Origin of the sequence: Hydrogenovibrio crunogenus (genome assembly GCF_004786015.1) — a bacterium.
GTDB lineage: Bacteria > Pseudomonadota > Gammaproteobacteria > Thiomicrospirales > Thiomicrospiraceae > Hydrogenovibrio > Hydrogenovibrio crunogenus.
The window spans coordinates 1,440,402-1,671,087 of sequence record NZ_CP032096.1 but is presented as its reverse complement, the minus strand read 5'-3'; the positions used below and the strand labels follow the sequence as shown (position 1 = coordinate 1,671,087).

The following is a 230,686-nucleotide window of genomic DNA, read 5'->3' as shown; positions in this document are numbered from 1 at the left end:
CAAGCGGTGTGCAATGATGATTACGGTTCGGTTTTTTCTAAGGGAATCCATCGCTTCCTGAATCAGTTTTTCACTTTGATTGTCCAGTGCCGAAGTAGCTTCATCCATAATCAAAATAGGCGCATTTTTTAAAAAAGCTCTCGCAATCGCTAATCGTTGGCGCTGACCACCTGAAAGAAGCGTTCCATTGTCACCAATGATGGTGTTTAACCCTTCGGGTAGCTTTTCTATAAACTCCCAAGCATGGGCGGCCTTTGCCGCGTTCATAATGGCTTGTTCGTCATACTCTTCATGCCCATAGGCTATGTTGGCAGCGATCGTATCGTTAAACAGCACCACGTTTTGGCTGACAAATGCAATGTTGGCTCGAAGATTGTTCAGCTCTATCTCATCAAGAGCAATGCCATCAATTGTAATCGTGCCATGGTTGACTTGATGAAAGCGAGTGATTAAATTCGCTAAGGTTGTTTTTCCACTACCCGATTGACCGACTAATGCGGTGGTTTTACGAGCCGGAATGCTTAAGGTAAAGTGGTTTAAAACGGTTTTTTCAGAACCAGGATAAGAGAACGAGACGTTGTTGAAATTAATTTGACCGTCGACGTTCGATAACTCGATTTTTCCGGTATTGGCTTCACTTGGGGTGTCTAATATAGCAAAGATGCTTTTAGCGGCGGCCATTCCTCTTTGAATGGTGGCATTAATGTTAGTGATTCTTCGGATGGGTTCAAAGATTAAGCCCATGGCGGTGACATAAGTAATTAAATTTCCAGCGGTCATGGTGTCGGCATTGACCATTTGTACCGCGATATACACCACGATAGATAAGGCAATGGCGGCAATAACCTGAACCAACGGAACATTCAAAGCGGACACTTTGATCACTTTCATTGTGTTTTGACGTAAAGATTCGGCTGAGGCTTTGAAGCGGTCAAGCTCGTATTTTTCAGAGCCATAAATCTTAATGTCTTGGTAGCCCTTTAACCCTTCCTCTAAACGGTGCGTCATTTCTCCCATGTTGTCTTGCATATCTGTACTGGATGTACGCATTAATTTGCCAGCTCTATCAATGAAAAAGGCCACAATGGGACCGATTATCAACATGACTAGGGTTAACTGCCAAGAGTAGTAAATTAAGGTTACCAGTAGGGCTAGAATGGTTAGGCTGTCTCTGGCGATGACAATCCATGCTTCAGAAAGGGCGTTACCTGTTTGGGTGACATCATACGTCACCTTGGACATGAGTGTGCCTGTAGAGGTTTGATTATGCTCTGCTTGCGGTAAATACAACATTTTGTCATAGAGTTCTGAACGGATATTAAAGATCGCTTTTTGGGCAATCCAGGTACTCATGACTTTACTGAAATATTCAGCAACGCCTTTGACGATGAAGACGGCCGCTAATTGAAGCGGTAGAAGTAGGAAAGAGTTCGGATCTTTTTCAATTAAGCTCTCATCGACCAGGTTCCCAAGAATGATTGCACTAAGTGGTTCTGTAGCAGCAATGATTGCGATGGTTATCAGTGTAATGAAAATGGCCGACTTATAGCCACTGATATATTTAAGTAACCTTTTGTAAAGCGAGAGGGTGTGGCGATCAAACATATTACTCTCTTCTTAAGATACGGTTAACAATAATGTTAGCCCAACCAGCAGCATGGAATTCTTTATTCAGTTTTGGTTTATCGTAATGGGTTTGAACCCATTCAATAAAAGAAACATTCGGATGGTTTTTTTCAAAGGTTAGGAAGCTTTCAAAGAATATATCCAGTTTGCCGGTGTCTGCCCAGCGAAAATGTCCATATTTCATGCTGAGTTCAGAGAGGGCTTCTTTTATTGGTTGGTTAAGGATGAAATGCTTGTAAAAAACACTCATCATTCCAGCGCGGTCAGCTCCGGATTTACAGTGAATAAGAATTGGGTATTCTGCGTCCTCAAGAATTTTCTTGGCTTGAAGGATTTTATCCGCATCTGGAAAACTTCTAGAAGACATAGGGTGGTTGATCAATTTAATCCCTAAACGATCACAAGCTTCTTTTTCTAATTGGTATTGTCCTGTTTTGTCGGCACGTCTTAAGCTAATGACAGTTTTAATGCCATTTTTTTGATGTAGTTTTTGTATGAATGCGGCAGAAGGGTGGTTGCTACGATAAGCGTTGTTTGATAAAGCATGAAAGTTTCGATAAAACAACCGTAGTATTTCGTGGTCAATAAACCATGCCTCTAAGTGTGCTTTAAGGCGGCCCCATTTTGTTTGTAAGTTTTCCATATACACTTCAGTCTTTTTAGCGCGTATTCTACCTTTTTTAACAACAAGAGTGGGGGTTAATGATAGAATTCTCCTGTTTCGATTTGAAAGGAAGGTCTCATGATTGTTGTAACGGGTGGCGCGGGCTTTATTGGCTCTAATATTGTTAAAGCGTTAAATGCTCAAGGACGAACGGATATCTTAGTCGTTGATAACCTTAAGAATGGTAAAAAGTTTATTAATATTGCCGACTGCGATATTGCGGATTATCTGGATAAGGAAGACTTTCAGTCCCGTATTTTTGCTGAAGAAGGCTTGCCTGATATTGAATGTGTTTTCCATGAAGGTGCCTGCTCTGCAACGACAGAGTGGGATGGTAAGTACATGATGGATAACAATTATGAGTATTCTAAAGATCTGTTGAATTATTGTTTAAATCGAAAAATTCCTTTCTTGTACGCTTCATCAGCCGCTGTTTATGGTGATGGCCCGACCTTTATTGAAGAACGCCAGTATGAAAAGCCTTTAAATGTGTATGGCTACTCTAAATTTCAATTTGATCAATATGTCAGATGCATTTTACCGCTAGCCGAAAGTCAGGTTGCAGGGTTTCGTTATTTTAATGTGTATGGGCCTCGTGAGCAGCATAAAGGCGATATGGCCAGTGTAGCCTTTAAGCTGCACAACCAAGTGTTGGCGGGTGAAAAATTAAAATTGTTTGGTGCTTATGATGGGTATGAAGCCGGCATGCAAACACGCGATTTCGTTTTTATTGAAGATGTCGTAAATGTGAATCTCTGGTTTATGGAGAATCCTGAGCAGTCAGGTATTTTTAATTTAGGACCTGCAGCAGCGGAGCCATTTAAAAATATTGCAGAAGCCGTGATTGATTTTCACGGGCAGGGCGAAATTGAATACATTCCTTTCCCAGATCGATTGAAAGGCGCTTACCAAAGTTTTACGCAAGCCGATAATACGCGCCTAAGAGAAGCGGGATATGATAAGCCTTTTCATACGGTTGCAGAAGGTGTGCAGAAATACTTACGCTGGTTAAGTGATAATCCAAGAATGTTGGACTTCTCAAAATAGGCATGCGGGTTTTAGTTGTCAAAATGTCTTCGATGGGAGATGTGTTCCACACCTTTCCTGCCTTAAGTGATGCAATGCGTTCTATTCCAGGGCTGCAAGTAGACTGGATAGTTGAAAAGTCTTTTGCTGAAATTCCTGAGTGGCATCCCGTGGTAAATAATGTGTTTTCAATTGAGTTGCGTAAATGGCGTCGAACTTTTTGGAAAAAACAAACACGACAAGCCGTACAGGCATTTTTTCAGCAAGTAAATCAGCATCATTACGATTTCGTGATTGATGCGCAAGGGTTATTAAAAAGCCTGTGGGTTGTACGAAACATTCAAACAGGCACAAAGGTGGGGTTTGATTGGAAAAGTGCACGTGAGCCTTTGGCTAGCTTGGGCTATCAGCAAAAAGTGCATGTTCCTAATAAACAACATGCCATTGAGCGGCTCAGGCAGCTTTTTTCGAAAGCACTAAATTATGATTATTCTTTAAATTCTCCTATCCGCTATGAATTGAATACTGCTGATTGGTCTAAGCCAACAGAGCTTACTCAGCACTTCGATGATGACGTGTATAGCGTATTTCTACATGGAACAACATGGGATACAAAGTTGTGGCCAGAGGAATATTGGGTTGAATTACTTCAAAAGGTGGTTGATAAAGGACGTAAAGTGGTTCTGCCCTGGGGAAATCAAGAAGAATTAGAGCGTGCCAAACGTATTGCGAACTCGGTTAAAAATGACCAGGCCTGGGTGCCAGATGTGTCACTCGGTTTGACTACTATGGCTCGAATATTGAAGTTTTCAGATTTTGTTGTTTCTGTTGATACCGGGTTGTCTCATGTTGCTGCTGCACTTGATGTGCCTATGGTTGTGTTGTACAGGGTAACAGACTCAAGCTTGGTTGGCGCTAAAGGTGAGCATGTGATGTATCTAGAGTCAGCTTTAAGCAAGCAATATATTAAAAAGTTTAAGAATGCTCAGCAATATGAAAGCTCTTTAGTGGGTTTGACAACAGAAAATGTTTTAAGTTTGTTAAAAGGAAAGGTTACTAAAATTTGACGTATTTAAGAGCGGTAAAGTCTTATTGGAACTGCAGTTTGGATGGCAAAAAGCATCGATTAAAGTCTCCTTTTTGGTTGTTAAAAAATTATCGGTGGGTAAAAGCACTTGATCAAAAATTTGATCAAATTGGACTGCGGGATGTTCTCGAAACGCATGGGTATTTGTATTACCTTTTTAAACGTCTTTATGTTTTTATGCATAAAGACTCAAGAACGCGCATAGCCGATATTAACAATCATCAGATTATTGATGAAATTGTAGAGCACTATAGGGTTTTGGGCCAACATTTGACCGCTCATCAAATGAAAGAGCTATTACAACCAGCTGGGGTTGAATTTGTCAGAGAAACTTTGGCAGAAGAAATGGAGATTTCTGGTCATTTGGTTTTTATTCATCGTAATCGTCGTGAGGGACTGAGTACTATTGAGCTACGAGTGAATAATCAACCGCTTTATTTTATTAATTTTTTGTTGTCGGGTTCACAGTGTTTTATTGGTGGAGTACAAGGCGCTAAGGATAGCTTAGGCTTGGCTAGAATGTTTACTCAAAAAACACAAGGAATCCCTCCACAGAGATTTATTTGTTTTGCTTTGGTAACCTTAATGGATAAATGGGGTATTGACCAAGTTTATGGTGTCAATCATCATGCACATGTGTTTCAAGGGGAAGCGAAGACCCAGTATAAATTAGATAATTTTAATTATGACGATCTATGGACAAGTCTTGAAGGTGAAGTGGTTGATGCTTGTTGGACACAATTGCCAGTTCCTTATTTACGAAAAGATCTTTCAACGGTTAATGCTAAGAAGCGCGGAAAATTAAAGAAGCGCTATCAGGTTTTAGATATGTTTGAAAAGAAAATTAAAAACGATGACTTATAAAACACTTGTTTTACTCGCAAGCAGTAAACAGCAAAGAAAATACTTTAATGCGTTGGTTCGAAATGTAACATTGCCGCTTGAGTTGCTTTGGTACAAACGAATTATATTGCCAAGCATATTTTGTTCACCGAATTCAGAAGTCTTATTAGAGCAAGTTAAACTGCTCGAAAAGCGCAAAAGAACAGCTAAGAAAGGGCTTCCCGGTTTCTTTTGGGGTTGGTTTCGATTTTCATCCTATTTACAAGCCAATTGGACATACCGTGTTGCGTACCGCTTTTTAAAGCAACGCAATGTTGCGTTGGGTGTTTGGAATGGAAAAAAGTTTCGTCAGGCCATTTGGATCGTCGCGGCCAAAGATTTAAAGCGTGACGTGGTTTTTTTTGAAACAGGGCCGCTTCCAGGTTATTCTGCAGTAGATCCTGTCGGCGTCGATTATTATAGTGCCGCGCCAAGAGAATTAGATTTTTATCACAAGTACACTTGTTCTGAGCAGCTTCCAGTTCTAACAATGCCTTTAACCGATAAACCGTCGTCTTTGCCGTCGTCTTATATTTTTATTCCATTTCAAGTCATTGAAGACAGTAATATTTATCTTCATTCTCCCTGGATAAAAGATATGAGAGATCTTTATGAAAAGATAACCCTGTTGTCTAATGATTTTCCAGATAAGTTTTTTGTCATAAAGCCTCATCCTGCCTGCCCAGAAAAATACGATGACTTGTTTGCCCTGTCAGAACAAACAGAAGGACGAATTCGCTTTGTTTTCGATTTACCAACGACGTGCTTAGTAGAACATTCAGAAACGGTATTAACGGTTAACTCGACGGTCGGGATGGAAGCTTTAATGGCTCGTAAGAAAGTAATTGTTTTGGGACAAGCCATTTATGGTGTTGAAGGCATTGTTAAGTTGGCTCATTCATTACACGACTTAGAAAACGTTTTTAACTCATTAGAACAATGGCACCTTGATGAGAATCTGATAAATCAATATCTTTGTTATCTAAAAAATGATTATGCTGTCAGAGGAGATGCCATGAAGTCACCTGATAATGAACATTGGATAGATGTCACGGCTAAGCTTTCTGCCATGCTATCAGGGCACAGAATGTCAGCTATAGGTTTAGAGGATGACTAATACTTTATATTTGCCATCAACGCCGTTGAATATTTTGATTTCAGCCGCTCATGCTAGTCACTTTTGTGATGAGCAATCGTCTGAAATATGGCTAATCGATCAAAAAAAGATTGATAATAATATTTATGTGGCAGCACTAGAAGCGTGGTCTGATTCGCCTTTTAAATCCGTAAAAGTTTTTTCCGGCTCAGCAAGTGGCTGGGCAAAAAAACACGAAAGAACGTTAAACTTTAAAAAAATGGTGGATTGCCTTAAGACTTTTTGCCCAGATCAAGTGGCCGTTGGCAGTGATCGACGACTTGAATTTCAATTTATTATGCACTGTTTAAAAAGCAAAAATCATCCTGTTAAAGGCATCTACTTAGATGATGGACTTTATTCTTATGCTGGACGCCCATCTGTTTTTTTTAAAGACAAAGTGAGTGCTTGGCTTAAAAAGCTTTTTTACGGAACCTGGTGGGAAGAGCCGGAAACCGTTGGCGCATCTTCAAAAATTGACCAGGCCTGGTTGTTTTCCCCTGGGCAGGCGGTGGCAGCCATTACGTGTCATAAAGACGTTCAAGCGTTAGAGGCTGGTTTTTTTCAAACCATGGAAATGCAGGCGCTTAGCCAGGAAGTTATGAAGGCCTTCAAAGAACCGCTTAAGCCATATGCTGATTTCGATATATTGTGGTTTATTCCGCACCCTAATAACATCGAAAAAATGTCAGGTTATGAAGCCAGGTTGAAAAAAAATATTTTAGAGGTGATCGCCTCTGGGAAAAAAGTAGCCGTCAAATATCATCCACGAGTCGGTGATAATGATCCTTTAGCCCTTCAGAAACTAGGGGTTGAAAAGATTGTGCCCGCTCCATTAGCCTCTGAGTTTGTCTTGCCGGTTCTCGGCTCTCACTGTCATATCATAGGAGACGTCGGGACGGCTATGCTGACATGCAAATGGTTGCGTCCAGATCTTGAAGTCACCGCGTTAATGTCGAGTGAAGATAATTTTCAAAAACGCTTTATTCCATTGTTGGAACGAATGGGAATTCAAGTTAAAACCAAATTAAGCGTAACTAAAGGACGAGGAGAATTCATTTGAAAGGCTTGCTATATTTGCCACGATTATTCAAATCTAAAAGTGATCAAGACCGTTTAATTATGACGATTCTTTGTCGTAATGAAATAGACATCATTGAATCAAATATTCGAACGCATGCCGTTTTAGGCGTTGATGGTTTTGTGGTAATGGATAACGGTTCAACCGATGGGACGCGAGAGAAATTAGAGCAGCTGAAAACAGAGTTTGACTTGATGGTTATTGATGAAACCGGTGTGTATCAACAAGCCAAGTGGATGAAACGGCTTATGTATCTGGCAAGAGATAAAATGGGCGCCAGTTGGGTGATAAGCAATGATGCAGATGAGTTTTGGATTCCTAAAGAAGGTACGTCATTGAAAGAGCATCTTTCTCATTCAGATTCGGTGGTAACCGTTAAGAGAAGTAATGTGTTGCTGACTGAAGATGTTCTGAAAGATGATTACCATTTTTCTAAAGCTCGGTATTGTGTTGAGTACCCTATTTGTTATGACAAACAAGCAGAGCTTGAAGGGGCTCATACGGCGATGTTCTTTGCCAATATTAGTCCGAAAGTAATCGTCAATCCTTATGGGTTTATTAAAATCAGCGGCGGGAATCACCGAGCTAAGCATATAGCCAAGACTTTTACGGCCCGAAATGAACATAATATTCGAGTATTTCACTACCCCATTCGCTCTTGGAAACAGTTTGAAGCGAATATTAAACATAGACAAACATTACTGAAATACCCGAAAGCGAGAATGGGGGATCATTATCGCAGATGGGTTAAGCTTTATGAGCAAGGCATGTTAAAGGAAGAATTTGAACGATTTGTTTTAAAGGAAAATCAGATACAGGTGTTTGAACAATATGGAATTATTAAAGACATCCATTTAAATGATGTTATTTTTTCCAAATCGAATAAATTTATTAGGTGAAAAGATGAGTGAAATAAAAATTTTAAAAACGAGTGATGATTTCATAATTAAAGCGTTTTCCAAAGACTTTATAACTAGGCAAATTGAAAAACATGGAGTTTATGAAAAGTATGTTTTAGATTTTGTGAAGCAAATTCTCTTAAATAAACGGGACCCCCTAGTACTGGATGTTGGAGCAAATATAGGTAATCATACACTTTCATTTTGTTCAGCAGGGGCAAGAGTTCATGCTTTTGAACCAGTTAAACCAATACATGACATCTTAAAATATAATATTGAAAAAAACGGACTTTCTGAGCGTGCAAGTGTTTATAACTTTGCTTTGTCAGATTGTTTTTCAAAAGAAAAAATCACCTATGAATCTAAAGGTAATGTTGGTGGCAGCAGTTTAGAAAACCGTGTTGAAGGCAATTTATTAGATGTCAAGTTAGAAAAAGGCGATGATTTTGTTATCAAACAGGACTTTAAAAAAATTGACCTCATAAAGATTGATGTTGAGGGGCATGAGTATAAAGTTTTGCAAGGGCTTATTGATTCAATCAAAAAATTTAAGCCTATTATTGTAATTGAGTGGAATGAAATTGATACGATTGAAAGAATTCTGAATACCTCTGCTTTTTGTTACTTGGAAGAAAATTATATTTTTTATGTTCTAGGATCTAATTATGATAGGGAATTTTATAAAAACAAATTTTTAGGTGGTTTGAGGTGCAAAATTCAAAGGGAATTATTTCCAAGGAAAGCTTTGTTATATCCATTTAAAAATGGGGTTGTTTATGAAAATTTAATTTTAGTATCTAAAGAAGATAAATATATGTTAAGTTTTGTCGAGCAATATTTAAAATGATCGTGGATTCTTCTATTCCTGATTTTAAGTGCAGTATTATTATCCCTGTATTTAATGTTGCTTCGTATATTGAAACGACTCTGTATAGCTGTAGTAACCAAGTATATAAGAATATTGAAATTATTGTTGTCGACGATGGTTCAGTCGATGAGTCACTAGAAATTATTGAGCGTTTTGCAAAGCAAGACTGCCGGATTAAAATTTATACACACCCCTTAAATCAAGGCACTTTACAGGCAAGACTCACGGGGATTGAAGCTGCTTCTGGTGACTTTACCATCTTTTTAGACGGTGATGATTATTTAGATGTTCATACGATAAATGAACTTTTTAATATAGTTATCAGACAAGATCAAGCGCCTGACATAATAGAGTTTGGATATGAAGAAATTAGACCAAACGGAAAAATAAGCCTTCCAGAAAAAAAACAGATTAGTCAAGTTAGTTATGGTTTAGATATTTTCTGCTCTACTATGTGGAACATGTGTTTTAAACTCTTCAAAACTTCTGTTTTAAAAACTTCTCTCAATCATATAAATCAAAAGATAAATCTTACTAGAAGTGAGGATTTGCTTCATTATTATCATGTTGCAAAAATTGCACATTTATATATGACTGTTTCACAACCTTTTTATAAGTATGTCATTCGCAATAGTTATTGTTACTCAACACCGATTAGTCGAGCTATTAATGATTCGTGTACGGTTTTGAATTTAGTCAAACAAGATATGATTAAATTGGGTTTGTTCAATAAGTACGTAGAGGGATATGGTTTTAATAAGCACCTTCGGTTAGCTTCAATTAATGAAAGGCATTTTAAAAATTATTTTAAAGAAAGAGATGTTGAAGCAATTGTTTTGGCGATTGATTCAGATAAAACTCAACGTAGTTTTATGAAAACTGGATTAAATGGAGTAGATTATTTGAATTGTATGCCTCCAAAAATGCTCGATAGAAGTTTTATTTTTGTATCAATATTTCGATTGGATTTAATGGCTAGATGTATATGGAGAAATAAAGGTTACCGTTTAAGGGTGTATATAAAAAAACGTAATCTTGAACGGCTGTTTTTAGAGTCTTTAGAACAGCGAGCCTTGGTTGTAAATATAACCCGTTTTAGTGACTTGAATTTTCTGATAAGGCTTAAAACCCTTGGAGTGGATCTAGTCGTTAGGGACCAATATGTTTTTAAAAGTAAAAAGGTTTTTTTAAATACCCTATTCAATAAAATTACGCGTAAAGAGAGAGGAGACAGCATTGAGTTTTAATGAAGAGTTTCGTGGTTATACACTTGGTTTGTTTCAATACCTAAAGAATCAAACAAGTACGTCGCCGATCAAGCTCTGTATGGCGATGCAGGTAAAAGATGAAGTTGATATTATTGAAATGAATATTCGTTACCATGCTTCAAAAGGGTGTGAAGCTTTTTTTATTGTCGATAATGGGTCGAAAGATGGAACTCGAGAGCTCCTTGCACAATTGCAATCTGAGTTTGATTTAACGATCTTAGATGATAAAACACCTGACCATAACCAATCTGCGAATATGACTAAACTTACCAACTTAGCAAGAAAATCAGGTTATGATTGGGTGATAGAAAATGATGCTGATGAGTTTTGGTTTTCAAAAAGTGGGGATTTACGTAGTGGTTTAGATAGAAAGAATTCGGTGCTACGAGTGAATCGCTATAACGTGTTACCTGTTCTAAATTCTCATGAAAGATGGATTGAGTCACCTTGGCACACCTTAAACACTATCCATTTTGATATGTTCTCTGATTATGATAAGGGTCGTAATAATTTCTTGTTTGCTCCTGTTTTACACAAAGTTATGGTCAATGCACATGGTGTCATAAATGTAGGTGGAGGAAATCACGGTGCGAGACATATTGGTGATAAACTAAAAAAACGAAAATTCTCTGGTTGGAATGATAATCTTCGAATCTTTCATTATGCATTAAGAAGCTTTGAACGCTTTAAAACAAAAGTAGAAAATATTAACAGATCCCTGAAATATACAGCTGACAATAATTACAAAAAACATAATTTTGGTCCTCAAGCACTTTATTGGAATAGTGCTTATGAAAAAGGTAAGTTAGAAGAGGTATATCAAGAGATGCTCCTTGATGAAAGCTGTATAGATTGCATGAAAAAACTAAAGCTTATTCAATTCGATGATGCTTTGGTGGAAGATTTAAAAAAAGAGAGATTAATTTGATGAAGATTTTGATTGTGGCAAACGGCATTGTCAGAGCTGGTGTTTCTAGAGTGCTAAGCCTCGTTTCTCAGGAATGGGAAAAAAGTCATGATGTGAGTGTTATAACATTTAGAAGATCAGATCCGGAATATGAATTAGGCGGACATTTTTTAAAAAAAGGTATTTTTTTTCGAGGGTCGGTTATAAGCCAAATATTACATCTTTATGTAATACTAAAAAAAAATAAATTTGACAGAATTTACGGTTTTTCAGAGGATGCAAACTACCCCTTGGCCGTTGCTTCTAGGTTAGCGGGTGTGTCTGATAAAGTTGTCTTAAGTGTGCATAATCCCGTTCAAAAATTCTCTAAAAAAGTTAAAAATCGAATTAAAAACCACTATGGAAGAGTAGATCGGGTAATCGCTGTATCAGAAGGAGTGCGTCAAGGTTTAATTAATTTAGGCTTGCCGCAGGAAAAAGTCATATTTGTACCTAATCCTGTAGATATGAAGATGATTTCTAAACTAATGAACCAACCCACATCGGTTCATTTGCCTGAGTCAAAAATCAATATCATATCAGTTGGTCGGCTTCATCCTCACAAAGGGTTTGATATGCTGATTGGTGCATTTTCAAAACTAAATTCGAAGGATATTCATTTATCTATCATAGGAGAAGGTCAGCAGCGAGTAGAATTAGAACAAAAAATTGAAGAATTAGGAGTGTCTGAACAGGTTGATTTGTTGGGACAACAAATGAATCCTTTTGCCATACTAAAGCAAGCCAATATATATGTGTTGTCTTCAAGGTTGGAAGGTTGGCCTCTTGTTTTAATGGAAGCTATGGCCGTGGGCCTTCCGGTTGTGTCATTTAAGTGTCCTAATGGCCCAGACGAAATTATCGAGCATAAGAAAGATGGTTTATTAGTTGAAGCTAAAGATATTGATGAGCTTTCGAATTCTATTCAATACTTAATTGATAGCCCGGAATTTCGTGAGAAGTTGGGTTTAAATGCATCTCAGAGTATAGCCTCTTACAAGGTTGAAAGGATTGCTCAGCAATGGTTGAACGTTTAAAAATGCTTATGAATGCTCAAAATTTCTTGTTTTTTGTTCTTGTTTTTTTCTTTATTTCTGCCGCAACTCTTTATCAAGATCTGAAGTTGATTTTCTTTTTGCTGGTTTTTTGGGGGATGTATCTTTTTTTTTCAAAAACTGAAAAAGTAACGTTGAATCAACCCGTGTGGTACCTGGTTATTTTATTTTTTATGATGTTTGTCACCATGACCTTGAGTGTAGTTTTCCAAGGTCGTATAGAACAGTTGTTCAATTTTAGGTATGAGAACTTTCGAGATTTAATTTTTGCGTATTTTATTGCGCTAGTATTGACCCGCTATCGTTTTGATTCTGACTATATATTCAAGCTTGTTGCTGTAGTTTCATTATATGCCTTTGTATATGTTTTGTTGGTTATCATAGACAGTCCAGCAAGAGGTCATGGGTTGTTAGAAACTCCTATTACAAGAGGTAATATGGGAATGCTTCTTGGAGTAATGGCATTGATAGCGTTTTTCGGTTTGCATGAAGCTAAATGGAAGGCGATTGCTCTGGTTGGTTTTGTTAGCGGAATCATGCTGAGTTTTTTGTCAGGCTCGCGAGGCGGTTGGCTAACGTTTCTTATCGTGGCATTCAGCTTATGGGTTGTATCTTATAAGTTCGAGAAAAAGTTGTTTTGGATCTCAACCATCATATTTATAACATTTGTAATGCTTATTATGGCAGTTTGGGATTATTTACCAATTCAGTCACGAATTGATCAGACAATACATAATTTGAATTTGTATTTAGATGGTAATCCAAGAACATCAATTGGATATCGTTTTGAAATGTGGAAAGCGGCATGGATGGCTTTCTTAGAGAGACCCCTTTTTGGTTGGGGGTTTGGAAGTTTTAATTCGATATTTGCTAAGTATGCAGAGCAAGGTCTCGTAGTTAAAGGAATGCTATTTGGCCACCCACATAATGACTATATTTTGCTGTTAGCCGAGAAAGGGATCTTTGGCTTTGTGGTCGTTCTATCCATTTTAATTTATCCTTTTATTAAACTACTTAGTTTGTTAAAGACTTCATTGCAGAGTCAGAATCAGGATAAAGTATTTTTAAGTCTAATGGGTATTGTATTGGTCGAATCTATCATGGAGTTTATGCTTAGTGACCAAACGATTACTATGAAATATCAACTTTACTTTTATCTAGTGTTTATTTTGCTCGTATTCGCTTCTCTTTTTCAACCAAATAAAATCGTAAATAAGAAAATATGAAGATATTGATTGTCGGCGGAGCCGGATATATTGGATCTCACATGTCTAAGTTATTGGTGAAATCAGGTCATGAAGTTATTGTGCTCGATAACTTATCAACAGGGTTTCGAAAAAACGTAAAGTATGGTGAGCTTGTAGTGGGTGATTTGGCCGATATAGGCCTTTTAGAAAATGTCTTTAGTACTTATCAATTTGATGCTGTCATGCACTTTGCTGCGAATAGTCTTGTGGGAGAGTCTATAAAAGAACCTGCTAAATATTACCGAAATAATGTGGCAAATACGATTAATCTTCTAGATGTAATGATTAACCACAGTGTTAAATATTTTATTTTTTCTTCGACTGCCGCAACATTTGGTAATCCAAAATACAGTCCTATTGATGAACATCATCCTCAACATCCAATCAATCCTTATGGAATGAGTAAGTTAATGGTTGAAAATATTTTGAAAGATTATGCTTCAGCTTATGATTTAAGTTCGGTGAGTCTAAGGTACTTTAATGCTTGTGGCGCTGATCCCGAAGGCGAACTTGGAGAAATGCATGACCCAGAAACGCACTTAATTCCGTTGGTTTTGCAGGTAGCTTCGGGACGTAAAAAAGAGATAACAGTTTTTGGTAGTGATTACCCAACTGACGATGGGACTTGTATAAGAGATTACATTCATGTAGTAGACCTATGTCAAGCTCATCTGTTGGCTATAGAGTATCTAATTAAAAACAAGTCCGGTGCCTATAGTTTTAATCTGGGTAGTGGGCATGGATTTAGTGTTCAGGAAGTATTAGATGCCTCATCATTGATTGTAAAACGTTATAACGCTTCGATTTTCGTTCAATATGGAGATAAACGGCCTGGAGACCCAGATCGACTAGTTGCTGATTCAATTTTAGCAAGAAAAATTTTAGGATGGAAGCCACAATATGAATGCTTAGAAACTATCATAGAACATGCTTGGAGATGGGAATTAGAATTAGTGAAAAGGAAAAAGCAGTGAAAATTTCAATTGTTGGTAGTGGGTATGTTGGCTTGTCCTTGGCCGTGTTGTTGGCACAAAAAAATGAAGTTGTGGCGCTTGATATCGTAGAAGAAAAAGTCACGTTGTTAAACGATAAACAGTCACCAATTGTGGATCCAGAAATTGAAGAGTTTCTACAATATAAAGCTTTAAATTTAACGGCTACTTTGGATAAGCAAAAAGCGTATCAAGATGCAGAATTTGTCATTATTGCAACGCCGACGGACTATGATACTCAGACCAATACGTTTGATACCCGTTCAGTTGAAGAGGTTATACAAGATGTAATGACTGTTAACCCTCGTGCTGTAATGGTAATCAAGTCAACCGTTCCAGTTGGGTATACAGAGCAGGTTAAGAAGCAATTTAACAGTGAAAATATTCTTTTCTCACCTGAATTTTTAAGAGAAGGTAAAGCTTTGTATGACAACCTCTACCCTTCACGAATTATCGTCGGAGAAAAGTCAGAACGGGCAAAAATCTTTGCAGATCTTTTGATTGAAGGGGCCTCGAAACCTAGAGAAGAGATTGATGTGCTTTTTACCAAATCAACCGAAGCGGAAGCGGTTAAATTATTTTCAAATACGTATTTAGCCATGAGAGTTGCGTATTTTAATGAGTTGGATACTTATTGTGAGACGCATAACTTAGATTCTCGTCAGGTCATAGAAGGTGTTGGATTAGATCCTCGTATTGGTAATCATTACAATAACCCGTCTTTTGGTTATGGTGGTTATTGTTTACCTAAAGATACCAAACAATTGCTTGCGAATTATGATCAAGTGCCAAATAATTTAATTAAAGCCATTGTTGATGCTAATACCACTCGAAAAGATTTTGTTGCGGATTCGGTTATTAAAAGAAACCCAAAGGTGGTGGGTATTTACCGCTTAGTGATGAAGAGCGGGTCGGATAACTTTAGAGCCTCGGCAATTCAAGGCGTTATGAAGCGGATAAAAGCCAAAGGAATTGAAGTAGTGGTTTATGAACCTGTGCTTGAAGAGGAAAGCTTTTTTAACTCAAAGGTTATTAATGATTTAGCGGAGTTTAAGAAAATATCAGATGTCGTTATTGCGAATCGGATGACAGACGATATTTTTGATATTGAAGATAAAGTCTACACACGTGATTTATTTGGACAGGATTAATGAAGATACTTGTAACAGGTTCTGCTGGTTTTATTGGGTTTTATGTAACGCAAGCGTTGCTTAAAAAGAATCATGAAGTTATTGGACTCGATAACTTAAATGATTATTATGACGTTGATTTAAAAAAGGCTAGGTTGAGTACTTTAAGCCAAGTATGCAAAGAATCTGGGTTGGAAAAAAATTACCAATTCATCGAAATGGATATTGCAGATCGTGCCCAAGTGGATGATCTTTTTAAAACACATCAATTTGATCGAGTGATTCATCTTGCAGCTCAAGCTGGGGTGCGTTATTCGATTGAGAATCCTCATGCCTATGTTGATTCAAACTTGGTTGCTTTTGTAAATATACTTGAAGGATGCCGTCAGCAGAAAGCAGCTCATCTTATATACGCTTCTTCCAGTTCAGTTTATGGAATGAATACGAAGATTCCATTTTCTACCGAAGATAGAGTTGATTACCCTATTTCGCTTTATGCAGCGACTAAAAAATCAAATGAATTGATGGCTCATACGTATAGTCATTTATATGGCATTCCAACAACAGGGTTAAGATTTTTCACTGTTTATGGTCCATGGGGAAGACCTGATATGGCCTATTTTTCATTTACCAAAAAGATTTTAAATGGCGAAACAATTGATGTATTTAATCATGGGGACATGGAACGAGACTTTACCTACATAGATGATATTGTTGAAGGTGTTGTTCGAGTTATGGACCATGTTCCTGAGATTACACATTCAGAAATCACAGCCGCAGAAGCGCCTTATAAAATTTATAATATTGGAAATAATCAGCCGATAAAGCTGGAACGTTTTATTAAAGCAATCGAGTTGGCAACGGGTAAACAAGCGGTAAAGAATAACCTGCCCATGCAAGCAGGCGATGTGCCTAGGACCTATGCAGATGTCAGTGATTTAATGAATGATGTCGACTTTAAACCAGAAACCACCATAGAAGAAGGGATTAACGCTTTTGTTGATTGGTACCGAGACTTTTATAAAGTGTAAGAAAACGGGTGATTCTAGCCATAAAAACCACTTAATAATGAATGGAATTGATTTTTCTGTGTAAGATCAAGCTGTAAGTCTTTCCCCCAAATCGGTTCCGGCCAAACTTCATCATCGGTTTTTCTAAAAACTAAGTGAATATGGTAATAAGGGAGTTTATTGCCAATTTTTGCCACGTTGTAATGTGGACCTAACCCTTTTTCTTTTAAGTACTCCGCTAAACGATAAATCTCGCCATATAGAGTTGCTACATACGCTTCATCTAGAGTCCGATTTGGAATAATCTGTAACCAAGGAATTTTGGTTTCTTCACACATCAAAGAATAGTCGCCTGTCTGATATAAAAAACGGTTTTCAAACTTTTCTTCAAGGTTTTTTGGGGTGTGGTCTGTAATGATAGTATCCAAAGTCTGGAAACTCCTGTCATAGCTGATTTATATAAAGGTAGAATAAAGCTTGGCTTAAAACTAGAATAAATCATAAACGAAAATACATACGATAAAAAGAACTAGAGAGATTTTATGAAACGTAGGCTCTATCTATCCTCTTCATCTCCTCGCAGAAAAGAATTGTTAGACCAAGCAGGAATTCAATTTGACCTTGTTAATGCGCCTGTTGAAGAAACCGGGTTGCCGAATGAAAGTCCTGAATCTTTTGTGTTAAGAATGGCAGTTGAAAAGGCCTTGTCGGGTTTTAATAAAGTGCCAGGAAAGGATGTTTGGGTATTGGGAAGTGATACGATTATATTGAAAGACGGTAAAGTATTTGGAAAACCTAAGCATAAAATGGATGCCTACCGAATGCTGATGTCGTTTTCAGGTGAAACGCATACCGTGATGACATCGATTGCCATTGTTAATGATGGCGCAGTATATTCGGATGTTTGCCAAACAAAAGTGTTTTTTAGGTCCATTTCAGATTCCGAATTTGAGCAATATTGGGCAACGGGTGAAGCTGAAGATAAAGCGGGTGCTTATGGTATACAAGGGCAGGCTGCGAAGTTTATTGAAAAAATTGAGGGGAATTATTCCGCTGTAATGGGCTTGCCTTTATACGAGCTGGATAAATTACTTAAAGAATCAAATTTCTACTCGGAATGAATTTTATGTATAACGAAGAAAAAGTATTGGTGAATGTGACTCCCTCAGAAACTCGTGTGGCCTGGGTAGAAAATGGTGTGTTACAGGAAGTTTGGATCGAACGAGCGAATAAAAGAGGTCTGGTCGGCAATATTTATATAGGCAAGGTTGATCGAGTATTACCTGGGATGCAAGCCGCTTTTGTTGATATTGGCTTGGAAAGAACTGCTTTTCTGCACGTTTCTGATATTTGTAAAAGAGCTATTGGCAAAGAAATGGAAGAAGGTTGTGAGGACATCACAAAATTTTTGCACGCTGGACAAAAAGTGATGGTTCAAGTGGTCAAAGACCCTATTAGCTCGAAAGGGGCACGGTTGACCATGCATGTGACGATTCCTTCACGAATGCTGGTTTATATGCCAGATGAAAAAATGATTGGTGTATCTCAAAAAATTGAAGATGCGGACGAAAGAGAAAGACTTCGGGAAATAATCCATTCTATACCGGAAGCAAAAGAATCAGATGGTGGGTATATTGTGAGAACGGTTGCAGAAGGCGCTGATTTTCATGAGGTGAGAGCCGATCTGGTTTATTTGCAACGGCTTTGGTCGGTTATTCAAGAAAAAGCAAAAGGCGTTAAAAAATCGGCTTTAATTTACGAAGATCTACCACTGTATTTACATATTTTGAGAGATATTCCCATTGACCGAATTGAGATTATTCGCGTCGATTCCGCTGAGACTTATAAAAAGATGGTTGAGTTTTCCAGTGCCTATGTGATGGATTTATCAGATAAGTTAGGGCTTTATTCAGGAGAAAGGCCTATTTTTGATCTCTACAGTATTGAAGATGAGATTCAGCAAGCACTGGAAAAGCGAGTGGATCTTAAATCGGGCGGTTATTTGATTATCGACCAAACGGAGGCCATGACAACCATTGATGTCAACACGGGGGGATTTGTTGGTCATAAAAATTTAGAAGAAACGATTTATCGAACCAATTTAGAGGCCACTCAAGCCATAGCTAGACAGCTGCGCTTAAGAAATTTAGGCGGTATTATTATTCTTGATCTAATTGATATGGATGATAAAGAGCACAAAGCCTCCGTTTATTCTGCGCTACAGAGAGAGTTGCAAAAAGATCGCGTTAAAACGTCTATCACAGAAATTTCGAATTTAGGTTTAGTCGAAATGACACGCAAAAGAACACGCGAAAGCCTCGAAAGAATCCTTTGTGAACCTTGTCCGGTTTGTCATGGTCGTGGAACGGTTAAGACACCGGAGACAATTGCATTTGAAGTGTTCAGAGAAATAACGCGTATGGCGAAGTCTTTCGATGCTGAATATTACCGAGTTATCGCTTCTGAACCGGTTGTTTCTTATATTCTGGATGAAGCTTCAGGAAATGTAGCGGAGCTTGAAACGTTTTTGAATAAAAGCATTCGTTTTCAAGCAGAAGGTGGCTACTTTATTGAGCAATTCGATGTGGTGATTTCATAAATGTTGAGACGGATTCAACAGTTATTATTTATCCTGTTAGCCCTGTTTGTCGCTTACTTATTAATGGTTCGGGGGGTGATTACCTGGGTGCAATATGCGCCAGAACAATTTTTATCGTATGTTGAACAGTGGAATGACTCGACAATAAAAGTTGAAAAAATTGCGATAGATCAGAGCTGGTTAGGATTGGATTTCGAAGTTCAAAACGTCAGTTATGAAGATTCGACCAGAGCTGCCACTTTGGCATCTGCCAAGGGGGATCTTAATATCTTTTCTCCTTTCTTCCCAGATATGAGTTTTGGTAATCGTTTGGGTGTGTCCGGTTTGCAAGTAGACATCCTTTCTTTGGATGAAAGCAAAGACGACGATGCCTCGAACGAAATGGATATATGGCAGATTGTTTCAGAGAATTGGAAATCTCTATCAATTAATAAAATATGGAAGGTTGTAAACCTAGAAGGTGTCTCTTTTAGTTCAAAAGCAAAAGAGAATGGAAGGGTTACGTTAGGCATTGATTCCTTTCAAGCCTATCGAGGCCTTAAGTGGTCTTTTGGTGGGGTGTTAAGTGTTCATGCTCAGCAAGAGCTTTCAACTCAGCTACAAGTAAAGGGTGATTTTGATATTAATTTATGGGGAAAACCAGAAGAAGGCAGTTTTTCGGCTCATTTTTTAACCCCTTTGAATTTGGCGAATTTGTATCAAGTGATGCCTGAAACTTGGATTGAAACCTTACCTACCGGTGAAATATTAGGGGACCTTTCTCTTGATGTTAAAAAAGGGGAGCTCTCCAAGCTTAATATTACCAGTAATGCTCAGGATTTAACTTGGCCAGAAAATGACCATTTATTACCCAAAAGCATCGGAATTGGATTGAACTGGGTCGCGACAAACCAATTCAGCGGGAATGCGTTAGAAAACTGGCAATTTGAATTAGAAAAGATTCGTTTTGGTAAAGAGTATTTAAAAACCATATCTCCTATTTATTTGAGCTTGAAAAACAATAGAACTTTAAAGTTTCAAGCCGATAAAGTGGATTTTAATGTGCTAAAGCCTTTTTTTAAATTACTTACATCAAAGTTTGATTACCAAGGGTTTGGTAAAAATTTAAAAGCCCTGAGCTTAAAGAATGTGGAAGGCTTATTAAATTTAGACACTCTAGATTTAAAGTATTTGACGCTTCAAGTGCCGAGTATTCAGCTTCCTGCCGATAAAAACCTACCAGGCCTGGCTCTGAATGATTTAAAGGTTGAAAAAAATGAAAAAGATATTTGGTTGAAAACACCTCATCCAATCAACTTGTCAATTAATGTTATCAGCTCCAATCCGATTGCTTTGAACTTGAAAGAAGGGCTGCACCTTAAACTGATTCAACAAAATCATCAGTGGCAAACAAAGGATACGCGTTTTACACTTAATTCAATGCCCGTAAATTTAACTGCCACGGGTGATTTTTCTGGAAAGCTTGATTTGGATATGACAATCGAACCCGACAAGCTGTCTTTCGTTAAACAGTATCTTCCATATGATTTAATGTCTTCCAAGCTTGAAAATTGGTTAAAGACAGCTCTTGTTAAAGGAGAGGGGATCAAAGGGCGTTTAAGAGTCAAAGGGGATTTAAATGACTTTCCTTTTAGACATCAAGAAGGCCTTTTTGAGGCAACAGCAGATATTCATAAAGCGGAACTAAAGTTCCAGCCAGATTGGCCTGCCCTGGAAGACTTTTCGGCAAAATTGAGATTTACTCCTTATGACCTTCAAATTACCTCTGAACAAGTTATGCTGGGTAAGATGACAGGACATGATGTTGTGGTTGATATCAATGCTTTGGATACTAAAAATATTGCCGTTCAAGTAAAGGGGAAGGCTGAAGGGAATGGAAAAGAAGCGGTTGCCTATTTTCTAAAAACGCCATTGGCTGAAAAGATTGGCATGGCGTCGTTCTTACAAGAGCATACGGATTTATCTGGACCTGTATCGGTTGACCTTCCTAAAATTTGGATACCCGTTTATGGCTATGATAAAAAAGAAGAGTCTGTTAAAGGTCAAGTTGATTTTAATAAAGTGGCGTTAACGTTATATGATCGGTTGACCTTTAAAGATGTTCAAGGGCGGCTGAATTTTACGGAACAAAAAGTTTCAGCTCAAAAAATATCCGCTCTCTTTCAAGACGGACGCGTTCATACCTCAATTGAGACCCAAAATGATCAGGCCATTATCAACTCTGAGGGGGAGGCCACTTTTAATGAAGCGCTTTATCAAGGTCGTTTACCATGGAAAACCGCCATCCAGATTCCATTTAAAAGTAAAAATCGCATAAAGGTTATTGCCGAAGCCGATTTGACGCATTTAGTGAGTGCGCTTCCTGCTCCGTTGAGTGATGAAAGTTTGAGGGAGACTCATATCCGTCCTAAAAGTGCTCGTTCCACAATACAGGTCGGCGAAGATGCACTTGATATTCAGTTTACAGTCGGTGACTTGATAAAAGGCAAAACGCAATACTCTTTTTCGGATGAATCCTTTAATCAGTTTGTCGCCATTGTAGGTGGGAGTCAGTCTGTCCCCGCACTGGATTCTGGTAATAATTTTTTTATGACAGGTCAGTTAGACAAGGTCAACTTGGATGAGTGGATGAGAGTCTGGCCACAAATAAAAGAAAAGTTATCCCTTAAACTTCCTTCTTCAAAGAATCAGGCACCTCAAGCAAGTTGGCAAGGATCAAATTTACACTTAAATAAAGTGATCTTAGCGGATTATGATTTTAATGACATCAACCTTAACTGGATAACGGTTAAGGAAAAAGAACAATCAAGTTTAGCGATGAGCATTAAAGGCCCTGATATTGATGCTGTTGCGAACGAACTGTCAAATGGAGATTATGAAGTTAAATTATCAAAACTTAACATGATCTCTCCCGTTAAAAATCCAGAAGAACTTGAAAAGAAAAAACCATGCAAAGAATCCGATGGTGATGTTGTATCTGAAACAAAAGTTTATTTTCAAGGAAACAATATTAACCTTAATGGCAAAAAAATAGCACACTTAAGTTTTAATATGACGGATACGACGGAAATGTTAACGCTGTCAAAGATTAATATTCAACCAGAGGGTGTGAAAGGCGTTTTTAATGGACGTTATCAATATAGCAAAGTCAATAACATCAGCCATCTGTCGGGTAAAGCTGATTCGAACGATGTTGAGAACCTAACGTTGTTCCTAGGGCTTAAAAAAGGGTTTAAAGGGAAAAAGGCAGAGATGACTGTCAATTTAAATTGGAAAGGTAACTACCAATGCTATTCTTTAATAGGTCTAAAAGGAGATGTTTCGTTTACATTGCAGGATGGGGTTATTAAAGATGCTGAACCTGGTATTGCAAGGCTTATCGGGCTTCTCAGTTTTGAATCGCTCGCAAGACGCTTACAGCTAAATATTAAAGATGTCACCGATGCCGGACTCGCTTACGACTCAATTAAAGGGGAAGGGCAGTTTAACAGAGGCGTTTTTGGGTTTGAAAAACTGAATCTAAAAGCGCCGGCGGCAAAAGCAAAAGTCTTTGGCGAAGTGAACTTAATACAAAAAGAGTTGGACCTATCGGCCGAAATTACGCCGTCAATCGGAAGTTCATTACCGGCGATAGCGGCGATTAGTGGGTTGGCGACGCCGATTGCAGGTTTGGCTGCTTACGCATTCATGAAGATTGTGCCCATCGTGAATGAAGATTTAGTGACCTATCGTTATGAGGTCAAAGGGACCTTTGAAGCACCAGACATTAAAGCTAAAGGATTGAATTTAGACCTAATAAATCTAAAAGGACAGTCGGACATTAAAGGCGGTTCAATTCTCGATTCAGAATAAAATGCAAAAAACTTTAAAAAAAGTAAAGAAAAGGGTTGCAAAAAACTGGGTGGCGGTTAGAATACGCATCTCTTTCAAACAGAGCCCAAATAAAGCAGCTAAGGCCGCGGAGTTTGGAGATGTTTAAAAGGGTTTTTTGAGTGGAAGTTTGAGATGAAAATCGAGAATAAAAGCTTCAAAAAAAAAGCGTAAAAAAAGCTTGACGCTGATTGAAAGTTAAGCCTATAATACGCGGCTTACTGAGACGGAACACGAAGTGAAACGGCTCGGTGAGGAAGACCAAGAGTTCTTTAAAAATCAGGTAATTCAGAGATAATTTATGTGGAAGTTACTTAAGTGAGTAACCGCAAATATAAAAAATCTCGACAACTATGTATATGGTAAAACATGTACCTTGTTAATTTCGAGAGTTTATGAGCAGCAAAGCTCACTAAAAAAACATAATCAAGATTAAACTGAAGAGTTTGATCCTGGCTCAGAATGAACGCTGGCGGCAGGCCTAACACATGCAAGTCGGACGGAAACGACAAGAACAATCACTTCGGTGTGCGTTCTTGGGCGTCGAGTGGCGGACGGGTGAGTAACGCGTGGGAATCTACCCTTTAGTTGGGGACAACATATGGAAACGTATGCTAATACCGAATATGCTCTACGGAGTAAAGGTGCCCTCTCCTTGGAAGGTATCGCTAAAGGATGAGCCCGCGTTAGATTAGCTAGTTGGTAAGGTAAAGGCTTACCAAGGCGACGATCTATAGCTGGTTTGAGAGGATGATCAGCCACACTGGGACTGAGACACGGCCCAGACTCCTACGGGAGGCAGCAGTGGGGAATATTGCACAATGAGGGAAACCTTGATGCAGCCATGCCGCGTGTGTGAAGAAGGCCCGAGGGTTGTAAAGCACTTTCAATTGTGAGGAAGATTAAGTAGCTAATACCTGCTTAGTTTGACGTTAACTTTAGAAGAAGCACCGGCTAACTCTGTGCCAGCAGCCGCGGTAATACAGAGGGTGCAAGCGTTATTCGGAATTACTGGGCGTAAAGCGCGCGTAGGCGGACTGTTAAGTCGGTTGTGAAAGCCCTGGGCTCAACCTAGGAACTGCATCCGATACTGGCAATCTAGAGTTTAAGAGAGGGAAGTGGAATTCCAGGTGTAGCAGTGAAATGCGTAGATATCTGGAGGAACATCAGTGGCGAAGGCGACTTCCTGGCTTAAAACTGACGCTGAGGTGCGAAAGCTTGGGTAGCGAACGGGATTAGATACCCCGGTAGTCCAAGCCGTAAACGATGTCAACTAGCTGTTGGCCTTATTAAAAAGGTTAGTAGCGTAGCTAACGCGATAAGTTGACCGCCTGGGGAGTACGGTCGCAAGATTAAAACTCAAAGGAATTGACGGGGGCCCGCACAAGCGGTGGAGCATGTGGTTTAATTCGATGCAACGCGAAGAACCTTACCATCCCTTGACATCCTGCGAACTTTCTAGAGATAGATTGGTGCCTTCGGGAACGCAGTGACAGGTGCTGCATGGCTGTCGTCAGCTCGTGTCGTGAGATGTTGGGTTAAGTCCCGCAACGAGCGCAACCCTTATCATTAGTTGCTAACATTTAGTTGAGAACTCTAATGAGACTGCCGGTGATAAACCGGAGGAAGGCGGGGACGACGTCAAGTCATCATGGCCCTTATGGGATGGGCTACACACGTGCTACAATGGGGGGTACAAAGAGCAGCCAACTGGCGACAGTGCGCGAATCTCATAAAACCTCTCGTAGTCCGGATCGGAGTCTGCAACTCGACTCCGTGAAGTCGGAATCGCTAGTAATCGTGAATCAGAATGTCACGGTGAATACGTTCCCGGGCCTTGTACACACCGCCCGTCACACCATGGGAGTGGGTTGCAAAAGAAGTGGGTAGTCTAACCTTCGGGAGGGCGCTCACCACTTTGTGATTCATGACTGGGGTGAAGTCGTAACAAGGTAGCCCTAGCGGAAGCTGGGGCTGGATCACCTCCTTTAAGACAAAGACGGTTGCGAGCTTAAGCTAGCTTTCACATAAATTATTTCTGAATTACTGAAAAGATGAGAACGACCTGGGTCTGTAGCTCAGTTGGTTAGAGCGCACCCCTGATAAGGGTGAGGTCGGTGGTTCAAATCCACCCAGACCCACCAATTTTTGCACTAATTGATTAGTCAGAAATTAAAATCAGGGGAAGAAAGATCACCTGCTGATTACCCGATTGGGGCTATAGCTCAGCTGGGAGAGCGCCTGCCTTGCACGCAGGAGGTCTGCGGTTCGATCCCGCATAGCTCCACCAATATCCCTGTTAATGAGTTTTAGTTACAAAAGTAGCTAGAGTTTATTAACAGTCATATTGGCTGATAGAAACAAAGAAGTTCTTTAAAAATTAGGAAAAATCTCTAAGTTAAAAAATAAACTTAGAAACAATAAACTGGCGTTATTTGATGATAACGACAGCGCTTTAAACTTTAATTAGGTTAAAGTGTCGCCAGTTTATTGAGTTAGTCCAGTTGTCTCCAACGACTGGGCTAACGAGGTAACAATGTATCTTAAGAGTTCAATGATTTTGATATGACGAATGTAAAGGTTCCGATATTAAAATCACGATACAAACTCAAGCGAGAACATGTCAGCGTAAAAACTTTTAGTTGCGTACACTCATTAGATCTTATAAACAGAAGCAGTTCATAAATGGTATAGCTACCAGGACTTGTGGAGTTAACAAAAGGCATAAGGTTATTTTTGAGTTGTATAGTTAAGTGACTAAGCGTACACGGTGGATGCCTAGGCGGTAGAAGGCGATGAAGGACGTAGTAACTTGCGATAAGCCACGGGGAGTTAGTAAACAAGCTTTGATCCGTGGATTTCCGAATGGGAAAACCCATCCTTTATGGATATCCCTTTATGGGAGGCTAACCTGGAGAACTGAAACATCTAAGTACCCAGAGGAAAAGAAATCAACCGAGATTCCCCAAGTAGCGGCGAGCGAACGGGGACCAGCCCTAAAGCATTTATTAAGATAGCAGAACACTCTGGAAAGTGTGACGATACAAGGTGATAGTCCTGTATGCGAAATCTTATTAAGTGTTATTCGAGTAGGACGGAACACGTGAAATTCTGTTTGAACATGGGGGACCACCCTCCAAGGCTAAATACTCTCTACCGACCGATAGTGAACCAGTACCGTGAGGGAAAGGCGAAAAGAACCCCTGAAGGGGAGTGAAATAGAACCTGAAACCGTGTACGTACAAGCAGTAGGAGCCCACTTGTTGGGTGACTGCGTACCTTTTGTATAATGGGTCAGCGACTTACGTTATGTTGCGAGGTTAACCGAATAGGGGAGCCGAAGGGAAACCGAGTCTTAAATGGGCGTTTAGTAGCATGGCGTAGACCCGAAACCGGGCGATCTATCCATGGCCAGGTTGAAGGTGCCGTAACAGGTACTGGAGGACCGAACCCACGTATGTTGAAAAATGCGGGGATGAGCTGTGGATCGGAGTGAAAGGCTAATCAAGCCCGGAGATAGCTGGTTCTCCTCGAAATCTATTTAGGTAGAGCCTCATGTCTCACTGTTGGGGGTAGAGCACTGTTATGGTCTAGCGGGCCGTCAAGGCTTAGCAGCCCATTGCAAACTCCGAATACCAACAAGTGCAATCATGGGAGACAGACAGCGGGTGCTAACGTCCGTTGTCAAGAGGGAAACAACCCAGACCACCAGCTAAGGTCCCTAAACACTACTCAGTGGGAAAGGATGTGGGAAGGCTTAGACAGTCAGGAGGTTGGCTTAGAAGCAGCCATCCTTTAAAGAAAGCGTAATAGCTCACTGATCGAGTCGGCCTGCGCCGAAGATTTAACGGGGCTAAGTAGTGTACCGAAGCTGTGGATGCCATTTATGGCATGGTAGAGGAGCGTCGTGTAAGCCTGCGAAGGGGTGTTGTAAAGCATCCTGGAGGTATCACGAGTGCGAATGCTGACATGAGTAGCGATAAAGGGAGTGAAAAGCTCCCTCGCCGAAAGACCAAGGTTTCCTACGCAACGTTAATCGACGTAGGGTTAGTCGACCCCTAAGACGAGGCCGAGAGGCGTAGTCGATGGGAAGCAGGTTAATATTCCTGCACTTTTTATAACTGCGATGGAGGGACGGAGAAGGCTAAACTAGCTTGCTGATGGTTGCAAGTTTAAGGTAGTAGGCAGAGATCTTAGGCAAATCCGGGATCTTAATGCTGAGAACTGATGACGAGTCCTCTTTTGGACGAAGTAGTTGATGCCATGCTTCCAAGAAAAGCTTCTAAGCTTCAGGTTATAAAGAATCGTACCCCAAACCAACACAGGTGGTCAGGATGAGAATTCCAAGGCGCTTGAGAGAACTCGGGTGAAGGAACTAGGCAAAATAACACCGTAACTTCGGGAGAAGGTGTGCCCCTGCCGGTGATGAGACTTGCTCTCTAAGCTAGTGGGGGTTGCAGAGACCAGGTGGCTGCAACTGTTTACTAAAAACATAGCACTGTGCAAAATCGAAAGATGACGTATACGGTGTGACGCCTGCCCGGTGCCGGAAGGTTAATTGATGGGGTTAGCTTATGCGAAGCTCTTGATCGAAGCCCCGGTAAACGGCGGCCGTAACTATAACGGTCCTAAGGTAGCGAAATTCCTTGTCGGGTAAGTTCCGACCTGCACGAATGGCGTAATGATGGCCACACTGTCTCCACCCGAGACTCAGCGAAATTGAACTCGCAGTTAAGATGCTGCGTACCCGCGGCTAGACGGAAAGACCCCGTGAACCTTTACTACAGCTTTGCACTGGACTTTGATACTATCTGTGTAGGATAGGTGGGAGGCTTTGAAGCAGTGACGCCAGTCATTGTGGAGCCATCCTTGAAATACCACCCTGATATTATTGAGGTTCTAACCTAGGGCAGTGAATCCTGCCCAGGGACAGTGTATGGTGGGTAGTTTGACTGGGGCGGTCTCCTCCTAAAGAGTAACGGAGGAGCGCGAAGGTACCCTCAGCACGGTCGGACATCGTGCAATGAGCGCAAGAGTAAAAGGGTGCTTGACTGCGAGACAGACACGTCGAGCAGGTGCGAAAGCAGGTTCTAGTGATCCGGTGGTTCTGTGTGGAAGGGCCATCGCTCAACGGATAAAAGGTACTCCGGGGATAACAGGCTGATACCGCCCAAGAGTTCATATCGACGGCGGTGTTTGGCACCTCGATGTCGGCTCATCACATCCTGGGGCTGAAGTCGGTCCCAAGGGTATGGCTGTTCGCCATTTAAAGTGGTACGCGAGCTGGGTTTAGAACGTCGTGAGACAGTTCGGTCCCTATCTGCCGTGGGCGTTGGAGAATTGAGGGGGGCTGCTCCTAGTACGAGAGGACCGGAGTGGACGATCCGCTGGTGTTCCAGTTGTCATGCCAATGGCATTGCTGGGTAGCTATGATCGGAAAGGATAACCGCTGAAAGCATCTAAGCGGGAAACCTGCCCCAAGATAAGTTCTCCCTAGACTTTAAGTCTTCTAAAGGGCCGTTAAAGACTATGACGTTGATAGGCAAGGTGTGGAAGTTCAGTAATGAATGAAGCTAACTTGTACTAATTACCCGTGAGGCTTAACTATACAACTCAAAAGTAACTTTTGTTTATCAATGGATGAACTGAAGGTTGACATGTTTGAGCTTGAGTAAGACTCTAAAGAGCATTGAAGCCTAAGTTAAGATTTAAACAGAGATTTTTCCAAATTCAGTGAGTGGTTCATGACAATGAACCGCTTACATAACCCAATTGCTTGGGGACAATAGCAAGATGGAACCACCTGATCCCTTTCCGAACTCAGAAGTGAAACGTCTTAGCGCCGATGGTAGTGTGTCAGGTGGCATGTGAGAGTAGGTCATCCCCAAGCTTATATTCCGAAAAGCCCGTGTGTGTTCAATCACTACGGGCTTTTTTTTTGTCTAAAATTCAGTGTTGCTGATCTCTGCTGAAAATACACTGACAGCCTTGATTGAATTAACACGATATCAAAGGATAACCAGTCTCAGTACATGATTAATGACTGGCATTAACCAAGCCTTGGCTACCCCATTTATTGACCGCTGCCGTGGCTGCTGTGAGCGCGTTGTTTATGAGTGTTATAAATTTAGTATTATTCAAACACTTACTTGATCTTAATCGGATATGTCACAGAGGATATGGTAATTATTAATGTTGATGAATGTAGGGTTGTACCTATCGCAGTAGAGAATGACGAAAGGTGTGACTGTGCTTGAGGTTTATAAAAGCTAAGAGGATAAAAAAGCCCACTCAGAGGTGGGCTTTTTAAAAGAATGTTTTCTAAATTCTTATAGAGTGTTCCATTTGTTTCTACGATTAGGTACTCTGAAAAAACGGCCAAGTAGAAGACCCAGTAATAAAACTCCACCACCTGTTAAGAACCATTGGCGCTGAACCACATCTTTGGCTTGATCAATTTGTTCTTTCATAATGGCATTTTCATTGTTGAGCTTTTCAATTTGTTGTGCCATTTGTTTGTTTTCATTGTTAAGCTGAATGGCGTTGCCTGAAATTGCTTTGATTTCTTCAAGTTGCTTGTTGAGTTCAAAGTTGTCTTGTTTTACTTCTTTTAGCTCTTTAGCCGTATCATTAAAACGATTCTGAAGTGTATTCTTTTCCAAGTTTAACTGATTCAGTTCCTTTTCAATTTTAGCTATTTTGCGTTCTTGTTTTTGCACTTGAACTTTAGCAATCGGTTGGTTTTGTAGAACGCTGGATGGCATCCAGCCTTCAATATCTTTACCATTATGGTTGTAGATCAGTCTTGCCCAGCCGTCATCATTCACTTCCAAAATCGTGACTTTTGTACCTGATTTGAGCATTCTCAATATTTTGTATTTATAGCCAGGTTGGCTTCTGAACGGAATTTCGATTGAGTCCGTTACATAATGCGTATATCCTGACTGAACTTCTGAAAGCGCAGTTGAACTATAGGTGATTGCCGATGCACTAACGGCAATCATTAATGAAAGTATGGTTTTGTTAGATTTGACTAATTTTTTCATATTGATCCTTTAAGTTTTTTAGTGCAGTTTCAGTGTCTTGTAACTTTTGCTTTTCTTTTTCAACTACTGCTTCCGGTGCTTTAGAAACAAAGCTTTCGTTTGATAATTTACCATTGAAACGTTTTACTTCACCTTCAAGTCGTTTGATTTCTTTTGAAAGTCGAGATAATTCTGCTTCCTTATCAATGAGACCGGCCATTGGGATTAAGATCTTCATTTCGCCAACTAATGCTACAGCTGATTCCGGCGCTTCTTTTTCATTATCCAATAACGTAATAGTGTCCAATTTCGCCAAGGTTTGTAGGAAAACGCGGTTATTTTCTAACCATGTTTTATCTTGGTCTTGTAAGTTGGTTAGAAGGATTGGCAGGGCTTTGCTTGGCGCAATATCCATTTCTGAACGAATCTTACGAACGCCCATAATAACGTGCTTAACCCATTCCAGCTCTTGTTCGGAAGCAGTATCAATCAAAGCTTCATTCGCTTGTGGATAGGGTTGTAGCATGATTGTATCGCCGGTTTTTCCAGCAAGCGATGCTACGCTGTGCCAAGCTTCTTCTGTAATGTAAGGCGTAATAGGGTGCAATAAACGCAAAATCGTTTCAAGAACCCTTACCAACGTTTGGCGAGTGCCGCGCTGTTGAGCTTCTGTGGCTGTTTTTGAATTTAAAATTGGTTTAACTAATTCCAAGTACCAATCACAATATTCATTCCAAGTGAACTCATATAAGGTATGCGCTGCCAAATCGAAACGGTATTGATCAAAGTGTTTGGCAACCTCTGTTTCCACATTTTGTAGTTTGGAAATAATCCATTTATCCGCAAGTGAAAGTTCGGTATCAAGTGTTTCGTCTGTACCAGTGTCTTTTTCTTCTGTATTCATGAGGACGTAACGTGTAGCATTCCACAGCTTATTACAGAAGTTTCGATAACCTTCACATCGATTTAAATCAAAACGGATGTCCCGCCCAGTAGAAGCCAATGAAGCAAAGGTAAAACGTAGTGCATCTGTACCGTATGATTCAATACCATCAGCAAAATGTTTACGGGTTGTTTTTTCAATTTTAGCGGCTTTTTCCGGCTGCATCATGCCTGTGGTTCTTTTAGCAACCAAGCTTTCAAGGTCAATGCCATCAATCAGGTCAATAGGATCCAATACGTTACCTTTGGACTTCGACATTTTTTGGCCTTCACTGTCTCGAACAAGACCGTGGACATAGACTTGTTTGAAAGGGACTTCACCTGTGAATTTAAGTGTCATCATTATCATTCTGGCTACCCAGAAGAAGATGATGTCAAAGCCCGTTACCAAAACTGATGTAGGGTGGAACTTTTCAAGTTCGACTGTTTTTTCAGGCCATCCAAGTGTTGAGAATGTCCATAAAGCTGAGCTGAACCACGTGTCTAAAACATCATCATCTTGCTTGAGAGAATGACTCGCATCCAGATTGTATTTAGAGCGGACTTCTTCTTCGGAGCGCGCAACATAAACGTTGCCTGCCTCATCGTACCAGGCCGGGATTCGATGCCCCCACCAAATTTGTCGAGAGATACACCAGTCTTGAAGATTGTTCATCCATTCAAAATAAGTGTTTTCCCAATTTTTTGGAACAAATTCAATGTCTCCATTTTTTACTGCGTCAATGGCGGGTTTGGCAAGCTCTTGTACGGCAACATACCACTGATCCGTTAAGAAGGGTTCGATGACGGCATGTGAGCGATCACCACGCGGTACCATGAGTTTGTGCGGTACAATTTTTTCCATTAAGTCTTGAGTTTCTAAGTCGGCAATGACTTGTTTTCTTGCCTCAAAACGATCTAGACCTTGGTATTTTTCAGGCACTTCTTCATTCATTGCCGCGTCGATTGTCATGACATTCAGCATTGGAAGGTTATGGCGCTTGCCCATTTCATAATCGTTAAAGTCATGGGCTGGCGTGATTTTAACGCAACCGGTACCAAATTCCATTTCGACATAGTCATCTGCGATGATTGGAATTTCGCGGCCAACCAATGGTAGGGTAATGGTTTTGCCAATCAGGTTTTGATAACGTTCATCATCAGGGTGAACTGCAACAGCTTGATCCCCAAACATCGTTTCCGGGCGAGTGGTGGCGACAATTAAATGTCCTGATCCATCGGATAAAGGATAACGCATATGCCATAAGCTGCCCATTTCTTCTTCTGAAAGGACTTCTAAATCGGAAACCGCCGTATGCAGAACTGGATCCCAGTTCACCAAGCGTTTCCCCCGGTAAATCAACCCTTCTTCATGCAGTTGTACAAAGACTTCTTTAACGGCATCAGATAAGCCGTCATCCATAGTGAATCGTTCACGACTCCAGTCAGGAGAGGCGCCTAGGCGACGAAGTTGCTGAGTAATGGTGCCACCTGATTCGGCTTTCCATTCCCAGATTTTTTGAATAAAAGCATCACGCCCTAAATCATGACGACTTAACCCTTTGGCAGCCAATTGACGTTCAACCACCATTTGGGTCGCGATACCAGCATGATCCGTTCCTGGTTGCCAAAGTGTTTCGTCGCCGCGCATACGGTGATAACGGATCAACGTGTCCATAATGGTATCTTGGAAGGCATGCCCCATATGAAGGCTTCCCGTTACATTGGGAGGTGGAATCATGATGCTGTAATGTTCGCCAGTCGTACTCGTCTGTGGCTTAAAGTAGCCGCTTTTTTCCCAAGTTTGATACCACTTTGTTTCAATAGAATTAGGATCGAAATGTTTTTCCATGTTTTTTGTATGTCTTCTTGTCTAGTTTTGAACGCTCAATGAACCTGATGGACTGTTGACGATTTTTCGTTATAGCAGTGTAAAAATCAGGGGGTTTTAACGCATTTTATTATTAAATTCTTGGGATTATAGCAAATCAAAAAAAGCTTTTAGGAGAGAAAATAGGTTTTGGATTAAAGAACCGAATGTTATACCTAAGGTGGTCTGGAAAACCAAGTACTACGGGGTTGATATTGCTTGGATTTGAAAGAGCTGAATTGCAAGGCTTGAGTGTTAAAAATGGCCAGGCCTGGCCATTTTTAATGATGTATTTAATTCAATAATGGTAAGACATTCCCGTAATTTTGATTTCTTTGCGCCAACATCGCGACAGAGGCATTGTTCAATACTTGCTGTCGTGCTTGGTCCGTTACTGTTTTGGCGTAATCTGTATCGTTGATTTGGCTGCGGGTCGATTGAGAATTTACATTTTGGTTCATTAAGTTATTAGCCGCTGAAACCAAGCCGTTTTGCTGGGAACCCAGTTGAGCGCGACTGTCTGAGATAAGCCCTAACACATCTGTAATCTGAGATTGAACGGCTTCAGCATTGCTATTAGTTGAAATGTCTGTTCCTGTCAGCCCTAAGCTATTGGTTGTTAAATCTGGTAGCTGAAGGGTAGATGTATTGTCTGGTCCCAGTGCAATATCAATGGCAGGTGTATCAGCATTGAGCAATTTTATGCCATTGAATGAAGTTGATTCTGCGAATTGATTGATACTTTTTAAACCTTGCTGAAATTCCTGGTCAAGCATCGAACGCTGCGCATCGGAATAGGTTCCGTTCTGAGCTTGAAGGCTTAATTCGCTGAGTCGTTGTAATTGCTGTGTAATGCTGTTGCTGGCACCGTCAGCAGTTTGAAGCAAATTGATACCCGCATTGGCGTTCTGCACGCCTATGTCCTGATCTTTAATTTTGGTGGTTAAAGAGGTGACAATAGCTTGTCCAGAGGCATCATCAGCTGAGTTGTTGATTCTAGAGCCGGATGTTAAACTTTGATTCACCTTAAAAAGGTCGTTCATGTATGGGGAGGATGCATTTGTTGCATTAAGAGATTCAACAGCCATAATCTTGCACTCCTTGCTATAAAAGGTGAAACGAGGGCTCTCGTTTGATGAGAGTTTTCGCTAACTTATTAATTATTTTACACTTTTAATTTTTTTTTAAAAGTCATTTGGAATTTAGTTATGTCTTGTTGCCCGGGTAATTTTTGTCAGTTCAGCTTTCCAGAAGGTCCGCCATTAACCGATAATCCGGTAACGCATTTATCGGCACAATATCTGTTTTTACCTTATGGTACTTTGTTGGAAGAGGAAGAAGTAGTTCGACTCTGGACAGAAGGAGGGCAAACAGAAACGGTTATTGTAGAAAAGAAAGTGCCGTTGTCTATTTCGCCGAATGGGATTGAAAGTGAAGACCCGTCTGTTTTTTTACCTTGGCAGTTAATTGCTTTAGACAGTGGTCTGGAGGAACCTGATATTCAGGGGTGGTATCATCACCCACTTTTTAATCCAGAAACTCAGGCAGTGGTGTTGAAATTTAAACACCCAATTGTGGTTAAGCCTAGTTTATCTATGATATTGAAGAAGTGGCTTTATAAAATTCGAACCTTGTAGCATTTATCAAGCTTATCGGTTTTCTACAGGCATAAAAAAACCCCGCATCATGCGGGGTTTGTTTTTTTAAGCTTTATTTGAGATTACTTTGTAAACTCAGGGTAAGCTTCCATACCACATTCTGATTGATCAGCTCCTTCGAACTCATCTTCTTCAGAGATACGGATTCCCATCACTGCTTTGATGATTGCCCAGACAATCAAACTTGTAATGAATACCCAGCTGAAGATCGCTGCAATACCGATGAACTGAGCAACTAAGCTTGCGTCAGGGTTAGTGAACGTTACTGCGATAAGACCGTAGATACCTACAACACCATGCACAGAGATTGCACCTACTGGATCATCGATTTTGAACTTGTTGTCAAGAATCAAGATCGCTGCAACCACAATGATACCACCGACAAGACCGATTAAGGTTGCTTCTAAAGCGCTTGGCGTTAGAGGCTCTGCCGTAATTGCGACTAGACCTGCTAGTGCACCGTTTAGCATCATTGTTAAATCCGCTTTACCAAACTTGATTTTAGAAGCTAATAGCGCCCCAACAACACCAGCAGCAGCTGCTAATAGTGTGTTAACAAAAATCATTGATACTGCGTTTGCTTCTTCAACGTTAGAGATTTTAAGCTCTGAACCACCGTTGAAACCGAACCAACCTAACCAAAGGATGAATGTCCCTAAAGTTGCAAGCGGTAGGTTCGCACCAGGAATCGCTTTAGATTCACCGTTTGGACCATATTTACCTTTACGTGCACCAAGTAGAAGAACACCGGCTAGTGCTGCTGCCGCACCTGTCATGTGAACAATCCCTGAACCAGCGAAGTCTAAGAAACCTAGTTGATCTAGGAAACCACCACCCCATTTCCAATAACCTTGGACAGGATAGATAACTGACGTTAAAACAATTGCAAACACGAAGAAAGACATTAACTTCATACGCTCAGCAACCGCACCCGATACAACAGACATTGCTGTCGCTACGAACACAACCTGGAAGAAGAAGTCAGACATGTTTGAATAATAAGGTGCACCATCACCACCAGCTACGACTGCTGCTGTTGCGTTGTCACCACCTAATAGGAAGCTTAAACCAGGAATCACTGAGTTAATTGCATCACCATACATAATGTTGTAACCAACCAACATATACATAATACAGGCAATGGCGAAAAGCCCAACGTTCTTAGCTAAAATTTCTGTTGTATTTTTGGTACGAACCAGTCCCGCTTCCAGCATGGCAAAACCTGCTGCCATCCACATGACCAGTGCGCCAGACATTAGAAAATAAAAAGTATCTAATGCGTAGCTTAATTCTAATATTTGTTCCATAACTTAGTTCCTTATCGTTTAACAAAAGATTTGATGAGAAGATCTTCTAATTAAAGTGCGACTTCACCTTTCTCTTCAGTTCGAATACGAACAGCTTGTTCGATTGGGCTTACAAAGATTTTTCCATCCCCGATTTTTCCAGTGCGAGCAGCATTACCGATAGCTTCAATAACGCTTTCCACTTTTTCTTCAGGTACGGCAATTTCAATGCGTACTTTTGGTAAAAATTCTATGGCGTATTCTGCGCCACGGTAAATTTCGGTATGCCCTTTTTGGCGACCAAAACCTTTAGCTTCAGTGACAGTCATCCCATGAACATCAATTTCATGTAAAGATTCCCGTACATCATCTAACTTAAAAGGTTTGATAATTGCGACTACAAGTTTCATACTAACCTCTGTTTTTGTGATTGACGAATTGTTCGTACATCACATAGCTTTGGTTATGCCATGTTTAGAATTTCTTTTTTAAACAAGTAGTTAAGCTAATTTTTTTAGTTTTATTAAGAAGTTTTATTTTTTTTGTGGTGCGTGGTTGTTTTTTATTGGTGCACCAAAGTGAGCAGAAGTGAAGAGATTACCTAAAATCATGATCGCCTTGTTAGCACAAGGTTTTGCACTCCTTATATTAGCGGCCAGTGTGTGGTTGCTGAAATTCATCATTGCACCACCATATCCCGTTTGGGGACTTGTTATTGTTCAAGGCGTTTTAGCGGCTTTTTTAAGCTGTCGGATGGGATTGCCATGTTGGTGGCGTTTGATTCAATTTGGGTTACCGGTCGGTTTGTATATTGGGTTGCATTTTGAATTGAATCCGTTTTGGGCATTGGGTATTTTTCTATTGCTTTGGCTGGTCTTTTTTAACGCCATTAAGGAACGTGTACCGCTTTATTTAACTAATTCCACAACGCGGATGGCGTTAAAAAAATTGATTAAACGTCGTAAGGATATTCGTTTTTTAGATTTAGGCTGTGGTTTGGGTGGCAATGTGGTTTTTATGGGGCAGCAAGTGAATGTCCTGCGTTCTGATGGTGTTGAAACGGCTCCGATTCCTTATCTTCTCTCAAAGCTGTTTACGCTCTTTAGGGGCGGCCATGTTTACCCCATGGACATGTGGAAAGCAAAGCTGGAATATTATGATGTGGTTTATGCTTTCTTGTCACCGGATCCGATGCCGAAACTTTGGACAAAAGTCTTGTCTGAATTACCGCAAGACGCTATCTTTATTTCAAACAGTTTTGCGGTTCCAGAAGTAGAACCCAGTGAAGTGTGGGAATTATCTGACAAACGAAAAACAAAGCTTTATATTTATAATATGCATGACTTTAAAAAAGACTAAGTACTGTTAGCGCTTAAAATAGCCAGGCCTGGTCATTTTTCAAGTCCCTTCAATGAGTGAAAAAGAGAATTAAAATGAGTCAAATGATCCCTTTAGAAAAAATTAATTCCTGGAGCCTTTTTGTTGAGCGAGAAACGCAACGTTTTCCCGATTTATTGGAAGCTCATTGCTGGGAGGATGTTTATAAAGAGGGCGAAATGATTCAAAAGATTGTCACTGAGCTGAAAGCGAGTGACAGTTTGGCTACCTTGAATGCTCGGTTAAGATATTTTAGACGAGCCGAAATGGTTCGTGTTGCTATTCGTGATTTAAAGGGGCTGGCAGATGTCGCAGAAACGTTACGGGATCTGTCTGATTTGGCCGATGCCCTAGTCTCTGGTGCTTTGGATTGGCATTATGATGAAATGATAAAACGTTCTGGTACGCCGATAGGTCAAGAGTCAGGTGAGCCCCAAAAAATGTTGGTATTGGGAATGGGAAAACTTGGTGGCCGAGAGCTGAATTTTTCATCGGATATTGATTTGATTTTTGTCTATCCAGAAAAAGGCCAAACGGAAGGTGGCGTGCGAACGATTTCAAATGACCAGTTTTTTACCCGACTCGGGCAGGCGATGAATAAATCCTTAACCGAATTCACGCCGGACGGGATGGTGTATCGTGTGGATATGCGTTTAAGACCTTTTGGTCAGACGGGACCTTTAGCGGTCAGTTTTTCAGAGATGGAAACCTATTATCAAATTCACGGGCGAGCATGGGAACGTTATGCTTTGGTTAAGGCTCGTGTGATTGCTGGAAATCAAGAGAAAGGGGAGGAGTTGTTTGATATTCTTCGCCCCTTTGTTTATCGAAAATATGTCGATTTCACCGCAATTGAAGCCTTGCGCGAATTGAAAATGATGATTAATGCCGAGGTGAAGAAAAAAGATAAGCATGACAATATTAAGTTGGGACCGGGAGGTATTCGGGAGATCGAGTTTATTGTGCAGGCTTTTCAGCTCGTGCATGGTGGAAGAGATACGCAACTACAGGGGCGTCAACTAATTCCTATGTTGACAGCTCTTTCGGAACGCCAATACATTGATGAAAAAACCAAACAACATCTACTAGAGGCTTACCTCTTTTTGAGAAAGGCAGAAAATCGCCTGCAGGAATGGAATGACCAGCAAACGCATGATTTGCCGACCAATGCCCATCAGCAGCAGTGTTTGGCTGAATCAATGGGATTTGACAACTATGAGTTGTTCAAAAAAGAGTTGGCCGTTTATCTGGCATTTGTTCAAACGGAATTCGATGCCGTTTTTGCCGAAGAATCCGATGATGCGGTGGAAGATAACGATTTTAAACAAGCCTGTTTATCGAATGAAATTGATTTAGAGGTTTTAGAATCGTTGTCTTTGACAGCGCCTGAAAAAGTCGTTGATATTCTAAATCAGTTTTTGACATCTCGATCATATACGCACGCCAGTTCCGATGCTGTCGGCCGGTTTAAAGCGGTTTTACCTGTATTGCTGATGGGACTTCAAGAGGTTGAGAACGAAGCGTTGGCTTTGGAACGAGTGTTGAAAATTTTAAGTGTTGTGATGAATCGAAGTGTTTATCTGGTGCTGTTAAAAGAAAATCTGCATGCCATCAAACACTTGTTGCAATTGTGTTCCTTAAGCAGTTGGATGACCGAAATGTTGGTGAAATATCCGGCTTTGTTAGACCAGTTACTGGATGAAAGAATTTTATATGAACCGTTGGAATTAACCGATTTAAAACAAGAAGCACATCATATTCTCGACGAGAGCTTTCCAGATGATGAATCCTTTATGAACCATTTACGTCAATGGAAGCACGCGCAAGTCTTTAAGGTGGCCGCAGCTGATATTACTGGACATGTACCGATTATGAAGGTGAGTGACTACTTGACCTGGGTTGCAGAAGCAGTTTTGGAAGTGACGGCAGAGTATGCATGGCGTTTTATGCAGCGTAGAAGTGGTTTACCTGGCGGATTTGACTTCAATGAAGGTATGCCGTTTTTAATCATCGGTTATGGTAAATTGGGCGGTATTGAGCTGGGGTATGGCTCTGATTTAGATATTGTGTTTCTCTATGATGGGGTGGAGCCTTCAGCCAGTAGTGATGGTGACAAACCGTTGGAAAACAATCTTTACTTTATGCGTATGGCACAGAAGATTATTTCTTTGTTAACAACCTTTATGCCGACAGGAACCTTGTATGAAGTCGATACCCGACTCCGCCCCAATGGGGCGAGCGGCATGATCATTACGGATTTAAAATCTTTTGAAGCCTATCAAGAGAATAAAGCCTGGGTTTGGGAACATCAAGCATTGGTTCGTACGCGAGCGGTTGTAGGCTCTGAAGTCAGTCAGCAGCATTTCTATGATTTCAAAAAAGCCTTTATTGCCAAGCCTAGAGCGTTGGATACGCTTAAGCAAGAAGTGGTGTCGATGCGTCAAAAAATGCGAGACTCATTGGATAAGAGTAATTCTGAGCAGTTTGACTTAAAACAAGGTAGTGGGGGGATTGTCGATATTGAATTTATGGTGCAATATTTGGTGTTAGGGCATGCACATGAGTTTGATGAATTGACGAAATGGTCAGATAATATTCGTTTATTGGAAACGATAAAATCCGTTGAGCTGCTACCTATTGAAGAAGTCGAAGCGTTAATTGATGCCTATCGTGTGTATCGAACACGTTATCATCGCTTGGCATTGCAAAATGAAAAATCGCTGATTCCTGATGAGGATTTTAAAGTGGAAAGAGCGGTCGTTGAAAAGAGCTGGCAAACATTGATGGGGTAAAAAAAGCCCTGCTTTAGAGTTCTAAAACAGGCCTTAAATTAACCAGGCCTGGCCGTTTTTATTCGGCTTAACTGGTTGAAGAGCGTTTATTTTTCAGCGGCTTCGTATTGCGCAATTCCGTCTAAAATTTCTTTACGAGCGGCTTCCACATCTCCCCAACCATCGACCTTAACCCATTTGCCAGGTTCAATGTCTTTGTAGTGGCTGAAGAACAGTTCGACTTGTTCTTTCAATAAAGGAATGTCTTCCACTTTTTGCACGGCTTTGTAAATGGGTGTCAACTTGTCGATAGGCACCGCAATCACTTTTGCATCTTCACCACCGTCATCGGTCATGTGGAAAATGCCGATTGGGCGACAGCGAATCACAGATCCAATCATTAAAGGATGAGGTGTGACAACCAGTACGTCGACCGGGTCACCGTCATTTGAAAGAGTGTTGTTGACATAGCCATAGTTTGCAGGGTACTGCATGGTTGCGCCTTGTAAACGATCAACCCAAACAAGGTCAGTGTCTTTATCGACTTCATATTTAATCGGTGGTGCAAATGCTGGAATTTCAATGATAACGTTAATATCGTTCGGAACGTCTTTTCCAGCTGGAACGGCTGAATAACCCATGGTTTTATCCTTTTAAACTAAAATTGATGTTAGAGACTAAAACACCCGCATGAAGCGGGTGTTCAAAATTGATGCTAAAACGCTTAGCTTATTTTGTGTGGTAAGCCACAACTTTAGCAACTTCATTTTTCGAACCAAGTACCACTGGAACACGGTCGTGAATACCTTGAGGCGCAACGTCCATGATGTCCATACGACCCGTTGAAGAAGCCCCGCCGGCTTGTTCAACAATCATTGACATTGGGTTTCCTTCGTACATTAAACGTAGTTTCCCAGCTTTTGAAGGATCACGGTTGTCGTAAGGGTACATGAAAATACCACCACGAATTAAAATACGGTGAACTTCTGCAACCATTGAGGCAACCCAACGCATGTTGTAACGCTTACCTAAAGGACCTTCTTCTCCTAGTAGGCAGTCATCAATGTATTGCTTCATTTCAGGTTCCCAGAAACGCTGGTTAGACATGTTGATCGCGAACTCAGCTGTGTCTTCAGGAATCTGTAGAGCTTCTTTTGTTAGAACGAACTCACCAATGTTTGTGTCTAGGGTGAATAGGTTAACGCCATTACCTGTAGTCATAACAAGTAATGAAGATGGGCCGTAAAGAACATAACCGGCAGCAACCTGCTTACGCCCGTTTTGTAGGAATACTTCTTGGTTATCACCAGACTGGTCGTCCTGTGCTTCTAAGACAGAAAAGATTGTTCCAACTGACAAGTTAACGTCAATGTTAGAAGATCCATCTAACGGGTCAAATGTGACTAGGTATTTACCATCTGCATGCCCAGCAATGGTGTAGTCTTCTTCTTCAGAACCAACGCCACGAACATATGGGTTTGCAACGAGGATATCTTTTAAAAGATCGTTAGAGATAACGTCAAGCATTTTTTGTGTTTCGCCTTGAACGTTTTCATCTTCAGTCGCGCCTAAAATACCGGCTAATTCACCTTGACCTAGCTTGTATGCAATATCTTTACAAGCAACCATAACGTCTTTGATTACTAACTCTAGTTCAGCGTTTACGCCATCGGCCGCTAAGACTTGATCTAATCTTTTCATTGAGAGTCTCTCTTATGTTGAAAATAAAATTGGCGTAAGCATAACAGGCAGTGGATGAAATTTCAAGTGATTACGCACCTGTAGCGGGCTTTATTGGGACTGCATGAAGATAGCAGATGCAGGGAATAAATGCGGTAATTAAACATGAGAAATTAAGCTTTCTCTGCTTTATAATGAGCCTTGAATATGTGCTAAGTTTTAAAACTCAGATATTGTTTTTTATGTCTTACAAATATTTTGTATATTACCGTTAAGTCGATTGACATAATTTGAACTGATTGACAACGAGTGTTGATGACGTGTTTTGTAACAGATTTTATAAGTAAGATGAAGAGTTTATGGATATAAAACAACAAATGTTGATTGCGCAGCAGCAATTGGCTGATTTTGATATTCCAACCATACCGGCTGAGTTGATTGAACTTCAAAATTTGTTACAAAAAACTGAATTTCCTGATATGCATGAAGTGGCCAGTATCATTGGTCGGAATACGGTGTTGTCAGGCGAGTTAATCAAAGTTGCGAACCAATCCCAATTTCTATCCAAAGATTCTGATTCAGTAACGACCATTAAAGGTGCAATTGATTCTTTAGGGCTTAAACGTCTTAAGAATTTGGTGTTCGGTTTAGGGTTTAAAACACAAGTAGCCGATATTATTTTTGATGATCTGATGGATCATAGTATTGATGTGGCGAATGTGGCAACTGAACTGAGTCGTTGGGTGGACGGTGTTCAGCAAGATGAGGTCTATCTGGCTGGATTGTTCCATAATGCGGGTGCCATTGTCATGGAAATGAAATTCGGTAACTACCAACAGACTTTTTATAATACGTTGACAAATTGTTACAGCGGCCTCAGCCGAGAAGTGAAAAATTATAAAACCCACCACGGATTTTATGGATTATTGGTGGCAAAAGAGTGGCGCTTGGATTCCATCTACGCTCAAGTGATGTTGATGCATCATCAACGCAACTTGGATGCTGTCAAAAACAAACATGTTCGAACTTTGATCGCTTTGATTCAATTAGGTAATTCGATCGTCAGCGAAGTCAGTTTTGATAGTTTTTTGGGGTCCGAAGTAAAAGAGATGCTTGAGCGTGCTCAGAAAGAACTCTACCTTGAAGATGATGTGATCGATGAAGTCCGTCGTGCCTTGATGAGTAACAGTCTGGTTTAACCTAGTGTCCGGTTCAGGGCTTATATGAAAACTCTCAATAATTAAAAACAAAAAGCTGTCACGGCTTTTATGCTAAATAGTAGACAAGAATTATATGAAATTTATTATCAAACTTTTTCCTGAAATCATGGTGAAAGGCAACGCCGTTAAAAAGAAAATGGTGAATCAGCTACATTTTAATTTAAAGACCTTGCTGTCTCGTAAATTGTCTGAGGTTGAAACCAAACGATACTGGGATAAGATTGAAGTTTTCTGCACGAAAGAACAAGGAAGTCAGGTTCGCGATATTTTACTGAAAACACCGGGAATTGAGCAGGTGTTAGAAGTGGAGCAATCTTGTGCGAAAACATTGGAAGAAATCGCTGAGAAAGTTGCTGAATATGCCGTTCCCAAGATTGAAAATAAAACGTTTGTCATTCGAGCCAAAAGAACAGGGACACATGATTTTTCATCATTTGATATGGAGCGTTTTATTGGTGCTTATTGTTTCCAGAAGGGGAACCCGAAGGGCGTTGATTTATATCATCCCGACATCAAAGTGGAATTGGAGTACCATCAGGATCAATTAAACATCATTCAAAATCGCCACCCAGGCCTGGGTGGTTTCCCTTTAGGTAGTCAGGGAGAAGTTTTGTCTTTGATGTCTGGCGGATTTGATTCCACCGTTGCCAGTTACTTAACCATGAAGCGTGGATTGAAAACGCATTTTATTTTCTTCAATTTGGGAGGCGCCGCGCATGAAATAGGGGTTAAGCAGGTTGCCTTTTATTTGTGGGAGCAATTTGGTGCTTCGCATCGTGTTGAATTCATTACTGTGCCGTTTGAAGACGTGGTGGCTGAAATTTTTCGTTCCACACATGAATCTTATATGGGGGTTACGCTTAAAAGATTGATGTTGCAGGCAGCTGAAGAAATCGCTGACCAGAAAGGCATTGATGCTTTAGTGACCGGTGAATCGGTTGCTCAAGTGTCTAGCCAGACATTACGTAACTTAGCCTTGATTGACCAAGTCACGAATAAGCTGGTATTACGTCCACTTTCAGTGATGAGTAAGCCGGACATTATGGCTATTGCAGACCGGATTGGTACGCGTGAGTTTGCCGAAAATATGCCGGAATACTGTGGCGTGATTTCTCAGAACCCGATTACGCATGGCTCTTTCAAACGGATGGAAAGAGAGGCAAGAAAATTCAATTATGATGTGTTACAGCAAGCAATTGAAACGGCTGAGTTTATTCCAGTTGATTCGATTGTTGCCAATGTCAATGAAGCACAAGCGGTGGATGTGGTTCATGAAGTAAAGGATCAAGTCGTGATTGATATTCGAAAGGAAGAGCAGGCCGCTTCAGATCCTCTGAATATGGAAGGCGTCTTGACGATACCATTCCATAAATTGAATCATGAGTTCAAGCACTTAGATTCCAATAAAGAGTATTTGCTCTATTGCCAAAAAGGGGTGATGAGTCAATTGCACGCTCAATATCTGCATGACGCAGGGTTTCACAACGTCAAGGTGTATCGTCCTCTTTAAAAAACTCGTTTTCACTAACGGTTTTTTCTAAATAGAGTCGTTTGTTTTGGTCCAGTCGTTTGGAAGCATCTAGGAAAATTCGCATTTTTTGGATGCTGGTCACATAATTAACGGTTTCATGCCCAATAACTTGTCGTGCTGTTGTCTCCACATTGTAAAACCATTTGTATGGGTTTAAACCCAATTGCTTTGTTTTTTGCTGAAGCTGGAGCACTTTTCTTGGGCCTGCATTATACGCCGCCAAAGTGAAGTTATCTTTTTCTTCGGGGGTGTAATCGTTGCTGGAAAAGTAGCGATCTCTCAGGAAAGCCAGGTATTTTACGCCCGCATGAATATTCGTCTCTAGGTCTTTGATATTAGGCAGGTTAACGTTCCTGTCTCTGGCGGTTGAAGGCTTAACTTGCATAATGCCAATGGCTCCGGCATGACTCCGTTTGTTAGGGTCAAATCTTGATTCCTGGTAGGCTAATGCCGCAATGAGTTTCCAGTCAAAGCCATAAAATTCGGCATATCGTTGAAAATAATACTTCAAGCAATGAACTCGTTTTAACAAATCATGCGTCAGAGGTTTTTCTATCCAATAAGTATTTTTGAAGTATTTTTGATAGATGGCATTTCCAAGAAAACGACCGGGTTGAGCATAGGCTTGAATGAAATCGTTAAGAGAGGCTTTAAGTTTAGGGTTGTTTTTTTGAATGGCCCAGCCGATATTACTGTCATGGTGAATAATCATGTTTTCATGCAATTGGATATTATCTAAAACGCGTTGCCAGATGTAGGCGATGTGATTGTCAACAACGGTGTATTGGTAAATCCCTTCATTGATTAACTCCAAGATATCCTCTGATTCAATTAAAGGATCCGCTTTGACGATTTCCATAGGGGGCAAGCCTAAACGTCCTAGTGTTTGATTGATGGCTTCCAGATGAATAATGTAACTGCTGTTGCTGACAACGATGATTTGCTTTCCAGAAAAATCTGCTAGCTTTTCAATAGGCTCTGCATCTTTGCTGGAGACAAGGATTTCTTTGACATTGTTAATGTAAGGTGACGTGAAATCCACCATTGCTTCTCGTTCTGGGGTGATTGTAAACCCGGATGCTGCAATGTCGCCATAGCCTGCTTGAAGCTTGGGGAGGATGTCGCTGAAAGGCATTGGAATAAATGTTAAATGCGTTTCATAGCGTTGTTTTCTTGGACCTCTGTTTAAATAGGCTTCATAAGCCATTAACAAGTCGTATTCCAGTCCGCGAAACCCTTTAGGGGTTAGAAAAAAGTTGGTTCTTGTATAGCTCACTAAGACACGGATTAATCGTCTTTTCCTCAGCTCAGGTAGGTCTCCTTTAAACGGGTTTAGAATGCGTTCAGAGATGGAGATTCTTTGGTTGGGAAGTGTTTGGCTCCAAAGGGTGGTGGGCAGAATTAAGAAAACCCAGCCGGCCAAAGCACCAATGATCATTTTATTCAAACTGTGTAACAAACCAAGCTCGCTTTGCGTACATATCTCTTAGAAATGATTTTATTTTGATAGCAATATTAATCAAGTTCTATTTAGTTTTATTGTTTTTACCGGCGTCATTTCTTTAAGTTGTCATATTCTGACGCTAGAATGAATTTAAATCTTAGATACGAATATACCAGTTTATCTAGAAAGCGTGGGATGAATTCGATAGACTGCGTATAAAATCATGTTAATTTCGCTTGAAATAGATGACTGATAATATTAAGAGATAAAAATTATGAGACGTGTTAAGTACATTATTTTAGGGGCAGGTTCATCTGGTTTAACCGCTTTAGGACGAATTCGTCGAGAAACAGATGATTTTGTCATGATTAATGGTGGCGCATTTGGAACAACATGTGCCCGAGTTGGGTGCATGCCATCCAAAGCACTGATTCATTGCGCGGAGCATTTTCACGCCCGTAAACATTTTTATGACTTTGGTATTGATGGCGCGGATGGCTTAACTATTAATCATACTGCGGTAATGAAACGGGTTAGAGCTTTTAGAGATCGTTTTACGTCAGGTGTTCAGGCTGGATCAACCGATACGCTTGGGCCGGATCAGTTGATTAAAGGATTTGCTAAATTCGTTGCTCCTGACATAGTGGAAGTGAATGGCGAAAAGATTCAAGGTGAGAGAATTATTATCGCCACAGGCTCTCGCCCAGTTGTACCCGACGCATGGAAATCATTAGGTGACAAGTTAATCACCAGTGACGAAGTGTTCGAATTGGAAGCACTTCCTAAGCGGATTGCGGTTATTGGATTAGGCATCATTGGTCTGGAAATAGGTCAAGCTCTTTCCCGGCTGGGCGTTGAGGTGATTGGTTTTGAGATGTCGAACACCCTTTGTGGTCTACAGTCTCCTAAAGCCTCTCGACAAGCGATTAAATTAATTTCTAGAGAGTTTCCGATTTACCTGGGAGAGGCGGCGACGGTTGAGGAAACCCGTGAAGGGGTCAAAATAACAGTCTCTTCAGGAACGTTTGAAGTTGACGCTGTATTTGCCTCTTTAGGGCGTCGCCCTAATCTGGATGGTATTGGTCTTGAAGCGTTAGGGGTTGATCTAGATAACAAAGGGATGCCACCTTTTAATATACATACCATGCAGGTGTCTGATCTGCCTGTTTTTATTGCAGGGGATGTTAATGGGTTTAGGCCGATTCTGCATGAAGCCGGACATGAGGGCAAGATAGCCGTGAATAATGCTATGGCCTATCCGAATATGACTGCCTATAAACGAAAAACGCCTTTAGGGATTGCATTTGTGGATCCTCAAATTGGTTTTTTTGGGGTGGGCTATGAATCATTGGATTTGGATCAAACGGTGGTAATCAATTTTAAGCTTGAACGAAACAATGGTCGAGCGATTGTGATGGGAGAAGATAAAGGCGTGATTTCTCTTTATGCTGATAAGGCATCCAAGCAATTGATTGGTGGTGAGTTAATTATGCCGCACGCAGAGCATTTTACCCACCTGTTAACTTGGGCGGTTGAGCAGCAGCTTGAAGTGCTGGAATTATTGAGAATGCCTTATTACCACCCGGTACTAGAAGAAGCGGTAGAGTCTGCTATAGGTCTATTAGCTGAGGCTTTATATACCCGTGATGAAATTGAAGCACTGGAAACGTTATCCCAAAACTGAAGGGGTGTAAAAGTGTTTTCTATCGTTGAAAGTTAGAGGCTCTAATCGAGCCAAAATCTTTAATACTTACATATTGTTATAATTGGTATATAATATGCGCGCCTAGCTTGGCTAGGTTTTTTTTAATCAGGTGTTGTAACTGTATTTGAAGGTTTTAAGAACGAACAGTACATTTTCCACCTTGGAAAACCAAACGAAGTGTGGAATATTGATCTTTGTGGTTTTTCATTATAGATAAGAGTAGTTGAATTTCGAGTGACTGACACAAACAAAAATGAGAATGAAAATTTAGAGCCGTCTGTAGAGCAAGTTAAGACGATGACTGAATCAAACCCTTCGAACAATCAAGATGCGATTACAGGTGAAGAGATGAAAGCCGACCCGCATGCCGATAGAGAAGCCGATAAATACGAAAACCCTATTCCAAGCCGAGAGTTCATTATTGAGCTTTTAGAAAAAGAGCAAAAGCCTCTTAGAATTAAACAGATTGCGACCATTTTGGATATTGATGACGACGAGCGTTTTGAAGCATTATCACGTCGTTTGAAAGCCATGGTTCGAGATGGGCAAATCTTGCGTAACCGTCGTGGAGCCTTTGGATTAATCCAGAAAATGGATCTGATTAAAGGGAAGGTTATTGGCCACCCAGGTGGGTTTGGGTTTGTACAGCCGGAAGAAGGGGGCGGAGACCTTTTCTTGGGCGACCGTGAAATGCATAAGGTATTCCATGGTGACAAGGTTATTGCCTCTGTAATAGGGGTGGACCGTAAAGGTCGCCGAGAGGGGATGATTGTAGAGATCATTGAGCATGCAAACCAAACCATTTTAGGACGTCTTCATATGGAAGATGGACTCGGTTGGGTTCAGCCAAATAACAATAGAATTGCGCAGGATATCTTTATTCCTCAAGATGGTCTTCTTGACGCTGAGGAAGGACAAATTGTGATGGTGGAGGTGATTCATCAGCCAACGAAGCGTTCAAGTGCAATTGGTAAAATTATCGAAGTGGTGGGAGATTATCTTGCACCGGGTATGGAAATAGATTCTGCAATTCATGCTTACGATATTCCAAATGAGTGGCCGCAAGAGCTACTAGATCAGTTAGATGCCATTCCAGACGAAGTCACACAAGAAGATAAAGAAGGTCGTAAAGACTTACGCAGTCTGCCACTAGTTACCATTGATGGTGCAGACTCTAAAGACTTTGATGATGCTGTTTTTGCCAAACGTCGTAAAAATGGTTGGCGACTTGTGGTGGCGATTGCGGATGTTTCGCATTACGTTAAGGAAGGCACGCCGCTCGATAAAGAAGCCTATGAGCGCGGAAACTCTGTTTATTTCCCGCAAAAAGTGGTGCCAATGTTGCCGGAAAAACTGTCTAATGATCTTTGTTCGCTTAACCCAAATGTCGATCGCCTGTGTATGGTCTGTGACATGTCCATTGATAACGATGGAAAGCTGGAAAGAACGCAGTTTTATGATGCGGTCATGAACTCAAAAGCACGTCTGACCTATGACCAAGTGCATGAAATGTTGACGGATAAGGGATCAGAACATCGCAAAACCTTTGAAGATATTGTGCCAAACGTTGAAGATCTGAATGATTTATATCAGATTTTAAAACAAGCCCGTTCTGAGCGTGGTGCGTTAGAGTTCGAAACGACAGAAACCCGTATCGTCTTTGATGAGCAGCGTAAGATTGAAAAGATTGTGCCGGTTGTCCGTAATGAAGCGCACAAGCTGATCGAAGAGTTTATGTTGATGGCAAATGTCGCGACCGCACGCTATTTGAAATGGCATAAGATCCCTATGTTGTATCGTGTCCATGAAAAACCTTCGGAAGAACGTCTGAAGAACCTAAGGACTTTCTTGGGAGACTTTGGTCTGACACTTGAAGGCGGGGACGATCCGGATGCGAACGATTATGCAGCGATTACCGAAGCTGTTAAAGGTCAACCGCATGAGCATCTGGTTGGTACAGTTTTGCTTAGAAGTATGAATCAAGCGGTTTATCAACCAGATAACTTAGGTCATTTTGGGTTGAATTATGAGTATTATGCGCACTTTACGTCTCCAATTCGCCGTTACCCTGATTTATTGATTCACCGAGCCATTCGTTTTGCCTGGACGAAACAGGATGTCAGTCAGTTTAAATATTCTGAAAAAGATATGAAAGCACTGGGTGAGCATTGTTCTGGTACAGAACGTCGTGCAGATGAAGCCACTCGTGATGCGGTCACCTTCTTGAAGTGCGAATTTTTATCTCATCGTTTAGGTGAAGAATATGATGCGGTTGTGACCGCCGCAACCAACTTCGGGTTGTTTGTTGAACTTGAACCTTTGTATGTTGAAGGTTTGGTGCATATTACAGAACTAGGGGAAGATTATTTCCATTATGATGCATCGCGTCATTGCTTGAAGGGTGAGCGTACCGGTAAAGTCTATCGCTTAGGTGATAAGTTGCGTGTCCAGGTTGCTCAAGTAAACTTGGATGATCGTAAGATTGATTTACGATTTTTATCGGGCGACGACGACTCTTCTGACGAGCAAGCACCAATAGAAGTAAAAAAGGACGATACATCAGGTTCAAAGTCAGTTGATGAAGCTGCTTCACAAGAAGATGGCAATGCACCCAAAAAGAAAAAGAAGCGTTATTACCGTAAAAAAGGCGGCGGTCGTAACCGTAAGAAAAAGTCGAGCGCGGCCGAGTGAAGCAACAGCAGTTATATGGCATTCATGCGATTGAAAAGTTTTTAAAACAATCGCCCCATTTGATATATTCTTTGACCTTTCAAAAAGGTCCGGTCAATAAACGTGTGCAAAGTTTGATGGATCAAGCTAAGCGCATGGGGATTGCTTATCAGTTAGAACCTAAATCCTTCTTTAATAAACTTGATGGTGTTCATCAAGGAGTGGTCGCTACGGTTGCAAAAGAAGCGGACTTAAATGAAAACGATTTAAAAGCGTTACTGGAAGCTGAATCCAATCCACTTTTTCTGTTTTTAGATGAAGTTCAAGATCCGCATAATTTAGGCGCTATTTTGAGAACAGCCGATGCGACAGGCGTGACCGCTGTGGTCATTCCAAAGCATAACTCAGTCGGTGTGAATGCGACGGTTCGTAAAGTGGCCTGTGGTGCCGCAGAAACCGTTAAAGTAGTGGTGGTTTCTAATTTGGTTAGAACCATTAAAGAGCTACAGCAAGCCGGTTTATGGGTGACTGGATTGGCGGGTGAAACAGATACCACGCTTTATCAATTAGATTTTAAAGGGGCTGTCGGCTTGGTGATGGGAGCAGAAGGCTCTGGGTTGAGGAAGTTAACTCGAGAAACCTGCGACCATCTGGCTGCCATACCAATGGCAGGTTCTATTGAAAGCTTAAATGTGTCTGTTGCGACAGGGGTTGTGTTGTATGAGGTTTTTCGTCAAAGAATTCAGCCTTGACTTAATCTCATTGAATGTCTTTGCCTCTTTATAGGACGGAGACGATAGTATAAAAAAACGACCAGGCCTGGTCGTTTTTTGTGTCTAGACTAGATTAAGTTGCGAGATAGATATCGCCACTGTCATCAATTTCAATCGGAACTGTGACCAGTTCATCATTCATGCAAGGGCCTTCTACACACACACCGTCTTCAATGTTAAAGAAAGCATCATGTACTGAGCACTTCATGGTTTTTTCAAAAGGATTAACATCAATCTTATAAGCCTCATTCAGCGGGACATCTTGATGGGGGCAATTGTTTTCATACGCTTTAATGCCTGTGTCATGTTTAATTAAGATTACCGAGTGGGGTAGGTCTGCACATGGCACCACCATTGTTTTGGCATTGCTCAATTGTTTAATGTTGGCTAAAGGCTGTTTTTCTTTGATTTCGGTTAATAGGTTATCCAGTCCTTGCTGTTGGCACTTTCTGGCGGCCAATTTCGAACCCGCTTCAACCGCTTCAGAAAGAGGTTTGTTCTGACTGAGTGCATCAATCACAGCGGCATTGAATGTATCGCCGGCCCCTAAGGTATCTATTGTCTGAGGAATGCTATGGATTGGCTGATGTTGTATTTCCTGACCCGCCTGGCAGAACCAAGCACCTTGTGCCCCCCAAGTACAGATCAAGTGACTTTCTGGCGCGAGCATTTTTATCTCTTCCAGTAATGCTTTTCCATCGTCAAAACCTTTTTGTCGTGCATAGTGATGGGAGAAAAATAATACATTCGCTTGTGGGAAAAGCGCTTCAATACCTTCCCGCTCCTTTTCAATTTCCAAAGAAATGGGTTGATGTGTTAAGAATGTTTTCGCTATGTTCAGCATGCCAGTTAAGTTTTCAATATTACGACCTTCAAAATGGAGCCAATCGTAATTTTCGATTTCTACTTTGGCAAAATAATCAAAACTGAGTTCAGGCAAATCTCGGTAGTGGGTAATGGTCCGACTGCCCGTTTCAGCATTTTGGATGATATAGGATGTAGGTGTTTGTCCTTGGATGAATCGTTGGGTGTGATCAGTATTGATCTGGTGTGACTTTAGTCCATTTAATAATTGCTTTGCGGAGTCGTCACCCCCAATGGTTGTCATAATCGATGATTCGTGACCGAGTTGACTAAGAACATACAAGCTGTTGCTGACATTGCCCCCAACTTCAAAATGACGTGTGTTGGCACGTAGCTCTTCATCTTCTCGAGGGTAATGTGGTGTTTTTAAAATGATGTCTAAAACCGTGTTCCCAATGCCTAAAATTTTCGCCATTGTTTTTTCTTACTCCATAAAAATTTGTGCAGGAATTTTAACATAAAACCCGTTCCGGGTAGATTTCTGATAGGGTTTGGTGAAAAAAGTGAATAATTTCAAAAAAAACTTGACATGGAAACAACCTCTATTAGTTTTTAATGCTTAGTTGCTTTCTAGTTAAAAGTTATAACTATAAGATAATAAAAGAATAAATAACATTTTTTTAAATAAAGTGAGTTAATAAATGTGCTTGTTTATAATCCACAGAACCTGTGGATAACTTTGTGAAGAGTTTTATAATTTATGGGCTAAATGCTTTAAAAATGTCAGTCTTTTTTAAATTGATTAAAAATTAAGCAGGATTTTTTGGTGGTAATTTTGAGTAGAAAAAAATAAAGAAAATTAAAATTTTTTTAAAAAAATTTATTAAATTTACTTATTGAACAATTAGGAATTTATTAAGAGTTAATTATTTCATTATGCATCATACATTTAAGATATATTTTGCTAGAATGAATCCAGTTTAAACTTACGATAAATTGATTTTTGAAATAATATGACAGAAAAACACTCTGGTTTTAATGCCAGTTGCGCTAAGTGTGCTTTACAAACAATTTGTTTTGCCAATGGTTTATATGAAACAGATTTAGATCGATTAGATGAGCTGGTTGATCGACTCCCTTCCATTTCTAAAGGTGAATATTTATATTCGGCAGGAGATGAGTTTTCATGTTTATATGCAATTCGAGCTGGTATTGTTAAGTTAATCTCTTTTTCAGAAGATGAAACCGAGGTTATTCATGGTTTTTATTTACCAGGTGATATTGTCGGTATGGAAGCGATGGCTTATGACGCTCATGAGTTTTATGCTGTTGCATTAGATACCACGACCGTTTGTGCGTTGCCTTATGGTCAGCTGGCATCCTTGAGTTCGGAAGTGCCGCATTTGAATTCACAAATGTTCAGCTTGATGAGTCGTGAAATTATGAGTAGCCGATTACACTCTACGATTCTGACTCAAAAAACTGCAGAACAAAGATTGGCAGACTTTATTTTGCTGATGTCGACAAAATATAAATCCCGTGGTTACGAACACCGTCAGTTTCGATTGAATATTCTGCACCGAGACGTCGCTAATTTTTTAAATTTAACTCCTGAAACGGTCTCGCGCATTCTAGGAAAGTTTCAAAAAGAAGCGTTGATGACGTGGAAGAAGAAAGAAGTGATTATTAAAAATGAAAATGGCTTGCGAGAACTTGCCAATGACAGTGTAGAATAATTATTCTTTAACGCGTTTTTCAGGTACACTCAATGATGGTTCATGTGCATGTAAATACACGTTTCTTTTAAGAAAAAACATAAATAAATAAGTTTTTTTACATAAAACTTTAAATCAAATTCGTTTTCTTTTAGAATTGAGTTAAATCAAATAATAATTTTTATTAAATAGTGAGAGGATTAATCATGTCTACATCAGGTCTTAAGCAGCTTTTTCTAGTTGGTTTTTTAGGATTAACATTAGTTGGTTGTAGCTCAACCCCAACAACTGAAGAAGGTGAATCTGGTTCAACGACTGAGCAAACATCTACCTCAGCAGGAACAGAAACATCATCAGCAACAGATTCAAATGCTGGTTCTGGTTCTGACATGGCTGCTGCAACAAACACGGCAGGTCAAACAGCAGAAGATTTGTATGCTGCACTTCAAGGTAAAGTTGTCAACTTTGAATTTGACCGTTCTGAAGTTCAATCACAGTTTTATGATGTGGTTAAAATGAATGCTGACTATATGGCATTAAATGATTCTGCAATGGTTACCGTTAAAGGATATTGTGATGAGCGTGGTACGCGTGAATATAACCTAGCATTGGGTGAGCGTCGTGCAAATGCCGTTAAAAATGCGTTAATCGCAGAAGGTGTTAGTCCAAGCCGTATTAATGTTATCAGTTTTGGTGAAGAAAACCCTGTTGATCCAGCGCACAATGAAGCAGCATGGGCTAAGAACCGCCGAGCTGAATTTTCATACTAAGTTTTTGAATTAAGCGTTTTATTAAAAGCCTTTCTGCTTTTGGGCAGAAAGGCTTTTTTTTTCTTCACTAATTAGTGAATCTATCATTTTAAATGGCAGATTTTTTATAAAATGACAAAAATCCCTTTCCCTTTCAGACAACGTTTTAATGTATAACCCTGTCTGATAAAAACACAATAATAAAAGATTATGACTAAAAATATTCCTCAAGAGCATTTCTTAAAAGATTACCAATCACCCCAATATGAAATTAAATCGGTTTATTTAACCTTTTATTTATCACCGAATAAAACACAAGTCATTAACCACATGGTGGTTGAAGCAAAAGGAGGTAAAGCCCCTTTATTGTTAGATGGTGACAAATCCTTAACGTTAGTTTCTATCAAAGAGAACAACCAGTTATTGCTCAAAGAGGATTATGAACTTAATTCCGAGTCGTTGACTTTATTTCCCAAGTCAAATCAGTTTGAACTGGAGATTGTGACGGAAGTTGATCCAGAAAGTAACACGTATCTGGAGGGGCTTTACCGAACCAACGGAAATTATTGCACTCAATGTGAAGCGGAAGGATTTCGACGCATTACATATTACATGGATCGACCAGATGTGTTGAGTTCTTTTACAACCAAAATTGTGGCAGATAAGGCAGAAAGCAAAGTACTCTTGTCTAATGGAAACTTGATTGAGTCAGGTGATCTTCCGAATAATCAGCATTACGCTGTTTGGGAAGATCCATATAAAAAACCGTGCTATTTATTTGCCTTGGTCGCGGGTAATTTAGAAGTAGTTGAAGATACTTTTGTAACGCAAGAAAATCGAGAGGTTGCTTTAAAAATCTATGTAGAGGCTCGAAATCTCGATAAATGCGAGCATGCTATGCAGTCCTTAAAAAAGTCCATGCAATGGGATGAAGAGCGATTTGGTTTAGCTTATGACCTTGATGTTTATATGATTGTGGCGGTGGATGACTTTAATATGGGGGCGATGGAGAATAAAGGCTTAAATGTGTTTAACTCCAAATATGTTCTTGCCAAACCTGAATCTGCAACCGACCATGATTTTGAAGGAATTGAATCAGTGATTGGGCATGAGTATTTTCATAACTGGACAGGAAACCGCATTACCTGCCGGGATTGGTTTCAGTTGACGTTGAAGGAAGGGTTGACGGTTTTTCGAGATCAAGAGTTTACAGCCGACATGTTGTCTCCAGATGTGAAGAGAATCGAAGATGTTAAGCGACTTAGGAATAATCAGTTTCCAGAGGATGCCGGGCCAATGGCACACCCTATTCAGCCACAATCTTATATTGAAATGAATAACTTTTATACCATGACGGTGTATGAGAAAGGTGCTGAAGTCGTGCGACTTTACCACACCTTATTGGGTGAAAAAGGTTTCCAACAAGGGATGAAGCGATATATCGAATGTTTTGATGGTCAAGCCGTGACCATTCAAGACTTTCGACAAGCAATGGCAGAAGCCAATGATGTCAATTTAAACCAGATGCATCATTGGTATATTCAACCTGGCACACCCCATCTAAAAGTCACTAAAACTTACAACCCAATTACTAAGTGTTTGGCATTGAAGTTTTCCCAGTTTTTAAACGGTAAACAAGTGCATCTACCTTTGCTGATTCCGGTTTTATTCGGTTTTATGGACGAAGAGGGGACTGCGCTTCCTATTAAGCCATCTATCAGCACCAAAAATAAAGTCACGCAAACAGAAAAAGGTATGTTGTTAAAGGTGACTCAATTAAATGATACCTTTGAATTTATGGGATTAGAAACCGAACCATATCTTTCCTTGTTAAGACACTTTTCAGCGCCTGTTTCATTGGATTATAAAGCTACAGAAGAAGAGCTAATGGTCTTGGCATCCCATGATTCCGACAGCTTTGTGCGTTGGGAGTCCATTCAAAAGCTTGCGATGCTTAATTTGAAAGAAAATGTTATTCGGTTTGAAAATTCAGAGCCGTTCCTGATTTTAGACAGTTATCTGAATGCCTTTAAAGCCGTTTTAGAGGATAATGAAATTGATCTGGCTCTTAAATCGCTAGCAATGGCTTTGCCGGATGTCATTTATTTTTCAGAGCAGTATGAAGAAGTGAATATGGATGCTATCTTAGCGTCCCACAATTTTTTAAAAAAGGCGATTGCCGAATTTTTTGAAGAATCATTGCTGGAAACTTATCAAGCATTAGAAGCATCTGAAAAGCCAAAGTATCGGTATCATAAGGAAGATATAGCCAATCGAATGTTAAAAAACCGCTGTCTCAATTATTTATTACAATTGCCAAAGCATTTTGACATAGGCGTCGCCCAATACCAAAATCACCATAATATGACAGATGTCCTTGCTGCTTTGGAAGCAATGAATCACTTGGCTCGAGTCGAAAGGGCGCAGTGTTTGGAAGATTTCTACCAGAGATGGCAGTCGGATAATTTGGTGATTGATAAATGGTTTGCACTGCAAGCGAGTGCTCAATCGGATCAAGCTTTAGAAGACGTCAAAAAACTTACGAAGCATCCTGATTTTACCTATCACACTCCTAACCGACTTCGAAGTCTTTTAGGCGTGTTTGGTCGACTAAACTTTGCTGGCTTTCACGATAAAACGGGAGAAGGGTATCAATTTTTGGCAGAAGAAGTTCTTAAAGTAGATAAACTTAACCCGCAAGTGGCCGCTCGTTTAGCTTCTTTGTTTTCTCAATGGCAGCGATTAGCTGAGCCTAGAAAAACTCTAATGTACAAAGCGATAGAGCACATTGCCAGTGCAGAGGATTTATCCAAGGATGTGTTCGAAATTGTTTCAAAAACATTAAAGTCACATGACTCTTTTGAATGATGATGTCTTTGGTTTATTGTATTAAGCAGGCATTAAGCTTGTTTTTCTTGCCCAATAAACTATTCGGCTTATTGGGCCGCACCGTTTTATTGCCATTGGCAATATTTGCCTACTCTGCCGTTGCACTATCGTTTGATGTTCCAGCAAAGCAAACACAGCAACTTGATGAAAACTCTCCACCAGCTAATCTTTCTTTGGATGAGCAGATTCAGTTAATTGACCTTGAGATTTTATTGCTGAAGGCGGAGCTTGCTCATAAAAATGGTCAGACCGATCAAGTTCAAACTTATCTTTCTGAACTCAAGACACAGGCTCAAGGAATCGAACTGCCTTCTAACATTCAAGATCGCATGACGGTTTTGCAGGATTATTTAAACCAATCGAAACCGTCAGATGAAGCATCGGCAACGTTTGCATTTAAGCCAGGAAGAGTCCTTGCAGTGCTGCCTATGTCGGGTCCTTATTCACGCGCGGGTCAAGAGCTTTATGAAGGGTTGAAGTCGTCATTGAAATCAATGTACCCAGAAGAGAAGCTGGAAGTACTGGATTCGAATATCTACGATTCTATGTTTGAAGCTTGGGAATGGATCCGGCTTTATCAACCCAGTTTTATTTTCGGTCCATTGGTGAAAGAAAATGTAGAGGCTTTGAGTGCCTTGGAATTAAGTATACCAATGCTGGTATTTAATGAGATTAAAAAACCGAACGCCCTTGCCAAAAGCTTTGTCCCCTTATCGAATAAGGATGCTGTAGATAAGTTGGTTGACTTAGTTAAGGAGGGGCATTATCAACGTATTGCCGTTTTAACTGACGAATCTGATAGCTCAAAAGCATTAATGGCCGACTTTAAAAATCACTGGCCTGAACAAGAATCAGATTATCCTGTGTATATTCAAGAGCAACCAGTGGTTTCAAATGTTGATCAGGCATTAGAGAGGGCTGTAAATTCACGCCAGTCTACGGCTCGAAAATCTTGGCTGCAAAGAACCGTTCGATCCCCTATTCAGTTTACAGAGCGTCCACGACAAGACCTTGAGCTGGTCATTAGTTTTTTACCTTACCGACTTGCAATGCAAGTTTCGCCTCTTTTAGAGTATTACCATTTAAACAGCATTCCACATTACTGGTTACCGTCCCAACGCCCAAGTGTTGATGAATTTGCCGCCAGTATTCCTTTTTGGCAAGCTACGTCTGCCATCCTTCCAGTGTCTTATGCGCGCTCAATTAAGCAAAATAATAAAAATACTGATCAAATCGGTCAGATTGGCATTTTTTATGCTTTAGGTGAGTTGGCGGCAAGGACTGTCATTGAAACAACACAGAAACACTCGATGGTTATGAACACTCAATTGGGTCAATTAACCCTAGATGAGAATCAAAACTATCATTTCTATCCAGAAATATATTGGTTGGATACGGGTGTATTTGAAAAGTTAACTGACTAGAGACTGTCTTTAATAAACAGGTTATTTTCATAAGTATGGCCAGGCCTGGTCAGTTTTATGAAAATGATGACTGTTGAATTAAAAAGACGGTTTTTAATTTTAATCTGTTTGAGGATGCAAGCGTGGCTGATACTGGCGACACAATTGACCCTAATGATTTAGACAGTATAGATGCATTATTGGATGAAGCCGAGCTGGAAGCCGTTTCAGAAAATGAAAGTGCGACTGAAGATGCTGCCGATACATTAAGTGATGTTGATGATGATTTATTAGATGGTTTAGATGCCGAACCAGCGTCTGAACCTGAGCCAGCGCCTGAACCTGAGCCAGCGCCTGAACCTGAACCAGCGTCTGAACCTGAACCAGCGTCTGAACCTGAGCCAGCGTCTGAACCTGAGCCAGCGTCTGAACCTGAGCCAGCGCCTGAACCTGAACCAGCGCCTGAACCTGAGCCAGCGTCTGAACCTGAGCCAGTGTCTGAACCTGAGCCAGCGTCTGAACCTGAGCCAGCGCCATCAGCTGGAATGGGTATGGGAATGCCTGAGCCCGAGCTTGAGCCTTTATTCAGCACAGATCCGCCTGAAGGCGGCAATATGATGTCTCCCCCTGAACAACAAGGAGGGGCTGACTCCGGTATGGAAGATGGTGCGGAAAACTTTTTACAAAAACGCGCGGCTTTACAACAACAAAATCAAACGCAAGAACAAAACGCAAGTCCAAATAATTTAACGGTGGCCGAAATGGATTCAATAAAAAAACTGATTATTATTTTCAGCTCAATCACGATAACTTTGGTATTGGTTGGAATTGGAGTTGGCTTTTGGAGTGCCATGTCATCTAGTTCAGGTTTGGATGAGGAAACAGTGACCTTGTTGGAAGATATTCAAGCAGGCGCTACCCAAAGCATGATTAAAGCCTCGAGTTCTGAAAAAACAGTGAAGTTGGTCGAGAAAAAATTGGATGCGTTAAGCTTCCAAATTGAGCAACTAAATCGAGATTTGACACAGTTAAGTCCAATGTTATCAAGCAGTGCAGCGACTTCACCTAAGCCAGCGGATGCTAAATCTCCGGCTACAGGTACTAAACCTGCCGATAATAAGGCAGCTACAGATAAAACTGTGGTGGTGATACCCAAAGAAACGAAATCTGCTCCAGCTGCTCAGGCGATTGACATGGTGAAGGTAAATCCTAATCTGGTTAAAAAAATGGATAAAGTAAGTTCGCAAGTGGTCGTTACACAGAGAAGGATTGCGGAAGTGAACCGACGTATTAAGTCTTTACAATCACAGTATAAGACGGTTTTAAAAACGGTTAAAAATGTTGAAAAAACAATACTTGAAAAGCAAATTCAAGCATCAAAAGAACTTGAAGCAATAAAAAAACAAAAACAAGCTGAGCTTATTAAAGAGCAACACAGAAAGGAATCCAGCTATCAATATAGTGCACCGAGCAACCCTTTTTTCGATGGTATGCGTTAAGCATAATTAAGAGGAATATGGATGCTAGTCGATTTGTTGAAACGTGGATTCGCTATAGTCAGTTTAATCAGTTTAATGGCTTGTAGTAATGCAACCACGACTTATTCGGTACCAAGTTATTATGATGTGAGTGCCATTTCAAATATTAAGTATCGTGATGGCTGTGAATACTATGCGGATGATCTTAAGTATCGTGTACAACGGAATAATTGTGCGGAAGGTCAATCGAATGATTGGGTGACTCACCGGACTTATAGAAAACAATCTTTTTTTGAGTAAAACGGAGAAACTGTTATGAAAAAGCAGACTTTATTATTGACGGCATTAACCAGTGCCTTTGTATTAGCGGGTTGTACTTCACAACCAACTAAAAATGAATATCAATCAAAACAGGAACCTAAAGTAGCTGATTCCAAACATAGCATTAAGGTTGAAGCGCAAGCCGAAGTAGAGCCTGTAGAAAAAGATAAGGCTAAATCAAATACCGAATCAGAGCAAAAAGTTGTTTATACAGTGAACAAAAAATCTCATGAGCCGGAATTGATTAAGATTTCAGGTATTGGCTATGGCGCTGAAAGTACCTTTGAAGGATATACGCCTGGTCAACGTCGATTAATGGCGATTCGTTCTGCTAAATTAGATGCATATAGATCTCTTGCAGAACAACTTTATGGGATTAAAATTGACAGTAATACTTCAGTAGCTACATTAACAGCGCAAAATGATAGTTTTAGAGCAAGGGTTGATGCTCTGGTAAGAGGTGCTAGACTTGTCAGTATTACTCCTTTAGCTGATCATAACTATGAGACAATCCTAGAAGTTTATGTTGATAAAAGCTTCTTTAACAATACCTTTGTTTATACCCATGATGAATCTAAAAAAACGACTATTTCAGTAGATGAGTTCCAAGGCATTGGAGGACGTTAACTCTTAAGGAATTAAGTGTTAGTGTTTCTTTAGGAGAAAGGTGATGAAAAAAATAACCTTTGTGGTTTCTATAATGTTGATGTTGTTTACCTTTCAGACCATTGCGGAAGCTGCTAGTATTAGTACAAGAGTTCGTATATTAGAAGGTAAGGTTTATAAGCAGAGCAAGTTGATTAAACAGCAAGCTAGGCAAAATCGATCTTACTCGAAAGAACTTAAAAACGGACTTAAAGATATTGAACAACTGAAACTAGAAGTAAAAGATTTTATAAGACAGCAAGAAGCGAATAAAAAGAAGAAAAAAACGTTTAAAGATCATCGTTATTCGTTTCCTTAAGTGTATTGTAATAAGTGAAAAGAAAGGTTTTTGAACCTGAATCGAATGTTTTACTCAGAATTTTTAACCGGCTTTTAGCCGGTTTTTTTGTGTCTAAAATAGTATTGAATAGGTTTTATATTTAAAGGTCGTTATGGCGGGGAAGCTAAAAAAGAACGGTAGTGTTTTACAGATAAGTATAAAAAAAATGGAGTCAATAAAAAAGCCCTTAAAAAAGGGCTTTATTGCATATCTGGGGTAGAGAATTAGAGAATGGTTTATTGTTGTTTTTGTTTGTTCGCCATTTCAATTTCTTTACTTTGGATAAAGTAAACCAGTTTTCGACGGTCATCTTCAGAGAGATCTTCATACTCGAGTGCCACTGTTGATGCTGTAGCAACATCCTTATCTGGGATGATTTTGACAATGTTACATCGAACCAGTATCGGAGGCTCTTCTTCTAAAGGTTGAATTAAAAGATCGACTTTGTCAGTTTCTGTGACGGGTTCATTTACTTTAATGGCAACGCCACCTGCACTGATGTTCACCATTTGCTGAGGAATTGCGTGTACCAGTTGTTTTTTATCAACCGTTTGTAACAAGAAATCCAGTTTACTATTTAAGGCCGTCAGAGCTGTTGCTAATAAGCTACTTTTTTGTCCAATTTGCGAAACGATGGTGCTAATTTGCTCGTCCAATTCAGCTAAATTATTCATAAAGTGCTTTTCGATATAACTCGAGTCAGCTTGAGGAGGAAGCGGTTGCTTTTTGGCTTCTTCCGATGAAAGAATGCTGTAGCTGCATGGGAGCATGACATCAATTCTAAAGAAAGAACGACTATTTTTAGAGGCCATTTTAATTTTCTCTTTTAACTTTCAAATTAAGCATATATTAAAACATATACTTTCAGGATGTAAGATTTTAGTATTGAATTCTACTTAAGCAGAAAACAAGCCAAGTAAGTCTATATGTAAGATAGATTACTATGCTTTTCCGAGAGGGTTGGATTTTGTTTCAGAAGTAGCGGTTTTACCACTGGCACCATAAGTTTGTGCATTTTGATCCTGGCCAGTGAAAACATTTAAAAGAGTTTGATTCATGTTCTTTAAAGCTTGAACAGTCATGCCGTTGATGACATTCTTTTCATGGCATTTTATGGCTGAATCTACCGCCTCTTGAAGATGTTGCTGTGTTTGGGTTGATAAATTCTTAACCGAATCGACCAATAACAGTTCTTGCAAAGAGAGTTGAACATTTTTATCAGGTGATAAGCTTTTAGACAGGATGTTAAACTCTTCTGTAAGAGTCTCTGACAAAGTTTCTTTTTGTTCTAGAAGGGTAATTAAAGGGGAGATGTCGGATGCTTTTAGAACTTCTGCTTCTTGATCAAGAATAGAGTCAAACATTCTTAAATGCTCAAGTAACTGAGTAAGACGTTGGGGAATATCTTTTGTTTCAGTTACTTGACTCATAAATAATGCAGTCCTTTCAGAGTGTTAACTACCAGCAAGTAAAACTTCAGTTTGAATTAACTTGTTGGCGACTTTTTCAGCATCTACTTGATAGCTTCCATCTTTAATGGCTTCACGTAGTTCCGCAATGCGTGCTGAATTATCAATGTCACTTGCCGCCGCTTTTTTCTCGAGGCTATTAACCTGAGAGGATACGTCCGTTAACGTGACTTTGTCAGTACTTTTAGATGTGCTAGAAGGGTTTGATGCTGCATTCCCTTTAGGTGAATTGTTCGCTGAATCATTTAAGCGATTATTCACTAAACTTTGATTGATATTTTTAATATCCATGACTTAAATCCCCAATTTGTCCCTTGTATTTTAACAATTAATTTATTCGTATCTACTATATTTATCGACAAATTTTTAATAACTTTAGTTTTTTTTAAAAACTTATTGTATTGTTTAAGGAACGAGAACTGTGTTCGGAGCAATAACTATGCCTTTTATGATTTTTTTAGAAGATAAGTTTTCAACCGGCACTTGTTGGTTTTTAACACCGTCCTTTAATGCCTTACCTACAGATTCCACTTTGATGTTCCCTATATAGGTAATGATGGTGACATTATTGTCTTCAAGAACTAAATAAGGTGGCTGTAATTGTCTAACGGTTAGAATGCTATTGGGGGATAGACCTCTTTTCGCGCGCATTCCGATAGCACTGTCAATATCTATTAAAGCACCTGTTTTGGTTTTTTGGTACGGAACTAATATTCGTTTTACATCTTCTTTTTGTATAACGGCCTGTTTCAAGATTGCTTTAGTCGTAATCACAACAGGTACATCTCCTTCTACCGTGGCAGTGACGTAAACTTTCCATTCCGGGCTAGGGCAAATCACGCGTAATGTCATTCTTCCGTACAGTTTTTCTGGCGCTTTATCTTCTAATTCTAATGCTTCTTGGCATTTCGGTAGTTGCAAGCGACGACTGAATTCTCGAATATCAATTTGAGCGTTATAAACTTTTTGGTCAGTTTTTTGCTTTAGGTGTGATCGTACCATGTTGTATAGGGTGTCAAGCGGTTGACTCTCAGGTTTAAGAGATTGGTTTTCCGCTTGCGCAAAGGTACTGTTGAGCAGTAAAGCACTCAGAAGAAAAAGAGCGGTAGAAAAGTGTTGAATATACGGTTTTATGGGTCTCATTTAGATACTTTTGATTGCATTTTGCTTGCTATTAGGTTTTCAGTTATATTAACTGATATTGAATGAATTATCATTGTTGTCTCGATAAGAAATTCTTAAGAGTATTCGAAAGGTTTATGTTGAAACAAACGCAATGGCACAAATAAAAGTGTGAAGGTGGCTTTAAATGTCAAGTTTTCTAAAAGGGGTTGACCAACGAACGTCTTTAGCGGGAATGAACCGCATGGAGTTATTGTTGTTTAAAATCCACGGCAATCAGTTATTTGGTATTAATGTCTTTAAGGTTAGAGAAGTCATTCGTACGCCTTATATTTCACCCGTTCCTAAGTCCGATGATCGAGTCGTTGGTGTGTCTGATATTCGCGGGCAAACGATGCCGATGATTGATTTAGCAAAATCGCTTGATTTACCTGCCGTTCCAAGGGATAAATACAGTGAGTCTTTGACCATTGTGACGGAGTTTAACAGTTCAGTTCAAGGGTTTTTGGTTGAAGACGTTGACCGTATTGTTCACTTGCGCTGGGAAGACATTTTACCTCCTCCTGACTCACTGCAAAACGTAAACTACCTCACCGGTATTACCCGTGCACAAGAGCAAATTGTTGAAATTGTCGATGTTGAAAAAGTTTTAGCTGAAGTGTCAGGTATACAAGAAGAAATGTCTGATGAATTTCTTCACCAAAATCAGGCGAAGACAAAAGGGCATGATTTCTTTGTTTTGGGTGCCGATGATTCAGCCGTTGCTCGAAACCAACTCAAAACCACGTTGGAAAAACTAGGCATCTCCAACAAAATTGTTACCAATGGACGTATGGCCTTAGACTTTTTGAAAAAGTGGGCTGATGATGCGGATAAAGATATTAGTCCGCCTGTTGGTGAACGCGTTTTGATGGTTATTTCAGATATTGAGATGCCGGAAATGGATGGGTATACCTTAACCACCAATATTCGAAAAGACCCACGTTTAAGTGATTTGTATGTGGTCTTGAGTTCATCTCTCAGTGGCGGCTTTAATGATACATTGACCGAGAAAGTCGGCGCTAATAAATTCATGTCAAAATGGCACCCAGAAGAGTTGGCGCAAGCGATTATTGACCGGATTGATGCTGTCGCGGTCCAAAGACAGAAACAGGCGTCATAATTCAAAGCAATGGGTTGAGAATGGAAAAACTGATGATATTGTGGGGTTTAAGGAAGTATTTGTTTGCAAAAGAATGGACTCTTTTGCTGGTTTCTTTCTTGTTTAGTGCCATTGCCGTTGCTGCGACCCCTTTAAAGGAATCTTCTCAAGTAAAAGAATCCTCTCAGGCCTACCCTAAGCATTGTGTCGTTGTGACAGGCACGGCCTCTACGGAAGATGTTTCAAAAGCCTTCGCTCGGCAAATGGCGATAAGAAATGGTCTGAAGCTTGCCAGTATGCAAAACAATCTGAGTATCGATTCCGATCAGGTGGTCAAAGATTACACACTTACCAAGGATATGACACACTTTACCAGTCACAGTAAAGTCTCTAAATTTATCATTATGGATGAAGGGGTGAAAGAGCCCGAGTTTGATGATCTTTTTAATGAAAAAGGATTGAAAAAATCACCAGAAGAAATCAAGAAGCTACAAACTTATCAAGTTCGAATGGAAGTTTGTCTAACAGAAGACCCCAAAGCCTGTAATAATATTCCTGGCAACCATTATCAGCCTAAGTTAGCCATTGCTCGACCTGTCACGACAGATTCTTATGGTGCCGCTGATATTTCAAATTTATTGGTCGGGTATCAAAATGAATTGGAAAGACGCTTAAAAAACCAAGGTTATCAAAACCTTTTGATGCTCGAAGATTCTTCCGTGATTGACCCAAACCAAGCGGTAGGTCCTAATTTATCTCCGGAAGTATTAGACCCAGTTCGTGAGAGCACTGGCGCACAGTTTTTATTGTTATCGGTGATTCGTTCGATCTCGGCTCACAATGAAGACCCTAAGTTATGGAATGATATTAAGCGGTTTTATAACCGGGAAGTCCAGCCAAATGCACGTTATATAGAAGTTGATTTCTATGTTGTCGACTTAGTGAATCATAAAGTGGTTTCTCAGAATAGAAAAGGCTTTGATGTTAAAGGCGATGTGGTTGTGGGACGAGATCGACCTTTTGGTACCAACGCATTTTTTGCTACCGATACGGGTATGATTTTTCACGCTTTACTACAAGAGCAAACGCAATCAGTTTATAGCTATTTAAACTGCCGTCCTGTTGAAACCCGAATAATTGACATCAGAGATGGTGAGTATATTGTTTTCTTGTCGCGCGAGTCAGGTGCTCGTGTAGGGGATGAGTTAGCCGTTTACCATAACTTTGGTCGTCCTGTGCGTTATCAGGGAATGGATTTAGGGCTGGATTCTAAACCGGCTGGTTTTCTGAAGATTAAACGTATCCAGTCCAAGTTTGCTGTTGCTGAAATTTTGGCGAAAGAGGGCCTTATTCAAGTTGGTGACACTGTCCGGTCCTGGTAATTTAAAGTGTCGTTTTTTTGGCATGCCTCTCAAAATCAAATCACTGAAGAGTTCTTTCTGTAAGCTCTTATTTTTAAACGTTTGTTCTTAATTTTTTTCAAATTGAAAAATGCCCAGGCCTGGTTATTTTTTGCCGCTTTTAACTCTTCTTTGAAAAATATCTTGTCATTTTCTTTTAAATAAATCTTTATAAAACAACTTCTTATGTTTGTTTTCGGCAAAAATTGCCGAAAGAATTTAAAAAAGTGATTTATTTTCTAAAGTTTTTGAGTTCTCTGCCGATATACGGCCTTTTTTCGCCAACTTTAATTTTTTTTAAAGGGTTGGCATTCTGATTGCTAATGATTTCCTAGAAAAATAAAAACAATAAAATTTTGACGGTTGTTTGTTTTTACGAACTAAACAGCAGACTGGAAAAGGAAAAGATTATGGAATCGGTATTTGGTATACATGAACATGCTTTAGCGGTTCGTAAAGAACGCCAAAGTATTCTGGCAAATAATATTGCCAATGCAGACACGCCGAATTTTAAAGCAAGGGACGTGGACTGGCGAAAAGAAATGCAAGCGGCAGAAGAAGATTTGAATAAAGGGCGTTATAAGCCTGATCTGAAAATGACGAACAGTCGCCATATAGAAGGGTTTGCAGAAGCCAGTACAGAAGATTATTTAAAGTATCGCATGCCGACACAACCTTCTTTGGATGGCAATACGGTTGAAACGCATATTGAAAAAGCGCAGTTTATGGAAAACTCAATGCAGTACCAAGCAACGCTTGAATTTCTAAATAGCAGTATTACCGGCATCCGCGGTGCCTTGAGAGGAGAATAATCATGTCGATGTTTCCAACGTTAGATATTTCTGCAACTGGAATGCAAGCTCAAACTGTTCGATTGAATACGATAGCGTCTAATATGGCGAACGTTGACAGTATCAGTTCAAACTCCGATGAAACCTATCGTTCCAAGCAGCCTGTCTTTAAAACCATTATGGACAATGAAACAGGTTTACCAGCTGGTGGGGTAAAGGTGGATGATATTGTGGAAAGCAAAGCCCCTTTAAAAATGGAATATAACCCCAATCACCCGATGGCGAATGCGGAAGGGTATATTTATCGACCTAATGTGAACGTGGTAGAAGAGATGGCAAACATGATGAGTGCTTCTCGAAGTTACGAAACGAATATTGAAGTGTTGAATACTTCAAAACAGTTATTGTTACGCACCATTCAGATGGGTAAATAGGAGAGTAACCGATGGCAACTCCAGCAATCAGCAGCAATAATACAGACTATATGAAGGCGCTTCAGCAATCCACGAATGGGAAGTCGAATGCGCCAGATCAACAGTTGGGACAGGCAGACTTTCTTCGCCTCTTAACCACCCAGCTTCAAAACCAAGATCCCAATAAACCAATGGATCCTACCAATTTCGTGACCGATTTAACCCAAATGAGTCAGTTAGAAGCAACGACTAAAATGAACCAGTCGATGCTGGCAATGACGACTGGGCTGCAAAATATGCAGGTCATGCAATCGGCCTCATTAATTGGTAAGAATGTTCAAGCCATTGGCGACACGATGTCTCATGAAGCAGGCTCTGAAACACCAATTCGACTGTCTCTGGACCAGCCATTAAAAGATGTGACAGTCGTGGTGTCGGATGCCAACGGTCCGGTCTCTGAAATCTTTGTGGATGACTTGAATGCCGGTGAAAAGACCGTTAACTGGGACGGAAAAGATAAGCTGGGTAATATCGCATCAAGTGGAGAATATACTTTGACCGTTTTCGGATTGGATAAAAACGATGAATTACAGTCTATTAAAACAATCGTCCCATCTAAGGTAAATTCAATCTCAATTAATGAGGATGGTAGTTCAACAGCGACTTTGGCTACAGGAGAAAGAGTCAAAATAGATGATATTAGAGAAATCAGTTAAACCAGATTAAACCACATTATTTTTAAATAAAAAAACAAACACAAGAGAATACGTAAAGGAGAAGCATCATGGGTGTAGCGTATGATTTAACAGCGGTCAGTGGTCTTAATGCCGCCTCTCAAGGGTTAGGGGTTATTTCCAATAACCTAGCCAATGCTCAAACAATGGGGTATAAAAGCTCTCGAGCAGAGTTTTCAGATATGTTTTATGGTGCGCAAAGTACTCCTGGAAACGGGGTACGCGTTGATTCAATTACCCAGGATTTTACTAATGGAACCATCACGGATACAGGTCGTGACTTGGATATGGCGATTGACGGTGAAGGTTTCTTTATCTTAGAAGACAGAACCGGGAAATATGAAAACGTCTATACTCGTAATGGCTCTTTTAAGCTTGATAAAGATGGGTATGTGACGTCTCAGGAAGGGAATAAAGTGCAAGGGTATTTATTGAACCCTGCGTTGTCGACGGAAAGAAACCCTGTGTTTGAAACGACATTAAGTTCCATTGACTTGGATGAGTTGAATAAAACGCCTAAGTCAACGGATGAAATGAATTACGACATTAACGTTGATGGTGAAGAAGATAACAACGTTGATGCCACTCAGACACCAATAGCGGGCATTGAAAACTCAGTAGGGGGAGATACTGCTCTGGCTGGGTCGGCTTTGTCGAATATTGAAAAATTAGTCGCACCTGAAACTGAGGCTTATGGTGGCTATCCTGATTTCTCAACCAATAAGATTGTATATGATACATTAGGGGGAGAACACCGTTTGACCACTAATTTCTATAAGCGTGATGTGGTCACTGAAGCGAACTCTGATTTGACGTACAACGCTGCAACGGATACGTATACTCAAGAAGCAGCTGCAGGTGTCGGGAATACCAAATACACCAGTTGGTTGGCTCAGTATACGATGGAAGATTATGATGAAGCTACAGGGCAGTGGGTCACAAGCGGACATCGTGAAGCCGTTCCTGCTGATGGAACAGCGTCAGCGGATGCTGGGATTATTTACGAGTTGCGTTTTGATACCAATGGTAACTTGATTGATACGCGTGAACCGACTGTTGCTGCACTGGCGACAGGGGCAAATTCAACGCCTACTGGGCAAGACACTGCGAATAACCCGCTTGATCCTGCAACTTGGACGCCTACTGGGAATCAGCCGAATATGGAATGGGTGGTTGACAACCCTATCACCGGTGCGAATGATCCATTGGGGAATCCAGCAGATGCACTAGGGGTCAGTATTGATGTTGATTTTAAAGACATGACGCAATTTGCAGGGTCTTATAACTTGCGTGGTGTGACACAAAATGGGTATGCCATCGGGGATTTGGTTGGTGTATATACTGGTAAAGACGGTGTGATTGAAGCACGTTATTCAAATGGTCGCTCGGTTCCAGTTGCTCAGCTTGGGATGGCCAACTTTAACGATAAAAATGCACTAGAGAAGCTTGGTGGACAAAGTTATGCAGAGAGTTTTGCCTCTGGTGCTGTCCAGATAGGGACGTCTGAGCGTAATGGATATGGTTCGATTAATGCCGGTGCACTGGAGTATTCGAATGTGGATACGGCAGGAGAACTGGTTCATATGATTCAGACTCAAAGAACCTACCAAGCGAGTGCACAAGTGATTCAAACATCGCAAACACTGACGCAAACGATTTTACAGCTTTAATTAACGTTTTATTTTTTCTGGTCTTGCCGGCATTTCTTGCCGGCTTTTTTGTTTGTACCTTCCCATATAAGGTTATCGACCTTTTTCTGAAATCTTTAATTCTTTTTTTTGTCAAAGTTGGCACAGCCTATGCTATCTAATTCCTGTATAGATGTTAAAGCGTCAGTTATTTGACAAGAACGCTAAACATACAAGGGAACAGAAGTACGGACCGTTAGAGTCCATAAATAATAAGTGCTTCAGTGTATTAGGCTAAGGTGTGATTGATTCGTCTTAGCCACTATTTTGACTGGAATAAATTGAAAGGAATTGTCTGATGGATCGTATGCTCTATGTTTCGATGAGTGGCGCTAAAGAAGTGATGCTCTCGCAGGCGAACAATGCTAACAATTTGGCCAATGCAAACACGGATGGGTTTAAACAGGATTTTAACCAGTTTCGTGCGCAGCATATGCAGGGGCCAGGTTGGAATTCACGAACGTATTCATTAGACGAAAGGCCAGCGACTGATTTTACACCTGGGGCGGTAAAAGTGACTGGGCGTGACTTAGATATCATGACGAAAGAGAATGGGTTTTTAGCCATTCAGGCACCTGATGGATCAGAAGCCTTAACCCGTTCCGCCTCCATGCATCTTAACCCTGAAGGGGATTTATTAGACGTGCATGGAAATCCGGTTTTAAATGAGGGAGGCGCGCCGATTAATATTCCGCCTGCCAAATCTATTCAAATTGGTAGCGATGGCACGATTTCATTTATTCCAGCCGATTCGACCAATAACTTAGCCGTTGTCTTAGATCAAGTAAGACTGGTGGAGCCTGACATCAAGCAGTTAGAAAAAGGCTTGGATGGCTATATTCGAAATAATGGTCCGGAATTGGAGCAAGCACCGATCAGAGTCGTGAGTGGTGCGCTAGAAGGCAGTAATGTCAATACCGTTGAAGCTTTGACAAATATGATTGAGCTTTCTCGTAAATATGAAATGCAAATTAAGATGATGAGCACGTCTAAAAATCATGCCCAAAAATCTGACAGCATTCTTAAGTTAAGCTAATAGTAGGAGTCTTAAAATGAACAGAGCACTCTATGTCGCAAAAACAGGTTTAGAAGCACAAGATTTTAGATTGGCTACCATTTCGAATAACTTGGCCAATGCCAATACTTATGCTTATAAGACAGGTCGTGCTGAGTTTAACGACTTGATGTATCAAAATGTTCGTCAACCTGGTGCGCAAGCCACGCAAAATGAAGAGAATACCTTTCCGTCTGGTCTTCAGTTAGGGACGGGTGTGAAAGCCATTGGGGTGCAGAAAATCCATACCCAAGGGAATGCCATGGTAACCGACAACCAGTTGGATGTGATGATTGAAGGGAAAGGGTTTTTCCAAGCATTGGATCAGGACGGCAATATCATGTATACCCGTGATGGGTCGTTTGAAGTTAATCAGAATGGTGATTTGGTGACGTCATCTGGCTATTTGGTAGAACCTAATATCAATATTCCATTGAATACGACGGAAGTCTTTATCTCCAGTGATGGTGTGGTGTCAGCGAAAGAGCCAGGCAACCCTCAACCAATCGCGGTTGGTCAGATTGAATTAGCGACGTTTATCAATCCGGCAGGGCTGGAAGCAACCGGGAAGAACTTTTATGTTGAAACCTTAGCCAGTGGTGCTCCCAATGTTAAAAACCCTGAAATTGAAGAAGCGGGTAGTTTGTTGCAAGGGGCCTTAGAGTCTTCCAACGTGAATACGGTTGAAGAGTTAATCGGCATGATCGAAGCGCAAAGAACCTATGAAATGAATTCTAAAGCAATCAGTGCCGCGGATGGCATGATGCAGTATTTGAATAATAATGTTTAATGATTAAATAGCCAGATGCTTTGTGATAAGCACAAGGAGCTAGAAATGACCAGAATTAACACAAAAACTCAAAAAAATAATAATACAAAGTTTTCTAAGCTGCTCTTGGGGATGATGGTTTCATCTATCGTTTTAAGTGGGTGTTCAGCAACTCCTGAGCGCATGGAAAAATTTTCTTATGAACCTAACTATCCGATGAATATTCCGAAAAAAACGGTGCCCAAGAATGGTTCTTTATACCAGAGCGGTGATGCCATTACGCTGTTTGATGATTCTCGGGCACATAAGGTTGGCGACATTATCACGATTAACCTCGCGGAAAATTTTGATGCCAAGAAAAAAGATGAAGCGAAATACGACAAAAGTAATCAACAGAATTTTGGTTTAAATGGGCAAGCCGCAGCAGGTTCTAATGCCAGTGTTTTTGGTGGAAATGTTTCTGTTCCTGGCTTGGGGTCAGGGATTGGTATCGGGTATGGTTCAGATGGTAGCTTTGCCGGTAAGTCGGATGTCAAACAAAAATCCAGTTTAAGTGGTTCTATTGCCGTGACAGTGGTACAAGTGATCTCAAACGGTAATTTGGTTATTCGAGGCGAGAAGTGGATTACCATTCATGAAGGCGAAGAGGTGATTCGTTTTGCGGGTATTGTTCGGCCTCAAGATATCCGTCCAGACAATACCATTGACTCTGAAAAGGTCGCAGATGTTCGTTTAATTTATAAAGATACGGGTATTTCCGGTGATACCAACCGGCCTGGCGCAGTGACACAATGGCTACATAAATATTGGCCTCTGTAATATAAATCTTTTTCCTCATCTTTTAAGGAAAAAGATGAGGAAAAGAAAGTTTGAATGACCTAGGTCTTCTTTCTTAGGTCAAATCTTCATTTCATTTATTCAAAAATGGCCAGGCCTGGTCATTTTATCCCAGTTTTTTTCTGGTCTTTGGGGGCATATTTGCCCCATTTTTTTGTTTGGACGAATTAATATCGGCCAACCTCTTCATTTCTTTAATTTTTTTATTAATTTTTGAGCGAGATGGCATACCTGATGCTAGTATTGTTTAACACAATAAAAATAATTTCCTAAAATTGGGAGTAAGACCATGTTTACCAGAAAAAGTGTCATTTTAATGGCGGTATTATTGATTTGGAGTGCTGTCAGCTACGCTGAAAGAGTCAAAGATTTGGCCAATGTGGCAGGGGTGCGTCCTAACCAGTTGATTGGCTATGGCTTAGTGGTTGGTTTGAGTGGTACTGGAGATAAGACCAGTTATGCCGACCAGAGTTTGATGAGCATGTTGAATAAGTTTGGTATCAATTTACCGCCAGGCACAAAAACCAACTCAAAAAATGTGGCAGCGGTGGCAGTTCATGCGGATTTGCCAGCATTTTCAAAATCAGGTCAAAGAATTGATGTGACCGTTTCCTCTTTAGGAAACGCCAAAAGCTTACGGGGTGGGACTCTGTTGTTAACGCCTTTAAAAGGGGTGGATGGTAATGTGTATGCCTTGGCACAAGGCAATTTAATTGTCGGTGGGTTAGATGCCTCTGGTGCGGATGGATCTCGTATTACGGTCAATGTTCCAAGTGTGGGGCGTGTTCCAGGTGGCGGGATTGTTGAGAAAACCGTCAATACCGGGTTTGATTTAGGGAATACCATTACCTTGAACTTGAAAAATTCTGATTTTACTACCGCGACTAACTTAGTGAATGCGATTAATGCTAAGCTTGGAAAAGGTACCGCTTATGCAACGGATGCAGAGTCGGTTGAAGTGATGGCGCCAAGAATTCCCAATCAACGCGTTGCTTTTTTATCCGTGATTGAAAATATTGAAGTTACTCCCGGCGTGGATTCGGCCAAAGTCATTATTAATTCGCGAACAGGGACGGTTGTCATTGGCAGTAACGTCAAAGTATCAGCTGCCGCGGTCACGCATGGTAATTTAGTGGTGAAAGTCTCTGAGAGTAAAGATGTGTCTCAGCCCAACCCTTTTGCTGGCGGAAATACTGAGGTTACGCCCAAAACGGAGTTGAGTGTTGAAAGCGAAGGCAAAGGGCGAATGTTTAAGTTTCCGAAAGGCGTGACGTTGGATGATATTGTCCAAGCGGTCAATAAGGTCGGGGCTGCTCCTGGTGACTTGGTTGCTATTTTAGAAGCATTGAAACAGTCCGGTGCGTTGTCCGCTGACTTAATGGTGATTTAAGGAGTAGGGTATGGCTGGTGCAGATTTACAAGTTCCAAAACTTGAAGCCTATCAACAGATCTATGGCAATGGCGGTTCTTTTAATGATTTAAAACAAACGGCCAAGCAAGATCAGAAAGCGGCATTACGCCCGGTTGCAGAACAGTTTGAGGCCATGTTTCTGTCGCAAATTTTAAAAGAGGCTCGTAAAGTTAAATTTGATGATGGATTTATGGATGGGGAGCAAGCCGATTTCTACAAAGATTGGTACGATAAACAACTTTCTCAAACATTAGCGACTAAAGGTTCTTTAGGGTTGGCCGATAAAATTGTTGAACAACTTTCACCGAAGTTACCTTCAATGACCTCGTCGCAGTACAAAGAATTGCTCGAGAGTAGAGAGAATAAACAGGCTTCACAATCAGATGATTTGCCTATAAAATCGAAGCAACCGGTGCAAACGACTTCAGATAGCTTGGCTTTAAGACAATTAAAATAAGATGAGTCGGCTTAACTTTAGACTAGAAAAAGGACATTCAGATGGCTGATATGTTAAATATTGGTACCGCAGCGACGAATACGTTTAGACGCGCGATTGAGGTAACCAGTCACAATGTTGCCAATGTTGGAACCGAAGGGTATAGCCGACAAAGAGCCGATATAATCAGTAGTGCGCCAAGCAATACAGGTTATGGATTCTTAGGGGCCGGCTCTCGGGTCAGCTCCATTGACCGAGTTTATGCGGATTATATCCAAACACAATTGGTTGACGCGTACAGCCTTAAGAGTCGATATGACGAACAGCTTAGCTTGTCTAAGCAAGTTGAAGGGGTGGTTGCCAGTAATGACAAAGGTCTTCAAACCTTTATGCAGAACCTGTTTGATTCTTTTCAGAATTTATCCAATAACCCAACCTCGTCAACCAGTCGTGACCAAGTCCTGAGTGAAGCCAATAACATGGAAGCCATGCTGTTAAACATGAGCACCGTTTTGGGCGATACTCAAGAGCAAGTCAACGGTCAGATTAAAAACATGACGGATGAAATTAACAAGAACTTAACCACCATTCAGGCGATTAATAATCAGGTGGCCAATAGTCTTTCAAATGGTGGGCAGCCACCTAATGACTTATTGGATCAACGTGAAAAAGCCATCAAAGAATTGGGGCAGTATATGGATATCAAAACGTTTCGACAGGAAGATGGTCGGATTGATATTCATACCGGCAATGGTCGTTATCCTTTAATTAGTGACAATACCCTCACCACATTGAATGCGGATTTAACCGACTATAAAAATGAAAACCGCATAGAGGTCTATATGCAGATTGGCGGTCAAAAGGTTGAAGTCTCTGATAACATAAAAGGCGGACAGCTAGGCGGTGTATTAGATTTTCGTAATAATCTGCTGGATCGTTCGATGAATGAAATGGGGGTGGCCTTAAATGGTTTGGTTGCCTCGACTAATTGGCAACACTATCAAGGGTATGATCAAAATGGTAACCCTGGGCAAGATTTTTTCACGCCTTTGTCAACCAATGCAATTCAAAGTGCTAAAAATACCGGGCCGGAAGATGGTACGAATATACAAGTGAGTTTTAACCCTGTATATGACCCAACGGCTCCTGTTCAGGGAACCAACCCGCCTTATGATTCGGCGGCGGTTCCACCTGCGGCTGATGCTCAGCCTCCGTTCTATGGGGATAAGCAAACCTATTTAGGACAAGCGATGAGCGCAATCGGTGAGTTCGAACCACGAGAGTATAAATTGCAGTTTTCAACAGCCAGCAATGGATTTGAAATTAAAGATAATAAAACGGGTGATCCTGTTTTAGACTCGGCGGGTAATCCGGTTTTGATTACGCTGGGAGCGCCCGATAATGGGTTCGAAGACGTTGAAGGACTTCGCTTTGATGTGACTAATGTCGCTGCAGCACCAGCCGATGGGGATACTTTTATTGTAAAACCTCATCAAGCAATGCTTGAAGATTTCTCGACCAGTATTAATAGTGGTGAAGAAATCGCGACACGAGGGCAGTCACCTGTTGATACGGGGGTTGCAGGCTTGGCTGATGAAACACCGACACCCGCTTCTGTCGGTGATAATGTTAATATTGCCAATATGGCTAGTCTTCAGTCTAAAAAAGTGCTTTATTCGGATGCTTCAGGCAATGCATCAGAGACCTTGTTGGGTGGTTTTTCTAAGATGGCCACGAATGTGGGGATGTATGTACGCGGTACTGAAATCCAACTGACGTCGCAAGAGAATGTTTTTGATCAAGTTAATGCACGACGAGAATCTTACTCAGGGGTGAATTTGGATGAAGAAGCCGCGAATTTACTACGCTTCCAGCAAGCGTATCAGGCATCGGCTCAAATCATTCAGACATCACAATCATTGTTTCAATCTTTACTTGGTGCAGTACGGTTATAACCGCGGTTAAGGGATATTATCATGAGAGTTTCAACCAACCAATTTCATCTGCAAAGTTTTTCGGCCATTGAAAAACACCAAAATTCGGTGCTGGATATTCAAGAAAAATTGACAACGGGTAATCGAGTTAACCGACCCAGCGATGATCCTATAGCAACCAGTCAAATTCACTCTTTGAATAAAGCGGTCAACACCCTTTCTCAATTTGAAAAAAATGGTGAATTTGCCAAATCGCAACTGTCATTGGAAGAAAGTCAGATCTCTACAGCCGTTGACTTGACGCAAAGAGCTCGTGAATTAAGTATTCAAATGATGAACGGAACTTATACCGCAGAAGATAGACAGTCAACCGCACAAGAAATTGGCCAAATTATTAAACATCTGACTGGTATTATGAACAGTAATAACTCGGAAGAAGAATTGTTGTTTGCCGGTAATAATGTGGATGCAACGGCGGCATTTGTCGTTGACCCAGCCAACTCCGCTGCTTTACAACCTGGGAATGAGTATTACGCCTATATTGGAAGTGCAAATGCTGGCGCCCAATTTGATGAACGAGCCAATTTCGGATCACGCTTTGTTCAAATTGGGTTTGATAATGACCAGACAGCAGCACCAGATGATAAAGGGGATTCGAGTCGCGTTCGAATCACAGATAACGGGGCTAAAGTGTTCAATATCCCAGGTGGTGCAACCTCTTTACCTCCTGGCGTAGACCCGAACTTATTGAATGTTTTAGTAGGATTGAAAGATTCGCTTGATCAAGGTAACCCTCCACCTGATGCGGTAGCCGATGATTTATTATCAGCCGTAAAAGGCTTGTCTAAGCAACAGGCTGAAATAGGCAGCCGACAAAATCGTATTCAAACTCAGTTTGAGGCGGGGCAGACTTTTTCAATGGCCTTGCAGGAAAGAAGAGTTAATATTGAAGAAATGGACGTAGTTGAAGGTATTTCACAACTGAATATGCGCCAGAATGCTTTGCAAATGGCGCAGCAGGTTTTTTCTAAAGTACAGGGAATGTCCTTGTTTGATTATTTAAGGTAAGAGAAAGGCAGAAGCTTCTTTTAAAACAGGTTGCCTTACACTCTGAAATCGTTTTTCTGTTGATGTTGGCGCTTAAATTGCTTTTCCTCTGTTTAATGATAATTTTTAACAAAATTTTGACAGAGGATTCAAGTGTCATTCCATAAAACCATTACGTATTTGATTGTCGCTTCAATGATTCTACTGGGTGTCAGTAGCGGTCTAATGGTGTCTTTTGAACAATGGGTTATTGCACAAACACAAGCAAAGGAAACCACTTCCTCACGACATCTTCCTGTTGAGTCAGGCATTCGTCATATGGTGTCTTCAACGCCTAAAAAACGAACAAGTGTCGAGTCGATTCATACCGAGTCTCATATCGGTTCCCGTCCTGCAATAAATGAAACTTTCAAGCCTATACCATTAACAGATCAAAAGCAGGATGTTGCTTTTAAAGCCGATCAGTCAAACTCATTTAAACCCGCTCCGGTTAGCGCCTCTCAAACACAAGATATATCACAACTACACCCTGTTTTAGTGGTGTATAAAGATGAGTTGGTTATTGAATTCCCGAAAGAAATTGCTTCGACTAAAAATATTAAGAATGCCGTGAGCCGAGTTTTACTGCTCAGTCATCCTTTATCGGATCATGATCTGTTATCAAAAGACAGTCTTGTTTTGTCTGAGAAACCTTATTTTTATCGTAAAGCACTTGATCAACATAAACAGCCTATCCGCTATCCGAAACAAGCCTTTGATTATGCAGGGTATCTAATTGAACATCATGCTGAAGAAATCAAAGATGAAGAAGGCGAGTTTATTGCGCTTCATATCCCTTTGGTTGAAGATGGTCTGACGGGGCCTGCAAAAAATTACCAGGCCTGGGTAAAGGACTATGCAGATGAGTTCGACGTACCGCCTTCTCTGGTATATGCGGTGATGGAAACGGAAAGTGCTTTTAACCCGCGAGCAGTTAGCCGATCGAATGCCATAGGGTTGATGCAGCTTAAGCCTGAAGCAGCAGGGCGAGACGTTTATCAATACATTGATGCAAAGCCTGGGCAGCCAAGTCAAAACGACCTATTCGATTCTAAAAACAATATCCGTATGGGAACGGCATATTTGAGTTTGCTAAAGCACGATTATCTCTCTAATATAGAGGATGATAAAATTAAGCAAATGGTTACCATTTCTTCTTATAATGGAGGCTTAACCACGGTGCTTGGGCTGTTTGGTAACACTCCGGAAAAGGCGGTTGAACGCTTGAATAAAATGAAACCAAATCAAGTGTATCGTAAATTACGTTATGACCACCAGTCGGATGAAACACGTCGATATTTAGATAAAGTCTTAAAAGCGGAAACCAAATATCGAGCGTTATTGAACGAAGTTTAAGGTAACCTCGAGACACACAGGGAGATAAAATTAAATGATGAATCAGTACTGGCAGGGCAAGCAAGTTCTGGTAACGGGAGCGGATGGGTTTATTGGATCACATTTAACCGAACAGCTGGTCAAAGCAGGCGCGAAAGTCCGCGCATTGGCGCTGTATAATTCATTTAATTTCTGGGGGTGGTTGGATCAGTCGCCTTATCTGGATGAAATCGAAGTGGTGTCGGGTGACGTACGGGATCCTTTCTTGTGCAAAAAAATTACCCAAGACTGTCACACGGTTTTTCATCTGGCTGCGTTGATTGCCATTCCTTACTCTTATGTTGCGCCTAATTCATACGTTGAAACCAATGTGAATGGCACCTTAAATATGGCGCAAGCTTGTCTTGATAATAACGTAACGCGATTCATGCATACATCCACTTCGGAAATCTATGGCACCGCGCAATATGTACCGATCGATGAAAAACACCCATCACAGCCGCAGTCACCTTACAGTGCCAGTAAAATTGGTGCCGATGCCATGGCAATGTCATATTTCAATGCCTTTGAAATGCCTGTTTCAATTGCACGTCCATTTAATACTTACGGCCCGAGACAGTCTGCTAGAGCGGTGATTCCAACCATTATTACGCAAATTGCCAATGGCATGAAAGAAATCAAATTAGGGGACACTTCCCCAACACGAGACTTTAATTTTGTGACCGATACCTGTCGAGGCATGATGGCAATTGCCGAGTCTGATAAAACGATTGGCGAAACCATTAACATCGGTTCAAACTTTGAAATTTCCGTTCAAGATACCTTGGACATGATTAAAGACATTATGCAATCGGATGTGGTGTTTGTGACAGATGAACAACGTCTTCGCCCGAAAGACTCGGAAGTGTTTCGCTTGTGGTGTGACAATACGTTGATTCAGTCATTAACGGATTTTAAACCACAATACAATTTACGCACGGGGCTGGAAGAAACCGTTCGCTGGTTCCGAAATATGGACAATTTAAAACAATATAAAGCGGGCATTTACAATGTCTGAAACGACGTCTCAGTCTTATGATGCCTTGTTGAATTTTATTCGAAATCACTATGGAATCTTTTCGAAACAAGAAGGAGTGATTCCATTGCATGCGCCTTGTTTTGATGAGGCTGAAAAATTAACCGTCGTGGATTGTATTGACAGCACTTTTGTCTCTTCTGTTGGTCAGTATGTCGAACAATTTGAAACTGATTTGGCTCATTATACCGGAGCAAGCCACGCTGTAGCGGTAGTCAATGGCACCATGGGGTTATTTCTTGGTCTAAAGATAGTGGGTGTGCAAGCAAACGACTTGGTGTTAACCCAGTCGTTGACGTTTGTGGCCACGCCTAATGCCATCAAGCTTTGTCAAGCGGAACCATTATTCTTAGATGTTTCTCGTAAAACGATGGGCTTATCGCCTGAAGCATTACAGCATTTTCTAGAAACAGAAACGCACACGCATCAAGGTCACTGTATTCATACGCAAACCGGGCGTCGAATTTCTGCGTGTGTTCCTATGCATACGCTGGGGTTCCCGTGTGAAATCGATCAGGTTGTTGAGATTTGCCACCAACACCATATTAAAGTAGTGGAAGATGCGGCTGAAAGTTTAGGCAGTTTTTATCGAAAACAACATACCGGCACGTTTGGTGATGTGGGAGTGTTTAGCTTTAACGGTAATAAAATTCTCACAACAGGCGGTGGGGGGATGCTGGTGACCAATAATGCCAAGCTGGCTGAGCATGCAAAGCATTTAAGCACCACAGCCAAAAAACCTCATGCTTGGTATTTTGAACATGATGAAGTGGCGTATAACTTAAGAATGCCGAATCTTAATGCAGCCTTGGGTGTGGCTCAACTCGGTAAAATGAAATCTTTTTTAAAAGAAAAGCGTACGCTGGCGCAAGGTTATCAACAAATCATTCAAAATCAGCCAGGTCTGGCTGTTTTTAATGATGCCAACAACGAAAATATAGCGCAATCAAATTACTGGCTGAATGCCATTCTTTGTCAAAATGCTTCTGAAAGAGAAACATTTTTGATGCTGACGAATGAGCAAGGCATCCAAACGCGTCCTTTATGGACGCCCATGCATCAACTTGAGATTTATCAACAGGCTTTGCGAGCAGAACTGCCTAATACGGAATGGTTTGCTGAAAGGGTGGTGAATCTGCCGAGTGGCATTCACTGTGCAGGAGTCCGAAAATGATTAAAACGCCTGTTTTGTTGATTGGCGGCGGCGGTCATTGCGCCTCTGTGATTGATGTGATTGAAGCCACTGGACAATTTGAAATCAAAGGGATTGTGGAAGCTGAAAATGCTCAGAATACCTCTCTGCTAGGATATCCTGTGGTAGGAACCGATGAAGATTTGGATGTGTTACTGAGTGAAACGCCGCATTGCGTTTTAACCGTGGGTCAAGTTAAAACTGCCGTACTTCGTCAAATGTTATATGAAAAAGTAAAACGTCATGGTGGCATTCTACCGACCATTATCTCCCCGTTTGCACGGGTTGCACGCTCGGCTAAATTGGGTGAAGGGTGTGTGGTGATGCATCATGCTTTGGTGAATAGTTGTGCCAGCATTGGTCACAATTGTATTATCAATACCCATGCTTTGGTGGAACATCATGCGTTGGTAGGGAATCATTGTCATATTTCAACCGGTGCAATATTGAATGGGGCGGCTGAAGTAGGCAATAACTGTTTGGTTGGCAGTGGTGCGATTTTGCTTCAGGAAGTGCATATTACACATCAAATCGTATTAGGGGCAGGCTCGGTTGTGACCAAATCAATCCATGAAAGCGGCATCTATATTGGCAACCCGACCAAGTTACATCGAGGCCTTAAAGATGGTGAGTAATACACGGGATTTCACATTAATGATTAAAATTATTTCACAATCAGCCCGCATCGTGGCTCGAGTGCACGGTGTTCTTAACACAACAGCATGGAAGGGGGGTGAATGTCTACGCTAGAAAAAGTCAGTTTCTCAACGACGCCTGATTTTGAGTTGGGGTTTGAGCATTGCCCTCGCCAAACAGATTACCTTATTGCTCAGCCAAAAGAGCGCGCCAAAGGCTTGGTTGTCTATATCCCCGGGTTTGGTGATGATGCGGGGACGTACCGAGAAAAATTTTGTTTAAAGGTGGCTGAAAAATACGACCTGGCAGCGATGACTGTTGATTATCATTGTTTTTACAGTCGACCTGAAGTGCACAGTGCGACGGTTTATGAAGCGGAAGATGTCGCGTTAATAGAAAAATTATTTCTTGCGCATAACCTACCTTTTGCTGGGGATACAATTGAGGAAGGGGTCGAAATATTAAATAAGCATTTAGCGAATCACAATCAAAAGGCCTCCATTACGGCCACTTTAATACCAGGCAAAGATGAATATCAAAATGCCGGTGTATTGCAAGCGTTAGATATTATCAATGCCGTGGCGCATGCAATTAAAAAATATTCAATTCCGGCTGAAAATGTCATCTTAATTGGGTCTTCTTACGGTGGTTACATTGCAAATTTAGCCACTAAGTTTGCCCCCAAAACATTCCGAGCGGTGTTTGACAATTCATCTTGGGCGCAACCGCATTTTACATATATCGTTGGTAGAGAATATGGTTACCCTGAGTTGATTCACAAAACGCATAGCCATATAGCGACAAAATTCTTTTTGCGCACAGCTTGGACTTTAAAAAAAGGCTTGCCGAATACTTTTGATGGTAAGCGTTTTTACGTCAGAACTTTTTCGGAGGACCAACTTGGTCAGTTTTCAAACTATGAGCCTGAAACCTATTATTATTTTATTCATGCTGAAAAAGATAAGTTGGCGCTGACTGAACACAAAATTCAAATGGCCACTTATATGATTCAGCGAGAAATGAATGTTCATATGGAAGTAATGGAAGCCGCCGATATAGATGGTCAATACATTAAAACGATTGAGCATGGCATGAACTTGTCGATGCTGACTTTTTTTGACAAGGCTTTCGCTCATATTAATGACCATACCATCAGTTTAGAAAATGATTTTATGAACGGTTCTTTAGTGGGGTATGATTCTGGCGATCACCGTTATGAGTTCGATTTTTCAACGTTTCCAGTGACAGGACGAGTGACTCAAAAGGCCGTGGCATGAGTGTTTTTATCATTGCAGAAGCAGGAGTCAACCATAATGGCGATTTACAATCCGCGTTACGTTTAATTGATGCCGCAGTGGAAGCTGGAGCGAATGCGGTTAAATTTCAAACCTTTAACACTCAAGCACTCGTTTCTAAAAGTGTCAAACAAGCTGATTATCAAGCGCAGAACACGGGCAAACAAAAAAGCCAATATGAACTGCTTAAGTCTTTAGAGCTTTCAGAGCAAGATCACCGCGTGATTATCCAGCATTGCTTGAATTCAGACATTGAATTTATGTCAACGGCTTTTGATGATGAGAGTATTCGGCTGCTGCATCAATTGGGTATGGCGCGTTGGAAGATTCCGTCAGGAGAGCTTTTATCTGTTCCTTATTTACGAAAAATCGCAGCGTATAATCAGCCGACCATTCTTTCAACCGGTATGGGAAGTCTGGAAGAAGTTCAGTTTTCAGTCAATACGTTGTTAAAAGCAGGATTAGAGGCGAGTAACTTAACCGTGTTGCATGCGAATACCGCTTATCCAACACCGTATGAAGATGTGAATTTAAATGCCATGCAAACCTTAGAGAAGGTGTTAAATCTGCCTGTTGGCTTGTCGGATCATTCATTGGGTATTGAAGTGCCCATTGCCGCTGTAGCAATGGGAGCACAGATGATTGAAAAACATTTCACTTTAGATAAAAGCTGGCCAGGTCCAGACCATAAGGCCAGTTTGAACCCTTCAGAGTTGAAAACGATGGTCACTGCCATTCGTCACGTTGAGCAAGCATTAGGGCATGGCGAAAAAACGGTGTCTGCTTCTGAATCAATGAACATTGCTGTGGCGCGAAAACGCATTGTTGCGGCTCGTCCTATTCCAAAGAATACCGTTTTTTCGGAAGAAAATATCACTCTTAAGCGAAGTGATTCCGGCGTGTTTGCAACGGAGTGGGACCAGGTGATTGGGCAAAAATCAACGCGGGATTACCAGGAAGATGAGGGGATTGAGCTTGATTAAAAAGGTTGCTATCGTTACTGCAACCCGTGCGGAATATGGTTTGCTGTCTAACTTGATTAAAGCGGTTGATGCGCACCCTAAATTCGATTGTCAGCTTCTGGTTACAGGAGCACATTTGGTTTTTGAGCAAGGCCTGACGGTGAAGCACATTCGAGCGGACGGTGTCGAGATTGCGGCTGAAATTCCGATTTTGCCGGAAACGACGACAAACGGCAACGAAAACGTGACTTTGTCGGATGCAGTCGCTAAAGCAACATCGGGTTTTGCACGGGCATTCGCACGTCTTACCCCAGATTGTGTTGTGGTTTTGGGTGATCGTTATGAGTTGTTGGGGATTTGCTCGGCGGCTTTGTTAGCACATATTCCAATTGTGCATATTCATGGAGGCGAAGTGACTGAAGGAGCCGTGGATGAGGCCATTCGTCATGCTGTCACGAAAATGGCGCATTTGCATTTTGTAGCGGCCGAGCCCTATCGTCAGCGTGTGATTCAAATGGGTGAGCAACCACAATGCGTTTTCAATGTCGGCGCTCCGGGATTGGATGTGATAAAAACAACGGAATTTTTATCTAAAAAAGAGCTGAGTGATTCTTTGGAAATGCCATTAACATCACCGCTTTTTTTAGTGACTTATCATCCAGTTTCCTGGGGCGAAACATCGGGCATTACAGCACTGCATAATTTGTTTAAAGCGATTGAACAGTTCCCTGACGCGACCGTTGTTTGGACGGCGGCCAATACCGATGCTACCGGAGCTGAGTTGAATCAACACGTAAACCAATGGATTTCAACCACTCAGATGAATGCAACATTTGTTTCTTCTTTAGGATCCCAGCGTTATTTAAGTTTGATGAAAGTATGTGATGTTGTATTAGGCAATTCTTCCAGTGGCATTATCGAGGCACCGGCCATGGGCGTCGCAACTGTCAATATTGGAAAACGGCAAACCGGCCGTCTTCGGGCGCCATCTGTCATTGATTGTGATGAGCAGCAGCAGGATATTAGGCTGGCTTTAGAACAAAGCTTAGCGCCAGAGTTTAAGATATTAGCGGCTAAAAAGGTGTCCTGTTATGGTCAAGGTCATAGTGCCAAAGAGATGGTCGGACAACTGGAAAAAGCACTGTTGTCTGAAAGGGCCTGTTTGGGCGTGAAGTCTTTTTATAATTTACCCTTGAATATAAATGAAAGCATTGACGAGAAGGGAGAAACTGTATGAATCTTTTTGACTGGCGTCGTATTGCTGTAGACGAATCGGTCACGGTTAAAGAAGCATTGACCGTGCTCGATAAAGAAGCGTTGCAGATTGTTTTGGTGACCGATAAAACAGGCTGTTTGAAAGGTACCTTAACGGATGGAGATGTCCGCCGTTCCTTGTTAAAAGGAGGGGGCATTGACGGGCCGGTTGTAGAGGCCATGAATTCAACCCCTATCGCAGGTATTGACAGTCAGGATAAGACGGCCTGGAAAAGAAAGATGTTGGAAAAATCGATTCGACATCTTCCCATTGTGAATGCTGAAGGTGTGATGGTTGGGCTTTACTATGATAAAGCGGAAATTCAAAAACGTTTGAATCCTGTTGTACTGATGTTGGGCGGGCTAGGAACACGCTTACGCCCTTTAACAGAATCGATTCCTAAACCAATGCTTAGAGTCGGGGATAAGCCTATTTTAGAGACGATTGTGACGCACATTGCGGAACAGGGGTTTGTGAACTTTTATTTTTGCATTAACTATCTTGGCGAACAAATCCGAAGTTATTTTGGTGATGGCAGTCAATGGGGCATCAATATTGAGTATGTGGAAGAAGAAGAGCGCCGAGGGACTGCTGGGGCATTGAGCTTACTGCCTGAAAAACCAGAATTACCTTTTATTGTGATGAATGGAGATTTACTGACCAAAGTCAATTTATCGAGCTTACTGGATTTCCATGCTGAACACCATAACATTGCAACCGCTTGTGTTCGGGAATATGCCCAACAAGTGCCTTATGGTGTTGTTGAAATAGAAGGTGCTCATGTGACCCAACTGGTTGAAAAGCCGGTTTATCGTTATTTTGTCAATGCAGGAATTTACGCGCTTTCTCCCGAGGCGATGGAAAAAGTTCCTGAGCAAGCTTTTTACGATATGCCAACCTTGATTGATGAAGTCTTGACTGAAAAAGGGAATGTTGGGGGATTTCCAATTACTGAATACTGGATGGACATTGGTCAGATGCCTGATTTTGAGCAAGCACAGGCTGATTACGAGGTGCATTTCCAAAAAAGAAATGCTAATCCTTTTAGTTAATTAAATAAACAGAAAAACGATAACGGAAGCATGCATGTCTAAAGAAACACAAAACAGCCCACGAATTTTAGGATTGGTTCCAGCCAGAGGCGGTTCAAAAGGCATTCCAAAGAAAAATCTATTTCCTATTATGGCCAAGCCATTATTGCAATATACCTTTGAAGCAGCAAAGGAAAGTGGTGTGCTGAATAATATTCTGATTTCTTCAGAAGATGATGAAATTCTACATTTTGCTCAGTTACATGGAATTGATACACGGTATCGACGTCCACAAACACTTGCAACAGATCAAGCAAGCACAGCCGATGTCGTTTTGGATGTGTTGACCTGGTTGGAGCAAATGGGAGAACTTCCCGATGTATTAGTGTTATTGCAACCAACATCCCCACTCCGTTCGGCAGAAGATATAAATCGTGCCGTTCAGCGTTTTATGGAGCTGGGCGTTGATTCTATGGTCAGTGTTCATAAAATGGTTGAGCATCCTTTTAAAAGTATGCATATGAAAGAAGATGGCAGCTGGCAATATTTAGCCAGGCCTGGTCAAAAAGCCCACCGAAGACAAGACTATGATGGCAATTTCTTTACGGTGAATGGCGCTTTTTATATTGTTAAACCAAGTTGGTTTTTGAAGCATAAAGCGTTTGTGGTTGAGGGGGAAACGGCTTTATTTGAAATGAGTTCCATCGCTGGGATTGACGTAGATGAATTGGTCGATGTTTTTAAAGTAGAAGCTTATTTGAAAATGTTAGCGAAATAAACGAATTAAAGAGAAGTAAACATGACGGTATTAAATGCGCCCAAACAAAATGCCTATGGCGAAGAATTTTATGAAGAGTTAAATGGTAAAATTTTTACAAACTCTTCCAGTAAGACAGTTTTTGAGCGTTATTTTAAGGATTCATTCGATGTTGAGTATCAGTTAAATTTAATTGTGGGGACGGATTCTGGGTTGTTACCCAAATTTATTTACGAAAAATACCGAGACAACAAAAAAGGTCGCGAGTTTGTTTTCTTTGAGCAACCGGAAGTCATTGAAAAAGTCGATTTTAGTTATCTACCTGATTGGATCAGCGTTGAACCGGCAGATGTTGATCTAAAAGAACTCAGCGCAAACTGGATTGAATACATGATGACCAAACGCATTGGACTGTATAAATCCATTTCCGTTATAGATGAAGTCTCAACAGAAATAAAATCACTTTGGGTTTTGATCAAAGATCAATATTCTCGTTTGCAATTCAGTGATTTAGCTAACAACCACACCAAGCCATTTGTTGAAGCGCAGTTAAAAAACTTTCCAAGAAATAATTTTCCCATTAAACAAATTAAAAACCGCCTAAAAGGTCAGAAAGCCATTATGATTGCAGGCGGTCCGTCTCTTGATCAAACGATAGAATGGATAAAAGACGTACAGGATTCTTTTTTTATTTTCGCTGTTGGTCGAGTTTCCAAAAAACTGTATCAAGCTGGAGTGACACCTGATTTTATTATTTCGGTTGATCCGCATGAATTGAGTTATGACAACAGTAAGCAAATGTTTTATTTTTCTGAAGAAAGTATTTTGTTGAATTGTTTTCACATTGCACCTCGGTTGTTGAGTCAATGGTCTGGAATCTCTTGCTATTTTGGTGAACTCTATCCTTGGGAAGAAGCCAGTGGAAACTCCACTTCACCTGGTCCAACGGTCCTCCATAGTGCGGTTGTTCAAGCCGCGTATTTAGGGTGTGATGAAATCTATCTCACGGGTGTTGATTTATGTTTTTACAATGGTCAGACGCATGTTTCCGGTACCGCTGAGTCTAATGTCGGTAAGCTTGGTATTAAAGATTTGTCTAAAGTATTGACGTACAGTGGTGAGGAAGCCGAAACAGATATTCCTTTTGCACAAGGGGTTATCGCATTGGGAAGTATTGCTGCTTACTTACAGGAAACGCGTGAAACGAAGCTGTTTAACTTAAGCCAAAACGCAGCAAAGGTTGAAAATATTGCATATCGTTCATTTGACGATATTTCCCTGCCCAAGGAGGGGAGTCAAGCAAAATACCCGGTTTTGGAACAATTAAAACTTGAGATTAAGTTTTCATTGTCTGAAATGCAGACAATTCTTAAGGATAAGCTAAAAGAGATGCAGTCTGAAAGAGCTTTAATTATCTCAGCACAATCAATTTTGACCGATGCGATTAAAAGTATAAAACAATATCAAAAAGATTTTAATTCGAAAGCGTTAGCCAAAGCTCAAAAACACCGCCAAAAGTTAGAGAAAAAACTAGATGATCAAGCTATGATGCTCTTTTATTTTGGATACAGTTATTTTTCTCAAGTGATGAAGCCAGTTGAGGATAGTTCTAATTTATCTGACGATGAAATCGCACATACATTATCTACTTATTTTGACGGCATGAAAAAGTCGGTTAAAGACTTCATTGTGTTGGTTGATTCGGTTATTGCTGAAATCAAATTTATGCAGAAAGAATTTGATGACAACTCTTTACCTTGTGAACTTGAAACGGTTTGGGAACAACATAAAGAATTTGGGCGAGGAGAAGTTTGGACTCGTTATCATTCAGGTTCACTTGCTACAGAGCAACAAGTTTGTCTAGACAGGGTGCAAGAAAAATTCTATGAAGATATTTCTACTGAGCATACTAAACAAGCGCAAATGCTTCAAAGAAAAGCTTATGGCGTGACCAATTTGATTGACAAAATCAAAGAGGCATTTGAATTGGGTAATATCCAAGAGTTGAAAGCACTAATGGACCCGGTACAAACCCTTAAAAATCCCATCGATCAGTTAGGATTGTCTAATTTTATTGAAGCATCAATTGCCGCGATAGAATCACCTGAATCCGCTATTGAGCTTTATGAAAAAAATGAACATCCTAAATTGCAGGTGTATATAAAAAGTCAATTGTTGCCGACGTATATGAAAACAGAGCAGCACGATAAAGCGCTTAAAACCTTGCAGGACTTGTGTGAACTGTCTTCAGATTATATGATTCCTTATGCAGATTATTTGAATATTTTAGGAAGACCCGATTTGGCTACTGAGGTGGCTTTAGAACTTTTTAGACAAGAACAAACCAATTTACCTGCTTTAATCAAAGTTGTGCATTATGCAAATAAAGCAGGCTTAAATGATGTGTTTTCAGATGCTCTGGCTGTCGCACTTTCGATGGACCCTTTTCACCCAGAATTGCAAAGTTACCTACAACAGTAATTTTAAAAAGCTGGCTAGGTATCTGTTGCCTAGTCAGTTATTCATTATATATTTTCCTCATTTTAAATTTCTATCGCTTCTCCATTGAGTCAACACCTTTTTATCTTTCTTCTTTTAATAGCCTCTTGACCCTGTAAATAACGGGTTTTTATATTTTTTTTAATTTTTATTGTTTTTTTCTAAAGAAATTTTATTAGGGCCGATACCTTAATTGAAGGCAGGAAACACTGCCTCAAATAAATAAGAAAAACACACAAAGAAAGTACACACAAGGAGAAGTATCATGGCAATGGTTATTAATACAAATATGGCTGCAATCAATGCAAACCGTATCTTAGAAAGTACAACTGTTGATCAACAAACAGCGATGGAGCGTTTGACATCTGGTAAACGTATTAACGGTGCAGCAGATGATGCGGCTGGTCTTGCGATTACCACTAAAATGACGACTCAGGTAATGGGTACGGATATGGCGATTCGCAACGCGAACGACGGGATTGCTAAAATCCAGACGGCGGATGGTGCTTCAGAAGAAGTCACAAACATGCTGCAACGTATGCGTGAGTTAGGCGTTCAAGCATTGAACGGTACCTACAGCACAGGTAACCGTACACAAATGCAAGAAGAGTTTAGTGCCCTTCAAGAAGAGATTGATCGTATTGCTCAGACTACAAAATTTAACGGTGTTAACTTGTTGAATTCAGCAGCACTTGGAGCTTCAACTGCAAAAGTCTTCCACGTTGGTTGGGAATCTGGTGTTAACAACAAAATCTCAATGAGTGTGTTGAATATTGGTACCAGTGCATTGTCTGCAGGTGGTGTCACGTTAGGATCTTTGACTCTAACAAGTACAGCAACAGGAACAACAGCAGCTTCTGCAGCGGTTTCTAAGTTAGACGTTGTTATGTCGAAAGTGAATTTACAACGAGCATCATGGGGTGCATTACAGAACCGATTAGAATCGACGGTTTCAAATTTGTCGAATGTAAATGAAAACATCCAAGGTGCACGTTCACGTATCGAAGATGCTGACTTTGCAAAAGAAAGTGCGAACTTAGCGCGTACACAAGTACTGCAACAAGCAGGGATGAGTATGTTGTCCCAAGCGAATCAGCAGTCACAAAATGTTATGCAGTTACTTCAGTAATCGCAGAACACGAGTAAGTCAGGTACGCAGCAAGTGAAAATAGAATTTATTTAAGTGCTAAGCACTTAATAAACCAGTTCTGCTCAAAGTTTTACGATTAGGCAGAAGTATAGCTGGAATGAAAGTTTCAGCTGATTTTCAAAAAAGGAGAAGTATCATGGCAATGGTCATTAATACTAATATGGCTGCAATCAATGCAAACCGTATTTTAAGTAACACAACTGTTGATCAGCAAACAGCGATGGAGCGTTTGACATCTGGTAAACGTATTAACGGCGCAGCAGATGATGCGGCTGGTCTTGCGATTACCACTAAAATGACAACTCAGGTAATGGGTACGGATATGTCGATTCGTAACGCGAACGACGGGATGGCTAAAATCCAGACAGCTGATGGTGCATCTGAAGAAATTTCTAACATGATGCAACGTATGCGTGAGTTAGGTGTTCAAGCATTGAACGGTACCTACAGCACAGCTAACCGTAGTCAAATGCAAGAAGAGTTTAGTGCCCTTCAAGAAGAGATTGATCGTGTTGCTCAGACTACAAAATTTAACGGTGTTAACTTGTTGAATTCAGCAGCACTTGGAGCTTCAACTGCAAAAGTCTTCCACGTTGGTTGGGAATCTGGTGTTAACAACAAAATCTCAATGAGTGTGTTGAACGTTGGTACCAGTGCATTGTCTGCCGGTGGTGTCACGCTAGGATCTTTGACTCTAACAAGTACAGCAACAGGAACAACAGCAGCTTCTGCAGCGGTTTCTAAGTTAGACGTTGTTATGTCAAAGCTTAACCTGCAGCGTGCATCATGGGGTGCGGTACAAAATCGACTAGAATCAACGGTTTCAAACTTATCGAATGTAAATGAAAACATCCAAGGTGCGCGTTCACGTATCGAAGATGCTGACTTTGCAAAAGAAAGTGCTGACTTAGCGCGTACACAAGTACTGCAACAAGCAGGGATGAGTATGTTGTCTCAAGCGAACCAACAGTCGCAAAACGTACTTTCACTACTTCGTTAATAGCGTCTAATGAAGCGCATTAAAGGGGGTAAGTATGGATATTAAAAACCACTTACCGCCTGATGTGGCTTTAAATATGCAGCCTGAGACTAGTCATCAGGTTGCAACAATATCCAAAAGTCCGCAGCAGGCTTCAACACTAACGACAAGTGCGTTAACAAAAAATGCTGATAAGATAGCGATTGATGATATTCAAAGCCAAGCGACAAGCTTGAATGAAAAAATGTTATTGGTTGGTTTATCGCTGGCATTTAGTGTTGATGAAGGAACTCAGTCATCTGTTGTGACTGTGTTGGATACGAAAACGAATGAAGTTGTAAAACAGTTACCCTCGGAAGGGTCTTTGAAGATGATGAAAAATATTCAAGACTATCTGGATAACTTACAACGGAATGAGTTTAAAGATAAAGAAAGTTTGACAGGTGTCTTATTCAATGAAATCATATAGATGATGGATTGGTAAGGAGATGGGGTATGGCAGATTTTAATGTTATGCAACCAAGTAACCTGGCATTAGCTGAAGCAACAAATCCTAAAGTTTTAAAAAAAGAAGCTTTAGGTACCAAATTGACAGAATCTTCAAAAGAGATGAGCTCTTCTCAGCAAGAGAGAACGATCAAGAAGGTTCAAGGTGCGCAGGACGTTAAGCTTTCCAAAGAAGATCTGGACGGGCTAATAGAACGCGTGAATAAAGATTTAAGTGGCTACGATAGTTACTTAAAATTTGAAAGAAATGAAGACCTCCAACAGATGGTTGTCTTTATAAAAAATAGTGATACGGATGAGGTGTTACGTCAGATACCCTCACAAGAACTTTTAACCGTTTCCAAAAATATAAAAAACTTTTTAGAGATGCGTCAACAATTATCTGAAAAGATAGCGCCCGTTTTGGGGTTGATTGCGGATGAGAAAGTTTAGTTTTCAGTTTCCCTTGTGTGTTTAGCGGTCTTTTGGCCGCTTTTTTTTTCTAAAAATTAAAGTCTTTTAGTTTTTTGTCGATATATCTAATACAGATGGCATTTTGTATGCTTAACTCAATATAATAACTATATGTTCATAAGACATCATCAGACCAGATGACCAGGAGCCCGAAATGGCAAACGAAATAGGTAGCACGCTTTTAAATAGCTTAACTAACAGTACATTTGATATTGGAAACATGTCTAAAGCCTTAGCAACGGCAGAAGTTGCAGGGCCTAAAGCTATTTTAGAAAGAAATGTTGAAAAAGTAACCACTGAGCTGGATGCATTTAAGTATTTGCAGACAAACCTAGAAGCGTTTAACAGTTATGTGACGGATTTATCTTCACCAACCTTATTTAGTCAGAAAAATGCATCCTCTTCAAATGATACGCTTGTTTCTGTTTCAGCGACTAATTCTGCCGCACTGTCTAGTTATCAAATTGAATCCAGACAGTTAGCTCAAGCACATACTATGGTCGCTAATAAAGGATTTACATCCCCCTCTGATACGTTATCAACCGGAACCTTAACCATTGATGTCGGAGGGCAGGTATCCAATATTGCTGTTGATGCTTCCAACAATACTTTGGAGGGGTTGCAAAAGGTTATCAATAACGGTGATTATGGTGTAACAGCCTCCATTATTAATAATGGTGGGTCTTATCAAATGATGTTTACATCAAAAGAAAGTGGTGCGGCTGGTGAAGCGACTATTTCAGGGATCGCTGATTTTGATACAAATGGTTTTACGACGACGTCTCAAGCACAAGATGCTGTCATGGTTTTAAATGGTGTTACAGTGACAAATTCTACCAATACCTTTGACCAAGTTATTGATGGCGTCACGTTTCAATTGAACTCTGCATCTGTCGGGACAATTAGTACCGTTTCAGTTGGACAAGATTCTCAAAGTGTTAAGGATACCATTACCAGTTTTGTGGATGTTTATAATCAGTTAGATACGATTTTAGACGAGCTTGGAAAATATGATACTAGTGATTTAACAAAAGAAGAGCTGGCATCAGATGAGTATAAGTATTATGGCGATTTAGCAGGAAGCAGTTTATTGCGTTCTGTTAAATACCAAGTTAGAGAGTCGATGTCAGGGGCAATTAGCCAGCTTTCTGGTGGTAGTTATCAGTCATTGGCCGATATAGGTATTAACTTCACGCGAGACGGTGCTTTAGAAGTAGACAGTGCCAAACTTGATACAGCACTATTAACAGATATGAGTGCACTATCGACAATGTTTTCTAAAGGCGGAACTAGTGATGATCCTCTGGTTAATGTGTTGGCAGGTAGTGACAAGACGCAGACTGGGGACTATGCTTTAAATATTACTCAACTGGCGGATAGAGCAACGGTAACAGGTGGCGCGGTTGCAGGTCTGACGACCGATGAACAGGTTGCAGGGGATCGTATCAGTGATTTGACTTCTGCTTTAACCATTGATGCTTCAGCCAGTTTTGATCTAAATGTCAATGGAACCGTTAATACGATTAACTTGGCATCTGTGGCTCAAACGTATGCAACAAAAGACGAAGTGGCGACTGCAATTCAAGGGCAAATTGATGCCGCCTTTGGAGCAGGGGTCGTTGCCATTTCATATGATTCGTCTCAATCACGATTTGAACTTAATGCTGCGTCAGGTCAAGGAACTGTTGATATTGCTGCAACAACTGGTATGTCGAATCAAGGATTTGGGTCTGCTTCTTATGCTGGGCAACAACTGCTTGATTTAGGAGCGACTGATGCCACCTTTAATGTCAAAGTAGATGAATCAACAAGTTCAGCAGTGTCCATTACAGCTGGTAGATACACGATGGATGAATTAGCCCTCACAATGGCCTCAACAATTAATAATAATGCAGATGTTAAGGCTTCGGGCGCTGAAGTCAGTGTGACACATGATGGCAGTGCTTTTACGGTCACTTCTACACGCTTTGGTGGGTTTTCGAGTGTTGAGTTAACTGGGTTTGCTAATTTTGGCGCGGCAGGTTTCACTGCGGATGTATTGGATGCAGGGCAAAATGTAGATGGTACTTTGACCACGGCAAGCGGTTCATTGAATATTGGTGCTTATGCCAGCACGGCAGATGGTCGCCAAGTAAAAATCAGTGACTATGCCATGATTGCTGGAAATGAAGCCGAAGTTAGAGGGCTCGAGTTTGAGGTCATTGGCGGGACAACTGGTGCACGAGGAACAATCAGTTATTCGGAAGGGTATGCGAGTCAGTTAGAAACAACCATTAATGACTTGTTTAAAGCAGATACTGGTTTGTTGAGTACGAGAATGAGTAATTTGAATGATCGACTTGATCGTTATGATGAAAAAACAAAAGACATTGATACGAGATATGAAAAACTATTGGCAAAGTATCAAATGCAATTCTCTATGTTGCAGTCATTGATTAATAGCTCAGAACAAACTCGAAATATGCTGACAGCAACCTATAGTAATAACAATAATAATTAAAAAAGTTTAAACAAGGGATTTTGTTATGGATATGAATATGCGTAATAAGTTTGCACAACAATATGCAAATAATTATGTAGAAACGGCTGCTTCAGAAGCGACGCCACATAAGCTGGTGGAGATGCTTTATGATGGCTTAATTAAGCATTTAACATTGTCGAAAGTATTTATTGAGCAAAAAAAATACGAACAAAAGTCAGAGCACATTAATAAATCATTAGCAATACTAAACTCTCTAAGAGATGGAGTAGACCTTGAAAAAGGAGGAGAGGTTGCAGAAAATTTGTATGGCTTATATGACTACTGTTATCGTAAGATGATCGAGGTTTCGGCCAAGAATGATACTGTTATCATTGATGAAGTCGTTGAGCATATTAAGGCATTAAATGAAGCATGGAAAGCGATGCCGGAAGAGATTAAACGATCTTCTAAAGATCAGATTGAAAGAGAGAGTGCGTGATTTGTCGGTAGAGCAAACAAAGCTAAACTTGCTGGCTCATTCTAAAAATATGTTGAATGCTGCTGAATCAAGGCAATGGCAAGAGCTAACAGAATTAGATCACCTTTGGCATCCTATGCTGGAAAACGCAGTAGAAGAGTACGGTGAAGCTCTTTCTGGAATTGTTGAACAAATTTTAGAAGATAATGAAATAATCGCTAAATATCTACAAGAGGCGCAACAAGAAACGGCCTCAGAAATGCAGCAAGATACACACATTGCCGCTTCGATTAAAGAGTATTTGAAATAAAAGCTGAAAAAGGCTGCCAAAATTTTGACATCTCGTAAAAAAACTTATATAAAGTGTCTTAGATGTCAAAACGAAGTGGCGGCTAGATGAAAGAAGAGCTTTTATCCTCTTTGGTTGGTAATGGACCAGCCATGCAACAAGTTAAAAAACTCATACAGCAGGTTGCAAAAACCGACGCGACTGTCTTGATTCTAGGGGAATCAGGAACGGGGAAAGAAGTCGTTGCTCAATCCTTACATTCCGTATCTGAAAGATCTGATAGATCTTTTATACCTATTAATTGCGGTGCCATTCCAGGCGAATTATTAGAATCAGAATTATTCGGTCATGAAAAAGGGGCTTTTACAGGCGCGATTACAGCTCGTAAAGGTCGTTTTGAAATGGCTGAAAAAGGCACGATCTTTTTAGATGAAATCGGTGACATGCCTTTGCCGATGCAAGTTAAGCTTCTGCGTGTTCTGCAAGAACGAATGTATGAACGTGTCGGCGGTAATAAAAGTTTTGAATGTGATGTCAGAGTCATTGCGGCAACACATCGAAACTTAGAAGACAATATTTCAGATGGAACATTTCGTGAAGACTTGTTTTATCGATTAAATGTTTTTCCTATCGAAATGCCTTCTCTAAGAGAACGTCCTGAAGATATCCCCGATTTATTTGATTTTATGTTTCATAAAATTCAAAACTCAGGGCGGACCGTTCCTAAACTATCGGAAAAAGCGATGATTGCTTTGCAGCGTTATAGCTGGCCTGGTAATGTCCGCGAACTGGGTAACTTGGCTGAGCGACTGTCTATTTTATTCCCTGATTTAACCGTCGATTACGATGATTTACCTGTTAAGTATCAAGTTGAATTGGAAGAGGATGCATCCCTGATTCGAGTTGACTCCACAATATTAGAGTCTGCCAAACCGGATCTTGGTCAAAGTTCATCTCAGATTGCACTGAATACGACTGAGCCGGAAGTTACACAACAAATCACAGAAAATTCGGATGGCACAGAGAACGCGTCATCTCTTGGCATGCCTGATTTGGATTCTGGGTTGGATTTAAAATCTTATTTAGTGGAAATGGAAGTACAGTTAATTCAAAAAGCACTGGTGCAAACGGACGGGAATGTTTCTCAAGCCGCTAAGCTATTGCAGACAAACCGTACGACATTGGTTGAAAAAATCCGTAAATTTAATCTGAGTTAAGGTAAAGGGATTGTTGTGAGTGCAATCGAAAAGGAAGTTGAACAAAAGCGCTTAGCCGAATTAGAAGAAGCCTTTGAGCTTTTTAATCAAACTTCCTCTCAACTGACACAGGCTTATGAGTCTTTACAAAATCAAGTAGAAGATTTACAAGAAAAATTAGCGGAAAGTAATCGTGAAAAACACCAAGTTGGTGAACGACTTGAACAGTTGTTAAATTTGCTTCCCGCTGGTGTTATTGTGTTAGATGAGCAACAAAGAATTATCGATATGAACCCTGCCGCAGAAAATATTTTAGGAAAAGATGCAGTAGGGCGCCTTTGGGAAGTTGTGGTTAGAAATGCCTTTTTAACCTTTAATGATGCCGGAGAGCTTATTACTCATAACCAAATGACATTCCAATTATCCGAATCCCCATTAAACTTTTCTTTTGATGGTCACGATGTCACGGGGAAGATTTTATTAATTCAGGATGTGACTGATGCCAGAGATTTGCAACAGCATATCAGTCGTCACCAGCGTTTAAGTTCCATGGGAGAAATGGCGGCTTCTTTGGCACATCAAATTCGTACCCCCCTTGCTTCGGCATTACTTTATGTTTCTCAAATGTCTTCAGGTCAACTGGATTCTCAAAAACGAGAAAAATTTGTTCACAAGTCCTTAAATAGTTTACGTCATCTTGAATCCTTAGTGAACGATATGTTGCAGTACGCAAAAGGCGGCAAGGCGAAAGATCAAAAGGTAGCGGTGGATGCATTGCTAGAGAGCTTAAAGCAAGCGGTTGAGGCAAAAGCCCAACAATCAAGAAGTGTGATTGAATTTGATGAAGTTCCGCCAGGCCTGGTCGTTTTAGGGGATCAAGATGCGCTGTTAACAGCCTTAGAGAATTTGGTAAGCAATGCAATTGACATTGTTTCTGAACAGGCGGAAATTTCAGTGTCAGTCAAAACAACACAGAATTTGGTTGATATTATGGTTGCAGATAATGGACCAGGATTGACAGAAGAAATGAATGAGAAAATTTTTGAACCTTTTTTTACCAGTCGTGCACAAGGAACAGGCCTTGGTCTGGCAGTGGTTAGGGCCGTTGCTGAAGCACATGGGGGAGAAGTATGGGTGAACTCGGTAGTGGGAAGAGGAGCGGTTTTTGGTGTGCGCTTACCCTTGTTAAGAATTGAGGAGAGCTCATGAGTATTGCTAAGATTTTAGTAGTAGAAGATGATACAGAATTACAAGAAGCATTAGTCGATACCTTAGAGCTTAATGGGTTTGATGTTGTTTCTGTGGGGTCTGCCGAAGAAGCACTTGTTGCATTGGACGATGAGATTGCGATGGTTTTCACTGACATCCGTATGGATGGGATGAATGGTTATGATTTGATGAAACGTATTCGAGCGATCAAGCCATACCTACCTATTGTGTTAATGACGGCTTATGGAACGGTAGAGCAGGCTGTTGAAGCGATGAAGTCAGGCGCGGTAGATTATATCTTGAAGCCTTTTGAAGCGGATGTTTTAGTAGAAAAAGCAAAAGCGTATTTTTATCGAGACGCCTCGGCGGAAGAAGATTTTGTGGTGGCTGACGCAACAACCGTACAATTGAAATCGATGGCAAAAAAAGTCGCCGAAAGTGACGCGTCGGTTTTGATTACAGGAGAAAGTGGCACCGGGAAAGAAGTTTTGGCTCGGTTTATTCATAATCATTCCACGCGAAGCAAACAGCCTTTTGTTGCTATCAACTGTGCCGCAATTCCTGAAAACATGCTGGAAGCGACCTTGTTTGGTTATGAAAAAGGTTCTTTTACCGGTGCAATGAAAGCGATGCCAGGTAAGTTTGAACTGGCGCAGGGTGGAACCATTTTTTTAGATGAAATTGGCGAAATGAAACCTGACTTGCAAGCGAAGTTATTAAGGGTTTTACAAGAACGAGAAGTGGAACGTATCGGTAGTTCTAAGCTAATTAAATTAGATGTGCGCGTATTGAGTGCATCCAATGTTGATATGAAAAAAGCGATGGCTGATGGCGATTTTCGAGAAGATTTGTTTTATCGGTTAAATGTTTTTCCGATGCGGATTCCGCCTTTGAGAGAGCGCCCCAAAGATATTGCTGCTATTGCAGAACGCCTATTGCAGCGTCATTGCGGTGGTCGAAGAGTAGAGCCAATGATGTCGGCTCCTGCAATGCGTTCATTAATTCAATTTCAATGGCCAGGAAATATTCGAGAGCTTGATAATGTCATTCAAAGAGCATTGGTGATGATGTCTGGTGAAACCATTCAAGAACAGGATATTTTGTTTGATGATAGCTTTCATCAAAATGCGGGGACTTCCCAGGCAAATAGCGTTAAAGAGGTGGAAGCTTCAGCTGTGGATACTCACCAATCCGTTGCGACAGATGGTCAGTCGCCCTCAACGGATTTAAAAGAGCGTGAAGTGCAAATTATTTTAGAAACGTTAAAAGCGAACAATGGTCATCGTCAAAAAACGGCTGAGGCACTGAATATTAGTCCAAGGACCTTAAGGTATAAACTGGCACGCTTTAAAGAGCAAGGGTTGGACGTTTTATAACGCTGCCAAAAATGGTACATTGTTTTCATGTTGGTGGACTAGAAAAGTCAGCGTAAACAAATGGTCTTTTGATTATTTATAGAAGATCCTATCGTTATATGGTTTGGCTGCAATTAGATGTCGTTAATTTGACGCTTAATTTGGCATATGAATTGCTGAACTATGTCATAATTAGCTTACTGACGATGGTCTTATTACAAAGACTATGTGATGACAAACTGGAGTTTTACACAAAAATGAGTAATTCGGTCGATACACAAAGCCTTATGTTGCAGATGAGAAGTTTGGCTGCAGAAGCGGCATCTCAATCTCAACCGGTTCAAAAAGCTGAAAAAGGCGCCCAAGCTGCGGAGAATTTTTCCGATTTACTCTCTCAATCGGTTAATGCCGTCGCAACAGAGCAAAATAAATCATCCGCCATGAAAACTGCCTTTGAAAAAGGGGAGGACGTTGATTTAACGGAAGTAATGGTTCAAGCACAAAAGGCAAGTTTGTCTTTTCAAGCAATGACTCAAGTAAGAAATAAACTGGTCGAAGCTTATAAAGATATTAAAAACATGCCTATTTAATTGATTTACTAACAAGAGAAGATATCTTTAATGCCTGATCAACCATCTCTTGATCCTACTTTAAGTTCGTCAAAAGCCGCGGAAGGTTCTCCCCTCCTAAAAAATTTAACGTCTTTATCCGTTGCGAAGCAAGTCAGTTTAGTTATCGCATTAGCTGCCAGCGTCGCGTTGGCAATCGGAATTATCCTTTGGTCCCAATCTACTAGTTATACCTTGTTGTTTGGCAGTATGGATGCCAAAGACATGAATGAAGTCATCCAGACCCTAGACCAAGAAAACGTCCCTTATAAAATTGAAGAAAACTCTGGTGCTATTTTGGTGCCGAATGAACAGGTACATTCTTTGCGCCTCAAACTCGCAGCTCAAGGTTATCCTAAGCAAGCGCCTACTGGTTATCAGATTTTGGATATCGATCAGGGATTTGGTATTTCTCAGTTTAAAGAAACCACGCGCTATCAACGAGCTCTTGAAGGAGAACTCGCCAAATCCGTATCAAGCATTAATGCGGTAAAGTCAGCACGGGTGATTTTGGGGATGCCAAAACGTTCCGTTTTCGTTCGTAAGCAACAAGAACCTACCGCATCGGTCACGGTCAAACTTTATCCTGGTCGTGCATTGAATGAAGAACAGGTCAGTGCAATTGTTTATTTAGTTTCTTCCAGTATTCCTAATATGAAACCTAAAGGCGTAACGGTTGTTGACCAGCAAGGTAACTTGTTAACCAGTGATTCTCATTCCGGCATCATGAATGTGAGCCTTAAGCAATTGGGATATACTCGCCAAGTAGAAGATACACTGTCTCAAAGAATTATCCGCTTGTTGACGCCTGTTGCAGGTGGAGATCACAAGGTAAGAGCACAGGTGACGGCCGAGCTTGATTTCACTCAGCAAGAACAAACACGAGAAAATTATGAACCCGATCCTGAAGCGATTCGGTCTGAACAAGAAATTAAAGAAATCAATCGAAATGAAGGGCCGATGGGGATTCCTGGTGCTTTAACCAATCAACCACCTCGTGCAGGTATCGCACCTGAGGAAGGTTATAAAGCTGAAAATGATCCTAACCTGAAAAACTCAAAAGAGAAAAAAACTAAAAACTATGAGCTTGATCGAACAGTCAGTCATATCAAAAATTCTGTCGGCAGTATTAGACGATTGTCAGTTGCGGTGGTTTTGGATGATAAGTTAACCGTTGATGATAATGGTGACACGGTCAGAACGCCTTTAACTGAAGATGAGTTGCAACGTTACCGTCGTTTGGTCAGTGATGCCGTTGGCTTGGATGAAGCGCGTGGAGATACTTTAAGTATTGTGAATGCCTCTTTTATTCAAGAAAAACAAGAAGATTTTGCAGGGCCTGAAATCTGGGAAGAACCTTGGTTCTGGACATTGGTTAAACAAATCTTAGCAGGCCTGGCTGTTTTAATTATCATCTTTGGTGTGATTCGACCCATGTTGAAAGATCTATCAAAACGCGAAGAAGTGGCGATGGATTATCCTGAGGATGTGCCTGAGGAAGAAGAAGAACTTGAAAATGCAGATGAGATTTCTCGAGCATTAGAACAAATGAATGAAGAGGTCGAACAAAAAGCCGAAGAGGTGGATGAAGACTCTGAAAAAGATAAGGAAATGCTTGAAAAAGTTAAAGCCGTTGTATCGGCGGATCCAAAACTAGCGGCGCATATCATTAAGCAATGGATGGCGAAGGGAGACTAATATGGCAAGCTCTGAAATTGAAGAAGTGGCCGAAGACACTCTTACTGGGTTGGAAAAAACCTCCATTCTTTTATTAGCTTTAGGAAAAGAAACGGCTTCAAAAGTCTTAGGACATCTTAACCCAAGAGAGGTTCAGCAGATTGGTACCGCAATGACTGGTGTAACGGATGTGTCTCATTCAGATATTCATATTGTAATGAAAAAATTCTTGGATGAGCTGGGTGAAGATGCATTAGGAATTAATCCAACAGAATACGCCCAATCGTTAATGGTGGATGCACTTGGTGAAGGCGGAGGCGGCTTGATGGATGCAGCCATGCTAGGCGACCAGGTGAAAGGCCTTGAAGCGCTCAAGTGGATGCACCCTTCAACGATTTCCAATATGCTGCGAAATGAGCATCCTCAGGTAGTTGCGATTGTTTTATCTTATTTCGAGCCAGACTTGTCGGCTGAAATTTTGGCGGGCATTCCTGAACGCTTTCAATCTGAAGTTATTTATCGTATTGCCACTCTCACAACAATCCAGCCAAGAGCATTATTTGATTTGAACGATGTACTCGAGCATGCTTCCAGTGATGGTGAGGGTGGTAAGCTTGCTACAATTGGCGGTGAGAAGCGTGCTGCAGAGATTTTGAACTTAGTGGGTGGAGGCGTCGATTCCAGAGTATTGGATGATATTGCCATCGAACATGAAGATATCAGTAAAGCCATCCAAGATAAAATGTTTGTATTTGAAGATATCAGTGGTATTGAGCCAAGAGGCATTCAAACATTACTGGGTGAAGTACCAACCGATGTACTCAAAATTGCTCTTAAAGGGGCAGATGATACGATGACAGAGCTTTTCTTGACAAATATGTCTAAACGTCAGGCTGAAATGCTAAGAGAAGAACTGGAAATGAGTGGTCCCGTTAAGTTGAGTGATGTTGAAGAAGCTCAAAGAACTATTATTCAAACTGTGCGTCGCTTGGCGGATGAAGAAAAATTAATGATGCCTGGTGGTGCAGAGGAATTCGTCTAAATGGCTTCCAATCAAGAACCTCTTGATCCAATGCCTCCTGTTCCTGAGGAGGAGAACCTTCCTGTTGCCAGTTTAATGCGTGCAGATGAAGTGGCTGAGCCAGAAATTAAAGCATTTCAGTATTTAGATCTCGAACAGGAAGAAGTTAAGAAAGAACAAAAAATTCGGGCGGATGTCAAAGAACAAATCCGTAAAGAGCTTCAGCCAGAAATGGTACGAAAAGCAACCCTGCTAAAAAAAGAAGTGTATGAAAAGTCTCATAAAGAAGGGTATGAGTCAGGTTATCAAGAAGGGTTGAAAAAAGGTCGGAAAGAAGCTTATGAAGCGGCTGAAAAGGAAGCCGATGCAACGCTCTCATCGCAAGTTAAATCGATTCAAAAATTACTGGAATCGATGAGTCAGCCATATCAAGATATTTCTCAAAATGTATTTGAATCCTTGTGTCATCTCTCTGTTGATTTGGCCGCTCGCATTGTACCTGTGGAAATCGCGTTACATAAAGAATGGATCATCGATGCAATTCAGGAAGCTGTTCAGAAATTACCAGATGATTCCGAGCCAATTGATGTCTTTCTTCACTCAGCTGACCTGGAAATTGTTGATAAATATTTGCAGTCAAATAAAGTAAATTGGCGCTTGAATGCAGATGATGACCTTCAAGAAGGTACGTGTCGTATTAAACAAAATTCTTCAGTCGTAATGAATGACTGGAAAAGTCGATTGGATGAACTTCTCGGAGATACAGAGTCTCTTTTTAAAAAACTCGCAAAACAACCAAATAAGGTGTTGAACTCTAACTCTCAAACATCAACTCCATCAGAAGAAACCTAGCTGAGGGGCCATGATGATTAAACAGCTTTTTAATCAGTACTTACATTATAAGTTTTCAGAATTATCCGAACAAATACCTCATAAACCCTCGCTTCAAATAGAAGGGCGATTGGTTCGAATGGTTGGGATGACATTGGAAGTTGTGGGTACTTATGCGCCTATTGGATCACGTTGTCAGGTTCTGTCTAAAAACGAACCTCCTATAGAGGCAGAAGTGGTTGGCTTTAATGATGATCGTCTTTACTTAATGCCGATTGGAAAAATTCACGGGCTTGAACCGAATGCCAGAGTGGTTCCTGTTTCTGGGGGCATTAAGGTTGGTGTCAGTGCATCAATGCTGGGACGAATTATTGATGGTGCCGGTAACCCTTTAGATGATAAAGGTCCCATCTCTTTTGATAAAAGAGTGTCATTAAACGGAGATAAAATTAACCCGCTTCACCGAGCACCGATTCAAGAGCCGTTAGACGTTGGAATTAAGACAATTAATGGTCTTTTAACGCTTGGTAAAGGGCAAAGAGTCGGGCTTCTTGCAGGTACTGGTGTGGGTAAAAGTGTCCTATTAGGCATGATGACACGATTCACTGACGCAGAAGTTGTTGTTGTCGGTTTGGTTGGAGAACGGGGCCGAGAAGTTAATGATTTTGTCAGAAATAACCTTGGTGAAGATGGACTTAAGCGGTCGGTTGTTGTTGCGACACCGGCAGATGATCCTCCTTTGATGCGTTTACATGGTGCGATGTTGGCAACGTCCGTTGCCGAGTATTTTAGAGACCAAGGTAAAAATGTTTTGCTCTTGATGGATTCTCTGACACGCTTTGCACAAGCACAACGTGAAATTGCTTTGGCTGTAGGAGAACCTCCCGCTAGTAAAGGGTACCCTCCTTCCGTTTTTGCTAAACTGCCTCAGTTGGTTGAAAGAGCAGGAAACGGTGCAAGCCACTCCGGTTCAATCACAGCGATTTATACGGTCTTGGCGGAAGGGGATGATCAAAATGATCCTGTTGTAGATTCTGCAAGGGGGGTTTTAGATGGTCATATTTTATTATCAAGGCAAATAGCCGATTCTGGACGATATCCTGCTATTGATATTGAAGCATCCATCAGTCGTGTGATGATTGATGTTGTACCTCAACAGCAAAATAAATTAGCAAGGCGTTTTAAACAACTATATTCAACGTATCAACAAAATCAAGATTTGATCAGTATTGGAGCATACCGTAAAGGGACGGATGCAGCGATTGATGAAGCCATTGAAAAACATCCTCAATTAAGCCACTTTTTATCGCAATCAATTGATGAATCTTTTTCTGTTAAAGAGAGCTTATCATCGCTTGAATCAGCTCTTTCTTAATCTTTATTATTCTGTCAGGAATTCAAAATGGCTAATTCAAAACTAAAACGCTTTGAAATGTTGGTTGAATTGGCTCAGGATGAGTTAGATAAAGCGCAAGAAACCTTCTTAGCTGTCCGTCAACAACTAGAGAGCAGTGAAGAGCAGCTTGACTCTCTACAAGATTATCATGCTAACCACTTGTCTAAAATTCATAATGACAAAGAAATTACGATGGCTCAACTTCAAACAACACAAGCATTTATCGATAACGTTAATAAAGCCATTTTGTCCCAGAAAGAACAAATGGCACAATTGACGCAAGTTCTAGAAAAAGCTCAAGAAACTTGGGTTGAAAAGCGTGCTCGCCATCAATCTCTGAAAAATATTTACTTAAAATTAAAACGAGATGAACGTGTCAGGCTTGATAAACAGGAACAAAAAATGCTGGATGAATTAGCTTCTCAGCAATTTGTTCATAGTAATTCTTCTAAATAAATCACTTTCACAAAGGTTTTATTAAGTTGGCTTGCATGTTGCTTGAAACGGTTTAAATACAAATCATATGGAATAGATAATGATTGAGCAAACTCCAGTATTGAATGTAGCAAACGGCAAGTCTAAAGCCGCTTCAACACTTATTGATGTAGAAGAACGGCAATCTTTGCCGAAGGGTGCGTCAACTTTTTCGGAAGCATTAGAGCATGCAGGCAAGTCTGTTGAAAATGCTTCTTCAGAAAGCAAAATTCCTTTTTCAGAAATTAAAGTGGATGTCACCACCGCTCAACGCAATGAAAAACCTGAGGATTCCGGTTCCGATAAGTTACTTTCAAAGCCTGATTTAGACACTAAAATTGATTTGGAAGTGGTATTGCAGCAAATTAATCAACATCCTGATTCAAAAACTAAGCAGGGATCAGAAGAAAGTGTTAGCCAGAAAATTTTAACGTCAAGTGATACGGTTGATGAAAAGATTGATGAAAGACTTAAAACGGCTCTAAAAGCAGAAGGGATGTCTGGTAAAGATCAAGAAGACAGTAACTTGCAATTGAATGCGTCACAATCTGAGCTGACCGGTGATTTCGGCAAAAAAGTTGGCAGTGAAAGAGAACAATCTGTCAAGGCTGAAATGCATACAGAAAAAGTAACCACTGAAGATATCAATAAAGTTGATGGTGTGCAATCTGTTGTGATGGATGTTAAGGCTGAAAGTACTGAGAAGACTGACCCGACTAATGAAATAACGCATGAAGTTGCAACTCAATTAAATCAAAATGAAGCAAGCTCAAGCTCAAGCTCGAGAGAGGCAGTTCAATCAGGAACAGCATCATCAGAAGAAATCGAAGAAACTTCTGCTAAAGCTCAACTCAGTGAGAAAACTTCCTCTGCTGGTGTAGAAGCGAACAAAGTATCAGTTGAAGAGCCTCTAAAACAGCATTCTATGGAAACTCAACAAGATAAAGCTGGTGTGGATAAAAGAGTTCAATCATTAGATGACCTCAATGTTGAAAAGGAAGAAACGCAGAATGCATCTTTAAACAGTGCAAAGAAAGATATTTCCCAGCATGCATCATACGCTGGAATCGTTCACGCTCAGGATGGTCAGTCTAAAGCACAGGGGCACCGTGCCGAGAATGCTGGCGATAATACTATGCGATCATTTGATAGAGCGGCTGAACAAGCACAAGATAAAAGAGCTGTGGTAGCTGACGATAAACCACGTGTTTCTGTACATAAAGAACCAAATGCTCCCGTGTCTAGTGAATTGAAGCATTCACGAATAGATTCTGGTAATACTGTTGGGAATGGATCAACTTCAAATGGGCAAAGCGGGTCTCATCAGGGGCAATCTTCGCAACATAACTCACAGAATCAGGGGCAGCAATTTTCCCAACAGCAACAAATGTTAAGTCAGCTACAGAGCCGACAAGTGTCTAAAGAACATCAAGAGATTTTGAAAAGCTTTAATGATGCCTTGAGTTCCGAAGAGAATAAAGCTGAAAAAACTGAAAAAATTCTAGGAAATTTAGGCGTCAGCTTTGATTCCAGAAATCAATTGCCAGCAGGGCTGCAAGCGATTACACAAGGTGTCAGAACACCGCAGTGGGGACATGCATTAGGACACCGTGTAACTTACATGGCAAACAATAAGATTCAAGAGGCAAAAATTACCCTGAACCCGGAAAAGTTAGGCCCTATTCAAATTAAACTTAATGTGGATAAGGATCAACAAGTACACGTTTCTATGACCGCTCAGCATGGAACGACTCGCGAAGCGATTGAGAATGCGATGCCAAGGTTGAAAGAAATGCTGGAAGCAGCTGGTATAGGGTTTGGTTCCTTGGATGTAAAGGATGAAAGAGAGTTTTCAGACAATCATAATGAAGATGACTCAAAGTCGCATGCTTCAAGTGGAATAGGTCAGAATGAGTTAGGAAACGATTCTCAGGAAGAGGAACAAGCTGTGGTTCAGAGTTCAAACAATAATTTAGTGGATTATTACGCTTAAGAAAGTGAAAGGAATAAGCATGAAATTACATCAACAATTGGTTATGTTTGGAGCCGGTTTGCTCTCAACTACGGCGCTTTCACAGTCAGAAATAACGGGAGCGCCAATAGCAGGGGTTGCCTTAATTGCCATCCTTGTTGGGGCGGTTGTTGCTGGTGCGCTGGTTTATTTGGTTTGGTGTAATAAACCGGGAGTATGCGATCAGACTACTGTCATTGAAGCAGTTGATAAAGTTGCGTCAAGTGATTCAAGCTTTCTTCCTTTGTCTGATGAGAATATTGATCCAAAGTTACAAGTAAGTATTAACCAGTTATTGTCAAAAGCGAATGAGATTATTAGTTCAAAACAAGATGAAGTTGAGGCTAATCAATCACAAATTGCTACGTTAGAAAGCCAGATTGAAGAATTGAATGAAACATTGTCGGATGCTTATGCACAGGCAGATGCCAGCAGCAGCCAATCGAATGTTGATTCTTCAGAGCTTGTGAGCCTCTCGGAGCATGTATCAACAGTTGTTGATAAAATGAGTACTGGAACCAATGCCGGAATGTCATCAGCTTCGAGTGTTATCTCTGAAGTCAGTGGGTTAACAGATGAGGTAACACATGCTTCTTCGGTCATTAAAAAACTTGAAGAAGACAGTAATAACATTGGGACCGTTCTGGTGCTGATCCGTGATATCGCAGAACAGACGAATTTGCTGGCACTTAATGCCGCTATTGAAGCAGCGCGAGCAGGTGAGCATGGAAGAGGTTTTGCAGTTGTGGCTGATGAGGTCAGAATTTTGGCTGGAAAAACGCAACAAGCAACAACGGAAATTCAAAAAATTATTGAAGAGCTGCAACAAAGAGCGCGTAATGCAGTAGAAGTGATGGGAAGCGGTCAAGAAAGAGTGGAAACGACCCAAGTACAGGCTGGAAAAGTAAATGATTTTTTTCATGAAATCGAAGATAATCTGTCGCAGTTAAAAATAGCTCAAGAAGCATTGTCAAAAGCAGTGAATAGCATTTAATGTTTGTTGATCTTAGTGTGGTAAATAAAAGAATAATAAGGCTCTAATATGAAAGCGATAGTCGGAACAATAGTGGTATTTGGATCTCTACTCGGAGGATATCTTCCTCATGGTAGTGTTGGGATTTTAATTCAGCCACTAGAAGTCTTAATTATTTGCGGTGGTGCATTAGGTGCTTTTATTATTGCTAACCCAGGTTGGGTGGTTAAGAAAAGTTTCAGCGGTGCATTAGGGTTGGCAAAACCTGATCCATATAACAAAGAAGTTTATATGGAACTTTTGGGGTTGATGTTCAGAATTTTTAATAAAGCGAGACGTGAAGGATTGATGGCAATAGAGGCTGATGTTGAGGATCCTCATTCTAGTGAATTGTTTAGCGCGTCGCCTAAAGTCTCTTCGGATCACCATGCAGTGGACTTTATTTGCGATTATCTAAGATTGATGATCAGTGGCGCAAGTAATCCTTATCAATTAGAAGATCTTATGATCTTAGAAATGGATATTCATCATCATGAAGCTGCTGCCCCTGCTGAGGCAATCGGAAAGGTTGCAGAAGCGCTTCCGGGGTTTGGTATCGTAGCTGCTGTCTTGGGGATTATTGTAACAATGGGCTATCTAGACGCAGGGCCTCTTGAAATTGCACACCACATGTCTGTTGCTCTAGTGGGAACCTTTTTGGGGATATTGGTCGCTTATGGGGTGGTAGGGCCCATTTCTTCGGATATGGCCAATAGAGCACATAATGAAGGGGCTTATTTCGGTACGATTAAAACTTGTTTAATGGCCAACTTGAATGGGTATGCTCCGCAAATTGCGGTTGAGTTTGGGCGGAAGTCTATCCCTGCTTCCGAAAGACCTTCTTTTCAAGAAGTAGAAGAGTTTTTACAAACACAAAAATAATTGCACCTAATCAAATTTATCGAGTAAAGACGAATGAGCGAAGAACAGTCCATAATTATAAAGCGGTTAACCAAATGCCCGCACTGTGCTCATGGTGGGGCTTGGAAAGTTGCGTTCGCGGACTTTATGACTGCTGCAATGGCTTTCTTCTTAATGCTTTGGATTTTGGGTGGGGTCAATGATGAAGAAATGAAAGCCATGGCTGAATATTTTCGTGACCCGACGGTGATTGAAGCCTCTCCACAAGTTTTGGTGCCATCCAAAGAAGCCGGGCGTAGCTCTGACTCTATGATTGATATGGGAGGGTTTAAAGATACGCCTAAAGGCAGTATTGAAAATGAAAATGGTGAGGCAAAAGCTCAAGAAAAAGCGCAAATGGAAGATTTGAAGCGCCAGATAGAGCAAAAGATTTCGGAAAACCCGATTACTAATGAATTAAAAAATCAGTTAAAAATTGAGGTAACGCCAAACGGACTTCAGGTTCAAGTGTTAGATGATCGAAAAAGACCGATGTTTGGTAGTGGTGTTGATTTGCCAAAAGATTATGCTGCCAAGTTATTAAAAGAGGTTGGGTCGGTTTTAGCACAAACCAACAATAGGATTAGTATTGCGGGACATACCGATTCATCAGGTTACCACTCTAATGCAGAGTACACTAACTGGGAGTTATCAGCTGATCGAGCCAATGCGGCCAGAAGATTGTTGTTAGATGGTGGTGTTGAAGAGAAAAAGATCGCTCAAGTGGTTGGACTGTCAGATACGGTGCCATTTGACAAGGAAAACCCGTATAATCCTCGTAATAGACGAATCAGTATAATTGTGCTGAATAAAGAAGCGGATGAACGCTTAAAAAGTCTAAGTGAAGCACCTGGGATGGAAGATTTATCAAAAGAATTGATTAACTCACCGCTTGACCAGAACTAACAATAATAGAATTAACTTAGGAACTTAAGGGATAGAACATGGCAGAAGAAGTTCAAGAAGAGAAAAAAAGCAGTGGTGGCGGAAAAGGAATGATTATTGCTCTATTAGTCATCATTGTTTTGTTGATTGTCGGTGTGGCTGTAATGACGTTTGTACTGTTAAGTGGTAATGGGGAAAACCAAACCGCTCATGCAGAAGAATCAGCGCAACATGCGCCAGCTGAGCACTCGGATGAACCAGTCGTTTCAAGTGAAGGTGTGGTACAACAATATTCTCCTAAGTTTAAACAGTATGAACCACCAGAGCCAGGCTCGCCTCCACAGTACTTTGCGATGGAACCGTTTGTGGTGAACTTTAAAGGAGAAGGGCAAGCTAAGTTTTTGGCGGTAACTTTAAAGTTTATGTCACATTACCCTCAGTTGATAACAGAGATGGAAAGTTATCGCCCAATTTTAAGAAACGATATCACTTCTTTGTTAAGAGTCCAAACATATAGTGTTATGAGTAAGGATGATGGTCCAGATATTTTAAGAGAAAAGATTCTAACGAAAGCAAGAGCGGTGTTGGAAAAAAGAAATATTTATCCAGATTTATTAGAAAACGTCTATTTCGAACGTTTTGTGATGCAATAAGATTAAATTTAGGTAACGTGAATGGATGATATTCTAAGTCAAGATGAAGTCGACGCCCTTCTTAAAGGAATGGGGGGCGGTGATGTTGATACAGAAGGGGATAATCCCGCTGAAGGAACATCTGCCAAGGTATACGACTTCACGAACCAAGAGCGAATTGTTCGTGGGCGTTTGCCTGCCTTAGATATTATCAATGAACGTTTTGCAAGAGGGTTTCAAAGACACTTTAATGAAATGATTATGTCCAGCGTGGAAGTTACTGCGGGCGAAGTCAAAATCATTAAAATGATTGATTATTTAAGAAACCTTTTTGTCCCAACCAGTTTAAACATATACCGAATTAACCCGCTTAATGGGGTATCGTTATTTACATTAGACTCCAAGCTGATCTTTACAGCAGTTGATATGTATTTTGGTGGAACGGGCTTGCTTCCATTCAAAATTGAAGGTCGTGAATATACGCCTGTTGAAATGAGTATGGTCAGAAGTATTTTAGATATGTCTTCTGAAAATTTACGCAAAGCTTGGGCGCCAGTGATGGATATAGAAATTGATTATATGCATTCTGAAATGAACCCTAAATTTGCCAGTATCGTTGATGCCACCGATATGATCGTCGTAAGCCCAATCAATGTACGGTTTGAAGGTGTTGAGGGGCGAGTCGATATTGTAATGCCTTATGCTATGTTGGAGCCTGTTCGAGATAAGCTTGAAGAAGGGATGTCTAACCTGCAAGGGGAGTCAGATAATCGTTGGTCAAGAACGCTTAAAGAAGAAACCAAAAATATTGAAGTTGAATTGGCGGTTAATCTTCTTGAGCTTCAGATGAACATGGACGACCTCATGAAGATGGAAAAAGGCGATATTATTCCGATTGAAATGCCAGAACTGGTCACAGTTAAAGCTGAAGGTATCGGAGTTATGAAAGGTAAAGTTGGTGAAAGCCGAGATCGAAAAGCGGTAAAAATTGAACAAATACTTCGTCATCCTGCATATCAGGAGAGAATGGTAGAAAATGTAAAGGAATGGTACGATGAGTGAAGAAGATGATTTAAGTGCATGGGGTGATGCTCTTGACGAGCAAGCAGAGGCAGAAGGAACTGATGCGGGGGGCGATGATCCATGGGGAGCTGCGCTTTCCGAGCAAGCTGCAGAAACTTCTTCTAACAACTCTGATGAAATTGATGCCGCTTCTTTTGATGCTCTTGAAAAAGGACGAGGCGACAGCTCAGAGAAAGTAGATTTGGATGTTTTATTAGACATTCCTGTCACGCTTCAATTGGAAATTGGACGAGCCAAAGTGTCTATTAGAAATCTTCTATCTTATACGCAGGGTTCGGTTATTGAGATGGATCGTCTAGCGGGTGAGCCTTTAGATTTATTGGTAAATGGAACATTGATTGCGCACGGAGAAGTCGTTGTTATTAACGATAAGTTTGGGGTGCGTTTAACAGATGTTGTCAGTCCACAAGAGCGAATTAAAAAGCTCAAATAGTGATTACCTCAGCATTAATATAGAAAAAGGGCTTCATAGTAAGCCCTTTTTTATGTAAAGAAGAAAAAATGGTTTCAAATGATTATTTAACACTTTTGGATTTAATGCATCCCAGTTCCGTTTTGGTGTTTCTGTTTATCACTTTAATGGTTTATCTGATTTTTAAAGTGTCCACTTTGCTGCTTAAGTTTTTATTGGTATTGGGTGTGATTGTCTTACTGATTGTCATATTGTCACCGGAAACCATCGATTATCTAAAGACGCTTCCTGTTAATTGATAATCAATTATTTAAAAAATTTAGAGGAAAGAAAAATCTGCTAAGGCCTAACAGATTGAATGAATGTTTGGTGGAGATGGGCGGAAACAAACTTTTCTATAGAAGTAGCTTTTTTAGAGGATTTTTTAGTAATTTAAAAGTAAGTGGTACATTAATAGTACATTACTTAGCTGCTTGCCATTGTTCGGATATCCAATTTTGAATTTCTGAGCTTAACCATAAAGCTTTACCTTTGATTACTCGATTTTTTGGAAATTCACCAGTTTTAATTAAAGCATATATTTTTGATTTTTTCAGTCCTATCATCATCTCTACTTTTGGCAACGGTAGTAGTTGCTCAGGTACTTTGTCTATCATTATTCCACCTTTCTGAAATCTGGAGATATTTCAGAAAGACATTTATAAAAATTAAAGCAGAAATCTGTTAACTAATATCTGATTAAATATCAAAAATTCCATTTAATGTGGATTTTTTAGAATTAATCGATTGAGTTTTTTCAAGTTTATTAGAAATCGTTCTAAAAAAATAATTCTAAATCTTCCTTTTCACTTTCCTTTTTGAGCAGCTGCTTAAGAAGAGTGCCCGCGTTTACTGACCTCAATCACTAAATTTCTGTTGGGTATTTTTTTTATGTTTTTTTAAATTGCACATTATATGCAAAAAGGAAATTTCCATGCCATCGAATGAGCACCAAATAATTTACGAAAAAATAGGACCTGTTTCTCTTGATAGAATTACTGAAATAAATTTCAGGTTAGATCTGATTTCAGAGCTAATAAAGTTAAATCAGCCTAGGAAACCTGGAGCTATTACTTTACATTTATACGGATGTGGAAAAGATTGTTTAGGTTGTCCACATCCAAAATGGCTAGTTTGGCATTCTGTCGAAAAAGGCGAGGAACCAGTTTTTCTTGGATATACAATAAAAAATCCTTCACGGCATGTGAAACGATCAGGGCCATTCAAAGAAAATGCACATAAAATTAAAGCTTTAATAGAAGAAGCATCAAAATTATTATCGGAACGCTCTGCAATAATCAAATTAGTGTCTAATCTGAATAGGAAACTCTTGCGATGCCGAAGCTTTTACGAAACCTGAAAATTAGCCTTAGAAAGATTCTAATTTGTTTAGATGACTAAATGGTGCATTGTAAATTAGTGGCGGTTCACAGAGAACACTATGATACTCAAGGGGGCAAATTTAGATTGCAGTCAGGGAGGGCATTTTTACACTGCCGGTGACAATTAGGCTGCTTCAGTGGTGTAAGATACTCACCATTGAAATAGACCTGAGTTTGCCGACATTAAGAGTTACACATGTGTTGGAACGTATCACAGCTTGGCGAGATTATCCGATGGAGGTTCGAATGGCTAACTGCCCAGAGTTTATCTCAAGGGTTCTTGCTGATTGGACTGACATTAAATTGCCGTCTACCAAGCCAGGAAATGATACGAATAATTACTATGTTGAACAATCCAATCGAATGTATCGGGATAAAATCCTCAATGTCTACTTGTTCAGGGTGTTGAATGAAGTGCGAGAAATTACCGATAACAGGGTGAGAGAGTATAGCGAAGAACGATCACATGATTCACTTGGTCACTTAACGCCATGGAAATATCTAACCAATACAACCTGCTGGAAAACTCTAAATTAGATTGCCTCTAAAAGAGAGAGGTCTAAAAAGGAAGTTTAGATTGATCTCGACAGAACTCTTGATTTAGTTCAATTTCGATAGTGGTATGAGCTAACTGATATTGTTCGAGGGCATTGGCAATGGATTGCTTCATCGCACTATATTCTTTGAGGTTGAAATCTTTATTTTGATTGATAATAATATGAGCCGTCAAAACATGATGTTCACCATCAAGTGACCAAAGGTGTTGATGATGCACTTCAAAGATGTTGTCTATGTTCAGTAATGAGTGTCGGATCCTTTCATGCAATTTCTTATCCGGCACCGCTTGAAAAAAAAGCTTCGCAGTTGTCTTGAGATTTCGTATTACATTAAAAAAAATGAAAAGAGTAAATCCCACCGACAGTAATGGGTCAAGAATTGGCCAATCGGCAAACTGCAATACGATTGAAACGACAAGTACTGCCAACCATCCAAGCACATCCTCCAATAAATGCCAGTTTAATACCTTTTCATTGAGCGTATTGCCCTTACTCAAACGGTAAACCGCAAAACCATTAACGGTAACTCCTAGTATAGCCAGTATCAGCATTCCTTCGGTAGCCGGCATGACTGGGTCAGCCAATCTGGGTATGGCTTCACTCAATACCCATATTGATCCAGCAATTAGAACTAAGCTATTAATTAAAGCACCAAGCAAAGACAGACGCTGATAACCATAGGTAAACTCGCTGTTAGCAGATTTTTGTCCCAAATGGTTCAATAGCCAAGCGCTGCCGATTGACAAACTATCGCCTAAGTCATGTACTGCATCGGCCATAATGGCGGTGCTATTGGTCAACCAGCCTCCAATAAATTCAATGATGGTAAAGCCAACATTCAGAAAAAATGCCGTTGCGATGCGCTTATTGCTTTCATTTTTGTGCTGATGCATAAAAAGTATTTATCCTGAATTTATATCCTAAAAACCTTTATAAGAATCATGAAGATTTCTATTGTTTATGATTTTTATAAAGATTTTTTATTTTTTTAAAATAAATACCTGTAGCGGCAACAAGGCTGCTACAGGTCTGAAGAATGATGGGTTTAAGCCATATCTTTTATTTTTCCTTTTGAAAACCAAGCAAATAACACTGGCAACACAAACAATGTCAAAAATGTGGCTGTTATTAAACCGCCCACGATTACTGTTGCCAAGGGTTTTTGGATTTCTGCACCAACACCACTGGAAAGTAGCATAGGCATCAAACCAAGTGCTGAAGTAATGGCGGTCATTAATACTGGCCTCAGCCTTGAAGTAGCGCCATCAAATACCGCATCGGAAACCGATAGACCATCTATAATTCGTTGATTGATACTTTCTACCATAACGACACCATTTAATACGGCTACCCCAAAGAGGGTAATGAATCCTACAGAACCTGGTACAGACAAGTATTGGCCAGAAAACCAAAGTGCAAAAACGCCACCAATAACGGCTAACGGCACATTTACCAGAATTAACATAGCCTGACCAACCGAAGCAAAAGCGAAATAAAGCAACAAGGCGATTAATCCCAGAGAAACCGGTACAACCAGTGATAAACGCTTTTGCGCTCGTTGCTGGCTCTCAAATTGGCCACCGATATCGACAGAATACCCAGCCGGAAGTTCGACTTGTTCAGCAACTGCCTGACGAATATCTGAGACTACGCTTCCCATGTCTCGCCCCTGAACATTAGCCTGAATAACCACACGTCGCTGTACGTCATCACGACGAACCTGAGGAGGTCCTGAAGCAATATTGACATCGGCCACATCCTCAAGGCGAACCCAAGCACCTGTTGGAGCTTGTAAACGAAGGTCTGCAATGGTTTCACGGTCTTCACGGAAGCGCTCAGCCAGCCGGACATAGATGTCATAACGCTCGTTGCCATTGATGATTTGTCCAGCACTAGCGCCTCCCAGACCTTCACGTACAAGCTCCATTACGTCAGAGACGTTCAGTCCATAGCGTGATAAAGCGCGACGATCCGGTTTTACTACTAATTGAGATTCTCCAACAATTTGCTCCATAGCTACATCTCTAGCGCCTTCGATATTTTTAACTACGCTCTCTATTGCTTGTCCTTTATCTGCGAGCACATCAAGTTCGGGACCAAAAAGCTTGATGGCCAATTGCGCCTTGACACCTGAAAGCAATTCATCAACACGGGTTGCAATTGGTTGAGAGAAATTGAAAAGCAAACCGGGATGTCGTTCAAGTTTTTGCTCCATCAAGGCCTGCAATTCATAACGATTTTTTGCAGTTTGCCACTCTTTTATAGGTTTGAGCCCGATATAAATTTCAATGTTGTTTACTGGCTCAGGATCTCCGCCTATTTCGGCGCGACCAATACGCGACAGTGCATAAGTAACCTCAGGAAACTCCATTAGCATTGCCTCCAGCTTAGGGGCCACTTGCAGTGCAGTTTCTAAACTAGACGATGGAGCCAAAGTGACACGCAAGTTGATAGTTCCTTCTTCAAGTTCAGGCACGAATTCGGTTCCTAGGCGAGGTATGACAAGTGCCGCAGAAATTACCATGAAGACAGCTATACCTACAACAACTTTGCTATGCCTCATAGCCCAAGTTAAACTTTTGCGATAGACAAAATCGATTGGCTTTAACAAAAAGCTCTCGCGTTGGCGTACGCCCTTACGAAAAAGATATGTCGCTAATGCGGGCACAATAATCAAGGCCACTAAAACTGCCGAAAGCATAGCCAACATAATACTGATAGCCATAGGCTGAAACAATTTAGCTTCAACCCCCTCAAAACTGAAAAGCGGCATGAACACAACCAAGATAATGGCCGTGGCAAAAAAGATAGGTCGCGCCACCTCTTTACCGGCTTCCTGCAATCTTAAGGCGATACCATGATGGTCACCACAGGCGCGGACTGGATCTCTATCTGTGGATCCAACACGCAATGCTCTTTCGGCATCATGCTCAGCATCTGGGCGAGACAAGTGTTTAAACATGTTCTCAACCATGACGACGGAGCCATCAACTAACATCCCAATAGCTACCGCAATCCCTCCAAGAGACATCAAATTAGCTGATAAACCAAACCATGACATTACCATCAAGGCGATACCGATGGAGATGGGAATGGAGATCAATACCAAAAACGTAGCACTTAAATTCATCAAGAACAGTGCTAGAATCACGACAATAAAAACAAATGCCAGTAAAAGCGCATTGACCACTGTCTCGACAGCTGCTGTAATTAAATTTGCCTGATCGTAGAACACCTCAAAACGGACTCCTTCTGGCAATGCTTGATTGATGCGTTCAAAACGCTCATTAACTGCATCTATTGTAACTTTCGTGTTAGCCCCCATACGCTTGAGCACAATACCGGACACGACTTCGCCAAGATTTTCGACTTTTCCATCCTCATTTTTACGAGTCATTGTAACGGCACCCTGGCGGATTTCTCTCCCTAGTACCACTTCTGCGACATCTGAAACAGTAACAGTGGTGCCATCCACCGTTTTCAAAGGCACCTGGCGAATCTGCTTCAAACCAAGTTCACCATGATCAAACCATCCTGTCCCGCGAATGACCAATTGCTCTTGACCACGACTCATATACCAACCACCGACATTGGTATTGTTTTGTTCCAAAGTCTTCATGACACTATCTTGTGTTAAGCCATAGGCTAACAATCGCGAGGGATTCAGGTTAACCTGATATTGACGCACTTCGCCACCGAAAGAAAGCACATCAGTTACCCCTTCCGCTGGAAGTAGCAATAGCTTTACTACCCAGTCATTCAAACTACGCAATTCCATAGCATCAAAGCCTGAATCCGGTTCGGCCATTAGCAGGTATTGGTAAACTTGTCCTAGGCCTGAGGTATTCGGCCCCATCTCAGGAGTTCCCACCCCGTCAGGAATCAATTCCTTTGCAGACTGTAACCGTTCAAACACGAGTTGTCGGGCAAAATAGATATCCATGCCTTCCTTGAATACTACTGTGACGCCGGAGAGGCCTGTTTTGGAGATGGAGCGTACCTCTTCAACGTCAGGCAACGCATACATCACGGCTTCAATAGGGTAGGTAATAAGCTGCTCAACCTCTTCAGCAGCTAGCCCCGGAGCTTCAGTATTAACGGATACCTGCACATTGGTAACATCTGGAAAGGCATCGAGATTCAGTTTGGGGATAACAAAAAAAGCACTGACCGTCAGTGTAATAAGGGCGAGTATCACCAGCAAACGGTTAGTAACCGCCCAATCAATCATTCGGTTAAACATGGAAGTTCCTTATACTTAGTGGTTATGAGGATCAAAACCGCCCTTGGCGATCTGAGACGCAACAAAAAAAGCTCCTTGGGTGACAATATGTTGCCCGGGCTCAATGCCAATGATTTCACGAAGTGGTCCCAACGCTCGGCCTAACTGAACTTCTACTGGCTTAAACTCCCCTGGATGCTCTTCCATAAATACCACCCAGTCACCGTCTTCACTACGCATCAGCGCTGTTTCAGGCACCGCCAGCACTGGCTGCTGTGTACTAAAATGAAAATAAACCTCAGCAAACTGACCTGGATGCAAACGGTGCGCTGGATTATTGACCAAAAGTCGCACAGTGCGCGTACGAGTAACCGAATCAATCGTGTGCGACTCTTGAATAACTGAAGCTTTCACATGCATCATGCCAATGACGACTTCCGCTTGCGCTCCTTTTTCTAAATTTAAATTCATGTTGGCGGGTAGTTGAGCTTCGACCCATAGCTGTTTTTCATCAGCAAGAGAAATTAAGGGTTGACCAGCTCCAATCCGCTGCCCTTGCTTGAATTTGTCACTAAGCACAACACCATCAATTTCGGCATTAAGGGTATACTCTCCCAATGAAGCGGACTTCTGAGAAGTAAGGGATTGTAAATTTGCTTTTGACAACCCATAGGATAGCAGTTTCGCTTCGGCCTTTTCTAGGGTAGACTTAGCACTGATATATCGCTGTTCCCCAACATTTTTGCGTCCTAGCTTTTGCAATCTTTGCCATTCAGTCCAAGCCACACGGTAGTTAGTCTGTTCTTCGGCGACACTTTCGCTAAATAAGGTAACGAGTCGTTGTCCAGATTTTACGTGATCCCCCAAAGAAACATGGCGCCGCAACACGATTGAAGCGACTCGTGGCGATACGCTGTAACTGGTATAGTCGTTGGATAGAATTTCTCCAGGAGCATAAAGTTGATAATTGACTCGCTGAGCAGTAAGAAGCTCTACTTGAATATCAGCCAGTTTTATTTGCTCAGGTTTGAGTGTCGTTGAGTTGATATCTTTATGACTACCGTGCGCATTATTTTCGTTATCGTGTCCACGATCTAATTGCCCTTGATGTTCATCATGCAGATGTGAAGCACCTGACGGGTGCGCATCATGTGTAGCATGCTCTTGGTGGCTTTCTTCAGGATGTTCAGCATTCTCTTTCTTTTCGATATGTACTTTGGAGTTGGTTTCTGTTTCATGATCATGTGCACGAGGATGGTCATTTTGTGATTCTTTATCTTGACTGAAGGCTGGATTAGTAAGCACGCTCAGAGCAATTGCTAGCAATATTTTGTTCATTTTCGTATTCCTGTAATTTGGTGTTCAGCATTTTTGGCTTGCAATAAAAGACCAGATTGCTTAAGTGCATCAAGAAGGGCAAGTTGCGTCTGTTTTTCCAGTTCAATGCCTGCTATTAGGCTTTCAGCGCGTTGATTTAAAGCCAGCAGATAATCTGTTGTTGATAAATCCCGACTATTCCATTGTCGTTCAAGCAGTTCAGCACTTTTCTCGACCCGACCTTGAGCTAGTTTTTTCCAGCGTTGGTATTGCTGATCAAAACTCTTCCAAACGGAATAAGCAGCTTGCCAGCTGAAACGCTGTTTACGGTAAATGCTTTGAAAGCGAGCTTTTTCTTCAAGACCTGCGCGTTCAGCGGCACGTGTTTCTGCACTGAAATCATTGCGCACGTTAAGGGGAATGGATAAAGTCAACCCTATAACGTTTTTTCCACCATCTTGACCAGTCTTAACTCCAACTGTAGGGTCAGCTTTTGCAGTGCGACGTTCCAACTCAGCTTCTTCTTTTTGCGACTGCCAACGGGCATAAGCGCTTGCTACGCGAGGGTGTTTTAGAAGATCCTGATTAGAGTTAGAACTAAGTGAAGATGGCCAGAAATCTTGGGGAACTCCACCAAGTTTTGGTGTCCAGCTAGGGATTAGCTCACGAGCCTTAGCTTCAGATTTTTTTAAGACAACCTTTGCTTCCGCGACTTGCGCTAATTGTTGCGAAAGAGAGAGAAAGGTGAGTTCAGCATCAATACTACCCAAGTCTCCTAGCCGCTGTCGTTTTTGCACCAGTTCGAGTTGAGTTTGAAGCTGCTGGTATTGTTTTTTTGCAATGGCAGCGACATTTTTAGCGGCACGCCACTCAACCAACGTAGCCATAGCTTCGGCGGTTGCTTGTAAAACTTGCTGCTGGTAAAGCGCTTCTGATGCGTTTCGTATATACCCTGATTTTAATCGACTGACTTCTCTTCTATCCCACCAATCAATGGTCTGTCTAATGCCTAGTTGGTAGTTGTTTTGTTTTCCATTACGTTCTAGTTCTGAAGACAGTTCAGGATTGTAAAGTGGTTGTTCTATAGCATCTGCTTTGGCGTTATTGCCAAGTAGTTGTTCTCTAGCTGCGATCATGTCTGGGTGTTTTTGTATTTGAGCGCTCAACCAGTATTGCCAATCAGTTGATTGTGCATATACAGAGAGCGAAGAAAAATACAGAACGACACCGATCATATAAGAAATAGAAAATTTCTTCATGAGGTTTCCTCACAATTTAAATATTCAATGTACAAGATAGTGTATAACGTCGCTTAAACGATGTTATACCACTAAGGATTAATTGCTTTTAATACGACAATGAATATATCGGAGGAGGGTTGTCAGTAGGAATAATGTGTGAACGATAGTCTATCGTAGAGCTTATATCTACTTCACTATAAAGATGTGAATGAACTAAGGAAGATTGACTGCCGTTAATGAACATGTGTGCTGAGCCATGACAATGGCAACAATGGTGGCAATCTGATATGTTAATAGTATTTGTGTTGAATTTTTCTTTATCGGTCTGCAGTAACGTTTGACTATTTTCTGGTTGCTTATCTTCAAAAGAGAGGTGATTAGAATCAGGTTGATGAAGTGTATGAACGTCCGCCATCACGGCCACTGACTGCATAGCAATTACCGCCGCTAAAAAATAAATGTAAAAATGGCGTATCATTGTGAAAAAACGATCCTTACCTTAAAAACTCTGCTACTTTCTTTTTTCATTTAAACATAAATTATTTTACAGTTCAATGTAAACGATACAGAACGTTTACGCAAACAGAGAGAACGAAATTCGTCACTAATAAAGGCAGTAAAACAAGAGGCATTAGAAAAGAATGGAAAGCTTGAATGTCAGTGTTGTGCCTTTGAGAACGAGTATGGCGATTCAGTTCAGAGAGAAATTTGCAGTCATGGCCAGCTTTTTTACCCAAACCCAGGTGTGTTCGGAGGGTATTTACCTTACAACCCTCCAAAAAAATGTCCACAAAATTCTTTTGATGCAATTCAACGCGCAAAAGCGACTAAGTCAGGATATCAATCTTTAGCATTTCTTGGTTTTGTTATCTATCTCTTTGCTGTCGGGTGGGTCGTTCACTTGCGAGATAAATCAAAAGAAGAGGGTGGCGTGTGATGCTTTTAGTTTGGACGATGTTGGGCTTAGTGGTTTTTGCACCGGCAAAGAATTTATATTGGAAAACCAGGAATAGAATCTAAAGAAAGCAAAAGTTAGGAAGTAAGTGACTATGCAAAAAGTTGTACTAACCGATGATTTGTTCAGAATCGTGAAAATGGCGTATATACTCAGTATTCCTAAACTTGAGATATATCTTTTGTTTGTTGTGCCGATCATTTACTGGTTTGCTGCAGGGCTTCTTTTTGTCGGATTCATTTCAAGTTCAACGGCAATCGCATCTATTTTGGTTTTTTGGATGATTGATTTCTATGTTCCGTTACGTTTTTTTGGGAGCTTTTCACCAGTTCCAAATTTAATTGATAGATTAGTCATCGACCCACAAAGCCAATACTGGAAACAAGTGGTTAAAGTTCTTGGGAGATGCTCACAGCAAGATAAAGAAGTTACCCGTAAAGTAAAAATATACTTGAGAGCCTACGTTTTAAATGAATTGAAGTATTTTCCAAGGCGCGTTGCGACAGGTGGAATTATTGTATGTGTTATGGTGTTGATTTATTCATTCAATACCCATTAATTGGGGGTGAAACTGAAGCCAAAAAATGAATTCAAATAAAAAGACAAGGGGGTTTTTGTTTTTTTCCACATTATGTGGAAATCGGACAAAAAAGCCCTCGACCAGAGAACTTAAGATTCTCGCTGTTTATAAACTAATCATCTTCACCAATCCCCCACACCTTATCGGCAGGGTTATTAACGCCCATTATTTTGTGTTGATTTTTATCATCCAATAAGTAATCTCCACCCGTAATAAAATAAACAAAAACATTAATAATTATTAACTCAAACAAAAATGGGAAACCCATAAAAAGAAGCATATTCTCATCTTCATAAACGACATGATTCAAATTAACACCAAAAAAGGGATGAGACTTATACCAATAAGCCAATAATAAATATCCCAAAAAACCAATTACAAAATAAATTGCTTTTTTTAAAAAATCATTACTAGCATTAAGCGTTTCATCCACATGCTGAAATTCTGAGACCTTATTATCGTCTTCCCAGTCTTTAGGTTTAATAGACATAAAAAATCACCTCATCTTTATTATTTATTATACAAGCTAATGTTGGTTTAATATTTAAGAATAGAAGCTAGACCTCTCATCACTTACTTGCTGTGAAGACGTTTTTTCTGTTCTCTTAGGTTATGGTCTTCTGGTAGGGCCATAGTATTTTTTGCCTCCATTAATTTCACATGATTCCAAGCATAACGAGCTGTTAAAAAAGAGTTGGCGACTTCGTAGTCATTTAATTCACTGTTATTTGTGTAATCGAGTTTTTTTGATGCCGTCATGATGTCTTTTTCGAATGCCTTTAAATTATTGCCAGAGGGTTCTGAAATTTCAGAAAATGCCTCGTGTAGTATGTGAATCGGATCTGAATTTATCACCTGAACTTTTGGCAATAAAGTTTTTACGATAGTTTTTATCAGTGAGTATTGATTGGCAATATCGCTTTCATTGTGTATGCATACGGATATTCGTGCGTTTTCTTCGACAATGTTGGCTTTAAAAATATCGTTAAGATTTTCCATATATATTGGGAATACTTTACCTGCAAAAACCAATTCGTTAGCTTTCATAATCGAAACGGAAAGCTGGTTATTAAGGTAAATACCAATTGTGTAGTAGTTTTGAGATTTTTTGCTCATTTTAAATCCTCATTTAATTACGGGTTCAGACTTTCTGTGAAGTCGCCACCATATAAAGTGAGAATTGAAAATTAGAATCAGTTAGATCAATAGTTTCTTCTAATATGTGATTATTCGTATAACTTGGTTGACTTTGGTTGATGTTAAAAATTAATTAAAGCTCAACTTGTTGAACACAAATTGTGTACGCTATTTAATGGTAATTCAGCCTTAGAATTTAAAAGCTTATTCGCTAAAAAATAAACCAAACCCTTTCAGTAATCGTCAATTGCCACTCAATATCCGTTAAAATGCTTAACAAATAAATTTATGAACGAATGGACTATACAAAGCCATTTCAATAGATAACCCATTTAGGTTAAGGCCACATGTCAGAAGAAGAAAAAAAGTTACTCGAACAACAATTATGGAATATCGCCAACGCCTTGCGTGGCAAAATGGATGCCGATGAATTTCGGGATTACATTTTAGGGTTTATCTTTTACAAATACCTCTCTGAAAAACTTTGCCTTTACGCCAATACCCTAGAAGACGATTTTGATTACGCCACAGTCGATGAGCATTCTGAAGAAGGCGCTGAAATCGTAGCGGCGGTGGCCGATGAAGCGATTGAAAAACTCGGTTACACTCTAAAGCCTTCCGAGCTGTTCTCAGCCATTGCCAAAAAAGGCGCGGCGATTGAGGGCGAATCCACTGACAACTTTATTCTGGGTGAGCTTCAAACCATTCTTAACAATATTGAACAATCCACCATGGGCACCGAGTCCGAGGACGACTTCAATAAATTGTTTGAAGACCTCGATCTTAACTCTAGCAAGCTGGGTAAAACCGAAAAGCAAAAAAATGAGCTGGTGTCTAAAATCCTTTTGCACTTGGATAAGGTCGATTTTCAGCTGGAAAACGCCAATGCCGATGTGTTAGGGGATTCTTATGAATACTTGATTGGACAGTTTGCCTCCGGTGCCGGTAAAAAAGCCGGAGAGTTTTATACCCCGCAAACCGTCTCCACCATTCTCGCTAAACTCGTCACCGACGATAAAAACTACTTAAAGTCTGTGTATGATCCAACCTGCGGGTCAGGGTCATTGTTGTTACGGGTGTCGAAAGAAGTCAAAGAAGTCGGTCATTTTTATGGCCAAGAGCTTAACCGAACCACCTACAACTTGGCGCGCATGAATATGATTTTGCATGATGTGAACTACAAGCAGTTCGACATCAGCCAGGACGATACGCTGGAGCACCCGCATCACCTAGGCCAACAGTTCGAAGCCATTGTCGCCAACCCACCGTTCTCGGCACACTGGTCAGCGAACCCACTGTTTTTAAGTGATGACCGTTTTTCACAATACGGCAAACTCGCGCCCAAAACCAAAGCCGATTTTGCCTTTGTCCAACACATGATTCACCACTTGGCCGATAACGGCACTATGGCAGTGGTATTACCGCATGGCGTGTTATTTCGTGGCGCGGCAGAAGGCCATATCCGCCAATACCTGATTGAAGACCGCAACTATCTGGATGCGGTCATTGGTTTACCTGCCAATATCTTCTATGGCACCAGTATTCCCACCTGTATTTTGGTGTTTAAAAAATGCCGGACTAATCCTGACGACATTCTGTTTATTGATGCCTCCAATGAGTTTGAAAAAAACAAAAACCAGAATACTTTAAAGCCTGAGCATATCGAGAAAATTGTCTCCACCTATCACAACCGAGAAACCTGTGATAAATACAGTTATGTCGCCTCACTCGATGAAATTAAAGAAAACGACTACAACCTCAATATTCCAAGATACGTGGATACCTTCGAGGAAGAAGAGCCGATTGATTTAACGGCGGTGACGCAACAAATCAAAGTCATTGATAAAGAGATGCAACAGACCGATGCGGTGATTGCCGATTACTGTAAACAGCTTGGAATTGAGGCGCCGTTTTAATGAGTGAAGTTAAGATTGTGCCTGAACTTAGATTTTCTGAGTTTTCTGAGGCTTGGAGTAAAAAGCAAGTTGGGGAGTTAGGAAACTTTTTTTCAGGAGGTACGCCAACAAGTACCAACAAAAATTTATATGAAGGTAATATTCCATTTATTGGCTCGGGGAAAATTGGTTCCGATTCAGTTGACCAATTCATAACGGAAGATGCTTTGAATGGTTCATCTGCAAAGCTAGTAGAAACTGGAGACCTTCTATATGCGCTATATGGTGCAACTAGCGGTGAAGTGGCTATTTCAAAGCTAAATGGAGCTATAAATCAGGCTGTATTATGCATTAGGACACAAGAAAATAAAATTTTCCTAAAAGACTGGCTCATAAAAAATAAGCCAAGAATATTAAAGACATACTTGCAAGGCGGACAAGGTAATTTATCAGCAAAAATTGTAAAAAACCTGAAGTTATGTATCCCTTCCAAGGAAGAACAACAAAAAATCGCTGATTTTTTAAGTTTGGTGGACAAAAAAATCGAACAGCTCACCGAAAAACACCGCCTGCTCACCGACTACAAAAAAGGTGTCATGCAACAAGTCTTCAGCCAACAAATCCGCTTTAAAGACGACAATGGCAATGACTATCCTGAGTGGGATAGGAAAAGTATAGCTAAGTTGGGGGCTATCATAGGAGGCGGTACGCCCGAAACGACGAAAGCAGAATATTGGAATGGTGATATACAGTGGTTTACACCAACAGAAATCAAACAAAAATACATGGGCTTTAGTGTTCGCTCTATTTCAAATGAGGGGTTAAAGAAGTCATCGGCAAAAATTCTCCCTAAAGGGACTTTGCTTCTAACGACCAGAGCAACTATTGCTGATATAGCAATTTCGACCCGAGAATGTGCAACTAATCAGGGCTTCCAGTCAATAGTGGTAAATGAAGAGAATAATAATGAATTTGTTTATTACTGGATAATCCAAAATCGAAAGTTATTTGTTAGAAAAGCGAGTGGCTCAACATTCCCAGAGATTAGTAAAAAAGAAATTGAAAAGATATTTGGTTTATTTCCGTGTGTTGAAGAACAACAAAAAATCGCCAATTTCCTAACCGAAATCGACCAAAAAATTAACCAGGCCTGGTCAATCCTAGAGCAAACCAAAGCCTTCAAAAAAGGCTTATTGCAGAAGATGTTTGTGTGAGTTGCAGATGAAAAATATAAGTTTATGGTTATTCATCCCTTTTGTTGTGTTGCTAATAATTTTTTTTGGTATAGCAATTGTGTTTGTAACATGGCCCATTAATGATTTTTCAGTTGAAAAGGCTGCGCAGTTAGGTGGCAGCTATGGGATGTTAAGTGCTTTGTTTTCAGGGGTGGCTTTTGTCGTACTCTTAAAGACAATTTTTCTACAACAAAAACAAATAGAGGCACTCCAAAAAAACTCTCGTTTAGATAGGTTTCAATCTTGTTTATTTCAATTAGTCAATTTACACAAAAATGCTGTTGAGGATTTTACATTTCATTATGGTGAGCAAAAACATAGTGGTGTAGAAGCAATATCTTATTTTCTTGATACGTTTAAAAACGCAGGAATAACCTTTTCGGATGAAAATAATCATATAAATCCAAAAATAAAAAATGCAGATCCTGAACACACAAAAATAAACCTCGAGTTACATCTTGTTCGTAAGGAGTTAAGATTTTTGGAGATAATTAAAAACATTTTAATTCTAATGAAACAAAACAAAGAACTCCTTGAAGCTGAAGACAGAGAGTTCGCTTTAAATTTACTTCACTCACAGCTTTCAAAATTTGAATTGGTATTATTTTTCTATTATGTACATGCTGAAAATTTGGCACATATTACTGAACTTGTAGAAAGTTTTGCGTTGTTTGAAGCGCTAGATGAACAGTGTTTATATAATTGGCAGACAGAATTAGGTTTTTTCAAACCTTTGGCTTATGGAAATAATCAAGTTCTAATAAATGCCTGTAACCAAGCAAAATAATTTCAAAACCATAAAGAGTCAGATTAAATTGCTTAAGCAAAAACTACCAAGCCTGGTCAATTTAGAACAAACAGAGTCTTTAAACAAGACTTATAACAAAAGATGTTTGTGTGAAAAACAGACCATCCTTTAATTCGATTAATGAATGAATTTGATTAGTCTGCGGTGTTTACAAAATTGTTATTTCGGGTATAATTAGTTTTAACAGCCCTTATGACCGTCAAGTTTAGCTTGTTCGCTCTTAAGGAGACAAGCCACCTTCGGGTGGCTTTGTCATTTATAGAGTATTGAAATGTCTATTAAAATCTTAAAAACGATTGTCTATATTGATGGGTATAACTTATATTACGGGTTATTGAGAAAAACCGAATTTAAGTGGTTAGATATTCATTCTCTATTTCAGGTTGAAATACTTAATCCTCAAGAATCTGAACTTATTCATCTTAAATATTACACGGCACCTGTCTTGGGAAGAATGTGTGATGATCCAAACTCCGTTCAACGACAAAGACAATATCTGCAAGCACTGCGAAAACGGTATCCCCATCAAGTATCTATCATTGAAGGCAAAATGATTGCGACAACGCCTGTGAAAAGAAGGGTAGATGAACCTTTTGATAAGGTGAAAGTGCATCATTTTGAGGAAAAGAAAAGCGATGTTAATTTAGCCGTTGATATAGCGTGCGATGCGTTATCTGGTCAATGTGAACAAATTGTTTTATGTACTAATGACTCCGATTTAGAGCCAGCCTTGAAACGTATAAAATCCATTAAGCCTGAAATACGTATTGGGTTGGTTTCTCCAGTAAAAAGTGGGAATAGGCGGCATGTTTCCAAAGATTTGCTGGAACTTTCTGATTGGCATAAGTTTATAAAAGAATCTCATTTGACGGCTTCACAATTGCCGCTAAAAATCCCAAATACTTCGATAACAAAGCCTGATGTTTGGAGTTAGTTGATATGACAAATAAAGTAGCTGACGCACAAGGGGTTTATTTTTCCGGCCAGCTTCAATCTGAAGCGCAGTTGGAAAACAATCTAATCGCACAGTTAGCCAGCCAAGGCTATGAGCGCGTTGTGATTGAAAACGAGACCGACCTGTTAGCCAACCTCAAACGCCAACTAGAAAAACATAATAAAACGGTTTTTTCAGATAACGAATTCAGCAAAATCCTCAACCATTTAAACAAAGGCAATGTCTTTGAACGTGCGGAAACCCTTCGAGACAAGTTCAACTTAAAGCGTGATGATGACTCGACGCTGTATATCGATTTCATCGACCAGATTGAGTGGTGTCAAAACCAGTACCAGGTGACCAATCAAATCACAATGGAAGGCGAGTATAAAAACCGTTATGACGTGACGATTTTGATTAACGGTTTGCCGTTGGTTCAGATTGAATTAAAACGCCGAGGGTTAGAGCTTAAAGAAGCTTTTAACCAGACCAATCGTTATCAGCGTCACTCATTCGGTGCGGGTGCAGGGTTGTTTCAATACATCCAATTGTTTGTGATTAGTAATGGGGTGAATACCAAGTATTACGCCAACAATCGCAAACAGTCCTTTAAACAGACGTTCTTCTGGTCGGATAAAGACAATAAGGCGATTACCCAGCTAGAAAGCTTTGCCAAGAGCTTTTTAGAAAAGTGTCATCTGTCGAAGATGATTACCAAATACATTGTCTTAAACCAAACCGATAAAATCCTGATGGTGTTACGCCCTTATCAATTTTACGCGGTGGAAGCGATTATTGATAAGGTGAAAAACTCGGTTCATAATGGCTATATCTGGCACACTACGGGGTCGGGTAAAACGCTGACCTCATTTAAATCCAGTCAAATCCTCACCAACCTGCCGAATGTCGATAAAGTTGTGTTCTGTGTGGATCGTAAAGACCTGGATTATCAAACTGCCAAAGAATTTAACTCGTTCAGCGAAGGCAGTGTGGACAGCACCGACAACACCCAAAAACTGGTAAAACAGTTTGGAGATGATACCAAGCTGATTGTGACGACGATTCAAAAGCTGAATACGGCGATTATGAAAGAGCGTTACAAGTCGGCCATGGAGCCGCTGAAAGATAAGCATGTGATCTTTATTTTTGACGAGTGCCATCGCAGTCAGTTTGGGGAAACGCATCAACGCATCACCGAGTACTTCAACCATTATCAAATGTTCGGCTTTACCGGTACGCCCATCTTCGCGGAAAACGTGGCCAGCAATAAACTGGGCAAACGGACCACCAGAGATTTGTTTGGTGAATGTTTGCACAAGTATGTGATTACCGATGCGATACGGGATGAGAACGTGCTGAAGTTCTCGGTGGAATACATCAGCACCTTTAAGCAGCACGATATTGTTCAAGACCTTGAAGTACAAGACATCGATACCAAAGAGGTTATGGAGTCGCCACAGCGCATTGAAGCGATTGTGGATTACATTATTGCCAACCACGAGCGTAAAACCCATGCCAAAGAGTTTACCGGAATGATGTGTGTCAGTTCGGTGGAGACGCTGACACGTTACTATGATTTGTTTAAAGTCAAAAAAGAGGCGGGCGAGCACAATCTGAAAGTGGCGACGATATTCAGTTATGCCGCCAATGAAGATGATAAAGACGCGGACGACAGTATTCCAGAAGAAACCACTGACATGAGTGGCAAGACGGTCAACCTGCATAGTCGTGATAAGCTCGAATCTTACATTGGTGACTATAATGACATGTTTGGCACCAAATACACCACCAAAGATTCCAGGTCGTTCTATAACTACTACAACGAACTGGCTAAGCGTGTTCGAGATAAGCAAGTGGATATTTTGCTGGTGGTGAATATGTTCCTGACCGGGTTTGATTCCAAACCTTTGAATACTTTGTATGTCGATAAAAACCTGAAATACCATGGATTGATTCAAGCATTTTCCCGCACGAATCGCATTATGGGCGATAAAAAATCCCAAGGGAACATTGTCTGTTTCCGAAACCTTAAGCAAGCCACCGATGATGCGATTGGTCTGTTCTCGGACAAGAACGCCAAAGACACCATTATCATGGAGCCTTATGAAAACTACGTTGAGCAATTTAATAAGGCTTTGGAAGCGCTAAGAAGTATTGCGCCTGATGTGGCGAGTGTGAATGATTTGGCGTCAGAAGAAGACAAGTTTAATTTCATCAAGGCTTATCGAGAGCTTATGCGTGTCTATAACGTTTTGGCCACCTTTACCGATTTTGAATTTGAAGATTTAGCCATTGATGAACAGGAATATGCCGACTATGGCAGCAAGTATCTTGACCTTCATGACAGCATTAAAAATGACCGTCAAAAAGAAAAGGTTTCCATCCTGAATGATGTGGACTTTGAACTAGAATTGATTCATCGAGATGAAATCAATGTGACCTACATCTTGAAACTACTGGGACAGCTGAAAGATGCCCCTGAAAAAGAACACGAAGCCCGTAAGAAAAACATTATCGATATGCTTTCGGGAGATGTGGGCATGCGTTCTAAAAAAGAACTGATTGAAAAGTTCATCCATGAAAATCTGCCAGAGATTCAAAACGGTGGACAGGTAGAAGAGCACTTCAAACAATTCTGGAAAGAGCAAGATCAGACCGCAATCAAGCGTATCTGTGAAGAAGAAAACCTTGATCAGGAAAAAGTCCAGAAGCTGATTTCCAGCTATCTATTTACTGAGAAACTACCGTATCGTGATGATGTGGTGGAAACCATGAATAAAAAGCCGAAGATCTTGAAACGAAAGAGCGTTTCACAACGCGTATTGGATCAAATGTTGGATTACATCAAAACCTTTATTGATGGTGCGCCTGAGTGAATTTTTTCAAGATAACTAAACTCAAATCGTCATATTGTTCTAAAAGGACCCGGAGAAGTGCCAGTTGATGTTGAGTTTCATGATTGGTGGCAGATAGAGTTAGATTTCCCTTGTTTATATGTGGGTAGAGCCCAACAGAGTTTAAGCCGTCGAGGTAATTGCTGGGACACCAGCCCAATGGAACGCTTCTTCAGAAGCTTGAAAACTGAATGGGGGCCAACGGGTGGTTGTCGAAATTTAACTGAAGCTCAAGGGGTCAAATTTAGATTGCAGTCAGGGGGTCATTTTTACACTGCCGGTGACCAATTCGAGATGCTCCTTCAGCGGGTCAGATATCGCCCCTAACATTTCGCGAATATTCTTTAATGAATCGCTTTTTTTCTTACTCATTTTTTCTCTTCAAAGAGCAGCTCTTGCCGAAAACGGAAGCCCTAACGCCTCGCGTAACCGGGTGCCCAAAGCTGCAAAGCGAAGCGGCGCAGCTTTGGGCAGTCCGAGTTTACGCGATTGTTATGTTTACAGGTCAGATGCAGCCTTTTTTGCGTTCTTTTTCTTTATGTCTTCTTCAATGAGGTTTTTCATTTTCCGCACTTCTGCTAACGCTGGCGTGAATGTGTAATTCAGAGACGTTGACTGTCGATTACCAAACCCAAATGTATTTCGATTGAGAATAATCTCAACGTTGCCGTCCCGGTACTTGTAGTCTTGTTGGAACCCCCTGCCTTGGGGGGATGCTGCACCATACTTCGTATCAAGCGCATCCTTTAGAGTCTTGAATGTTTCTCCGGCATCTTGCCAAGTAACTGAAATATCGTAAAGCTTCTTGTCTGGAGAAAAACTCAGCCATGCTTCTCTGACGGAACCAAACTTATTGAATTTTTCATAGTATGAAACCTTGATTATAGGTAAATCACTCCCATACCCTTTGTATCCGTAATTATCGTCGAATCCACCTTCCGCACTTTTCAAAGAAGACTTGACCTGATCAATAGTTTGCTCGCCTAGCCCTAGGCCAAGATACTCTCCAGCGCTAGCAATTCCCGCAAAAAAAAGCAAGCCGATGGCCAAGCCAACTTCCTTATTCCAAAGCTTCATTGATTTCTCCTTTCGTTGGTTTGAAACATAACATTTAGTATAAGGCACTAATGCCTTGTTATTTTGTATTGATATTAAATTTAAGTTTATTTGCTTACATATTCGACTAAGTTGTTTTTTTGACATAAAATTCAGTATTAATAAGTAAAACCTGTCAACACCTGAGAGTAATGGTATAAATACTACCTTAAAAAAACCATCTTTACTAGAAGAAATGCGTAGTAAGTTACGCAGAGAAGGGTATGCCTTTTCTACTGAGAACAGTTATTGTGACTGGGTAAAGCGATTTGTGAAATTTCATGGCTTTGTGAGTCGTGATGCGATGTTGATTGAGTCGTCCCAAAGAGTGGAGCAGTTTTTAACACATTGATTATATGTCGATTTTTTTATTTTTTATCGACATATCTAAGTAATGTGTCGATTTCATTCACATATCAATCTGGAATAGCTGGGTATTAAGGAAGAGGGTTTCAGAGTCACCTCTAAGGCATTATTGAATTCAAGGAATTCATTAAGTTTAGCAATCCAGTTATCTAGTGTATTTTTAGAGTGAAAGACTCTTTTGCTAATTTTTTGTAAGCAGGGCGGCATGTCAAAGAATAAAATCCTAAGATTAAAAATCTTATATTAAAGTCTAGGGCCTCCGCGGCGATTTTTAACTCGAGTAAGTAAGGTTTTGCACTCCACATCAATGATATGTTCACGTGAAAACAAATGTTCATGTGAAAAGCGATTTAATGCTTCTGTGTCATTTGTTAATGTATGGATATGAAGACTTTTCATATCACTCATAATATACAGGCTCACAACTTCAGGGCATTCTGCCAGTTCATGGGCAATTTTTTCAATTCCTTGGGGGGCGACTTTTACATCAAGAAAAGCTGACAAAGATTTACCAAGTTTGTCAGGGTTTATTACCGCTGTAAATTGCTCAATCATACCTTCATCAACTAATTTCTTTACCCGCTGCCTAACATAAGCCCGAGAAACCCCTATTTCTCGGGCTATATCTGCAAATGAAGCTCGTCCATTTTTAATTAATAAATTAATAATATGTGTATCGGTGTTCATTATTAACATCCTTTACTTTTAAAAATGCTCCAACCTGGTGCGTGCCCGAAATTAGAATATTTATGTCGTTTGTATACAAGATACCTTAGTTTTAGTGATAAAAGAAATCAACTAGGAACAAATGGACATAATCTGTATACAATTGATATCTAAAAAATGTTTATTGTAAACAATCTTTCTTAATTAAGACAGTATCTTATGGTGCAAATAAGAAAACATTAATTTGTATTTCAGGATTAAAAATACACTAAATTCTTTAAAATCAATTACTTACTTTTTGTTTTTGTTTTTGGCATATCTTCTGCTGAATGAGTGCCTGAAGTTTACAAACGATAATGTCTTAATTAGGAGATAAATGAATAATGAAGTCTAAAAATCAAAAACGAGCACTTGGGTTGCTTGTCGGTGCTCTAACTGGTGGAGCACTGCTTTCAACAGCGTCAATTGCAAATGCTGGTGTGACGCTTAATGTTGATGATGACCGATGGGTAAAGATCGGCGCAGGTCTTAGAACAAGTATTACAACCACTGATGATGATGGAGCGACATCTCCAACAGATATGGCTGTTAATAATATGCGTTTTTATCTAACCGCTCAAGCAATGAAAGATATTCAGTTTACCTTTAATACTGAAAAAGATGCTAACGATAATATCAAAATGTTAGACGCAGCAGCAAAATTTCATATCAATGATGCTTTGAATATTTGGGCTGGTCGAGTTTTGATTCCTACCGATAGAGCTAACTTAGATGGACCATTTTACCAAGCGGCGTTTGATTTTCCTTCGGTACGAAAATATCCATCCATCAATGCAGGACGAGATGATGGTGTTATCTTCTGGGGGCTAACCAATAGTAAAAAAATTAAGTATTACCTTGGCGCTACTCAAGGACGTTCTGATGTAGGTGGTCCGAATGATTCTGGTAATTTGCTTTATTCCGGTCGCCTTGCTTTGAATTTATGGGATGCTGAATCAGGGTATTTTAATCGAAGCACCTATCATGGGAAGAAAGATATTCTTTCCTTCGGTATAGGTGGAGCTTACCAAGCAGATGGAGCAGGTACGGATGTTAACAATCAAGGAAATTTTACAGCTTGGAATGCTGACTTCTTGCTTGAAAAGAAACTTTCAAATGGTGGTGTAGGCACACTCGAAGGCGCTTATTATTCATATGACTTAGATGGTGTAACAGATCCGACTCTTAAAGCAGGCAAATCTTACTTGGCATTGGCTTCTTATATGTTTCCGACAAAAGTTGGAATTGGGCAATTTCAACCTTATACGCGTGTACAACAATTTGATTATGACGCAGCTGGCTCCGGGACCATGGATAAAACTGAACTCGGCGTGAATTATGTTATCTCGAGTCATAATGCGCTTATTTCCGCCGTTGCTACCAATACCGATGTTGCTGGTTCGCCTTCCGTCAGCACGTTTAAGTTAGGTACTCAGATTCAATTTTAATCAAAGTTAAATCAATTTATTTAGGAGTTATTAGATGGATATTAAAAGAAGAGATTTTTTAAAAACTGGACTTGCGGGCTTAGCGACTGCAGGAGCGGCAACTACAGCAATCATTCCTTCTGCGGCTAATGCAGGTTCTTCCAAAAAATTTCGTTGGAAGATGGCGAATGCCTATCCTGCGGGAGCGCCTTTTTATTCAAAAGGGCCGGGAAGTGCAAGTTACTTTTGTAAGCGTGTAGAAGAGCTATCGGGTGGGCGCTTGCGTATTAAGCATTATGCTGCTGGAGAACTAATTCCTGCGATGGAAGGGTTTGATGCGGTTTCTAAGGGAACCATCGAAATGAACTGGGCGAATTCGTATTACTGGGCAGGTAAGACATTTGCAGCACAATATTTTACAGCCGTTCCTTTTGGTATGAATTTCCAGGGAACCAATGCCTGGTTACAAGAAGGTGGCGGACAAGAGCTTTGGGATGAAGTCTATAAGCCTTTCAATGTTATGGGGCTAGCCGCCGGTAATACGGGGGTCCAAATGACAGGGTGGTTCAATAAAGAAATCAATTCTGTTAAAGACCTAAAGGGACTCCGTATGAGGATCCCTGGATTAGCGGGTAAGGTATACGAGCAATTAGGTGTCAGCGTTAAACTGCTTCCTGGGGGCGAAATCTTCCCGGCTTTAGAGCGTGGTGTTATTGATGCCGCTGAATTTGTTGGCCCTTATCAAGACCGTCGCTTAGGTTTACAAAAAGCTGCTAAGTACTACTACACCACAGGATGGTCTGAACCAAGTAATACAACAGAGTGCTTAATAAATAAAGATGCTTGGGATACTTTACCTGAAGACCTTCAGGCAATTGTTAAAGCTGTGGCTGCGGAGTGTAACCTGATGAGTCATTCGTGGTCAGAAGGAAATAATGCTGAAGCTTTAGATGATTTAGTTACAAACCAAGGGGTTGAAGTGCGAACGCTACCGGATTCAGTGGTTGCCAAACTAAAAGAGACTACTTTTAAAACGTTTGAAACGTATACAGAAAAAGATCCTTTAGTTAAAAAAGTTCATGAAAGTTATTTCGCATTTAAAGCGAAGCATGATGCATGGCAAGCACGGAGTGAAGCCGTCGTAATGACGAAGCTTTAAGTAAAATATGTTGTTTGCTGGTTTATCTCAAAAGCTGGATGCATTCATAGAATGCATCGGCCGTTTGAGCGCTTGGTTAATTTTCGCATTGGTTCTCTTGGTTGCTGGTAATGTACTTGCCAGGTACTTCTTCCATGTCAGTTCAGTGAGTTTACAAGAGCTTGAGTGGCATTTACTTGCAGCTATCGCAATGTTTGGGTCTGCATACACCTTGCAACAAGGTGAGCACGTTCGTGTAGACCTTTTCTATCACACATATTCTTCTAAGGTGAAACGTTGGATGGATATATTGATTCCAGTTCTTATTATTTTGCCATTTTCAATTTTTATGATCTACCTAACTTCTGATTATGTATTGCAGTCCTATGAAATGAATGAGGTTTCACCTGATCCAGGAGGGTTGCCTTACCGATACTTAGTCAAGGCATTGCTCCCTTTAGGCTTCTTTCTAATCGCCTTACAAGGTTTCGCGCTTTTTTTGAAAGCTTTGATACACACTGAACAAGAGTCCTAATCTATGGAACCTCAATCACTGGCCATTTTAATGGTCATTACACTTTTTGCTCTTATCCTAGCGGGTGTGCCTGTTGCTTTTTCAATTGTCGCAGCGGGTATAAGTTTTGGATTAATTGGAATGGGGTTTGATTTATTTCATCTGATCCCTGCACGTATTTTTGGTGTTATTACAAACTACACTCTTCTTGCAATCCCTTTATTTGTTTTCATGGGGGTGATGTTAGAAAAATCCCGGCTTGCTGAAAAAATGCTAGATGTCCTAGGGCTTATAGCGGGAAGAATGCCAGGAGGAATGGCTATTTCCATTATTGTTGTGGGGGTTCTCATGGGGGCTTCGACAGGCATTGTGGGGGCAACGGTTGTGACTTTGAGCATGATTGCACTGCCGACACTGTTGCGCCGCAATTACAGTCATTCTGTTGCTTGTGGAACAATTTGCGCTTCTGGAACACTAGGACAAATTTTACCGCCTAGTTTGGTACTGATATTACTCGCAGATATTACTGGGGAAGCCATAGGGCCGCTTTTTGCCGCCGCTTTGATTCCAGGTCTACTGCTGGCGACAATGTATGTTTTATACATTCTGTATCTTGCTTGGAAGTCGCCAGAAAAGGTTCCTCCTATTAATTTGGAAGAAAGACAAAGCTACTCACGTCAGGATTTATGGATTCAATTCATCAAATCTGTTGCCCCGCCATTTATTTTGATATTCGCTGTTTTGGGATCAATTATTGGGGGTGTTGCAGCGCCAACAGAAGCGGCATCAATGGGGGCCTTAGGTGCTTTGTTAATTGTTTTCTTGAGTAAGAGAATGAGTTTGGGTGTATTAAACGAAACCTTACGCGAAACGTTAAAAATAACAGGCATGATTATGTTTGTTCTTATCGCCGCCCAGATATTTGGATTGAGCTTTAGAGGGCTTGATGGGGATTATTTAATTGAAGATCTATTTTCAGTCATTCCTGGCGGTGAGTGGGGTGCAATATTATTTATGATGGTACTTCTCCTTGTTCTAGGCTTCTTCTTAGAATGGATAGAGATTTCTTATATTGTATTGCCTTTGATGTTACCTATTTTTCATGCATTGGGCATTGATATGGTCTGGCTGGCGATCTTAGTGGCGCTTAATTTGCAGACTTCATTTTTAACACCGCCTTTTGGCTGGTCATTGTTTTTCTTGAAAGGGGTCGCTCCGCCTGAAATAAAGACAATAAGTATTTATAAGGGCGTTCTTCCATTCATTGGGATGCAAATCAGTGTTATTGGCCTGGTTATGATTTTCCCTGATATCGCATTATGGCTACCTAAAGCCATTGGTTGGAGTTAAATATGAAACCTTTTCCAAAAACAGAAATGGCAGAAAATGGCATGGTGGTGGCGCCACACCATTCTGCTGCAGATGCAGGATTGAATATTTTAAAGTCTGGTGGCAATGCCATTGAAGCAGCCATCGCCACGGCAGCTTCTCTGTCTGTACATTATCCTCATATGACAGGAATCGGTGGGGATGCTTTTTGGCTTATTTATGACCCCGAGGAGGGGGTGAGCTTTATTGATGCGTCAGGCTATTCTGGTGGGGAAGTAAAGCCTGAAATCTATTCAGACGTTAGTGACATACCTTTTAGAGGAAAGCTTGCAGCGAATACGGTTGCAGGTGCGGTTTCTGCTTGGTCTTTGGCATATGAAAAAAGCCAAGCTAATTGGCAAGGAAGTATGAGTGCTTCACAGTTGATGTCCGAAGCCGTTTTGGCAGCTGAAAATGGCACCACCGTTACCGCCTCTTTAGCCGAAACGTTGAAAGACAAAGCCAATGAACTTCAATTGGATCCTTTTTTTGCCGACGTTTACTATCCACAAGGTAATACCCCTAGAGCGGGAGAATCTTTAATTCAAGCCGCACTGGGTAATACTTTAAAAACCATAGGGGAGAAAGGATTCGATGATTTTTATAGAGGGCAGGTGTCAGAAGACATTGCTTTTGATTTTGCACATCGACAAGGACTGATAACGCATGACGACCTTAAAAATCACCATGCAAAATGGCAGCCTTATCTTGAATTAGAAACGTCTCATGCAACCCTTTTTAATGCATCCGCACCCACACAAGGCGTAGCTTCGCTGATGATTTTGGGTTTATTTGATCGATGGGTTGAGAAATTACCCGATATAGACTCTGCTGACTATGTGCACCTACTGGTTGAAGCCACCAAGATTGCTTTTTCACACAGAAATCGCATGGATACTTCTGCAACGCCTGAAGAGCTTCAAGCTTGGTTAACGCCTGATTATTTGGATCAATTAAGCGAACAGATTGATTTGAACAAAGCTCGTCCTTGGGGAGAGCAGACCTCCCCAGGTGATACGACCTGGTTTGGAGCTATTGATTCTAAGGGTCGAGTAGTGAGTGCTATACAGAGTATTTATCATGAGTTTGGAAGTGGATTCATGCTCCCAAAAACAGGGGTTGTTTGGCAAAATAGAGGGTGTAGCTTTTCGCTAGATCCTACTAATGTTCGAGCACTCGCGCCTCATAAAAAACCTTTTCATACCTTAAATCCCGCAATTGCTTTATTCAAGGATGGTCGTGTCATGGCCTATGGAACAATGGGAGGAGATGGGCAACCTCAGACACAGGCAGCTGTTTTTTCGCGCTATGCCTACTATGGAGAAGATATACAAACGGCCATTAATAAACCTCGTTGGTTATTAGGTCGAACCTGGGGCAATTCTTCCGAAACTTTAAAACTAGAATCTCGGTTTCCGGATTCTTTCAGCCTTATTCTTCGTGAAAAAGGGCATGATTTTGAATGGTTATCCTCTCTAGATTCTTCCGTAGGCCATGCAGGTGCATTAATACGTCATACATCGTCAACAATAGAAGGGGCTTATGATCCCCGTAGTGATGGCAAATCTTCTGGATTTTAAGGGCAAAATATATAATGAATGAATTACTGATTTTAATCCCAATTTTATTAATTAGCGGCATGATCGCTGGGCTCTTGGCTGGGCTGCTAGGTGTTGGTGGTGGCATTGTTATCGTTCCGATGCTATATCATATTTTTATTTATCTGAATATTGATATATCGATTGCTATGCCATTGGCCATAGGAACCTCATTATCCACTATTGTCGTGACATCCATTATGTCCGCTAGGTCCCATCACAAAAAAGGCGGCATTGACTGGGACTTGGTAAAAGTTTGGTTGCCATTTGTCATAATAGGGGTCTTCATAGGAGCCTTTTCCGCAAACTTCATAGATGGCGTAACTCTGAAGGTCATGTTTGGTGTTTTGCTCTTAGTTATCTCTGTACATATGATAATCAGTATAAGAAGGAGTTTAGTTATCGCTAAACAACTTCCAAGTTTTCCAGGACAATCTATTTTTGCAACTTTGATCGGAACATTTTCGTCAATCTTAGGGATTGGTGGAGGAACATTAATGGTTCCATTGTTGACACTTTTTTCTTATCCAATACACAAAGCAGTCGGCACGGCATCTTTGTTTGGTTTAGTCATCAGTATCCCTGCAACACTCGGATATATCTTTATTGGTTGGGATGTTCCTAACTTGCCTACTGGTTCAACAGGGTATGTTAACTGGCTTGGTTTTATAGCTTTAGTTCCAATGACAATGGTTTTTGCGCCTTTGGGAGTAAAGTTGGCGTATTTTCTTAATGTGAAACAGCTAAAAACAGCTTTTGCAATTTTTCTAGCGCTTGTTGGGATCAAGATGCTTTTGGTCTGAATTATTAGCACCTTTTTATCTCAGTTCTGCTGCTGGGCTAGTCTTTTCTTTTTAGGTTCGCGCACTTTCTTTTAGTATGGTTCGGTTACGAGTTAATTTCAGATTGAGTGATGAAGGAGAGGATAGTCTAGGTAGAGCCCCAACGGAATAGTAACGCTAGTTACTATGGAGTTGGGGCGGAGAGTAGTTACTTTTATAAAAGTATAGCGAAAGAAGTTTTTAAGCGTACATTTTGCGCTAGATCACGATAAAAATTGCGAAGGCAATTGCACCGGCAATACTTCCATAAACCAAAAACATGGCATTGGATTTTTTCTTTTTGTTTTGTTTAGTCATAACTTCATTTCTTTTTGTTGTTTGATTATACAACTGTTTTTCAGAATTTTAGTTACCCGTTCTCGGAAGTTTGAATCAGGGAATTAATAGTACTCAGTCTAAATTAAAAAGGCCGTATTTTATTATAAATAAGTATAAAGGCGTACATTATTTCTGTTTTGAAGTTGTTTTTAAAGGTTTTTGATGTTGAAATCATGAAAATTAAGAACAATTAAGCACCTCGTCTCGGAAGTTTGAATCAGGAAATTAATTTATGCCAATCTGAATAAAATACATAAGTAGGGAGACTGTTTTTTATGATAAATCTCAAAATCAGTATTTTATGCTTTATAAGTTATTGATTTATATAGGGAGTGATTTTTAAATTTTAGTGTTTTTTAATAATTAAGACCTCCATCTCGGAAGTTTAATCATAAATCAGTGAATTAACCTTGTTTGATCTGAACTAAACTAGGTCTGATTATTCTTGTAGTGAAATTAATTGTCAAAAGCGGTGGATGCAGCATTTATTTCTTAAATTAAGATTTAAGCATTTCTGAGACAGTTTAAACGTTCCTAAGAATTTAAAAAAATTGCAAAAGAAATGAAGGTTCTTGTTAAGAATATCTTGAGTTTGATTTTAAAGTGCATAAAAAACGCACGACAGAGTGCCTTAATTGTACAAAAAAACTTTTTACCTGCCTTACCTTGTAAAAAATTTTAAGAGCTCTTAGTGGTTTTTATTTTAGGTCATAGATTCAACAAGCAAGTGCAACACCGAGGAATGGAAAAAGGTTAGCTAATGAGCTACCTTTTCAGTTCCCCAACCTAAAAGTGTTGTTACATGAACAAATATCATCAGCTAACCGAAACAGAACGATATCACTCTTATGGTCTGAAACGCACAGGTTTGTCAATTAGTGCTATTGCCAAAGAGATTACTCGCCATAAATTTACGATAAGCCGAGAATTTAACGTAATGTTAACAAGCGTGGTTGGCGGCCAATGCTCGCTCACCAATTAGCATGTGCTAGAAAACGCAATAAAGCGTGTAAACGCATTTCTCAGTCCGTCTGGCACAAAGTATCTAAGAACCTTAAAAGCAACTGGAGCCCTGAGCAGATAAGTGGCCGCCTAAAAATAGAATCAAGCATTTCAATAAGCCATGAATGGATTTACCAATTCATCTATCAGAACAAAGCAAGAGGTGGCCCTTGTACCGCTATCTATGCCGTAAAAAACGTTATCGAAAACGTGATCGGGTTTATGAAACGCGTGGTAAGTTGAATAAAGGAACCAGTATAGATGAACGTCCAAGTATCGTTGATGTTAGACAACGCATTGGTGATTGGAAGGTTGATACGGTCATTGGGATAAAAACAGGACCAAGCCTAGTCTCAATGGTTGATAGGGTTTCTCGACTTTCACAGTTTATAAAGGTGGAAACACGTAAATCAAATATGGGAGCCTGTAAATAATTCTGTGTAAACGCTCGGTTGATCAAACATAAGGTTTCAAGCGTTCTTCATGCAGAATCATAAACTGGTTCATGGCTAATTTCCAGTCTCGAATCGGCATGGTCCATTTTTTTGAGGCCGATTCAATGGCCAGAAAAATGATTTTAAAGGCCGAGTTATCATGGCTGAAGATCTTGCGATTCTTGGTGGCTTTGCGAATCACCGAGTTCAAAGATTCAATCGCATTCGTCGTATAGATCACCTTGCGGATCGCCTGAGGGTACTGGAACAGCGTGGCCACATTGTCCCAGTTGTTGCGCCAGGAACGACCGATATTGGGGAATTTGTCATCCCATTTGGTCTCGAACTGCTCAAGCGCCAACAGAGCTTCTTCTTCGGTCACTGACTGGTAAACCTGTTTGAGGTCGTTGGCGACCTGTTTGCGCTCTTTGTAGCCAACATAACGCAGGGAATTGCGCACCATGTGCACAATGCAAAGTTGAACATCTGCCTGAGGGTAGACGGTATTGATGGCCTCAGGAAAGCCCGTCAGGCCATCAACGCTTGCGACCAGTATGTCCTTGACGCCTCGGGCTTCAAGGTCGTTTAAAACGCTCAACCAGAACTTGGATGACTCGGTCTCAGACAGCCACAGGCCCAGGCATTCTTTTTGGCCGTCGGTATTGACGCCAAGCGCTACATACATGGTTTTTCGCACCACCTGTTTGTCCTGGCGGACCTTGATGACAATACCATCGAGATACAGCAGCGGATAGACTTCGTCCAACGGACGAGAACGCCAGAGGGTGACTTTTTCCATGACCGCTTCGGTGACCTTGGAGATCAGTGTTGGCGAGACATCAGCGCCATACATCTCTTTGAACGTTGCCACAATGTCTCGGGTGGTCATGCCTTTGGCATAAAGCGCCAGTATCTGGTCATCCATGCTGGTCAGGCGGGTTTCGCCTTTTTTGATAATGGTGGGGTTAAACTCACTCTGGCGATCCCGAGGGATGGCGATTTCCACTTCGCCATGGTCGCCTTTGAGGGTTTTAAATGAATAGCCGTTTCGGCTGTTGTCGCTGTCGGAACTGTGGTGCTTGGGATAGCCCAGGTGCTCTTCCATTTCAGCACCGAGGGCGGCTTCAACGGTCATTTTAAGCAGACTGGCTGAGAGGTCAGACAAGTCGCTCTGAGTTTTGATATCCTTGGCCAGCTCAGCGGCCATGGCTTTGAGTTTTTCTTGGTCGATGTTGCTCATAGTGATTTTCCTTTTCGGGGAATTTTAAACTATGAGCGTTTACACAATTTGGTTTACAGGCCCCAAATATGGTGGCATCAGTCATTATTGAACAATTTAAATCTCTTGGTAAGCCTGTATATAGTATTACGGCAGATAATGGCAATTTTTTTTGTTAAGCAAGTTTTAAAATAAGTTTTTTATAAAAAACATATAAAATCAATATGTTGGTATTGTTTTTATAGTCGCGCAAGAAGTATTGGGGTGCATTACATAAGAATTACGAACCCCTTTGTTGGCATCGCTGATTATTAGTTTTGTTGATTTGGTTTGACGTCTATAAAAATTTTTATTTATGGAGCTAAACGTCACTTTAGAAAAAGATTGGGAAGGGTTAGAAAACTTAATAAATGGGAGGTATTCAGTGAGTATCTTTTTTAATATTTGCCTCATAAGAATCAATTGCTTTGCCAAGCAAATAAACGCAACCAATAATGCAAATGACGACTAGAGAGGTATAGAAAAACATGATCATATTTTTACTCCACAAAGTTGATATTAATTACTAATACATTGATTGTTCGTGTTGCTTTTATAAAAAATGAACTTTAGTGGCCAAGTTTTTTTGAGATTCTGAGTGTGATTAAAAACTTACCCTAATAAGCCCGTAGTTCTGTAGTTGTTAAATATTGTTTTAGACAAAAATATTATATGCCGTTTCTCAAATTATCCAAATAATCTGCCCATTTTTGCATCATTTCTCTGCGTTTATCCAGATGCATTGCTTTATTGTATATTCCCCGCACACCAACAAGTTTATGGTGAAGTTGCATTTCTGTAACTTCGTAATCAAAGCCAATTTCAGTTAAATATGTTGTTGCTGTATGTCTTAATCCGTGTATCGTCACGTCATCAAACCGCCATCCAGATCGTGATTTTGCTTTGTTAATGGCCTCTATTCTTATGTGTCCAAGCTTACTTGCTCTGCTCTCAAATACATAAATTTTAGGTTTTGTGGCGGCAATAAGTGTTTCAAGGAGGTTTATAGCTTGCGTGCTTAAAGGAACGATAAAGTCAGAGTGGTCTTTTTTCATATCTTCTGCATTAATCAAAAGCCATTTATTATCCTTGTCATAGGATTCTAGTTTTAAAGATGCGAGAGAGCCCGAACGCATAAAGAGTAGGGGAGATAAAAGCAATGCTGTCTTGACTGCAATATTTGTTTTATTGAGTGCTTTAATATCATTTAAAAACCTTCCAAGCCTTTCTGATTCACCTTTGCGAGTAAGGTTAAAGTGTGGCATTTGTTGAGTTTTTTTGGTCTTAGTCACCTGTTTCATAACTCCAGCCGCAGGATTGAATTTTACCATTCCAAGTATTGCAGCCTGGGAGTATGCGCCAGAAATTATATAGCTTAACTTTTCTGCGGTTCCATAGCTTCCTGATTGTGCTACTGATTCCAGTAAGTTATATATATCAAAAGAAGTAATTTGGGCTGCATCTCTATTACCAAAAGGATTTTTAAGGAAATTTTCATATCGACCTTTTGTAGTGTTGAAATGTTTTTCTGACCAGTCGGCTTTTCCTTTTTTTAAATAAAGCTGGATAATGTGATCGAAATCAACCTTTTCTGATGATGTTTGATATTTTGGGTCAATGCCTTTCTTTAAAAGCTCTCGATATTGCTGTGCTATTTCTCTAGCAGCTTTTAATGACATACTAGGATAGTAACCTAAGACAAGGTTATTTATTTTTTTGTTCACTGGTCGCTGGTATCTGAACTTGAATCGTTTCGCCTTTGGCATAATTTCAATGCTAAGACCTTTACCATCAGACAGACTCTTAGTAGAAGGGTGAACAGCCTTTCTTATCTGCACATCTGAAAGTTTGTTGATCATAAAATGTACCACGGTTTTAAATTATTTAACTTGTGGTACAAGTGTAGTTCATTAATTTGACGAATGTCACGGAAAAAAGAGGAAAAATAAGGACTATTTGATAGGTACTACGGTGGTACATGAGCCATTGAATTTCGTATTAAAAACAATGGCTTATGTGTTCTGTATGGTGGAGATGGGCGGAGTCGAACCGCCGTCCGAGAAGCCTCCATTTAAAGCTCTACATGTTTATTTGGTCTATTATTTTAACTTAATGCTGCCCGACCAGCAGGGATCACATTAAGCGAGCTTGTAAAGTTTAGTCAAGCCTCATCCAAACACATGAGACCGACGATTCCGTGTGAGTCGACACAGAACTGGGTGCCACGAACAACGCTCCCAGTCTGCGCTAGCGGGATTAAGCCGCTAGAGCGTAGTTATCGTCGTTTGCAACTATAACAAATTGAAATAAAGATTTACGTGCATCATTCAGGCACGACATGCATCCTAAACTTTGTACTCCCCGTCGAAACCAGTGCATCCCCGTATTCGGTTCTCATGGTTGCTACGGTAAAATTGACCAGGCCTGGTCAATTTTATGTACCACAAAATTTATGTTTTCATTATAACGTTTATTGGGGGTGGTTACGAATTTTTCAAGAGCGAAGCTTTAAAAAATTATGCGTGGTACTTCATAATGCGTTGTTTATCACGATTCCAGTCACGTTCTTTTTGAGTTGCACGCTTGTCGTGAAGTTTTTTACCTTTCGCTAAACCAATAGAGATTTTGACTTTACCTCTACTCCAGTGAAGGTCTAATGGAACGACAGTAAATCCTTTTTGATCGACTAATCCGATTAAACGATCGATTTCTTTTCGATGCATCAAGAGTTTTCGGAGTCTTAATGGGTCATGGTTAGCGTGTGTAGAGGCTGTAATCAACGGCGTAATCAGTGCACCAAAAAGCCAGGCCTCATTGTTTTTCAGCAAAATATAGCTTTCATTGATTTGCACTTTACCTTGGCGGAGACTTTTAACTTCCCAGCCTTCAAGTGCCAAGCCTGCTTCAAAGGTTTCTTCAATAAAATAGTCGAAACGCGCTTTTTTATTTTGAGCGATACTGTTTGGATTGTTTTGCTTTTTTTTCTTTGCCATAATAGGGCGATTATAGCGAATTTACTGGTTAAATATGAAAAAAATCTCACGCTCTGCATTATTGCCGTATTCTGCGGAATCTATTTTTAATTTGGTTAACGATGTAGCGTCCTATCCTGATTTTTTGCCTTGGTGTGGCGGGGCTGAAGTGGTTGAAGAATCAGAAGATAGAATGGTTGCCAGTATCTTAATTGCGAAAGCCGGTATCAAACAGTCTTTTACAACTCAAAATTTTCTAAAAAAGCCTGAGTCAATTGAAATGAATTTGGTTGATGGTCCTTTTAAAAGTTTATTTGGCGTATGGCAATTTAAAAGTTTAGATGAAGATGCTTGTAAAATTACATTGGATATTGAGTTTGAAATCAGTAATTCTTTTTTAAATGCGGCAATCGGCGCATTGTTTGAACAAATTGTATCCACATTGGTTCAGTCTTTTTGTGATCGCGCTAAACAGGTGTATGGGTAATGAAAATTGAAGTTGCGTATGCGTTAGAAGATGAACAGTTTTTGTTTGAAGAAGAGGTCGAAGCAGGAACCACTGTCGAGCAGGCTTTAAAGTCTTCCCAGTTATTGAAGAAATTTCCTCAATTAAATATCGAGCATGTCGGTATTTTTTCTCAAATTGTAAAACATGACTATGTCTTGAGAGAAGGGGACCGTATTGAGGTATATCGCCCGCTTAAGGCCGACCCTAGAGATCGACGCCGTAAGCAAGTGGAAGAAGATCGTAAAAAGACGTCTTAGTTTTGTAAGGTTACTTTCTGGGGGACCACTTTCCAGTTGTCAAGGTATTGCTCACTGTCAAAATTAATGACTAAGTGACGAACAGCATCAGGATGAAAGTCTGGATCAGTTGTATAGAATACATATTCCCAGTGGTAAGGATTGAAAGGATCCTGTCCTAAAGGCGGCCCCAGAATGTCTTTGACTTGGCTGGCTGTTAAGCCAGGTTGAAGCGTATTGAGGGCTTCTTGGCTGATGACAGTGCCTTGCGTGATGGTTGCCTTGTAAGGTGTGAAAAATGAACACCCACTTAAGGTAAGTAAACTAAGCGATAAGCTTAGAAATAAAGCTGTTTTGACCGGTTTATTCATACATTATTTTATCTTAAATCAATTTTTGGTTTATTATACACCTTAAGCAATTTTTAAAAAGGAATCTTAACTTCAATGAGTAGTGCTGATTTAAAAAAAGTAGGTTTAAAAGTCACCCTGCCACGGTTAAAAGTTTTAGAAATCTTAGAACAAGAAGGTGAAGAGCATCACCTGACCGCTGAAGATGTTTATAAGATATTAATCGAGCAAGGCGAGGAAGTTGGTCTTGCAACCGTTTATCGTGTTTTGACACAGTTTGAACAAGCAGGCATAGTAAGGCGACTTAATTTTGAAAATAATATTTCTGTTTTTGAGTTAGATACTGGCGACAACCATGATCATTTGGTTTGCGTTAAAACGGGCCGTGTTAAAGAGTTTGTTGACCCGATTATCGAAGAACGAATCAAAGAAATTGCTAAAGAAAAAGGCTATGAACTCTCTGCTCACAGCTTAGTTATCTACGGCACTCTGAAAGATGATTTAAAGTAAAGAATTGTTGTTGAGACCATAAAAAAAACCACTTTTTTAAGTGGTTTTTTTATGGGGGATATTTGTAAAACTAAAGAATTCTTGTTTTTTCTCGAGTGCCGTCTAGCGCTTTAATCGCTTTGTTAACTCGTTTGAACAGTACTTGACTGTCTTCGTTGGCGTCTCTTAACTCCGTTACACCAGCGTGGCTAGTTAAGCACGTTTTTTCATCCTTATCGAGTTGTATTGTTTGTGATGAAATGGTTTCCTGTGCCAGTTTGGTGATTCGAAACGCATCTACCGCTTTAATCTCAGGCAGCACAATCATAAACTGGTCACAGCTAAGTCGACCAATGTAGCCTAAATCTTTAACGACGTTTTTAATCGCATGCGCGGCTGTAAGAATTGCTTTATCGCCCATTTCATGACCATATGCATCGGTAATGCGCTTAAAACAATCCAAGTTGATTTTGGCGAGCGAAAGAGGGCGATGGTTGAGACGTGCTTTGTTAAGTTCTTCATCAATCACCCCCATAAAATAATCACGATTATAAAGATCGGTTAATGGGTCGTTGGAAGATAAACGTTCTATTTGTTCTTCCATGTGTTTTCGGTTGGTGATGTTAATCGCCAACCAAATGGCGGCGGGTTGATCGTATGCTTCAGAATCGAGTGGGTAGACTCGTGCTTCATACCATTGACCTTCTGTCGTTCTTAAAGGCTCAATACCTTGAACTTCGGAGTCAGCGAGCTGGTATTCAATTTCTTGCAGATGACCTGACATAATGGCTTTATTGACCACTTTTAAAAAGCGCTCAGCCATTTTTTCAGGTAAAACGTCAGTGTACTTTTTGCCAATGAGGTTATGACCGTCAGCATATAGACTGCGCTCTTGGCCTCCAATAATATCTAAGTAAGTCCCATCTTGTCCCATGACAAAGATCGGGTCAGGCATTGCATTCGCGATGGCTTCAATATGCGAGTGAATTTTGTCAAACTGTTCGGCCATACTTTGTTCCTTTTAACGTTAAGGTCAGAATGTTGCGTTAATTTTTAATAACAGGTTTGTATTTTATGCGATGAGGTTGCGCAGCATCGGCACCTTTTCGACGTTTTAAATCTTCTTCATAATCGGAGAAGTTACCTTCGAACCATTCTACATGAGAGTCCCCTTCGAATGCGAGCATATGCGTAGCAATTCGATCCAGGAACCAGCGGTCATGCGAAATGACGACCGCGCAGCCAGCGAAATCCAGTAGTGCTTCTTCCAGTGCTCGCAGTGTCTCGACATCTAAGTCGTTGGTAGGTTCATCCAGTAAGAGCAAGTTTCCACCACTACGCAGGGTTTTGGCCAGGTGGACGCGGTTGCGCTCACCGCCGGATAACTCGCCAATACGTTTTTGCTGATCATTTCCTTTAAAGTTGAAGCGACCACAGTAAGCACGAGAATTGACTTCAATATTGCCCACCATGAAGATGTCATCACCTTCAGAAATTTCTTCATAAACGGTTTTATTGTCATCTAATGCATCACGTGACTGATCGACGTAAGACAACTGGACCGTTTCACCAAATGAGATTTCTCCTGAGTCCGGCTGTTCCTGTCCTGTCAGCATTTTAAATAGGGTTGATTTACCGGCACCATTCGGCCCGATAATCCCTACGATGCCACCTTGAGGAAGATTGAAGCTTAAGTCATCAATCAGCATCCGATCTCCAAAGCTTTTCGACATGTGCGAGACTTCAATAACTTTCTCACCCAGACGGTCTGCGACAGGGATAAAGATTTCTTTGGTCTCATTACGTTTTTGTGTTTCTTGACTACTTAATTCATCAAAACGTGCTAAACGTGCTTTTGATTTGGCGTGGCGTCCTTTTGCATTGGATCGAACCCATTCCAACTCATTTTGAATGGTTTTCATGCGAGCCGCTTCTTGCTTTGATTCCATTTCTAGGCGTTTTTCTTTTTGCTCAAGCCAAGAAGAATAGTTCCCTTCATAAGGAATCCCTTGACCACGGTCCAATTCAAGAATCCACTGTGCTGCGTTATCTAGGAAGTAACGATCATGCGTAATCGCAACGACCGTTCCACTGAACTCAAGTAAGAAGCGTTCAAGCCAAGCAATGGATTCTGCGTCAAGGTGGTTTGTTGGCTCGTCCAGCAATAGCATGTCGGGTCTTTCCAGTAACAATTTGCAGAGTGCTACACGACGGCGCTCCCCTCCGGAAAGCTTGGTGACGTCGGCATCCCAGGCTGGAATGCGTAAGGCGTCGGCTGCAATTTCTAGGGTTCTGTCTAAATTGTGCCCGTCTTTAGCTTGAATTAGATCTTCAATTTCAGCTTGTTTTTTAGCCAAAGCATCAAAGTCAGCATCTGGTTCTGCATAAGCAGCATAAATGGCATCCAGTTCTGCCAGAGCGTCTTTCACTTCTTTGACGGCTTCTTCAACATTGCCGCGAACATCCAAGTCTGGATTCAGCTGAGGTTCTTGGGGTAAATAACCGATTTTAATGCCAGGTTGAGGCCGTGCTTCACCGACATAGTCTTGATCAATTCCCGCCATAATTCTGAGTAAGGTTGATTTCCCTGCACCGTTTAACCCTAAGACACCGATTTTTGCACCAGGGAAGAATGAAAGTGAAATGTCTTTTAAGATATGTTTATTCGGCGGAACGATTTTTCCAACGCGATTCATGGTGTATACGAATTGTGCCACGATATTACCTCAATAATTTGAACGGGTTTAATGTCAAGCCTGTAAAAGGGACATTCTAAAAATATGCATAACTGTACCGAAAAAAGAGGATTTTATAAAGTTCATTCTGTGTATAAAACCAGCAATTGCTGATTTTGATTAATTAATTCGTTAATTGCGCTGCTTAGTTGTGGTTTAAATGGTCGATAATTGGTAAAATTCGCCTTTATATTTTAATTACTTACTTTTTCTTGTTTGGAGACTTTTAGCATGTTTGACAAAAATATGACCATTGCTGGATATGATGATGCATTAGCGGATGCGATGAATGCCGAAGCACAGCGTCAAGAAGATCATATCGAATTGATTGCTTCTGAAAATTACACCAGTCCACGTGTAATGGAAGCTCAAGGCTCTGTGTTGACGAATAAATATGCGGAAGGTTATCCAAACAAACGCTATTACGGCGGGTGTGAGCATGTGGATGTAGTCGAACAGTTGGCTATTGACCGTGCTAAAGAGTTGTTTGGTGCAGATTATGCCAACGTTCAGCCGCATTCTGGTTCTCAAGCTAATGCACCGGTTTACATGGCATTGTTGGAACCGGGTGATACGGTTCTTGGAATGAGTTTGGCTCATGGTGGGCATTTGACACACGGATCGCATGTTAGTTTTTCAGGAAAAATGTATAACGCCGTTCAGTATGGTTTGAATCCAGAAACAGGTGTGATCGATTATGACGAAGTTGAGCGTTTGGCAAAAGAGCACAAACCCAAAATGATTATCGCTGGTTTTTCCGCTTACTCGCAAGTGGTGGATTGGCAAAAATTCCGTGAAATTGCCGATGCAGTCGGTGCTTACTTGATGGTTGATATGGCTCACGTAGCCGGTCTTGTTGCAGCGGGTGAATACCCAAACCCTGTGCAGATTGCGGATGTGACTACGACAACCACTCATAAAACATTACGCGGTCCAAGAAGTGGGTTGATTTTAGCGAAGGCGAACCCTGAAATTGAAAAGAAATTGAATTCTGCGATTTTCCCGGGTGCGCAAGGTGGGCCTTTAATGCACGTTATTGCGGCAAAAGCCGTTGCCTTTAAAGAAGCAATGGAACCAGAGTTTAAAACCTATGCTAAACAAGTTAAGGTCAATGCTCAAGCAATGGCTAAAGTTTTTATGGAAAGAGGGTTTGACGTGGTTTCAAAAGGAACCGAAAACCATTTGTTCTTAGTAAGCTTCATTGAACAAGGGCTGACGGGTAAATTGGTGGATGCGGCGTTGGGTGACGCGCATATTACGATTAATAAAAACTCGGTACCGAACGATCCAATGTCTCCATTTGTGACCAGTGGTATTCGTGTAGGTACTGCCGCTTCCACAACTCGTGGGTTTACCGAAGAAGATTCGAAAAATCTAGCTACTTGGATGTGTGATGTGATTGATTCTTGTCAGCAAGCTTCTGAGTCTTGGGACGAGAAGGTGGTGGCTGAGGTTCGTGAAAAAGTGAAAGCATTGTGTGCGGCACGTCCGGTATATAAGTAACTTCATTTTAAGAGTTCTTAATGCATTGTCCTTTTTGTAACGCACCTGATACCAAAGTAATCGACTCTCGCCTCGCAACGGAAGGGGCGCAGGTGCGACGTCGTCGTGAATGCATGAGCTGTGCAGAACGTTTTACAACGTACGAGACTGCAGAGCTCACATTGCCACGTGTGATCAAGTCGGACGGTAACCGTGAACGATTTGATGATGATAAAATTCGTCGAGGTTTGATAAAAGCCTTGGAAAAGCGACCTGTTGCCAGTGAGGCGATTGATCAAGTTGTGAATCGAATTCATAAACAATTGACTGCTGAAGGGGTTCGAGAGATTCCTTCTTCTCAGATAGGAGAGCTTCTAATGGAGGCACTTAAAGAATTGGATCAGGTTGCTTATGTTCGTTTTGCTTCTGTTTACCGTTCTTTCCAAGACGTCAATGCTTTTCGAGAAGAGATTGAAAAGCTGGTTAAAGCGACTAAATCACAATAATGTCTTTGTCTTCAAATACGGCTTTTTCTGATTTTGATATTCAAATGATGCAAAAAGCCATCGACTTGGCTCGAAAAGGTGTTTACTCAACAAAGCCAAATCCTGCTGTTGGATGCGTTATCACTCAACAAGAAAAAATCATTGCGGAAGGGTGGCATCAGAAAGCGGGCGAACCTCATGCCGAGCGTGTTGCATTAGACAATGCAACAGAGTCGGTCAAGGGTGCAACCGTTTATGTAACTTTAGAGCCTTGCTCTCATCATGGTAAAACACCGCCTTGTGCGGATGCTCTAGTTGAGTCAGGAGTTGCTAGAGTCGTAATTGCCATGCAAGATCCTAATCCGCTTGTGGCTGGAAACGGGATTAAAAGATTAGAGCAGGCCGGAATTGTTGTCGATAGTGGCATTTTGTCTGAAGAAGCCGCAGCTTTAAATAAAGGGTTTGTTTCTGCCATGAAGTCGAATAGACCGTTCATTCGCTTAAAAGTAGCGAACAGTTTAGATGGACGAACGGCCATGGCGAATGGCGAAAGTCAATGGATCACTGGGCCGGAATCCCGGAATCAAGTCCATTTAATGCGAGCTCAGCATGGTGCGATTGTCACAGGTGTTGGAACTGTCTTAGCGGATGATCCAAGTTTAAATGTGCGCTTACCTGATGACGTGTTGGCTGAATTAGGTTTAACAGCGGAAAATTGCCACCCTTTAAGAGTTGTGTTGGATGCAAATCTGAGCACGCCGCTAGAAGCTAAAATGTTGTCCTTACCCGGACGAACGCTTTTGATGACGTCTAAAGAAACAGCAGATCAAAGTTTGGATCTGATTGAACGGTTTTATCAAAAGGGTGCGGAAGTGATAGCGGTGGAATCGGATGGTGATAAACTGGATATACCATCCGTGCTTTCGTATTTGCTGGAAAACGAAAAAATCTATGATGTGATGGTAGAAGCGGGGGCTATTGTCGCAGGGGCTTTTATCCAGGCAGGCATGGTTAATGAATTGCATGTTTTCACTGCGCCCATTTTAATGGGTGAAATGGCTAAACCCATGTTTGTTTTACCCGGCCTGGCCGAAATGGTCGATAAAAAGGTTTTTGCTTACCAGTCTGTTCAAGCGTTGGGCGAAGATTTATACTTGGTGCTGACCCCTAAAAATGTCTCCGCAGAGGAAGTTTAATGTTTACCGGTATTATTGAGTCTGAAGGTTTTATATCACGTATTGAACCCGTTAACGGGGATGCGCGTATGACCATTGAGGTGGGGAAGTTGGATATGTCAGACGTCAAAATCGGTGACAGTATCGCGTGTAATGGTGTGTGTTTGACAGCAATTGAATTAACGCCCTCAGCGTATGTCGCAGATGTGTCCTCAGAAACCCTAAAAGTGACCACCTTGGGGGCTTTAAAAGTCGGTTCTCCGGTTAACTTGGAAAAGGCATTACGTCTTCAGGATCGTTTGGGAGGCCATTTGGTTAGCGGGCATGTCGATGGCGTTGGAAAAGTATTGTCGATTACGCAAGAAGCACGTTCTTGGCGTTATCAAATCGAATCGCCTGCTGCGCTGGCCAAATATATTGCAGCAAAAGGATCTATTTGTATTAATGGCATCAGCCTAACGGTTAACCAAGTCGATGGTTGTGTGTTCGATGTCAATATAGTGCCGCATACCAGGCAAGAGACGACGATTAAACACTTCCAAGTGGGAACAGCGGTTAACTTGGAAGTAGATTTGCTGGCACGCTATTTAGAAAGAATGTTAAGCGCGCCGAATGACACTGAGCAATCAGATACGAACTCGTCTAACATTACGCGTGAATTATTATCGGATCGCGGCTTTTTGTAACAAATAATTGGACAAAACATGCAGTTAAATACCATTGAAGAATTGATTGAAGATTATAAGCAAGGCAAGATGATCATCCTGATGGATGATGAGGACCGTGAAAATGAAGGTGACTTAATGATGCCTGCCAGTGCGGTAACTGCTGATCAAATCAATTATATGGCACGATACGGGCGAGGGTTGATTTGTCTGACCTTGACCAAAGAGCGTTGTCAGCAACTGCATCTCCCACTGATGACACGAAATAACCAAGATTCTCTCGGTACCAGCTTTACCGTTTCAATTGAAGCCGCCGAAGGAGTCACCACTGGGATTTCAGCAGCGGATCGAGCTAAGACGATTCAAGCCGCGATTCAACCAGAGGCTCAGCCAGCGGATATTGTCACACCGGGTCATGTTTTCCCAATTATGGCAAAACCAGGTGGCGTGTTAGAAAGAGCAGGGCATACCGAAGCAGGATGTGATTTGGCTCGTTTAGCAGGGCTGGAACCAGCATCCGTGATTGTTGAGATCATGAATGAAGATGGTACGATGGCGCGTCGTGACGATTTAGAGATTTTTGCCAAAGAGCATGGTATTAAGCTCGGCACCGTAGCTGACTTGATTGAATATCGTTTAAAGAATGAAAAAACGATTGAACGGGTTTCGGAATGCCATATGCCAACTGAATATGGTGATTTCCGCCTGATTGGGTATGAAGATGTATTAGAGCATAGAACGCATTTGGCATTAGTACATGGTCAATTAAAGAAAGACCAGCCAACAATGGTGCGTGTCCATATGTTGGATACGTTGTGTGATTTGTTTGATTCTCAAAGAGAAGAGTGTGGCTGGTCATTGCGCAGTGCTATGAAGCAGATTGCACAAGAAGAGTCTGGTGTTATTGTGGTCTTGCGAAAGCATGAAGAAGGGGCCGAGTTACTGGATAAAATTCAGCAATTTCAAATGAAAGATCGCGGGATTTCCCAGCCCGAAATTCAAACGGAAGACGATGCGAAAACATATGGATTAGGCGCCCAAATTTTATCCGATTTGGGATTAACGCAATTGAAAGTCATCGGTTCTGCATGGAAGATGAGTGCATTGGGTGGCTTTGGCTTGGAAATTGTTGAAAATATAGACAAACAAAAAGAATGATGGCTAAATAAGCTGAATAGATTTAATCGAAATTAAAATAGAATAATAGGGTTGAGTTATGAAGATCATCGAAGGAAATTTAACGGCACAGGGCTTAAAAGTAGGGCTGGTTATCGGGCGCTTTAATAGCTTTATTGTGGACAGTTTGGTTAAAGGCGCCATTGATACCATTGTTCGTCACGGTGGCTCGGAAGATAATATTGAGCAAGTGTTGGTGCCGGGTGCGTTTGAAATTCCGATTGTTGCTCAAAAAATGGCGGCCTCTGGAAAATATGATGTGATTGTCGCACTCGGTGCGGTAATTCGTGGTGGTACGCCACACTTTGATTATGTCGCCGGTGAGTGTGTTAAAGGGATTGGTCAAGTCGCGTTAAACAGCGGTGTGCCGGTTTCATTTGGTGTGTTAACCGTTGATACGATTGATCAAGCCATTGAAAGAGCAGGTACCAAAGCTGGAAACAAAGGTGAAGAATGTACGTTAGCAGCAATTGAAACTGCGAATGTTTTAAAACAAATTTAATGGTTATTTAAGTTAATGAATTTATCCGATTTTAAGCCTGGTGAAGGGACTGAACTTCCTGAAGAAGAAAAAAGTGTGAGTGTTCGAACGCAAACACGTCGTGTGGCGCTCCAGGCACTGTATCAGTGGCAGGTGAATCACTCTGAAACCCTAGATATCATTAAGCAGTTTTCTGAAGAAGGGCGCTTAGTGGATACGGATGTGGCTTTATTTCAAGAAATTGTGAATGAAGTGACGAATCATGCGACTGATTTAGATGAGCTTTATGCTCCTTTCTTGGACAGAGCGGTGGCACGGATTGATCCGGTCGAAAAAAATATCATGCGTATGGGCGTATTTGAATTACAAAATAAGTTGGAAATTCCATATCGAGTTGTGATCAATGAATCTGTTGAGTTGGCTAAACGATTTGGTGCGGAAGACAGCCATAAATACATTAATGGTATTTTAGATAAAGCCGCTGAAGGTTTAAGAAGTTTGGAAAAAACACAAACAGATTAAGTCGGGATTAGATGACGCGATTAAAAACCAGAGATTGCTCTGGTTTTTTTGTTTTACCGCCCCTTTAAAAATAAAGAGCATTGTGATGGCACACGAATTTGATGTGATTGATACTTTTTTTAAGCCTTTATCTAGCGTTGCATCGGCCGATGAAATTGGAATTGGAGATGATGGTGCGGTGCTGTCTTGCCAGGCCGGAAAGCAGCTGGTAGTGGTGACAGATACGCTTATAGAAGGGGTGCATTTCCCGGTTGAAACATCTGCTTGTGATATTGCTTGGAAAGCATTGGCCGTCAATTTGAGTGATTTAGCGGCGATGGGCGCAACGCCGGCCTTTTATTCATTGGCACTCAGTTTGCCATCAGAGAAAAATAACCAGGCCTGGCTGGAAATGTTTGCCGGTGGACTCAAGCAGTTAGCCAATTTATATAATATTCCTTTGATAGGAGGGGATACCACGCGCTCTGATCGTTTAACCATCACGATTACAGCACAAGGCTGGGTTGAAAGCGGACATGCTATTTTACGAAAAGGAGCGAAACCGGGCGATTTGATTTATGTTTCAGGGGTTCTGGGAGAGGGGGGGCTTGGATTAAAAGCCGTTCAGCAGCATTGGGATAAAGCTTCTTATGCCTCAGCCATACAACAGCTGAACAAACCTACCCCACAGGTGACGCTTGGATATTATCTTAAAGGACTCGCAACCAGTGCCATTGATGTGTCTGATGGACTGCTGGCCGACTTAAAGCATATTCTGTCATCATCACAAGTCGGTGCATGGGTCGATGTGAAATCGGTTCCAGTTTCTAACTGTATGCAAACCTATATCCAGCAATCTAATGATTGGTCGTTACCATTGATTGCGGGGGATGATTATGAGCTGTGTTTTACCATTCACCCTGATAATCAAATAACCATTCATGAGCTTGCCGAAGAGCTAGAGATTTCATTGACTGAAATCGGGCAAATTGTCACTGGCGAGGGAGGGATACAGTTAAAAAATACCCCTCAAGGTCAGACAAGTTTACAGTCACTTGGGTTTGCACACTTCTAAGTTAAGATATTTTTTCAGGTAGTAAGTGTGGAGTATCAGTCATTGAATCGAGTTCTTCATTTGCCGAAGGCAAAGCGTTAACCATTTGATTGGGCTTTAGTTTGAAGTGTAATAATTGATCTTCAACGCCTTTAACACTTTCGATAATATGACTTGATGTCTGGGTAACTTGCTCAACGAGGGAAGCGTTGTGTTGAGTAATCTCATTGATTTCAGTTAAAGATTGATTTACCTGTTCTATGCCGTGTGATTGATGATTTAAAGAATCATGCATTTCCGCCATCATCGAAGAGATTTCATCGATGGCTTGGGCATTTTCATTAAAAGATTTTTTCGTCAATTCGCTCAGTTCAATGCCTTGTTCCACTTTTGCCAAACTTTTTTGTGTTACGGCTTGAATGCTTTTTGCCGCTTCAGCAGATTTACTGGCCAAACTTCTGACTTCTGTTGCAACTACGGCAAACCCTCTTCCTTGTTCACCTGCACGAGCGGCTTCTACCGCTGCATTAAGCGCTAATAAGTTGGTTTGAAAAGCAATGTCATCAATCACTTGGGTAAAGTTAGCAATTTCTTGGCTGGCGCCTTCAATCTCTTTAATCGCTTCTGACATACGGTTGACAATGCTGACACCGGATAAGGTATTTTCTTTTGCAGCGGTACTCTTATTATTGACCGTATTGGCACTTGAGAGAGATTCGTTAATCTGTTGAACCATTTGCTGCATATGGTTCATGGTGTTTTGAATGGCTGAGGCTTGCTTATTGACCCGTTCGTTGAGGTCTTGATTGCCCATGCTGATCTCTTGCACACCACTGACAGCGTTTGAAGAAGCTGTTTGAACATCTGATAGCATGTTGCTGATATTGGAAGCCATGTCCTGCATATTGTTTTTCAATTCCTGAAGTTTTCCTTCAAATTCTCCCTCTATTTCAAAGGCAAAGTTTCCTTGTCGGAAGTGATCCAAGATATAAGATTTATGAGTAATGGCTTCATCCAGCTTGTCCAATGAAGTGTTTAAATAGGTTTTGAGTTGGCTCAGATCTCCTGGCATGTTTAACTCTATCCGCTTGGAGAAGTTACCTTTGTTCATCATTTGCATGACGTCTTTAACTGCTTCAATGGCATTCATTTGTGTTTCCATGGCTGAATTTAAACTCTCAATCACGATGCGATAAGCGCCTAAGTATTGATCTGAGGGTTCTGTAAAGCTTAAGTTTCCTTGGTTCAGTGCCTGGCTCATTTTCTGGATAGCTGTCATCGTGTCTGAAATCTGATGAATCGATGCATTAAAGTTATCTTTCAATGTCAGTAAATCGCCGGCGTAATCTTGCTCAACTTTTTTGTCAAACTCTCCATTAGACAGTGCAATTCCCACATCTTGTAGTTCGGTTGTGATTTGACGAAAAGATAAAATGAGTTCTTGAATGTTATGGCTCATATCGACTAATTCGTTTTTACCGGTGATGGGAGTCCATTGTTTAAGATCGCCTGTCTTAGAGATGAAGGCAATGTTTTTCTTAATACGGTGGAGAGGGCGTGTAATTGAGGCTACAACCACTAAGTTGAGTAGAATCATTAAGATTAAGCTGATAATGCTGATAATGGCCAATTGATGAATTTGTTCATTGGAAAGGAGGTTCAATTCATTAATCAGTGTTGTGGTGTTTAGTTGTGACTGATTTGATAACTGACGGATGATGTCGTTGGCTTCATTAATCAGTGAAATCAGCGAGCCATTATTGTCAGTTTCTGTCGTCATATAGTCTTTGATGTCGCTAAAAGACTCTTGATAGCCATCTCTTGCACTCACCAATTCATCGAGTGTGTCCATGTATTGGAAATTACCATCAAAAGCACTGACAATTGTTTCAATGTCAGAATTCGCGACATCTCCCAGTCCATTTTCATTAAATGCTTTGACTAATTTGGGGTTTTTGGTCGAGAGCATTTTACCGAGTATTAGTTGAGAAGTATTCAGCCGCTTTTGAATCGATGTTAGAGCACTTGACAATGTTGACTCTTCGGTTGCCAAATCGGTTTCTAAGAGAAGAGGTATTGTCTGCTTAAGTGTTTCCGTTGTCGGCTCTATGCCAAATTCAATGGTGTTATTAACTTCTTTCTTTAAAAATACATTTGAATTAGTGGCCTTTTTATACTTCCTTAAGACGCTTTCAAGTGTATGAATTGCCTTTTGATTTTCCTCACTGTGTAAAACCGATAGCATGGCTTCAGTTTGTTTTTTAAGTTCATCAATGGCCGAGTTGAATTTTTGGCTGGCAGTTTGGTTCTGACTTAGGATATATTCGTTAGAGAGTTGCGTTGTTAAAATCAAGGACTGCTGGAAGTTGGCGATTCTATCTGACTGCTCATGCTGTAAGTTTGATAAGTTGGTGGCTTTAACGCGTACTTCCGAAAGTGCTGACCAACCAATATAAGCGATGGACATTAAAAATAAAATAGATAAAAGGGTGTTGATAAAGAGTCTTAAGTTGATGGAGATAAAGTTGAAAAACTTCATAAGTGGAAGTACCTGTACATAAATATAACTTAAGACAAGTATATAAATGGATTATGACAGGCTGGTGACGAATCTATCACAATGTGATGAAGGCAAGGCTTCAACTACACTGTGATGAGGAAGGAGAGGCGTTATTTCTTGGCGGCGCGTCGTGCTTGAACGCCTTGGGCTAAGTCTTCTAACAAGTCTAAGCTCGATTCCCAACTGATACAGGCATCGGTAATGCTCTGACCATAAGTTAATGTTTGCCCTGGCTCAGCATCTTGGCGACCTTCTACTAGATTGCTTTCGACCATTGCCCCCATGATGTGGTCAGCGCCTTTTGACAGTTGTTCTTTGATGGATTGAGCGACCACCAGTTGTCTTTCATGTTGCTTATTGCTGTTAGCATGACTACAGTCAATCATTAACTTGTTCTGTACACCGGCTTTTTGTAATTGCTCAACCGCGTCTTTAACGCTGGCTTCGTCATAGTTTGGACCATCGTTTCCGCCTCTTAAGATAACATGGCAGTCTTCATTTCCAGTGGTTGAAAAGATGGCTGAGTGTCCCATCTTGGTCAATGATAGAAAGATATGTGGGTTGTTGGCGGCACGAATCGCATCTACAGCAATTTTAAAACCACCATCAGTCCCATTTTTAAAGCCAATTGGGCAGGATAGACCCGATGCAAGTTCACGATGCCCTTGGCTTTCAGTGGTTCTGGCGCCGATAGCTCCCCATGAAATCAAGTCGGCAATATATTGCGGGGAAATTAAATCCAAAAACTCAGTCGCACAAGCAACGCCCATGTCATTGATGTCCGCCAATAAGGAACGAGCCACTTCAAGCCCTTTATTGATTTCAAACGATTCGTTCAATAAAGGGTCGTTAATGAGGCCTTTCCAGCCAACCGTTGTTCTCGGCTTTTCAAAATAGACACGCATCACAATCAACAGGTCATCTCGATATTTGTCGGCTTGTTCTTTTAAACGCTTGGCATATTCCCGTGCAGCACCGGGGTCATGGATTGAGCAGGGGCCAATGATGACTAAGATTCGATCATCTCTCCCTGTGAGAATATTATGGATTTGCTGACGCGTATCGTAAACCGTTTGAGCAGCTGTTTCTGAAATAGGAAAAAGCTCATGAAGCTCTTGAGGAGGGCGAACTTCGGTAATGGTTTTGATTCTTAAATCATCGGTTTGATACTGTGTCATATTCTTCTCTAGCGCTACAAATTCGTTTCATGATAAAGACTGCATATTATGCCATTTATTTTAGTGAAAAGTTGGCTAAAAAGCATGAATGACTTTTGAATAAGTGTAAAAGCAGTTTCGGTATTTTAGGTTTTTATGAAATTATCTTTAAATAAACGAGGTATAAGGGTGGCTATTATAATGAGTTGTGCTAAAATTCGCGGTTGAGAACTGGTTGTTCAACTTCGAATAGAACCCTTATTTGGAAGGTACTGATAGTGCATTGTAAATACATCATTGAAGGCTATACTGAAGATGGAAGGAAATTCCGTCCGAGCGATTGGATTGACCGCATCGCATCGTTGATGGCCTCATACGGTTCTTCTCATCGTTTAGTTTTTTCCGACTTACTTCATCCTGAATTGCATGACGGTCAAAAGTGTTTGATTATTGATACCGAACTGGAAATCAAAGACCCGACTATGTTCGAGTATGTGATGAATTTTGCGAAATCCAATAATCTAAAAATAAGCCAGGTTTGCGATACGATGGAAACCAAGCTAGGTTCCTAGTAGCTAACCGCTACAGCCAGTTAAATTAACTGGCTGCCTAACAGTAAACTACTCCAGCCTCCGATGGCTAAAAATGGTCCAAAAGGGATGGGATCTTCCAGCTTTTTGACCTTAAATAATGCAAGTCCTCCGCCAATCACCAAACTGCTCAATGACGCAATCAGGATAATCTGCGGGATGGCCATCACACCAAACCAAGCGCCAAGCGCTGCGAGTAGTTTGAAATCACCATATCCCATGCCTTCTTTGCCGGTTAATAGTTTGAAAGAATGGAAAAGCGTCCATAGTAGCAGATAGCCGATTGCCGCCCCTAATATCGCTTGTTCCGCCGATACGTAATACGATTGGCTATTGATTAATAGTCCGACCCACATCAAAGGTAAACTTAAGCTATCTAAAATTAATTGGTGTTCAATATCAATAATTAAGATTGTCAGTAAAGTCCAAGAAAATCCAATGGCTATCAGTGCGGAGTAGGTTTGACCGAAGTACCAAACTAGTCCTCCTGTTATCAGCATGGTGCTTAGTTCTATTAAGGGGTAACGGACTGAGATAGGCGTTTGACAGTTTAAACATTTGCCTTTAGTCAAAAACCAACTGAAAACAGGAATCAATTGATACCAGGCCAGGGCGTTTTCACAGTGAGGGCATTTTGATCGAGTCAGGGTTAGAGAGTGCGCTTTTGAACTGGCGTCCAGATAGAGCATTCTGGGAAGTCGCCAAGTCAGCATTGAAATAAAGCTTCCAATGATCAGACCCAGGAGGCTGGCGGCAAAAACGGCTTCTACCTGGGTCAATTCAAGCATGGGAATAGGTTACGCCATTTTAAATAGTTTTTCGAAGTTAACCACTTCAAATACTTTAAGGATGTGGTCAGATAAACCACAAAGAGTGATGCGATTAGAGTCTTCACCTAAATGCGTGCGCAACTGGAGTAGCATCCCGAGGCCGCCACTATCAATATGCGATGTCTCGCTAAAGTCAATCACAATGTCTTTAAATTCGTTATCAATGTAAGCGGCTTGAAAATCGGCAAAAGAGTCAATCGTGAATTTATCACTGACGTAAATCCAGAGTGTTTGGTCTTTTATTTTATGAGTAATCATTATTGCGTATCCATTGTTGTGTAATGTAAGTATAGGATAAAAAAAATAGTAAGAAAAGCAGACAAGGAAAATTTAAGCGAATAAATTGTCTTTATTCACTGTAAATAACACAGTTACGGTCATTTTCCCAAACGGTTAAGCTATGCATGTTAACGGTGGATGACTCGATGCGTTGTTGGATTTGCTGATAAAGATATTCAGCAATGTTTTCTGCAGTCGGGTTTTTTTCTTTGAAATGAGGATGGTCATTCAAAAAAGTATGATCTAACTCAGAAATGACTTCCTTTGCATGGCGTTTGATTTCTTTGAAATCAACCAACATACCAATGTCGTTCAGTTTATCTCCGACGACTTGTACTTCTATTTTCCAGTTGTGTCCATGCAGCTTAGCACAGTCGCCTGGATAGCCTCTTAAGCTATGAGCAGAAGCAAAATCGAGTAAAGTTTTTAAAACGAATTGTTGAGCCATGATTCAATGCAGTTAATGTTAATAATGAATTGAGTCGCATTATAACAAAACTGTAAGAAAATAAATAAATTAGCGTTAAGATCTTAAATAAAATTAATGTTGGCGGCAGGCGATGTAACCAATGAGTTCTTTTAAGAAGGGATTAGCCAACTGCAAAGCGGATAAGCTTTCCAGTGAGTCTTCTATTAGTTCATCACGCAATGCTTTTGCTTGTGCGGTTCCGAGCAGTTTTGGATAGGTGGACTTATCTGCGGCTTCGTCGCTCCCCTGTGGTTTTCCTAGCACTTCAGTACTGCTTTCAATATCGAGAATGTCATCGTGTATTTGGAAGGCGAGGCCGATTTTTTGTCCTAGTTTTGCCAGGCCTGGCTGTTTTTCAGGGTAGTGTGTCGATTGGGCTGCGCCCATCAGTAATGAAGCGGTGATAAGAGCCCCCGTTTTCATTTCATGCATGGCTTGAAGTTGAGATAGTTCCGGTAAGTGCCCATTAGACTGGATATCAATGATTTGACCACCAATCATTCCGGCACCGCCACTGGCCTGGCAAAGAAGAGTAATGAGTTTGACTTTATCGGATTCGGTTAAAAAAGGGTCTTGGCTTAATGTTTCAAACGCTAAGGTTTGCTGCGCATCACCAACCAAAATGGCCGTTGCTTCATCGAATTGAATGTGGCAAGTCGGTTGTCCTCGTCTTAAATCGTCGTCGTCCATCGCAGGTAAATCGTCGTGTACTAACGAATAGCTATGAATCAGTTCAACGGCGCACGCAGCGGCATCCAGTTTATCCAGTGGAATGTCTAAGTTTTCACCAACCGCATAAACCAAAGCAGGGCGCAATCGTTTGCCATTATTTAAAGTCGAATATTTGATGGCTTCGAACAATGAAGAGGGGATGTTTTTTTGCCGGTTCAATAAGGCTTCGAGTTTTTGATTTACTCGTTTTTGATAGCGTAGAAGCGTCGTTTTCAAAAAAATAATTCCACGTTCTTTTTGAAAAGAAGCCTATTGTAAAAATAAGCTTTTTTCAGAAAGATTGTTAAAAGTTCGGAAAAAAAGGCCGTCATTTGACAGCCTTTTGTGTTGTATGATGCTGAACGAATTATAGTTCTTCACCGTGTTTTGAAAGATAATCAGCTACGCCTTCAGGAGAGTCTTTCATGCCTTCATCGCCTTTGTTCCAACCGGCTGGACAAACTTCACCATTTTCTTCGTGGAATTGAAGAGCTTCAACCATGCGAACCATTTCGTCAACGTTACGACCTAGCGGTAAATCGTTAACAACTTGATGGCGAACAACGCCTTCTTTGTCGATTAAGAAAGCGCCACGTAGTGCAACATTACCAGGGTGTACAATGCCATAAGCGTCCATAATTGAACCACCTAGATCCGCAACCAATGGAAATTTAACAGGTCCTAGCCCACCTTCGTTTACAGGGGTGTTGCGCCATGCGTTGTGAGTGAATTGCGAATCAACAGAAACACCGATCACTTCCGTCCCTAATTCTTTGAATTTTTCAACACGGTGGTCGAATGCAAGAATTTCTGATGGGCAAACAAATGTGAAATCTAGAGGGTAAAAGAATACAACAGCATACTTTCCGTCGATATGGCTTTTTAAGTTAAAGTCATCCACAATCGTTCCATCTGCAAGAACGGCAGCTGAAGTGAAATCGGGGGCTTTTTTAGTAACTAATACTGACATAGCTTGTTTCCTTTGATTTAGTTTAAATTTGATGGCAATAGTATAGTCAATTTGTCGGCTATTGAAAACAGCTTTAGCCGGGTTGTGTTGTTTGTCGTTTTTGGTTCACTTTCTTGAATAATGTAGCTGGTTGAATCTAAAACATAATTAACCTATTTAAAAACAATGCCGATATAATATTTATTAAAGTTTTTTAAAAGGAGTGAAGGCTATGTTTATAGTTTATTCACCTGAGGGTCGAAATTTCATCGGCGACAAACAAAGAATGCCTGGTTTAAGAGTCGAACCCGTAAACCGTGTGTTGCCGATTGGTGATTCTGAAATGGACGAACAGCTAAATCTTGAAGAAGAGTATGCTTCAGTCAGAGGAAAATCCAAAGAAGCGCTGGCTCAATATGAATCGGTACAGCACGAAAAAGAGCGAAAGTTGGTTGTAAAGGTTTCGGACATTATGGTTCAACCTGTCATTACGGTAACAGCAGACCTTACCTTAGTCGAAGCGTGGGAAATGATGCGGCATTCCAACATTCAACATTTGCCGGTCGTTAATGAATCTTCGGCATTGATTGGGTTGATTTCAGCGCATGATATTTTGATGCGCGGCATTATGGATACCGAGGGCAATATTGAAGAAATTCGTGATGGAACCGTAGCCGATGCGATGAATGAAGAGGTGATTACCACTAAAGTAGACACAGATATTCGTCGTGTAGCCTATGTCATGAGTGAATATGCGTTAGGGTGTTTGCCGATTATGTCCGAAGTCGATACGGTGATTGGAATTGTCACATTGTCCGATATCGTTCGTCGGTTGGCAGAGGAACCGCCACTTGAAATTTATGCCTAGTGGCGCAGAAGACTGTACAATCCAGGGTTCTTCAAACTGAAGTATACTGCCTGCAAGCATCTAATCAGAAAGCTTCTCTCGCAATCCGGATTGATATATTGATTTGAAATCAATAGGTTAGATTGCAAGAGGAAGCTTGGAAAATTTATGCGTTTTCTTCTTGTGCTTTTGCCAAGTCTTGGCGCACTTTTTCCATATCCAGTTCTTTCAACTGGGCAATTCCTTCTTCGAAATTGCTTTCTGGAATCACACCCGGGTTTGAGAAAACCACAATTTTTTCACGCATAAACACCAACGTTGGAATAGAACGCACTTGGAACATGCCTGCTAAGTCCTGTTGTTCTTCAACATTTACTTTTGCAAAAACAATATCAGGATGCTTTTCAGAAACGGCCTCAAATGTCGGAGCAAATTGTTTACATGGACCGCACCATTCCGCCCAAAAATCTAGAATAACAATGTCATTGTTTTCGATAGTGGATTCAAAATTTTCTACTTTTAAGTCTATAACAGACATAGGTTCTCCTTAGGTTTAAAAAAATGGGACCGAAAACATGCCATTATTCATTCGGGTCGGGGTTGCCGCCCTCTGTCAATAAAGCAGGGTTAAGGTATTTCTTCAGTGTTTCTTCATCCAGATCCGTCATGGCTTTGGCAACCTCAAAAACAGGCTGACCGGTTTCGTAAGCTTTTTTCGCAATTGCCGCACCGGTTTCATAGCCAACCAGGCGGTTTAAGGATGTGACCAGAATAGGGTTGGTTTCAAGTGTCTCTTGAATTTTTTGTTCATTTACCGTGAACCCTGTAATGGCTTTGTCGGCCAAAACGTCAGCCGCATTCGCTGCAATCTCCAAGCTCTGTAATAGATTGTTCGCAATCATTGGAAGCATGACGTTTAACTGGAAATTACCTGCTTGTCCACCCACTGTAATGGCGGTGTGGTTCCCCATGATTTGTGCGGCGACCATGCAAACCGCTTCTGGAATGACCGGGTTGACTTTGCCGGGCATGATGGAGCTACCCGGTTGGAGTGCCGGCAGTTGAATTTCTGCCAGGCCTGCCAGTGGGCCTGAATTCATCCAACGTAGATCATTGGCAATTTTCATCAAACTGCTGGCGAGAACGTTGAGTTGACCACTCAGTTCAACCGATGTGTCTTGCGAACTTAATCCTACAAACAAGTTGTCCATCGGGTCGAAATCAATGGCGGTGATGGTGCTTAAGTTAGCGCAGACTAAACGGCTAAATTCTGGATCAGCGTTAATCCCGGTCCCAACAGCAGTGCCACCTTGCGGTAAACGATGTAAACGTTTTTGAGTGTCTTTTAAACGCTCAATATTGTCTGAAATCAAATGTCTCCAGGCCCCAATTTCTTGATCGAGACGAATAGGGGTTGCATCCATCAAGTGAGTACGACCATTCTTGACGATGCCATTGAGTTCAATTTCCTTGTTTTTTAGCGTTTGTGTTAGCTTTTCTAAATTCGGTAATAGGTGTTCTTCCAATGCGATTGCTGCAGCGACATGAATTGCGGTCGGTACAACATCATTGGAGCTTTGACTCATGTTTACATCATCGTTGGGATGGACTTCCGTACCCGTTAGTTGTTTAGCAAGGTTTGAAATCACCTCATTGATATTCATATTGGTGCTGGTACCAGACCCTGTTTGGAACACATCGATTGGAAAGTGGTCAGCATGTTGTCCTTGAATAAGCTCTTTCGCAGCGGCTTGAATCGCAGTTGCTTTTTCTTCCGAAATTAATCCTAACTCCAGATTTGAGTTGGAACAGGCAAATTTTACATACGCCATGGCTTTGATAAAAATAGCCGGCATAGGCGTGTGACTGATCGGGAAGTTGTCGATGGCTCTTTGTGTTTGAGCGCCATAAAGTGCGGATTCAGGAACCTGTAGAGTCCCCATGCTGTCTTTTTCAGTTCGATAATTTTGTGTCATTAGAAAGAATCTTTAGCTATATCGTCCGGATCACTTTAGACCCGTTCGTGATTGGTAGATTAAGTTTTAAATTGTTGCTATTCTATCGTATTAATAACGAAAATTATAGAAAGTAGCACTTATGGTTTTAGATAAAGAGTTTCTTGGGCAGCTGTTGTTGGAAAAGAGTTTGTGGTGGTGTTTTAGCCTATCAGAAGAGCAAAAAGGATTCCAGGCATCCCCAGCTTTGGCCGATAAAATCGGTTCGGAAATCACGGACTATGAAACCTTTTTATCTTATTTAGTGCCGGAAAGCCGAGATCAGGTGATTTATAAGTTAAACAATGCCGGGCACCAAATTAAAACTGGAGAACGGATTTTAATTGGTTTTAAAGTGGGAGAGAAAATTACCTGGCTGATTAATGAGTTGAATTTGACTGAAAAAAAAGGCGTCCCCGTTGCCTATTCCACTTGTCTTGAAGTCTCTGAAATGCATGAGCTGGAAGAAAAGTTGATTGAGTCGCACAGTCAGTTGATTATTGACCAACTTCAAGCCAAAGAAGAAATGGCAAAAAAAGAAACCGAATTGTTGCAACAACAATATAGTGAGCAAACCCAGTTTTTAGCGATGTTAAGTCATGAGTTACGTTCGCCATTAATGGGGATGAACAGTCTGATTTCCATCATCAAAGACCGTTATTTAAAACAAGAATCGATTTCCGATCAATTGAAGATTATGCGCCTGACGATTGATCAATTGAACTTTTTAATTAACGATATTCTGACTTACTCTCAAACAGAGTTTAATCGCATTCAATTGAATCCGACCATGTTTAGATTGGATGAAATGGCCGATTATGTCAGCCATTTAACCAAGTCGATTGCTTCTGAAAAAGGCATTTTTGTGTCATTTTCATTGAACAGTCAAAACAATTGCTTTTATGGTGATCTTGTTCGAATCTCGCAAGTGTTGGTGAATTTGATTGTGAATGCGATCAAGTTCACTGAATTTGGCGGGGTGTTTGTTGAAATCAAAGGATCCGACAAACAGCTTGAATTGCATATTTCCGATTCAGGAGAAGGCATTGATGAAGCCGAGTTGGGCAGTATTTTTAAGCCGTTTAAGCAGCTTGAATCGAAGGGGAGCATGCAATATATCGGTTCCGGACTGGGGTTGGCGATAGTCAAAACGTTAGTGGACTTAATGGGCGGCACGATCAATGTCGAATCAACTAAAGGGGTGGGAACGTCCTTTATTGTAAAGCTTCCAACGAAGCCCGGTACATGTGCTCAAGCAGAAAAATCACAACCGCAAGTTGAGCCGGTTCCAGAATTGGTTTTGTCGAACTCATGTAATTTTCATGTATTGATCGCCGATGATTCTGTTATTAACCGCAAAGTGCTTGAGACTTTTCTACATCAGTTGAATTGTACGGTTGATCAAGCAAAAGATGGAGTCCAGGCCTGGGAGAAATTTCAGCAAGATTCCTATGACTTTGTGTTTTTAGATATCCAAATGCCTGGTTTGGATGGTATTCAGGTCTGTCAGAAAATCAGGGCGTTACCGGATCATCAAAAGAAAAAGTTAAAAGGTGTTTTTGCTTTGACCGCAGCTCATACCGAAGCTGAAGTTGAGTTAGAAGGTATTAAGGTCGATAAATCAATTTTTGATGAATGGTTAGAAAAGCCCGCCTCACAGGATAAGATTATCCATTTGTTGAATTGTAAAGAGCATTTGACCCATGAAGAAAGTTCCGAGCAGTTCTCTGAGGAGGAGAGCAAGGCTGACCATTTTGCACAAACTATTCCGGAAGAATTAAAGCATCTGATTCCGCAGTTTATCGAAAATACGCTCAATGAAATTGCCCATTTGAGAAGTGAAGTTGAAGTTGGCAATGAAGAAGAGGTCAGAAAAATACTTCATCGCTTAAAAGGGAATATGATGTTGTTTAATTTAGAGAATATGGTACAGATTGTGAAAAAAATGGAACAGCTCGATGACTATCAAGATAAGGCGAATGTTTATTGTTTAATAGGACAAGTTGAAAAAATTTTAAATGGTTTGTATTAATTTTGACGTAAAAACGTCTATAATATTTCCAGTTAATACATAATTTTACGATTAATACAGAAAGGATTTCGCATGGCAAAGGCAAAACCTAAAGTACTCCTGGCAGAAGATCATGATTTGGTTCGTGCTGGATTTAAATCCATTTTAAATTCAGATGGGACCGTTAAGGTCATCGCTGAAGCACAAGATGGCGAAACCACACTTTCTTTGATTGAAGAAAAGCAGCCAGATATTTTAATTATCGATTTATCGATGCCTAAGTTAAGCGGTTTAGCAGTTATTACCCAGCTTAAAAAACAAAAAAATCCAATTAAGGTGATTGTTTTGACCGCAGCAGAAGCGCCTAATGTCTGGAAAGAAGTGTTGGATCTTGGCGTTGAAGGACTGGCACTTAAGTCAGTTTCTAAGGCAGAGCTGGTGTCAGGGATTAAGTCTGTGATTGCGGATCAGAGCTTCATACATTCTGAAATTCAACCAGGCCTGGATGCCTATCTGGCGGAGTTGGAAGGACAGAAGGTTCCGGAAGAAGATGCTGGAGATAAGCCGAGCCGACCTAAAAAACTTTCCGTTCGTGAAAAACAAGTCATCAAGCTGGTTGCGGAAGGGTATAAGACTAAAGATATTGCAGACATGTTGGAAATTAGTGATCGTACGGTCTCTAAGCATAGAGAAAATATTATGACTAAATTGGGCATGACAGCATCGGCTGAATTGGTGAATTATGCCAGCCATATTGGGTTGCTTAAAGTCGCGTTGGACGAAATTCGTTAAGAATCTATTTTTGAATGGTTAATAAAAAAGGGGCGATTCGCCCCTTTTTTATTTTATAAAGATGGTTATTTATATTGTTTGATATACCAACGTTCAAAAAATCGTTTTGCAAAGTGCATCAAGCGACATTGCGGTAGCATAATCGTTCCTTTTTCCGTGCGCTTAATCAGCACGCCGTGAGAAAGCGTATCGATGATGCAGACTAATTCATGTTTGAATGTTTCAAATTCTGTTTTTCCGTGTAGCTCTGCAACAAGATTACGGCTGGCGGCCACCGCTTGTAAATCTGCCATATGAGCTTGTTTGGCTTGCCATTCTGGTCCAGGATAACTCCCTGAATCTCCTGCAACATAGGTTTTCTTCATTCCTTCAACCTGGCAGAGTTCATTGGCTTTAATCAAACCGCCTTCCGATTTAGCGATGTCAGAATTTTGCGACCAAGCTGGCCCTGTCATGCCGGGCATGAAAAGAATCAAATCCGCATCAATCTCACCCCCCTCTGTCATTACCTTGTTGGCTTCAAACCCTTTCATCTTGTGGCCAAGATGAGTTTGGATGTCGCGCTTAGCCATCATTTTTAAAACAGCATCGGGCACTTTATCACCCAATCGCTTTCCAGGTTTTGGTGCGGGGTTAAAGAAGACCAGTTCAAACTGACTTCGACGACCTTGTTGTCTGAGCAAGGTGTCGATTCCGAACAGGAATTCAAACATGGGGCCACCTCGCATGGCTGAGGGCTCTTTCGGGTTGCCGCCAAAGCCAATGGCAATCGTACCGCCTGATAGGTTGTCCAGACGATCCTTGATGTCTTCAGCAGCTTTGATGCCTTCGCAAGGGGTGATGACGTGTTCAATCCCCGGTAGTTTTTTGATGAAACGTCCCCCTGAGGCAATAATTAACCCGTCATTATTGAACGTTCCTTTGTCGGTGTGAACCACTCGTCCTTCATCTGTAATGTCTGTGACAGAGGCTTCAATGTGCTCGACTGTTTGTCGGTTGAAGTAGTTGGTTAAATCGATTTTTAAATCGTCAGCTTTACGAAGCTTTGACGGAATCCAGATTAAACTTGGAAGATAAACCAGTTCTTTTGATGGCGAAATGACGGTGATTTTAGCAGTGGGCGCGAGTTTTCGAGTTTGTTTTATCGCAGTCAAAGCGGCAAATCCTGTGCCAAGAATGGTGATATTCATCTGTGTTTAATCCTTTTTAATCGAAAGAGTCATCATATAAGAAGACACTTTTTTTCTAAAATAGAAAAAAGTTAAGAGACCTTATAAAAAATAATTATGCGGAAGCTCTTAAGCTATTTTTAATATCAAATTTATTATACGGGTTTAACCTAGTGTTTTAGTAAGAATATCCGCTATACTCTTTTTACAGAAATTATGCAGGATGCAAGATGGCAAACTCAGTAGACCCTTTAACAGAGAAGCACAATAAAATCATGAAGCGCCGTAAAGCATTCATGGATCATAAAATTCAAAAAGCGACCGGATCAAAAGGCCTTTTGTTGGTGAATACCGGTGATGGTAAAGGCAAAAGCAGTTCGGCATTCGGTATGGTCGTTCGTGCGTTGGGGCATGATATGAAAGTCGCGGTTGTTCAGTTTATTAAAGGGGCAATGGAAACCGGAGAAGAGCGTTTTTTTAACCGATTTCCTGATGACATTATCTTTAAAGCGATGGGAGAAGGTTTTACTTGGGATACGCAGGACAGGGCGCGTGACATTGAAATTTGTGAAGTGGCCTGGAGCCAAGCCAAGTCTTTTTTACAAGATGATTCAATCGACTTGGTGGTATTGGATGAGCTGAATGTCGCATTAAGTTATCAATATTTGGCGTTTGACGTCATTCGAAAAGACATTGAAACACGTTGTGAAGGACAGCATGTGATTGTCACTGGAAGAGGTGCGCCCGAGGAGTTAATCGAGATGGCTGATACCGTTACCGAAATGACTTTGGTAAAACATGCTTTTGATAAAGGGATTCAAGCGCAAGCAGGTATTGAGTTATAGAACGTTGTTTTTTAAATGAAAGCGGTACAAGGGCATATGGTGTTGTCTTTAAAAGTTTTCCTTTGTTTTTTATGTGGTCTTAAAACGTGTAAAATACGATCTGTTTATTTTGAAAAAAGGGGTGTGAGATGAAGTGGATTTTGGTTCCCGTGGTGCTGTTCAACCTTTTGCTTTTGTCGGGCTGTGAAAAAGTGTCCAATACGGCAAAAAATATTCAATCGGATTGGGTAGGCTTAGATCGCAAAATAGAAATTTACAGCTGCTATTCCGGTAAACTGATGAAAACGTATCAGGGCAGTGTCAGACTCAACCCGGACGATAAAATTGCTTCATCCACCTCTTTTTTAGTGGATGGGAAGAAGTTGCACACCAATATGTGTTATATCGTTTCCGAAATAGGAATGAAAGAAGAACCTGCTAATTAACCTGTGCGACCGTGGATTTAATGGATTAAGGAAAGTATGAAGTCGATAACTAAAATAGTCATGACCGGTCTGGTCGTTTTTTTGGCAGGGTGTTCAGGCGTCCAAACGAAAGAAATGGGTCAGGATGTGTATTATCTAACCAATTTCTACAACGAGCCGCCAAGAACTTTTTCAAGTTGGTCTATGGAAAGCCAAGCAGATGAACTTTGCCCGTCTGGGTATGATGTACTCAGTAAGAATGCCGGTAAACTGGGTGAATTTGGTTATAACGATTTTGCTTGTGCGGCTGGACAATCTTGTGACTATGTAATGGAGTGGCGTATTCGTTGTTCAGATAAGCCAAAACAAGAAACGTCTATTTTTGGTAAGACGTAATTTGATTAAGATAAAGTGACTTGAGAATGCTTGTTTAATGGCTTTTTTGAAACATTATACCTGGTTGTTAGGGTTGACAGCATTTGCCGTTTGGCAAATGCCGAATATCCTGACGTGGCCACTTAGTACCCAAAAATTATTACCCTGGTTACCTTATGTTATTGCCGGTCTAGGGGTGTTTGTTGGTATCTTTTTGAACCGTTTACAGCCGATTCTGATTTTGTTGAGTTTGGTCTGTTTCAATATCGGTATGCAATATTTTATTCCGGCTGGATCAACAGGCTTGTCTGCGGTAACGTTGTTTCCAGTGTTGGCGATATTGCTGCCACTTAATTTACTGCTCTGGTTACTCTTTCCGGAGCGAGGCATCCACGATAAGTTTTATACGTTGTTTCAGTTGAGTTTGCTGGTCGGGCAAGTCTATTTGGTTTACTGGGTGATGGAAAACTTGCCCTTAACTTATTGGCAGTGGATTTCTCAGAACATTGGCATTGACGGGCTTAACTTATCGAAAGCAGCTTTGATTACGATGGTCTCCGTTTGGCTAATTTTAATGCTGCGAAATGCCTTGTTAAACCAACCTAAGGTACTTGATAGAACGGTGGTGTTTGTTCTGTTCTTGATGGGGTTCGGTTTAAATGCTTTTTACCAGTTCGGTTCCATTGCCTGGGTATCGTCGTTTGCAGCGACGATGCTGTTATTATCGTTGATTTTTGATGCTCATCACATTGCGTATACCGACCAATTAACGGGGTTAAATGGTCGTCGTGCTTTGTTGGAATCTTTCTTGGGACTGGGTCGAAAATACAGCATTGCCATGATGGATATTGATCACTTCAAGTCCTTTAATGATACCTATGGACATGATGTCGGTGATGCGGTGTTAAGAACGGTCGCTTATGAGCTATCTTTAATCTCAACCGGTCAGGTTTATCGTTATGGTGGCGAAGAGTTCACCATTGTGTTTAAAGGTAAACAAGCTCAGCAAGTGAAGCCTGCGTTGGAAGTTGTTCGGCAAGCAATTGAAAATCGTGTCCTAGAGGTTGAGAAACAAGGCCAGCCTGTGGAAACCAAAGTAACAGTCAGTTTTGGTTTGGCAGAGCGCAATGACCAATTTAAAAAGCCGGAAGAAGTCATGAAAGCCGCTGATGAAGCCTTATATAAAGCGAAAAAAGCCGGTCGAAACCGTATTGTTGTTGAAGGAGAATCTCCTAAAGCTGTCTCTAAAACAACCAGGCCTGGCCGAAAGTCTGTTAAAAAGAAAGAAGCTTAAACCGTCGATTAAATGAACCTGAAAAAGTGAGAAGGTAAGTCGTAATGAATCCCGAAAATGTCAAAACCGTTCAAGAAAACAGCCAAGTTGAAATTAGTTTTAAACTGAGTTTACTGGATGGTACTTTGGTTGAAAAAACGGAAGAAGATGAAGTGTTTGCTTTTCAGATCGGAGACGGCCAGTTTTTGAATAACTTGGATGAGCTCTTGATTGGTTTGGAAGTAGGGACAACAGGGAAATTTACCTTAATGCCGGAACAAGCTTTTGGTTTGCCGGATCCAGTGAACTTTCAAACAATGCCAAAATCAGATTTTCCAGAAGATATGCCGTTGGAAGAAGGGTATGTGATCGGTTTTAATACCCCTACAGGAGAGGAAGTTCCCGCAACGATTTATGATGTGAAAGAGAATGAGGTGGTGATTGACTTTAACCACCCTTTGTCAGGGCAGGTCGTCGTCTTTGAGGCAAAAATCGAATCTATTTTAAGTTAGTTATTTGAGTTGTTCGCCAGTGCTTTGTGTTCTTCTGAACAGAAGAAGTGAGTCTGTTCAGGGGTTGTTTGAACAAGCGCTTCCGTTTTTGGAATGTGAACGCCACAAATTTCACACGCAACCATTTCTTCGTGTTGGTTTTGATTGGCTTGGCGATTAGCCTCTTCCTCCTTTGAGGCGCGGATTTCATTGATCCGTTTCAGACTGAAACGGATCACAAAGAAGATAAAAAGTACGAATAATAAAAAAAATAAGGCTCTCATTAGGTTTTTCAGCTCTTGTTTAATGCATTTATTGTCTAAAAATCATAAAATAATTGCAATTTAAATCTCACAATGTCTCTCAATTCATAGTAATTGAGTAGTGTAACCTTTTAAAGGCATTCAATGAACTTACATGAATATCAAGCAAAATCACTGTTTCAGCAGTATGGTATCCCTGTTCCTAAAGGGGTAATGATAAATAACTTGGCAGATCTCGATGCTGCACTTGGTCAAATTGACTCAAAAGGCTGGGTTGTTAAAGCTCAAATCCATGCCGGGGCACGAGGTAAGGCAGGCGGTGTTAAACTTGTTGAAACAGCACAGGAAGCTGAACAAGTTGCTTCAACATTGTTAGGCAGTTCATTGGCGACTATTCAGACAGCAGGTAAGGCGCTGCCGATCAATGCTTTGTTGATTGAAGAAACGTTAGAGATCTATCAAGAGTTTTATTTCAGTTTGATGGTTGATCGCGTTACTAAAACGCATACCTTTGTGATCTCTGCAGCGGGTGGAATGGACATTGAATTGGTTGCAGAAGCATCACCTGAAAAGATTTTATCCATTCATGTGGATCCTGCTGTTGGCTTAATGCCTTATCAGTGTCGAGAAATTGCCTTTGCACTAGGGTTGACGGGCACAGCCTTTAAACAAATGGCATCAATCATGCAAGGTTTCTATCAGTTGGCACTAGATAAAGATGTTGCCTTGTTGGAGATTAACCCACTGGTCTTGACGGCGGATAATGAATTGGTGGCATTGGATGCGAAATTAAATATCGATTCGAATGCACTCTATCGTCAGGCAGGCCTGGTTGAAATGCGTGACATTTCTCAAGAAGATGTACGTGAAGCAAAAGCGGCAGATCACCAGTTAAACTATATCGCATTGGATGGCAATATTGGCTGTATGGTAAATGGCGCTGGTTTGGCTATGGCGACGATGGATTTAATTAAATTAAACGGTGGCGAGCCGGCCAACTTTTTAGACGTAGGTGGCGGGGCAACTCCTGAGCGTGTTGCGGAAGCTTTTAAATTAATTTTATCCTCCTCAGATGTGCAATCCATTTTAGTGAATATTTTTGGTGGAATTGTGCGCTGTGACTTAATTGCGGACGGCATTATTCAAGCCGTGCAAGAGGTTGGGTTGACGATTCCGGTGGTTGTTCGGTTAGAAGGGACGAATGTGACGTTAGGAAAAGAAAAATTAGCAAACAGTGGGTTAAGTATTATCACGGCTGATGGTCTTGCGGATGCAGCAGAAAAAGTCGTTGCCGTCGCTTTGGAGGCCAATCAATGAGTATTTTAATTAATCACAATACCAAAGTTATCTGTCAAGGATTTACAGGTAAACAAGGGACGTTTCATTCAGAACAAGCAATTGCCTATGGCACTAAAATGGTTGGTGGAGTGACACCTGGAAAAGGCGGAACCGAGCATTTAGGATTACCCGTTTTCAATACAGTGAAAGAAGCCGTCGCACAAACGGGAGCCGAAGCTTCGATGATTTACGTGCCGCCTGCGTTTGCGGCAGATTCCATTATTGAAGCGATCGATGCTGGAATTAAAGTGATTACTTGTATTACGGAAGGCATCCCCGTGAATGATATGTTGAAAGTGCGTGCCGTTTTAGAAAAATCGGATGCTTTTTTAATTGGTCCTAACTGTCCTGGACTGATTACACCAGGGGATGATAAAAACGGCTGTAAAATCGGTATTATGCCTGGGCATATCCATTTACCAGGTAAAGTTGGGATAGTGTCTCGATCTGGTACCCTGACTTATGAAGCGGTACATCAAACGACTCAAAACGGCTTAGGGCAATCGACTTGTGTTGGTATTGGGGGAGACCCGATTCAAGGTATGGATTTCATCGACTGCCTAAGATTATTCCAAGCGGATGAACAGACGCAGGGTATCATTTTAGTCGGTGAGATTGGTGGTCAAGCAGAAGAAGATGCCGCTGAATATATCAAACAGCATGTGACCAAACCCGTGGTGGCTTATATTGCTGGTGTCACGGCGCCTGCTGGAAAACGTATGGGCCATGCCGGTGCTATTGTAAGTGGTGGTAAAGGCACTGCTGAAGCAAAATTTGCCGCACTGGAGTCCGCTGATGTTACTGTGGTGCGTTCACCAGCCGATTTAGGCGCTGCGATGCTGGATTTAATCGGTTAAAGCGCGACAGATTTTAAAGCGTTCAATTTCAACGTAGGAACACAGAATGTCAGAACAACTCACCATTATTATGGCTCAGATCAATCCGATTGTCGGTGATGTGGAAGGGAATACGGCTCTCATTATTGAATCGGCAAAACAAGCTAAAATGGAGCACCAGGCTGATATTGTTGTTTTTCCTGAAATGACTTTGACCGGTTATCCACCGGAAGACTTGTTGTTTAGAGAAGCGCTTTATCAACAGGTCGAATCTGCATTGTCCATCATTTGCGAGCAGGTCACAGATACGGTGTTAGTCATCGGTTATCCGATGATGGATGAGCTGGGCGATCGTTTCAATATGGCGGCCTGGATTGAAGAAGGTCAAATTCAAGCCAGTTATATCAAACAAAATTTACCCAATTACAGTGTGTTCGATGAAAAGCGTTATTTTTCGTCAGGCCAACAGCCGTGCGTTGTGGAGTATAAAGGGGTTAAGTTTGGCTTGTTGATTTGTGAAGATATCTGGAAGCTGTCACCTGCTGATCAATCAGTCAAGGCGGGTGCAGATATTTTATTGAATCTCAACGCTTCTCCTTTCTCACAAGAAAAACATCAAGATCGAATTCGTGTCGTGAAGCGTCGAGTGGAAGAAGTCAAGCGACCTGTGATTTATGTAAACCAAGTCGGCGGACAAGATGAACTGATGTTTGATGGCGGTTCATTTGCAACCTGTGCGGAAGGGGAGGTTCAAGTACAAGGTTCTGAGTTTAAAACAGACTTGGTTCCGGTTAAGATTTTAAAGCAAGCCGATGCCGTGGTGGTTCTTCCGGGTGAAAAGGCAGACTTACTTCATGATGAAGCACGTGTATATGAAGCTTTGGTCATGGGCGTGAAAGATTATGTTCAGAAAAACGGCTTTAAAGGCGTGTTGTTAGGGTTGTCCGGTGGTATTGATTCAGCCTTAACCTTAGCTATTGCAGTTGATGCTTTAGGAGCGGAACAAGTTGAAGCGGTTATGATGCCGTTTAAGTATACAGCGGATATCAGTATCGAAGATGCGGAAAAAGAAGCTCAAGCATTGGGGGTGTATTACCATTCCGTTCCGATTGAACCAATTTATGATGCTTATGAGTCGGCTTTATCACGTCGCTTTGAAGGTTATGAAGAAGATGTCACTGAAGAGAATATGCAAGCACGTATTCGTGGTGTTTTGTTGATGTCGATTTCCAATAAAACAGGTAAATTGGTTCTTGCAACCAGTAATAAGTCTGAAGTGGCAGTTGGGTATTCCACTTTATATGGGGATATGGTTGGTGGATTTTCTCCGTTAAAAGATGTGCCGAAGACATTGGTCTATCGTTTGGCAGAGTACCGAAATACAATTTCAAGTGTTATTCCTGAAAGAGTCATTACACGAGCACCTTCAGCTGAATTACGCCCTGATCAAAAAGATCAAGATTCACTGCCTGATTATGACGTGTTAGATAACATTATTAAGGCGTTTGTCAAAGAGGATAAGAGTCCAACGCAAATAGTGGACGAGTTTGGGTATGACAAGCAGGAAGTGTTACGTATCACGAAAATGGTCAGTCGTAATGAATATAAACGACGTCAAGCGGCACCAGGGGTGAAAATCTCTCCAAGAGCGTTTGGTCGAGATCGTCGATATCCTATTACCAGCCGTTATGCCGAAGAGCAGTAATTCATAATGTTGTTAAAGCAATCTCTTTCGTGTTGCTTTAACACAGCATAAAAGCGTTACAGCGTTTTTATTCGTTATCAGGAGTCGCTTCTTTAGCCTGTTGATCTTGAATTTGCTGCGTATTCAAATCAATAACCGACTGGACATTGTCTGCATTTTTCGTCATACCAAGCTTCTGATACGCTTCTTTCATCAACCTTAAAGCTTTCATGTTGACCATTGAACGAGGGTAGGAGTTAATAATCTGTTTCGCACGGTTGGCTGCAGCTAGGTAAGCCTGGCGTTTGAAGTAATATTCTGCTACTTGATATTCATGGCGGGCCAATCGGTTACGAAGAACAATTAAACGTTCACGAGATTTCGCTGCATACTTGCTGTTAGGGAAACGATTCAATAAGTCGATGTATGCCTGATACGCTTTAGTGGTGGAAGCCATATCGCGCATTGCTGGATCCGTTAACCAGCTGTCTAACCAGCTTTTATTGATTGAGTCAGCAGCGAGTGCTCGAAGGTAGTACGCATAAGCCAGTTCAGCATGTTTAGGGTAGAGTCGAATAAACTCTTCCAGCTCACGTTGAGCAGATTCTGGCTCATCGTAGCGATAATAGGCATAAGCCAATTCCAAGTAAGATTGTTCCGCATACTTACCATACGGATAATAGGCTTTGAGTTTTTCATAATAACCAATAGCACTTTCCCACTGCTCGCTTTCAAAGGCGTCTTTTGCATGGGAATAGAAGTCTTTAACGGTCCATTCGGACTCATCTTTTTCAACGAGAGAGCACGCTTGCAGAGTGAGTAAAGAGAAAAATAAAAGTGAGATCAGCGAGTGCTTCATATTATTGGTAAAATAGTGTATTAAGTAAAAGCATAATCATACCATATGTCCTTTCAGGAAAGGAAACAATGGTGTGCGTTCTGTCGGATGAATAACCTTAGGAGAGATGTTTGAGTAGTCAAAGATTAGAAGCCAGAATTCCAACTGATAAAATGGGGCAACGCTTAGATGCTGTGTTGGCAGAGTTGTTTTCTGATTATTCCCGTAACCGTATTCAGGATTGGATTCGGGCGGGTCAAGTGACACTTGATGGCGTGGCGCATAAAAAACCGAACTTTAAAGTGTTTGGTGACGAGTCCGTGGTTTTACTGGCAGAAATTGAAGACGAAGTCTCTTATCAGGCGCAAGACATCCCAATTGATGTTGTTTATGAAGATGATGATATTTTGGTGATTAATAAATCGGCTGGTTTAGTGGTTCACCCTGGGGCGGGAAACCCAGATGGTACTTTATTGAATGCGTTGCTTTTTCATTATGAGGCGATTCGAGAAGTCCCACGTGCAGGGATTGTTCATAGGCTTGATAAAGACACCTCTGGGCTTATGGTGGTGGCCAAGAATGTTCCGGCTCAGACACACTTGGTTGAACAGCTTCAAGAACATGATGTTGAACGTGTTTATGACGCCATTGTTGTGGGGAAAATGATTTCTGGTGGAACGATTAGTAAACCGATTGGGCGTCACCCGACAGATCGTAAGCGAATGGCTGTATTAACGGTTGGTGGTAAATCCGCAACTTCACATTATCGGGTGTTAGAGCGTTTTCGTGAACATACACGTGTGAGGGTTAAGTTGGAAACCGGCCGCACACATCAAATCCGGGTTCATATGGCGTATTTAGGGTTTCCTTTGATTGGAGATCCCGTTTATGGAGGGCGCTTGCGTATTCCTCAGCAGATGATGTCCGAGTTTGCTGATTATTTAAGAGGGTTTAAACGTCAAGCACTTCATGCTGGACAACTCAGTTTGACACACCCTCGAACGGGTAAAACCATGAAGTGGAAAGTTTCTATGCCGGATGATATGTTAGAACTCATTGATATCCTTCGAGATGACATGGAAGACTTCCAAGCAATGAAGCACGAAGATTATATGGGGTATGATGAGTATGATTACGATGATGGCGTTGAAGTAGAATGGGTGACGGATGCCGATATTCCACAGGAATGATCTGACATTTATTCAACCAGATTGGCTAGCCCCGGAACATATTAAGGCGTGCGTCACGACACGTGTTGGCGGAAAGAGTCAGGCACCGTTTGATGCTTTGAATCTCGCCACACACGTAGGGGATGATAAGCAGGCTGTTATTCAAAATCGTGAACTGCTTCAACAAGCGTTACAACTTCCAAGTCAGCCGTTTTGGTTGACTCAAGAACATACTGATAAGGTTGTTCTCTGGGAAGGGCTGTCTTATGACTCTCCTCCGGTTGCTGATGCTTCATGGACGACTGAATCAGAAGGGGTTTCCTGCGTTTTAACGGCAGATTGCTTACCATTGTTGGTAACCAATGAAGAGGGTCATTTTGTTGCCGCCATTCATGCGGGATGGAGGGGGCTGGCAAAAGGGGTTGTTTCAAACACGATTCAGATGTTGCCGGGTCAACGTGAAAAGATGTTGGTTTGGATTGGCCCTGCCATCAGTCAGCCTTATTTCGAAGTGGGAAAAGAGGTGTTTGATGCCTTCGTGAATGAAAATACAGATGCGGAAAAGTTTTTCAAACCGCATAACCGAACTCCTCAAAAATGGTATGCAGATTTGCCAGGCCTGGCGGAATTTAAATTGAACCAGTTAGGTATTGAGCAAGTTTTTCAAAGTGGGTTGTGCAGTTATCGTGACCAAGAGTGGTTTTATTCTTATCGAAGAGATCAGCAAACAGGCCGGATGGCGTCGCTTATATGGTTTGATCAGCCTTAAGTAACGCCAAAGCTCTCTGATTATTTCCCTGTGTTCAAATAATATTCAAACTTATCAATATTTTCCGGCAACCCTTGTACGATTAAAACATCTTCAGCTCGAATTCGAGTACGCACATCCGGATCATCTCCTCTCACCGAACCACGTTTGACCGATTTAATGTTAATGCTAAGCTCTGAGAAAGGCAATTCCTCTAGTCGTTTACCAACGGCAAAGGCCGAGTCATTGATTCGAATCGGTTGAATAACCTGTCCTATCTGAGCATTGTCAAAAGGAGTATGGTCGGATTCACCCGGGTACATCCCGTTCAACAAGCTATAACGACCTTTTCGAGCAGCTCGCGTTTGTCGAAGAACTTGGCTCGGTGGCTGGCCAATCATCAGTAAAAGGTGTGAGGCCAGCATGATACTGGATTCGAACGTATCCGGTACCACTTCGGTTGCGCCTGCCGCCATGAATTCATTGATGTGGCTGTCATCCTGTGTTCTGACTAAAATCGGGAGCTCTGGTGCAACATCCTTTAATGTTTTCAGTGTTTTGATGGCGGCATGATAGTTATGGAATGTAATGATGGCAACTTTCGCCTTACTTAAATTGGTGGCTTTAATAATGCTGTGTTTGGCAGAGTCGCCAAAGTAAACAGGCTCGCCGCTTTGTTGCGCTTCATGCACACGCTTAATATCCATGTCTAACGCTACGAAAGGAACATGAGCCTGTTCCAAAAATTTAGCAGTGGTTTGGCCTACGCGCCCAAATCCAAGTAATACCACGTGTTCCGATAAGAATTTCGTGTCTTCTTTTATGACATTTTCCATTTCTGAAAAATTATTCTGGTAACTTTGTCGGCATAGTCGGTTCGCAATGCGTCCATTGAATTTTACCAGTAGTGGCGTAATCATCATGCTGATGACCGCAGATGTTAATAGGATTTGCCCCAGTTCGTCGGAAAGCAGTTCATAAGACAATGCCAGAGTGATTAACACCAGTCCAAACTCACCGACTTGCGCTAATGACACTGCTGTTCTAATGCTGACGCCTTCGGGTTTCTTAAAGGTCTTCAGAATGCCGAAAATCACTATGCCCTTGATGAGCATGATGCCTAACGTAATTGCGATGATGATAAAAAAGTCGCTTTGTAACACAGCGGGTGAAATCATCATGCCCACGGTAATAAAGAAAAGCCCTAACAAGATATCTTGGAAAGGGCGAATATCCGCTTCAATCTGGTGGCGATATTCGGTTTCTCCTAGCATCATTCCTGCTAAAAATGCTCCGAGCGTCATGGAAATATCCATTTCTTCGGTAAAGGCGGCGGCACTTAAAACCACGGTTAAAACCGTTAAGGTAAAAAGTTCTTGAGACTTTGATGAGGCCACTTCATGGAATAAAGGTCTCAACAGGTAACGGCCTGCAAACAGCATGACGACGACTACGATGCCACCTTTCAAGAAGGCGAGGCCAAGCTCGGAAGAAAGTGAATCGCCACTGGCCGTGCCCAATGCAGGGATTAAAATTAATAAAGGGATGGCCATAAGGTCTTGGAAGATTAAAACACCAACTGCAGCCCGACCATGACGAGTTTGTATTTCAGATTGCTCTGTGAGCTGTTTAATCACAATGGCGGTGGATGATAAAGCAAATGCACTGGCAACGACGATACTGGTTTCGATGTCAAGTCCAAACATCTGGCAACTGAAGTAAACAAAAGCCCCGGTTAATAAAACCTGTAGCCCTCCATAACCGAATACCATTTTGCGCATGGACATCATTTGTGTTAGGGAAAATTCCAAACCAATAGAGAATAGTAAGAAAACAATACCGAATTCTGCCAGAAAGCTGATGCTTTTTTCACTTTCAATCAACCCGAACCCGAAAGGACCGACGATGATCCCGACGAGAATGTAATTCAAAATAGGGGGAAGGTGAAAACGACGTGAAATGGAAACTAATCCAACCGTAATGACCAGTAAAAAAACGATATTCAGCAGAATGTGGTCAAACATAATGTTATTGCGTATCCTCTAATGTAAAGCGCATTGAAAAATCAATGGCTTGAATGTTTTTCGTAATGGCGCCTGTTGAAATGTAATCAACCCCTGTCTGGGCAAGTTTCGATAAATGCGGCAGTTCAACGTTTCCAGACGCTTCCAGTTTACATTTTTTATTGACCAACTGGACTGCTTCTTTGAGTTTCTCTAATGTGAAATTATCAAGCATGATAATGTCTGAACCGGCATCGACAGCCTGTTTTACCTCATCCAATGTTTCGGTTTCGACTTCAACGGTTTTGTTTGGGTGGAGCTTGCGCGCAAGTGAAACAGCTTTGGAAATATTACCTGCCGCCATAATATGATTTTCTTTAATAAGAATGGCATCATAAAGACCAATTCGGTGGTTGGTTCCGCCCCCGCAATGTACCGCATATTTTTGCGCCAATCTTAAACCGGGCATGGTTTTTCGTGTGTCGAGCAGTTGTGTGTGTGACCCTTGCAGTTGTTCAATATACTGTCGCGTTATGGTGGCGGTGGCTGAAAGGGTTTGCAGAAAGTTTAGAGCACTTCGTTCCGCAGTAAGAATACTGTTGGCCTGGCCTCTCAACTCACAAACCAGTGTGTTGACCGGGACCGATTGACCTTCTTCACAAAACCATTCTATCTCAATGTTCGGATTGACTTGTTGAACGACTTTGTCGAACCAAGGGCGTCCACAAATCACCGCCGCTTCTTTGGCGATCACTTGCGCCGTTGCTTGGCGAGTGTCTGGAATCAGGCCGGCGGTTAAGTCTCCTGAGCCGACATCTTCCGCTAGAGCGTTTTCAATGTTGTTTTGCAGATCTGTAAAATAGTCGATTTTTGTCATAAGGATAAAAGGTTCTTATAAAATGGTTATTTTTATGGATTATACTATTTGAACTATGAAAAGCCCATTAACACTTAACCCAGAAACCCATGTTTTTAACGAAGCACGGTATATTGAAAGCCCCAATTTCGACGAACGCCCAGATGAAGACGATCTAGATCTGGTTGTCATTCATGGCATCAGTCTACCTCCCGGGCAATTTGGTGGGCGAGGTGTAGAGCAGCTTTTTACCAATCAGTTAGATCCTGAAGAAGATCCTTATTATCAACAAATCCAATCATTGAAAGTGTCATCGCATCTATTTATTGACCGCTCTGGCAAGTTATTTCAGTTTGTGCCTTTGAATCGTCGCGCCTGGCATGCCGGTGTGTCGAGTTTTAAGGGGCGTTCTGCCTGTAATGATTTTTCCATTGGAATCGAATTGGAAGGTACGGATAAAACACCTTATACGGCAGCACAATACCAAACATTAAAAGAGGTGTTGACGGCGATTTTTAAACAGTACCCTTCGATTCCTGCCAGCCATATTCAAGGTCATTGTGATATTGCCCCTGGTCGAAAAACCGATCCTGGAGAATATTTTATGTGGCAAGTACTTGATGACTTTTTAAAAGATAGCGTTTAATCATTAAGGCCAAAAGGGAGGGGTTAAGCAATCCAGCCTTTTTTAGACTTGGATTTTTGAATTATTGATTTTTTGGGTGAAAATTTTAAGCAAGGTTCGCCAGACGACTCAAAAACCACTGCGCTGGGTAATTGTTTCGTTTTAAAGCCGAAAGCTTTGCAGCCACGAGGTTGATTGGCATCCCAGGTGATATAAAAGTGACGACATTTAAAACAGTCGATATGTTTTGGATCGGAATTAGTTTTGTTCATTATCGCGTATAAGTTTTTTTGAGTTTTAATTGCATTTAACCATGATATGATTCGCGTCAATTAAATAACTTGCGTTAGCGGCTGGTGTATCCCGGCTGTTTTTCGTATACTAAATTTCAAGTTGAATTAAAACTGTGTGAATAAAATGCATCTATTTAGATGATATTTATTCTACAAGAAAAAGATAACTTTTAAAAAGGGTTTAAGATGAGTCAAGTTGGTCTATTCTATGGAACAGATACGGGCAATACAGAACGTGTTGCAGATATGATTAAGGATAAAATTGGCAGTGATATCGTAGAAGTGCATGATATTGCGACAGCAAGTGCTGATGATTTTGCCAAATATGACAAGATTATCCTTGGTCAACCGACTTGGTACTATGGTGAGCTCCAAAGTAGTTGGGATGATTTCTGGGATGAGTTTAAAGAAGTTGATTTTACCGATAAAACGTTTGCTTGTTTCGGATTAGGGGACCAAGCCGATTATGCCGAGTATTTCTTGGATGCGATGGGAATGATGCATGATATCGCTTTGGAGAACGGTGGTATTCCCGCTGGGTACTGGTCAACAGATGGTTATGAGTTTGATGAGTCCAAAGCCGTTACAGAAGACGGTGAGTTTTTTGTTGGGCTGGCCATTGATGAAGACCAGCAACCTGAAATGACTGCCGAGAGGGTAGATCAATGGGTGGATCAAGTTAAAGAAGAAATGTCTCTTTAAGCACCACTGATAAAAGGGTCTTTGTGTTTACAAGGGCCCTGTTTCGAGTTCAAAAACCACCAGGCCTGGTGGTTTTTTATTTATCTTATTGTTTTTACATCGAAAAGCGCGTTTTTAGTTTGAATATTGCTTGAAAGTCGTTATAATACTGCGCTTTCAGTATATTTAAATTCTGAATTTCCTTGCTTCACTGTTTGTAGCGCCTAAAAAGTTACAGCGGGAAGCTTACTTTTAAATCCATAAGGAGATCAACGAATGCGTCATTATGAAGTCGTATTTTTAGTGCACCCTGATCAAAGCGAACAGGTTCCAGCAATGATTGAGCGTTACCGTGGACTGATCGAAGAGAATGGCGGAGCCATCCACCGTCTTGAAGATTGGGGTCGTCGTCAACTAGCTTATCTAATCAACAAAGTTCACAAAGCTCACTATATCTTAATGAACATCGAGTGTGATCAAAAGACTCTTAAAGAATTAGAGAACTTGTTCTACTACAACGATGCCGTTTTGCGTGACATGTTTATTAAACGCAACGAAGCAGTGACTGAGCCTTCAGTAATGGCTTCTCAAAAAGAAGATAAGCGTAGAGGAGATAAGTAATGGCTAGAGGTTTTGGAAGAAAAAAATTCTGTCGTTTCACTGTAGAAGGTGTTAAAGAGATTGATTATAAAGATCTTGATACTCTAAAAAGCTACATTACTGAAACAGGTAAAATCGTACCAAGCCGTATTACTGGTACGAGCGCTAAATATCAACGTCAGCTATCGACTGCGATTAAGCGTGCACGTTATTTAGCTTTATTACCATACACAGATCAACATAAGTAAGTTTGATTTAGGAAGTAATAAGTAAAGGATAAGAGATGTTAAGTGTTGCTAAATATGTCATGAAAGGGCCGATGCAGGCTTTTATTGCAACACTGATTTTATCTGTACTAACTGTTTGGATTGCACCATTTGGTGTGCTGGTTGGAGCCATTATCGCGTTGGTGACATTGCGAATTGGTGAAACGGATGGCTTAAAAATCCTAGCGGCAGCAATGATGACAACGGCAGGGGCGGCTCTCCTGATGTCTGGTTCGGTCTGGCCAGGAGTGGTTGCCATTGTCGAGTATATGTTGCCGGTTTGGCTGCTGAGTTTGGTGTTGAAGAACACCAATTCATTAGCCCTGAGTTTAAGTTTAGCTATGCTGATAGCCGGATTGGGTGTTATTGCATTTCATCTGTCTGTCGGTGATACAACAGTATGGTGGCAACAGGTATTTAATACCTATGTGTTACCGGTGTTTAATCAAACTGGAACCCCGTTCCCGGAAGAGATGTTTAGCAACTTGACCGAAGTGGCGACCTTGCTGATTGCAATGTTTGTCATCGTGTTATGGTTCGCCATTCTTTTATTGGGACGTTGGTGGCAGAGTGCTTTGTATGTTCCGGGGCAATTTCGTGAAGATTTTTACGAAATTCGTCTTCCGAAAAACGTCGCTCTGTTAGCCGTGTTTGTAGCGTTAGTTGGATTATTTACCCAAGCAGGGTTGATTCAAGATTTATCAGGTGTGTTGATGGCAGGCTTGATGTTTCAAGGATTGGCCGTCGCACATCATGCTGTGAATAAACGACAAATGAACTCATTTTGGTTAGGCGGACTCTATGTTTTATTATTTTTGTTTCCTCAAACGATATTGATTTTAGCGACCATTGGTTTGATAGACACGTGGGTGGATATTCGAAATCGATGGTCAGAGACCTAAAAAATTAGGTCAAGAATTTAACTTTAGAGGTTTTAGCCATGAATGTTATTTTGCTTGAAAAAGTACAAAACCTAGGTTCATTAGGTGAGCAAGTTGCGGTTAAGTCTGGCTTTGCGCGTAATTTCTTAATCCCACAAGGAAAAGCAAAACCAGCAACCAAAGAAAATATTGCTGAGTTTGAAGCGCGTCGTGCTGAGCTTGAAAAATTAGCAGCAGAAGCATTAGCGTCTGCGCAAGCTGTTTATGAAAAAATGAACGGCACAGTTGTAACGATTGAGTCTGTTGCAGGTGACGAAGGAAAGTTATTCGGTTCTATCGGAACAGCAGATATTGCAGATGCATTATCAAATGCTGGTTTTGATGTTGAGCGTAAGAATATTCGTATGCCAGAAGGTGCTTTACGTTATGTGGGTACGTTCGAATTTGATGTTGAGCTACACTCTGATGTGGTTGCATCAATCACAGTTGAAGTCAAAGCAACTGAAGAATAAGTATTTGCCTGATTAATCAGGCACAGCTTTAAGAAAGCGAGGCGAGTCCTCGCTTTTTTTATATTCAAATTTTAATAATACGCTGTTTTCGGTATAAGCTCGTTTTAAAGGGCTTTGTGATACCTTTCTTTTCATGATGTTGATTAAGTTGATTTTAAAATAACTTAAAAGCTCAAATTGGCGTGTTATTCTCCGTATAATATAGTTCTTTAAATAGAGTGTATTGATCTTCAAGAATCGATATTGATTTTCTATTTCATCAAAATATTTGTAAGTTGGTTTAAATTATATAAATGAGTCAGGAAGCACTTTTTAAAACCCCGCCCCATTCAATTGAATCGGAACAGTCCGTCATTGGCGGATTAATGTTGGATAATGAAAAGTTTTCCGATATTTCTGTCATCTTAAAGGCAGAAGATTTTTACACTCAACAGCACCAACTGATCTACACTGCGATTGTTCATCTGAGCGAGCGCAACAAACCCTTCGACCTTATTACGGTTATCGAGATGCTGGAGTCGACCGGGAAGCTCCCCGATGTTGGCGATAAGCAATACCTCATTGACTTGGTTTCGAATACCCCCGGGTCGGTAAACATCGAATTTTATGCGGAAACGGTTAGAGAAAAAGCGATCTTACGCTCACTGATTACCGTATCGAATGAGATTTCAGAAGCCAGTTATTTCCCGCAAGGTAAAGACATTCGTGAAGTCCTGGATCTAGCAGAGTCAAAGGTGATGGGCATTGCTGAACATGGTTCAGGTAAGCAGCGTGAATACCAGACCATGGAAGTCTTGTTGAATAAAGCGGTCAGCACAATTGATGAACGTTTTAATTCGGATGGTTCAATTACCGGGCTGGCAACCAAGTTAAATGACTTTGATGAAGTGACGTCCGGTCTTCAAAATGGGGACTTAATCATCGTGGCGGGTCGACCGTCAATGGGGAAAACCACCTTTTCGATGAATATGGCTGAAAATATTGCAATGCAGGGTTCTCCCGTCGCGGTATTCAGTATGGAGATGCCGGGAGAGCAGCTTGTATTACGTATGATCAGTTCGATTGGTCGAATTGATGCCGAGCGCATCCGAACAGGGAAATTACAGCAGGAAGACTGGCCAAGTTTAAATAAAGCCGTCAGCATGTTATCTCAAGCGCAAGTATTTATTGATGATACGCCTGCCTTGATGATTACCGACTTACGTGCCCGTGCACGAAGAATTGATAAAGATATTCGAGATGAACAACTGAAAAAAGCCATTGAAGCGGGTGTTGAAAATCCTGAATCTCAAGTGACAGGCTTAGGGTTAATCGTAATCGATTATCTTCAATTAATGCGTGGTTCAACCAATACAGACAATCGTGTCAATGAGATTTCTGAAATTTCTCGTGGTTTAAAAGCCATTGCCAAAGAGTTAAATGTGCCTGTGATTGCTTTGTCTCAGCTCAGTCGTAACCTTGAACAGCGCCCTGATAAGCGTCCTAAAATGGCGGATTTGCGTGAGTCTGGGGCAATTGAGCAGGACGCAGATTTAATCATCTTTATTTATCGTGATGAGGTTTATAATCCGGATACGGAAGACAAGGGCACCGCTGAAATTATCCTTGGAAAACACCGAAATGGTGCGCTTGCCAATATCCGACTGACCTTTATCGGTCAATATACCAAATTTGAGAATCATGCCGGGTTTGATGTCCCTGATGATCCATATTAAGCGCATTCCAGCAAGAGGGATTAGAATGCTGCCGATTTTGTTTCAATATATAACGCTTCGAGATTTACTATCGTGATGGCGTACCGACCGGTCAAAGCATTGATTCACTTGAATGCTTTACAGCAAAACCTTCGTCAAGTGAAGACCTTTGCGCCAGACTCTAAGGTGTTGGCCATTATCAAATCAAACGGATACGGTCACGGGATTGAGCGAGTGGCTGGACAATTGACTCAAGCTGACGGATATGGGGTTGCCTGTATCGATGAAGCAATCGTGTTGCGTCAAAAAGGTTTTTTACACCCCATTGTTTTACTGGAAGGCTTGTTTTCAGAAGCTGAGTTATCCATCGCGATTCAGCATCGTCTGGAGTTTGCTGTCCATTCTTTTTTGCAGTTGGAGTGGTTGAAAAACAGTGCCATTAAAACGCCTTTGAATATATGGTTGAAACTGGATACCGGAATGCATCGTTTAGGGTTTCAGGTACATGAAATTCAAAACGTCATTGCTGAACTAAAAGCCTTGCCGGCGCCTGTCAATATACACTTGATGTCCCACTTTGCTTCGGCCGATGAGTCGGAGGCCTTTACACAAAAACAGTTGTCCATTTTTAATCAAGTTGCCGGAAATTTAAAATGCCCGCGAAGCATTGCCAATTCCGCAGGGGTGCAGCGATACCCTGAAAGTCATCTCGATTGGGTTAGACCCGGCATTATGTTATATGGTGCTTGTGCCACCAGTGAAACCGTCCCCGGGTTGAAACCGGTCATGACTTTAATGTCTCAAATCATCAGTTTAAAATGGATCGAAGCTGGAGAAACGGTCGGATATGGCCAAACATGGCAAGCGTCACGTCGAAGTTTGATTGCGGTGGTGGCGATTGGATATGGAGACGGGTATCCTCGCCATGCGCCATCAGGCACCCCCGTTTTGATTCATGGTGAAAGAATGCCGCTGGTCGGACGCGTTTCAATGGATATGATTACAGTTGATGTAACCGATTTGGCTGAAAAAGTAACGATTGGTGACGAAGCGATTCTGTGGGGACAGGGATTGCCTGTCGATGTCATTGCGGATGCGTGTGGAACCATCGGTTATGAACTGCTGTGCGGTGTAACACAGCGTGTGCCTCGAGTTGAAGAGAGATAAAACGTGACAGATGACGCAAAAAAAATTGAATTACTCAAAACGCACCGAGCGTATGATGGTTTTTTTAAAATTGATCAACTGACTTTTCGCCATACCTTGTTTGAAGGCGGTTGGTCTCCAGTGATTGAAAGAGAACTCTTTGGTCGTGGTGAAGCGGTGATTGTCCTGTTGTATGACCTGAAAGCCGAAGTGGTTGTTTTGATTGAACAGTGCCGTGCCGGTGCGTTACAACATGCAACTTTAAAAAATCACCAGGCCTGGCTAATCGAGCCTGTTGCCGGTATGGTTGAAGCAGGTGAGTCTAATTTAGTTGCCTGTAAAAGAGAAGCGTTTGAAGAGGCCGGGGTTACCCACGCTGAGTTTGAGTATATCTGTCAGTTTTATCCCAGTCCGGGAGGCAGTGATGAAATTTTATATTTATACGCGGCTGAGGTGGATTCGGAATCATTACCGGATTATGCAGGCGAAGCCAGCGAAGTTGAAGATATCCGTTTGATTAAAATGCCTTTTTCACAAGCGAAATCTAAATTAATGAAAGCGGAATTTAATGTCGCCAGTACGATTATTGCCCTGCAATGGTTGTTGTTCCAAAAAATTGAAAAGAGTCGTTAATCATATGTTCTGCTTATTTAAAAATTCAAAAATCGCTTATCCATTCAACTGGATTGTATTATTGTTAAGTCTTGCTGGTGTTGCATATTGGTTGCATTTTGCATTTATTGAAAAAGAATTTTTGATGACCATGTTTGAAGGGCAAGCGCTGTTTGTTGATTTGTTATTGGGTCTCCCTGTGGTGTTGATCTTTGCAGTAGTGGTTTATGCCATGATTTTTTGGCTGCTGAAAGTCCTCATTATTTTGTTTTTACCTCAAATGATTATTCAGTTAGAGGCACGCCAGTCTGAATTAAGCGATGAGTTAGATCCGTCTTTGGGTGAAGCTTATTGGCAACAAGAAGACCGAGATGCAACGGATGCGGAAACATCTTCAAAATCGTCTCAAGAAGACGCGTCTGATTCGACTAAAAAATAAATGCCTGCAATACCTTTTTCGTCTTATCAAACCGAATTCAAACACCTGATTCGTTTAGCCTTCCCGATTTTATTGGCACAATTGGCTCTAACAGGCTTGGGTGTGGTCGATACGATCATGTCCGGTCAAGTTGGAACGGACGACTTGGCAGCCATCGGGTTGGGAACCAGTTTGTTGTTTCCGGTTTTTATGATCTCAACGGGTATCTTGTTAGCTTTAACGCCTTTAGTGGCGAAGCAAAAAGGGCGTCAAAACTGGCAAGGCATTACACATTATCTTCATCAGTCTTTATGGCTCTCAATTCCTCTAGGCCTTTTTTCTTTATTAACGCTGATGCATTTGCAGTGGGTGTTAGATCTATTAACCTTGTCTGCAACGGTTTATCAGCTAACAAACGACTATTTGATTTATATCGCATTCGGTCTGCCAGGCATTGTGCTCTATCAAGCATTTCGGTTCTTTTGGGAAGGGTTGGGTCTCACCATTCCAACCATGTTAATTAGTTTTTTCGCTTTATTGTTGAACATACCGCTCAACGCGGTATTTATTTATGGCTGGGGGCCAGTTGATGCTTACGGTGCAGCAGGGTGTGGTATTGCTTCCGCACTGGTGATGTGGGCCATGTTCCTAGTCAGTGTGGTTTATGTGCTGAGCTCCCCAAAAACCCGTTCTCTCGTCTGTTTAAAACTCTCTTCGTTTGAACGCCCGAGCTGGTCAAAAGGCATTTCCGATATCTTGTCGTTAGGCATCCCGAACACGTTGGCTTTATTGTTTGAAGTCAGTTTATTCAGTTTTATTGCCTTATTTATTGCGCAATTGGGGACTGTTGTCATTGCCGCTCACCAGGTGGCGATCAGCTATACCTCGTTGGCTTTTATGGTACCTCTCAGTGTGGCAATGGCGATTACAGTTCGAGTGGGAGAAGCTTATGGACAAGGGTCGTTAAAAGCGCTTAAAGTCAGTATGCGAACCGGAGTTGGGTCAGCAGCCTTGTTCAGTGGTGTAATCGCTTTATTTACCTATGTCATGATGCAAGATATTGCCGCTCTTTATACCACCGATACCAAAGTGATTCTTTTGGCGGGAACTTTATTGTTGTTTGCTGCTTTCTATCAAGTGTTTGATGCGGTGCAAGTTGCTTCAGCAGGCGCTTTAAGAGGACTGCACAGCACAAAAGTAACCATGGTTGTCACTTTTATCAGTTATTGGTTGATTGGTCTGGGAATGGGGTATGTATTTGCTTTTACCGATTGGATCATTCCAAAAAGCGGGGTCGCCGGCTTTTGGTTAGGTATTGTTTTAGGATTGATACTGGCCGCGGTTTTATTGCAGGTTAAGCTTCATGTATTGGTTAAACGATTGACAAGGGAAGGGGAGCTCGCCTAATGATAAAATGTCCATGCGGTTCAAAAAAAACGTATAGCGATTGTTGCGAACCTTATCATTTGGAACGGGATTATCCACAAAGTGCTGAGCAATTGATGCGCTCCCGTTACAGTGCCTATGTAATGAAGTTGCAAGATTATTTAATCAAGACGTGGGCGGAAGCAACTCGGCCGAAAGAAATTACCTTTGAAGAAAATATCGAATGGCTTAAACTCCGTATTGTCAAAGTGAAACAAGGGCATGCGGAAGATCAAAAAGGCATGGTATTTTTTAAAGCCTTCTATTCAACTGAGGGAGAAAAAGGCGTGATGTCTGAAAAAAGTCAGTTTATCCGAGATGACGCAGGGCACTGGGTTTATCTATCCGGTGACGTCTCTTAGTCGACACGCCACTTTTTAGGGAAGGGCTATGGCTCTTTTTGAGGGTCTTGATCTGATTTAAGAGTGGGAGAATCATTGTTTTGCGTGTCTTTATTTTTAAAGACTCGGTATAGCCACCACATTAATAACCCAACCACTGTGAGGCTAGCGAATAACAACCCTAATGTAATGATAATGGCTGAGCCAACGTCGTCTAACCCGATACTTTGCATGCCTATCCTTTCTATTTATAAATCAATCAAATTTAATAGGTAAAATTTCCCTTTGCAAAGGGCTTGTAACATTCTACAATACAGGAGCAATTTATATGATAAATAATCTCTTAAAACAAGTTGAAGAAGTGTTCATCGAATGGCCCAAACCATCTCAGAATTAGAAAAAGAACGCGCTGAATTGCTTAAAGCAATTGAGAGTCAAGCCCAACAAATGTCCTCATCCCGGCCTTTAGGAGAGAAGGATCAAAAAGAACATACTTTAAACGACTGGTTACATGCCGCTGAGGAAGTTATGCCAAGTACCCCCAAGAGACCCACACAACAAAGTTCCGCGCCACAATCCACTAAAAAAACAAAAGGGAATAAAGCTTCATTTTTTGGTGTTGTCATTATGCTGTCATTGCTCCTAACCATTTTAGGCGTTGTTTATATTGCTTACACCAGCATCCATAATGAGCTTCAAAAAGTATTAGCGGTAAAAGAAGACTCGATGAAAGAAGTCAAAATGCTGAAGGAAACGGTATCGGAACTTCAGAAATCAGTTGCTTCAGGTGGACAAGGAGAGTTATTCACTCAATTACAAAAACGTGTTGAAGCATTGGAAGCTGAAGTCACCACGCTTAAGGCTCAACAGTTGACCTTAGACAGCAAAGTAGTGCAGCAAGCGACTTCTAACACCACAGCAACCGCTTTACCGCAAAAACTACCTTCCAATGTCGTGACCACCGAAGTCTTAGAATCAAAATTGAAAGAATATACTCAAGGCATTGATCAAAAACTAGAAACCATTTTGAAATATTTAAACTTATCTGAAAACGATAAAACGGAACCTGCTGCCAAAGTATCGGTTTACAGCAAGCCTGAAGACGATGTAGAAGAACCAACTGTCTCAGAACCAACAGAGCCTAAGGTTAAGCCTTTAGATCAACCGGTTGTCCGTTTAGTGCAAAAAACCAAAAAACCAACCACGCCAGAACCTAAAGCACCGCTTGAGAATTACACCTCTGACGTAAAATGGTTAATGGAAGAACCAGCCTTTAATTACACGCTTCAACTTGCCAGCATGGCCGAACGCGATTCGATTGAAAAGATGATCGAACAAAAAGGGTTGCAAGGCGCCAAGATTATTCCATTGGAGCGTAAAGGGGAGCCTTATTATGTTCTGCTCACGGGAAGTTATGCGTCGCGTTCAGAAGCGGATAAAGCTGCGGGAACCTATAAAGCGAATTTTGGGATTTCGCCTTGGGTTCGAAAAATCAAAGACTTAAGTCGTAAATTAAAGTAACCAAATTGGTTCTAAAAAAATTCTGCTGTAAAAGGCCGAGTTTAGCGCTTAAAAAGTTTGACTTAGCTGCTTAGAGCTTCTATAATTCGCGCATTCTTTACGAATGCCAGTGTGATGAAATTGGTAGACATGACGGATTCAAAATCCGTTGGTGGCAACACCGTGGCGGTTCGAGTCCGCCCACTGGTACCAATCATATTTTTATAGTACGACCGTAGCTCAGTTGGTTAGAGCACCACCTTGACATGGTGGGGGTCGGTGGTTCGAATCCACTCGGTCGTACCAATTCCTCTTTTTAAATAAATAAGTTATTTCTTTAACTACTTTTCTTGTTTTTTTGACCTTAACCTATTGATCTTTAGGTATTTTATCCTAGCACTCATATCGAAATTGCCTATATATATGATATTTAGGTGGCCTAAATTACAGTTACCTCTTCTGAGATAAAAGATTGTCCTAAGTAATGATTTTAAGTGTTTTTTATAAAAACAATTGCGTGATCCATTTCAAGTTTTATACCTATTTTGGAGCCAACTGGGTGATTGTGGTGGGATTGACTCATACACAAAACAGATTCATTATTGGGTAGCTTTAAGGTAAAGAGAAAGTGTGATCCTCTAAAGGCTCGATTGGTAACTTCAAGTTTCCAGCTGCTTTCATCATCATGCAGAATATCGTCAGGCCTAACCAGTACGGAGACCTGTTCACCGGTTGTTACACCAAATGGTAGGGTGGTTTTGAGTAGGCCGAGTTCGGTGTGTACCGATTTACAGTCGCAGACTTGACCACTTATTAGGGTGCCTTGGCCAATAAAGTCGGCAATAAATGGGTGCTTGGGCTCGTGATAGAGGCGGTAAGGTGTGTCCCATTGAAGTAGCTTGCCAGCTTGCATGACCCCAACTGAATCAGCAATGGCAAAAGCTTCGTTTTGGTTGTGGGTAACCATTAATGCGGTAATGCCTTCGGCTTTTAGGATGCTTCTTACTTCTCGAGCAAGTGATTCGCGCAGTTCTACATCAAGCCCTGAAAATGGCTCGTCGAGCAATAGGGCAGCTGGTTTGGGGGCAAGAGCTCTTGCTAGGGCGATTCGTTGTTGTTGTCCTCCTGAGAGTTCGTGTGGATAGCGTTTTTCAGTATGACTTAATCCAACGAGGTCGAGTAGAGATTTGAGCCGATTTTTTTGTTCTTTATTGGTGAGGTGTTTGATCCCAAAGCGGATATTTTGCTCGATAGTCATGTGTGGAAATAGGGCGTAATCTTGAAAGACAACGCCAATATTTCTTTGCTCTGTGGCAAGGTTAACTCCCGCTCCAGAAAGAGTGCGTTCGCCAAGTTGAATAGTGCCTGACTGTATGTTTTTTAATCCTGCGATGCATCGTAAAAGCGTGGTTTTCCCGCAACCACTAGGGCCGAGCAGACAGCCAATCTCTCCATCGTTCAGTGTGAGTGATAGTTGTTCAAGAATGCGAGTGTGTTGATGCACGGTAGTAATGGCATCGATGTTAAGCTTTGGCATCAGGTTTTCCAATCAGTTTGCTCAAGATTATAACGGGAATAATTCCAGTCAATACAATTAATAAAGCGGGCAGACCTGCATCGGCTAGACGTTCGTCAGCAGCCATTTCGTAAGCTCTAACCGAGAGGGTATTAAAGTTAAACGGTCTTAATATCAGGGTGGTAGGTAGTTCTTTTAAGACTTCAACAAACACGAGTAAAAAGGCGATTACTAGACTGCTTTGAATGATTGGAAAGTGGATGCTTTTCATCACTTGCCAATGTGAAGCACCCAATGTGCGAGCCGATTCATCAATAGTCGGTTTAACTTGGTTTAGACCACTATCAATGGTTTGTAATGAGACGGATAAAAACCGAAAACTGTAGGCAAAAACCAGGGCAAACAGGGTTCCTGAAAGTACCAGGCCTGTAGAAATACCAAATTGACTTGTCATAAAATGATCCAGAGTATTGTCTATCCAGGCTAAGGGAATCATTACGGCAATGGCGATAACGGTCCCAGGAATGGCATAGCCTAAACTGGCGATTCTGACTGATATTTCAATGTGTTTATTTTGGTTCAAGCGTTTGGCATAAGCCAAGAATAGAGCAATCAATAAGGCTACGATGGCAGCGATAAAGGCTAGGTAAAAACTGTTCCATATCAGTTGGATAAAGCTAGAATCAAACTGTGTTTCTGCGGTAGTCATAGCCCAATAGAATAGTTGTGAAGAGGGCAGTAAAAACCCAAGTAGTAACGGCATAAAACACCATGCAAACGCGCCAAAGGCTTGCCAACCCGTTAGTTTTTGTTTGATGTGCACGCTTTTTATGCTGTCACTTGAGTAAAATTGAGCTTGTTTGCGTGACCAAATTTCAAGGGTGATAAGCACTAAAACAAATGTTAAAAGTACTAAGGCTAGTTGGGCTGTGGTGGTGGTATCTCCAAAGCCTGTCCAGGTACGGTATATGCCTGTTGTAAAAGTAGAGACTCCAAAGTGTTGTACGGCACCAAAGTCAGCAAGGGTTTCCATTAAAGCCAGCGTTAATCCTGCAATAATAGCAGGCCTGGCCATAGGTATAGCAATACTGAAAAATCGGCGAATTGGTCCTGCTCCCAGAGTTTTTGCGGCTTCTAAAGCGTGGTGACTATGGTTAGAAAACGCTGAACGACTCAGCAAGTAAATATAGGGATAGAGTACTAAAGAGAACATGAGCATTGCACCACCCAATGAACGAATCTCTGGAAACCAATTGTTGACTGTTGCTGTGGCAAAGATAGTACGTAAATAACTTTGTATTGGACCTTCAAACTCTAGTAACCCAGTATAAGTATAAGCAATGATATAAGCAGGTATGGCAATAGGCAGTAATAATGCCCATTGCAAAAAAGAATGACCAAAAAATCGATATTGGCTGATTAGCCATGCGGTAGTCACACCAAGCAATAGAGTGCCAAAAGAGACACCAAGCATTAGCCATAACGAATTGATAACATATTCGGCGAGCAGAGTTTCAACTAGGTGTGACCAGTTGTCGTTAGTGGGTATAAAGACATAGCTGACTAATACCCAAATAGGTAAGGTCAATAATAGGGTTACAGTACCAACAGCAATAAACCATTTATATTTTGCAAGTGACACGTTAAAGACCTTAACTATAATTTAACAACAATTCATTTTGTGTATGCGTTGAGTTTAACGCCAACCGGCACGATCCATAATTCGCACAGCCTGCGTATTGTGGATGCCTAGTTCATTTAAATTGAGGGCATCAGATTTAAAACTCCCCCAACTTTGTAGTAATTCACTAGGTTTAGCATCAGCAATCACAGGGTATTCATTATTGGTTTTAGCATACCATTCTTGAGCCTCTGGCGATAATAAAAACTCAATGAGTTTAAGGGCATTTTCTTTGTTTTTGGCGGCTTTAGTGATCGCTATACCACTTATGTTAACGTGTGTACCACGGCCTTGTTGGTTAGGCCAAAACACCGCTACTTGAGAAGCGGCTTGTTTTTGCTTTTCATCCTTGCTGTTAACCATTTGTCCTAAATAGTAAGTGTTAACAATGGCAATATCACACTGTCCAGCGGCAACAGCCATCACCTGATCACGATCCCCGCCTTTAGGGCGGCGAGCAAAGTTTTTTACAAATGCTGTGGCCCATTCTTCTGTCGCTTTTTCGCCTTTATGAACAATCATTGAGGCAACCAGTGATTGATTATAAATATTATTAGAAGAGCGTACACAGATGCGATTGTTCCATTTTGAATCTGTAAGAGCTTCATAGCTAGATAATTCATTAGGCGATACTCGTTCTTTTGCATAAACCATGACTCGTGCACGGGTGGTTAAGGCTAACCAATAGTGTTCAGGGTCTTGAAGGTTTTTAGAAACCTGATCTTGTAAACCTTGGTTAATGGCTGGTTGAATAACCCCCGCCGCTTTAGCACGATATAAACGCCCTGCGTCAGTCGTAATTAATACGTCTGCAGGAGAGTTAACGCCTTCGATTTCAAGGCGTTTTAATAGAGCGTCTGCTTTACCGGTTACTAGGTTAGTTTCAATACCTGTTGTTTTTGTAAAAGTGTCTAACAATGGTTTAATCAACTGCTCTTTACGAGCTGAATAAATGTTGACCTCATCTGCTTGAGCGATGTTTACGGGTATAACAAAACTTATAGATATGCAAAAAAGTAACGCGTTTTTTAACATCTTTAAATCTCCAGAATAAATGACTTAATTAAATAACATTGTTAATGATAATTTTTATCATTATCATGTTTATTTTATTAAAAATCAAGTGGATTATTCAAATGGATGTTATTGCTATTTAAGAGTTGTTTTAGGGGGTTAGTCGCGATTCATTTTGCATTTTTTGCGGGTTGCAAAGAACAGGTTGTTGTGTCAGAAAGATAGTCTAAATTTTTTATAAAGACTTCTTTCATATTCCGCTACAGAAGCCACCGGTATAACCGTTTTTGTTTTGACCATATCGAGAATCGTAACGATGGTCTGTATTCCATAGCAACTTAGCGGAAGAAGCGGATGTATAGACCCAAATATGGGGCATGAGTATAGGTGCCGGATTTTTCCGAGGCTTTAAACCCTTTTGGCGTGAAGCGGAATTCATAATTCCAGTGTTCACGGGGGTTCTGCTTGCACGGATGCTGCTAATCAAAGTAAGTAAATGATTAAAACCCACCAGGCCTGGTGGGTTTTGGCCATGGTGGAGATTTGTTTGTTCAAATATTCGATTTATCTGCTAAGTTTTGGTTGGGTTGCAACTGTTGTTCGTGTTGCTCAATATCCCAAGGCAATAATTCAGATGAATGGTGGAGTTTGTGTAAATAACGTTCAAAGTGATCCAGAATATCCGTAATCATATTATGGCGGCTGTAACCATAGACATCATAAGATTCTCTACCATCTCTTAAAAAAACTTCAGCACGGTAATAATGTTCTTCATTCCCTACTTCTGTCTCTCTTTCTGGGAAAGCGAAACCTGGAATCACGAATTCACATAAACGCACTTCATAAATAAATGCCATTTGTTCAGATTTAATGACTTCAATTCGAGTTCTGACCGGCGAGTCATCAAAGTAGACTTTAGACTCCCACCCGCGTCGTTTCAATTCGACTTTAACGGTTTTCATACTTTCATAAGCCACTTTTTTAATAAAGCTGGATACTTCTGCTTCGTCAGGGTACTGAACGAGTTTTGCCAGACGATCTTTCCAGTTTGCTCCTTGATGCGCCAATGTTTTACCACTGTTACGCATGGCACTTTTTAAACTCACTTCACGGTGGGTTTCAATCACCAGTGCTCGCCACATCCCAACGGTCGCAATCAACATAATAACGGCAAAAGGGAGGGCGCTGACGATCGAAGCGGTTTGAAGAGCTTTGAGACCGCCTGCTAATAAAAGCACTGCAGCAACGGTACCCAGTAATGCGGCCCAGAAGACTCTTTGCCAAACCGGCGAGTTAAGGCTTCCACCAGAAGCTAGTGAGTCGATGACTAGAGCGCCTGAGTCAGCCGACGTGACAAAGAACGTGATTATTAAAATCACTGCTAATGTTGAAAGGATCCCACTAAGAGGGAGGTGCTCAAAAAGTTTGAATAAGGCAACGGCATGGTCGTTTTGCACGGCTTGAATAAAGGTATGGTAGCCTTCTTGCATAATCATATGCAATGCCGTGTCGCCAAATACTGAGAACCAGAAAAAGGTAAATAACGTTGGCACAAACATCACGCCAAAGACAAACTGGCGAATGGTGCGACCTCGACTGATTTTAGCAATAAAGAGTCCTACAAAAGGCGCCCAGGCGATTGTCCAACCAAAGATAAAGAGGGTCCAGTGCCCAATCCAGTCGCTTGAAGAGTAGGCTTGTAAGTTAAAGGTTCGTTCAACGATATTGCTGAGATAACTTCCCGTATTTTGTAGGAAAGTTTCTAAAATGAAAACGGATGGCCCTGCGAGGAAAACAAACACCATTAAGGCGACAGCTAAAGTAATATTTAACAAAGACAATCTTTTGATCCCTTTGTCCATTCCAGCAATCACTGAAAAAATTGCCAGGCCTGTAATGATGGCCAGCGCTAAGATTTGTACCGTGGTTGAGATCGGAATGGATGGGATCAGGTAATGAACCCCTGCGTTGATTTGAGTAACGGATAACCCCAAGGTTGTCGCCAACCCAAACACGGTTCCCAAGATGGCAAAGGTATCGACTGTATGTCCAATCGGGCCATAGATACGGTCGCCAATTAATGGGAATAAAGTGGAGCGCATGGATAAGGGTAAATTATGACGGAAAGCAAAGTACGCCAAAGTCAGTCCGACTAGACCATAAATGGCCCAGATATGGAAGCCCCAGTGGAAAAAGGCGATTTGCATCGCTTGTTTGGCTGCAGAGACAGTTTCTCCTGTTCCTTCCGGTGGCGAGGCGTAATGTAAAACCGGTTCCGCGACCCCAAAAAACAATAGCGCAATTCCGTAGCCCGCTGAAAACAGCATGGCAAACCAGGCCGTAAAGGTATAGTCCGCTTCAATGTGGTCGGGTCCCAGTTTAATTTTCCCCCATGGCGAAATTGCGATGGAAAAGATAAAAATCAGAAAAATCGCCACCGCCAACATATAAAACCAGCCAAAGTTTTTTGTGATGCTGGATAAGACATCAGCAAAGAATTCGCCGGCAAGTTCCGGATTACTTAACGTTCCAATAATCATTAAGAATATGACGGCCACTGCAGGGATAAAAACGGGCAGTAATAAAGTCGATTTTAAAGCGTTTTTGGAAACGGACATATTGAAGCTCTTTTTACTAAATTGGCTTTACCCTACCAAATATTTTTTAAAATTACGAGTTGTTATATCGTTCTAAGTCGCCTTATAACGCGAAACGAACACTAAATGAATTGGTAATACTTTTTAATTTAACAAAGTAATAGTCATAAATTTATTTTAAAAATAGTTGTTAACTAATTGAAATAATTTATAAAAAAGCGTGTTTTCTTTGACTATTTTTTCAAAAGAAATTAAGGTTATGGATGAGTCATAATTATGAATTTCGAAAATTAAGGAGACGTATATGAAAGTAAGTCGTAGAGGGTTTTCGTTAGGAATTGATCGTATCGGCGATTTGGTTTTTCTATCCATGAAAGTGCAAGGTAAGTTGACTCATGATGATTATAGTCACATGACACCGATGATAGATTCGGCGTTAAAAGGTGTTAAAGACCCGAAAGTTAAAGCACTGGTCGATTTAACTGAAATGGAAGGCTGGGAATTACGTGCTGCATGGGATGATTTCAAAATGGGATTGAGCTATGGTGGGGAGTTTGAAAAAATAGCCATCATCGGCCATAAAAAATGGCAAGACTTCATTGCGAAAGTGGGTAGCTGGTTTATCTCGGGAAAAATTAAACGTTTTGAGTCTGAAGAAGAAGCTATTAGTTGGCTTTCAGAAGATACGGAAGAGTGAAATTTTTTTGTATAGGTCGAGTCTGAAAAACAGCCAGGCCTGGCTGTTTTTGAGTGATTGCTTTATTTGTGTTCTTTTTTAAATTCTTCCAGCTGACTGGCATCAAAAGAGGTCTGATCAATATCGTAACCTAGGTTAATCATTTGTTGCACTAATTGTTCTTTTTCGGCTTTTAAATCTATTAACGCATGGTTATTGTCTTCTAATTGATGCATTTGCGTTAAGCCGAGATGGTAGAAACGTAAGATTTTTAAAGCATTTTCATTGTTTTGTTTAGCTTCTGCTTTGACGGTGTCAATCAAGTTACTGATTTGCATTAGATTTCTTTTTAAGCGCCAGGCATACATCGCTTCATACATCCAGGGTTTGTCTTTAAAAAAGAACTTCACGATGAACCCTGTAATCACCAGACCCACGAAAGCTCCTAGTAAATTCAGTACGATAAGGTTTGAGCTGTAAGCACCAAGGTATTCAACAAATGTCGTTGCAGTAATCATGCCGATGACAAGAAACATAGCCATAATCTTTAAGGTCGCATTGCGGGTTTGTTTGCGGTAATACTTTGGATCGATTTCTTCAATTTGAAACATATGTAATGCCTGTTTATCTTGTGCGATGGTTATGACCATAAGCGAATGGGCGAAGTCCGTGAGTTCAACAGACCATTTTTCAACCCAAAATCTAATGACTCAATGGTTTTTTGCTTATTTAACGTGGAATCAAGGTATAATCTTGCCTTTTTAAAATCATTCTAAACTCAAACTCATGCGACGACAAGATTTTAACTTTGAACTACCCGAAGCCTTGATTGCCCAACAACCTGCCAAGGAAAGAACGCAAAGCCGACTGTTGGTAATGAATGGAGACGGTAGTGTGTCCGATTGTCATTTTCCAGACATTCTGTCTTATGTGAATGAAAATGATTGTTTGATCTTTAATAATACTAAAGTGATTCCAGCGCGCTTGTTTGGTCAAAAACTTACCGGTGGGAAAGTTGAATTGTTAATTGAACGTGTCTTGGATGAGCATCGTGTTTTGACGCATATTCGTTCAAGCAACGCGCCTAAATCAGGTGCTCAATTACGCATCGCAGATGCTTTTGAAGCCGAAGTTTTAGGCCGGGATGGCGCCTTGTTTGAGTTACGGTTGAGTAAGGATGATGCGCCTGAGCTGACGGCTTTGGAGTTGATAGAAGCATATGGCCACATGCCATTGCCTCCTTATATCGAACGCGAAGACCAGCTAGAAGATAAAGAACGTTATCAAACGGTCTATTCAGAAAAACCCGGCGCAGTTGCCGCCCCGACCGCGGGATTACATTTTGATAATGACTTGCTGGACAAAATTAAAGCAAAAGGTGCGGCGACGGGGTTTGTCACTTTGCATGTCGGTGCGGGCACATTCAAACCGGTTCAAGTGGATGATATTTCAGAGCATGTCATGCATTCCGAAGTGATTGAAGTGTTGCCTGAAACCGTCGAGTTGATAAAGCAAACCCGTCAAAAAGGGGGGCGAGTGATTGCTGTGGGCACCACTTCGATTCGCTGTTTGGAAAGTGCCGCCACCTTTTCTGAAACAGGTGAGCTTGCACCTTATCAAGGGGAAACTGACATTTTCATTACCCCCGGTTATGACTTTAAGGTGGTGGATGTTCTATTGACGAATTTCCATTTACCCGAATCCACCCTGATTATGTTGGTATCTGCGTTAGCAGGATATGAGCGTACCATGCAAGCCTATGCGCATGCGGTGGAACAAAAATACCGCTTCTTTAGTTACGGGGATGCCATGCTAGTGCATCCACCGACTTCCGAATCTTAATGGAAAAAAGTATGAAATTTGAGCTAGACAAACAAGACGGGCGTGCTAGAAGAGGGCGTTTGATTTTTGAAAGAGGCGTGGTTGAAACACCTGCCTTTATGCCGGTCGGCACTTATGGTTCCGTGAAAGGGATGATGCCGGAAGAAGTCGCGGACACCGGTGCGCAGATTATTCTGGGCAATACGTTTCATTTGGCAATCCGTCCGGGCACCGACATTATCGAACAACATGGTGATTTGCATGACTTCATGAACTGGAAAGGCCCGATCTTAACGGATTCAGGTGGGTTTCAAGTGTTCAGCTTAGGCAAGATGCGCAAAATCACCGAAGAAGGGGTGCATTTCCGCAACCCCGTCAATGGCTCTAAAATCTTCATGGGACCAGAGGAGTCTATGGACGTCCAGCGCAAGCTGGGGTCGGACATTGTGATGATTTTTGACGAATGCACGCCTTATCCGGCCACACATGAAGTGGCGGCCGATTCCATGCGATTGTCTTTGCGTTGGGCAGAAAGATCCAAACAAGCGCATGGTGATAACCCTTCCGCCTTGTTTGGTATCGTGCAGGGCGGTATGTATGAAGACCTTCGTCAGGAATCAATCAAGGGCCTAACCGATATTGGATTCGATGGGTATGCCATCGGTGGACTTTCTGTGGGTGAGCCTAAAGAAGAAATGATGGGCACGTTGGATTTTACCGAACCGCATATGCCGAAAGACAAACCTCGTTATATGATGGGGGTAGGAAAGCCAGAAGACATTGTTGAAGCGGTTCGCCGTGGCATTGATATGTTTGACTGTGTGATTCCGACGCGTAATGCACGAAATGGCTTTTTGTTTACGCACAACGGCGTCGTTAAGATTCGTAATGCAGTCAACAAAACCAGTTTGGAACCGTTGGATGCAAAATGTGACTGTTATACTTGCCAAAACTACACGCGCTCCTATCTTCACCATTTGGATAAGTGCGGCGAAATCCAAGGCGCGCGTTTGAACACCATTCATAACTTACATTATTATCAGTTATTAATGAAAGGGTTACGTGAGGCAATTGCCTCTGAAACCTTGGATACGTTTGTCAGCGAGTTTTACCAAGCCAGGGGCGAAGAAGTTCCTGCTTTATAAGTTCAAAATAAGATTCGAACTTTGTCTTATTTTGTTAATAGAATTTTAAAATTTTTTATGCAACAATAACGCAGTTAATTTCAAGGAGAACAAAATATGAGTTTTTTTATTTCTGATGCAATGGCCGAGGGTGGCGCAGCAGCACAAGGAAGTGGTTTTGAGGCATTGTTGCCGTTAATTTTATTGTTTGTGGTGTTTTACTTTTTACTGATTCGTCCTCAGCAAAAGAAAGTTAAAGAACATAAAAAACTTGTACAAGCACTTGGCAAAGGCGCTGAAGTAGTGACATATGGCGGCTTAGCTGGAAAAATTCGTGAATTGGATGAAAACTTTGTTGATCTGGAAGTGGCTGACAATGTTGTTGTGAAAATCGAACGTCAAAACGTCGCTCGCGAATTACCAAAAGGGACACTAAAAGGAACAGCGGAATAAGCTGGCTTTTTAAATAAGAAAGGGGCAGTCGCCCCTTTTGTTGTTTCTGGGAACGCCTTTAAGCATTACAGCTTTCTGCTGTAACGTGATTTATGAGCTTTATCATTTAGCTTTATTTGGAAAAATTAAACATGTTTGAGTCAAGACAAAAAGTCATTAGTAATCAATACCCGGCGTGGAAATATCTGCTGCTGTTAATTGTGTTGGTATTAGGTGTTGTTTATGCCGCACCGAATATTTTTGGAGATGATCCCGCTGTTCAGGTTTCACCGGCAAAATCGGTGCAGTTTGATGCCTCTACTGAAGACCTTGTGACGCAAACCCTTCAAAAAGCGAATCTAAAGCCTAAATCGATGGCGTACCAAGAGGGTCAATTCCTGATCCGATTCCATAATACAGACGAGCAAATGAAAGCCCGAAGTGCCTTGAAAGAAGTCATGGGACGCCAAGCCGTGGTTGCTTTAAACCTGGCGCCGGCAACGCCTGATATTCTAAGAGCGGTCGGTGGTCAGCCAATGTATTTAGGGCTGGATTTGCGCGGTGGTGTCCATTTCTTGATGGATGTCGATATGGAAGCCGCGGTGCAGAAAACCTATAACCGTTATGTCGACGAAGTGAAAGGTGCCTTCAGAGAAGCCCGAATCCGCTATTCAGGTGTCACTTATGAAACCGATCACTTGATGATCAAGTTTCGTGATGCGAAAAGTGTTCCGGCCGCTCAAGCGGAAATGGAAAAACAATTTCCAGGCGAGTTTAATTTATCTCCTGTGGATGGTCAGAATGCATTAGAACTTCGTTTACTGCCTAAAACCATTGAAGAAGCGAAAACCTATGCGTTGAAGCAAAATATCACCACCTTGCGTAATCGTATCAACGAACTCGGGGTGGCAGAGCCGGTGATTCAACAGCAAGGCGACCGCCGTATTGTGGTTCAGTTGCCTGGGGTTCAAGATACTGCGAAAGCCAAAGAAATTCTGGGTGCAACCGCAACACTGGAATTTAGACTGGTGGAAGAACGCGGGGATGCGTATCGCGCAGAAAAAACGGGCTATGCAGCGCATGGTTCACGTTTATATCATTTCCGTGATGGTCGTCCGATTCTGTTGAAACGCAGCATTATCGTCAGTGGGGACAATGTTATTAACGCTCAGTCAGGGATTGAACCGGAATCTGGGTCTGCTGAAGTCACCGTGACACTTGATGGTGCGGGCGGGCGTAAAATGTTGGCAACGACTAAGGAAAATATCGGTCATCGCATGGCGGTGGTTTATATTGAAAATCGCGTTGAAACCATCGAGAAAAATGGTGAAAAGATTAAAAAACGCATCACCACTAAAGATGTCATCAATGCCGCGGTGATTCGTGGACAGTTTGCCAATCGATTCCAGATTACCGGGTTAGACAGCCCACAAGAAGCGCAAGATTTAGCGTTATTACTGCGTGCCGGGGCACTGGCGGCACCGATGGAAATTGTGGAAGAAAGAACGGTTGGGCCAAGCCTCGGGCAAGACAACATCGACCAAGGGATGATGTCTGTGATTGTCGGTTTCCTATTGGTGTTGGTGATTATGGTCTGGCGTTACAAGACGTTCGGCATGATTGCCAATGTGGCGTTAACATTGAACCTGGTTCTGATTGTTGCGGTCTTGTCCTTGTTGCAAGCGACCTTGACCTTGCCGGGGATTGCCGGGATTGTTCTTACCGTTGGGATGGCGGTGGATGCGAATGTGCTTATTTTCGAGCGTATTCGTGAAGAACTACGCGTATCATCCGTTCAATCGGCGATTAATGCCGGTTATGAAAAAGCTTTCGTGACGATTGCCGACGCCAATATCACAACCTTGTTGGCAGCGCTGGTGTTGTTCAGTTTCGGAACAGGCCCGATCAAAGGCTTTGCCATTACGTTATCGATTGGGATTATTACTTCTATGTTTACAGCCATCTTGGGAACAAGAGCAATTGTGAATGCGCTCTACGGCAATAAGCCGGTAGAAAAGTTATCGGTTTAGTCGGGGAGAGACAGAATGAGTACAAGCATGGAAAATCAAAAAGAATATAACTTTATGGGGCATCGCAAGCTGGCGATGTCTGTATCATTGTTTTTTATTGTGGCATCCATTGTTGGGTTGTTTGTCAAAGGACTTAATTTTGGCATCGACTTTACCGGGGGCACCATTGTCGAGCTGTCTTATGACAAGCCTGCAGAAGTCGACACCATTCGTACCTCTTTGCAAGACTCAGGATTCGAACGTGCCGTCGTTCAAAATTTTGGGTCAGCGGAAGATGTGTTGATTCGTATTGCCCCAAGAGAAGGGGTTAATTCAGCTCAAATCAGTAACCAAGTGATGGAAGCCTTACGCGAAAATCATTCAGAAAATTTTGAATTGCGTCGTGTTGAGTTTGTTGGGCCTCAAGTAGGGGATGAATTAACGGAAGATGGCGCTTTAGCGGTTATTTATGCTCTTATCGGGGTGTTGATTTATGTCGCACTGCGTTTTGAGTTCCGTTTTTCCATTGGGTCTGTTGCTGCGTTGGTGCATGATGTTGTCATTACTTTGGGTGTGTTTGCCTGGACTCAGGCACAGTTCGATTTAACGGTATTAGCGGCGATACTCGCAGTCATCGGGTATTCCTTGAACGACACCATTGTTGTGTTTGACCGTGTACGGGAAAATTTCAGAACCGTTCGAGATGGTACGCCGGAAGAAGTCACGAATCTGGCGGTGAATCAAATGTTGGCGCGTACTTTGATGACCTCTTTAACGACATTATTGGTTTTGATAGCCTTGTTTGTGCTGGGTGGCGAGATTATCCATAACTTTGCATTGGCATTGATTGTCGGGGTTGTGGTCGGTACTTACTCTTCAACCTTTGTGGCCAGTTCAATTGCGTTAGCACTCGGTGTTTCAAAAGAAGACTTGATGCAGCCGGTTAAAGAAGGGGCCGATGCAACCGCTCAAGAAGAAGAGTTAAATCGAATCTTCTTGGAGCAAGAAGCGGCGCGCGAAGCCAAAGAAGCCGCCAAGAAAAATAAACACTGATTCGATTCTTTCGATTTCGTTAAATAAAAAAAGACCCCGCGGGGTCTTTTTTTTGTTCTGAGTAAATCGATTAATGATGGGTTGAGCTGGTATGTCCCGATTTCAAATGAGAGTCCATTAAGACCTCAATCTCATCTTTTGATAAATACTCATGCTCTGATTCCGACTTTTCCTTGTGGACTGCGGCCGGTAAATCGAAATCCAAATGCTTCAGTTGTTTTTTGTTCAGGGTGTTCATGAAATTCTGTAACGCTTGAATCACTTGGCCGTTCAAGTCACGATCCGTTTGTTCCAGAATGATTTCGTGCAATTGATTTACCCATTTCATTTGCGTGTCTCGCACTTTTTCGGCATGAGTACGCAACTCGTTGTTTCGAATCGCTTCCGGATACGCTTGTGTCAGGTTTTTAATATCTTCAATAATCATTTCTGCAATCTGGATGGTTTGTTCAGAAGTGGTTTCCAGACGGTCGTCAATGTATTGCAAACAGCTGTTCACTTTTTGGGGAGTATTCATTTTAGTTGCCATTATTTAATTCCTCATGTGATTAAAGTGTCAAATTAATGACGAAAATAAATATTATTGTTTTATGTATTGGATCTATTACAAAAACTGTGCCAAAAAGTATTTTGTTTAAATAGTTGAAAAATATAGTAAAATTTATTTTAAAAGTGTCAATAAACGGTGATATTTTTGACGCAAGCTGGGAAAAATCATTTTTTTTGAATCAGTTGCGGTACACTTTGCGTTTTTAAATGAGTGCGCAATTTGGATACGTTACCAATTACGTTGGTATATCAATCGACCGAGTTTGTTGTGATTGATAAACCAGCCGGAATCAATTTTCATTCCGAACCCGATTCTGATGGTCAAAAACAGCCAGGCCTGGTGGTTTTGGTGCAGCAGCAATTAGGAGTGAAAGAACTCTATCCCGTACATCGGTTAGATAAAATGACCTCCGGTTTGGTGGTTTTCGCATTAAACAAAGCTACAGCTCAGGTGTTTCAGCAGCAGTTTGAAAGCCGACAGATCGAGAAGTATTATTTAGCCATCTCCGCCCATAAGCCTAAAAAGAAACAAGGCTGGGTCAAAGGTGACATGATGCCGGCTCGACGTGGCAGTTGGAAATTGAGTAAAACATTAGAGAATCCGGCCATCACACAGTTTATCAGTCAGAATACGCGACCGGGAGAGCGCTGGTTTTTATTAAAACCGCAAACAGGCAAAACGCACCAGTTACGCGTGGCTTTAAAAAGTTTAGGCGCCCCCATTGCAGGGGATGCACGTTATGGGCTTTCAACGGAAGCCAAACAAGAAGACAGAGGCTATTTACATGCGTTTGCTTTACGCTTCAAACTTCATGAAGCGTCTTACGAATTTTGCGTGCCACCGCAGCAAGGTACTCGATTTCAAACAGCAGAAGCGCACACGCTTTTGCAGCAATGGCAAACTCCCTGGGCAGCGTTTCAAGGTCAATGAATAGAAAGGTAAAAGAATGACAAAAGAGAAACCTTTTTGGGAAACCAAAACTTTGGCAGAGATGACCACGGAAGAGTGGGAATCGGTCTGTGATGGTTGCGGATTGTGTTGTTTGACCAAACTGCAAGACGACGAAACAGATGAAATCGTTTATACCCGGGTGGTGTGCAAGTATTCTGACCTAAAAACAGGGGCGTGTTCTGATTATGAAAATCGTTCCAAAAATGTACCAACGTGCGTAAACCTGACTTTGGATAGGGTGGCTGAGTTTGATTGGCTGCCGGATACGTGCGCTTATCGTGTGTTATATCGTGGGGATCCGTTACCGGAATGGCATCCATTGGTTTCAGGTAAAAGAGAGTCTGTGACACAAGCGCATATCGGCTTGTTGGCGATTCCTGTGGTGGTCGATCAACCGGATCTGGATTATGAAGACTATCTGATGAAAAAGCCTTAACGTCCTACCTTAAAGTTTTATTTTTAAGTTTAAAGCTTCTCATGTTCTAAAGCGTTTAAATAATAGAATCAGAAATAAAAAAGGCCAGTTTTAACTGGCCTTTTTTGATTGAAACACTGTTTCGCTAACTTAGTGCTGATGACCGCCGTCACCATGTGCGTGTCCATGTTCTAATTCTTCTTCTGTCGCATCACGTACGCCCATCACTTCGATGTCGAAGTTCAGGTCTTTGCCCGCAAGCGGATGGTTTCCATCAACTGTTACGGTTTCATCATCAATTTTCGTGATTTCAACAGAGTGAACGCCTTGCTCTGATTGAGCTTCAAAACGCATTCCGACTTCTAGATTATCAACACCCTGGAACATGCTTTTTGGCACACCTTCTTGAATCAAGTGAGGCTGTGTTTCACCATAAGCATCAGCTGCAGCGATGTTTGCCGTGAACTTATCGCCAACTTGTTTACCTTCAAGCTCTTTTTCCAAACCAGGAATTAGATTGGAATGACCATGCAAATACGCTAAAGCTTGGCCGTTAGAAGCGTCAATCACGTTTCCTTCTGCGTCTGTCAAAGAGTAGTCGATCATGCCAACCTTATTTTGTTCAATTTTCATCTTAAAGTCCTGTTTTGCTAAATAAGAACCTGTATCATACAGATTCTTGTTGTTTTATTGGAGAAAATCGAAGTGTTGTGGTTAAAAACTTTTCATATCTTGTTTGTGATGTCTTGGATGGCAGGGATCTTTTATTTGCCACGTATTTTTGTACATTTTGTTGAAGGTCAAGCAGCAGGAGAACAAGTCACGCGTTTAGCGATTATGGCGAAAAAGCTGTACAAATTCATGACCATCATGATGATGCTGGCAATCGGAACGGGCATTTGGTTGTGGCTGGCATATTGGCCAGTGGCGGAAGGCATGGGATGGTTACATGCTAAAATCGTGCTGGTGGTATTGATGTTGGTTTACCACTTATGGACCAAACGCCGCATGAAAGAAATGCAGGAAGGTCATCTGGATCACAGTGGGCTTTATTATCGTTGGGCCAATGAAATCCCATTGATTTTAACGATCCTGATTCTGATTTTGGTCGAACTTAAACCGTTTTAAGCTGATTCAATAGAGTTCGGGTTGGTTGATGAAAGCGTGTCCTGACATTCAATTAGACTTTAAAATGGCGCCCAAAACCGAGGCGCCGGTTTATTTGCATGAAAAAGTCTCCGTGTTGGATATAAATCCAATCGGGCCTTATGTTCGCAATAAACAAAGTCACATCGTGTGTATCGAATCCCATCAAGCATTGATTTCAGAAGATGAAGGGCAAACCTGGCAAGCCTATGATTTGTTCTCATCCAAAGATTTTTTGATTCATGATACTCGTAGCCTGTGTGTTTCCGATTCAGGCGTGATTGTGGTCGGCTTTTTGAACATGGCGCAAGCCCATTTCAAATGGCACAAAAAAGCCAATAAACCGACTCAAAATACACGACTGGATTTATGGTCGGTTCGCAGCCTGGATGGGGGCAAAACGTGGGAAGCCCCTGTTCGTGTCCAAAAAGGGTACTGTGGTTCCACCACGACCATGATTTCGCTTTCCAGCGGTAAGCTGTTGATGGCCGCTCAAAATTTGGATTATGAGGCTGGGCGGCATTATAGCCTGACTTATCTTTCAGAGGACGAAGGGCAAACTTGGCAAGCCAGTAATAAAATCGATATTGGTGGGCAAGGGCATCATGGCGGGTGTTATGAAGGCACCCTGCTGGAATTAAAAGACGGTCGTGTCTGGTATTTGATTCGCACCAATCTGGATTGGTTTTGGAATGGCTATTCCGACAATGAAGGCCTAACCTGGGCGCATTTAGAACCGGGCATGACTGCCAGCAGTTCTCCAGGCATGTTATGCCGTTTACAAAGTGGGCGCTTGTTGTTGGCCTACAATCAATTGACCAAAGAGGGCGAAACCACTGCCCCTCGAGTTGCCGGATTGTTTTCAGATGTGCCAGCTTCCTGGCAGCGTGAAGAACTCAGTATCCGTTTATCCGACGATGACGGAAAAAGCTGGACCGATCCCGTGGTAATCGCTTCATGCAAAGGCGCCTGGTTGTCTTACTGTTCGCTTTTTGAAGTAAAAACGGGCGAAATCTGGCTTACCACCATGCAAAGCCAACTCAAACTCAAGCTAAAAGAAAGCGACTTTATTTAGCGCTCATTCCTTTAAGCGTCGTTCATTTTTTTCGGCGTTTACAGTCTCGTTTGATTCATTTTTATTCTTAATTGCTTTTCATAAATAGGATTTATGAGTTTTGTCTGATATAATTTTTAGTCACGACTAAAAATATAATTACTTAAGGATAATAAAATGAGATATTTTTATGGTATTTTCGGGGTTCTGGCAACCCAGTCCGTTTGGGCTGACGCATTAAGACCTTTAGCAACCGATCGACCTGATGCAACGGAAAGTTTTCAAACCGTTGATAAAGGGTACTTTCAAATCGAATCCAGCATCGCAGCTTACTCTATGGATAAAACCAAACAAAACCGGGTTGAAACCTGGTCGTTGGCAGAAACCAATCTCAAATACGGTGTCACCGATAACGTGGATGTTCAGCTTGTGTTTTCGCCTTATCTAGTGGAAAAAACATCTAAAATCAAGTCTTTATCAGGGCAGGGCGATATTCAATTACGCTCAAAAATCAATCTTTGGGGAAACGACCAAACTGGAGATGGCTTAGCCTTATTGCCCTATCTTAAAGTGCCGAACGGGCGTTTTAGTAATGATGAATATGAAGGCGGGCTAATTGTGACTTATGGCACGGATTACAAAGACTATAGCCTAGGGGCTCAAATTCAAATGGATCGTGCCTATGATGATGACACTCGAAAGCATGAATGGGCAGGCAGTCATACGTTCGTAATTGGGCGTGGTTTTGAAAACGGGCTGGGTGCTTATATTGAATATATAGGTGACTATACCGTCAAGCATGATTACATGCCTTACGCCAGCTTTGGCGGCACATGGCAAACGTCAAAAAATTTCCAATGGGATGTGGGCAGTCAACTCGCGCTGTCTGACCAGGGAAATGATCAATTAATTTTCGGCGGTTTTACAATCCGTTTTTAAACATTCGTGATGCTATCTTTACGCCATCTTTATGCCCTTAAATAAACAGCCAGGCCTGGCTGTTTTTGACCGTCAACTACCTTTCATTAAATAAGGTTTTATTGGTTCAATTACGTAGTTTTTTTATGTATGATGTTATCTCGTTTATCAGATAGAGGAGAAAACAGCATGGAATTGACGGTATATCTCTCTGGCGAAATCCACACCGATTGGCGACAACAGATAAAAGAAGGCTGTAAGGCGCATAATCTATCTATTGAATTTACATCCGCTGTTACCGACCATGCCGCCAGTGATGCCGCAGGCGATTTACTGGGTGCGGAAGAAAAAAATTTCTGGCGCGATCATAAATCCGCGAAAGTGAATGCTATCCGAACCAAAACGCTGATTGAGAGCTGTGATGTCGCCGTGGTGCGTTTTGGAGACAAATACAAACAATGGAACGCCGCGTTTGATGCGGGTTATTGCGCCGCATTGGGCACGCCTTATATTACCTTGCATGACGAAGACATCATTCATCCACTCAAAGAAGTTGATGCCGCCGCGCTAGCATGGGCCACAACCCCTGAGCAGGTCGTCGAAATGTTAAACTATGTGGTTAGCAAAGCATAAGACTTAACAAAAAGACCCATTCAGACCGTTTAAAAACGGCCAGGCCTGGCTGTTTTTAAAGCCTTATAAGTTTTCTAACGGACTCACAATGCCTTTTCCGCCTTGTTTAAGTACATGAGTGTAAATCATTGTGGTTTCGACATTCTTGTGACCCAATAACTCCTGAATGGTTCGAATGTCATACCCCGATTCCAATAAATGCGTTGCAAAGCTGTGCCTAAGAGTATGAGGCGTCACTTTTTTGTGAATATTTACACGGATCGCCGCTTGTTTAATGGCTCTTTGTAATGCCTGTTCGTGCATATGGTGGCGTCGTTTTTTACCGCTTCTTGGGTCCGTCACGATATTTCTACTTGGAAAAACATACTGCCAAGCAAAAGTCTTGTTTGCATTTGGGTACTTTCGATCCAAGGCATTTGGTAAATACACCTCACCATAACCATTGCTCAAGTCTATATCATGAATTCTTTTAGTTTCGGTTAATTGGGTTTGCAATGCTTCGATGGTGCTGGGTGGCAGCATTACAACACGGTCTTTATCCCCTTTGCCTGCACGCACTGTAATGGCATGATAGCCAAAATCAACGTCTTGCACTCTTAATCGAACCAACTCCATTAAGCGTAAACCGCAACCATACAAAAGCTTAATCTGTAGTTGATAAGACAATGGGATACATTCAAACAATTGACTGACTTCCGTTTTTGTTAAAACGACAGGTAAACGTTGTGGTTTTTTTGCACGAGTCACATTGTCAACCCATGGTGGTTCCATTTGCAGTACTTCTTTATACATAAACAGCAAAGCGGCTAACGCTTGGTTTTGTGTCGAGGAAGCGACGTTTCGCTCAACCGCCAAGTAAGTCAAAAACTGTTCCATTTCAAGCTTGCCCATTTCCGCTGGGTGACGCTTATTATGAAAGAAAATAAATTTTTTAATCCAACCCACATAAGCTTCTTCAGTACGTATAGAATAATGTTTGGTTCGGATGCGCTCGCGTACAAGGTCTAAAAAACGTGGTTTAGTCGTCATGATTTATGCCTTATAAAATAGCTTAAGTGGTTAATTAAACTAATAATAACATAGAGTTGTATAAAGTTAACCTACTAAATTTTTAGCATAAAATATCAATTTTATAATTTATTGACGTACGTAATATATATAAGTTAGGATGTCTAATTATAGTTAGTTCCGACGCTTGCGCGTCGGAACTAACGGGCTGCGGATTGCCATCCACTTGTGTCCCGCGCAAGCGCTGGACTAACAAGCGTATGAAGCGGACAGTCCTTATGAAAATAAATTTTCAACGGACATGCCGCTTATCCGCAGCCCGTTAGGGGTAAACCACGAATGGAGAATGTCTTTAATTTAGATAAAAGGAGATTCAAAGCTCTAGCGAATGCCTCCGGCCTTTCAAACTCGGAAACAATCTTCAGTTATAGACAAAATGGAAATTTAATAACTGGCGAGTATCAAGGTGGCGAAATAGAGTTTGGAAACATAATTGGAAAATACATACCTCCTCAAACCATCGAATTGTGCTTCCAGTGCAAAACTAAAGACCATGAGATTTTGTCAGGAAAATCAAAAGGCACAATCCAAAAGAATAGTAGTGGTAAGCTAAATATTTCATTTAACTGGCAATGGCTCAGTGGTGCCGAAGGCTCTGGTGAATCATATTATGAAGAAATATAGCGGTATAAACGTATCTAATACCCCTAACAAGCGGCTTAAATTCGCTCCCGTTGGTCGCCGGACTCCGCACTGCGTGCTCCGCCGTTTAGCCGGGCGTTATGCTTTAAAAGGAAATACATTCGAGAATGAAAGATCTTCACAAATTACCAGATGATTTACCGGTTCCAGTAGATGATGGAGCTTGCGATCATCTTCTAGACTCAATAGTTCCATCAGTAGCGCTTAAGGGCGTGTCCGATACAATCATTGATCTTAGCTCTATTGAGGGAATGGTGGTAATCTTTTTTTATCCTATGAATGGAAGACCAGATTCACCGCCTATGATTGGTTGGAATGATATTCCCGGAGCAAGAGGTTGTACGCCTCAATCTTGTTCATTTAGAGATAACTATTCGCAGCTTGAAAAACTGGGAGTTAAACTTTTTGGTGTTAGTTCTCAACCTTTAAAGGATCAAAAAGAGGCGAGTGCTCGCCTTAATCTACCGTTTGAGCTTCTAAATGATTCGCAGCTTGAACTAACAAGGGCAATGAATCTCCCGACTTTTGAATATGAATTGTCGACTTATATTAAGCGGATAACTATCATTTCTGAAGATGGCGTAATTAAGAAAACATTTTATCCGGTATTTCCGCCAGACAAGAATGTGAGTGATGTAATTGAGTGGTTTGAGCATAACAACGCACTTCAGCCGACGCCAAAAGGCGGCGCGGCTGAGCTTTGACGTTAGTTCCGACGCTTGCGCGTCGGAACTAACGGGCTGCGGATTGCCATCCACTTGTGTCCCGCGCAAGCGCTGGACTAACAAGCGTATGAAGCGGACAGTCCTTATGAAAATAAATTTTCAACGGACATGCCGCTTATCCGCAGCCCGTTATGTCTAAAAAAGAGGACGTATGGCGAAAATCAATAAGGAAAGGATGACGGCTGAAACAAATGAAGAGTTTGTTGTGTTTTTAATTGGGATGCGAATTAACAAGCCATGGAAAATTCATAAATGGCTACCAGTTGCCTTGGCGATGCCAAAAATGATCAATGAATTATACAAGAGTCCTGATATTGGATTTATAAGCCATGAGCAATGGTTTGGTAGAACCACAATGATGGTGCAATACTGGAAGTCATTCGAACATTTAGAGGCTTATGCAAAAAACAAAACTGGAAACCACCTGCCTGCATGGGCTGAGTTTAATAAAAATGTCGGTAGTAACGGAGATGTAGGTATATGGCATGAAACTTACTTATCTAAACCAGGAACATTTGAATCAGTTTATAACAATATGCCTACATTTGGTTTAGCAAAAGCTACAAACTGCGTGCCTGCTGTTGGTAGGTATAAAACAGCCAATGATAGAATCAACCACAAAACACATAACAATTAGCTGCAGCGGACAGTCCTTATGAAAATAAATTTTCAACGGACATGCCGCTTATCCGCAGCCCGTTATGTAACAAGGAGAACCAGTATGACACTTGTCCAATTTGACGAGAAGGCGATCATCGGTATTAGCGTCCGTACGAAGAATTCCGATGAAATGCAACCACAAACATCAAAAATTGGTAGCTTGTGGGAGAAGTTTTATCAAGAGGTTGCCCCAACCCTCAAAGAGGGTGCGACAGTCTTTGGTGTTTATTACAATTATGAGTCTGATGCTTCAGGAGAATTTTCTGTCATGGCTGGTTCAGACAAAGTGGAAGAATCAAAACACACAAATTTAGAAAATGTCGCAATTAAACCTGGAAAATATCTCGTCTTTAAAGAAACTGGTGAAATGCCTCAAGTAGTCATTAACACTTGGGCAAAAATCTGGGATTACTTTTCCGCTGATACCCAAGATTACCAAAGAGCGTACACAACGGATTTTGAGCTTTACAAAAGCCCAAATGAAATTGAAATTTATATTGCAGTCAAATAGTTACATAACAATCACATCCAACCGACCCAAAAACCGCTACGCGTTTTTCGGTCGGCTGATGTGAAGCGTTATGCATATTAAAAAAGGAAATTTAATGCCCGAAAATATTACAAAACAAGTCTATGAAGCCATCTCCTTCGAAGAAGGTGGCGAACCTAATTACAAGAATCTACTTAAAAACTTTATTTCTGAAGGTTTATTCATCAACAACAAGGGCGAAAAGCCCATGATCAAGCCTATAAATGATTATGTGTCTTTTATAAAAACCAATGTTGAAGCCGGAAACATTCTGTCAATTAAAGAAACAGAGCTAAACAGAAAGGTTACTATTTTTGGTAATGTGGGTAATATAATTTCCCAATATAAGCTGGAAGCACAATCAGGTGCAGGCAAGCAAACTCGCTATGGCGTGAATCTGTTTCAGATAATTAAGCATGACAAAGATTGGAAAATATCTTCCATGTGCTGGGACGACAACGAAGATAAATCGTTGCTCGATATTGTAATTGAACAATAATGCATAACAAGCGCATCAATCCGTTCGCTATCGCTCACTCGGACCGCCATAAAGCGGCGGCCGTTTATGCTAGTCGTTAGTTCCGACGCTTGCGCGTCGGAACTAACGGGCTGCGGATTGCCATCCACTTGTGTCCCGCGCAAGCGCTGGACTAACAAGCGTATGAAGCGGACAGTCCTTATGAAAATAAATTTTCAACGGACATGCCGCTTATCCGCAGCCCGTTACATGGTGAAGCCAAGCCTATGATAATTTTATAAGTGCTACAGAGCGTCTTCGTCTGGAAATTTATTCGTTCAAGCATGAAATTGAGGAATCACTCAATACTCGCGATCCATTGACGGGAGCTGAGAACCGTTTCAATATGCTTTCTCGACTGCGCGAATTACGCGAGTTGAGCAAACGCGGTGTTCAGGACTGTAGTATTGCGATCATGGATTTGGATCATTTTAAGAGAGTCAATGATACCTATGGTCACGCTGCTGGCGACCAGGTACTCGTGGCTTGGGTGAATTACATCAAGAAAAATCTGAGAAAGTACGACAGAGTGTACCGTTATGGAGGTGAGGAATTTCTACTCTCTTTTCCGGGGAATGATCAACAGAGCGTAAAGGAGCTAATCGAGCGCTTACGCGATGGAATTCCTGAAATTACCCTCGAAGGAGATGAAGCAAAATCTATTATGGTCACTGCCTCATTCGGGATCACGACACTTGATCCGAGCTTACATGTTGAGGAGTCGATTAATCGTGCGGATATTGCGTTGTATGCAGCCAAGAAGGCTGGGCGCAATTGTAGTTGTATCTGGGATTCTAGTATGGCATCTATGCACAATGTTGAAGACGGTGATTTGGACGAAATTTCCGGAGAAACAAGTAAAGCTCACTGACTAGAGAGCAACGGCAGAAATGCTGCTTTTTATGCTGAATATTATGCATTAAGCTGTAAATTGTGATTATTTTTTTAAATGTAATCGAATCCCGCTGAGCACCATCAAGACAAACAGTAAGCTCGCCAAATCAACCAGCCAAGGTCCAATCTTTCCAAAGAAGTACCCGTTGTGCAATTCTAAAATAATTTTTTCCAATGTCAGTGGGCTATCAAAGGTATCCATTAAATGTTTCTGAATGTCTTTTGGTGCGGCTTGGCTACTAATGGGCGGTAGTTCTATCCAGTTTGCTTTATTGTCTACCTGAGCGGGAATGAGCTGAGTAAAGTCGTCAGAAATCTGCCAGGCCTGGCTATTTTTTGTGGCGACAATGACTTGGTTGTCTTGTTTAAAGAAAGCCAAGTTTGATGGAATGGTTGCTTTTTGGTCGCGTAAAGCGGCTGGCAACGGGATTTGTTCTATCAAATCTCCAGAGCTGGTTAACAGCGTTAAATCATTGGAGAGCATGATAAAAACAAACTCGTCATTTTGGACGATTGAATGGATGTTGCCTCGAAAGGGCAGTGCGCTTTCATTCCAATAGATCGCTTGCAGGGTTTGAATGACCCAGTCCTTATTGAGTTGAAAGGTCTGTTGAATTTTTGGTGTGTCGATTTGATACCATTCTAGTAACCACGGTTGCTGAATCTTGACGTCATTCAGTTTCAAATCTTCAGTATGGTTTAATAAGACACCGCTCAAGCTTAGCCAAAAAAGCAGGAAGGCGACTGTGTAAGCAAGTAGACGATGAAATTTTCTGGCGACGTGTTTTTTAAATAAAGCGACCATGTTTAAGAACCGTTTTAGGGATTTGGGAGTGTTGTTTGTAAGTATAGCGCTAAACGTGCGATATTGGTGACCGCTCGCACAGAAAGTGTCGCACCACTGATGCCGTCGACCGATTGAGTCAGTTGTTGAGAGTCATTTAGCTGGCTGCCTTCGAACTGTTCGGTAAAACTGGGCAGTTCCACTTCCCAACCCCGGCTTTCGCGGAATTTAAGAATGCGTACGGATTGAATTTTTTGCTGTTCAATCACCACACCGATGGTAATCAGTTTTTCTTTACCGATTTCTTCCAGAACCCATAACGTTTTAGCGGAGCGAGAGCGATTAGCATTCGCGGCTTGCCAATAGGGTGCTCGAATTTTGTAATAGGGGTGGCTTAAGATGTCACTGGAGATTTGTTTTTTGTCTCCTGTGAGCCACAGGAACTTTCTCTGAGCGGTGTCAGAAAAGTTGGTTTGTATGAATTGGGTGACTTCCTCCGGCATAGAGGAAGCCTGGCTCTCTACGGAAAGTAGAGAGAGGGTAGTCAATAATAGATAAACACTGAGTTTTATCTTATTCATCATTAAAATTGATAGCCTACACCAAGGTTGAAGCCGTTGGTTTTCTTGTCGTTTTGGTTTTTCCAATCTTGGGTTTTCCACTGATAATCCGCTTTGAATACTACGTCTGGATGTGGCCAGTAGTTTACACCAACGTCAATTTGATTAAAATCGTCGTTAGACATTGATTTAGAATCCCAGCTTTTCCAGCTGTTATAACGTGTGAAAACACCCCACTTCTCTGTCAGCTTATAACTTGGTTCAATATAATACCCTGATTGCTGATCAGCATTGGCTGCTTCAGCGGCGTCACCCGAGATATCCCACTGTGCATAAAGCCCTTTAACCGTGAATTGGTCAATGGTATAGATTGCATGTGTTTCCAATAAGGTTGCAGGCGCTTTGCTTGCTAAAGTGCCTTGGCCTAAATCTGATTCATAACGTGCAGTGGCGGCCAGTTCCAGTCCAGGGACGCCTGTGTATTTGATGCGCCCGGTATAGGCTAAGTCATTGGCTTTGGCTTCACTGGTTTTTTGACGGCCATCACGAATGCTGTAACCATCGGCAGAATAAAGCCCTTCAGAGATCATTACGTCGTAACTGAAACCAGATTGTGAGCGTCCGTTAAGGGTTAAACCACCATTCCACCAAGTGGCCGGGATGATGTTTTTTTCAACTGGGTTACGCTCAACGCCATAAAAAGTTGGTGGTTCGTGGGTTTCATTCAAAATCCCGACGGGTACTAAAACCATACCAGCTTTGGTGCTCAGTTGCTTGTTTAAATCCAGTTCAACATAAGCCTGTTCAACTTCGACTTCACCATTTTGACTTTCACCGGCAATACCATGTTCGATTTCAACTTCAGAGAAAAAACGAATTTTGTCGTTAAATTCATGCCCAAGAAACATAACAAAACGGTGGAAGTCGATTTCCTTCTTCTCAGAATCAGCTTGCCCGGGTTGCGTTGTCTTTAGGTTGTTATAGTGCAGTTCGCCATACCCGCCAATGGTGGTATTCGATTTGTTTGAAGTTTTAGAGTCTTCGACTTGCTGTGCCAAGGCATTAATTTGTTGACGTAATTCTTCAATTTCTGGGTTGCTTGCCGCCATAGCAGTTTGTGAGGCAAGTAGGGCACTGACTAAAAATGAGATTTTTTTAAGTTTCATATAAAGACTCTCTTTATTTGTTAATGAAAATTATTATCGTTACGGATGTGTATTGTAGAGATAAAAAACACAATGTCAATCTAAGTGAGAATAATTATTAATACCAGTATTAATAAGGTTATCAAAAATAAAAGCGTCTTTTTGATAAAAGTCCGCAGAGAATCAAAAACAAAATTAGCGCAATCAGGTAAAATGTGCCCATTCAAATATTGTGTGATGCGTGCGTTTACTTTTGTTATCAAACGCATGGTCAAGACTAGGAGTATGTATGTCACAACAACAACCAACTGTCGGGATTGTTAGCTTAGGATGCCCTAAGGCAACGGTCGATTCCGAGCGGATTCTGACCCAATTGAAAGCGGAAGGGTATCACCTGACGAATTCTTATGAAGATGCGGATGCGGTGATTGTGAATACGTGCGGCTTCATTGATTCGGCTGTGCAAGAGTCATTGGACACCATTGGCGAAGCGCTGGATGAAAACGGTCGAGTGATTGTCACCGGTTGTTTGGGCGCGAAAGATGGTGTGATTGAGCAAGCACATCCGTCTGTTTTGGCGGTTTCCGGACCGGCAGCATATGAAGAAGTCTTGACGGCAGTACATGAAGCGGTTGCGCCACCTAAGCATGATCCGTTTGTGGATTTGGTGCCACCGCAAGGCATTAAGCTGACACCGAAACACTTTGCCTACTTAAAGATTTCTGAAGGGTGTAATCACCGTTGTACTTTCTGCATTATTCCTTCGATGCGTGGTGACTTGGTCAGTCGTCCCGTGTCGGATGTGGTGGCGGAAGCGAAGCGTTTAAAAGATGCCGGTGTTAAAGAGTTATTGGTTGTGTCGCAGGACACGGCAGCTTATGGGGTGGATGTTAAATATAAAACCGAATTTGCCGATGGTCGCCCAACCAAAACCTCGATGTTCGGTTTGGCAGAAGCCTTGAGCGAACTGGGGATTTGGGTGCGGTTGCATTATGTGTATCCTTACCCCAATGTGGAAGACGTGATTCCTTTTATGGCGGAAGGCAAGTTGTTGCCGTATTTGGATATGCCTTTACAGCATGCTGATCCTGATATTCTAAAAGCGATGAAACGCCCGGGAAATGTTGATAAAACCCTTGAACGCATTAAAAAATGGCGTGAACAGGTCCCGGACTTGACCATTCGTTCGACATTTATTGTCGGCTTCCCGGGCGAAACCGAAGCGCAGTTCCAGAATTTATTGGACTTTATTGAAGAAGCACAGTTGGATCGTGTTGGCTGTTTCCAATACTCTCCAGTCGAAGGCGCAGTGGCGAATGATTTGGCCGAGCCGGTGCCGGATGACATTAAGCAAGAGCGCTTTGATCGTTTTATGCAGCTGCAACAGCAAATCAGTGCGAATAAGATGCAAGCCAAAATCGGTAAAACGATTCAGGTGTTGGTGGACGAAGTGGATGAAGAGGGTGCCATTGCCCGCTCAAAAGCTGATGCACCGGAAATTGATGGCATGGTATTCATTCCAGAAGGGCATCATTTGAATCCGGGAGATTTTGTCGAGGTGGAAGTGTTCGCCGCGGATGAATACGACTTATGGGCCACGCCTGTCGGTGAATTTGTGCCGCAAGAAACGTCTTATGTTGAGCTGGGTTAAAATGGCCAGGCCTGGTCGTTTTTAATCCGGCTTAAGTTACTTTATCAGCGCTTATTGATACAGATTGAACATGTCTAAATGTCAGGGATTTTCTCCCATTGTGCCAGCGCAGCCTAAGCTATTAATCTTAGGCACCGCTCCGAGCGTCGTTTCTTTGGAAAAATCGTTTTATTATGCGCATCCGCGTAATGCGTTTTGGCCGATTCTAGCGGATTATTTTAATCAGCCTGTTGATTCGGTTGAGGCCAAAAAAGCCTTGTGTCTTGAAAATGATATTTTGCTTTGGGATGTCTTGTCTGCCTGTGAGCGCCAAGGGAGTTTGGATTCAGCGATTAAACAGCCGGAGCCGAATGATTTTGAAACGCTTTTTCAAACCTACTCTGATCTGAAGGTGGTGCTGTTTAATGGTAAAGCCGCGCAAAACCTGTTTGAAAAACAGGTGGTTAAAAAACAATCTTTGCCGGACGATTTGATGTTTTATTCGCTGCCATCCACCAGTCCAGCAAACGCTCGATTAACCTTTGAAAATAAAAGGGTTTTTTGGCATAAAACACTTCAGCAAACACTGACTAAATAAAGTAAAATACCCTGTTACCAACTCGGAAATTAATCTAAAGGAATTTGCCTTGAAAGCAGAAAACTTTACACCAGAACTACTCTCGCCAGCCGGCACCTATAAAAACATGGAATATGCGTTTGCGTATGGCGCGGATGCGGTTTATGCCGGACAGCCTCGTTACAGCTTGCGTGTGCGTAATAATGAATTTGATGAAGAAACCTTGGAAAAAGGCATCAAGCGTGCACATGAGCTGGGCAAAAAATTCTATGTGGTGAGTAATATCGCCGCGCATAATGCCAAAATCAAAACCTATATGCGTGACATTGCACCGATTATCGCGATGAAGCCGGATGCATTGATTATGTCTGATCCAGGGTTGATTGCGATGGTGAGAGCTGAGTATCCCGAGCAGGAAATTCACTTATCCGTTCAGTCCAATGCGGTGAACTGGGCGACGGTGAAATTCTGGCATGACCAGGGGATTGCCCGTGTGGTGCTGTCACGTGAGTTGTCGATTCAAGAAATTCGTGAAATTGGTGAAGCAGTTCCGGGAATGGAACTTGAAGTGTTTGTGCACGGGGCGCTTTGTATCGCTTATTCTGGTCGTTGTTTGTTGTCTGGTTACATCAACAAACGTGATGCCAACCAAGGTACTTGTACCAATGCATGCCGCTGGAATTACAACACCTATGAAGGTAAAGAAGATGACAGTGGTGACATCGTCGGGATTCCGGTGGACAAAGTCGCTAATATCACCGATTTGACGTCTGATGCCGCTGATTTTTCTGGGCCTGAACCGACGTTGGGCGAAGGGAAACCGACGGATGAAGTGATGTTGTTGGAAGAAGAAGGACGTCCGGGAGAATATATGCCGGCGTTTGAAGATGAGCATGGCACTTACATCATGAACTCGAAAGATTTACGAGCGGTGGAGTTGATTCCCGAGCTGGTTGAAATGGGTGTGGATTCTTTAAAAATCGAAGGACGTACCAAGTCGCATTATTATGTGGCGCGTACGGCACAAGCCTATCGTAAAGCGATTGATGATGCGGCCGCAGGCAGACCTTTTGATACGAGCTTGTTGGGTGAGTTGGAAAGCTTGGCCAGCCGTGGCTACACGGAAGGTTTCTTGCGTCGTCATGTGCATTCCGAATATCAAAATTATGAATATGGCGTGTCCAAATCCGATCGCCAGCGTTTTGTGGGTGAAGTGCTGGATGTGGTCGAGCGCGACGGACAGAGTCTGTTGGAAATTGATGTGAAAAACAAATTCTGTTTAGGCGATTCGATTGAAATCATGACGCCGGCTGGAAATGTGACGTTGAAGTTGGCTGAGATGCAGGATCATCACGATAAGCCGGTTGAGTGTGCTTTAGGCTCAGGTTGGCGTGTGCGCATTCCGAACCCATTTAAAGACTTGGATGTTGAAACCTTGAAGTTTGGTCTGGTGATGCGCAATGAAGCCTGGGGTGGCGACTTGAAACGTGACGCTGCCGCGCGCGAAAAGAAGCAAGCCAGTGAGCAGGCTGCCAAAGAAACAGCGAAGGTTTGATGTCGTATGGCCTTAAAGATTCTAGAAGGGTGCACCAATTGCGATATGTGCGAACCGGAGTGCCCGAACGAAGCCATTTCTTATGGTAAGAAAATCTATGAGATCAATCCGGATCTTTGTACGGAATGCGTTGGCTATTACGATACACCAACGTGTGTCAGTGTGTGCCCGGTAGATTGTATTATCACTGACCCCGAGCATGTGGAAGACAAGGAAACCCTGGTAAAGAAATTCGAACATTTAGTCTTAAATGATCAAATTTAATCGATCACGGCTGTTTTAAGGTTGCTGTAAGCGTTATAAGTGATTGGTTTATAATGATTTATTAATGTGTTCGCATTTTTTCGATAAAGCTTCTATGATTAAGTGACTTACTTGATATAAGTGATGTATATCATTGGAGCTTCCCATGATTCGATATGCTTTTTATTTTATTCTGATTACCTTTTCATTGAGTTTTATCAGTGTTTTAGCGGAATCCCATTCTTCTGATATTCACCCCCAAGTACAAAAAATCTTAAATCAGGCAGACGTTCCGGAAGGTGTGGTGTTTGATATCGAAACCTTGGACAGCGATGCTTTAAACTCGCTGGCGCCTTATGTTACTGAGCAAATCGAGTTGATTCGTAAACGCTATCCGGGTGTTGATATTGCAGTTGTGACCCATGGGGCGGAAGAATTCGCTTTGCAAAAACAAGCCCAGTCACAAAATGCGGATTTGCATGCAATGTTTAATCGGCTGGTGACAGATCAGTCTGTTTCTGTGCATGTTTGCGGGGCAGTAGGTGGTTTGAAAAACCTGACTCGAGAAGACTTCCCTGAGTTTATCAGCTATTCCGATTCAGGCATGGCGCAATTAAATGACTATAAAGCGTTAGGGTATCAGGTTGTTGTGATTAACCAACTCTCAGAAAAAGAGCGAAAAGCACTCTTTGACACACCAAAAGAATTCATTAAATAATCCATTGTAAGCATCCCTTTACCTTAAAGAGATGAGGGATTCAGCTCACTTTTATCCTCCTCTTTGGACAGGCGCTTAAGCGGATGCTTTCGCGCCTTTTTCTTATTTGGCTTGTCAGTTGTATAGCACTCCTCTGTTGACCTGTCGCCTAGAGTTTGTATGATGTGTATTCATTCTTTAGATTTAACAGGGAGCAGCCATGGCGAAAAAGATGGAATTAATCAGTTTTAAACTTTGTCCATTTGTTCAACGAGCAGTGATTGTTTTAAAGAAGAAAAAGATTGATTTTGATATCACTTATATCGACTTAGGTAATCCTCCTGACTGGTTTAAAGAGCTCTCGCCACTTGGTAAAGTGCCGGTGTTGAAAGTAGGGCAAGAAGTTTTGTTTGAATCTTCTGTGATTCAGGAGTATGTGGATGAAGTCACGCCTCCTTCGCTTCATCCTGACGATCCTTTATTGAAGGCCAAAAATAGAGCTTGGATGAGCTTTGGCGATGAGCTGAATATGGCGATGTTTAAAATGGCACAAGCCAAGTCGCAATCGGCATTCGAAGAAATTCGTGATGGTATGTTGAAGAAGTTGCATCAGTTAGAGTCGGTTCATAGTGGAAAAGCGTTTTTCAATGGAGCGGATTTTTGTTTGATTGATGCGGCTTATGCCCCTTTCTTTATGCGTTTAGACTTAATGTCATTGGCGTGTGGTTTTTCTTTCTTGGACGAATTACCTAAAATGAAGCGTTGGTCAGACAATCTTTTGGCAGAAGACTGTGTAAAATCGTCTGTTGTAACAGAATTGCCGCAAATGTACGTGGGTATGCTTAAAAATATTGACGGCAGTTATTTATCAACCTTGTGTCAGTAAGGGCATAGTTTAAAAAAGGTAGCGGTGGTGCACAGTTTCTTTCAGCGTCTAATGCTAGGCGTTATGGGGTGTTTTATTTTCAGTGGGCTTGCCTGGACAAAGCCGGTTCCTCAACCGGCTCAAGCAATAAAGTTGAAAATTCAACAACTTGACGCTTCCGATTATGACTGGATTGCACGCCGTATTTACCAGAATGAAGCCAATCAGAACCCTAAATATTTAACGTACTGGAGTCAGGCTGAACCCTTTCCTTCTTTTGGTATTGGCCATTTTATTTGGATTCCAGAAGGACTGGACGTGCCCTTTGTGGAAACGTTTCCACAGATGGTCGCGTTTGTTTCAAAGCATCAAACGGCCCCCTTATGGTTAAGACAGCTTTCTCCTTTTCGTCTTCCTTGGCAAAACCGGGCAGAATTCTACCAGGCCTGGTCAAAAACAAAGTTGACTCAGTTACGAGACTGGTTGCAAGAAACACAGTCGCTGCAAGCTCAATTTATCGCCCATCAACTCATTCAGAAGTTGGAGCAGCAAGTTCAAACACTGCATCCGATTGAGGCTGAATTTTTCTGGCATAAAATCACCCAGCTAATTCAAGATAAACGCGGTCTTTTTGCGATGATTGATTACTATAACTTCAAAGGGTTGGGCGCAAATGCTAAAGAGCAGTATCAAGGCAAAGGCTGGGGGTTAGTGGACGTGGTTTTGGCTATGGCGCCAGATGTGTCCGACTCTGTTTTAAAACAATTTGTCGCTTCGGCTAAGGACGTGTTGGCGCGCCGAGTCAGGTTGTCTCCGCCGGAGCGCCATGAAGCTCGCTGGCTAAAAGGGTGGTCTAAACGACTGGAAGGTTACTTAATCAACGGAAGCGATAGGACATAAAAGAATGAAACTGTTAAAAAGTTTTTTAGAGGTGGCTCGACCGCCGTTTTTATTGCTGA

At 41.3% G+C, this 230,686-nt stretch carries 219 protein-coding genes, 4 tRNA genes, 3 rRNA genes and 1 other RNA gene (2 of these 227 only partly in view); 169 read left to right on the top strand and 58 right to left on the bottom strand.

Annotated features, from left to right (window positions below; all coding sequences use genetic code 11):
- Together msbA and GHNINEIG_RS08030 are read right to left on the bottom strand one after the other, a co-directional pair.
- On the bottom strand, positions 1-1,605 hold the 5' portion of the coding sequence (gene msbA / locus GHNINEIG_RS08035) for a lipid A export permease/ATP-binding protein MsbA (protein WP_135796164.1). It extends 141 nt beyond the left edge of the window; the window shows 1,605 of its 1,746 coding nt (coding positions 1-1,605); the start codon lies at positions 1,603-1,605; its stop codon lies off the left edge, out of view.
- Between the two features lies 1 nt (position 1,606).
- Positions 1,607-2,269 (bottom strand): fused DSP-PTPase phosphatase/NAD kinase-like protein, encoded by a 663-nt coding sequence (locus tag GHNINEIG_RS08030; RefSeq protein WP_135796163.1) that lies wholly within the window; start codon positions 2,267-2,269, stop codon positions 1,607-1,609.
- 99 nt (positions 2,270-2,368) lie between these two features.
- On the opposite strand from GHNINEIG_RS08030, the gene rfaD reads away from it, so the two are divergent.
- From rfaD to GHNINEIG_RS07960, 14 genes are read left to right on the top strand one after another with little or no spacing between them, the layout of a single operon-like run.
- Positions 2,369-3,337, top strand: coding sequence for an ADP-glyceromanno-heptose 6-epimerase (gene rfaD, locus GHNINEIG_RS08025; protein ID WP_135796162.1), 969 nt, complete (start codon positions 2,369-2,371; stop codon positions 3,335-3,337).
- Between the two features lie 2 nt (positions 3,338-3,339).
- Positions 3,340-4,383 (top strand): lipopolysaccharide heptosyltransferase I, encoded by a 1,044-nt coding sequence (gene waaC, locus GHNINEIG_RS08020; protein ID WP_135796161.1) that lies wholly within the window; start codon positions 3,340-3,342, stop codon positions 4,381-4,383.
- 38 nt (positions 4,384-4,421) lie between these two features.
- The gene (locus GHNINEIG_RS08015; RefSeq protein ID WP_189636859.1) at positions 4,422-5,267 is read left to right on the top strand and encodes a VirK/YbjX family protein; all 846 of its coding nucleotides are present in this window, start codon (positions 4,422-4,424) and stop codon (positions 5,265-5,267) included.
- Positions 5,257-6,402, top strand: coding sequence for a capsular polysaccharide export protein, LipB/KpsS family (locus GHNINEIG_RS08010; protein WP_135796159.1), 1,146 nt, complete (start codon positions 5,257-5,259; stop codon positions 6,400-6,402). Before GHNINEIG_RS08015 ends, GHNINEIG_RS08010 begins: the two co-directional genes overlap by 11 nt.
- Positions 6,395-7,483 (top strand): hypothetical protein, encoded by a 1,089-nt coding sequence (locus tag GHNINEIG_RS08005; protein ID WP_135796158.1) that lies wholly within the window; start codon positions 6,395-6,397, stop codon positions 7,481-7,483. The genes GHNINEIG_RS08010 and GHNINEIG_RS08005 overlap by 8 nt, the downstream gene beginning before the upstream one ends.
- A 59-nt stretch (positions 7,484-7,542) precedes the next feature.
- Positions 7,543-8,400 carry a glycosyltransferase family 2 protein gene (locus GHNINEIG_RS08000; protein WP_223260858.1) on the top strand — a complete coding sequence of 286 codons (858 nt, stop codon included), beginning with the start codon at positions 7,543-7,545 and terminating at the stop codon, positions 8,398-8,400.
- A gap of 4 nt (positions 8,401-8,404) precedes the next feature.
- A complete protein-coding gene (locus tag GHNINEIG_RS07995; RefSeq protein WP_189636858.1) occupies positions 8,405-9,247 on the top strand; it encodes an FkbM family methyltransferase in 843 nt (280 codons plus the stop codon).
- The gene (locus GHNINEIG_RS07990) at positions 9,244-10,515 is read left to right on the top strand and encodes a glycosyltransferase family 2 protein (RefSeq protein WP_135796155.1); all 1,272 of its coding nucleotides are present in this window, start codon (positions 9,244-9,246) and stop codon (positions 10,513-10,515) included. Before GHNINEIG_RS07995 ends, GHNINEIG_RS07990 begins: the two co-directional genes overlap by 4 nt.
- Positions 10,505-11,464, top strand: coding sequence for a glycosyltransferase family 2 protein (locus tag GHNINEIG_RS07985; RefSeq protein ID WP_135796154.1), 960 nt, complete (start codon positions 10,505-10,507; stop codon positions 11,462-11,464). Before GHNINEIG_RS07990 ends, GHNINEIG_RS07985 begins: the two co-directional genes overlap by 11 nt.
- Complete coding sequence (locus tag GHNINEIG_RS07980; protein ID WP_135796153.1) at positions 11,464-12,519, top strand: glycosyltransferase; 1,056 nt, start codon at positions 11,464-11,466, stop codon at positions 12,517-12,519. Before GHNINEIG_RS07985 ends, GHNINEIG_RS07980 begins: the two co-directional genes overlap by 1 nt.
- Positions 12,504-13,763: an O-antigen ligase family protein gene (locus tag GHNINEIG_RS07975; protein WP_135796152.1), complete on the top strand. Its 1,260-nt coding sequence runs from the start codon at positions 12,504-12,506 to the stop codon at positions 13,761-13,763. Before GHNINEIG_RS07980 ends, GHNINEIG_RS07975 begins: the two co-directional genes overlap by 16 nt.
- A 41-nt stretch (positions 13,764-13,804) precedes the next feature.
- A complete protein-coding gene (gene galE / locus GHNINEIG_RS07970) occupies positions 13,805-14,758 on the top strand; it encodes a UDP-glucose 4-epimerase GalE (protein WP_317616023.1) in 954 nt (317 codons plus the stop codon).
- Entirely contained in the window at positions 14,755-15,927 is a 1,173-nt protein-coding gene (locus GHNINEIG_RS07965; RefSeq protein ID WP_135796150.1) for a nucleotide sugar dehydrogenase, read from the top strand. Before galE ends, GHNINEIG_RS07965 begins: the two co-directional genes overlap by 4 nt.
- Positions 15,927-16,937: an NAD-dependent epimerase gene (locus GHNINEIG_RS07960; protein ID WP_135796149.1), complete on the top strand. Its 1,011-nt coding sequence runs from the start codon at positions 15,927-15,929 to the stop codon at positions 16,935-16,937. Before GHNINEIG_RS07965 ends, GHNINEIG_RS07960 begins: the two co-directional genes overlap by 1 nt.
- A gap of 14 nt (positions 16,938-16,951) precedes the next feature.
- Here the strand turns inward: GHNINEIG_RS07960 and GHNINEIG_RS07955 are convergent, their stop codons facing one another.
- A complete protein-coding gene (locus GHNINEIG_RS07955) occupies positions 16,952-17,344 on the bottom strand; it encodes a hypothetical protein (protein WP_135796148.1) in 393 nt (130 codons plus the stop codon).
- A gap of 114 nt (positions 17,345-17,458) precedes the next feature.
- Here GHNINEIG_RS07955 and GHNINEIG_RS07950 point away from each other — a divergent pair, with 114 nt between their 5' ends.
- The 8 genes from GHNINEIG_RS07950 to rrf all read left to right on the top strand — a co-directional run bounded on the left by GHNINEIG_RS07950 (position 17,459) and on the right by rrf (position 29,275).
- Positions 17,459-18,037: a Maf family protein gene (locus tag GHNINEIG_RS07950; protein ID WP_135796147.1), complete on the top strand. Its 579-nt coding sequence runs from the start codon at positions 17,459-17,461 to the stop codon at positions 18,035-18,037.
- Positions 18,038-18,042: 5 nt separating this feature from the next.
- Positions 18,043-19,515 (top strand): ribonuclease G, encoded by a 1,473-nt coding sequence (rng, locus tag GHNINEIG_RS07945; protein WP_135796146.1) that lies wholly within the window; start codon positions 18,043-18,045, stop codon positions 19,513-19,515.
- Positions 19,516-23,367 (top strand): YhdP family phospholipid transporter, encoded by a 3,852-nt coding sequence (locus tag GHNINEIG_RS07940; RefSeq protein WP_135796145.1) that lies wholly within the window; start codon positions 19,516-19,518, stop codon positions 23,365-23,367. It begins immediately after the preceding gene.
- A 452-nt stretch (positions 23,368-23,819) separates the two neighbouring features.
- Positions 23,820-25,375, top strand: a 16S ribosomal RNA gene (locus GHNINEIG_RS07935).
- A gap of 77 nt (positions 25,376-25,452) precedes the next feature.
- A tRNA-Ile gene (locus GHNINEIG_RS07930) sits at positions 25,453-25,529 on the top strand.
- A 70-nt stretch (positions 25,530-25,599) separates the two neighbouring features.
- A tRNA-Ala gene (locus GHNINEIG_RS07925) sits at positions 25,600-25,675 on the top strand.
- Between the two features lie 457 nt (positions 25,676-26,132).
- Positions 26,133-28,993, top strand: a 23S ribosomal RNA gene (locus tag GHNINEIG_RS07920).
- 167 nt (positions 28,994-29,160) lie between these two features.
- A 5S ribosomal RNA gene (gene rrf / locus GHNINEIG_RS07915) occupies positions 29,161-29,275 on the top strand.
- Together the 16S, 23S and 5S rRNA genes with 2 tRNA genes alongside form the textbook arrangement of a ribosomal RNA operon.
- A gap of 439 nt (positions 29,276-29,714) precedes the next feature.
- Here the strand turns inward: rrf and GHNINEIG_RS07910 are convergent.
- The 3 genes from GHNINEIG_RS07910 to GHNINEIG_RS07900 form a co-directional block, all read right to left on the bottom strand.
- On the bottom strand, positions 29,715-30,431 hold the full coding sequence (locus tag GHNINEIG_RS07910) for a TIGR04211 family SH3 domain-containing protein (protein ID WP_223260857.1): 717 nt from the start codon (positions 30,429-30,431) through the stop codon (positions 29,715-29,717).
- On the bottom strand, positions 30,409-33,183 hold the full coding sequence (locus GHNINEIG_RS07905; protein ID WP_135796144.1) for a valine--tRNA ligase: 2,775 nt from the start codon (positions 33,181-33,183) through the stop codon (positions 30,409-30,411). The genes GHNINEIG_RS07910 and GHNINEIG_RS07905 overlap by 23 nt, the downstream gene beginning before the upstream one ends.
- Before the next feature lie 311 nt (positions 33,184-33,494).
- Positions 33,495-34,289, bottom strand: a complete 795-nt coding sequence (locus GHNINEIG_RS07900) for a flagellin N-terminal helical domain-containing protein (protein ID WP_135796143.1) — start codon at positions 34,287-34,289, stop codon at positions 33,495-33,497.
- Positions 34,290-34,409: 120 nt separating this feature from the next.
- Between GHNINEIG_RS07900 and GHNINEIG_RS07895 the strand changes: the two genes are divergently transcribed.
- A complete protein-coding gene (locus tag GHNINEIG_RS07895) occupies positions 34,410-34,838 on the top strand; it encodes a hypothetical protein (RefSeq protein WP_135796142.1) in 429 nt (142 codons plus the stop codon).
- 83 nt (positions 34,839-34,921) lie between these two features.
- On the opposite strand, the gene GHNINEIG_RS07890 is transcribed toward GHNINEIG_RS07895, so the two are convergent.
- Together GHNINEIG_RS07890 and GHNINEIG_RS07885 are read right to left on the bottom strand one after the other, a co-directional pair.
- Positions 34,922-36,166 carry an ammonium transporter gene (locus GHNINEIG_RS07890; RefSeq protein WP_135796141.1) on the bottom strand — a complete coding sequence of 415 codons (1,245 nt, stop codon included), beginning with the start codon at positions 36,164-36,166 and terminating at the stop codon, positions 34,922-34,924.
- A 50-nt stretch (positions 36,167-36,216) separates the two neighbouring features.
- Positions 36,217-36,555 (bottom strand): P-II family nitrogen regulator, encoded by a 339-nt coding sequence (locus tag GHNINEIG_RS07885; RefSeq protein ID WP_011370920.1) that lies wholly within the window; start codon positions 36,553-36,555, stop codon positions 36,217-36,219.
- 178 nt (positions 36,556-36,733) lie between these two features.
- On the opposite strand from GHNINEIG_RS07885, the gene GHNINEIG_RS07880 reads away from it, so the two are divergent.
- Positions 36,734-37,504, top strand: a complete 771-nt coding sequence (locus GHNINEIG_RS07880; protein ID WP_135796140.1) for a hypothetical protein — start codon at positions 36,734-36,736, stop codon at positions 37,502-37,504.
- A gap of 74 nt (positions 37,505-37,578) precedes the next feature.
- Positions 37,579-40,314 carry a bifunctional [glutamate--ammonia ligase]-adenylyl-L-tyrosine phosphorylase/[glutamate--ammonia-ligase] adenylyltransferase gene (glnE, locus tag GHNINEIG_RS07875; protein ID WP_135796139.1) on the top strand — a complete coding sequence of 912 codons (2,736 nt, stop codon included), beginning with the start codon at positions 37,579-37,581 and terminating at the stop codon, positions 40,312-40,314.
- 86 nt (positions 40,315-40,400) lie between these two features.
- Here the strand turns inward: glnE and ppa are convergent, their stop codons facing one another.
- Positions 40,401-40,934 carry an inorganic diphosphatase gene (ppa, locus tag GHNINEIG_RS07870; protein ID WP_011370917.1) on the bottom strand — a complete coding sequence of 178 codons (534 nt, stop codon included), beginning with the start codon at positions 40,932-40,934 and terminating at the stop codon, positions 40,401-40,403.
- Between the two features lie 88 nt (positions 40,935-41,022).
- Entirely contained in the window at positions 41,023-41,994 is a 972-nt protein-coding gene (locus tag GHNINEIG_RS07865; RefSeq protein ID WP_135796138.1) for a class 1 fructose-bisphosphatase, read from the bottom strand.
- Between the two features lie 338 nt (positions 41,995-42,332).
- Here GHNINEIG_RS07865 and GHNINEIG_RS07860 point away from each other — a divergent pair, with 338 nt between their 5' ends.
- Entirely contained in the window at positions 42,333-43,172 is an 840-nt protein-coding gene (locus GHNINEIG_RS07860; protein ID WP_011370915.1) for an HDOD domain-containing protein, read from the top strand.
- Positions 43,173-43,266: 94 nt separating this feature from the next.
- On the top strand, positions 43,267-44,703 hold the full coding sequence (gene thiI, locus GHNINEIG_RS07855; protein WP_135796137.1) for a tRNA uracil 4-sulfurtransferase ThiI: 1,437 nt from the start codon (positions 43,267-43,269) through the stop codon (positions 44,701-44,703).
- Here the strand turns inward: thiI and GHNINEIG_RS07850 are convergent.
- Positions 44,681-46,183, bottom strand: a complete 1,503-nt coding sequence (locus GHNINEIG_RS07850) for an MltF family protein (RefSeq protein ID WP_135796136.1) — start codon at positions 46,181-46,183, stop codon at positions 44,681-44,683. The two genes, thiI and GHNINEIG_RS07850, sit on opposite strands and share 23 nt — an antisense overlap.
- A 259-nt stretch (positions 46,184-46,442) precedes the next feature.
- Here GHNINEIG_RS07850 and GHNINEIG_RS07845 point away from each other — a divergent pair, with 259 nt between their 5' ends.
- The 3 genes from GHNINEIG_RS07845 (at position 46,443) to rlmB (ending at position 51,295) form a co-directional block, all read left to right on the top strand.
- Complete coding sequence (locus GHNINEIG_RS07845; protein ID WP_135796135.1) at positions 46,443-47,852, top strand: dihydrolipoyl dehydrogenase; 1,410 nt, start codon at positions 46,443-46,445, stop codon at positions 47,850-47,852.
- Positions 47,853-48,221: 369 nt separating this feature from the next.
- The gene (rnr, locus tag GHNINEIG_RS07840) at positions 48,222-50,564 is read left to right on the top strand and encodes a ribonuclease R (RefSeq protein WP_189636952.1); all 2,343 of its coding nucleotides are present in this window, start codon (positions 48,222-48,224) and stop codon (positions 50,562-50,564) included.
- The gene (gene rlmB / locus GHNINEIG_RS07835; protein ID WP_135796133.1) at positions 50,561-51,295 is read left to right on the top strand and encodes a 23S rRNA (guanosine(2251)-2'-O)-methyltransferase RlmB; all 735 of its coding nucleotides are present in this window, start codon (positions 50,561-50,563) and stop codon (positions 51,293-51,295) included. Before rnr ends, rlmB begins: the two co-directional genes overlap by 4 nt.
- A gap of 94 nt (positions 51,296-51,389) precedes the next feature.
- Here the strand turns inward: rlmB and GHNINEIG_RS07830 are convergent, their stop codons facing one another.
- Positions 51,390-52,595 carry a PfkB family carbohydrate kinase gene (locus GHNINEIG_RS07830; protein ID WP_135796132.1) on the bottom strand — a complete coding sequence of 402 codons (1,206 nt, stop codon included), beginning with the start codon at positions 52,593-52,595 and terminating at the stop codon, positions 51,390-51,392.
- A 538-nt stretch (positions 52,596-53,133) separates the two neighbouring features.
- On the opposite strand from GHNINEIG_RS07830, the gene GHNINEIG_RS07825 reads away from it, so the two are divergent.
- The 8 genes from GHNINEIG_RS07825 to GHNINEIG_RS07790 all read left to right on the top strand — a co-directional run bounded on the left by GHNINEIG_RS07825 (position 53,134) and on the right by GHNINEIG_RS07790 (position 61,639).
- Complete coding sequence (locus GHNINEIG_RS07825) at positions 53,134-53,856, top strand: helix-turn-helix domain-containing protein (RefSeq protein ID WP_135796131.1); 723 nt, start codon at positions 53,134-53,136, stop codon at positions 53,854-53,856.
- A gap of 185 nt (positions 53,857-54,041) precedes the next feature.
- Positions 54,042-54,605 carry a peptidoglycan-associated lipoprotein Pal gene (gene pal, locus GHNINEIG_RS07820; protein WP_135796130.1) on the top strand — a complete coding sequence of 188 codons (564 nt, stop codon included), beginning with the start codon at positions 54,042-54,044 and terminating at the stop codon, positions 54,603-54,605.
- Between the two features lie 189 nt (positions 54,606-54,794).
- Positions 54,795-57,452, top strand: coding sequence for an aminopeptidase N (gene pepN, locus GHNINEIG_RS07815; protein WP_135796129.1), 2,658 nt, complete (start codon positions 54,795-54,797; stop codon positions 57,450-57,452).
- A complete protein-coding gene (locus tag GHNINEIG_RS07810) occupies positions 57,449-58,897 on the top strand; it encodes a type 1 periplasmic-binding domain-containing protein (RefSeq protein ID WP_135796128.1) in 1,449 nt (482 codons plus the stop codon). Before pepN ends, GHNINEIG_RS07810 begins: the two co-directional genes overlap by 4 nt.
- Before the next feature lie 122 nt (positions 58,898-59,019).
- A complete protein-coding gene (locus GHNINEIG_RS11675) occupies positions 59,020-60,375 on the top strand; it encodes a hypothetical protein (protein ID WP_189636857.1) in 1,356 nt (451 codons plus the stop codon).
- 21 nt (positions 60,376-60,396) lie between these two features.
- The gene (locus tag GHNINEIG_RS07800) at positions 60,397-60,654 is read left to right on the top strand and encodes a hypothetical protein (protein WP_135796127.1); all 258 of its coding nucleotides are present in this window, start codon (positions 60,397-60,399) and stop codon (positions 60,652-60,654) included.
- A gap of 15 nt (positions 60,655-60,669) precedes the next feature.
- Positions 60,670-61,302 carry an LPP20 family lipoprotein gene (locus tag GHNINEIG_RS07795; RefSeq protein ID WP_135796126.1) on the top strand — a complete coding sequence of 211 codons (633 nt, stop codon included), beginning with the start codon at positions 60,670-60,672 and terminating at the stop codon, positions 61,300-61,302.
- A 43-nt stretch (positions 61,303-61,345) separates the two neighbouring features.
- Positions 61,346-61,639, top strand: coding sequence for a hypothetical protein (locus tag GHNINEIG_RS07790; protein WP_135796125.1), 294 nt, complete (start codon positions 61,346-61,348; stop codon positions 61,637-61,639).
- A gap of 257 nt (positions 61,640-61,896) precedes the next feature.
- Here the strand turns inward: GHNINEIG_RS07790 and GHNINEIG_RS07785 are convergent, their stop codons facing one another.
- The 4 genes from GHNINEIG_RS07785 to flgA form a co-directional block, all read right to left on the bottom strand.
- Positions 61,897-62,472, bottom strand: a complete 576-nt coding sequence (locus tag GHNINEIG_RS07785) for a PilZ domain-containing protein (protein ID WP_135796124.1) — start codon at positions 62,470-62,472, stop codon at positions 61,897-61,899.
- A 129-nt stretch (positions 62,473-62,601) separates the two neighbouring features.
- Complete coding sequence (locus tag GHNINEIG_RS07780; protein WP_135796123.1) at positions 62,602-63,090, bottom strand: flagella synthesis protein FlgN; 489 nt, start codon at positions 63,088-63,090, stop codon at positions 62,602-62,604.
- A 24-nt stretch (positions 63,091-63,114) separates the two neighbouring features.
- The gene (gene flgM, locus GHNINEIG_RS07775) at positions 63,115-63,420 is read right to left on the bottom strand and encodes a flagellar biosynthesis anti-sigma factor FlgM (RefSeq protein ID WP_135796122.1); all 306 of its coding nucleotides are present in this window, start codon (positions 63,418-63,420) and stop codon (positions 63,115-63,117) included.
- 114 nt (positions 63,421-63,534) lie between these two features.
- A complete protein-coding gene (flgA, locus tag GHNINEIG_RS07770; protein ID WP_135796121.1) occupies positions 63,535-64,272 on the bottom strand; it encodes a flagellar basal body P-ring formation chaperone FlgA in 738 nt (245 codons plus the stop codon).
- A 166-nt stretch (positions 64,273-64,438) separates the two neighbouring features.
- Between flgA and GHNINEIG_RS07765 the strand changes: the two genes are divergently transcribed.
- From GHNINEIG_RS07765 to GHNINEIG_RS07535, 47 genes are all read left to right on the top strand, one after another.
- Positions 64,439-65,413, top strand: a complete 975-nt coding sequence (locus GHNINEIG_RS07765; protein WP_135796120.1) for a chemotaxis protein — start codon at positions 64,439-64,441, stop codon at positions 65,411-65,413.
- Between the two features lie 59 nt (positions 65,414-65,472).
- Positions 65,473-66,774 (top strand): hypothetical protein, encoded by a 1,302-nt coding sequence (locus GHNINEIG_RS07760; protein ID WP_223260856.1) that lies wholly within the window; start codon positions 65,473-65,475, stop codon positions 66,772-66,774.
- Between the two features lie 428 nt (positions 66,775-67,202).
- The gene (gene flgB, locus GHNINEIG_RS07755) at positions 67,203-67,604 is read left to right on the top strand and encodes a flagellar basal body rod protein FlgB (RefSeq protein ID WP_135796118.1); all 402 of its coding nucleotides are present in this window, start codon (positions 67,203-67,205) and stop codon (positions 67,602-67,604) included.
- Positions 67,605-67,606: 2 nt separating this feature from the next.
- Positions 67,607-68,017 carry a flagellar basal body rod protein FlgC gene (flgC, locus tag GHNINEIG_RS07750; RefSeq protein WP_135796117.1) on the top strand — a complete coding sequence of 137 codons (411 nt, stop codon included), beginning with the start codon at positions 67,607-67,609 and terminating at the stop codon, positions 68,015-68,017.
- 11 nt (positions 68,018-68,028) lie between these two features.
- Complete coding sequence (locus GHNINEIG_RS07745) at positions 68,029-68,712, top strand: flagellar hook assembly protein FlgD (protein ID WP_135796116.1); 684 nt, start codon at positions 68,029-68,031, stop codon at positions 68,710-68,712.
- A gap of 68 nt (positions 68,713-68,780) precedes the next feature.
- Complete coding sequence (locus GHNINEIG_RS07740) at positions 68,781-70,400, top strand: flagellar hook protein FlgE (protein WP_135796115.1); 1,620 nt, start codon at positions 68,781-68,783, stop codon at positions 70,398-70,400.
- A 316-nt stretch (positions 70,401-70,716) separates the two neighbouring features.
- Complete coding sequence (locus GHNINEIG_RS07735; RefSeq protein ID WP_135796114.1) at positions 70,717-71,454, top strand: flagellar basal body rod protein FlgF; 738 nt, start codon at positions 70,717-70,719, stop codon at positions 71,452-71,454.
- Between the two features lie 16 nt (positions 71,455-71,470).
- Positions 71,471-72,262: a flagellar basal-body rod protein FlgG gene (flgG, locus tag GHNINEIG_RS07730; protein ID WP_135796113.1), complete on the top strand. Its 792-nt coding sequence runs from the start codon at positions 71,471-71,473 to the stop codon at positions 72,260-72,262.
- Between the two features lie 45 nt (positions 72,263-72,307).
- Positions 72,308-73,060 carry a flagellar basal body L-ring protein FlgH gene (locus GHNINEIG_RS07725; protein WP_135796112.1) on the top strand — a complete coding sequence of 251 codons (753 nt, stop codon included), beginning with the start codon at positions 72,308-72,310 and terminating at the stop codon, positions 73,058-73,060.
- 307 nt (positions 73,061-73,367) lie between these two features.
- Positions 73,368-74,468: a flagellar basal body P-ring protein FlgI gene (locus GHNINEIG_RS07720; RefSeq protein WP_135796111.1), complete on the top strand. Its 1,101-nt coding sequence runs from the start codon at positions 73,368-73,370 to the stop codon at positions 74,466-74,468.
- Positions 74,469-74,478: 10 nt separating this feature from the next.
- Positions 74,479-74,946 (top strand): rod-binding protein, encoded by a 468-nt coding sequence (locus GHNINEIG_RS07715; protein ID WP_135796110.1) that lies wholly within the window; start codon positions 74,479-74,481, stop codon positions 74,944-74,946.
- Between the two features lie 41 nt (positions 74,947-74,987).
- Positions 74,988-76,880: a flagellar hook-associated protein FlgK gene (gene flgK, locus GHNINEIG_RS07710; RefSeq protein WP_135796109.1), complete on the top strand. Its 1,893-nt coding sequence runs from the start codon at positions 74,988-74,990 to the stop codon at positions 76,878-76,880.
- Positions 76,881-76,901: 21 nt separating this feature from the next.
- The gene (flgL, locus tag GHNINEIG_RS07705) at positions 76,902-77,927 is read left to right on the top strand and encodes a flagellar hook-associated protein FlgL (RefSeq protein WP_135796108.1); all 1,026 of its coding nucleotides are present in this window, start codon (positions 76,902-76,904) and stop codon (positions 77,925-77,927) included.
- Positions 77,928-78,059: 132 nt separating this feature from the next.
- A complete protein-coding gene (locus tag GHNINEIG_RS07700) occupies positions 78,060-79,301 on the top strand; it encodes a murein transglycosylase domain-containing protein (protein ID WP_135796107.1) in 1,242 nt (413 codons plus the stop codon).
- Positions 79,302-79,335: 34 nt separating this feature from the next.
- Positions 79,336-80,337, top strand: coding sequence for an NAD-dependent 4,6-dehydratase LegB (locus GHNINEIG_RS07695; protein WP_135796106.1), 1,002 nt, complete (start codon positions 79,336-79,338; stop codon positions 80,335-80,337).
- Positions 80,330-81,529 (top strand): LegC family aminotransferase, encoded by a 1,200-nt coding sequence (locus GHNINEIG_RS07690; protein WP_135796105.1) that lies wholly within the window; start codon positions 80,330-80,332, stop codon positions 81,527-81,529. The genes GHNINEIG_RS07695 and GHNINEIG_RS07690 overlap by 8 nt, the downstream gene beginning before the upstream one ends.
- On the top strand, positions 81,526-82,182 hold the full coding sequence (locus GHNINEIG_RS07685) for an acetyltransferase (RefSeq protein WP_135796104.1): 657 nt from the start codon (positions 81,526-81,528) through the stop codon (positions 82,180-82,182). Before GHNINEIG_RS07690 ends, GHNINEIG_RS07685 begins: the two co-directional genes overlap by 4 nt.
- A gap of 102 nt (positions 82,183-82,284) precedes the next feature.
- Positions 82,285-83,460, top strand: coding sequence for a DUF2920 family protein (locus GHNINEIG_RS07680; RefSeq protein WP_135796103.1), 1,176 nt, complete (start codon positions 82,285-82,287; stop codon positions 83,458-83,460).
- A complete protein-coding gene (neuB, locus tag GHNINEIG_RS07675; protein WP_135796102.1) occupies positions 83,457-84,461 on the top strand; it encodes an N-acetylneuraminate synthase in 1,005 nt (334 codons plus the stop codon). The genes GHNINEIG_RS07680 and neuB overlap by 4 nt, the downstream gene beginning before the upstream one ends.
- Positions 84,454-85,677 carry a UDP-N-acetylglucosamine 2-epimerase gene (gene neuC, locus GHNINEIG_RS07670; RefSeq protein ID WP_189636856.1) on the top strand — a complete coding sequence of 408 codons (1,224 nt, stop codon included), beginning with the start codon at positions 84,454-84,456 and terminating at the stop codon, positions 85,675-85,677. Before neuB ends, neuC begins: the two co-directional genes overlap by 8 nt.
- Complete coding sequence (locus tag GHNINEIG_RS07665; RefSeq protein ID WP_135796100.1) at positions 85,674-86,747, top strand: nucleotidyltransferase family protein; 1,074 nt, start codon at positions 85,674-85,676, stop codon at positions 86,745-86,747. Before neuC ends, GHNINEIG_RS07665 begins: the two co-directional genes overlap by 4 nt.
- Positions 86,748-86,781: 34 nt before the next feature.
- Positions 86,782-87,504 (top strand): acylneuraminate cytidylyltransferase family protein, encoded by a 723-nt coding sequence (locus GHNINEIG_RS07660; RefSeq protein WP_135796099.1) that lies wholly within the window; start codon positions 86,782-86,784, stop codon positions 87,502-87,504.
- Positions 87,505-87,525: 21 nt separating this feature from the next.
- Positions 87,526-89,964 carry a 6-hydroxymethylpterin diphosphokinase MptE-like protein gene (locus tag GHNINEIG_RS07655; protein WP_135796098.1) on the top strand — a complete coding sequence of 813 codons (2,439 nt, stop codon included), beginning with the start codon at positions 87,526-87,528 and terminating at the stop codon, positions 89,962-89,964.
- 283 nt (positions 89,965-90,247) lie between these two features.
- Positions 90,248-91,111 carry a flagellin N-terminal helical domain-containing protein gene (locus GHNINEIG_RS07650; RefSeq protein ID WP_135796097.1) on the top strand — a complete coding sequence of 288 codons (864 nt, stop codon included), beginning with the start codon at positions 90,248-90,250 and terminating at the stop codon, positions 91,109-91,111.
- A gap of 157 nt (positions 91,112-91,268) precedes the next feature.
- On the top strand, positions 91,269-92,132 hold the full coding sequence (locus tag GHNINEIG_RS07645) for a flagellin N-terminal helical domain-containing protein (protein ID WP_135796096.1): 864 nt from the start codon (positions 91,269-91,271) through the stop codon (positions 92,130-92,132).
- 34 nt (positions 92,133-92,166) lie between these two features.
- Positions 92,167-92,580, top strand: a complete 414-nt coding sequence (locus GHNINEIG_RS07640; RefSeq protein ID WP_135796095.1) for a flagellar protein FlaG — start codon at positions 92,167-92,169, stop codon at positions 92,578-92,580.
- 26 nt (positions 92,581-92,606) lie between these two features.
- On the top strand, positions 92,607-93,050 hold the full coding sequence (locus GHNINEIG_RS07635; RefSeq protein ID WP_135796094.1) for a flagellar protein FlaG: 444 nt from the start codon (positions 92,607-92,609) through the stop codon (positions 93,048-93,050).
- 175 nt (positions 93,051-93,225) lie between these two features.
- Positions 93,226-95,571: a flagellar filament capping protein FliD gene (fliD, locus tag GHNINEIG_RS07630; protein WP_135796093.1), complete on the top strand. Its 2,346-nt coding sequence runs from the start codon at positions 93,226-93,228 to the stop codon at positions 95,569-95,571.
- Between the two features lie 25 nt (positions 95,572-95,596).
- On the top strand, positions 95,597-96,031 hold the full coding sequence (gene fliS, locus GHNINEIG_RS07625; protein WP_135796092.1) for a flagellar export chaperone FliS: 435 nt from the start codon (positions 95,597-95,599) through the stop codon (positions 96,029-96,031).
- Positions 96,024-96,320, top strand: a complete 297-nt coding sequence (locus GHNINEIG_RS07620; protein ID WP_135796091.1) for a hypothetical protein — start codon at positions 96,024-96,026, stop codon at positions 96,318-96,320. Before fliS ends, GHNINEIG_RS07620 begins: the two co-directional genes overlap by 8 nt.
- 86 nt (positions 96,321-96,406) lie before the next feature.
- Positions 96,407-97,516, top strand: a complete 1,110-nt coding sequence (locus tag GHNINEIG_RS07615) for a sigma-54 interaction domain-containing protein (protein WP_135796090.1) — start codon at positions 96,407-96,409, stop codon at positions 97,514-97,516.
- A gap of 15 nt (positions 97,517-97,531) precedes the next feature.
- A complete protein-coding gene (locus GHNINEIG_RS07610; protein WP_135796089.1) occupies positions 97,532-98,704 on the top strand; it encodes a sensor histidine kinase in 1,173 nt (390 codons plus the stop codon).
- Complete coding sequence (locus tag GHNINEIG_RS07605; RefSeq protein WP_135796088.1) at positions 98,701-100,080, top strand: sigma-54-dependent transcriptional regulator; 1,380 nt, start codon at positions 98,701-98,703, stop codon at positions 100,078-100,080. Before GHNINEIG_RS07610 ends, GHNINEIG_RS07605 begins: the two co-directional genes overlap by 4 nt.
- A 98-nt stretch (positions 100,081-100,178) precedes the next feature.
- A complete protein-coding gene (fliE, locus tag GHNINEIG_RS07600) occupies positions 100,179-100,649 on the top strand; it encodes a flagellar hook-basal body complex protein FliE (protein WP_223260855.1) in 471 nt (156 codons plus the stop codon).
- A gap of 30 nt (positions 100,650-100,679) precedes the next feature.
- Positions 100,680-102,365: a flagellar basal-body MS-ring/collar protein FliF gene (gene fliF, locus GHNINEIG_RS07595; protein ID WP_135796087.1), complete on the top strand. Its 1,686-nt coding sequence runs from the start codon at positions 100,680-100,682 to the stop codon at positions 102,363-102,365.
- Position 102,366: 1 nt separating this feature from the next.
- Complete coding sequence (gene fliG, locus GHNINEIG_RS07590) at positions 102,367-103,386, top strand: flagellar motor switch protein FliG (protein WP_135796086.1); 1,020 nt, start codon at positions 102,367-102,369, stop codon at positions 103,384-103,386.
- Complete coding sequence (locus tag GHNINEIG_RS07585; protein WP_135796085.1) at positions 103,387-104,217, top strand: FliH/SctL family protein; 831 nt, start codon at positions 103,387-103,389, stop codon at positions 104,215-104,217.
- 13 nt (positions 104,218-104,230) lie between these two features.
- A complete protein-coding gene (fliI, locus tag GHNINEIG_RS07580) occupies positions 104,231-105,571 on the top strand; it encodes a flagellar protein export ATPase FliI (RefSeq protein ID WP_135796848.1) in 1,341 nt (446 codons plus the stop codon).
- 27 nt (positions 105,572-105,598) lie between these two features.
- The gene (fliJ, locus tag GHNINEIG_RS07575) at positions 105,599-106,048 is read left to right on the top strand and encodes a flagellar export protein FliJ (protein ID WP_135796084.1); all 450 of its coding nucleotides are present in this window, start codon (positions 105,599-105,601) and stop codon (positions 106,046-106,048) included.
- A gap of 79 nt (positions 106,049-106,127) precedes the next feature.
- The gene (locus GHNINEIG_RS07570) at positions 106,128-108,059 is read left to right on the top strand and encodes a flagellar hook-length control protein FliK (RefSeq protein WP_135796083.1); all 1,932 of its coding nucleotides are present in this window, start codon (positions 106,128-106,130) and stop codon (positions 108,057-108,059) included.
- A 19-nt stretch (positions 108,060-108,078) separates the two neighbouring features.
- Positions 108,079-109,071, top strand: a complete 993-nt coding sequence (locus GHNINEIG_RS11820) for a methyl-accepting chemotaxis protein (RefSeq protein ID WP_135796082.1) — start codon at positions 108,079-108,081, stop codon at positions 109,069-109,071.
- 48 nt (positions 109,072-109,119) lie between these two features.
- Complete coding sequence (gene motA, locus GHNINEIG_RS07560; protein WP_135796081.1) at positions 109,120-109,971, top strand: flagellar motor stator protein MotA; 852 nt, start codon at positions 109,120-109,122, stop codon at positions 109,969-109,971.
- Between the two features lie 33 nt (positions 109,972-110,004).
- A complete protein-coding gene (motB, locus tag GHNINEIG_RS07555; protein WP_135796080.1) occupies positions 110,005-110,895 on the top strand; it encodes a flagellar motor protein MotB in 891 nt (296 codons plus the stop codon).
- A gap of 38 nt (positions 110,896-110,933) precedes the next feature.
- On the top strand, positions 110,934-111,527 hold the full coding sequence (locus tag GHNINEIG_RS07550) for a flagellar basal body-associated FliL family protein (protein WP_135796079.1): 594 nt from the start codon (positions 110,934-110,936) through the stop codon (positions 111,525-111,527).
- 21 nt (positions 111,528-111,548) lie between these two features.
- On the top strand, positions 111,549-112,568 hold the full coding sequence (fliM, locus tag GHNINEIG_RS07545; protein ID WP_135796078.1) for a flagellar motor switch protein FliM: 1,020 nt from the start codon (positions 111,549-111,551) through the stop codon (positions 112,566-112,568).
- The gene (gene fliN / locus GHNINEIG_RS07540) at positions 112,561-113,022 is read left to right on the top strand and encodes a flagellar motor switch protein FliN (protein ID WP_135796077.1); all 462 of its coding nucleotides are present in this window, start codon (positions 112,561-112,563) and stop codon (positions 113,020-113,022) included. The genes fliM and fliN overlap by 8 nt, the downstream gene beginning before the upstream one ends.
- A 68-nt stretch (positions 113,023-113,090) precedes the next feature.
- Positions 113,091-113,300: a hypothetical protein gene (locus tag GHNINEIG_RS07535; RefSeq protein ID WP_135796076.1), complete on the top strand. Its 210-nt coding sequence runs from the start codon at positions 113,091-113,093 to the stop codon at positions 113,298-113,300.
- Between the two features lie 162 nt (positions 113,301-113,462).
- Here the strand turns inward: GHNINEIG_RS07535 and GHNINEIG_RS07530 are convergent, their stop codons facing one another.
- Positions 113,463-113,657: a helix-turn-helix transcriptional regulator gene (locus tag GHNINEIG_RS07530; protein ID WP_011370851.1), complete on the bottom strand. Its 195-nt coding sequence runs from the start codon at positions 113,655-113,657 to the stop codon at positions 113,463-113,465.
- 317 nt (positions 113,658-113,974) lie between these two features.
- On the opposite strand from GHNINEIG_RS07530, the gene GHNINEIG_RS07525 reads away from it, so the two are divergent.
- Both GHNINEIG_RS07525 and GHNINEIG_RS07520 read left to right on the top strand, forming a co-directional pair.
- Positions 113,975-114,400 carry a hypothetical protein gene (locus tag GHNINEIG_RS07525; protein WP_048810678.1) on the top strand — a complete coding sequence of 142 codons (426 nt, stop codon included), beginning with the start codon at positions 113,975-113,977 and terminating at the stop codon, positions 114,398-114,400.
- Between the two features lie 139 nt (positions 114,401-114,539).
- Positions 114,540-114,959: an integrase core domain-containing protein gene (locus tag GHNINEIG_RS07520; protein ID WP_135796075.1), complete on the top strand. Its 420-nt coding sequence runs from the start codon at positions 114,540-114,542 to the stop codon at positions 114,957-114,959.
- A 22-nt stretch (positions 114,960-114,981) separates the two neighbouring features.
- Here GHNINEIG_RS07520 and GHNINEIG_RS07515 read toward each other — a convergent pair whose 3' ends face one another.
- From GHNINEIG_RS07515 to GHNINEIG_RS07500, 4 genes are all read right to left on the bottom strand, one after another.
- Positions 114,982-115,872 (bottom strand): cation diffusion facilitator family transporter, encoded by an 891-nt coding sequence (locus GHNINEIG_RS07515; protein WP_011370850.1) that lies wholly within the window; start codon positions 115,870-115,872, stop codon positions 114,982-114,984.
- A 152-nt stretch (positions 115,873-116,024) separates the two neighbouring features.
- Entirely contained in the window at positions 116,025-119,222 is a 3,198-nt protein-coding gene (locus GHNINEIG_RS07510) for an efflux RND transporter permease subunit (protein ID WP_011370849.1), read from the bottom strand.
- Positions 119,223-119,237: 15 nt separating this feature from the next.
- On the bottom strand, positions 119,238-120,539 hold the full coding sequence (locus GHNINEIG_RS07505) for an efflux RND transporter periplasmic adaptor subunit (protein WP_011370848.1): 1,302 nt from the start codon (positions 120,537-120,539) through the stop codon (positions 119,238-119,240).
- Positions 120,536-121,777, bottom strand: a complete 1,242-nt coding sequence (locus GHNINEIG_RS07500; protein WP_135796074.1) for a TolC family protein — start codon at positions 121,775-121,777, stop codon at positions 120,536-120,538. Before GHNINEIG_RS07500 ends, GHNINEIG_RS07505 begins: the two co-directional genes overlap by 4 nt.
- A gap of 1,031 nt (positions 121,778-122,808) precedes the next feature.
- On the opposite strand from GHNINEIG_RS07500, the gene GHNINEIG_RS07495 reads away from it, so the two are divergent.
- Positions 122,809-123,273, top strand: coding sequence for a hypothetical protein (locus tag GHNINEIG_RS07495; protein WP_135796073.1), 465 nt, complete (start codon positions 122,809-122,811; stop codon positions 123,271-123,273).
- A gap of 133 nt (positions 123,274-123,406) precedes the next feature.
- On the opposite strand, the gene GHNINEIG_RS07490 is transcribed toward GHNINEIG_RS07495, so the two are convergent.
- Complete coding sequence (locus GHNINEIG_RS07490; protein ID WP_135796072.1) at positions 123,407-123,784, bottom strand: hypothetical protein; 378 nt, start codon at positions 123,782-123,784, stop codon at positions 123,407-123,409.
- Between the two features lie 83 nt (positions 123,785-123,867).
- Complete coding sequence (locus GHNINEIG_RS07485; protein ID WP_135796071.1) at positions 123,868-124,410, bottom strand: hypothetical protein; 543 nt, start codon at positions 124,408-124,410, stop codon at positions 123,868-123,870.
- Positions 124,411-124,778: 368 nt separating this feature from the next.
- Between GHNINEIG_RS07485 and GHNINEIG_RS07480 the strand changes: the two genes are divergently transcribed.
- The 6 genes from GHNINEIG_RS07480 to GHNINEIG_RS07455 all read left to right on the top strand — a co-directional run bounded on the left by GHNINEIG_RS07480 (position 124,779) and on the right by GHNINEIG_RS07455 (position 132,524).
- The gene (locus GHNINEIG_RS07480) at positions 124,779-126,347 is read left to right on the top strand and encodes a type I restriction-modification system subunit M (RefSeq protein WP_135796070.1); all 1,569 of its coding nucleotides are present in this window, start codon (positions 124,779-124,781) and stop codon (positions 126,345-126,347) included.
- Positions 126,347-127,540, top strand: a complete 1,194-nt coding sequence (locus GHNINEIG_RS07475) for a restriction endonuclease subunit S (protein ID WP_135796069.1) — start codon at positions 126,347-126,349, stop codon at positions 127,538-127,540. Before GHNINEIG_RS07480 ends, GHNINEIG_RS07475 begins: the two co-directional genes overlap by 1 nt.
- 7 nt (positions 127,541-127,547) lie before the next feature.
- Positions 127,548-128,348 (top strand): putative phage abortive infection protein, encoded by an 801-nt coding sequence (locus GHNINEIG_RS07470; RefSeq protein WP_135796068.1) that lies wholly within the window; start codon positions 127,548-127,550, stop codon positions 128,346-128,348.
- A 292-nt stretch (positions 128,349-128,640) separates the two neighbouring features.
- The gene (locus GHNINEIG_RS07465; protein ID WP_135796067.1) at positions 128,641-129,303 is read left to right on the top strand and encodes an NYN domain-containing protein; all 663 of its coding nucleotides are present in this window, start codon (positions 128,641-128,643) and stop codon (positions 129,301-129,303) included.
- Between the two features lie 5 nt (positions 129,304-129,308).
- The gene (locus tag GHNINEIG_RS07460) at positions 129,309-132,179 is read left to right on the top strand and encodes a type I restriction endonuclease subunit R (protein WP_135796066.1); all 2,871 of its coding nucleotides are present in this window, start codon (positions 129,309-129,311) and stop codon (positions 132,177-132,179) included.
- 57 nt (positions 132,180-132,236) lie between these two features.
- Positions 132,237-132,524: a hypothetical protein gene (locus GHNINEIG_RS07455; protein WP_135796065.1), complete on the top strand. Its 288-nt coding sequence runs from the start codon at positions 132,237-132,239 to the stop codon at positions 132,522-132,524.
- Positions 132,525-132,695: 171 nt separating this feature from the next.
- On the opposite strand, the gene GHNINEIG_RS07450 is transcribed toward GHNINEIG_RS07455, so the two are convergent.
- Positions 132,696-133,274: a hypothetical protein gene (locus GHNINEIG_RS07450; RefSeq protein WP_135796064.1), complete on the bottom strand. Its 579-nt coding sequence runs from the start codon at positions 133,272-133,274 to the stop codon at positions 132,696-132,698.
- Between the two features lie 214 nt (positions 133,275-133,488).
- On the opposite strand from GHNINEIG_RS07450, the gene GHNINEIG_RS07445 reads away from it, so the two are divergent.
- Positions 133,489-133,644 (top strand): phage integrase N-terminal SAM-like domain-containing protein, encoded by a 156-nt coding sequence (locus GHNINEIG_RS07445; RefSeq protein ID WP_135796063.1) that lies wholly within the window; start codon positions 133,489-133,491, stop codon positions 133,642-133,644.
- 257 nt (positions 133,645-133,901) lie between these two features.
- Here GHNINEIG_RS07445 and GHNINEIG_RS07440 read toward each other — a convergent pair whose 3' ends face one another.
- Complete coding sequence (locus GHNINEIG_RS07440) at positions 133,902-134,345, bottom strand: Lrp/AsnC family transcriptional regulator (protein ID WP_135796062.1); 444 nt, start codon at positions 134,343-134,345, stop codon at positions 133,902-133,904.
- A 362-nt stretch (positions 134,346-134,707) separates the two neighbouring features.
- Between GHNINEIG_RS07440 and GHNINEIG_RS07435 the strand changes: the two genes are divergently transcribed.
- The 8 genes from GHNINEIG_RS07435 to GHNINEIG_RS07400 all read left to right on the top strand — a co-directional run bounded on the left by GHNINEIG_RS07435 (position 134,708) and on the right by GHNINEIG_RS07400 (position 143,004).
- Complete coding sequence (locus tag GHNINEIG_RS07435; protein ID WP_135796061.1) at positions 134,708-135,811, top strand: hypothetical protein; 1,104 nt, start codon at positions 134,708-134,710, stop codon at positions 135,809-135,811.
- Between the two features lie 34 nt (positions 135,812-135,845).
- Positions 135,846-136,949, top strand: coding sequence for a TRAP transporter substrate-binding protein (locus GHNINEIG_RS07430; protein WP_135796060.1), 1,104 nt, complete (start codon positions 135,846-135,848; stop codon positions 136,947-136,949).
- 7 nt (positions 136,950-136,956) lie between these two features.
- Positions 136,957-137,463, top strand: coding sequence for a TRAP transporter small permease subunit (locus tag GHNINEIG_RS07425; RefSeq protein ID WP_135796059.1), 507 nt, complete (start codon positions 136,957-136,959; stop codon positions 137,461-137,463).
- Positions 137,464-137,466: 3 nt separating this feature from the next.
- Positions 137,467-138,792, top strand: coding sequence for a TRAP transporter large permease (locus GHNINEIG_RS07420; RefSeq protein WP_135796058.1), 1,326 nt, complete (start codon positions 137,467-137,469; stop codon positions 138,790-138,792).
- 2 nt (positions 138,793-138,794) lie between these two features.
- The gene (locus GHNINEIG_RS07415; RefSeq protein ID WP_135796057.1) at positions 138,795-140,390 is read left to right on the top strand and encodes a gamma-glutamyltransferase family protein; all 1,596 of its coding nucleotides are present in this window, start codon (positions 138,795-138,797) and stop codon (positions 140,388-140,390) included.
- Between the two features lie 14 nt (positions 140,391-140,404).
- Positions 140,405-141,211 (top strand): sulfite exporter TauE/SafE family protein, encoded by an 807-nt coding sequence (locus GHNINEIG_RS07410; RefSeq protein ID WP_135796056.1) that lies wholly within the window; start codon positions 140,405-140,407, stop codon positions 141,209-141,211.
- Between the two features lie 1,159 nt (positions 141,212-142,370).
- Positions 142,371-142,550 (top strand): helix-turn-helix domain-containing protein, encoded by a 180-nt coding sequence (locus GHNINEIG_RS11825; protein WP_083756130.1) that lies wholly within the window; start codon positions 142,371-142,373, stop codon positions 142,548-142,550.
- Between the two features lie 145 nt (positions 142,551-142,695).
- On the top strand, positions 142,696-143,004 hold the full coding sequence (locus GHNINEIG_RS07400) for a hypothetical protein (RefSeq protein ID WP_135796055.1): 309 nt from the start codon (positions 142,696-142,698) through the stop codon (positions 143,002-143,004).
- Between the two features lie 22 nt (positions 143,005-143,026).
- Here the strand turns inward: GHNINEIG_RS07400 and GHNINEIG_RS07395 are convergent, their stop codons facing one another.
- From GHNINEIG_RS07395 to smpB, 4 genes are all read right to left on the bottom strand, one after another.
- Positions 143,027-144,235: an IS256 family transposase gene (locus GHNINEIG_RS07395; protein ID WP_135796803.1), complete on the bottom strand. Its 1,209-nt coding sequence runs from the start codon at positions 144,233-144,235 to the stop codon at positions 143,027-143,029.
- Between the two features lie 695 nt (positions 144,236-144,930).
- Positions 144,931-146,121: a tyrosine-type recombinase/integrase gene (locus GHNINEIG_RS07390; protein WP_011370833.1), complete on the bottom strand. Its 1,191-nt coding sequence runs from the start codon at positions 146,119-146,121 to the stop codon at positions 144,931-144,933.
- Between the two features lie 167 nt (positions 146,122-146,288).
- Positions 146,289-146,645, bottom strand: a transfer-messenger RNA (tmRNA) gene (gene ssrA, locus GHNINEIG_RS07385).
- A 133-nt stretch (positions 146,646-146,778) separates the two neighbouring features.
- Complete coding sequence (smpB, locus tag GHNINEIG_RS07380) at positions 146,779-147,255, bottom strand: SsrA-binding protein SmpB (protein ID WP_135796054.1); 477 nt, start codon at positions 147,253-147,255, stop codon at positions 146,779-146,781.
- Positions 147,256-147,289: 34 nt separating this feature from the next.
- Between smpB and GHNINEIG_RS07375 the strand changes: the two genes are divergently transcribed.
- Both GHNINEIG_RS07375 and GHNINEIG_RS07370 read left to right on the top strand, forming a co-directional pair.
- The gene (locus GHNINEIG_RS07375; protein WP_135796053.1) at positions 147,290-147,721 is read left to right on the top strand and encodes a type II toxin-antitoxin system RatA family toxin; all 432 of its coding nucleotides are present in this window, start codon (positions 147,290-147,292) and stop codon (positions 147,719-147,721) included.
- Positions 147,721-147,999, top strand: coding sequence for an RnfH family protein (locus tag GHNINEIG_RS07370; protein WP_135796052.1), 279 nt, complete (start codon positions 147,721-147,723; stop codon positions 147,997-147,999). The genes GHNINEIG_RS07375 and GHNINEIG_RS07370 overlap by 1 nt, the downstream gene beginning before the upstream one ends.
- On the opposite strand, the gene GHNINEIG_RS07365 is transcribed toward GHNINEIG_RS07370, so the two are convergent.
- On the bottom strand, positions 147,996-148,349 hold the full coding sequence (locus tag GHNINEIG_RS07365; protein WP_135796051.1) for an outer membrane protein assembly factor BamE: 354 nt from the start codon (positions 148,347-148,349) through the stop codon (positions 147,996-147,998). The two genes, GHNINEIG_RS07370 and GHNINEIG_RS07365, sit on opposite strands and share 4 nt — an antisense overlap.
- Positions 148,350-148,424: 75 nt before the next feature.
- Between GHNINEIG_RS07365 and fur the strand changes: the two genes are divergently transcribed.
- Entirely contained in the window at positions 148,425-148,838 is a 414-nt protein-coding gene (gene fur, locus GHNINEIG_RS07360) for a ferric iron uptake transcriptional regulator (RefSeq protein ID WP_135796050.1), read from the top strand.
- 70 nt (positions 148,839-148,908) lie between these two features.
- Here fur and GHNINEIG_RS07355 read toward each other — a convergent pair whose 3' ends face one another.
- A complete protein-coding gene (locus tag GHNINEIG_RS07355; RefSeq protein ID WP_135796049.1) occupies positions 148,909-149,826 on the bottom strand; it encodes a sensor domain-containing diguanylate cyclase in 918 nt (305 codons plus the stop codon).
- A gap of 37 nt (positions 149,827-149,863) precedes the next feature.
- On the bottom strand, positions 149,864-151,534 hold the full coding sequence (ettA, locus tag GHNINEIG_RS07350) for an energy-dependent translational throttle protein EttA (RefSeq protein ID WP_135796048.1): 1,671 nt from the start codon (positions 151,532-151,534) through the stop codon (positions 149,864-149,866).
- Positions 151,535-151,783: 249 nt separating this feature from the next.
- On the opposite strand from ettA, the gene glyA reads away from it, so the two are divergent.
- From glyA to thiL, 8 genes are all read left to right on the top strand, one after another.
- Positions 151,784-153,055, top strand: coding sequence for a serine hydroxymethyltransferase (gene glyA, locus GHNINEIG_RS07345; RefSeq protein WP_135796047.1), 1,272 nt, complete (start codon positions 151,784-151,786; stop codon positions 153,053-153,055).
- Positions 153,056-153,075: 20 nt separating this feature from the next.
- Entirely contained in the window at positions 153,076-153,540 is a 465-nt protein-coding gene (gene nrdR, locus GHNINEIG_RS07340; protein ID WP_011370824.1) for a transcriptional regulator NrdR, read from the top strand.
- Positions 153,540-154,715, top strand: coding sequence for a bifunctional diaminohydroxyphosphoribosylaminopyrimidine deaminase/5-amino-6-(5-phosphoribosylamino)uracil reductase RibD (gene ribD, locus GHNINEIG_RS07335; RefSeq protein ID WP_135796046.1), 1,176 nt, complete (start codon positions 153,540-153,542; stop codon positions 154,713-154,715). Before nrdR ends, ribD begins: the two co-directional genes overlap by 1 nt.
- Entirely contained in the window at positions 154,715-155,380 is a 666-nt protein-coding gene (locus GHNINEIG_RS07330; protein WP_135796045.1) for a riboflavin synthase, read from the top strand. The genes ribD and GHNINEIG_RS07330 overlap by 1 nt, the downstream gene beginning before the upstream one ends.
- Positions 155,381-155,398: 18 nt before the next feature.
- Positions 155,399-156,517 (top strand): bifunctional 3,4-dihydroxy-2-butanone-4-phosphate synthase/GTP cyclohydrolase II, encoded by a 1,119-nt coding sequence (ribBA, locus tag GHNINEIG_RS07325; protein ID WP_135796044.1) that lies wholly within the window; start codon positions 155,399-155,401, stop codon positions 156,515-156,517.
- Between the two features lie 58 nt (positions 156,518-156,575).
- Positions 156,576-157,037, top strand: coding sequence for a 6,7-dimethyl-8-ribityllumazine synthase (gene ribH, locus GHNINEIG_RS07320; RefSeq protein ID WP_135796043.1), 462 nt, complete (start codon positions 156,576-156,578; stop codon positions 157,035-157,037).
- A gap of 15 nt (positions 157,038-157,052) precedes the next feature.
- Complete coding sequence (gene nusB, locus GHNINEIG_RS07315) at positions 157,053-157,538, top strand: transcription antitermination factor NusB (RefSeq protein WP_135796042.1); 486 nt, start codon at positions 157,053-157,055, stop codon at positions 157,536-157,538.
- Between the two features lie 85 nt (positions 157,539-157,623).
- The gene (thiL, locus tag GHNINEIG_RS07310; protein ID WP_135796041.1) at positions 157,624-158,592 is read left to right on the top strand and encodes a thiamine-phosphate kinase; all 969 of its coding nucleotides are present in this window, start codon (positions 157,624-157,626) and stop codon (positions 158,590-158,592) included.
- A gap of 1 nt (position 158,593) precedes the next feature.
- On the opposite strand, the gene GHNINEIG_RS07305 is transcribed toward thiL, so the two are convergent.
- A complete protein-coding gene (locus tag GHNINEIG_RS07305) occupies positions 158,594-161,110 on the bottom strand; it encodes a methyl-accepting chemotaxis protein (RefSeq protein WP_135796040.1) in 2,517 nt (838 codons plus the stop codon).
- Between the two features lie 131 nt (positions 161,111-161,241).
- A complete protein-coding gene (locus GHNINEIG_RS07300) occupies positions 161,242-162,309 on the bottom strand; it encodes a 3-deoxy-7-phosphoheptulonate synthase (RefSeq protein WP_135796039.1) in 1,068 nt (355 codons plus the stop codon).
- 257 nt (positions 162,310-162,566) lie between these two features.
- On the opposite strand from GHNINEIG_RS07300, the gene GHNINEIG_RS07295 reads away from it, so the two are divergent.
- Positions 162,567-162,860: a DUF3579 domain-containing protein gene (locus tag GHNINEIG_RS07295; protein ID WP_011370815.1), complete on the top strand. Its 294-nt coding sequence runs from the start codon at positions 162,567-162,569 to the stop codon at positions 162,858-162,860.
- Between the two features lie 20 nt (positions 162,861-162,880).
- Here GHNINEIG_RS07295 and GHNINEIG_RS07290 read toward each other — a convergent pair whose 3' ends face one another.
- From GHNINEIG_RS07290 to GHNINEIG_RS07270, 5 genes are all read right to left on the bottom strand, one after another.
- Positions 162,881-163,666: a prepilin peptidase gene (locus GHNINEIG_RS07290; RefSeq protein ID WP_135796038.1), complete on the bottom strand. Its 786-nt coding sequence runs from the start codon at positions 163,664-163,666 to the stop codon at positions 162,881-162,883.
- 9 nt (positions 163,667-163,675) lie between these two features.
- On the bottom strand, positions 163,676-163,966 hold the full coding sequence (locus tag GHNINEIG_RS07285; protein WP_135796037.1) for an STAS domain-containing protein: 291 nt from the start codon (positions 163,964-163,966) through the stop codon (positions 163,676-163,678).
- Between the two features lie 91 nt (positions 163,967-164,057).
- On the bottom strand, positions 164,058-164,435 hold the full coding sequence (queD, locus tag GHNINEIG_RS07280) for a 6-carboxytetrahydropterin synthase QueD (protein ID WP_135796036.1): 378 nt from the start codon (positions 164,433-164,435) through the stop codon (positions 164,058-164,060).
- A gap of 93 nt (positions 164,436-164,528) precedes the next feature.
- Positions 164,529-165,404: a polyprenyl synthetase family protein gene (locus GHNINEIG_RS07275; protein ID WP_135796035.1), complete on the bottom strand. Its 876-nt coding sequence runs from the start codon at positions 165,402-165,404 to the stop codon at positions 164,529-164,531.
- A gap of 130 nt (positions 165,405-165,534) precedes the next feature.
- Positions 165,535-166,137 carry a peroxiredoxin gene (locus tag GHNINEIG_RS07270; protein WP_011370810.1) on the bottom strand — a complete coding sequence of 201 codons (603 nt, stop codon included), beginning with the start codon at positions 166,135-166,137 and terminating at the stop codon, positions 165,535-165,537.
- Between the two features lie 211 nt (positions 166,138-166,348).
- On the opposite strand from GHNINEIG_RS07270, the gene GHNINEIG_RS07265 reads away from it, so the two are divergent.
- Positions 166,349-166,984 (top strand): CBS domain-containing protein, encoded by a 636-nt coding sequence (locus tag GHNINEIG_RS07265; protein WP_135796034.1) that lies wholly within the window; start codon positions 166,349-166,351, stop codon positions 166,982-166,984.
- Positions 166,985-167,129: 145 nt separating this feature from the next.
- On the opposite strand, the gene trxA is transcribed toward GHNINEIG_RS07265, so the two are convergent.
- Positions 167,130-167,501, bottom strand: coding sequence for a thioredoxin (gene trxA / locus GHNINEIG_RS07260; protein WP_135796033.1), 372 nt, complete (start codon positions 167,499-167,501; stop codon positions 167,130-167,132).
- A gap of 43 nt (positions 167,502-167,544) precedes the next feature.
- Positions 167,545-168,939 (bottom strand): class II fumarate hydratase, encoded by a 1,395-nt coding sequence (locus tag GHNINEIG_RS07255; protein ID WP_135796032.1) that lies wholly within the window; start codon positions 168,937-168,939, stop codon positions 167,545-167,547.
- Positions 168,940-169,060: 121 nt separating this feature from the next.
- Here GHNINEIG_RS07255 and GHNINEIG_RS07250 point away from each other — a divergent pair, with 121 nt between their 5' ends.
- Complete coding sequence (locus GHNINEIG_RS07250; RefSeq protein ID WP_135796031.1) at positions 169,061-170,989, top strand: hybrid sensor histidine kinase/response regulator; 1,929 nt, start codon at positions 169,061-169,063, stop codon at positions 170,987-170,989.
- A 72-nt stretch (positions 170,990-171,061) separates the two neighbouring features.
- Positions 171,062-171,760, top strand: coding sequence for a response regulator (locus tag GHNINEIG_RS07245; RefSeq protein WP_135796030.1), 699 nt, complete (start codon positions 171,062-171,064; stop codon positions 171,758-171,760).
- Positions 171,761-171,825: 65 nt separating this feature from the next.
- Here GHNINEIG_RS07245 and GHNINEIG_RS07240 read toward each other — a convergent pair whose 3' ends face one another.
- Positions 171,826-172,950, bottom strand: a complete 1,125-nt coding sequence (locus GHNINEIG_RS07240; protein WP_135796029.1) for an NAD(P)/FAD-dependent oxidoreductase — start codon at positions 172,948-172,950, stop codon at positions 171,826-171,828.
- Between the two features lie 209 nt (positions 172,951-173,159).
- Here GHNINEIG_RS07240 and cobO point away from each other — a divergent pair, with 209 nt between their 5' ends.
- From cobO to GHNINEIG_RS07215, 5 genes are all read left to right on the top strand, one after another.
- Positions 173,160-173,774, top strand: a complete 615-nt coding sequence (gene cobO / locus GHNINEIG_RS07235; RefSeq protein WP_135796028.1) for a cob(I)yrinic acid a,c-diamide adenosyltransferase — start codon at positions 173,160-173,162, stop codon at positions 173,772-173,774.
- A 128-nt stretch (positions 173,775-173,902) separates the two neighbouring features.
- Positions 173,903-174,199: a DUF5052 family protein gene (locus GHNINEIG_RS07230; RefSeq protein ID WP_135796027.1), complete on the top strand. Its 297-nt coding sequence runs from the start codon at positions 173,903-173,905 to the stop codon at positions 174,197-174,199.
- Positions 174,200-174,235: 36 nt separating this feature from the next.
- The gene (locus GHNINEIG_RS07225; protein WP_135796026.1) at positions 174,236-174,574 is read left to right on the top strand and encodes a hypothetical protein; all 339 of its coding nucleotides are present in this window, start codon (positions 174,236-174,238) and stop codon (positions 174,572-174,574) included.
- A 37-nt stretch (positions 174,575-174,611) separates the two neighbouring features.
- Positions 174,612-175,847: a GGDEF domain-containing protein gene (locus GHNINEIG_RS07220; RefSeq protein WP_135796025.1), complete on the top strand. Its 1,236-nt coding sequence runs from the start codon at positions 174,612-174,614 to the stop codon at positions 175,845-175,847.
- A 44-nt stretch (positions 175,848-175,891) separates the two neighbouring features.
- A complete protein-coding gene (locus tag GHNINEIG_RS07215; protein ID WP_135796024.1) occupies positions 175,892-176,338 on the top strand; it encodes an FKBP-type peptidyl-prolyl cis-trans isomerase in 447 nt (148 codons plus the stop codon).
- Here the strand turns inward: GHNINEIG_RS07215 and GHNINEIG_RS07210 are convergent.
- The gene (locus GHNINEIG_RS07210; RefSeq protein WP_135796023.1) at positions 176,335-176,601 is read right to left on the bottom strand and encodes a PP0621 family protein; all 267 of its coding nucleotides are present in this window, start codon (positions 176,599-176,601) and stop codon (positions 176,335-176,337) included. The two genes, GHNINEIG_RS07215 and GHNINEIG_RS07210, sit on opposite strands and share 4 nt — an antisense overlap.
- A gap of 123 nt (positions 176,602-176,724) precedes the next feature.
- On the opposite strand from GHNINEIG_RS07210, the gene sucC reads away from it, so the two are divergent.
- The 3 genes from sucC to GHNINEIG_RS07195 are packed head-to-tail and all read left to right on the top strand — an operon-like array spanning position 176,725 to position 180,459.
- Entirely contained in the window at positions 176,725-177,897 is a 1,173-nt protein-coding gene (gene sucC / locus GHNINEIG_RS07205) for an ADP-forming succinate--CoA ligase subunit beta (RefSeq protein WP_135796022.1), read from the top strand.
- A complete protein-coding gene (gene sucD, locus GHNINEIG_RS07200) occupies positions 177,894-178,775 on the top strand; it encodes a succinate--CoA ligase subunit alpha (RefSeq protein WP_135796021.1) in 882 nt (293 codons plus the stop codon). Before sucC ends, sucD begins: the two co-directional genes overlap by 4 nt.
- Before the next feature lie 46 nt (positions 178,776-178,821).
- Complete coding sequence (locus tag GHNINEIG_RS07195) at positions 178,822-180,459, top strand: NAD+ synthase (RefSeq protein ID WP_135796020.1); 1,638 nt, start codon at positions 178,822-178,824, stop codon at positions 180,457-180,459.
- Between the two features lie 67 nt (positions 180,460-180,526).
- On the opposite strand, the gene GHNINEIG_RS07190 is transcribed toward GHNINEIG_RS07195, so the two are convergent.
- Entirely contained in the window at positions 180,527-181,297 is a 771-nt protein-coding gene (locus GHNINEIG_RS07190; protein ID WP_135796019.1) for an outer membrane protein assembly factor BamD, read from the bottom strand.
- Between the two features lie 110 nt (positions 181,298-181,407).
- Here GHNINEIG_RS07190 and rluD point away from each other — a divergent pair, with 110 nt between their 5' ends.
- Both rluD and pgeF read left to right on the top strand, forming a co-directional pair.
- Positions 181,408-182,466 carry a 23S rRNA pseudouridine(1911/1915/1917) synthase RluD gene (rluD, locus tag GHNINEIG_RS07185; RefSeq protein WP_135796018.1) on the top strand — a complete coding sequence of 353 codons (1,059 nt, stop codon included), beginning with the start codon at positions 181,408-181,410 and terminating at the stop codon, positions 182,464-182,466.
- The gene (gene pgeF / locus GHNINEIG_RS07180) at positions 182,444-183,214 is read left to right on the top strand and encodes a peptidoglycan editing factor PgeF (RefSeq protein ID WP_135796017.1); all 771 of its coding nucleotides are present in this window, start codon (positions 182,444-182,446) and stop codon (positions 183,212-183,214) included. The genes rluD and pgeF overlap by 23 nt, the downstream gene beginning before the upstream one ends.
- Positions 183,215-183,234: 20 nt before the next feature.
- Here the strand turns inward: pgeF and GHNINEIG_RS07175 are convergent, their stop codons facing one another.
- On the bottom strand, positions 183,235-185,217 hold the full coding sequence (locus tag GHNINEIG_RS07175; protein ID WP_135796016.1) for a monovalent cation:proton antiporter-2 (CPA2) family protein: 1,983 nt from the start codon (positions 185,215-185,217) through the stop codon (positions 183,235-183,237).
- Positions 185,218-185,221: 4 nt separating this feature from the next.
- Entirely contained in the window at positions 185,222-186,073 is an 852-nt protein-coding gene (gene nadC, locus GHNINEIG_RS07170) for a carboxylating nicotinate-nucleotide diphosphorylase (protein ID WP_135796015.1), read from the bottom strand.
- Positions 186,074-186,128: 55 nt separating this feature from the next.
- Between nadC and ampD the strand changes: the two genes are divergently transcribed.
- From ampD to GHNINEIG_RS07105, 12 genes are all read left to right on the top strand, one after another.
- Positions 186,129-186,698 carry a 1,6-anhydro-N-acetylmuramyl-L-alanine amidase AmpD gene (gene ampD / locus GHNINEIG_RS07165; protein ID WP_135796014.1) on the top strand — a complete coding sequence of 190 codons (570 nt, stop codon included), beginning with the start codon at positions 186,129-186,131 and terminating at the stop codon, positions 186,696-186,698.
- Between the two features lie 458 nt (positions 186,699-187,156).
- Positions 187,157-187,672 (top strand): flavodoxin FldA, encoded by a 516-nt coding sequence (gene fldA / locus GHNINEIG_RS07155; protein WP_135796012.1) that lies wholly within the window; start codon positions 187,157-187,159, stop codon positions 187,670-187,672.
- A gap of 255 nt (positions 187,673-187,927) precedes the next feature.
- Positions 187,928-188,272, top strand: coding sequence for a 30S ribosomal protein S6 (gene rpsF, locus GHNINEIG_RS07150; RefSeq protein WP_135796011.1), 345 nt, complete (start codon positions 187,928-187,930; stop codon positions 188,270-188,272).
- On the top strand, positions 188,272-188,499 hold the full coding sequence (gene rpsR / locus GHNINEIG_RS07145) for a 30S ribosomal protein S18 (protein WP_011370786.1): 228 nt from the start codon (positions 188,272-188,274) through the stop codon (positions 188,497-188,499). The genes rpsF and rpsR overlap by 1 nt, the downstream gene beginning before the upstream one ends.
- 35 nt (positions 188,500-188,534) lie before the next feature.
- Complete coding sequence (locus GHNINEIG_RS07140; RefSeq protein WP_135796010.1) at positions 188,535-189,419, top strand: DUF2232 domain-containing protein; 885 nt, start codon at positions 188,535-188,537, stop codon at positions 189,417-189,419.
- 38 nt (positions 189,420-189,457) lie between these two features.
- A complete protein-coding gene (gene rplI / locus GHNINEIG_RS07135) occupies positions 189,458-189,910 on the top strand; it encodes a 50S ribosomal protein L9 (RefSeq protein WP_135796009.1) in 453 nt (150 codons plus the stop codon).
- Positions 189,911-190,203: 293 nt separating this feature from the next.
- Entirely contained in the window at positions 190,204-191,625 is a 1,422-nt protein-coding gene (gene dnaB / locus GHNINEIG_RS07130; RefSeq protein ID WP_135796008.1) for a replicative DNA helicase, read from the top strand.
- A 75-nt stretch (positions 191,626-191,700) separates the two neighbouring features.
- Positions 191,701-192,771 carry an alanine racemase gene (gene alr / locus GHNINEIG_RS07125; RefSeq protein WP_135796007.1) on the top strand — a complete coding sequence of 357 codons (1,071 nt, stop codon included), beginning with the start codon at positions 191,701-191,703 and terminating at the stop codon, positions 192,769-192,771.
- Positions 192,772-192,774: 3 nt separating this feature from the next.
- Positions 192,775-193,383 (top strand): NUDIX domain-containing protein, encoded by a 609-nt coding sequence (locus GHNINEIG_RS07120; RefSeq protein WP_135796006.1) that lies wholly within the window; start codon positions 192,775-192,777, stop codon positions 193,381-193,383.
- Positions 193,384-193,387: 4 nt separating this feature from the next.
- Positions 193,388-193,801, top strand: a complete 414-nt coding sequence (locus GHNINEIG_RS07115) for a hypothetical protein (protein ID WP_135796005.1) — start codon at positions 193,388-193,390, stop codon at positions 193,799-193,801.
- Positions 193,802-195,187 (top strand): MATE family efflux transporter, encoded by a 1,386-nt coding sequence (locus GHNINEIG_RS07110; protein WP_135796004.1) that lies wholly within the window; start codon positions 193,802-193,804, stop codon positions 195,185-195,187.
- Positions 195,187-195,567: a YchJ family protein gene (locus GHNINEIG_RS07105; protein WP_135796003.1), complete on the top strand. Its 381-nt coding sequence runs from the start codon at positions 195,187-195,189 to the stop codon at positions 195,565-195,567. Before GHNINEIG_RS07110 ends, GHNINEIG_RS07105 begins: the two co-directional genes overlap by 1 nt.
- Before the next feature lie 26 nt (positions 195,568-195,593).
- Here the strand turns inward: GHNINEIG_RS07105 and GHNINEIG_RS07100 are convergent, their stop codons facing one another.
- A complete protein-coding gene (locus GHNINEIG_RS07100) occupies positions 195,594-195,779 on the bottom strand; it encodes a hypothetical protein (RefSeq protein ID WP_135796002.1) in 186 nt (61 codons plus the stop codon).
- A gap of 139 nt (positions 195,780-195,918) precedes the next feature.
- On the opposite strand from GHNINEIG_RS07100, the gene GHNINEIG_RS07095 reads away from it, so the two are divergent.
- From GHNINEIG_RS07095 to GHNINEIG_RS07085, 3 genes are all read left to right on the top strand, one after another.
- Positions 195,919-197,067, top strand: a complete 1,149-nt coding sequence (locus GHNINEIG_RS07095; protein ID WP_135796001.1) for an SPOR domain-containing protein — start codon at positions 195,919-195,921, stop codon at positions 197,065-197,067.
- A 105-nt stretch (positions 197,068-197,172) separates the two neighbouring features.
- Positions 197,173-197,259: transfer RNA gene (locus tag GHNINEIG_RS07090), tRNA-Leu, on the top strand.
- Between the two features lie 16 nt (positions 197,260-197,275).
- Positions 197,276-197,352, top strand: a tRNA-Val gene (locus tag GHNINEIG_RS07085).
- Between the two features lie 184 nt (positions 197,353-197,536).
- On the opposite strand, the gene GHNINEIG_RS07080 is transcribed toward GHNINEIG_RS07085, so the two are convergent.
- The 4 genes from GHNINEIG_RS07080 to GHNINEIG_RS07065 form a co-directional block, all read right to left on the bottom strand.
- The gene (locus tag GHNINEIG_RS07080) at positions 197,537-198,583 is read right to left on the bottom strand and encodes an ABC transporter ATP-binding protein (RefSeq protein ID WP_135796000.1); all 1,047 of its coding nucleotides are present in this window, start codon (positions 198,581-198,583) and stop codon (positions 197,537-197,539) included.
- A complete protein-coding gene (locus tag GHNINEIG_RS07075) occupies positions 198,570-200,204 on the bottom strand; it encodes an ABC transporter permease (protein WP_135795999.1) in 1,635 nt (544 codons plus the stop codon). The genes GHNINEIG_RS07080 and GHNINEIG_RS07075 overlap by 14 nt, the downstream gene beginning before the upstream one ends.
- A 54-nt stretch (positions 200,205-200,258) precedes the next feature.
- Entirely contained in the window at positions 200,259-201,278 is a 1,020-nt protein-coding gene (locus GHNINEIG_RS07070) for a Fe(3+) ABC transporter substrate-binding protein (protein ID WP_135795998.1), read from the bottom strand.
- A 530-nt stretch (positions 201,279-201,808) separates the two neighbouring features.
- Positions 201,809-203,875 (bottom strand): BCCT family transporter, encoded by a 2,067-nt coding sequence (locus GHNINEIG_RS07065; protein WP_135795997.1) that lies wholly within the window; start codon positions 203,873-203,875, stop codon positions 201,809-201,811.
- 283 nt (positions 203,876-204,158) lie between these two features.
- On the opposite strand from GHNINEIG_RS07065, the gene GHNINEIG_RS07060 reads away from it, so the two are divergent.
- Positions 204,159-204,551 carry a SpoIIAA family protein gene (locus tag GHNINEIG_RS07060; protein WP_135795996.1) on the top strand — a complete coding sequence of 131 codons (393 nt, stop codon included), beginning with the start codon at positions 204,159-204,161 and terminating at the stop codon, positions 204,549-204,551.
- Between the two features lie 62 nt (positions 204,552-204,613).
- Here GHNINEIG_RS07060 and GHNINEIG_RS07055 read toward each other — a convergent pair whose 3' ends face one another.
- A complete protein-coding gene (locus GHNINEIG_RS07055) occupies positions 204,614-205,141 on the bottom strand; it encodes a DUF3087 domain-containing protein (protein WP_135795995.1) in 528 nt (175 codons plus the stop codon).
- A gap of 175 nt (positions 205,142-205,316) precedes the next feature.
- Between GHNINEIG_RS07055 and queA the strand changes: the two genes are divergently transcribed.
- The 5 genes from queA (at position 205,317) to secF (ending at position 210,969) form a co-directional block, all read left to right on the top strand.
- The gene (gene queA / locus GHNINEIG_RS07050) at positions 205,317-206,372 is read left to right on the top strand and encodes a tRNA preQ1(34) S-adenosylmethionine ribosyltransferase-isomerase QueA (RefSeq protein WP_135795994.1); all 1,056 of its coding nucleotides are present in this window, start codon (positions 205,317-205,319) and stop codon (positions 206,370-206,372) included.
- Between the two features lie 11 nt (positions 206,373-206,383).
- Positions 206,384-207,496: a tRNA guanosine(34) transglycosylase Tgt gene (gene tgt / locus GHNINEIG_RS07045; RefSeq protein WP_135795993.1), complete on the top strand. Its 1,113-nt coding sequence runs from the start codon at positions 206,384-206,386 to the stop codon at positions 207,494-207,496.
- Positions 207,497-207,592: 96 nt separating this feature from the next.
- The gene (yajC, locus tag GHNINEIG_RS07040) at positions 207,593-207,928 is read left to right on the top strand and encodes a preprotein translocase subunit YajC (protein WP_011370755.1); all 336 of its coding nucleotides are present in this window, start codon (positions 207,593-207,595) and stop codon (positions 207,926-207,928) included.
- Positions 207,929-208,059: 131 nt separating this feature from the next.
- Positions 208,060-209,937, top strand: coding sequence for a protein translocase subunit SecD (secD, locus tag GHNINEIG_RS07035; protein WP_135795992.1), 1,878 nt, complete (start codon positions 208,060-208,062; stop codon positions 209,935-209,937).
- Between the two features lie 15 nt (positions 209,938-209,952).
- Positions 209,953-210,969 carry a protein translocase subunit SecF gene (gene secF / locus GHNINEIG_RS07030; protein ID WP_223260854.1) on the top strand — a complete coding sequence of 339 codons (1,017 nt, stop codon included), beginning with the start codon at positions 209,953-209,955 and terminating at the stop codon, positions 210,967-210,969.
- A gap of 70 nt (positions 210,970-211,039) precedes the next feature.
- Here the strand turns inward: secF and GHNINEIG_RS07025 are convergent, their stop codons facing one another.
- Positions 211,040-211,498 carry a hypothetical protein gene (locus GHNINEIG_RS07025; protein WP_135795991.1) on the bottom strand — a complete coding sequence of 153 codons (459 nt, stop codon included), beginning with the start codon at positions 211,496-211,498 and terminating at the stop codon, positions 211,040-211,042.
- Between the two features lie 240 nt (positions 211,499-211,738).
- Between GHNINEIG_RS07025 and GHNINEIG_RS07020 the strand changes: the two genes are divergently transcribed.
- Together GHNINEIG_RS07020 and GHNINEIG_RS07015 are read left to right on the top strand one after the other, a co-directional pair.
- Positions 211,739-212,449 (top strand): TIGR01621 family pseudouridine synthase, encoded by a 711-nt coding sequence (locus tag GHNINEIG_RS07020; RefSeq protein ID WP_135795990.1) that lies wholly within the window; start codon positions 211,739-211,741, stop codon positions 212,447-212,449.
- A 16-nt stretch (positions 212,450-212,465) separates the two neighbouring features.
- Positions 212,466-212,906 carry a YcgN family cysteine cluster protein gene (locus tag GHNINEIG_RS07015; protein WP_135795989.1) on the top strand — a complete coding sequence of 147 codons (441 nt, stop codon included), beginning with the start codon at positions 212,466-212,468 and terminating at the stop codon, positions 212,904-212,906.
- 129 nt (positions 212,907-213,035) lie between these two features.
- Here GHNINEIG_RS07015 and GHNINEIG_RS07010 read toward each other — a convergent pair whose 3' ends face one another.
- Positions 213,036-213,518, bottom strand: coding sequence for an FKBP-type peptidyl-prolyl cis-trans isomerase (locus tag GHNINEIG_RS07010; protein ID WP_011370749.1), 483 nt, complete (start codon positions 213,516-213,518; stop codon positions 213,036-213,038).
- Positions 213,519-213,590: 72 nt separating this feature from the next.
- Between GHNINEIG_RS07010 and GHNINEIG_RS07005 the strand changes: the two genes are divergently transcribed.
- The 4 genes from GHNINEIG_RS07005 (at position 213,591) to GHNINEIG_RS06990 (ending at position 216,636) form a co-directional block, all read left to right on the top strand.
- Entirely contained in the window at positions 213,591-214,013 is a 423-nt protein-coding gene (locus GHNINEIG_RS07005; protein WP_135795988.1) for a CopD family protein, read from the top strand.
- A 28-nt stretch (positions 214,014-214,041) separates the two neighbouring features.
- Positions 214,042-215,106 (top strand): sialidase family protein, encoded by a 1,065-nt coding sequence (locus tag GHNINEIG_RS07000; RefSeq protein WP_135795987.1) that lies wholly within the window; start codon positions 214,042-214,044, stop codon positions 215,104-215,106.
- 156 nt (positions 215,107-215,262) lie between these two features.
- Complete coding sequence (locus GHNINEIG_RS06995; protein ID WP_135795986.1) at positions 215,263-216,024, top strand: transporter; 762 nt, start codon at positions 215,263-215,265, stop codon at positions 216,022-216,024.
- A gap of 168 nt (positions 216,025-216,192) precedes the next feature.
- Positions 216,193-216,636, top strand: coding sequence for a YtoQ family protein (locus GHNINEIG_RS06990; protein WP_135795985.1), 444 nt, complete (start codon positions 216,193-216,195; stop codon positions 216,634-216,636).
- A gap of 63 nt (positions 216,637-216,699) precedes the next feature.
- Here GHNINEIG_RS06990 and GHNINEIG_RS06985 read toward each other — a convergent pair whose 3' ends face one another.
- Complete coding sequence (locus tag GHNINEIG_RS06985; RefSeq protein WP_135795984.1) at positions 216,700-217,665, bottom strand: integron integrase; 966 nt, start codon at positions 217,663-217,665, stop codon at positions 216,700-216,702.
- Positions 217,666-217,983: 318 nt separating this feature from the next.
- On the opposite strand from GHNINEIG_RS06985, the gene GHNINEIG_RS06980 reads away from it, so the two are divergent.
- From GHNINEIG_RS06980 to GHNINEIG_RS06955, 6 genes are all read left to right on the top strand, one after another.
- Positions 217,984-218,328, top strand: coding sequence for a hypothetical protein (locus tag GHNINEIG_RS06980; protein ID WP_135795983.1), 345 nt, complete (start codon positions 217,984-217,986; stop codon positions 218,326-218,328).
- A gap of 125 nt (positions 218,329-218,453) precedes the next feature.
- Positions 218,454-219,050 carry a peroxiredoxin gene (locus tag GHNINEIG_RS06975; RefSeq protein ID WP_135795982.1) on the top strand — a complete coding sequence of 199 codons (597 nt, stop codon included), beginning with the start codon at positions 218,454-218,456 and terminating at the stop codon, positions 219,048-219,050.
- 172 nt (positions 219,051-219,222) lie between these two features.
- Complete coding sequence (locus GHNINEIG_RS06970) at positions 219,223-219,708, top strand: DUF4188 domain-containing protein (protein ID WP_135795981.1); 486 nt, start codon at positions 219,223-219,225, stop codon at positions 219,706-219,708.
- An 84-nt stretch (positions 219,709-219,792) separates the two neighbouring features.
- Positions 219,793-220,242: a GyrI-like domain-containing protein gene (locus tag GHNINEIG_RS06965; protein ID WP_135795980.1), complete on the top strand. Its 450-nt coding sequence runs from the start codon at positions 219,793-219,795 to the stop codon at positions 220,240-220,242.
- A gap of 94 nt (positions 220,243-220,336) precedes the next feature.
- Entirely contained in the window at positions 220,337-220,759 is a 423-nt protein-coding gene (locus GHNINEIG_RS06960) for a hypothetical protein (protein ID WP_135795979.1), read from the top strand.
- 364 nt (positions 220,760-221,123) lie between these two features.
- The gene (locus tag GHNINEIG_RS06955; protein ID WP_262982059.1) at positions 221,124-221,648 is read left to right on the top strand and encodes a GGDEF domain-containing protein; all 525 of its coding nucleotides are present in this window, start codon (positions 221,124-221,126) and stop codon (positions 221,646-221,648) included.
- 66 nt (positions 221,649-221,714) lie between these two features.
- On the opposite strand, the gene GHNINEIG_RS06950 is transcribed toward GHNINEIG_RS06955, so the two are convergent.
- Genes GHNINEIG_RS06950 through GHNINEIG_RS06940 form a run of 3 tightly spaced genes read right to left on the bottom strand, consistent with a single transcriptional unit; the run spans position 221,715 to position 224,181 of the window.
- On the bottom strand, positions 221,715-222,476 hold the full coding sequence (locus GHNINEIG_RS06950; RefSeq protein WP_135795977.1) for a PepSY domain-containing protein: 762 nt from the start codon (positions 222,474-222,476) through the stop codon (positions 221,715-221,717).
- Between the two features lie 14 nt (positions 222,477-222,490).
- On the bottom strand, positions 222,491-223,039 hold the full coding sequence (locus GHNINEIG_RS06945) for an FMN-binding protein (protein WP_135795976.1): 549 nt from the start codon (positions 223,037-223,039) through the stop codon (positions 222,491-222,493).
- On the bottom strand, positions 223,039-224,181 hold the full coding sequence (locus tag GHNINEIG_RS06940; RefSeq protein ID WP_135795975.1) for a porin family protein: 1,143 nt from the start codon (positions 224,179-224,181) through the stop codon (positions 223,039-223,041). The genes GHNINEIG_RS06945 and GHNINEIG_RS06940 overlap by 1 nt, the downstream gene beginning before the upstream one ends.
- Positions 224,182-224,449: 268 nt before the next feature.
- Here GHNINEIG_RS06940 and rimO point away from each other — a divergent pair, with 268 nt between their 5' ends.
- The 8 genes from rimO to GHNINEIG_RS06900 form a co-directional block, all read left to right on the top strand.
- Positions 224,450-225,811 (top strand): 30S ribosomal protein S12 methylthiotransferase RimO, encoded by a 1,362-nt coding sequence (gene rimO, locus GHNINEIG_RS06935; protein WP_135795974.1) that lies wholly within the window; start codon positions 224,450-224,452, stop codon positions 225,809-225,811.
- Positions 225,812-225,881: 70 nt separating this feature from the next.
- Positions 225,882-226,388: a DNA-deoxyinosine glycosylase gene (locus GHNINEIG_RS06930; RefSeq protein ID WP_135795973.1), complete on the top strand. Its 507-nt coding sequence runs from the start codon at positions 225,882-225,884 to the stop codon at positions 226,386-226,388.
- A gap of 106 nt (positions 226,389-226,494) precedes the next feature.
- Positions 226,495-227,922, top strand: a complete 1,428-nt coding sequence (gene trhP / locus GHNINEIG_RS06925; protein WP_262982078.1) for a prephenate-dependent tRNA uridine(34) hydroxylase TrhP — start codon at positions 226,495-226,497, stop codon at positions 227,920-227,922.
- Positions 227,923-227,928: 6 nt separating this feature from the next.
- A complete protein-coding gene (locus tag GHNINEIG_RS06920) occupies positions 227,929-228,186 on the top strand; it encodes a YfhL family 4Fe-4S dicluster ferredoxin (protein WP_135795971.1) in 258 nt (85 codons plus the stop codon).
- 145 nt (positions 228,187-228,331) lie between these two features.
- Positions 228,332-228,883: a DsrE family protein gene (locus GHNINEIG_RS06915; protein WP_135795970.1), complete on the top strand. Its 552-nt coding sequence runs from the start codon at positions 228,332-228,334 to the stop codon at positions 228,881-228,883.
- A 199-nt stretch (positions 228,884-229,082) separates the two neighbouring features.
- Positions 229,083-229,748, top strand: coding sequence for a glutathione S-transferase family protein (locus GHNINEIG_RS06910; protein ID WP_135795969.1), 666 nt, complete (start codon positions 229,083-229,085; stop codon positions 229,746-229,748).
- A 27-nt stretch (positions 229,749-229,775) separates the two neighbouring features.
- Positions 229,776-230,627, top strand: a complete 852-nt coding sequence (locus tag GHNINEIG_RS06905) for a hypothetical protein (RefSeq protein WP_135795968.1) — start codon at positions 229,776-229,778, stop codon at positions 230,625-230,627.
- A gap of 4 nt (positions 230,628-230,631) precedes the next feature.
- Positions 230,632-230,686, top strand: the 5' portion of a protein-coding gene (locus GHNINEIG_RS06900; protein ID WP_135795967.1) for a prenyltransferase. It continues 845 nt past the right edge of the window; 55 of the gene's 900 nt are visible here — the first part of the coding sequence; it begins with the start codon at positions 230,632-230,634; its stop codon lies off the right edge, out of view.

Excerpts from the sequence above, each read along its gene's own strand:
- GHNINEIG_RS08030 (WP_135796163.1), bottom strand. The coding sequence starts at position 2,269 with ATGGAAAACTTACAAACAAAATGGGGCCGCCTTAAAGCACACTTAGAG.
- rfaD (WP_135796162.1), top strand. The coding sequence starts at position 2,369 with ATGATTGTTGTAACGGGTGGCGCGGGCTTTATTGGCTCTAATATTGTT.
- waaC (WP_135796161.1), top strand. The coding sequence starts at position 3,340 with ATGCGGGTTTTAGTTGTCAAAATGTCTTCGATGGGAGATGTGTTCCAC.
- GHNINEIG_RS08010 (WP_135796159.1), top strand. The coding sequence starts at position 5,257 with ATGACTTATAAAACACTTGTTTTACTCGCAAGCAGTAAACAGCAAAGA.
- GHNINEIG_RS08005 (WP_135796158.1), top strand. The coding sequence starts at position 6,395 with ATGACTAATACTTTATATTTGCCATCAACGCCGTTGAATATTTTGATT.
- GHNINEIG_RS08000 (WP_223260858.1), top strand. The coding sequence starts at position 7,543 with ATGACGATTCTTTGTCGTAATGAAATAGACATCATTGAATCAAATATT.
- GHNINEIG_RS07995 (WP_189636858.1), top strand. The coding sequence starts at position 8,405 with ATGAGTGAAATAAAAATTTTAAAAACGAGTGATGATTTCATAATTAAA.
- GHNINEIG_RS07990 (WP_135796155.1), top strand. The coding sequence starts at position 9,244 with ATGATCGTGGATTCTTCTATTCCTGATTTTAAGTGCAGTATTATTATC.
- GHNINEIG_RS07980 (WP_135796153.1), top strand. The coding sequence starts at position 11,464 with ATGAAGATTTTGATTGTGGCAAACGGCATTGTCAGAGCTGGTGTTTCT.
- GHNINEIG_RS07975 (WP_135796152.1), top strand. The coding sequence starts at position 12,504 with ATGGTTGAACGTTTAAAAATGCTTATGAATGCTCAAAATTTCTTGTTT.
- galE (WP_317616023.1), top strand. The coding sequence starts at position 13,805 with ATGTCTAAGTTATTGGTGAAATCAGGTCATGAAGTTATTGTGCTCGAT.
- GHNINEIG_RS07960 (WP_135796149.1), top strand. The coding sequence starts at position 15,927 with ATGAAGATACTTGTAACAGGTTCTGCTGGTTTTATTGGGTTTTATGTA.
- GHNINEIG_RS07950 (WP_135796147.1), top strand. The coding sequence starts at position 17,459 with ATGAAACGTAGGCTCTATCTATCCTCTTCATCTCCTCGCAGAAAAGAA.
- rng (WP_135796146.1), top strand. The coding sequence starts at position 18,043 with ATGTATAACGAAGAAAAAGTATTGGTGAATGTGACTCCCTCAGAAACT.
- GHNINEIG_RS07940 (WP_135796145.1), top strand. The coding sequence starts at position 19,516 with ATGTTGAGACGGATTCAACAGTTATTATTTATCCTGTTAGCCCTGTTT.
- GHNINEIG_RS07910 (WP_223260857.1), bottom strand. The coding sequence starts at position 30,431 with ATGAAAAAATTAGTCAAATCTAACAAAACCATACTTTCATTAATGATT.
- GHNINEIG_RS07905 (WP_135796144.1), bottom strand. The coding sequence starts at position 33,183 with ATGGAAAAACATTTCGATCCTAATTCTATTGAAACAAAGTGGTATCAA.
- GHNINEIG_RS07900 (WP_135796143.1), bottom strand. The coding sequence starts at position 34,289 with ATGGCTGTTGAATCTCTTAATGCAACAAATGCATCCTCCCCATACATG.
- GHNINEIG_RS07895 (WP_135796142.1), top strand. The coding sequence starts at position 34,410 with ATGTCTTGTTGCCCGGGTAATTTTTGTCAGTTCAGCTTTCCAGAAGGT.
- GHNINEIG_RS07890 (WP_135796141.1), bottom strand. The coding sequence starts at position 36,166 with ATGGAACAAATATTAGAATTAAGCTACGCATTAGATACTTTTTATTTT.
- GHNINEIG_RS07885 (WP_011370920.1), bottom strand. The coding sequence starts at position 36,555 with ATGAAACTTGTAGTCGCAATTATCAAACCTTTTAAGTTAGATGATGTA.
- glnE (WP_135796139.1), top strand. The coding sequence starts at position 37,579 with ATGAGTCAAATGATCCCTTTAGAAAAAATTAATTCCTGGAGCCTTTTT.
- ppa (WP_011370917.1), bottom strand. The coding sequence starts at position 40,934 with ATGGGTTATTCAGCCGTTCCAGCTGGAAAAGACGTTCCGAACGATATT.
- GHNINEIG_RS07865 (WP_135796138.1), bottom strand. The coding sequence starts at position 41,994 with ATGAAAAGATTAGATCAAGTCTTAGCGGCCGATGGCGTAAACGCTGAA.
- GHNINEIG_RS07860 (WP_011370915.1), top strand. The coding sequence starts at position 42,333 with ATGGATATAAAACAACAAATGTTGATTGCGCAGCAGCAATTGGCTGAT.
- thiI (WP_135796137.1), top strand. The coding sequence starts at position 43,267 with ATGAAATTTATTATCAAACTTTTTCCTGAAATCATGGTGAAAGGCAAC.
- GHNINEIG_RS07845 (WP_135796135.1), top strand. The coding sequence starts at position 46,443 with ATGAGACGTGTTAAGTACATTATTTTAGGGGCAGGTTCATCTGGTTTA.
- rnr (WP_189636952.1), top strand. The coding sequence starts at position 48,222 with ATGAAAGCCGACCCGCATGCCGATAGAGAAGCCGATAAATACGAAAAC.
- GHNINEIG_RS07830 (WP_135796132.1), bottom strand. The coding sequence starts at position 52,595 with ATGGCGAAAATTTTAGGCATTGGGAACACGGTTTTAGACATCATTTTA.
- GHNINEIG_RS07825 (WP_135796131.1), top strand. The coding sequence starts at position 53,134 with ATGACAGAAAAACACTCTGGTTTTAATGCCAGTTGCGCTAAGTGTGCT.
- pal (WP_135796130.1), top strand. The coding sequence starts at position 54,042 with ATGTCTACATCAGGTCTTAAGCAGCTTTTTCTAGTTGGTTTTTTAGGA.
- pepN (WP_135796129.1), top strand. The coding sequence starts at position 54,795 with ATGACTAAAAATATTCCTCAAGAGCATTTCTTAAAAGATTACCAATCA.
- GHNINEIG_RS07810 (WP_135796128.1), top strand. The coding sequence starts at position 57,449 with ATGATGATGTCTTTGGTTTATTGTATTAAGCAGGCATTAAGCTTGTTT.
- GHNINEIG_RS07800 (WP_135796127.1), top strand. The coding sequence starts at position 60,397 with ATGCTAGTCGATTTGTTGAAACGTGGATTCGCTATAGTCAGTTTAATC.
- GHNINEIG_RS07795 (WP_135796126.1), top strand. The coding sequence starts at position 60,670 with ATGAAAAAGCAGACTTTATTATTGACGGCATTAACCAGTGCCTTTGTA.
- GHNINEIG_RS07790 (WP_135796125.1), top strand. The coding sequence starts at position 61,346 with ATGAAAAAAATAACCTTTGTGGTTTCTATAATGTTGATGTTGTTTACC.
- GHNINEIG_RS07785 (WP_135796124.1), bottom strand. The coding sequence starts at position 62,472 with ATGGCCTCTAAAAATAGTCGTTCTTTCTTTAGAATTGATGTCATGCTC.
- GHNINEIG_RS07780 (WP_135796123.1), bottom strand. The coding sequence starts at position 63,090 with ATGAGTCAAGTAACTGAAACAAAAGATATTCCCCAACGTCTTACTCAG.
- flgM (WP_135796122.1), bottom strand. The coding sequence starts at position 63,420 with ATGGATATTAAAAATATCAATCAAAGTTTAGTGAATAATCGCTTAAAT.
- flgA (WP_135796121.1), bottom strand. The coding sequence starts at position 64,272 with ATGAGACCCATAAAACCGTATATTCAACACTTTTCTACCGCTCTTTTT.
- GHNINEIG_RS07765 (WP_135796120.1), top strand. The coding sequence starts at position 64,439 with ATGTCAAGTTTTCTAAAAGGGGTTGACCAACGAACGTCTTTAGCGGGA.
- flgB (WP_135796118.1), top strand. The coding sequence starts at position 67,203 with ATGGAATCGGTATTTGGTATACATGAACATGCTTTAGCGGTTCGTAAA.
- flgC (WP_135796117.1), top strand. The coding sequence starts at position 67,607 with ATGTCGATGTTTCCAACGTTAGATATTTCTGCAACTGGAATGCAAGCT.
- GHNINEIG_RS07745 (WP_135796116.1), top strand. The coding sequence starts at position 68,029 with ATGGCAACTCCAGCAATCAGCAGCAATAATACAGACTATATGAAGGCG.
- GHNINEIG_RS07740 (WP_135796115.1), top strand. The coding sequence starts at position 68,781 with ATGGGTGTAGCGTATGATTTAACAGCGGTCAGTGGTCTTAATGCCGCC.
- GHNINEIG_RS07735 (WP_135796114.1), top strand. The coding sequence starts at position 70,717 with ATGGATCGTATGCTCTATGTTTCGATGAGTGGCGCTAAAGAAGTGATG.
- flgG (WP_135796113.1), top strand. The coding sequence starts at position 71,471 with ATGAACAGAGCACTCTATGTCGCAAAAACAGGTTTAGAAGCACAAGAT.
- GHNINEIG_RS07725 (WP_135796112.1), top strand. The coding sequence starts at position 72,308 with ATGACCAGAATTAACACAAAAACTCAAAAAAATAATAATACAAAGTTT.
- GHNINEIG_RS07720 (WP_135796111.1), top strand. The coding sequence starts at position 73,368 with ATGTTTACCAGAAAAAGTGTCATTTTAATGGCGGTATTATTGATTTGG.
- GHNINEIG_RS07715 (WP_135796110.1), top strand. The coding sequence starts at position 74,479 with ATGGCTGGTGCAGATTTACAAGTTCCAAAACTTGAAGCCTATCAACAG.
- flgK (WP_135796109.1), top strand. The coding sequence starts at position 74,988 with ATGGCTGATATGTTAAATATTGGTACCGCAGCGACGAATACGTTTAGA.
- flgL (WP_135796108.1), top strand. The coding sequence starts at position 76,902 with ATGAGAGTTTCAACCAACCAATTTCATCTGCAAAGTTTTTCGGCCATT.
- GHNINEIG_RS07695 (WP_135796106.1), top strand. The coding sequence starts at position 79,336 with ATGATGAATCAGTACTGGCAGGGCAAGCAAGTTCTGGTAACGGGAGCG.
- GHNINEIG_RS07690 (WP_135796105.1), top strand. The coding sequence starts at position 80,330 with ATGTCTGAAACGACGTCTCAGTCTTATGATGCCTTGTTGAATTTTATT.
- GHNINEIG_RS07685 (WP_135796104.1), top strand. The coding sequence starts at position 81,526 with ATGATTAAAACGCCTGTTTTGTTGATTGGCGGCGGCGGTCATTGCGCC.
- GHNINEIG_RS07680 (WP_135796103.1), top strand. The coding sequence starts at position 82,285 with ATGTCTACGCTAGAAAAAGTCAGTTTCTCAACGACGCCTGATTTTGAG.
- neuB (WP_135796102.1), top strand. The coding sequence starts at position 83,457 with ATGAGTGTTTTTATCATTGCAGAAGCAGGAGTCAACCATAATGGCGAT.
- GHNINEIG_RS07665 (WP_135796100.1), top strand. The coding sequence starts at position 85,674 with ATGAATCTTTTTGACTGGCGTCGTATTGCTGTAGACGAATCGGTCACG.
- GHNINEIG_RS07660 (WP_135796099.1), top strand. The coding sequence starts at position 86,782 with ATGTCTAAAGAAACACAAAACAGCCCACGAATTTTAGGATTGGTTCCA.
- GHNINEIG_RS07655 (WP_135796098.1), top strand. The coding sequence starts at position 87,526 with ATGACGGTATTAAATGCGCCCAAACAAAATGCCTATGGCGAAGAATTT.
- GHNINEIG_RS07650 (WP_135796097.1), top strand. The coding sequence starts at position 90,248 with ATGGCAATGGTTATTAATACAAATATGGCTGCAATCAATGCAAACCGT.
- GHNINEIG_RS07645 (WP_135796096.1), top strand. The coding sequence starts at position 91,269 with ATGGCAATGGTCATTAATACTAATATGGCTGCAATCAATGCAAACCGT.
- GHNINEIG_RS07640 (WP_135796095.1), top strand. The coding sequence starts at position 92,167 with ATGGATATTAAAAACCACTTACCGCCTGATGTGGCTTTAAATATGCAG.
- GHNINEIG_RS07635 (WP_135796094.1), top strand. The coding sequence starts at position 92,607 with ATGGCAGATTTTAATGTTATGCAACCAAGTAACCTGGCATTAGCTGAA.
- fliD (WP_135796093.1), top strand. The coding sequence starts at position 93,226 with ATGGCAAACGAAATAGGTAGCACGCTTTTAAATAGCTTAACTAACAGT.
- fliS (WP_135796092.1), top strand. The coding sequence starts at position 95,597 with ATGGATATGAATATGCGTAATAAGTTTGCACAACAATATGCAAATAAT.
- GHNINEIG_RS07615 (WP_135796090.1), top strand. The coding sequence starts at position 96,407 with ATGAAAGAAGAGCTTTTATCCTCTTTGGTTGGTAATGGACCAGCCATG.
- GHNINEIG_RS07605 (WP_135796088.1), top strand. The coding sequence starts at position 98,701 with ATGAGTATTGCTAAGATTTTAGTAGTAGAAGATGATACAGAATTACAA.
- fliE (WP_223260855.1), top strand. The coding sequence starts at position 100,179 with ATGGTTTGGCTGCAATTAGATGTCGTTAATTTGACGCTTAATTTGGCA.
- fliF (WP_135796087.1), top strand. The coding sequence starts at position 100,680 with ATGCCTGATCAACCATCTCTTGATCCTACTTTAAGTTCGTCAAAAGCC.
- fliG (WP_135796086.1), top strand. The coding sequence starts at position 102,367 with ATGGCAAGCTCTGAAATTGAAGAAGTGGCCGAAGACACTCTTACTGGG.
- GHNINEIG_RS07585 (WP_135796085.1), top strand. The coding sequence starts at position 103,387 with ATGGCTTCCAATCAAGAACCTCTTGATCCAATGCCTCCTGTTCCTGAG.
- fliI (WP_135796848.1), top strand. The coding sequence starts at position 104,231 with ATGATTAAACAGCTTTTTAATCAGTACTTACATTATAAGTTTTCAGAA.
- fliJ (WP_135796084.1), top strand. The coding sequence starts at position 105,599 with ATGGCTAATTCAAAACTAAAACGCTTTGAAATGTTGGTTGAATTGGCT.
- GHNINEIG_RS07570 (WP_135796083.1), top strand. The coding sequence starts at position 106,128 with ATGATTGAGCAAACTCCAGTATTGAATGTAGCAAACGGCAAGTCTAAA.
- GHNINEIG_RS11820 (WP_135796082.1), top strand. The coding sequence starts at position 108,079 with ATGAAATTACATCAACAATTGGTTATGTTTGGAGCCGGTTTGCTCTCA.
- motA (WP_135796081.1), top strand. The coding sequence starts at position 109,120 with ATGAAAGCGATAGTCGGAACAATAGTGGTATTTGGATCTCTACTCGGA.
- motB (WP_135796080.1), top strand. The coding sequence starts at position 110,005 with ATGAGCGAAGAACAGTCCATAATTATAAAGCGGTTAACCAAATGCCCG.
- GHNINEIG_RS07550 (WP_135796079.1), top strand. The coding sequence starts at position 110,934 with ATGGCAGAAGAAGTTCAAGAAGAGAAAAAAAGCAGTGGTGGCGGAAAA.
- fliM (WP_135796078.1), top strand. The coding sequence starts at position 111,549 with ATGGATGATATTCTAAGTCAAGATGAAGTCGACGCCCTTCTTAAAGGA.
- fliN (WP_135796077.1), top strand. The coding sequence starts at position 112,561 with ATGAGTGAAGAAGATGATTTAAGTGCATGGGGTGATGCTCTTGACGAG.
- GHNINEIG_RS07535 (WP_135796076.1), top strand. The coding sequence starts at position 113,091 with ATGGTTTCAAATGATTATTTAACACTTTTGGATTTAATGCATCCCAGT.
- GHNINEIG_RS07530 (WP_011370851.1), bottom strand. The coding sequence starts at position 113,657 with ATGATAGACAAAGTACCTGAGCAACTACTACCGTTGCCAAAAGTAGAG.
- GHNINEIG_RS07525 (WP_048810678.1), top strand. The coding sequence starts at position 113,975 with ATGCCATCGAATGAGCACCAAATAATTTACGAAAAAATAGGACCTGTT.
- GHNINEIG_RS07515 (WP_011370850.1), bottom strand. The coding sequence starts at position 115,872 with ATGCATCAGCACAAAAATGAAAGCAATAAGCGCATCGCAACGGCATTT.
- GHNINEIG_RS07510 (WP_011370849.1), bottom strand. The coding sequence starts at position 119,222 with ATGTTTAACCGAATGATTGATTGGGCGGTTACTAACCGTTTGCTGGTG.
- GHNINEIG_RS07505 (WP_011370848.1), bottom strand. The coding sequence starts at position 120,539 with ATGAACAAAATATTGCTAGCAATTGCTCTGAGCGTGCTTACTAATCCA.
- GHNINEIG_RS07500 (WP_135796074.1), bottom strand. The coding sequence starts at position 121,777 with ATGAAGAAATTTTCTATTTCTTATATGATCGGTGTCGTTCTGTATTTT.
- GHNINEIG_RS07495 (WP_135796073.1), top strand. The coding sequence starts at position 122,809 with ATGCAAAAAGTTGTACTAACCGATGATTTGTTCAGAATCGTGAAAATG.
- GHNINEIG_RS07490 (WP_135796072.1), bottom strand. The coding sequence starts at position 123,784 with ATGTCTATTAAACCTAAAGACTGGGAAGACGATAATAAGGTCTCAGAA.
- GHNINEIG_RS07485 (WP_135796071.1), bottom strand. The coding sequence starts at position 124,410 with ATGAGCAAAAAATCTCAAAACTACTACACAATTGGTATTTACCTTAAT.
- GHNINEIG_RS07480 (WP_135796070.1), top strand. The coding sequence starts at position 124,779 with ATGTCAGAAGAAGAAAAAAAGTTACTCGAACAACAATTATGGAATATC.
- GHNINEIG_RS07475 (WP_135796069.1), top strand. The coding sequence starts at position 126,347 with ATGAGTGAAGTTAAGATTGTGCCTGAACTTAGATTTTCTGAGTTTTCT.
- GHNINEIG_RS07470 (WP_135796068.1), top strand. The coding sequence starts at position 127,548 with ATGAAAAATATAAGTTTATGGTTATTCATCCCTTTTGTTGTGTTGCTA.
- GHNINEIG_RS07465 (WP_135796067.1), top strand. The coding sequence starts at position 128,641 with ATGTCTATTAAAATCTTAAAAACGATTGTCTATATTGATGGGTATAAC.
- GHNINEIG_RS07460 (WP_135796066.1), top strand. The coding sequence starts at position 129,309 with ATGACAAATAAAGTAGCTGACGCACAAGGGGTTTATTTTTCCGGCCAG.
- GHNINEIG_RS07450 (WP_135796064.1), bottom strand. The coding sequence starts at position 133,274 with ATGAAGCTTTGGAATAAGGAAGTTGGCTTGGCCATCGGCTTGCTTTTT.
- GHNINEIG_RS07445 (WP_135796063.1), top strand. The coding sequence starts at position 133,489 with ATGCGTAGTAAGTTACGCAGAGAAGGGTATGCCTTTTCTACTGAGAAC.
- GHNINEIG_RS07440 (WP_135796062.1), bottom strand. The coding sequence starts at position 134,345 with ATGAACACCGATACACATATTATTAATTTATTAATTAAAAATGGACGA.
- GHNINEIG_RS07435 (WP_135796061.1), top strand. The coding sequence starts at position 134,708 with ATGAAGTCTAAAAATCAAAAACGAGCACTTGGGTTGCTTGTCGGTGCT.
- GHNINEIG_RS07430 (WP_135796060.1), top strand. The coding sequence starts at position 135,846 with ATGGATATTAAAAGAAGAGATTTTTTAAAAACTGGACTTGCGGGCTTA.
- GHNINEIG_RS07425 (WP_135796059.1), top strand. The coding sequence starts at position 136,957 with ATGTTGTTTGCTGGTTTATCTCAAAAGCTGGATGCATTCATAGAATGC.
- GHNINEIG_RS07420 (WP_135796058.1), top strand. The coding sequence starts at position 137,467 with ATGGAACCTCAATCACTGGCCATTTTAATGGTCATTACACTTTTTGCT.
- GHNINEIG_RS07415 (WP_135796057.1), top strand. The coding sequence starts at position 138,795 with ATGAAACCTTTTCCAAAAACAGAAATGGCAGAAAATGGCATGGTGGTG.
- GHNINEIG_RS07410 (WP_135796056.1), top strand. The coding sequence starts at position 140,405 with ATGAATGAATTACTGATTTTAATCCCAATTTTATTAATTAGCGGCATG.
- GHNINEIG_RS11825 (WP_083756130.1), top strand. The coding sequence starts at position 142,371 with ATGAACAAATATCATCAGCTAACCGAAACAGAACGATATCACTCTTAT.
- GHNINEIG_RS07400 (WP_135796055.1), top strand. The coding sequence starts at position 142,696 with ATGGATTTACCAATTCATCTATCAGAACAAAGCAAGAGGTGGCCCTTG.
- GHNINEIG_RS07390 (WP_011370833.1), bottom strand. The coding sequence starts at position 146,121 with ATGATCAACAAACTTTCAGATGTGCAGATAAGAAAGGCTGTTCACCCT.
- smpB (WP_135796054.1), bottom strand. The coding sequence starts at position 147,255 with ATGGCAAAGAAAAAAAAGCAAAACAATCCAAACAGTATCGCTCAAAAT.
- GHNINEIG_RS07375 (WP_135796053.1), top strand. The coding sequence starts at position 147,290 with ATGAAAAAAATCTCACGCTCTGCATTATTGCCGTATTCTGCGGAATCT.
- GHNINEIG_RS07370 (WP_135796052.1), top strand. The coding sequence starts at position 147,721 with ATGAAAATTGAAGTTGCGTATGCGTTAGAAGATGAACAGTTTTTGTTT.
- GHNINEIG_RS07365 (WP_135796051.1), bottom strand. The coding sequence starts at position 148,349 with ATGAATAAACCGGTCAAAACAGCTTTATTTCTAAGCTTATCGCTTAGT.
- fur (WP_135796050.1), top strand. The coding sequence starts at position 148,425 with ATGAGTAGTGCTGATTTAAAAAAAGTAGGTTTAAAAGTCACCCTGCCA.
- GHNINEIG_RS07355 (WP_135796049.1), bottom strand. The coding sequence starts at position 149,826 with ATGGCCGAACAGTTTGACAAAATTCACTCGCATATTGAAGCCATCGCG.
- glyA (WP_135796047.1), top strand. The coding sequence starts at position 151,784 with ATGTTTGACAAAAATATGACCATTGCTGGATATGATGATGCATTAGCG.
- nrdR (WP_011370824.1), top strand. The coding sequence starts at position 153,076 with ATGCATTGTCCTTTTTGTAACGCACCTGATACCAAAGTAATCGACTCT.
- ribD (WP_135796046.1), top strand. The coding sequence starts at position 153,540 with ATGTCTTTGTCTTCAAATACGGCTTTTTCTGATTTTGATATTCAAATG.
- GHNINEIG_RS07330 (WP_135796045.1), top strand. The coding sequence starts at position 154,715 with ATGTTTACCGGTATTATTGAGTCTGAAGGTTTTATATCACGTATTGAA.
- ribBA (WP_135796044.1), top strand. The coding sequence starts at position 155,399 with ATGCAGTTAAATACCATTGAAGAATTGATTGAAGATTATAAGCAAGGC.
- ribH (WP_135796043.1), top strand. The coding sequence starts at position 156,576 with ATGAAGATCATCGAAGGAAATTTAACGGCACAGGGCTTAAAAGTAGGG.
- nusB (WP_135796042.1), top strand. The coding sequence starts at position 157,053 with ATGAATTTATCCGATTTTAAGCCTGGTGAAGGGACTGAACTTCCTGAA.
- thiL (WP_135796041.1), top strand. The coding sequence starts at position 157,624 with ATGGCACACGAATTTGATGTGATTGATACTTTTTTTAAGCCTTTATCT.
- GHNINEIG_RS07305 (WP_135796040.1), bottom strand. The coding sequence starts at position 161,110 with ATGAAGTTTTTCAACTTTATCTCCATCAACTTAAGACTCTTTATCAAC.
- GHNINEIG_RS07300 (WP_135796039.1), bottom strand. The coding sequence starts at position 162,309 with ATGACACAGTATCAAACCGATGATTTAAGAATCAAAACCATTACCGAA.
- GHNINEIG_RS07290 (WP_135796038.1), bottom strand. The coding sequence starts at position 163,666 with ATGCTTGAATTGACCCAGGTAGAAGCCGTTTTTGCCGCCAGCCTCCTG.
- GHNINEIG_RS07285 (WP_135796037.1), bottom strand. The coding sequence starts at position 163,966 with ATGATTACTCATAAAATAAAAGACCAAACACTCTGGATTTACGTCAGT.
- queD (WP_135796036.1), bottom strand. The coding sequence starts at position 164,435 with ATGGCTCAACAATTCGTTTTAAAAACTTTACTCGATTTTGCTTCTGCT.
- GHNINEIG_RS07270 (WP_011370810.1), bottom strand. The coding sequence starts at position 166,137 with ATGTCAGTATTAGTTACTAAAAAAGCCCCCGATTTCACTTCAGCTGCC.
- GHNINEIG_RS07265 (WP_135796034.1), top strand. The coding sequence starts at position 166,349 with ATGTTTATAGTTTATTCACCTGAGGGTCGAAATTTCATCGGCGACAAA.
- trxA (WP_135796033.1), bottom strand. The coding sequence starts at position 167,501 with ATGTCTGTTATAGACTTAAAAGTAGAAAATTTTGAATCCACTATCGAA.
- GHNINEIG_RS07255 (WP_135796032.1), bottom strand. The coding sequence starts at position 168,939 with ATGACACAAAATTATCGAACTGAAAAAGACAGCATGGGGACTCTACAG.
- GHNINEIG_RS07250 (WP_135796031.1), top strand. The coding sequence starts at position 169,061 with ATGGTTTTAGATAAAGAGTTTCTTGGGCAGCTGTTGTTGGAAAAGAGT.
- GHNINEIG_RS07245 (WP_135796030.1), top strand. The coding sequence starts at position 171,062 with ATGGCAAAGGCAAAACCTAAAGTACTCCTGGCAGAAGATCATGATTTG.
- GHNINEIG_RS07240 (WP_135796029.1), bottom strand. The coding sequence starts at position 172,950 with ATGAATATCACCATTCTTGGCACAGGATTTGCCGCTTTGACTGCGATA.
- cobO (WP_135796028.1), top strand. The coding sequence starts at position 173,160 with ATGGCAAACTCAGTAGACCCTTTAACAGAGAAGCACAATAAAATCATG.
- GHNINEIG_RS07230 (WP_135796027.1), top strand. The coding sequence starts at position 173,903 with ATGAAGTGGATTTTGGTTCCCGTGGTGCTGTTCAACCTTTTGCTTTTG.
- GHNINEIG_RS07225 (WP_135796026.1), top strand. The coding sequence starts at position 174,236 with ATGAAGTCGATAACTAAAATAGTCATGACCGGTCTGGTCGTTTTTTTG.
- GHNINEIG_RS07220 (WP_135796025.1), top strand. The coding sequence starts at position 174,612 with ATGGCTTTTTTGAAACATTATACCTGGTTGTTAGGGTTGACAGCATTT.
- GHNINEIG_RS07215 (WP_135796024.1), top strand. The coding sequence starts at position 175,892 with ATGAATCCCGAAAATGTCAAAACCGTTCAAGAAAACAGCCAAGTTGAA.
- GHNINEIG_RS07210 (WP_135796023.1), bottom strand. The coding sequence starts at position 176,601 with ATGAGAGCCTTATTTTTTTTATTATTCGTACTTTTTATCTTCTTTGTG.
- sucC (WP_135796022.1), top strand. The coding sequence starts at position 176,725 with ATGAACTTACATGAATATCAAGCAAAATCACTGTTTCAGCAGTATGGT.
- sucD (WP_135796021.1), top strand. The coding sequence starts at position 177,894 with ATGAGTATTTTAATTAATCACAATACCAAAGTTATCTGTCAAGGATTT.
- GHNINEIG_RS07195 (WP_135796020.1), top strand. The coding sequence starts at position 178,822 with ATGTCAGAACAACTCACCATTATTATGGCTCAGATCAATCCGATTGTC.
- GHNINEIG_RS07190 (WP_135796019.1), bottom strand. The coding sequence starts at position 181,297 with ATGAAGCACTCGCTGATCTCACTTTTATTTTTCTCTTTACTCACTCTG.
- pgeF (WP_135796017.1), top strand. The coding sequence starts at position 182,444 with ATGCCGATATTCCACAGGAATGATCTGACATTTATTCAACCAGATTGG.
- GHNINEIG_RS07175 (WP_135796016.1), bottom strand. The coding sequence starts at position 185,217 with ATGTTTGACCACATTCTGCTGAATATCGTTTTTTTACTGGTCATTACG.
- nadC (WP_135796015.1), bottom strand. The coding sequence starts at position 186,073 with ATGACAAAAATCGACTATTTTACAGATCTGCAAAACAACATTGAAAAC.
- ampD (WP_135796014.1), top strand. The coding sequence starts at position 186,129 with ATGAAAAGCCCATTAACACTTAACCCAGAAACCCATGTTTTTAACGAA.
- fldA (WP_135796012.1), top strand. The coding sequence starts at position 187,157 with ATGAGTCAAGTTGGTCTATTCTATGGAACAGATACGGGCAATACAGAA.
- rpsF (WP_135796011.1), top strand. The coding sequence starts at position 187,928 with ATGCGTCATTATGAAGTCGTATTTTTAGTGCACCCTGATCAAAGCGAA.
- rpsR (WP_011370786.1), top strand. The coding sequence starts at position 188,272 with ATGGCTAGAGGTTTTGGAAGAAAAAAATTCTGTCGTTTCACTGTAGAA.
- GHNINEIG_RS07140 (WP_135796010.1), top strand. The coding sequence starts at position 188,535 with ATGTTAAGTGTTGCTAAATATGTCATGAAAGGGCCGATGCAGGCTTTT.
- rplI (WP_135796009.1), top strand. The coding sequence starts at position 189,458 with ATGAATGTTATTTTGCTTGAAAAAGTACAAAACCTAGGTTCATTAGGT.
- dnaB (WP_135796008.1), top strand. The coding sequence starts at position 190,204 with ATGAGTCAGGAAGCACTTTTTAAAACCCCGCCCCATTCAATTGAATCG.
- alr (WP_135796007.1), top strand. The coding sequence starts at position 191,701 with ATGGCGTACCGACCGGTCAAAGCATTGATTCACTTGAATGCTTTACAG.
- GHNINEIG_RS07115 (WP_135796005.1), top strand. The coding sequence starts at position 193,388 with ATGTTCTGCTTATTTAAAAATTCAAAAATCGCTTATCCATTCAACTGG.
- GHNINEIG_RS07110 (WP_135796004.1), top strand. The coding sequence starts at position 193,802 with ATGCCTGCAATACCTTTTTCGTCTTATCAAACCGAATTCAAACACCTG.
- GHNINEIG_RS07105 (WP_135796003.1), top strand. The coding sequence starts at position 195,187 with ATGATAAAATGTCCATGCGGTTCAAAAAAAACGTATAGCGATTGTTGC.
- GHNINEIG_RS07100 (WP_135796002.1), bottom strand. The coding sequence starts at position 195,779 with ATGCAAAGTATCGGGTTAGACGACGTTGGCTCAGCCATTATCATTACA.
- GHNINEIG_RS07095 (WP_135796001.1), top strand. The coding sequence starts at position 195,919 with ATGGCCCAAACCATCTCAGAATTAGAAAAAGAACGCGCTGAATTGCTT.
- GHNINEIG_RS07080 (WP_135796000.1), bottom strand. The coding sequence starts at position 198,583 with ATGCCAAAGCTTAACATCGATGCCATTACTACCGTGCATCAACACACT.
- GHNINEIG_RS07070 (WP_135795998.1), bottom strand. The coding sequence starts at position 201,278 with ATGTTAAAAAACGCGTTACTTTTTTGCATATCTATAAGTTTTGTTATA.
- GHNINEIG_RS07065 (WP_135795997.1), bottom strand. The coding sequence starts at position 203,875 with ATGTCCGTTTCCAAAAACGCTTTAAAATCGACTTTATTACTGCCCGTT.
- GHNINEIG_RS07060 (WP_135795996.1), top strand. The coding sequence starts at position 204,159 with ATGAAAGTAAGTCGTAGAGGGTTTTCGTTAGGAATTGATCGTATCGGC.
- GHNINEIG_RS07055 (WP_135795995.1), bottom strand. The coding sequence starts at position 205,141 with ATGTTTCAAATTGAAGAAATCGATCCAAAGTATTACCGCAAACAAACC.
- queA (WP_135795994.1), top strand. The coding sequence starts at position 205,317 with ATGCGACGACAAGATTTTAACTTTGAACTACCCGAAGCCTTGATTGCC.
- tgt (WP_135795993.1), top strand. The coding sequence starts at position 206,384 with ATGAAATTTGAGCTAGACAAACAAGACGGGCGTGCTAGAAGAGGGCGT.
- yajC (WP_011370755.1), top strand. The coding sequence starts at position 207,593 with ATGAGTTTTTTTATTTCTGATGCAATGGCCGAGGGTGGCGCAGCAGCA.
- secD (WP_135795992.1), top strand. The coding sequence starts at position 208,060 with ATGTTTGAGTCAAGACAAAAAGTCATTAGTAATCAATACCCGGCGTGG.
- secF (WP_223260854.1), top strand. The coding sequence starts at position 209,953 with ATGAGTACAAGCATGGAAAATCAAAAAGAATATAACTTTATGGGGCAT.
- GHNINEIG_RS07025 (WP_135795991.1), bottom strand. The coding sequence starts at position 211,498 with ATGGCAACTAAAATGAATACTCCCCAAAAAGTGAACAGCTGTTTGCAA.
- GHNINEIG_RS07015 (WP_135795989.1), top strand. The coding sequence starts at position 212,466 with ATGACAAAAGAGAAACCTTTTTGGGAAACCAAAACTTTGGCAGAGATG.
- GHNINEIG_RS07010 (WP_011370749.1), bottom strand. The coding sequence starts at position 213,518 with ATGAAAATTGAACAAAATAAGGTTGGCATGATCGACTACTCTTTGACA.
- GHNINEIG_RS07000 (WP_135795987.1), top strand. The coding sequence starts at position 214,042 with ATGAAAGCGTGTCCTGACATTCAATTAGACTTTAAAATGGCGCCCAAA.
- GHNINEIG_RS06995 (WP_135795986.1), top strand. The coding sequence starts at position 215,263 with ATGAGATATTTTTATGGTATTTTCGGGGTTCTGGCAACCCAGTCCGTT.
- GHNINEIG_RS06990 (WP_135795985.1), top strand. The coding sequence starts at position 216,193 with ATGGAATTGACGGTATATCTCTCTGGCGAAATCCACACCGATTGGCGA.
- GHNINEIG_RS06985 (WP_135795984.1), bottom strand. The coding sequence starts at position 217,665 with ATGACGACTAAACCACGTTTTTTAGACCTTGTACGCGAGCGCATCCGA.
- GHNINEIG_RS06980 (WP_135795983.1), top strand. The coding sequence starts at position 217,984 with ATGGAGAATGTCTTTAATTTAGATAAAAGGAGATTCAAAGCTCTAGCG.
- GHNINEIG_RS06975 (WP_135795982.1), top strand. The coding sequence starts at position 218,454 with ATGAAAGATCTTCACAAATTACCAGATGATTTACCGGTTCCAGTAGAT.
- GHNINEIG_RS06970 (WP_135795981.1), top strand. The coding sequence starts at position 219,223 with ATGGCGAAAATCAATAAGGAAAGGATGACGGCTGAAACAAATGAAGAG.
- GHNINEIG_RS06965 (WP_135795980.1), top strand. The coding sequence starts at position 219,793 with ATGACACTTGTCCAATTTGACGAGAAGGCGATCATCGGTATTAGCGTC.
- GHNINEIG_RS06960 (WP_135795979.1), top strand. The coding sequence starts at position 220,337 with ATGCCCGAAAATATTACAAAACAAGTCTATGAAGCCATCTCCTTCGAA.
- GHNINEIG_RS06955 (WP_262982059.1), top strand. The coding sequence starts at position 221,124 with ATGCTTTCTCGACTGCGCGAATTACGCGAGTTGAGCAAACGCGGTGTT.
- GHNINEIG_RS06950 (WP_135795977.1), bottom strand. The coding sequence starts at position 222,476 with ATGGTCGCTTTATTTAAAAAACACGTCGCCAGAAAATTTCATCGTCTA.
- GHNINEIG_RS06945 (WP_135795976.1), bottom strand. The coding sequence starts at position 223,039 with ATGATGAATAAGATAAAACTCAGTGTTTATCTATTATTGACTACCCTC.
- GHNINEIG_RS06940 (WP_135795975.1), bottom strand. The coding sequence starts at position 224,181 with ATGAAACTTAAAAAAATCTCATTTTTAGTCAGTGCCCTACTTGCCTCA.
- rimO (WP_135795974.1), top strand. The coding sequence starts at position 224,450 with ATGTCACAACAACAACCAACTGTCGGGATTGTTAGCTTAGGATGCCCT.
- GHNINEIG_RS06930 (WP_135795973.1), top strand. The coding sequence starts at position 225,882 with ATGTCTAAATGTCAGGGATTTTCTCCCATTGTGCCAGCGCAGCCTAAG.
- trhP (WP_262982078.1), top strand. The coding sequence starts at position 226,495 with ATGGAATATGCGTTTGCGTATGGCGCGGATGCGGTTTATGCCGGACAG.
- GHNINEIG_RS06920 (WP_135795971.1), top strand. The coding sequence starts at position 227,929 with ATGGCCTTAAAGATTCTAGAAGGGTGCACCAATTGCGATATGTGCGAA.
- GHNINEIG_RS06915 (WP_135795970.1), top strand. The coding sequence starts at position 228,332 with ATGATTCGATATGCTTTTTATTTTATTCTGATTACCTTTTCATTGAGT.
- GHNINEIG_RS06910 (WP_135795969.1), top strand. The coding sequence starts at position 229,083 with ATGGCGAAAAAGATGGAATTAATCAGTTTTAAACTTTGTCCATTTGTT.